The 230,686-nt window shown below is 39.1% G+C and carries 222 protein-coding genes, 3 pseudogenes, 2 riboswitches and 2 other annotated features (2 of these 229 only partly in view); of the genes and pseudogenes, 130 read left to right on the top strand and 95 right to left on the bottom strand.

What is annotated here, in order from left to right; genetic code table 11:
* The 7 genes in view from ACIQXV_RS09725 to ACIQXV_RS09695 are tightly spaced (at most 60 nt apart) and all read left to right on the top strand, a layout consistent with a single transcriptional unit that may run on beyond the window.
* A protein-coding gene (locus ACIQXV_RS09725) for a glycosyltransferase (RefSeq protein ID WP_402958230.1) crosses the window boundary here: on the top strand, window positions 1-1,141 show its 3' portion. The gene continues 140 nt to the left of window position 1, outside the view; only the last 1,141 of its 1,281 coding nucleotides appear in the window; the start codon falls outside the window, past its left edge; its stop codon occupies window positions 1,139-1,141.
* Window positions 1,142-1,199: 58 nt separating this feature from the next.
* Window positions 1,200-2,477, top strand: a complete 1,278-nt coding sequence (locus tag ACIQXV_RS09720) for a nucleotide sugar dehydrogenase (protein ID WP_402958229.1) — start codon at window positions 1,200-1,202, stop codon at window positions 2,475-2,477.
* Entirely contained in the window at window positions 2,474-3,277 is an 804-nt protein-coding gene (locus tag ACIQXV_RS09715; RefSeq protein ID WP_402958228.1) for an ABC transporter permease, read from the top strand. The genes ACIQXV_RS09720 and ACIQXV_RS09715 overlap by 4 nt, the downstream gene beginning before the upstream one ends.
* Before the next feature lie 15 nt (window positions 3,278-3,292).
* On the top strand, window positions 3,293-4,195 hold the full coding sequence (locus tag ACIQXV_RS09710; protein WP_402958226.1) for an ABC transporter ATP-binding protein: 903 nt from the start codon (window positions 3,293-3,295) through the stop codon (window positions 4,193-4,195).
* 40 nt (window positions 4,196-4,235) lie between these two features.
* Complete coding sequence (locus ACIQXV_RS09705; RefSeq protein ID WP_402958225.1) at window positions 4,236-6,845, top strand: glycosyltransferase family 4 protein; 2,610 nt, start codon at window positions 4,236-4,238, stop codon at window positions 6,843-6,845.
* A gap of 60 nt (window positions 6,846-6,905) precedes the next feature.
* A complete protein-coding gene (locus ACIQXV_RS09700; RefSeq protein ID WP_402958223.1) occupies window positions 6,906-7,979 on the top strand; it encodes a hypothetical protein in 1,074 nt (357 codons plus the stop codon).
* On the top strand, window positions 7,976-8,548 hold the full coding sequence (locus tag ACIQXV_RS09695) for a hypothetical protein (RefSeq protein ID WP_402958221.1): 573 nt from the start codon (window positions 7,976-7,978) through the stop codon (window positions 8,546-8,548). Before ACIQXV_RS09700 ends, ACIQXV_RS09695 begins: the two co-directional genes overlap by 4 nt.
* Before the next feature lie 88 nt (window positions 8,549-8,636).
* On the opposite strand, the gene ACIQXV_RS09690 is transcribed toward ACIQXV_RS09695, so the two are convergent.
* Window positions 8,637-10,037, bottom strand: a complete 1,401-nt coding sequence (locus ACIQXV_RS09690; RefSeq protein ID WP_402958219.1) for a right-handed parallel beta-helix repeat-containing protein — start codon at window positions 10,035-10,037, stop codon at window positions 8,637-8,639.
* A gap of 273 nt (window positions 10,038-10,310) precedes the next feature.
* On the opposite strand from ACIQXV_RS09690, the gene ACIQXV_RS09685 reads away from it, so the two are divergent.
* Complete coding sequence (locus ACIQXV_RS09685; RefSeq protein ID WP_402958218.1) at window positions 10,311-10,991, top strand: NUDIX hydrolase; 681 nt, start codon at window positions 10,311-10,313, stop codon at window positions 10,989-10,991.
* Here ACIQXV_RS09685 and ACIQXV_RS09680 read toward each other — a convergent pair.
* Window positions 10,967-11,806: an MBL fold metallo-hydrolase gene (locus tag ACIQXV_RS09680; protein ID WP_402958216.1), complete on the bottom strand. Its 840-nt coding sequence runs from the start codon at window positions 11,804-11,806 to the stop codon at window positions 10,967-10,969. The genes ACIQXV_RS09685 and ACIQXV_RS09680 overlap by 25 nt on opposite strands.
* 125 nt (window positions 11,807-11,931) lie before the next feature.
* Window positions 11,932-12,768 carry an SDR family oxidoreductase gene (locus tag ACIQXV_RS09675; protein WP_402958279.1) on the bottom strand — a complete coding sequence of 279 codons (837 nt, stop codon included), beginning with the start codon at window positions 12,766-12,768 and terminating at the stop codon, window positions 11,932-11,934.
* A gap of 244 nt (window positions 12,769-13,012) precedes the next feature.
* Between ACIQXV_RS09675 and ACIQXV_RS09670 the strand changes: the two genes are divergently transcribed.
* The 5 genes from ACIQXV_RS09670 to ACIQXV_RS09650 all read left to right on the top strand — a co-directional run bounded on the left by ACIQXV_RS09670 (window position 13,013) and on the right by ACIQXV_RS09650 (window position 18,553).
* On the top strand, window positions 13,013-13,924 hold the full coding sequence (locus ACIQXV_RS09670; protein WP_402958214.1) for a c-type cytochrome: 912 nt from the start codon (window positions 13,013-13,015) through the stop codon (window positions 13,922-13,924).
* Between the two features lie 203 nt (window positions 13,925-14,127).
* Window positions 14,128-15,129, top strand: coding sequence for an ABC transporter substrate-binding protein (locus tag ACIQXV_RS09665; protein WP_402958213.1), 1,002 nt, complete (start codon window positions 14,128-14,130; stop codon window positions 15,127-15,129).
* Window positions 15,129-17,201: an ATP-binding protein gene (locus ACIQXV_RS09660; protein ID WP_402958211.1), complete on the top strand. Its 2,073-nt coding sequence runs from the start codon at window positions 15,129-15,131 to the stop codon at window positions 17,199-17,201. Before ACIQXV_RS09665 ends, ACIQXV_RS09660 begins: the two co-directional genes overlap by 1 nt.
* A gap of 16 nt (window positions 17,202-17,217) precedes the next feature.
* Window positions 17,218-17,379, top strand: a complete 162-nt coding sequence (locus tag ACIQXV_RS09655) for a response regulator (protein WP_402958209.1) — start codon at window positions 17,218-17,220, stop codon at window positions 17,377-17,379.
* 31 nt (window positions 17,380-17,410) lie between these two features.
* Window positions 17,411-18,553 carry a sigma-54-dependent transcriptional regulator gene (locus ACIQXV_RS09650; protein WP_402958207.1) on the top strand — a complete coding sequence of 381 codons (1,143 nt, stop codon included), beginning with the start codon at window positions 17,411-17,413 and terminating at the stop codon, window positions 18,551-18,553.
* Between the two features lie 64 nt (window positions 18,554-18,617).
* Here ACIQXV_RS09650 and ACIQXV_RS09645 read toward each other — a convergent pair whose 3' ends face one another.
* Entirely contained in the window at window positions 18,618-19,937 is a 1,320-nt protein-coding gene (locus tag ACIQXV_RS09645; RefSeq protein ID WP_402958205.1) for a helix-turn-helix domain-containing protein, read from the bottom strand.
* 230 nt (window positions 19,938-20,167) lie between these two features.
* On the opposite strand from ACIQXV_RS09645, the gene ACIQXV_RS09640 reads away from it, so the two are divergent.
* From ACIQXV_RS09640 to ACIQXV_RS09585, 12 genes are all read left to right on the top strand, one after another.
* Window positions 20,168-20,677, top strand: a complete 510-nt coding sequence (locus ACIQXV_RS09640) for a flavin reductase family protein (RefSeq protein ID WP_402958203.1) — start codon at window positions 20,168-20,170, stop codon at window positions 20,675-20,677.
* 46 nt (window positions 20,678-20,723) lie between these two features.
* The gene (locus tag ACIQXV_RS09635; protein WP_402958201.1) at window positions 20,724-22,184 is read left to right on the top strand and encodes a 4-hydroxyphenylacetate 3-hydroxylase family protein; all 1,461 of its coding nucleotides are present in this window, start codon (window positions 20,724-20,726) and stop codon (window positions 22,182-22,184) included.
* Window positions 22,185-22,213: 29 nt separating this feature from the next.
* Window positions 22,214-22,780, top strand: a complete 567-nt coding sequence (locus ACIQXV_RS09630) for an FAD synthetase (RefSeq protein WP_402958200.1) — start codon at window positions 22,214-22,216, stop codon at window positions 22,778-22,780.
* 122 nt (window positions 22,781-22,902) lie between these two features.
* The gene (locus tag ACIQXV_RS09625; protein ID WP_402958198.1) at window positions 22,903-24,147 is read left to right on the top strand and encodes a Zn-dependent hydrolase; all 1,245 of its coding nucleotides are present in this window, start codon (window positions 22,903-22,905) and stop codon (window positions 24,145-24,147) included.
* Between the two features lie 170 nt (window positions 24,148-24,317).
* A complete protein-coding gene (locus ACIQXV_RS09620; protein ID WP_402958196.1) occupies window positions 24,318-24,509 on the top strand; it encodes a hypothetical protein in 192 nt (63 codons plus the stop codon).
* A 150-nt stretch (window positions 24,510-24,659) separates the two neighbouring features.
* Entirely contained in the window at window positions 24,660-25,826 is a 1,167-nt protein-coding gene (locus ACIQXV_RS09615; protein WP_402958194.1) for an ABC transporter substrate-binding protein, read from the top strand.
* A gap of 11 nt (window positions 25,827-25,837) precedes the next feature.
* Entirely contained in the window at window positions 25,838-26,704 is an 867-nt protein-coding gene (locus ACIQXV_RS09610) for a branched-chain amino acid ABC transporter permease (protein WP_402958192.1), read from the top strand.
* Between the two features lie 14 nt (window positions 26,705-26,718).
* Window positions 26,719-27,744, top strand: coding sequence for a branched-chain amino acid ABC transporter permease (locus ACIQXV_RS09605; RefSeq protein ID WP_402958190.1), 1,026 nt, complete (start codon window positions 26,719-26,721; stop codon window positions 27,742-27,744).
* Complete coding sequence (locus ACIQXV_RS09600; protein ID WP_402958188.1) at window positions 27,734-28,528, top strand: ABC transporter ATP-binding protein; 795 nt, start codon at window positions 27,734-27,736, stop codon at window positions 28,526-28,528. Before ACIQXV_RS09605 ends, ACIQXV_RS09600 begins: the two co-directional genes overlap by 11 nt.
* Window positions 28,521-29,219, top strand: a complete 699-nt coding sequence (locus ACIQXV_RS09595; protein WP_402958186.1) for an ABC transporter ATP-binding protein — start codon at window positions 28,521-28,523, stop codon at window positions 29,217-29,219. Before ACIQXV_RS09600 ends, ACIQXV_RS09595 begins: the two co-directional genes overlap by 8 nt.
* Before the next feature lie 120 nt (window positions 29,220-29,339).
* Window positions 29,340-29,801, top strand: a complete 462-nt coding sequence (locus tag ACIQXV_RS09590) for a Rid family hydrolase (protein ID WP_402958185.1) — start codon at window positions 29,340-29,342, stop codon at window positions 29,799-29,801.
* Window positions 29,802-29,887: 86 nt separating this feature from the next.
* Complete coding sequence (locus ACIQXV_RS09585; RefSeq protein ID WP_402958183.1) at window positions 29,888-30,562, top strand: DUF1028 domain-containing protein; 675 nt, start codon at window positions 29,888-29,890, stop codon at window positions 30,560-30,562.
* 53 nt (window positions 30,563-30,615) lie between these two features.
* Here ACIQXV_RS09585 and ACIQXV_RS09580 read toward each other — a convergent pair whose 3' ends face one another.
* Window positions 30,616-31,293, bottom strand: a complete 678-nt coding sequence (locus ACIQXV_RS09580) for a YdeI/OmpD-associated family protein (RefSeq protein WP_402958182.1) — start codon at window positions 31,291-31,293, stop codon at window positions 30,616-30,618.
* Window positions 31,294-31,335: 42 nt separating this feature from the next.
* On the bottom strand, window positions 31,336-32,310 hold the full coding sequence (locus tag ACIQXV_RS09575; protein WP_402958181.1) for a 2-hydroxyacid dehydrogenase: 975 nt from the start codon (window positions 32,308-32,310) through the stop codon (window positions 31,336-31,338).
* A gap of 422 nt (window positions 32,311-32,732) precedes the next feature.
* Here ACIQXV_RS09575 and ftsZ point away from each other — a divergent pair, with 422 nt between their 5' ends.
* Window positions 32,733-33,905: a cell division protein FtsZ gene (gene ftsZ / locus ACIQXV_RS09570; protein ID WP_402958179.1), complete on the top strand. Its 1,173-nt coding sequence runs from the start codon at window positions 32,733-32,735 to the stop codon at window positions 33,903-33,905.
* 33 nt (window positions 33,906-33,938) lie between these two features.
* Here the strand turns inward: ftsZ and ACIQXV_RS09565 are convergent, their stop codons facing one another.
* Window positions 33,939-34,832: a TetR/AcrR family transcriptional regulator gene (locus ACIQXV_RS09565; protein WP_402958177.1), complete on the bottom strand. Its 894-nt coding sequence runs from the start codon at window positions 34,830-34,832 to the stop codon at window positions 33,939-33,941.
* Window positions 34,833-35,019: 187 nt separating this feature from the next.
* Between ACIQXV_RS09565 and ACIQXV_RS09560 the strand changes: the two genes are divergently transcribed.
* Both ACIQXV_RS09560 and ACIQXV_RS09555 read left to right on the top strand, forming a co-directional pair.
* Window positions 35,020-36,561 (top strand): DHA2 family efflux MFS transporter permease subunit, encoded by a 1,542-nt coding sequence (locus ACIQXV_RS09560; protein ID WP_402958176.1) that lies wholly within the window; start codon window positions 35,020-35,022, stop codon window positions 36,559-36,561.
* A gap of 259 nt (window positions 36,562-36,820) precedes the next feature.
* Entirely contained in the window at window positions 36,821-37,810 is a 990-nt protein-coding gene (locus ACIQXV_RS09555) for a proline dehydrogenase family protein (RefSeq protein ID WP_402958174.1), read from the top strand.
* A gap of 124 nt (window positions 37,811-37,934) precedes the next feature.
* Here ACIQXV_RS09555 and ACIQXV_RS09550 read toward each other — a convergent pair whose 3' ends face one another.
* Window positions 37,935-38,360 (bottom strand): hypothetical protein, encoded by a 426-nt coding sequence (locus tag ACIQXV_RS09550; protein WP_402958172.1) that lies wholly within the window; start codon window positions 38,358-38,360, stop codon window positions 37,935-37,937.
* 401 nt (window positions 38,361-38,761) lie between these two features.
* Between ACIQXV_RS09550 and ACIQXV_RS09545 the strand changes: the two genes are divergently transcribed.
* Window positions 38,762-39,580: a formate/nitrite transporter family protein gene (locus ACIQXV_RS09545; RefSeq protein ID WP_402958170.1), complete on the top strand. Its 819-nt coding sequence runs from the start codon at window positions 38,762-38,764 to the stop codon at window positions 39,578-39,580.
* Between the two features lie 299 nt (window positions 39,581-39,879).
* Entirely contained in the window at window positions 39,880-40,878 is a 999-nt protein-coding gene (locus tag ACIQXV_RS09540) for a VanW family protein (protein ID WP_402958168.1), read from the top strand.
* Window positions 40,879-40,972: 94 nt separating this feature from the next.
* Here ACIQXV_RS09540 and ACIQXV_RS09535 read toward each other — a convergent pair whose 3' ends face one another.
* The gene (locus ACIQXV_RS09535; RefSeq protein ID WP_402958167.1) at window positions 40,973-42,655 is read right to left on the bottom strand and encodes a hypothetical protein; all 1,683 of its coding nucleotides are present in this window, start codon (window positions 42,653-42,655) and stop codon (window positions 40,973-40,975) included.
* Window positions 42,656-42,831: 176 nt separating this feature from the next.
* Complete coding sequence (gene pepF, locus ACIQXV_RS09530) at window positions 42,832-44,646, bottom strand: oligoendopeptidase F (RefSeq protein WP_402958165.1); 1,815 nt, start codon at window positions 44,644-44,646, stop codon at window positions 42,832-42,834.
* A 97-nt stretch (window positions 44,647-44,743) separates the two neighbouring features.
* Here pepF (ACIQXV_RS09530) and ACIQXV_RS09525 point away from each other — a divergent pair, with 97 nt between their 5' ends.
* Window positions 44,744-45,220: a PaaI family thioesterase gene (locus tag ACIQXV_RS09525; protein ID WP_402958277.1), complete on the top strand. Its 477-nt coding sequence runs from the start codon at window positions 44,744-44,746 to the stop codon at window positions 45,218-45,220.
* Between the two features lie 215 nt (window positions 45,221-45,435).
* Here the strand turns inward: ACIQXV_RS09525 and ACIQXV_RS09520 are convergent, their stop codons facing one another.
* A complete protein-coding gene (locus ACIQXV_RS09520) occupies window positions 45,436-46,356 on the bottom strand; it encodes a TetR/AcrR family transcriptional regulator (protein WP_402958163.1) in 921 nt (306 codons plus the stop codon).
* A 236-nt stretch (window positions 46,357-46,592) separates the two neighbouring features.
* Between ACIQXV_RS09520 and ACIQXV_RS09515 the strand changes: the two genes are divergently transcribed.
* Window positions 46,593-48,122, top strand: a complete 1,530-nt coding sequence (locus tag ACIQXV_RS09515) for a DHA2 family efflux MFS transporter permease subunit (protein ID WP_402958161.1) — start codon at window positions 46,593-46,595, stop codon at window positions 48,120-48,122.
* A 135-nt stretch (window positions 48,123-48,257) separates the two neighbouring features.
* Entirely contained in the window at window positions 48,258-48,851 is a 594-nt protein-coding gene (locus ACIQXV_RS09510; protein WP_402958159.1) for a branched-chain amino acid aminotransferase, read from the top strand.
* A gap of 34 nt (window positions 48,852-48,885) precedes the next feature.
* On the opposite strand, the gene ACIQXV_RS09505 is transcribed toward ACIQXV_RS09510, so the two are convergent.
* Window positions 48,886-50,001: a metallophosphoesterase family protein gene (locus tag ACIQXV_RS09505; RefSeq protein WP_402958157.1), complete on the bottom strand. Its 1,116-nt coding sequence runs from the start codon at window positions 49,999-50,001 to the stop codon at window positions 48,886-48,888.
* A 566-nt stretch (window positions 50,002-50,567) separates the two neighbouring features.
* On the opposite strand from ACIQXV_RS09505, the gene ACIQXV_RS09500 reads away from it, so the two are divergent.
* From ACIQXV_RS09500 to ACIQXV_RS09350, 31 genes are all read left to right on the top strand, one after another.
* Window positions 50,568-51,938: an NAD(P)-dependent oxidoreductase gene (locus tag ACIQXV_RS09500; RefSeq protein ID WP_402958155.1), complete on the top strand. Its 1,371-nt coding sequence runs from the start codon at window positions 50,568-50,570 to the stop codon at window positions 51,936-51,938.
* 36 nt (window positions 51,939-51,974) lie between these two features.
* The gene (gene preA, locus ACIQXV_RS09495) at window positions 51,975-53,261 is read left to right on the top strand and encodes an NAD-dependent dihydropyrimidine dehydrogenase subunit PreA (protein ID WP_402958153.1); all 1,287 of its coding nucleotides are present in this window, start codon (window positions 51,975-51,977) and stop codon (window positions 53,259-53,261) included.
* Window positions 53,262-53,288: 27 nt separating this feature from the next.
* Entirely contained in the window at window positions 53,289-54,710 is a 1,422-nt protein-coding gene (gene hydA, locus ACIQXV_RS09490; RefSeq protein WP_402958149.1) for a dihydropyrimidinase, read from the top strand.
* Window positions 54,711-54,914: 204 nt separating this feature from the next.
* Window positions 54,915-56,387: an NCS1 family transporter gene (locus tag ACIQXV_RS09485; RefSeq protein WP_402958148.1), complete on the top strand. Its 1,473-nt coding sequence runs from the start codon at window positions 54,915-54,917 to the stop codon at window positions 56,385-56,387.
* Between the two features lie 21 nt (window positions 56,388-56,408).
* Complete coding sequence (locus tag ACIQXV_RS09480; RefSeq protein WP_402958146.1) at window positions 56,409-56,627, top strand: hypothetical protein; 219 nt, start codon at window positions 56,409-56,411, stop codon at window positions 56,625-56,627.
* 83 nt (window positions 56,628-56,710) lie between these two features.
* Complete coding sequence (locus tag ACIQXV_RS09475; protein ID WP_402958144.1) at window positions 56,711-58,327, top strand: PucR family transcriptional regulator; 1,617 nt, start codon at window positions 56,711-56,713, stop codon at window positions 58,325-58,327.
* Between the two features lie 168 nt (window positions 58,328-58,495).
* Window positions 58,496-59,962, top strand: a complete 1,467-nt coding sequence (locus ACIQXV_RS09470; protein WP_402958143.1) for a CoA-acylating methylmalonate-semialdehyde dehydrogenase — start codon at window positions 58,496-58,498, stop codon at window positions 59,960-59,962.
* 74 nt (window positions 59,963-60,036) lie between these two features.
* Window positions 60,037-61,392: an aspartate aminotransferase family protein gene (locus tag ACIQXV_RS09465; RefSeq protein WP_402958142.1), complete on the top strand. Its 1,356-nt coding sequence runs from the start codon at window positions 60,037-60,039 to the stop codon at window positions 61,390-61,392.
* A gap of 325 nt (window positions 61,393-61,717) precedes the next feature.
* Window positions 61,718-62,680 carry a DNA-binding transcriptional repressor DeoR gene (locus ACIQXV_RS09460; protein WP_402958141.1) on the top strand — a complete coding sequence of 321 codons (963 nt, stop codon included), beginning with the start codon at window positions 61,718-61,720 and terminating at the stop codon, window positions 62,678-62,680.
* The gene (gene pduL, locus ACIQXV_RS09455) at window positions 62,673-63,332 is read left to right on the top strand and encodes a phosphate propanoyltransferase (protein ID WP_402958139.1); all 660 of its coding nucleotides are present in this window, start codon (window positions 62,673-62,675) and stop codon (window positions 63,330-63,332) included. Before ACIQXV_RS09460 ends, pduL begins: the two co-directional genes overlap by 8 nt.
* 5 nt (window positions 63,333-63,337) lie before the next feature.
* Complete coding sequence (locus tag ACIQXV_RS09450) at window positions 63,338-64,066, top strand: hypothetical protein (protein ID WP_402958137.1); 729 nt, start codon at window positions 63,338-63,340, stop codon at window positions 64,064-64,066.
* A gap of 14 nt (window positions 64,067-64,080) precedes the next feature.
* The gene (locus ACIQXV_RS09445; protein ID WP_402958135.1) at window positions 64,081-64,380 is read left to right on the top strand and encodes a EutN/CcmL family microcompartment protein; all 300 of its coding nucleotides are present in this window, start codon (window positions 64,081-64,083) and stop codon (window positions 64,378-64,380) included.
* A gap of 2 nt (window positions 64,381-64,382) precedes the next feature.
* Entirely contained in the window at window positions 64,383-65,810 is a 1,428-nt protein-coding gene (locus ACIQXV_RS09440) for an aldehyde dehydrogenase family protein (protein WP_402958133.1), read from the top strand.
* 112 nt (window positions 65,811-65,922) lie between these two features.
* Window positions 65,923-66,201 carry a BMC domain-containing protein gene (locus ACIQXV_RS09435; RefSeq protein WP_402958276.1) on the top strand — a complete coding sequence of 93 codons (279 nt, stop codon included), beginning with the start codon at window positions 65,923-65,925 and terminating at the stop codon, window positions 66,199-66,201.
* A gap of 11 nt (window positions 66,202-66,212) precedes the next feature.
* Window positions 66,213-67,052 carry a triose-phosphate isomerase gene (tpiA, locus tag ACIQXV_RS09430; RefSeq protein ID WP_402958131.1) on the top strand — a complete coding sequence of 280 codons (840 nt, stop codon included), beginning with the start codon at window positions 66,213-66,215 and terminating at the stop codon, window positions 67,050-67,052.
* On the top strand, window positions 67,049-67,504 hold the full coding sequence (rpiB, locus tag ACIQXV_RS09425; protein ID WP_402958129.1) for a ribose 5-phosphate isomerase B: 456 nt from the start codon (window positions 67,049-67,051) through the stop codon (window positions 67,502-67,504). Before tpiA ends, rpiB begins: the two co-directional genes overlap by 4 nt.
* Before the next feature lie 15 nt (window positions 67,505-67,519).
* Window positions 67,520-67,807 carry a EutN/CcmL family microcompartment protein gene (locus tag ACIQXV_RS09420; protein ID WP_402958128.1) on the top strand — a complete coding sequence of 96 codons (288 nt, stop codon included), beginning with the start codon at window positions 67,520-67,522 and terminating at the stop codon, window positions 67,805-67,807.
* A complete protein-coding gene (locus ACIQXV_RS09415) occupies window positions 67,808-68,083 on the top strand; it encodes a BMC domain-containing protein (protein WP_402958126.1) in 276 nt (91 codons plus the stop codon). It abuts the gene before it with no gap.
* Window positions 68,083-68,346 (top strand): EutN/CcmL family microcompartment protein, encoded by a 264-nt coding sequence (locus ACIQXV_RS09410; RefSeq protein ID WP_402958124.1) that lies wholly within the window; start codon window positions 68,083-68,085, stop codon window positions 68,344-68,346. The genes ACIQXV_RS09415 and ACIQXV_RS09410 overlap by 1 nt, the downstream gene beginning before the upstream one ends.
* Before the next feature lie 168 nt (window positions 68,347-68,514).
* Window positions 68,515-69,162, top strand: coding sequence for a deoxyribose-phosphate aldolase (deoC, locus tag ACIQXV_RS09405; RefSeq protein ID WP_402958274.1), 648 nt, complete (start codon window positions 68,515-68,517; stop codon window positions 69,160-69,162).
* Window positions 69,163-69,335: 173 nt separating this feature from the next.
* Window positions 69,336-69,536, top strand: a complete 201-nt coding sequence (locus ACIQXV_RS09400) for a helix-turn-helix domain-containing protein (RefSeq protein ID WP_402958122.1) — start codon at window positions 69,336-69,338, stop codon at window positions 69,534-69,536.
* Between the two features lie 107 nt (window positions 69,537-69,643).
* Window positions 69,644-71,890 (top strand): AAA domain-containing protein, encoded by a 2,247-nt coding sequence (locus ACIQXV_RS09395; protein WP_402958121.1) that lies wholly within the window; start codon window positions 69,644-69,646, stop codon window positions 71,888-71,890.
* A gap of 281 nt (window positions 71,891-72,171) precedes the next feature.
* Entirely contained in the window at window positions 72,172-72,783 is a 612-nt protein-coding gene (gene wrbA / locus ACIQXV_RS09390; protein ID WP_402958119.1) for an NAD(P)H:quinone oxidoreductase, read from the top strand.
* Window positions 72,784-72,890: 107 nt separating this feature from the next.
* Window positions 72,891-73,109: a binding site (T-box leader), on the top strand.
* Window positions 73,110-73,159: 50 nt separating this feature from the next.
* Window positions 73,160-74,272: a glutamate 5-kinase gene (gene proB, locus ACIQXV_RS09385; protein WP_402958117.1), complete on the top strand. Its 1,113-nt coding sequence runs from the start codon at window positions 73,160-73,162 to the stop codon at window positions 74,270-74,272.
* 8 nt (window positions 74,273-74,280) lie between these two features.
* The gene (locus tag ACIQXV_RS09380; RefSeq protein WP_402958115.1) at window positions 74,281-75,522 is read left to right on the top strand and encodes a glutamate-5-semialdehyde dehydrogenase; all 1,242 of its coding nucleotides are present in this window, start codon (window positions 74,281-74,283) and stop codon (window positions 75,520-75,522) included.
* 94 nt (window positions 75,523-75,616) lie between these two features.
* Entirely contained in the window at window positions 75,617-77,893 is a 2,277-nt protein-coding gene (locus tag ACIQXV_RS09375; RefSeq protein WP_402958114.1) for an ATP-dependent DNA helicase, read from the top strand.
* Window positions 77,894-77,989: 96 nt separating this feature from the next.
* Window positions 77,990-78,772 (top strand): hypothetical protein, encoded by a 783-nt coding sequence (locus ACIQXV_RS09370; protein ID WP_402958112.1) that lies wholly within the window; start codon window positions 77,990-77,992, stop codon window positions 78,770-78,772.
* Window positions 78,773-78,798: 26 nt separating this feature from the next.
* A complete protein-coding gene (locus ACIQXV_RS09365; protein WP_402958111.1) occupies window positions 78,799-79,659 on the top strand; it encodes a DUF3307 domain-containing protein in 861 nt (286 codons plus the stop codon).
* Window positions 79,660-79,812: 153 nt separating this feature from the next.
* The gene (locus ACIQXV_RS09360) at window positions 79,813-80,049 is read left to right on the top strand and encodes a FeoA family protein (RefSeq protein ID WP_402958272.1); all 237 of its coding nucleotides are present in this window, start codon (window positions 79,813-79,815) and stop codon (window positions 80,047-80,049) included.
* Window positions 80,039-80,731, top strand: coding sequence for a FeoB small GTPase domain-containing protein (locus ACIQXV_RS09355; RefSeq protein WP_402958109.1), 693 nt, complete (start codon window positions 80,039-80,041; stop codon window positions 80,729-80,731). The genes ACIQXV_RS09360 and ACIQXV_RS09355 overlap by 11 nt, the downstream gene beginning before the upstream one ends.
* Window positions 80,732-82,105, top strand: coding sequence for a nucleoside recognition domain-containing protein (locus ACIQXV_RS09350; RefSeq protein WP_402958108.1), 1,374 nt, complete (start codon window positions 80,732-80,734; stop codon window positions 82,103-82,105).
* A gap of 58 nt (window positions 82,106-82,163) precedes the next feature.
* Here ACIQXV_RS09350 and ACIQXV_RS09345 read toward each other — a convergent pair whose 3' ends face one another.
* Window positions 82,164-82,460: a hypothetical protein gene (locus ACIQXV_RS09345; RefSeq protein WP_402958106.1), complete on the bottom strand. Its 297-nt coding sequence runs from the start codon at window positions 82,458-82,460 to the stop codon at window positions 82,164-82,166.
* A gap of 137 nt (window positions 82,461-82,597) precedes the next feature.
* Here ACIQXV_RS09345 and ACIQXV_RS09340 point away from each other — a divergent pair, with 137 nt between their 5' ends.
* The 3 genes from ACIQXV_RS09340 to ACIQXV_RS09330 all read left to right on the top strand — a co-directional run bounded on the left by ACIQXV_RS09340 (window position 82,598) and on the right by ACIQXV_RS09330 (window position 84,085).
* Window positions 82,598-82,867 carry a DUF1292 domain-containing protein gene (locus tag ACIQXV_RS09340; protein WP_402958104.1) on the top strand — a complete coding sequence of 90 codons (270 nt, stop codon included), beginning with the start codon at window positions 82,598-82,600 and terminating at the stop codon, window positions 82,865-82,867.
* A 108-nt stretch (window positions 82,868-82,975) separates the two neighbouring features.
* Window positions 82,976-83,224, top strand: coding sequence for a hypothetical protein (locus ACIQXV_RS09335; RefSeq protein WP_402958102.1), 249 nt, complete (start codon window positions 82,976-82,978; stop codon window positions 83,222-83,224).
* A 75-nt stretch (window positions 83,225-83,299) separates the two neighbouring features.
* A complete protein-coding gene (locus ACIQXV_RS09330) occupies window positions 83,300-84,085 on the top strand; it encodes an alpha/beta fold hydrolase (protein WP_402958270.1) in 786 nt (261 codons plus the stop codon).
* A gap of 51 nt (window positions 84,086-84,136) precedes the next feature.
* Here the strand turns inward: ACIQXV_RS09330 and ACIQXV_RS09325 are convergent, their stop codons facing one another.
* Window positions 84,137-84,676: a helix-turn-helix domain-containing protein gene (locus tag ACIQXV_RS09325; RefSeq protein ID WP_402958100.1), complete on the bottom strand. Its 540-nt coding sequence runs from the start codon at window positions 84,674-84,676 to the stop codon at window positions 84,137-84,139.
* Window positions 84,677-84,991: 315 nt separating this feature from the next.
* On the opposite strand from ACIQXV_RS09325, the gene ACIQXV_RS09320 reads away from it, so the two are divergent.
* The 3 genes from ACIQXV_RS09320 to ACIQXV_RS09310 are packed head-to-tail and all read left to right on the top strand — an operon-like array spanning window position 84,992 to window position 86,907.
* Window positions 84,992-85,645: an alpha/beta hydrolase gene (locus ACIQXV_RS09320; protein WP_402958268.1), complete on the top strand. Its 654-nt coding sequence runs from the start codon at window positions 84,992-84,994 to the stop codon at window positions 85,643-85,645.
* Between the two features lie 26 nt (window positions 85,646-85,671).
* Window positions 85,672-86,094 carry a DoxX family protein gene (locus ACIQXV_RS09315; RefSeq protein ID WP_402958098.1) on the top strand — a complete coding sequence of 141 codons (423 nt, stop codon included), beginning with the start codon at window positions 85,672-85,674 and terminating at the stop codon, window positions 86,092-86,094.
* A gap of 36 nt (window positions 86,095-86,130) precedes the next feature.
* A complete protein-coding gene (locus ACIQXV_RS09310; protein ID WP_402958096.1) occupies window positions 86,131-86,907 on the top strand; it encodes a dioxygenase family protein in 777 nt (258 codons plus the stop codon).
* A gap of 95 nt (window positions 86,908-87,002) precedes the next feature.
* On the opposite strand, the gene ACIQXV_RS09305 is transcribed toward ACIQXV_RS09310, so the two are convergent.
* Complete coding sequence (locus tag ACIQXV_RS09305; protein WP_402958094.1) at window positions 87,003-87,353, bottom strand: hypothetical protein; 351 nt, start codon at window positions 87,351-87,353, stop codon at window positions 87,003-87,005.
* Window positions 87,354-87,592: 239 nt separating this feature from the next.
* Between ACIQXV_RS09305 and ACIQXV_RS09300 the strand changes: the two genes are divergently transcribed.
* On the top strand, window positions 87,593-88,699 hold the full coding sequence (locus ACIQXV_RS09300; RefSeq protein ID WP_402958092.1) for a metallophosphoesterase: 1,107 nt from the start codon (window positions 87,593-87,595) through the stop codon (window positions 88,697-88,699).
* A gap of 60 nt (window positions 88,700-88,759) precedes the next feature.
* Here ACIQXV_RS09300 and ACIQXV_RS09295 read toward each other — a convergent pair whose 3' ends face one another.
* The gene (locus ACIQXV_RS09295) at window positions 88,760-89,926 is read right to left on the bottom strand and encodes a glycosyl hydrolase family 18 protein (protein WP_402958090.1); all 1,167 of its coding nucleotides are present in this window, start codon (window positions 89,924-89,926) and stop codon (window positions 88,760-88,762) included.
* A 193-nt stretch (window positions 89,927-90,119) separates the two neighbouring features.
* Between ACIQXV_RS09295 and trhO the strand changes: the two genes are divergently transcribed.
* From trhO to ACIQXV_RS09260, 7 genes are all read left to right on the top strand, one after another.
* On the top strand, window positions 90,120-91,067 hold the full coding sequence (gene trhO / locus ACIQXV_RS09290) for an oxygen-dependent tRNA uridine(34) hydroxylase TrhO (protein WP_402958089.1): 948 nt from the start codon (window positions 90,120-90,122) through the stop codon (window positions 91,065-91,067).
* 146 nt (window positions 91,068-91,213) lie between these two features.
* A complete protein-coding gene (pepF, locus tag ACIQXV_RS09285) occupies window positions 91,214-93,001 on the top strand; it encodes an oligoendopeptidase F (protein ID WP_402958087.1) in 1,788 nt (595 codons plus the stop codon).
* A 172-nt stretch (window positions 93,002-93,173) separates the two neighbouring features.
* Window positions 93,174-94,088: a hypothetical protein gene (locus ACIQXV_RS09280; RefSeq protein WP_402958085.1), complete on the top strand. Its 915-nt coding sequence runs from the start codon at window positions 93,174-93,176 to the stop codon at window positions 94,086-94,088.
* A gap of 26 nt (window positions 94,089-94,114) precedes the next feature.
* The gene (locus ACIQXV_RS09275) at window positions 94,115-94,744 is read left to right on the top strand and encodes a DUF4129 domain-containing protein (RefSeq protein ID WP_402958083.1); all 630 of its coding nucleotides are present in this window, start codon (window positions 94,115-94,117) and stop codon (window positions 94,742-94,744) included.
* Between the two features lie 8 nt (window positions 94,745-94,752).
* Window positions 94,753-95,874, top strand: a complete 1,122-nt coding sequence (locus ACIQXV_RS09270) for a DUF4350 domain-containing protein (RefSeq protein WP_402958081.1) — start codon at window positions 94,753-94,755, stop codon at window positions 95,872-95,874.
* Window positions 95,871-96,800: an AAA family ATPase gene (locus tag ACIQXV_RS09265; protein ID WP_402958079.1), complete on the top strand. Its 930-nt coding sequence runs from the start codon at window positions 95,871-95,873 to the stop codon at window positions 96,798-96,800. The genes ACIQXV_RS09270 and ACIQXV_RS09265 overlap by 4 nt, the downstream gene beginning before the upstream one ends.
* The gene (locus ACIQXV_RS09260; RefSeq protein ID WP_402958078.1) at window positions 96,751-98,109 is read left to right on the top strand and encodes a DUF58 domain-containing protein; all 1,359 of its coding nucleotides are present in this window, start codon (window positions 96,751-96,753) and stop codon (window positions 98,107-98,109) included. Before ACIQXV_RS09265 ends, ACIQXV_RS09260 begins: the two co-directional genes overlap by 50 nt.
* Here the strand turns inward: ACIQXV_RS09260 and ACIQXV_RS09255 are convergent.
* Window positions 98,087-99,067, bottom strand: a complete 981-nt coding sequence (locus ACIQXV_RS09255; protein ID WP_402958077.1) for a stage II sporulation protein M — start codon at window positions 99,065-99,067, stop codon at window positions 98,087-98,089. The genes ACIQXV_RS09260 and ACIQXV_RS09255 overlap by 23 nt on opposite strands.
* A gap of 110 nt (window positions 99,068-99,177) precedes the next feature.
* Between ACIQXV_RS09255 and ACIQXV_RS09250 the strand changes: the two genes are divergently transcribed.
* The gene (locus tag ACIQXV_RS09250; RefSeq protein WP_402958076.1) at window positions 99,178-99,981 is read left to right on the top strand and encodes an RDD family protein; all 804 of its coding nucleotides are present in this window, start codon (window positions 99,178-99,180) and stop codon (window positions 99,979-99,981) included.
* 37 nt (window positions 99,982-100,018) lie between these two features.
* Here ACIQXV_RS09250 and cls read toward each other — a convergent pair whose 3' ends face one another.
* Window positions 100,019-101,470, bottom strand: a complete 1,452-nt coding sequence (cls, locus tag ACIQXV_RS09245) for a cardiolipin synthase (RefSeq protein WP_402958074.1) — start codon at window positions 101,468-101,470, stop codon at window positions 100,019-100,021.
* A gap of 85 nt (window positions 101,471-101,555) precedes the next feature.
* On the opposite strand from cls, the gene ACIQXV_RS09240 reads away from it, so the two are divergent.
* The 5 genes from ACIQXV_RS09240 (at window position 101,556) to ACIQXV_RS09220 (ending at window position 105,998) form a co-directional block, all read left to right on the top strand.
* The gene (locus ACIQXV_RS09240) at window positions 101,556-101,795 is read left to right on the top strand and encodes a hypothetical protein (RefSeq protein WP_402958073.1); all 240 of its coding nucleotides are present in this window, start codon (window positions 101,556-101,558) and stop codon (window positions 101,793-101,795) included.
* Between the two features lie 79 nt (window positions 101,796-101,874).
* Window positions 101,875-103,722 (top strand): ATP-dependent zinc metalloprotease FtsH, encoded by a 1,848-nt coding sequence (gene ftsH, locus ACIQXV_RS09235; RefSeq protein ID WP_402958072.1) that lies wholly within the window; start codon window positions 101,875-101,877, stop codon window positions 103,720-103,722.
* 138 nt (window positions 103,723-103,860) lie between these two features.
* Window positions 103,861-104,385 (top strand): RNA polymerase sigma factor, encoded by a 525-nt coding sequence (locus ACIQXV_RS09230; protein ID WP_402958070.1) that lies wholly within the window; start codon window positions 103,861-103,863, stop codon window positions 104,383-104,385.
* Window positions 104,375-105,289, top strand: coding sequence for a hypothetical protein (locus ACIQXV_RS09225; protein WP_402958068.1), 915 nt, complete (start codon window positions 104,375-104,377; stop codon window positions 105,287-105,289). Before ACIQXV_RS09230 ends, ACIQXV_RS09225 begins: the two co-directional genes overlap by 11 nt.
* 133 nt (window positions 105,290-105,422) lie before the next feature.
* Window positions 105,423-105,998 carry a GNAT family N-acetyltransferase gene (locus tag ACIQXV_RS09220; protein ID WP_402958066.1) on the top strand — a complete coding sequence of 192 codons (576 nt, stop codon included), beginning with the start codon at window positions 105,423-105,425 and terminating at the stop codon, window positions 105,996-105,998.
* A 56-nt stretch (window positions 105,999-106,054) separates the two neighbouring features.
* Here the strand turns inward: ACIQXV_RS09220 and ACIQXV_RS09215 are convergent, their stop codons facing one another.
* The 4 genes from ACIQXV_RS09215 to ACIQXV_RS09200 all read right to left on the bottom strand — a co-directional run bounded on the left by ACIQXV_RS09215 (window position 106,055) and on the right by ACIQXV_RS09200 (window position 109,920).
* Window positions 106,055-107,425, bottom strand: a complete 1,371-nt coding sequence (locus ACIQXV_RS09215) for an aldehyde dehydrogenase (RefSeq protein ID WP_402958064.1) — start codon at window positions 107,423-107,425, stop codon at window positions 106,055-106,057.
* A gap of 34 nt (window positions 107,426-107,459) precedes the next feature.
* Window positions 107,460-108,659, bottom strand: a complete 1,200-nt coding sequence (locus ACIQXV_RS09210; RefSeq protein ID WP_402958062.1) for an iron-containing alcohol dehydrogenase — start codon at window positions 108,657-108,659, stop codon at window positions 107,460-107,462.
* Between the two features lie 307 nt (window positions 108,660-108,966).
* A complete protein-coding gene (locus ACIQXV_RS09205) occupies window positions 108,967-109,533 on the bottom strand; it encodes an Lrp/AsnC family transcriptional regulator (protein ID WP_402958060.1) in 567 nt (188 codons plus the stop codon).
* Window positions 109,534-109,656: 123 nt separating this feature from the next.
* Complete coding sequence (locus tag ACIQXV_RS09200; RefSeq protein WP_402958058.1) at window positions 109,657-109,920, bottom strand: DUF2533 family protein; 264 nt, start codon at window positions 109,918-109,920, stop codon at window positions 109,657-109,659.
* 320 nt (window positions 109,921-110,240) lie between these two features.
* Here ACIQXV_RS09200 and ACIQXV_RS09195 point away from each other — a divergent pair, with 320 nt between their 5' ends.
* The 5 genes and pseudogenes from ACIQXV_RS09195 to ACIQXV_RS09175 all read left to right on the top strand — a co-directional run.
* Window positions 110,241-110,405, top strand: coding sequence for a hypothetical protein (locus ACIQXV_RS09195; protein WP_310360764.1), 165 nt, complete (start codon window positions 110,241-110,243; stop codon window positions 110,403-110,405).
* A 672-nt stretch (window positions 110,406-111,077) separates the two neighbouring features.
* A complete protein-coding gene (locus ACIQXV_RS09190) occupies window positions 111,078-112,007 on the top strand; it encodes an ABC transporter ATP-binding protein (RefSeq protein WP_402958056.1) in 930 nt (309 codons plus the stop codon).
* The gene (locus tag ACIQXV_RS09185; protein ID WP_402958054.1) at window positions 112,004-113,104 is read left to right on the top strand and encodes an ABC transporter permease; all 1,101 of its coding nucleotides are present in this window, start codon (window positions 112,004-112,006) and stop codon (window positions 113,102-113,104) included. Before ACIQXV_RS09190 ends, ACIQXV_RS09185 begins: the two co-directional genes overlap by 4 nt.
* A 55-nt stretch (window positions 113,105-113,159) precedes the next feature.
* Window positions 113,160-113,594 carry a DUF6526 family protein gene (locus ACIQXV_RS09180; protein WP_402958053.1) on the top strand — a complete coding sequence of 145 codons (435 nt, stop codon included), beginning with the start codon at window positions 113,160-113,162 and terminating at the stop codon, window positions 113,592-113,594.
* Between the two features lie 87 nt (window positions 113,595-113,681).
* Window positions 113,682-113,828: pseudogene (locus ACIQXV_RS09175) on the top strand (alpha/beta hydrolase); the annotation flags it as partial.
* A gap of 78 nt (window positions 113,829-113,906) precedes the next feature.
* On the opposite strand, the gene ACIQXV_RS09170 reads toward ACIQXV_RS09175, so the two are convergent.
* Entirely contained in the window at window positions 113,907-114,989 is a 1,083-nt protein-coding gene (locus tag ACIQXV_RS09170) for a sensor histidine kinase (RefSeq protein ID WP_402958051.1), read from the bottom strand.
* Between ACIQXV_RS09170 and ACIQXV_RS09165 the strand changes: the two genes are divergently transcribed.
* Together ACIQXV_RS09165 and ACIQXV_RS09160 are read left to right on the top strand one after the other, a co-directional pair.
* Entirely contained in the window at window positions 114,988-115,896 is a 909-nt protein-coding gene (locus ACIQXV_RS09165) for a serine hydrolase domain-containing protein (RefSeq protein ID WP_402958050.1), read from the top strand. The two genes, ACIQXV_RS09170 and ACIQXV_RS09165, sit on opposite strands and share 2 nt — an antisense overlap.
* 887 nt (window positions 115,897-116,783) lie before the next feature.
* Window positions 116,784-117,299 (top strand): AAA family ATPase, encoded by a 516-nt coding sequence (locus tag ACIQXV_RS09160; RefSeq protein ID WP_402958049.1) that lies wholly within the window; start codon window positions 116,784-116,786, stop codon window positions 117,297-117,299.
* Window positions 117,300-117,474: 175 nt separating this feature from the next.
* Here ACIQXV_RS09160 and fabF read toward each other — a convergent pair whose 3' ends face one another.
* On the bottom strand, window positions 117,475-118,710 hold the full coding sequence (gene fabF / locus ACIQXV_RS09155; protein WP_402958048.1) for a beta-ketoacyl-ACP synthase II: 1,236 nt from the start codon (window positions 118,708-118,710) through the stop codon (window positions 117,475-117,477).
* Window positions 118,711-118,832: 122 nt separating this feature from the next.
* Between fabF and ACIQXV_RS09150 the strand changes: the two genes are divergently transcribed.
* The 5 genes from ACIQXV_RS09150 (at window position 118,833) to xerS (ending at window position 124,076) form a co-directional block, all read left to right on the top strand.
* Window positions 118,833-119,684: a helix-turn-helix transcriptional regulator gene (locus ACIQXV_RS09150; protein ID WP_402958047.1), complete on the top strand. Its 852-nt coding sequence runs from the start codon at window positions 118,833-118,835 to the stop codon at window positions 119,682-119,684.
* A 542-nt stretch (window positions 119,685-120,226) separates the two neighbouring features.
* Complete coding sequence (locus tag ACIQXV_RS09145) at window positions 120,227-121,606, top strand: DJ-1/PfpI family protein (RefSeq protein ID WP_402958045.1); 1,380 nt, start codon at window positions 120,227-120,229, stop codon at window positions 121,604-121,606.
* Between the two features lie 121 nt (window positions 121,607-121,727).
* Window positions 121,728-122,165, top strand: a complete 438-nt coding sequence (locus ACIQXV_RS09140; protein WP_402958043.1) for a GNAT family N-acetyltransferase — start codon at window positions 121,728-121,730, stop codon at window positions 122,163-122,165.
* A gap of 166 nt (window positions 122,166-122,331) precedes the next feature.
* Window positions 122,332-122,865, top strand: coding sequence for a GNAT family N-acetyltransferase (locus tag ACIQXV_RS09135; protein ID WP_402958041.1), 534 nt, complete (start codon window positions 122,332-122,334; stop codon window positions 122,863-122,865).
* 122 nt (window positions 122,866-122,987) lie between these two features.
* On the top strand, window positions 122,988-124,076 hold the full coding sequence (gene xerS, locus ACIQXV_RS09130; protein WP_402958040.1) for a tyrosine recombinase XerS: 1,089 nt from the start codon (window positions 122,988-122,990) through the stop codon (window positions 124,074-124,076).
* 126 nt (window positions 124,077-124,202) lie between these two features.
* On the opposite strand, the gene ACIQXV_RS09125 is transcribed toward xerS, so the two are convergent.
* From ACIQXV_RS09125 to ACIQXV_RS09080, 10 genes are all read right to left on the bottom strand, one after another.
* Window positions 124,203-124,625: a PH domain-containing protein gene (locus ACIQXV_RS09125; RefSeq protein ID WP_402958038.1), complete on the bottom strand. Its 423-nt coding sequence runs from the start codon at window positions 124,623-124,625 to the stop codon at window positions 124,203-124,205.
* 127 nt (window positions 124,626-124,752) lie between these two features.
* Window positions 124,753-126,639 (bottom strand): ABC transporter ATP-binding protein, encoded by a 1,887-nt coding sequence (locus tag ACIQXV_RS09120; protein WP_402958036.1) that lies wholly within the window; start codon window positions 126,637-126,639, stop codon window positions 124,753-124,755.
* On the bottom strand, window positions 126,636-128,363 hold the full coding sequence (locus tag ACIQXV_RS09115) for an ABC transporter ATP-binding protein (protein WP_402958034.1): 1,728 nt from the start codon (window positions 128,361-128,363) through the stop codon (window positions 126,636-126,638). Before ACIQXV_RS09115 ends, ACIQXV_RS09120 begins: the two co-directional genes overlap by 4 nt.
* A 100-nt stretch (window positions 128,364-128,463) precedes the next feature.
* Window positions 128,464-128,916, bottom strand: a complete 453-nt coding sequence (locus tag ACIQXV_RS09110; RefSeq protein ID WP_402958032.1) for a MarR family winged helix-turn-helix transcriptional regulator — start codon at window positions 128,914-128,916, stop codon at window positions 128,464-128,466.
* Window positions 128,917-129,070: 154 nt separating this feature from the next.
* Window positions 129,071-129,829 (bottom strand): hypothetical protein, encoded by a 759-nt coding sequence (locus ACIQXV_RS09105; RefSeq protein WP_402958030.1) that lies wholly within the window; start codon window positions 129,827-129,829, stop codon window positions 129,071-129,073.
* A 98-nt stretch (window positions 129,830-129,927) separates the two neighbouring features.
* The gene (gene parC / locus ACIQXV_RS09100) at window positions 129,928-132,366 is read right to left on the bottom strand and encodes a DNA topoisomerase IV subunit A (protein ID WP_402958028.1); all 2,439 of its coding nucleotides are present in this window, start codon (window positions 132,364-132,366) and stop codon (window positions 129,928-129,930) included.
* A complete protein-coding gene (gene parE / locus ACIQXV_RS09095; protein WP_402958026.1) occupies window positions 132,363-134,342 on the bottom strand; it encodes a DNA topoisomerase IV subunit B in 1,980 nt (659 codons plus the stop codon). Before parE ends, parC begins: the two co-directional genes overlap by 4 nt.
* Before the next feature lie 286 nt (window positions 134,343-134,628).
* Window positions 134,629-135,054 carry a CoA-binding protein gene (locus ACIQXV_RS09090; protein WP_402958024.1) on the bottom strand — a complete coding sequence of 142 codons (426 nt, stop codon included), beginning with the start codon at window positions 135,052-135,054 and terminating at the stop codon, window positions 134,629-134,631.
* Between the two features lie 105 nt (window positions 135,055-135,159).
* Entirely contained in the window at window positions 135,160-136,011 is an 852-nt protein-coding gene (locus ACIQXV_RS09085; protein ID WP_402958022.1) for a sensor histidine kinase, read from the bottom strand.
* Between the two features lie 264 nt (window positions 136,012-136,275).
* Window positions 136,276-138,015 carry a glycosyl hydrolase family 18 protein gene (locus ACIQXV_RS09080; RefSeq protein ID WP_402958020.1) on the bottom strand — a complete coding sequence of 580 codons (1,740 nt, stop codon included), beginning with the start codon at window positions 138,013-138,015 and terminating at the stop codon, window positions 136,276-136,278.
* A 155-nt stretch (window positions 138,016-138,170) separates the two neighbouring features.
* Here ACIQXV_RS09080 and plsY point away from each other — a divergent pair, with 155 nt between their 5' ends.
* Window positions 138,171-138,770: a glycerol-3-phosphate 1-O-acyltransferase PlsY gene (gene plsY, locus ACIQXV_RS09075; protein WP_402958018.1), complete on the top strand. Its 600-nt coding sequence runs from the start codon at window positions 138,171-138,173 to the stop codon at window positions 138,768-138,770.
* Between the two features lie 136 nt (window positions 138,771-138,906).
* The gene (locus ACIQXV_RS09070) at window positions 138,907-140,058 is read left to right on the top strand and encodes a CapA family protein (RefSeq protein WP_402958016.1); all 1,152 of its coding nucleotides are present in this window, start codon (window positions 138,907-138,909) and stop codon (window positions 140,056-140,058) included.
* Between the two features lie 59 nt (window positions 140,059-140,117).
* On the opposite strand, the gene ACIQXV_RS09065 is transcribed toward ACIQXV_RS09070, so the two are convergent.
* From ACIQXV_RS09065 to acnA, 11 genes are all read right to left on the bottom strand, one after another.
* Window positions 140,118-140,435 (bottom strand): hypothetical protein, encoded by a 318-nt coding sequence (locus tag ACIQXV_RS09065; protein WP_402958014.1) that lies wholly within the window; start codon window positions 140,433-140,435, stop codon window positions 140,118-140,120.
* 46 nt (window positions 140,436-140,481) lie between these two features.
* Complete coding sequence (locus tag ACIQXV_RS09060) at window positions 140,482-140,907, bottom strand: acyl-CoA thioesterase (RefSeq protein ID WP_402958012.1); 426 nt, start codon at window positions 140,905-140,907, stop codon at window positions 140,482-140,484.
* Window positions 140,908-140,936: 29 nt separating this feature from the next.
* A complete protein-coding gene (locus ACIQXV_RS09055) occupies window positions 140,937-143,267 on the bottom strand; it encodes an AAA family ATPase (protein WP_402958266.1) in 2,331 nt (776 codons plus the stop codon).
* 114 nt (window positions 143,268-143,381) lie between these two features.
* Window positions 143,382-143,597 carry a small acid-soluble spore protein Tlp gene (gene tlp, locus ACIQXV_RS09050; protein WP_402958010.1) on the bottom strand — a complete coding sequence of 72 codons (216 nt, stop codon included), beginning with the start codon at window positions 143,595-143,597 and terminating at the stop codon, window positions 143,382-143,384.
* A 133-nt stretch (window positions 143,598-143,730) separates the two neighbouring features.
* Complete coding sequence (locus ACIQXV_RS09045) at window positions 143,731-143,877, bottom strand: acid-soluble spore protein N (RefSeq protein ID WP_402958009.1); 147 nt, start codon at window positions 143,875-143,877, stop codon at window positions 143,731-143,733.
* A gap of 68 nt (window positions 143,878-143,945) precedes the next feature.
* On the bottom strand, window positions 143,946-144,077 hold the full coding sequence (locus ACIQXV_RS09040) for an FbpB family small basic protein (protein WP_007087036.1): 132 nt from the start codon (window positions 144,075-144,077) through the stop codon (window positions 143,946-143,948).
* A 159-nt stretch (window positions 144,078-144,236) separates the two neighbouring features.
* Window positions 144,237-144,773, bottom strand: coding sequence for a redoxin domain-containing protein (locus ACIQXV_RS09035; protein ID WP_402958006.1), 537 nt, complete (start codon window positions 144,771-144,773; stop codon window positions 144,237-144,239).
* 158 nt (window positions 144,774-144,931) lie between these two features.
* On the bottom strand, window positions 144,932-145,726 hold the full coding sequence (locus tag ACIQXV_RS09030; protein ID WP_402958004.1) for a class II aldolase/adducin family protein: 795 nt from the start codon (window positions 145,724-145,726) through the stop codon (window positions 144,932-144,934).
* A gap of 22 nt (window positions 145,727-145,748) precedes the next feature.
* Entirely contained in the window at window positions 145,749-146,795 is a 1,047-nt protein-coding gene (gene mtnA, locus ACIQXV_RS09025; protein ID WP_402958002.1) for an S-methyl-5-thioribose-1-phosphate isomerase, read from the bottom strand.
* Window positions 146,796-147,089: 294 nt separating this feature from the next.
* Window positions 147,090-148,799, bottom strand: coding sequence for a ribosomal protection-like ABC-F family protein (abc-f, locus tag ACIQXV_RS09020; RefSeq protein WP_402958000.1), 1,710 nt, complete (start codon window positions 148,797-148,799; stop codon window positions 147,090-147,092).
* 329 nt (window positions 148,800-149,128) lie between these two features.
* On the bottom strand, window positions 149,129-151,834 hold the full coding sequence (gene acnA, locus ACIQXV_RS09015) for an aconitate hydratase AcnA (protein WP_402957998.1): 2,706 nt from the start codon (window positions 151,832-151,834) through the stop codon (window positions 149,129-149,131).
* A gap of 331 nt (window positions 151,835-152,165) precedes the next feature.
* Here acnA and sspO point away from each other — a divergent pair, with 331 nt between their 5' ends.
* Window positions 152,166-152,318 (top strand): small acid-soluble spore protein O, encoded by a 153-nt coding sequence (gene sspO, locus ACIQXV_RS09010; protein ID WP_402957996.1) that lies wholly within the window; start codon window positions 152,166-152,168, stop codon window positions 152,316-152,318.
* Between the two features lie 32 nt (window positions 152,319-152,350).
* On the opposite strand, the gene ACIQXV_RS09005 is transcribed toward sspO, so the two are convergent.
* Window positions 152,351-152,620: a hypothetical protein gene (locus tag ACIQXV_RS09005; protein ID WP_402957994.1), complete on the bottom strand. Its 270-nt coding sequence runs from the start codon at window positions 152,618-152,620 to the stop codon at window positions 152,351-152,353.
* A 115-nt stretch (window positions 152,621-152,735) separates the two neighbouring features.
* Here ACIQXV_RS09005 and ACIQXV_RS09000 point away from each other — a divergent pair, with 115 nt between their 5' ends.
* Entirely contained in the window at window positions 152,736-152,873 is a 138-nt protein-coding gene (locus tag ACIQXV_RS09000; RefSeq protein WP_024026873.1) for a small acid-soluble spore protein P, read from the top strand.
* Between the two features lie 227 nt (window positions 152,874-153,100).
* On the opposite strand, the gene selA is transcribed toward ACIQXV_RS09000, so the two are convergent.
* Entirely contained in the window at window positions 153,101-154,516 is a 1,416-nt protein-coding gene (selA, locus tag ACIQXV_RS08995; protein ID WP_402957992.1) for an L-seryl-tRNA(Sec) selenium transferase, read from the bottom strand.
* 103 nt (window positions 154,517-154,619) lie between these two features.
* Between selA and ACIQXV_RS08990 the strand changes: the two genes are divergently transcribed.
* The gene (locus ACIQXV_RS08990) at window positions 154,620-155,018 is read left to right on the top strand and encodes an Hsp20/alpha crystallin family protein (RefSeq protein WP_402957990.1); all 399 of its coding nucleotides are present in this window, start codon (window positions 154,620-154,622) and stop codon (window positions 155,016-155,018) included.
* Window positions 155,019-155,111: 93 nt separating this feature from the next.
* Here ACIQXV_RS08990 and ACIQXV_RS08985 read toward each other — a convergent pair whose 3' ends face one another.
* Window positions 155,112-155,351 (bottom strand): Rdx family protein, encoded by a 240-nt coding sequence (locus tag ACIQXV_RS08985; RefSeq protein WP_402957989.1) that lies wholly within the window; start codon window positions 155,349-155,351, stop codon window positions 155,112-155,114.
* Window positions 155,352-155,491: 140 nt separating this feature from the next.
* Between ACIQXV_RS08985 and selD the strand changes: the two genes are divergently transcribed.
* Window positions 155,492-156,547, top strand: a complete 1,056-nt coding sequence (gene selD, locus ACIQXV_RS08980) for a selenide, water dikinase SelD (protein ID WP_402957987.1) — start codon at window positions 155,492-155,494, stop codon at window positions 156,545-156,547.
* Window positions 156,548-156,674: 127 nt separating this feature from the next.
* On the opposite strand, the gene ACIQXV_RS08975 is transcribed toward selD, so the two are convergent.
* On the bottom strand, window positions 156,675-157,619 hold the full coding sequence (locus ACIQXV_RS08975; protein WP_402957986.1) for an L-threonine 3-dehydrogenase: 945 nt from the start codon (window positions 157,617-157,619) through the stop codon (window positions 156,675-156,677).
* Between the two features lie 69 nt (window positions 157,620-157,688).
* Complete coding sequence (locus tag ACIQXV_RS08970) at window positions 157,689-158,879, bottom strand: glycine C-acetyltransferase (protein ID WP_402957984.1); 1,191 nt, start codon at window positions 158,877-158,879, stop codon at window positions 157,689-157,691.
* Window positions 158,880-159,170: 291 nt separating this feature from the next.
* Here ACIQXV_RS08970 and ACIQXV_RS08965 point away from each other — a divergent pair.
* A protein-coding gene (locus ACIQXV_RS08965; protein WP_402957982.1) for an IS3 family transposase occupies window positions 159,171-160,519 on the top strand; the annotation gives its coding sequence in 2 pieces (ribosomal slippage) (window positions 159,171-159,615 and window positions 159,615-160,519; 1,350 coding nt in all).
* Between the two features lie 66 nt (window positions 160,520-160,585).
* On the opposite strand, the gene ACIQXV_RS08960 is transcribed toward ACIQXV_RS08965, so the two are convergent.
* Window positions 160,586-161,584, bottom strand: coding sequence for an NAD(P)H-dependent flavin oxidoreductase (locus tag ACIQXV_RS08960; RefSeq protein WP_402957980.1), 999 nt, complete (start codon window positions 161,582-161,584; stop codon window positions 160,586-160,588).
* A 211-nt stretch (window positions 161,585-161,795) separates the two neighbouring features.
* A riboswitch (purine riboswitch) is annotated at window positions 161,796-161,897 on the top strand.
* A gap of 133 nt (window positions 161,898-162,030) precedes the next feature.
* Between ACIQXV_RS08960 and ACIQXV_RS08955 the strand changes: the two genes are divergently transcribed.
* Both ACIQXV_RS08955 and ACIQXV_RS08950 read left to right on the top strand, forming a co-directional pair.
* A complete protein-coding gene (locus tag ACIQXV_RS08955) occupies window positions 162,031-162,624 on the top strand; it encodes a xanthine phosphoribosyltransferase (protein ID WP_402957978.1) in 594 nt (197 codons plus the stop codon).
* On the top strand, window positions 162,624-163,928 hold the full coding sequence (locus ACIQXV_RS08950) for a nucleobase:cation symporter-2 family protein (RefSeq protein WP_402957976.1): 1,305 nt from the start codon (window positions 162,624-162,626) through the stop codon (window positions 163,926-163,928). The genes ACIQXV_RS08955 and ACIQXV_RS08950 overlap by 1 nt, the downstream gene beginning before the upstream one ends.
* 45 nt (window positions 163,929-163,973) lie before the next feature.
* Here ACIQXV_RS08950 and ACIQXV_RS08945 read toward each other — a convergent pair whose 3' ends face one another.
* Entirely contained in the window at window positions 163,974-164,156 is a 183-nt protein-coding gene (locus ACIQXV_RS08945; protein WP_402957974.1) for a hypothetical protein, read from the bottom strand.
* A gap of 119 nt (window positions 164,157-164,275) precedes the next feature.
* Complete coding sequence (locus ACIQXV_RS08940) at window positions 164,276-164,746, bottom strand: hypothetical protein (RefSeq protein ID WP_402957972.1); 471 nt, start codon at window positions 164,744-164,746, stop codon at window positions 164,276-164,278.
* 179 nt (window positions 164,747-164,925) lie between these two features.
* Here ACIQXV_RS08940 and ACIQXV_RS08935 point away from each other — a divergent pair, with 179 nt between their 5' ends.
* The 6 genes from ACIQXV_RS08935 to ACIQXV_RS08910 all read left to right on the top strand — a co-directional run bounded on the left by ACIQXV_RS08935 (window position 164,926) and on the right by ACIQXV_RS08910 (window position 171,827).
* Window positions 164,926-166,479, top strand: coding sequence for an ABC-F family ATP-binding cassette domain-containing protein (locus ACIQXV_RS08935; protein WP_402957970.1), 1,554 nt, complete (start codon window positions 164,926-164,928; stop codon window positions 166,477-166,479).
* A gap of 184 nt (window positions 166,480-166,663) precedes the next feature.
* Entirely contained in the window at window positions 166,664-167,566 is a 903-nt protein-coding gene (locus ACIQXV_RS08930; protein ID WP_402957968.1) for a putative selenate ABC transporter substrate-binding protein, read from the top strand.
* Window positions 167,567-167,581: 15 nt separating this feature from the next.
* Window positions 167,582-168,340, top strand: coding sequence for a phosphonate ABC transporter ATP-binding protein (locus tag ACIQXV_RS08925; RefSeq protein ID WP_402957966.1), 759 nt, complete (start codon window positions 167,582-167,584; stop codon window positions 168,338-168,340).
* Entirely contained in the window at window positions 168,337-169,971 is a 1,635-nt protein-coding gene (locus ACIQXV_RS08920; protein WP_402957964.1) for a PhnE/PtxC family ABC transporter permease, read from the top strand. The genes ACIQXV_RS08925 and ACIQXV_RS08920 overlap by 4 nt, the downstream gene beginning before the upstream one ends.
* A gap of 273 nt (window positions 169,972-170,244) precedes the next feature.
* On the top strand, window positions 170,245-171,417 hold the full coding sequence (locus ACIQXV_RS08915) for an MFS transporter (protein ID WP_402957962.1): 1,173 nt from the start codon (window positions 170,245-170,247) through the stop codon (window positions 171,415-171,417).
* 77 nt (window positions 171,418-171,494) lie between these two features.
* The gene (locus ACIQXV_RS08910; protein ID WP_402957960.1) at window positions 171,495-171,827 is read left to right on the top strand and encodes a hypothetical protein; all 333 of its coding nucleotides are present in this window, start codon (window positions 171,495-171,497) and stop codon (window positions 171,825-171,827) included.
* 200 nt (window positions 171,828-172,027) lie between these two features.
* Here ACIQXV_RS08910 and ACIQXV_RS08905 read toward each other — a convergent pair whose 3' ends face one another.
* From ACIQXV_RS08905 to ACIQXV_RS08850, 12 genes and pseudogenes are all read right to left on the bottom strand, one after another.
* Window positions 172,028-172,630: an SAM-dependent methyltransferase gene (locus ACIQXV_RS08905; RefSeq protein WP_402957958.1), complete on the bottom strand. Its 603-nt coding sequence runs from the start codon at window positions 172,628-172,630 to the stop codon at window positions 172,028-172,030.
* A gap of 22 nt (window positions 172,631-172,652) precedes the next feature.
* A complete protein-coding gene (locus ACIQXV_RS08900; protein ID WP_402957956.1) occupies window positions 172,653-173,429 on the bottom strand; it encodes a sulfite exporter TauE/SafE family protein in 777 nt (258 codons plus the stop codon).
* 38 nt (window positions 173,430-173,467) lie between these two features.
* Complete coding sequence (locus ACIQXV_RS08895; protein WP_402957954.1) at window positions 173,468-173,830, bottom strand: rhodanese-like domain-containing protein; 363 nt, start codon at window positions 173,828-173,830, stop codon at window positions 173,468-173,470.
* 25 nt (window positions 173,831-173,855) lie between these two features.
* Window positions 173,856-174,983 carry an MBL fold metallo-hydrolase gene (locus ACIQXV_RS08890; protein ID WP_402957952.1) on the bottom strand — a complete coding sequence of 376 codons (1,128 nt, stop codon included), beginning with the start codon at window positions 174,981-174,983 and terminating at the stop codon, window positions 173,856-173,858.
* A 46-nt stretch (window positions 174,984-175,029) separates the two neighbouring features.
* On the bottom strand, window positions 175,030-175,599 hold the full coding sequence (locus ACIQXV_RS08885) for a sulfurtransferase TusA family protein (RefSeq protein WP_402957951.1): 570 nt from the start codon (window positions 175,597-175,599) through the stop codon (window positions 175,030-175,032).
* A gap of 52 nt (window positions 175,600-175,651) precedes the next feature.
* On the bottom strand, window positions 175,652-175,948 hold the full coding sequence (locus ACIQXV_RS08880) for a rhodanese-like domain-containing protein (RefSeq protein WP_402957949.1): 297 nt from the start codon (window positions 175,946-175,948) through the stop codon (window positions 175,652-175,654).
* Window positions 175,949-175,971: 23 nt separating this feature from the next.
* Window positions 175,972-176,450 (bottom strand): annotated as a pseudogene (locus ACIQXV_RS08875) (DsrE/DsrF/DrsH-like family protein).
* Between the two features lie 61 nt (window positions 176,451-176,511).
* On the bottom strand, window positions 176,512-176,739 hold the full coding sequence (locus tag ACIQXV_RS08870; protein ID WP_402957948.1) for a sulfurtransferase TusA family protein: 228 nt from the start codon (window positions 176,737-176,739) through the stop codon (window positions 176,512-176,514).
* Between the two features lie 138 nt (window positions 176,740-176,877).
* Complete coding sequence (locus tag ACIQXV_RS08865) at window positions 176,878-177,141, bottom strand: metal-sensitive transcriptional regulator (protein ID WP_402957946.1); 264 nt, start codon at window positions 177,139-177,141, stop codon at window positions 176,878-176,880.
* A 204-nt stretch (window positions 177,142-177,345) separates the two neighbouring features.
* Window positions 177,346-178,464 (bottom strand): annotated as a pseudogene (locus ACIQXV_RS08860) (FAD-dependent oxidoreductase); the annotation flags it as partial.
* A 139-nt stretch (window positions 178,465-178,603) separates the two neighbouring features.
* Window positions 178,604-178,664: riboswitch (Fluoride riboswitch) on the bottom strand.
* Between the two features lie 18 nt (window positions 178,665-178,682).
* Entirely contained in the window at window positions 178,683-179,426 is a 744-nt protein-coding gene (map, locus tag ACIQXV_RS08855) for a type I methionyl aminopeptidase (RefSeq protein ID WP_402957944.1), read from the bottom strand.
* 644 nt (window positions 179,427-180,070) lie between these two features.
* Complete coding sequence (locus ACIQXV_RS08850) at window positions 180,071-180,409, bottom strand: hypothetical protein (protein WP_402957942.1); 339 nt, start codon at window positions 180,407-180,409, stop codon at window positions 180,071-180,073.
* A gap of 179 nt (window positions 180,410-180,588) precedes the next feature.
* On the opposite strand from ACIQXV_RS08850, the gene ACIQXV_RS08845 reads away from it, so the two are divergent.
* The 4 genes from ACIQXV_RS08845 (at window position 180,589) to ACIQXV_RS08830 (ending at window position 184,449) form a co-directional block, all read left to right on the top strand.
* Complete coding sequence (locus ACIQXV_RS08845) at window positions 180,589-181,659, top strand: CotH kinase family protein (protein ID WP_402957940.1); 1,071 nt, start codon at window positions 180,589-180,591, stop codon at window positions 181,657-181,659.
* A 154-nt stretch (window positions 181,660-181,813) separates the two neighbouring features.
* Entirely contained in the window at window positions 181,814-182,311 is a 498-nt protein-coding gene (locus ACIQXV_RS08840; RefSeq protein WP_402957938.1) for a hypothetical protein, read from the top strand.
* 59 nt (window positions 182,312-182,370) lie between these two features.
* Entirely contained in the window at window positions 182,371-183,588 is a 1,218-nt protein-coding gene (locus ACIQXV_RS08835) for a hypothetical protein (protein WP_402957936.1), read from the top strand.
* A 192-nt stretch (window positions 183,589-183,780) separates the two neighbouring features.
* Entirely contained in the window at window positions 183,781-184,449 is a 669-nt protein-coding gene (locus ACIQXV_RS08830) for a DUF2642 domain-containing protein (protein WP_402957934.1), read from the top strand.
* A gap of 111 nt (window positions 184,450-184,560) precedes the next feature.
* Here ACIQXV_RS08830 and ACIQXV_RS08825 read toward each other — a convergent pair whose 3' ends face one another.
* Both ACIQXV_RS08825 and ACIQXV_RS08820 read right to left on the bottom strand, forming a co-directional pair.
* A complete protein-coding gene (locus ACIQXV_RS08825) occupies window positions 184,561-185,208 on the bottom strand; it encodes a phosphatase PAP2 family protein (RefSeq protein WP_402957932.1) in 648 nt (215 codons plus the stop codon).
* 187 nt (window positions 185,209-185,395) lie between these two features.
* Window positions 185,396-186,469, bottom strand: coding sequence for an NAD(P)H-dependent flavin oxidoreductase (locus ACIQXV_RS08820; RefSeq protein WP_402957930.1), 1,074 nt, complete (start codon window positions 186,467-186,469; stop codon window positions 185,396-185,398).
* A 149-nt stretch (window positions 186,470-186,618) separates the two neighbouring features.
* Here ACIQXV_RS08820 and ACIQXV_RS08815 point away from each other — a divergent pair, with 149 nt between their 5' ends.
* The 8 genes from ACIQXV_RS08815 (at window position 186,619) to ACIQXV_RS08780 (ending at window position 194,368) form a co-directional block, all read left to right on the top strand.
* Window positions 186,619-187,011, top strand: a complete 393-nt coding sequence (locus ACIQXV_RS08815) for a thiol-disulfide oxidoreductase DCC family protein (protein WP_402957928.1) — start codon at window positions 186,619-186,621, stop codon at window positions 187,009-187,011.
* Between the two features lie 193 nt (window positions 187,012-187,204).
* Window positions 187,205-188,395 (top strand): M14 family metallopeptidase, encoded by a 1,191-nt coding sequence (locus ACIQXV_RS08810; RefSeq protein ID WP_402957926.1) that lies wholly within the window; start codon window positions 187,205-187,207, stop codon window positions 188,393-188,395.
* 571 nt (window positions 188,396-188,966) lie between these two features.
* Window positions 188,967-190,391: a PTS system trehalose-specific EIIBC component gene (gene treP, locus ACIQXV_RS08805; RefSeq protein WP_402957924.1), complete on the top strand. Its 1,425-nt coding sequence runs from the start codon at window positions 188,967-188,969 to the stop codon at window positions 190,389-190,391.
* A gap of 81 nt (window positions 190,392-190,472) precedes the next feature.
* Window positions 190,473-192,140: an alpha,alpha-phosphotrehalase gene (gene treC, locus ACIQXV_RS08800; RefSeq protein WP_402957922.1), complete on the top strand. Its 1,668-nt coding sequence runs from the start codon at window positions 190,473-190,475 to the stop codon at window positions 192,138-192,140.
* A 14-nt stretch (window positions 192,141-192,154) separates the two neighbouring features.
* On the top strand, window positions 192,155-192,868 hold the full coding sequence (gene treR / locus ACIQXV_RS08795) for a trehalose operon repressor (protein ID WP_402957921.1): 714 nt from the start codon (window positions 192,155-192,157) through the stop codon (window positions 192,866-192,868).
* A gap of 108 nt (window positions 192,869-192,976) precedes the next feature.
* Window positions 192,977-193,654: an SOS response-associated peptidase gene (locus tag ACIQXV_RS08790; RefSeq protein ID WP_402957919.1), complete on the top strand. Its 678-nt coding sequence runs from the start codon at window positions 192,977-192,979 to the stop codon at window positions 193,652-193,654.
* Window positions 193,655-193,894: 240 nt separating this feature from the next.
* Complete coding sequence (locus tag ACIQXV_RS08785) at window positions 193,895-194,113, top strand: hypothetical protein (RefSeq protein WP_402958264.1); 219 nt, start codon at window positions 193,895-193,897, stop codon at window positions 194,111-194,113.
* 21 nt (window positions 194,114-194,134) lie between these two features.
* Window positions 194,135-194,368: a hypothetical protein gene (locus ACIQXV_RS08780; protein WP_402957918.1), complete on the top strand. Its 234-nt coding sequence runs from the start codon at window positions 194,135-194,137 to the stop codon at window positions 194,366-194,368.
* Between the two features lie 96 nt (window positions 194,369-194,464).
* On the opposite strand, the gene ACIQXV_RS08775 is transcribed toward ACIQXV_RS08780, so the two are convergent.
* Window positions 194,465-194,689 (bottom strand): hypothetical protein, encoded by a 225-nt coding sequence (locus tag ACIQXV_RS08775; RefSeq protein ID WP_402957916.1) that lies wholly within the window; start codon window positions 194,687-194,689, stop codon window positions 194,465-194,467.
* A gap of 223 nt (window positions 194,690-194,912) precedes the next feature.
* Between ACIQXV_RS08775 and ACIQXV_RS08770 the strand changes: the two genes are divergently transcribed.
* The gene (locus ACIQXV_RS08770) at window positions 194,913-195,953 is read left to right on the top strand and encodes an ion channel (protein ID WP_402958262.1); all 1,041 of its coding nucleotides are present in this window, start codon (window positions 194,913-194,915) and stop codon (window positions 195,951-195,953) included.
* A 30-nt stretch (window positions 195,954-195,983) separates the two neighbouring features.
* Here ACIQXV_RS08770 and ACIQXV_RS08765 read toward each other — a convergent pair whose 3' ends face one another.
* The 11 genes from ACIQXV_RS08765 to ACIQXV_RS08715 form a co-directional block, all read right to left on the bottom strand.
* Window positions 195,984-196,421, bottom strand: coding sequence for a GNAT family N-acetyltransferase (locus tag ACIQXV_RS08765; protein ID WP_402957914.1), 438 nt, complete (start codon window positions 196,419-196,421; stop codon window positions 195,984-195,986).
* A 240-nt stretch (window positions 196,422-196,661) separates the two neighbouring features.
* Complete coding sequence (locus ACIQXV_RS08760) at window positions 196,662-197,078, bottom strand: hypothetical protein (RefSeq protein WP_402957912.1); 417 nt, start codon at window positions 197,076-197,078, stop codon at window positions 196,662-196,664.
* A 180-nt stretch (window positions 197,079-197,258) separates the two neighbouring features.
* Window positions 197,259-198,527 (bottom strand): FtsW/RodA/SpoVE family cell cycle protein, encoded by a 1,269-nt coding sequence (locus tag ACIQXV_RS08755; RefSeq protein WP_402957910.1) that lies wholly within the window; start codon window positions 198,525-198,527, stop codon window positions 197,259-197,261.
* 7 nt (window positions 198,528-198,534) lie between these two features.
* The gene (locus ACIQXV_RS08750) at window positions 198,535-198,942 is read right to left on the bottom strand and encodes a PadR family transcriptional regulator (RefSeq protein ID WP_402957908.1); all 408 of its coding nucleotides are present in this window, start codon (window positions 198,940-198,942) and stop codon (window positions 198,535-198,537) included.
* Between the two features lie 3 nt (window positions 198,943-198,945).
* Entirely contained in the window at window positions 198,946-199,479 is a 534-nt protein-coding gene (locus ACIQXV_RS08745) for a sigma-70 family RNA polymerase sigma factor (RefSeq protein WP_402957906.1), read from the bottom strand.
* A 198-nt stretch (window positions 199,480-199,677) separates the two neighbouring features.
* The gene (locus ACIQXV_RS08740; RefSeq protein ID WP_402957904.1) at window positions 199,678-200,553 is read right to left on the bottom strand and encodes a metal ABC transporter permease; all 876 of its coding nucleotides are present in this window, start codon (window positions 200,551-200,553) and stop codon (window positions 199,678-199,680) included.
* Window positions 200,499-201,206 (bottom strand): metal ABC transporter ATP-binding protein, encoded by a 708-nt coding sequence (locus tag ACIQXV_RS08735; RefSeq protein ID WP_402957902.1) that lies wholly within the window; start codon window positions 201,204-201,206, stop codon window positions 200,499-200,501. The genes ACIQXV_RS08740 and ACIQXV_RS08735 overlap by 55 nt, the downstream gene beginning before the upstream one ends.
* A 110-nt stretch (window positions 201,207-201,316) precedes the next feature.
* Window positions 201,317-202,288 (bottom strand): metal ABC transporter substrate-binding protein, encoded by a 972-nt coding sequence (locus tag ACIQXV_RS08730; protein WP_402958260.1) that lies wholly within the window; start codon window positions 202,286-202,288, stop codon window positions 201,317-201,319.
* 112 nt (window positions 202,289-202,400) lie between these two features.
* Window positions 202,401-202,550 carry a 50S ribosomal protein L33 gene (rpmG, locus tag ACIQXV_RS08725; protein WP_168243703.1) on the bottom strand — a complete coding sequence of 50 codons (150 nt, stop codon included), beginning with the start codon at window positions 202,548-202,550 and terminating at the stop codon, window positions 202,401-202,403.
* Between the two features lie 17 nt (window positions 202,551-202,567).
* A complete protein-coding gene (locus ACIQXV_RS08720; RefSeq protein WP_402957899.1) occupies window positions 202,568-203,764 on the bottom strand; it encodes a GTP-binding protein in 1,197 nt (398 codons plus the stop codon).
* Window positions 203,765-204,023: 259 nt separating this feature from the next.
* The gene (locus ACIQXV_RS08715; protein WP_402957897.1) at window positions 204,024-204,410 is read right to left on the bottom strand and encodes an SET domain-containing protein; all 387 of its coding nucleotides are present in this window, start codon (window positions 204,408-204,410) and stop codon (window positions 204,024-204,026) included.
* A gap of 160 nt (window positions 204,411-204,570) precedes the next feature.
* Between ACIQXV_RS08715 and ACIQXV_RS08710 the strand changes: the two genes are divergently transcribed.
* From ACIQXV_RS08710 to ACIQXV_RS08695, 4 genes are all read left to right on the top strand, one after another.
* Entirely contained in the window at window positions 204,571-204,975 is a 405-nt protein-coding gene (locus tag ACIQXV_RS08710) for a hypothetical protein (protein WP_402957895.1), read from the top strand.
* A gap of 112 nt (window positions 204,976-205,087) precedes the next feature.
* Complete coding sequence (locus tag ACIQXV_RS08705) at window positions 205,088-205,189, top strand: YjcZ family sporulation protein (protein WP_402957893.1); 102 nt, start codon at window positions 205,088-205,090, stop codon at window positions 205,187-205,189.
* Window positions 205,190-205,217: 28 nt separating this feature from the next.
* Window positions 205,218-205,379: a YjcZ family sporulation protein gene (locus ACIQXV_RS08700; protein ID WP_402957891.1), complete on the top strand. Its 162-nt coding sequence runs from the start codon at window positions 205,218-205,220 to the stop codon at window positions 205,377-205,379.
* A gap of 158 nt (window positions 205,380-205,537) precedes the next feature.
* Complete coding sequence (locus ACIQXV_RS08695; protein ID WP_402957889.1) at window positions 205,538-205,966, top strand: VOC family protein; 429 nt, start codon at window positions 205,538-205,540, stop codon at window positions 205,964-205,966.
* A 54-nt stretch (window positions 205,967-206,020) separates the two neighbouring features.
* Here the strand turns inward: ACIQXV_RS08695 and ACIQXV_RS08690 are convergent, their stop codons facing one another.
* Both ACIQXV_RS08690 and ACIQXV_RS08685 read right to left on the bottom strand, forming a co-directional pair.
* Window positions 206,021-206,536: a YbaK/EbsC family protein gene (locus ACIQXV_RS08690; RefSeq protein ID WP_402958258.1), complete on the bottom strand. Its 516-nt coding sequence runs from the start codon at window positions 206,534-206,536 to the stop codon at window positions 206,021-206,023.
* 231 nt (window positions 206,537-206,767) lie between these two features.
* The gene (locus ACIQXV_RS08685) at window positions 206,768-207,154 is read right to left on the bottom strand and encodes a DnaJ family domain-containing protein (RefSeq protein ID WP_402957887.1); all 387 of its coding nucleotides are present in this window, start codon (window positions 207,152-207,154) and stop codon (window positions 206,768-206,770) included.
* 182 nt (window positions 207,155-207,336) lie between these two features.
* Here ACIQXV_RS08685 and ACIQXV_RS08680 point away from each other — a divergent pair, with 182 nt between their 5' ends.
* On the top strand, window positions 207,337-208,254 hold the full coding sequence (locus ACIQXV_RS08680) for a DMT family transporter (RefSeq protein WP_402957885.1): 918 nt from the start codon (window positions 207,337-207,339) through the stop codon (window positions 208,252-208,254).
* A gap of 53 nt (window positions 208,255-208,307) precedes the next feature.
* Here ACIQXV_RS08680 and ACIQXV_RS08675 read toward each other — a convergent pair whose 3' ends face one another.
* Window positions 208,308-209,027 carry a YebC/PmpR family DNA-binding transcriptional regulator gene (locus ACIQXV_RS08675; RefSeq protein WP_402957883.1) on the bottom strand — a complete coding sequence of 240 codons (720 nt, stop codon included), beginning with the start codon at window positions 209,025-209,027 and terminating at the stop codon, window positions 208,308-208,310.
* Between the two features lie 299 nt (window positions 209,028-209,326).
* Entirely contained in the window at window positions 209,327-210,592 is a 1,266-nt protein-coding gene (gene ilvA, locus ACIQXV_RS08670; RefSeq protein WP_402957881.1) for a threonine ammonia-lyase IlvA, read from the bottom strand.
* 97 nt (window positions 210,593-210,689) lie between these two features.
* Window positions 210,690-210,941 (bottom strand) — a binding site (T-box leader).
* A 245-nt stretch (window positions 210,942-211,186) separates the two neighbouring features.
* Between ilvA and ACIQXV_RS08665 the strand changes: the two genes are divergently transcribed.
* Window positions 211,187-211,699: a gamma carbonic anhydrase family protein gene (locus tag ACIQXV_RS08665; protein WP_402957879.1), complete on the top strand. Its 513-nt coding sequence runs from the start codon at window positions 211,187-211,189 to the stop codon at window positions 211,697-211,699.
* A 61-nt stretch (window positions 211,700-211,760) separates the two neighbouring features.
* Here ACIQXV_RS08665 and ACIQXV_RS08660 read toward each other — a convergent pair whose 3' ends face one another.
* The 12 genes from ACIQXV_RS08660 to ACIQXV_RS08605 all read right to left on the bottom strand — a co-directional run.
* Window positions 211,761-212,288, bottom strand: a complete 528-nt coding sequence (locus ACIQXV_RS08660) for a GNAT family N-acetyltransferase (protein ID WP_402957877.1) — start codon at window positions 212,286-212,288, stop codon at window positions 211,761-211,763.
* An 80-nt stretch (window positions 212,289-212,368) separates the two neighbouring features.
* Window positions 212,369-213,556, bottom strand: coding sequence for an amidohydrolase (locus tag ACIQXV_RS08655; RefSeq protein WP_402957875.1), 1,188 nt, complete (start codon window positions 213,554-213,556; stop codon window positions 212,369-212,371).
* Between the two features lie 72 nt (window positions 213,557-213,628).
* Window positions 213,629-215,056: an MFS transporter gene (locus ACIQXV_RS08650; protein ID WP_402957873.1), complete on the bottom strand. Its 1,428-nt coding sequence runs from the start codon at window positions 215,054-215,056 to the stop codon at window positions 213,629-213,631.
* Window positions 215,057-215,386: 330 nt separating this feature from the next.
* A complete protein-coding gene (locus tag ACIQXV_RS08645) occupies window positions 215,387-217,738 on the bottom strand; it encodes a helix-turn-helix domain-containing protein (protein WP_402957871.1) in 2,352 nt (783 codons plus the stop codon).
* Window positions 217,739-217,790: 52 nt separating this feature from the next.
* Window positions 217,791-219,707 carry an FUSC family protein gene (locus ACIQXV_RS08640; RefSeq protein WP_402958256.1) on the bottom strand — a complete coding sequence of 639 codons (1,917 nt, stop codon included), beginning with the start codon at window positions 219,705-219,707 and terminating at the stop codon, window positions 217,791-217,793.
* Window positions 219,708-219,856: 149 nt separating this feature from the next.
* Window positions 219,857-221,188, bottom strand: a complete 1,332-nt coding sequence (locus ACIQXV_RS08635) for an MDR family MFS transporter (protein ID WP_402957869.1) — start codon at window positions 221,186-221,188, stop codon at window positions 219,857-219,859.
* A 212-nt stretch (window positions 221,189-221,400) separates the two neighbouring features.
* Entirely contained in the window at window positions 221,401-223,080 is a 1,680-nt protein-coding gene (locus tag ACIQXV_RS08630; RefSeq protein ID WP_402957867.1) for a SpoIID/LytB domain-containing protein, read from the bottom strand.
* 101 nt (window positions 223,081-223,181) lie between these two features.
* A complete protein-coding gene (locus tag ACIQXV_RS08625) occupies window positions 223,182-224,423 on the bottom strand; it encodes an ATP-binding protein (protein ID WP_402957865.1) in 1,242 nt (413 codons plus the stop codon).
* A gap of 168 nt (window positions 224,424-224,591) precedes the next feature.
* On the bottom strand, window positions 224,592-228,890 hold the full coding sequence (locus tag ACIQXV_RS08620) for a S8 family serine peptidase (RefSeq protein ID WP_402957863.1): 4,299 nt from the start codon (window positions 228,888-228,890) through the stop codon (window positions 224,592-224,594).
* A 451-nt stretch (window positions 228,891-229,341) separates the two neighbouring features.
* Complete coding sequence (locus ACIQXV_RS08615) at window positions 229,342-230,223, bottom strand: proline-specific peptidase family protein (protein WP_402957861.1); 882 nt, start codon at window positions 230,221-230,223, stop codon at window positions 229,342-229,344.
* A 23-nt stretch (window positions 230,224-230,246) separates the two neighbouring features.
* Entirely contained in the window at window positions 230,247-230,537 is a 291-nt protein-coding gene (locus ACIQXV_RS08610; RefSeq protein ID WP_402957859.1) for a hypothetical protein, read from the bottom strand.
* A gap of 42 nt (window positions 230,538-230,579) precedes the next feature.
* Window positions 230,580-230,686 carry the 3' portion of a GntP family permease gene (locus tag ACIQXV_RS08605; protein WP_402957858.1) on the bottom strand. 880 nt of this gene lie beyond the right edge of the window, so the window shows 107 of its 987 coding nt (coding positions 881-987); the start codon falls outside the window, past its right edge — the gene reads right to left on this strand; its stop codon occupies window positions 230,580-230,582.

Raw genomic sequence — 230,686 nt, 5'->3', positions numbered from 1 at the left:
TTATTACGAAGAAATAAATCCCAATTTTAAAGTTTATCGCGTGAAAAGGTATCCTGATTTACTTTTACATCTACAAGGGGCCTACAGGATGCTCTCAAAATTCAAAATAGTAGGACTGTTCATATGGATTTATTTATTATTGAGTTTTCCAGCAGTTTTGATTCCAGTGTCAGTTCTCCTTTTCCTGTTACGGAAAACAAAGACGCGAGTGATTTGGATTAGAGGTACGATCTTTCTACGGATGATCAGCAGGGGACTATGGAAAAATTATGATATTTATCATTCTAATGATTTGAATACGCTGCTGCAGGGGTTCATCTGTTCGAAGGTAAGAATAAAAAAACGAACCTTCATATATGATTCTCACGAAGTTCAAACGAGTCGAACCGGTTATGATAGCAGAATTTATGGATTCTTAGAGGCGGTATTGATTAAACGCATTGATGCCATGATTGTTGAAAATCATACGAGAGCAAAATTCAATGAAGAACTTTATGGCTTTTATCCCTATGTCGTTTATAACTACCCGGAAATTCAACGTGAAGATGGAAATGACCACCCGTTCTTGCAACAACAGCTTGGGTTAGCTGAAAACGAAAAAATTTTACTATACCAAGGCGGCATTCAGACAGGTCGAGGGTTAGAAAAGTTAATACAAGCTGCACCGCTTTTTAAAGAAGGTACGCTTGTTTTCATAGGAGATGGAAGACTCAAAGCTGATTTGAAAAGAATGGTCGATCAAATGGATTTACATCACAGAGTGAAATTCATTCCAAAGGTTCCTCTTACTGAATTGCCTAAATATACTAGAAATGCCTATCTCGGATTTCAAGTGCTAAATAACGTTTGTTTCAATCATTATTCGGCCTCCTCCAATAAGTTATTTGAGTATATTATGAGCGGAGTCCCAATAATAGGATGCTCATTTCCGGAAATAAAAAAGGTTGTCGAGGGAGAAGGTGTAGGATTGTGCATTGATTCACATGATCCGTTGTCTATTGCTGCAGGAGTCAATTATTTACTAGGTTCTGATGTAGAATATCAAAATATGAAAATCAGGTGTGCTGCTGCGAAAGAAAAATACAATTGGACGAATGAAAAAGTAAACTTCCTAAATGTATATTCATGCACGAAGAAATAGCTAGCTTAAAAGAATTGATCATATTCATTACATTACGAAATGAAAGCAGGGGAATAGGATGAAAGTTTGTACGATTGGATTAGGATATATTGGATTACCTACTTCTATCATGTTTGCGAAACACGATGTAGAAGTCGTTGGCGTGGATGTAAATGTGAAAGTGGTTGAAGCATTAAATGCCGGTAAAATCCATATTGAAGAGCCAGGTTTACAAGAAGCTTTAACTGAGGTAATTGAAAAAAAGACGTTTCGTGCTTCATTAAACCCTGAAAAAGCGGATGCCTATATTATTTCGGTGCCGACGCCAAACCACCATGACGAATATAAATCATGTGATTTATCGTTTGTATGTTCTGCCGTTCGCACGGTTATTCCCTACCTTGAAAAGGGCAATGTCCTCATTATTGAGTCGACGATTGCGCCAAGAAGTATGGTCGATGATGTAAAGCCTTTAATTGAAAAGGCAGGTTTCACAGTGGGAAAGGATCTCTATTTAGTTCATTGTCCTGAACGGGTATTACCTGGTCAAATTCTTCATGAGTTAGTTTATAACAATCGGATTGTCGGCGGGGTTACACCTGCGTGTACAGAAGCTGGTGCCAGAGTTTACGAAACGTTTGTTAAAGGTGAAATAATTAAAACGAATGCGAAAACGGCAGAAATGTCTAAGCTCATGGAGAATACCTTTAGAGATGTAAATATTGCATTAGCCAATGAATTGGCTAAGGTTTGTAATGAATTAGAAATCAATGCTCTGGATGTAATTCAGATGGCTAACAAACATCCAAGGGTGAACTTACATATTCCAGGACCGGGAGTTGGCGGGCATTGTCTTGCAGTAGATCCTTATTTTATTGTTGCCAAAGCACCGGAAACGGCAAAATTAATTAACTTATCAAGATCGATTAATACGTCCATGCCTGATTTTGTGGTTGAAAATATTAACACGTTAATGGAAAGAGTCAATGGTAAAGTTGTGACGATATTTGGATTGACGTATAAAGGAAATGTCGATGATATTCGCGAAAGTCCGGCAATGGAAATCTTCGAGATGTTAAAGCAGCAAGGGATTTATGAGATTCGGACGTTTGACCCGCATGTCAACCACCATCTAGTAATTTCGGATATGGAAGAAGCAGTTGATCAATCTGATCTTGTGGTCATTTTAACGGATCATCATGAATTTAAGTACTTGAATGGGGACAAATTTAGCGGGATGGCCCATAAACGGATCTTTGATACGAGAAATTGTGTGCAAAAGTTAGATGGTGAAGTTGAATATATTACTTTTGGAAATCTTTATGAATATACACAAAAGGTTGCAGTTATGGCATGAGATTTGTCCTGCAAGTTTTGAAAGAGTTGATTCAAAACTTTCATCTTGTCTTTTCGCTTGCTTCTTACGATATCAAGAGTAAGTATCGAATGCACAATTTGGGGATTATTTGGGAGATCATTACCCCTATCCTAAAAATTATGGTCTATTGGTTTGTATTTGGCATTGGTATAAGACAAGGTGCTCCAATAAACGATATACCCTATTTCGTTTGGTTAATGGCAGGGCTGATCCCGTGGCTTTTTATCAGCCCTGCCGTTATCCAGGGATGTAATAGTGTATACGCAAAAGTGAATCTCGTATCAAAAATGAAATTTCCAACCAGTGTCCTGCCTGGTGTAAGTATTATTAGTCATTTTCGAAACTTTCTCATCATGTTAGTCGTTTTACTTGTTATTTTACTCGCTAATGGGTTTAGCCCGGGAATATATTTGCTTCAATTACCTTATTATTTGCTATGTGCTTTAGCGTTCCTATTTTCCTTTACCCTATTAGGGTCGACGATTTCGATTATTTTTCGTGATTTTCAACTCATACTGCAAAATGCGATGAGACTCATATTTTTTATCACCCCCATTTTCTGGGATCCAAGTCATTTACCACATAGTTATCAAGTATTATTAAAATTAAATCCATTTACCTATTTAATTGAGGGGTTTAGATTCACATTTTTACGCCAGGGATGGTTTTATACGGATAAACTATTTGGTCTTTACTTTTGGTCGACTACATTATTGATCTTGTTTATCGGTTCCTTTATCCATCTTAAATTCAGAAGTAAATTTATCGATTATTTGTAGGACGGTGGAAACATCATGAAACCAATAATAAGCTGTTCAACCGTGACAAAAACATATTATTTATATAGAAGAAAACGGGATAAACTTATCGACTTGATTGGGAATAAACACGGAAAACAAGCATTTTATGCATTGAAAAATATAACCTTTGAAGTATTTCCAGGAGAAACAATAGGCGTTATAGGGATAAACGGTTCCGGGAAATCGACGCTTGCTAACTTGTTGGCACAAGTCATGCCACCAACTTCCGGTAACATTGACATCAATGGTGATTCGTCCCTTATTGCGATTTCAGCAGGATTAAATAACCAGCTGTCAGGAAGTGAAAACATCCAATTAAAGTGTTTGATGAACGGTTTAAAAAAAACGGAAATTGATAAAATCAGCTCCGCTATTATCGAGTTTGCCGATATTGGTACTTTTATCGAACAGCCAATTAAAAACTATTCAAGCGGGATGAAATCTCGTTTAGGCTTTGCCATTTCGGTTCATTTAAATCCAGATATTCTGATAGTTGATGAAGCCTTATCAGTAGGAGATCAAACCTTTTATGAAAAATGTCTGCTAAAAATGAATGAATTGAAAGCTAATGGAAAAACGATCTTTTTCATTAGCCATTCGATTTCACAACTTCGTTCATTATGTGATCGCGTTCTTTGGCTTCATTTCGGTGAGGTTAAACAGTTTGATAAGACAATGGCGGTTCTTCGTCAATACGGTTCATTTATAAAGTGGTTTAATGAATTAAGTTCTTCGGAGAAAAAACAGTATAAAAAAACGTTGTTAACAGAACAATTCAATAAGGATTTGGACGTCAGCAGAAAAGCAGAGAAAAACGGCTGGGGATTTTATGTCCAAACGGGATTATTATTAGTTGTATCGATTCTTTCGGGTATTTGGATGTTACTAAGTAAGTGAATAGAGTGAAGAATTTAGTTGAATGCGGAAGTGATCTTTCATGATGAAAGCTTTTCTGGCTGCTTGTTATGCTGTTACATTGTATATCGGACCACAGCCTGTGCAGAAAGTTATGTTTAATTTGTGTGTAGGTAAAAAAAATAGGCTAGCTGGGGGGAAATATTTACTGCGCGTTTCCTGCCGTTTAGGAAAGCAAAGGAGTTTTCTCGGTCATGTAAGCCATTGTAACCGTTTGGAGGTAAACCATAGGAAATACTTAGCGGCCTATGCTTGGAGAAACCTAGGTTTATATAATCAGGCATGGATGGAATTAAAAGAGCTCGATGATCAAAATACAGAAATACATTTTTTAAAAAGCAACACCCTTTATAACGCTAGGAATATTGAAGAGTTAATTCAATTTAGTAAAGAAATAGCAGCAGGCTCTGTATTAGATACTAAACAAAAACACTTTTTAATCCAATATTCATTTCGAAAACACGGGGCATTCAAGGCACGGCAATTATCTGAGCTTTTTGACGACGGATCATCTTATTTCAAGGATTTAATAGAAAAGTATAAAGAAATGGAAAGAAGCGGCGATTCATGGGATGGGTCGCCAACATTGGCCCTAACATTAAAAGATATGAAGGCGGAACCGGCTTTAAAGCTGGTGTTAAAAGCTTTTAAAGAAGGAGACCGTTCGCCTCTTATCTATCACACATTGATTGAATCGTTACAAGAAATCGGACTTAAAAAGAAATATCTTCATGACTTAAACCTAATGATCGATGAGGGTTTTCTTCCGTTAACCAGTAAAGACGCGCTTTATCTCCTTACGAATTGCCGTGGGTTTCATGAATTATATGATGGCCGATCCTTATTAGGAAAAGAAGAGGATTTTTCAAGTATTGTCGTGTATGGTGAGAGCTTACCTGAACCAATTTATAAAAACTTGCTAATGAAATTAATTGATCCTTTTGTCCAGTCTTCAAAGCCATTGCCTTTTAATGAGAAGGCTTTTAAGATTTTATCTCGTAATTTAAAAGGAAAGCATAAATGGGATTGTCTTGAGGTGCGGTGGTATTTACAGAGAAATGAGCTGGAACACATAGACCATTTTATTCATCCTTTTCCACAAGACAAGCAGTTAAAATTATTGTTATATATTGCGAAGTATTGCCATGAACATCAATTAAATGAGCTTGCCATCATGTTTGGTGAAAAGGCTTATCATATTAGTCCAAAACATGAGGTAGTACTTAGGAGATTAATTGCCAGTCACCATCGACTCGGGAATGTTTCGCAAAGATATTATTTTATCAAGAAACTTAAAAAATTGGCTCCCCATCGCATTTTTAAAAAGGAATATGAGATGGCGTTAGATGAATACTTGTTACAAAAAAACGAGTGGAATTGGTCTAGAAAGAGTAAAACCATTGATAAAGGAAAGACAATTGTTCATGTGTTGAATAAATCACTACCGGAAGTGAACGGCTATACGATTAGAAGTTCGGAAATAGTTGAACATCAAAAGTATTCAGATTTGCATCCAGTTGTGATTACAAAATTAGGTTATTCTTTTGATTCGGAGGTTGTAGAAAGCATCCAACGAGAAAATCTTAATGGCATTGAACATTATCGTCTAATGGATGTAAACGGTTCTAAAATCAATGAAGTTCCAATGAGTGACTATTTTCGGACTTATGCCGATCAATTTGCTCGTGTCTTACGGCAAATAAAACCTGCAATGGTCCATGCAGCTTCTAATTTTCAAAATGCCTTGCCGGCCTTAAAAGTGGCGCAAAAATATCATATTCCTTCTGTGTATGAGGTAAGAGGGCTTTGGCATGATACACAGGCAACAAAGATAACTGGTTTTGAAAATTCAGAACGCTATTTATTGCATGAAAAGTACGAGTTAATATGCTGCCAAACTGCGGATCGAGTTGTGGCAATTAGTAAGAGTTTAAAGGAACATCTGATTAATAAAGGGATTCCAGAAGAAAAAATCTACTTTGTTCCAAATGGAGTAGACGTAAAGAAGTTTAAGCCGCAGCTGCCTAATTCAGAACTTCAAAAAAAGTATGACTTAGAAAATAAGTTAGTCATTGGTTTTATCGGGTCGGTTACACATTATGAAGGCCTTGATTATTTGATGAAGGCATTGTTAGTGCTAAAGAAGATGAAAATACCTTTTTCATTTCTGTTAGTAGGAGATGGAAAGGCACTGCCGGAGCTTAAACAATTAGCCCGGGAACTTCAATTAGAAGAGGAGATTATATTTGTTGGAAGAATTCCTCATGATGAAGTAAAAGAATACTATTCGGTTATTGATGTTTTTCCCTTCCCGCGTACAAAGGCAAAGGTATGTCAGCTGGTGACGCCTCTTAAGCCGTTCGAAGCCATGGCTATGGGGAAACTAGTGTTAGTAAGTGATATTCCGGCATTACGGGAAATGGTGATAGATGGTGAAACCGGTCTGGTATTCAAAGCAGAGGACGTTTCATCATTAGTAGAATGCCTTCAGCAAGTAGAAAACAATAAGCATTTAGCTAAGCAGGGGAGAAAGTGGGTCGTCAAGAATCGAGCCTGGGATCAATTAGCAAAAGCGTATCATGAAATTTATCAAATAAAGTCTGCAGAAGCGGTTCAAGCATTAGAGGCATAACTTCTAGTAAAGTCTTGATACCATTAGCATGAAATTTAACGAAAGGTGTTGAGATTTTCGTTGCAAATAATCGAGCATACATATAAAAGCAATCTGCCTATTAAGTATGTTTTTTCAGAAGGTAAAGCGAACAAAGATTATTTGGTTGTAGTTTTCTCTGCATTTTCACCTGAAAAGGCAGATATCAAGTATAGCTACAATTACATTCGTTCCTTACAGCATATTGATTGTCACCGTTTGTATATTCTTGACAATTTTGGGCCAAGGGGCTGCTATTACTTAGGGGCAAATATGGATTTTGAGGTAGAGACTTGTGTAAACTCATTAATTAGTTTTTTTACCAGGAAATATATGATCAGCCAGAATAATGTCATTACAGCCGGATCCTCTAAAGGCGGTTCCGCAGCCTTATATTTTGGTCTTAAATACCATTATGGTCATATCATTGCCGGTGCTCCGCAAACCAAAATTGCTGATTATGTGTTGAATTCTGCAAAAGATACTGCAGCCTATATATTTGGCGAATGTCATCCTTCTAGAGAATCGATACAAAAATTAGACAGTATCATCTTTGAACAATTGGATAAGGAAATTGTTTCGGAGTTACACCTATTATCCAGTGAAAATGATAGTCAATTCAACGTACACATCAAACCATTTTTGGATTTATTGGATCAGAAAGGGATTAAAGGTCACGTTCAGATCAACAATGAAATTAAAAATCATAGCCAAATCGCCAAGCACTTTCCATATTTTTTACAAAAGGTTTTATATCAGCTTTTTGGAATAGACTTTGAGAAAAGTGTCATTTTTTGTAGAGACCACTTACAAAAAACGTATTATTATTCCATCGCAAATAACCATATTTGCTTTAAACTTGATTGTCACCAGCTTCAAGAAGTTGAATACGCATTCTATATTATCCTAGACAATCAAGTGCTTGAGAAGGTCATGTACCAGGATGATCCTGAATTAGTTTTTCCTATCACTCGTCATGGAAGCTATCGAATCCATTACTTTGTTCGATCAAAACAAAATGGCGAGAAAATTAGTAATAAAACCCATGAAATTGAGTTTACCCCTACTTTAGTAAATTCGGGGCTAAAACTAATAGAGAGAGAGGGATCTATTTGAGCGTAACTGCACAATATCCATGGATCAATTTATTAAAAGTGGATAAATTGAGCCCAGTAACAAATAACACTAGAATAAGATTTGAATTAGATGCTGAGGGAGATGAGCTTCTATTTGCCTGGTATATATATCGAAATGGAGAACGGATCGATTATATCCCATATCATGAAGCTAATGTGTTAGAGTGGGAACCTAGTGACCCAGGTTCCTACTATATTAAAGCTTTTACGAGGGATAAAGAAGGAGAGCAAGTCTCAATTAAATCGGCTGAATATAAGGTGATAGACTGCTTAAAGTATGAGGATATCAAAAATATTACTCCTAGTCTACAAAGCCCGCAGCATGTAGGTGCTACAATTAAATGGGAGGCAATTGTAACAGGGGAAGAGTTACAATATGCCTGGTATGTATTTAAAGAGGGAAAAAGAGTGGACTATATGCCATTTTCGAAATCAAAGCTTCTAGAATGGTCACCTACAGAAAAAGGTAAGTACAAAATTAAATTATTTGTAAAGGATCTTTCTGGCAATAAGTTTTCGAAATGGTCGATTGACTACATAATTCAGTAGTTTCACTGGCTGATAAATTCATTGTTCAAATATGTGAAAGAAGTATCAATTGTAAAATGGGAAGGGAGGTCGCAGCTCCTTTCCCATTTTAATTAATGGATAATTTTTTTTGTAATGTTAACTTTTCTAAGTGTTTGAGATTTCCGGCAATAAACGTTGGATTGTCATTGTTGGTGTTCCCCTGGGCCGCTAAAGATCCAAAATAAGTATTCTTGATGAATACAAAACTTCTTAGCGATTCATTATTGGTGCTTTTATAGGCATTATTTTTTAGTGTGACATGATTTCCATATCCAAGGGATAAAAAGTAGTTGCTCTTACCGCTGTGAAGATTATTTTTTATCGTAATATCATTACCTCTTACGAGAAATGCTTGATCAAAATTTTCAACAGCATTGTTTTCAAATAAAATAGTTTCAGCCGTCGAATGAGTGCCAAATCCGCTGTTTCCCGGTGCAAGTCCCCCCATTTTTGCCCCGTATGCCTTGGAGTCTGTTACAATCCCATAGCGGGAGGGAGTATCTCCTGAAAAATCCACTCCTCTGCGAACATTCTTGAAAATACTATTTTGGATGATCGTTCCTGAACCGCCATAATCCTGGATGCCATAACCTAACCCGGTATTTTTCGTAACAGAGAGATTCATACGGACATCATGAATCGTAGAATGAAAGGTTTTATTCAAAAATATTCCTGTTAGTTTTGAATTACTCACAGTAACATCACTGATCGTAGCATTGCTTGAAAATTGAAGGATGACCATTTTTGTATCATAGGGCTTTGGATGGGTAAAGGAAATTCCCTTTAAATTTACTTCATGATTTGCATAAGCTTTTGCTGTGACTTTTTCATTTTTCCCGATAGTATAACTTTCACTTAATTCACGATCTAGATATACTTGTTGATCTTTAATCATGGTAATTTTATATAGTCCACCTTTTGTTAAATAACTTCGATTATCCCAATACCAAAGCTTATCAGATTTTAAATGGATTAAATCCCCTTTTTTCATTCCAGTTGTGCTTTCCACTACAACGTAACGATCATTTTTTGAAATTCTCTCGACCACATTTGTTGTGTTTACCGGTTTATTCTCAAATATAAAGGCGCTCGTCTTATTTTTTTGTAAAATTACCGCGGGACTTTTTCCTTCATCTTCTGAGGTAATGGTAATTGCATGATTGGAAGTTAGTGGTTTGTCAATTATGTATGTAGCTCCATTTTTCAATATCACCTTCGAGCTATTGTTAATGGCCTCTTGTAGTCCATTCGTGTCCAATTTATGATCAAACCCATCAGCCCCATATTGTTCCGGTGTTACAATTGAAAGTAACTCATCTGAATGGTTTTGAGGGAATTGTTGGGTTGATCTGTTACTTGAATCTGAATGTGGCAAGGACAGGAACCTATGTAATATCCATAAAAGTGTAATCAAGCTAAAGATAATGGTACAAGTGAGCATATTCTTTTTTCTACTACCTTTTTTCATAAAACGTCCCCCAGAGACAATCGTCATTCCATTTAGTCATTAGGTTTCCGTACCAAATCACCCTGAATTGTCTTATAGCTTAAACATTTTCAACATTACTGATGTTATTTAATTATAACAATGTTTTTGGACTAATTCTTTCGAAAAAGTCCCTTTTAAGACAAATAGAAAATAATAAAGACTTTTGACATGGAAGGTAATTGGGAGGAGAAAGTTGAATATTAATGGAAATACATTTTTTTATTTTTCAAAACATTAAATGGGGTGTAAAAAATGAGTGCTATACCTAGACCGGCATCAACGGTTGTGTTAATGGATCATTTCTCAAGGGTCTATATGACAAAAAGACCTGAAACGATGAAGTTTTTTGGCGGATACTATGTTTTCCCTGGAGGTGCGGTAGACAAGGCAGATGACATACAGGATTGGAATGGTTTAATAAATGGAGCACGCAATGATACATTTGAGCTTGCACATTATGTGGCCGCTGCACGAGAATTGTTCGAAGAAGTGGGGGTACTTGTTTGCAAGAAAAAAGACGGTTCCCCTGTCCAACTAGATGATAGGACAGAATTGGAATACCGCCGTCTTCTTATAAGCGGGGAACTATCTTTTTTACAACTGTTAAAAAAGGAAGGACTCCTATTTCAGCTAGAGCACTTAGCCTATATTGGTCAAATTATTACACCAAATAGAAGCCGAATTCGATTTGATACACGTTTTTTCTTAACTCAACTGCCTGAAGGACAAACCCCAAAACCTGATGCTAGGGAAATTAGTGACACGAAATGGATTTCCCCGGCTGAGGCACTAACATCCTACTACAATGGAGAAATTTTATTGGGGCCGCCGACGATTCATGCGTTGAAAACGATTATTAACCACCTAAATGGCGATCCGTTAGAGATGCCCGAATTTAACGTAAGTGATTATTTGGTTGATTTAAGAGAGTAATGGGTATCAAGTTGTGTAACGGAGCCCTCTTTTATTAATTTGATCAGATGTGCTTCTGTTGTTCGTTTTGCTACCTCAAAGACATTTGGATGTGGGAGCTTGTCATAAATAAGGTTTGTCAAATGGCCGACGGTTAAGCTTCCATGGTCCTTGAGCAGGGATTTGATTTGATTTTCGCGGTACAATCTACGTTCTAAAACGAATTCAATATGTTCATAGGGATTTTCTACCCATTCCCCATGTCCGGGCCCAATTTTGTTTAATTTCAATTGTTTTAACATTGATAGTGTTTGAATATAGTCTGACATATCACCATCAGGGGGCCCAATCCATGATGTTCCTTCCGCCACGATGTTATCCCCGGCAAGAAGAATTTGTTTTGACGGGATATAAAGATTTAATTGACCTGCCGTATGACCAGGGGCATGAATGATCATTATTTCTTCGCCAGCAATGCTAATTTTGTCTCCATCCTCCAAGTAGGATATTTGTTTCCATGGAGCAATCGCTTTAATGGTGGCTTGTTTTTCCTGACGATGGCAATAAACAACTGGCTCCCAATCGACTAATTGGAGTACCCCCGGGGCGTGGTCAGGGTGTGAATGAGTTAATATAATCGACCTTGGAATGGCAAGGTCGTTTTTCTTAATTTCACGGTGTAAAGCAATTTTTGTATCCGTTTGGTCAAAACCAGCATCAACTAAAATACTTTCTTGCTCGTTCCCAATTAAATAGCAATTTGTGGTGGTATGTGGCAATAAAGTGGGTGTTAGTATTGGTACACGAATAATTTTCAACTTATTTCCTAATTTCATAGACAATCCCCTCACAATCTATAACCTCACATTAATAATCGATAATTAACGTATTCATCATGAGTATATGAATTTCCTGCTGAAAAAAGGATGTCCCAGTTTTTGCTTTTTTGTAGGAAAATTGATTATTGCTTTAGTTTTTTCAAAATCACCGATTCAATAAATCTCCACGGCAAGAAACTTTTTAGAAACAGATTTTGCTTTACACCTTTCCCAATTGGATACTTGAGATCTGGTGTTTTTCTTTGTGAGGCAATTTGCGCTACTAGTTTCGCGACATCGATAGGGTTGCCATGTTCCGCTTTTCCGCCTTCAATTTCTTTCATCATACTCTCCATATAGGATAAATAGGGGGAGGAAGGATTGATATTCATCTGATCCACACTTGCCCAAATATTGGTTTGATAAGAGCCCGGCTCGATTAAGGAAACGTCAATCCCAAACGGTTTTAGCTCGAGCCTTAAGCTTTCGCTATACCCCTCAAGGGCATGCTTAGAAGCAACATATGCAGATAATCCGGGGAATCCCATTCTGCCGCTTATGCTGCTCATGTTAATAATCCTTCCGTGCCCATTAGCTCTCATAAATGGAAGTACTGCTTGTGTTACTGCAATCACTCCGAAAAAATTAGTTTCAAATTGTCTGCGATATTCTTCGATCGACAACTCTTCGCTAAAACCCCCTAGGGCAAACCCCGCATTGTTTACTAACACATCTATTGATGGATAATCTGATAGTGTTATATAAAATTGAGCAATTGAATCAGGTGAAGTGACGTCCAACTGCTGTATTGAAAGAAATTCGGCAATCTCTTTTTCTTTAGCTGCTTTTAACAAGGGTTTTGCTTTTTTCACATCACGCATTGTTGCGATAACAGTAAAGCCGCTTATTGCAAGTTCGATGGCACACAGTAATCCAAAGCCGCTCGACGACCCGGTAACAATGGCTGTTTTTTTCATAATACTTTTCTCCTTTTGGAATTCCTTTTCTATCATTAAACCCTATCTGATAAAAGTTTGTACATAAAAAATTACTCCGAGTTTTTTGGTGTGATGAATGTAAGACAAATTGTCATACTCTGACTTTTTGTCATGCTAGATTTGATAGTTTTAAAAAAAAATATTATGAACCCTAGTTTTTAAAAGTTGGCATGGAAATTGCATATTAACTAATTGAAGTCACAAATTTTATCTAGGAGTGAAAAAAATGGAATTGCTAGCAAAATTGAAAAAAGGATATGGGATTCCCGTTTTAGCCGCTGCATTTTTACTTAGTGGTTGTGGTTCAGAAAATCCGGCTTCATCGGAAGAACCACAGCAAAATAAAACTGCCTCTGTGGAACAAACCGCAATGAAAACGTATGAACCACCAAGCATGGAAAAGGTTCCGGAAGGTCCTTTAGGTGAATCGATTAAATTGGGGTATAAGTTAATGAATGAAACGAATACGGCCCTGCCAAATAATGTTGGCAATAACTTGGCTTGTTCGAGCTGTCATGGTGCAGCTGGAACCGACGCAACTTCACCGCTAACAGGTGTTACTGCGGTCTATCCGACCTTCAATCCGCGTGCCGGTAAGGTGTTAACTATTGAGGATAGAATCAATGGCTGCTTTAAAAGAAGTATGAATGGACATCCGCTTGAGGCGGCTAGCGACGAGATGCGTGCAATGGTTGCATACCTAAATTATATCTCAACAAATGTACCGATTGGGATTAAAGAACGTCCATGGATAATTAAAAATTCGCTGCAAACCGTACCAACGCCAGACCTTGCAAATGGAGAAAAGCTTTATCAACAGTCCTGTTCGGCTTGCCACGGTGCGGATGGTTCTGGAACTGGTCCAACATCGGGACCTGCACTATGGGGAGAAAAGTCCTTTAATATTGGAGCTGGCATGGGACGAATTTCAACAACAGCTGGGTACATCAAACGTAATATGCCTCTTGGTGAAATGGGCGGTGTAAAACAAGGAAGTTTAACTGATCAACAAGCAGCAGATCTTGCCGGTTTTATTCTTTCAAAGGATAGACCTGATTTTGCCGAGAAAGCAAATGACTGGCCATTGGGAAATGCACCAGCAGATGTCCCATATGAGTTAAAAAGTAAAAATCAATAACATGTTCATAAAAGAGTCAGTCCCCCAGTGGTTTTCCATACAGCACTAGGGGGACTGACTTCATTGCTCATTTAGGCTACTAGCAGGATCCCCACTTCCCCTCGGAATTTCATATAAATGTCCTTTTTTCATAGGTAGTATAGGGTTATTATTCGGTATAGTGTATGTATAGTGTTTCATCTCAAAGTAAGGGGTTAGAATGAATGAAAACGAAATGGTATTTTTTTCTTCTTTTGCTCATTATCGGATCAGTGATATTAAATTACTATTTTAGTCATCGGGTTATTCCTCAGACAAAAGTAGGGGTTATCATGATGGGAAAGAGTAGAGAGGAAAAGCTTACTGGTCTAAAACAAGGCTTACATGACCTTGGATATAAAGAAGATGCAATAGAATTTGTTATAAAAAATGCAAACGATAACGAATTAACATTAGAAAAGAAAATAAATGAACTGATTAAAGAAAAACCTACTCTAATTGTTACACTAGGCGGTATTGAAACCGAAACGTTAAAGGGACAAATGGAGGAGCAGAATCAGAAAATCCCTGTTGTTTTTGCCGGTGTTGCCGCACCAAAGGAAATTGGATTAATTAAAGATTACCGTTCCCCAGGAGGGAATTTTACAGGGATAAATAACTATCATACTAGATTATCAGGAAAAAGATTGGAGCTTTTGAGTCAATTAGTTCCTGCAACAAAAAGATACTTTGTTCTCTACGATCAAGAAATTAAGGTGAGTGTGCTTGGTTTAGAGAATACGATTGAAGCCTCAAAGAATCTTGCTTTGTTAGTCATACCTGTAAATGTTAGCGACCCGACATTTACCGATTTTTTAAGCCGAAATTTACACCATGATGATGCACTGCTACTGGTGCCAGGCTTTCGCACGGAATCGCTTACAGAGAAAATCGCTCACATAATCAAGGAGAATAAGATTCCCACAATGGGTATTTACGGTAATGAGGTGGGGGATTCGATTCTTGCAAGCTATGGGTCTAGTTTTAGGGATCAAGGGTACCAGTCAGCACGGTATGTGAGCCGAATTATTCAAGGGAATTCACCCGCGGACCTTCCGGTTGAACTACCGGATTCCATCCACTTTTTCATTAATACAAAAGTTAAAAAGGAACTAGGCATTGAATTAAATAGTGAAATGACGAACTTAGCTGAATTTATGAAACCGGATAGGGAGGGAGTAAAATAATGGGTGGGAAAATCCGGAATTTGCTCTCTTCACAACCAATTCGTATTAAAGTGTTAGTATTTGGAATCATCATGTCAATCATCCCGCTTTTGTTAATTAGTTACTATTATTATTCAAATGTTAAGGCAGATTTGGAAAATAGAATTCTGGCAAACCAGAAATTAGTGCTTCAAAACCTTTCCAGTGAAATCGAATTGGAGTTTAACCAGACATTCCAGCAATTGCAATTAGCAACAGCGCTTAAACAACAAGGGAAACAGCAGAATATCTTTTACGATCTGTTAAAACAAAATGAATCAATAGAGGAAATTGTTGTAATGGATGATTTAGGATATGTCCAAAGGAAGGTATCACGCTACAATTTGAATCTTCCGCTTCAAAATGAAAAATGGTTTTCAGATTCCTTTTGGTCAGATTTTCAAATAAAAAACAGAACCTATGGAAAGGTCGAATTTAATCAATTCGGCCAACCAATTATGAAAATAATGATTCCGTATATCGAGGACGGAAAACAAAAAGAAATTGGGGCAGTCATTCAGCTGCAAAAAATAATTGGCAAGATTTCTTCACTTAGGCAGGAGGATTCAAGCTATTTATACTTGTTGGATGAAGACGGAAAGGTAATTGCCCATCAAGATTACAGTCAATTATGGAAAAAACACTCGGATTCAGCAAAATCAGACATACTTGGAGTGCAAACTGAAATAAGCGGGTTAGACTGGACTTTGGTAATGGAGCAGCCTGCAACGATAGCGTATGAGCCAATCAATCATCTGTTTAGAAATGGGTTATATGTTGCGGCAATCGCAACGATTATTGTTAGTCTCATTAGTGTCTATGCCGGGCTATATTTCACAACGCCAATCATCTATCTAGAAAAAGGGATGAATTATTTAAAAGCTGGTAGAAAACCTGCCCTCATTTTATTAAATCGTCAGGATGAATTAGGGAAACTAGCAGAGTCTTTTAATGAAATGAGTAATAAATTGAAGGAAAAATCACTCCGGCTTGAACAAGAAAAAGAACGACTTAGTGTGGTAGTAAATGGAATTGAAGCCGGTTTAGCGCTTGTGACGAAAGAGTATCAGGTAACTTGGAAGAACCCATTGTTACAAAATTGGATTCATCATCAAAATCTCAATTTACCATGTTTCACATTATTTGGCGGGAAACAAGAAGCATGTGAAGAATGTCCCATTACTTGTCCAGAACTTGATGCAAACGGTAATTCTATTATGAAGACGAAGGGAGTAAACGGGGAGGAACGAATGTTTAATCACCGCATTTTTCCACTAAATCATGCTATGAAAGGGGAGGGAGAATTCTTAATCGTGATAGAAGATATAACAGAGCAAAAGCAAATCGAAGAAAAAATGATCCAAACAGATAAATTAAGTGCATTGGGATTAATGGCATCGAGCTTTGCTCATGAAGTAAACAACCCTCTCGCAACGATCAATGTATTCGCGGAGGATTTGATTGACCGTTTGGAACAAAAGGATTCAGAATTAGATGAAGAAGAAATGGCGCTATATTTAACGAAAATTAAGGAAAATACCGAAAGATGTAAAAGAATAACTGGTAATTTATTGAATTTCTCCAGAAAATCGAATTGGACGGCTACTCATATCGATATAAAAGATACGATTATGAACAGCATTAATCTAGTAGAATCCTCAATAAAAAAGAAGCGAATTAACCTTACTACCAATCTATCGCCTGAATTACCAGTTATTTTCGGTGATAGTTTAAAAATGATGCAAGTAATCGTGAATTTAATTAACAATGCCATGGATGCAATGAATAGTGATGGACAGCTTATTATTTCGGCTAAGGTGGAACAGGATTCGGTGTGTATTCAGGTAATCGATGACGGTTTTGGTATGTCGGCTGAGGTGTTGGGTAAAATCTTTGACCCCTTTTATACCACAAAGCCTGTGGGAAAAGGGACTGGTCTTGGATTATCGGTATGCTACGGTATTATAGAGGAATTTGGCGGGAAGATCCAAGTGGATAGTGAAGAGCGCGCAGGAACGACAATAACTGTCCAAATACCGATTTCTACTAGGTAATGGGAGGAAGATTTTCATGGGTGGAACAAAACTTTTAATTGTCGATGATGAAAAAGATTTGGCCAATCTTTTAGTGAAACGTCTTTCACGAAAAGGTTATGAAGTACTATCTGTCGGAACTGCTGAGGATGCACTAGCATTATTAAAGCAGCATTTTTTTGATATTGCTATATTATGATATACGTCTTCCAAAGATGGATGGAATATCGTTGTTAAAAGAAACAAAAATAATGGCTTCAGAGACAGAAATTGTTATGCTTACAGGACATGGAACGATTGAAACAGCAATAGAAGCGATGAAATTAGGGGCCTTCGATTATTTAACCAAGCCTTATAATCTGTCTGAACTAGAATTAATCATAAAAAAGGCCGAAGAAAATAAGCAACTAAAAGCCAAAAATGATAGCATGAAAAAAATCATCAAACAACAGAATCAGTTTATGATAATTGGTGAAAGTTTGATTTTTAAGGAAGTAATCGATTTAACCCGCCGCATTGCAGACAGTGCGGTTCCCGTGTTAATTGAGGGAGAAAGCGGAACAGGAAAAGAACTGTTTGCTAAAGCATTGCATTATTGGAGTCGTCGTTCCGAGGAGCCTTTTGTCGCAGTGAACTCAGGTGCCCTGCCGGAACAGCTTCTTGAAAGTGAATTATTTGGGCACGTCAGAGGCGCCTTTACAGGGGCAAACCAAGAAAAGAAGGGTCTTGTCGAGGCAGCCGATGGCGGGACATTGTTTTTAGATGAATTGGGAGAAATGCCATTAGCCTTGCAAGTAAAGTTACTTCGTTTTCTCGAACTTGGTGAATTTCGACGTGTAGGAGATGTGAGAGAGAGAAAGGTAAAGGTACGAGTTGTCGCGGCTACAAATCGAAATATGGAAATAGAAGTAGAAAAGGGAAACTTTCGTGAGGATTTGTATTACCGATTAAATGTCGTTAAATTAACGATTCCACCCCTGCGTAATCGGAAGGAGGATCTTCCCTTACTCATTCAACACTTTATCAAGCAAAAGAAATCGTCTGAAAAAGTCCTTTCAGACGATGCTTTAGTAGCATTACAACATTATGATTATCCCGGGAATGTTAGGGAGCTCAACCATTTAATCGAACGAGGCCTGTTATTATCAAGAGGCGGAAGAATTGAAGCAGTTGATTTACTGCTGCCCAGGCATAAACCGGAGGAAAGGCAATTGAATGAAGGGGTAATATGCACATTAGAGGTAGTAGAAAAAGAACATATCGCACATGTGTTAAAACAAGTGATTTGGAATAAAACGAAAGCGGCTGATATCTTAGGGGTTAGTGTGAGAAATTTATATCGAAAAATCGAACAATACGGGTTAAAAGAATAATAATGACAAAATGTCAAAAAAAGCAGCGAAGGAAAATTTCCTTTTTCTGCTTTTTTGCGATTTTTTATTTTTTCGTCAATTCCAATCCATCACTAACTCGATAAATTTTTCGCGGCCGTCCCTTTGAGGCAGGGGCCTCTTCGCCAATAATTTCGGCAATTCCTTCTTCCACTAAACCAGTTAGGATGCGCCGGGCGTTCCGTGGAGTCATTTTTAGCCATTCCGCTATTTGAGTGGCAGTAATTGAACCATTTCCCATTCTTTTTTGAACAGATAAAATTTTATTAAAAGTTGTAATCGTGATTCCGCTTTTTTTCAGTTTTTCACTTATTTCCTTATTTTCTGTCCGGTATTGAAAGGAGATGGCCTCTTGCTCTTTCAATGGGCCTTCAATCGTTCCGCTATTATCAACGAGAAATGCGCAAAAGGAATCATAATTTTGTGCATGATTTAAGGCGAGACGTGCGTTTTCTTCGGCAGTCAGGGCAGTATCGCCATAACCAATGCCTATATTCGCCGGTAAGTCCGTAATTAACGCTAATTTTTCTAGAAGAGAGCCTATTGGTTTCTCGGTTTCCTGTAAAGAACCCCTTGTTGAAAAAATAACAAACACACCAGTCCCAATTGTAACAAATGAACCTGAAATCGATTCAGCAAAATGTAAAATAGCTGACTGAATCTCTAAATTTAATCGATGTAAATCGTAAGAAACCATATTATGATCTTCTTTTTTCTCCATACCTTGAACCTTCACAAGAATTGCAGCAATTTGCGATTGTTTAAAATGTATGGTTTCCCATTTCTGTACAGCTGTTGATAAGGTTTCGCGGATGTTGCTTCTCGTTGGGGTTACCCGATAAGCGGGAATGTCATGTAGACAAAGCTGATCATAGACGGAACGCAGACAAGTGATACAAATCTCTACTTTTTTATCCTTAAATAATTTTAAATGAAAGGAGAGAAGATCATCAAGCGAAGTTTCATTACTGTACTCTTGAATATAAACCTGTTGGCTTGAAATCCCAAGATCACGGTAGGTCTCAAAAACATCACGTTCTGCAAGCATATCAATACTTATGTTTTCAAGGCTTTTCTTATCATTGTAACCAATATCCACTAAGGTCTTTGTTAAGCTGGCGCCGTCTAACTTCAGAATAAAAAATGGTTGATTGACACCGCTCTTCTGAAATGATTTATAAATCGCCGGGCCAGCGAGAATCCATAGATCAACTAAATGTTGATTTTTATGTACTATATCGGCGGCTTCATCAGGGTTTTGATAAATAAATGGAACAACCTGGAGCCGATCATGATATTCAGTTGCAATTTCAGAAATAAGTTGGACAGAGTCATTTGGTCCAATAATTCCAGCTCTCGGTTTCAAAAGTTTCCCCCCATAAAAATGATGTTATTTAATTATAACAATGTCTTGGATTCATAGGAATAAATTTCCTTCATTATTAATGTTATCTCATGTTTTTTTAACATTATCAACATAATTATAGTGAATTTTTTGAAAATTCTGTTGACACTGACATTTTGAGTCTGTATAGTTTTATTTAAGGAACATATTAAGAATTATTCCGTATATTTTAAAGAAAGGACTGTTCATTAATGAATGTATCGAAGGAGAATAAAGAACTTGCATCAATAGTTGAACAAGATCAATTCAAACATGTCATTGGACATTTTGCCAGTGGTGTCTCGATTATCACCGTGAGAAATAATGAAGTGGATTTTGGCATTACGGCAAGTGCTGTCAGTTCCGTTTCCGCCGATCCGCCAATGCTGCTGGTGTGCGTTAATAAAAATACGGGAACATGTCATGCGATTTCGGATGCAGAATCCTTTACGGTCAATATAATGAAAGATTCACAAAAAGATCTTGCCCTAAGATTTGCTAGGGCCAATACTGATAAATTTAGTGGTATTGAATTCTCCTATGGGGAGTTAGGAAATCCTGTTTTAGCTGATACACTTGCAACCCTCGAATGTAGGGTAGTAGAGGAAGTAACCGGGGGCACACATTCCGTCTTCCTAGCAGAGGTACAAAATGCACAGGCGGCGAATGGGCAGCCTTTAGTATACTATCGCGGAAAATTTGGCCAATTTAACGAAGCATAGTTTTAATAGTATCTATAAGAAATTCATTTAACAGGAGGAAAATTATATGGCATTAATGACAGGAAAGCAATATCGTGATTCATTGAATGATGGGAGGGAAGTCTATATTGATGGGGAAAAGGTTCGGAATGTATCTGAACATCCATCCTTTAAGCCAATTATTGATGTGAAAGCAAGAATGTATGATATGGCGCATGAAAAGAAATATAAAGACACTTTAACTACTACTCTATCAGATGGTGAAGTTGTTTCCAGAGCCTACAAAGCGCCTGAAACAAAAGAGGATCTGAGCGCTATACGCAAACATGTGGAAACGGTGCTTGATGATCTTGGCGGTGTCGTCTATCGGGTTGGCGATGAAACCATTGGGGAAATGTGGTCATTATTTGACGCCCAAGATAAATTAAATGAAATTGACCCGACATATGCAAAGAATATTAAGTACCATATTGACCGTGTTGCAAGAGAAGATTTATTCCATGTTTCAGCGAATACCGATCCAAAAGGAGATAGAAGCAAATTATTCAGTGGAAAAGATGGCGGAACATTGCTTCATGTGGTTGAGGAAAATGACCAAGGGATTGTGGTAAAGGGAGCGAAATTTGAAACCGCCGCTGCCTATGCACACCAAGCATTTGTTAAACCAACGATTTTGGACTGGAATGCCGGTTCAGAAAAAATGGCACCTTTTGCCTGCGGCTTTATTTGCGATATGGGGTCACCGGGACTTAAATCTATTTGCCGTACATCACTTGGCACAGATCGAAATCCAAAAGATTATCCAATTGCAACAAAATTTGAGGAAATTGATACCTTACTTATTTTTGATAACGTATTAATTCCATGGGAAAATGTCCTTTTCCACCGCTCCTTAGAATCTGCCGCTTATATCCGTTCTACACTACATCGATATTCTGCCTTTAATTACACCCTTAGAATGCTGCGCAGAGCCGATTATTTAATCGGAGCCGCTTTATTAAACGTTGAACAAACCGGTTTAACCCATCTTCAAGCTGTAAAAGAAAAAATTTCAGAGCTCATTAATTACCGTGAGGGCATCAATGCTCATTTAACCGCTGCGGTTGCAAATGCGGAAAGAAGTCCAGGCGGGTTAATGATGCCGAATCAATCTCTTCTATATACTGGCCGTGTATTTGCGTTAGCCAATTTCCCGGCCATGGCCCATTTAACTAGGGAGTTAGTTGGCGGCCAATTAGCGGTAACGCCTGACTCTACGACGATGGCAGATCCGGAAATTAAGCAATACTTTGATCAATATTACTCCGTGGGTGAGTGGACGCCTGAGGATCGCGGTAAATTACTCTATTTTGCAAGAGATTTGTTAAACTCCTCCTATGCGGGTCATCGAACAACGTTTGAACTATTTGCCCAAAGTCCGCCATTTGCACAACAGATGGCCGTGTTTAATAATTTTGATATGGAACCGCAGCGTGAATTGGTGCGGAAGGCTGCGGGATTGAAACCATCATTTCCTGTCACAAGGTAGTAAGTTGATAGTTGAAAGGAGTTTTTTCATTGGAAATTCATACACCAGGTACATTGAAGCTCCCTAAATCCGCCTTAACGATTGGCGCCCTTGACGGTGTACATCGTGGTCATCAGGCCTTACTTTTAAAAACTAAAGAACGGGCGGAGAAGCTTGGGGTTCCTTTTGTAGTCTATACCTTTGATCCACCTCCGAAGGTTTTCTTTAAAAAGTGCCAAATGATCACAACATTGGATGAAAAGCTGAATCGGCTTGAAATGCTGGGTGCTGAACATGTGATTGTAGGGGAATTTAATGAAGCGTTTACAAAGCAAACCGTTTCATCTTTTATTGAAGAGCTGCAGCTGATCAATCCAGTTGAAATCTGGGAAGGCCCCAACTTTCAATTTGGCAAAGATCGAAAAGGGAGCATTGACGATTTAAGAGCCTCCTTTCATGTCGGTGTATTAAATCCGCTGCAATGTGAACATGGTGAATTAATCTCTTCGACACGAATTCGTTCATTGTTGCAGCAAGGAAACATTTCTTTAGCTAAAACCTTACTAGGTGATATTCGGTATATTTCCTTTTTGGCAGAAAAAAATTATGCAGTTTAAAAAAATTGATTAATATATTACAAAATTAAAAATTATATCAGGAGCAGCAATGATGGAATTATTCCGAATTGTTGCTCCCTATTTTTTCATTCAATGATAAGTTGGAAAGAGAGGTTCATAATTTGAAAATAAATCTCAATCGATTATTAATAGATTTAGAGAAATACGCTGAGTATGGAAAAAATGAACTTGGGGGTATAACGAGGCCAAGTTTTTCTCAAGCAGATCATCAAGTCCGTCAATTATTTATCGAAGAATTAGAAGAGATGGGTTTAAAAATAACGATAGACGGGGCTGCAAATATTTGGGGAAAATATCGCGGTACAGGGAAAAAGAAAGGCAGTATCGTAATTGGCTCCCATTTGGATTCTGTTCCGAATGGTGGTAAATATGATGGGCCGCTGGGTGTTCTAATGGCAAAAGAAATTATAAAAACATTAATCGATCACAATGCTACGTTTGAACATGATATTGAAATTGTGTCCTTCACTGCGGAAGAGTCAAATGATTTTAATTTATCAACATTTGGCAGCCGTTCTTTTGTAGGGAAATTAACGGCAGAAATGTTGCAGGAAGCTCGTGATTTAAAAGGCTCTCTTCTGCATAATGAATTGGAAATGGTTGGAGGAGGCCTTGATAAATTCTCCATGATGGAGAATATGCAAAAAGATAAAAAAGCATTTATAGAACTCCACATTGAGCAGGGCCAGCGATTAGAAAGCGCTAACATTTCAATGGCGGTTATTAATAGTGTTGTTGGGACGTATCGCAGTTTTGTAAAAGTAATTGGAGAACCGAATCACTCTGGTACAACGATGATGGTGAATAGAAAAGATGCGCTAGCTGCTGCGTCGGAAATGATTCTTGAGGTTGAACGGTATTGCAAGGCAAAAGGAGATGTAGTTGGCACTGTAGGAAGATTAAATGTAAGGCCGAATGCCGCTAATATTATTCCTGGTCAGGTTGATTTTATTTTTGAGGTTAGAGCGGAGACAGACGAGAAAATTCAACATACGATTGATGCTATTTACGAGGTTTGGCATGAGATTGCCTTGAAAAGACAGGTAAATATCCAGCAAGAAGTCTTTCTTGATCAACGACCTGTTGCCTTAGATCAAGAGATTATAACGATTCTTGAAAATACAGCAATGGAAATGAATGAACCTTGTTTGACTCTGACTAGTATGGCGGTGCATGACGCTGCCCATTTGGCAAAGGTCACGAAGTCGGCAATGGTTTTCGTAAAAAGTATTGATGGGAAGAGTCATTGCCCTGAAGAGTATAGCCATCCCGATGATATTGAAAGAGCGGGAAATTTAATTTTGCAAGGAATAGTGCATTTAGACCGTACACTTTCTGGAACATAGTATTTATAAAATATAGAATTTTTAGAAAACTTAATTGACATAAACACTACGGAAATGTTATTTTAATTAAAAGAATATTTAAAGAAAAAATCCGTAAATAAATAGTAATCAGATTGCACGTGTTGAATTAATGTTAGAACCAATGAAAACTATTTTTTTGGAGGGATCGTATGGCATTAATAACAGGTAAACAGTACCGTGATTTGCTCGTTCTCATTCCATGGGACAATGTCCTTTTCCACCGCTTCTTAGAATCTACCGCTTATATCCGTTCTACTCTACATCGTTATTCTGCCTTTAATTACATCCATAGAATTCAGCTTAGAGACGATTTTTTTAATCGGGGCCGCTTTATTTTTTGATATGGAACCGCAGCGTGAATTGGTACTTAAGCAGCAGGGATTCAAGCGAAAATGAACAAATCTTCTATAAGTCGATCATGATGTTGCAAAAGTAGGAGATTTGAAATAATAGGAAATACAAAATGATATGTAAAAAGAGGAGGACTTAAGTTGGCACATTCCACACATTTATTTGTGAAAAAGATGGTTATGTTTATGGTTCTGGCAGTATTGTTAGTGGGCTGTTCTGCAACAAATTCTTCATCGGGGAATAGCAGTTCTTCAAAGAGCGGGGACGTTATTAAAGTAGGATTACAAGCACCAATGACAGGTGATAATGCCCAGTATGGACAAGATATGAAAAATGGAGTGGAACTCGCTTTTAAAAAGATTAATAGTGATGGCGGAATTGATGGGAAAAAGCTTAAGTTAATTGTTGGGGATGATAAGGCAACTCCATCCGAAGCCGTTGCCGTTGTAAATAAAATGATCATGAACGATGGGGTTAAGGCCATTATTGGCGGCTATAATTCATCACCAACACTAGCTGCACAGGATGTTTCCGGGCCGGCAAAGGTACTTCATTTAAACATGGGTGCCAGTCCTGATCTTTCTAAAACGGGGAATAAATACTTGTTCCGTGTCATTTTAACAGGATCGGTTTACGTTCCTGCTGTGATGAAATATATGTCTGAAGAGAAAAAGGTAAAGAAAATTGCCGCCCTATTTGAAAATACTGACTATGGAATCACGATGTATGATGCAGCGAAGGAATCTACAAAAGAATTGGGTGTAGAATTCATTGCAGCAGAAAAATATAACCCAGGTGATAAAAACTTTTCTGCTCAATTATCAAAGATAAAAACACTAAATGCAGATGCCGTGATGGTTGTAGGGTTATACAATGAAGTTGCTTTAATTGAACAGCAAGCGAAGCAGGCGGGATTAAATGTTCAATTTTTCTCACCGGATGATTCAATGTATTCTGAGCAGCTCATCTCATTAGGCGGTGATGCCGTGGAGAATCATATTTTTGCCTCGATGATTGATTTAAATGCAGATACGAAAGAGATGAAAGAATTTAAAAAAATAGCTGAAGAAAATAAGATTCCAGCCCAGGCCAATACCGCCATTGCATATGATGCGGCCATGGCACTCGCAAAGGCATTGGCAGAAGGCGGGGACGACGCTGAAAAAGCGCGCGACGCTCTAGCGAACATCCAATATCAAGGGATTACAGGACCTATTAAGTTCGATAAAAATGGTGATCGTTCCAATACACCGATGATTATGCAAGTACAAAAAGGTGACTTCGTAGTGATTAAAGAATCGGAATAGGGTGATAACTTGTGTTTGTTGATCAATTAATAAATGGAATTGTCCTTGGCAGCATTTATGCGTTAATGGCCATAGGTTACACAATGGTTTGGAATGTGCTTCGCTTTATTAACTTTGCACATGGTGAAGTATATATGGGAGGGGCATTCGTGTCCCTTTATCTTCTATTATTAGATACACCTATCTGGCTTGCGTATTTAGGTGGTGTATGTGCCGGGGCAATACTCGGTTATTTAATGGAAAAAATGGTTTATATGAGAATGAGAAACGCACCTAAATTAAATTTACTGATTGCCGCCATTGGAATCTCGATTGTTCTCCAAAATTTAGCTCAATATATTTGGGGGGCAACACCTGAGAGATTAACATCACCATTTCTATCTAAAAATATAGCTATTGGAGATATGATGATTAATCAGCATTATATATTTATCATTATTCTCACCATCCTTGTTATGATTGTTCTAGAGTTATTTATTAATAGAACGCTCATGGGAAAAGCTGTTCAAGCAGCCTCGCAAAATATTAAAGCTACACAGTTAATGGGAATCAATGCAAATAAGATTATTTCGATTACCTTTGCTATTGGTTCAGCTGTCGGCGCACTTGCTGGTATTTTAGTAGGACCAGTATTTCTTGTTTATCCGACAATGGGAGTATTCGCTGGATTGAAAGGATTTACGGCATCGGTTATGGGTGGGATGGGAAATATTCCGGGAGCGATGATTGCCGGATTATTACTTGGAATTATTGAAAGCTTCGCTGCAGGTTTCATTTCCTCCGGATATCGAGATGCGGTTGCGATGGTGATATTGTTAGTTATTTTATTAGTTCGACCACAAGGAATTTTCGGGAAAATAATCCAACAAAAAGTGTAAAGGAGGGAGAAGAAATGGAACGACTTAAAAAAGCAGGTTTTCGCAAAATCGTGTTTATTTTAGGAGGGATTGCATTATTTCTCCTTCCTTTAGGAATTGCAAACCCCTACATTATGTATATCATTAATCTTATTCTAATCTATGCCATTCTTTCATTGGGTCTCGATTTAATTGTTGGTTATACAGGTCAGGTTTCAGTGGGTCATGGTGCGTTCTTTGGAATTGGTGCCTATGTAGCTGCCATTATGGCCAAAAGTCTAGGTTTTTCATTATGGATGACACTTCCTTTTTCGATTGTCATCACTGCGTTAATCGGATTTATCATTGGATTTATTGGGTTGAAATTAATTGAAGAATACCTTGTAATGGCGACACTTGCATTTGGAACAATCATCTGGCTTGTTTTTCTAAACTGGACGGATTTAACCGGGGGGCCAATGGGAATCGCAGGAATTTCTGCTCCGCCGACAATTAAATTAGGATCCTTTGAATTTCCATTTATTCAATATCATGATTATTACCCATTATTATTAATCTTTGTTTATCTAGGTATTCTGGTCACAAGGTTAATCATCAAATCCGGCTTTGGACGTGCTTGTACCGCCATCCGGGATGATGAACTGGCAGCACAAGCAATGGGAATCCCAGTATTTAAAACAAAGGTAACCATGTTTACCATTTCGTCTGCCTTCTGCGGCGCAGCCGGTGCCTTATACGCCCATTTTCTTCATGTTGTCAGTCCGGAAACATTTGCTTTTGGGATGTCTGTCACAATCTTAACAATGGTCATGATTGGTGGTCAAGGCTCGATTGCGGGAGCGATTATTGGAGCGGTAATTCTTACTGTTTCTTCAGAGGCCCTACGGGAAACACCGGAATTAAGAATGTTGATTTATGGATGTCTAATTGTCATTATGATTATGTTTTTCCCAAAAGGAATCATGGGATTGTTCCAAATGACAAAGAATCGTTTCCTCCAAAGACATTTACAGGTTGAAAAACCAACAGTCGAGAAGGAGGGGTTAAGGTATGAACAATGATTATGTTAATGAATCAGCCATTTTAACGGTTGAGAATCTCTCAAAATCCTTTGGCGGTGTGAAGGCGGTCAACAGTCTTTCTTTTTCCGTTGCGCAAAATAATATTCATGCAATCATTGGTCCGAACGGGGCTGGGAAAAGTACTTTATTCAACTTAATCACGGGAGTTATTTCACCAGATGAAGGGAAAATACAGTTAGTAAACCAAGATATTACCTCATTAAGACCAGATAAAATTGCAGCACAAGGAGTTTCGCGAACCTTCCAAAATATTCGCTTGTTTCCGGATATGACAGTGTTTGAAACGGTTTTAATCGGAACCTATCTATTAACAGGCGGCAAGCTTCTACCAGCCATATTTCGAACAAATAATTTCCGAAACAATGAATACTCTGCCAAAAAGCTGATTGAGGAAATTTTGCACTTTGTCGGTCTGTGGGATATGCGCCACGAGTATGCGGCAAGGTTATCCTATGGAAATCAAAGACGAGTGGAAATTGCCAGGGCATTGGCAACAAATCCTCGATTATTATTGCTTGATGAGCCTACTGCAGGTATGAATCAGAAAGAAACCAAAGAGTTAATGGAACTTTTTTCGCAGGTGAATGATCAAGGGATTACCATTTTAATCATTGCCCATGATATGCACCTCGTAAATGCGTTATCGAATCAAATCACTGTGATAAATTTTGGGGAAAAGCTAGTCGAAGGTCCTCCTGAAGTGATTCAGAGTCACCCGGCAGTATTGGAAGCATATATGGGGAGGGCTGAGATGAATGCTTAATGTCCAAAATGTAAGTACATATTACGGACAGATATGTGCTTTAGGTAATGTGAGTTTAAAGGTAGAAGAAAAAGAAGCGGTTTCTGTAATCGGGGCCAATGGTGCTGGAAAAAGCACACTTTTGAAGACGATCATCGGGGAGATTCGTCCTAAAAGTGGGGATATACAACTGTCAGGTAAGTCTATTGTTAATGAAAAAACGTTTAAACTTGTCAGTCGCGGCATGACACTTGTGCCAGAAGGCAGGCATGTATTTCCATTACTTACTGTTTGGGATAATTTGCTTTTAGGCGGTTATACTCTTCGTTCAAAGGATCGTCAGCAAAGGGCGGAAGAGGTTACAGAACCCTTTCCCATTCTCAGGGATAGAAGGGATCAATTGGCGGGTCTCCTTTCAGGTGGAGAGCAGCAAATGCTTGCCATTGCACGCGCAATGATGACAAGTCCGAAACTATTATTACTAGATGAACCGTCAATGGGTTTATCTCCCAAACTAGTTTTTGAAGTTTATGATAAAATCACTGAATTGCATCAGCAGGGAACCACGATCCTTTTAGTGGATCAAAATGCGGAAATGGCAATTGATTTTTGCAGCCGTGGTTATGTACTGATGGCCGGTAGATTAGCAGGTCAAGGAACGAAAAGTGAATTAAAGGAAAGTGAAATTGTTCACCGCTCCTATCTGGGATGATAGTAGATTAGCAGGTTAATATTTTAGAATCTTGACAATTATCAGAATAAACCGTATATTATTTTTAGGGAATAAATAAGGATTAATTCCTTAAATAAAACAATTTTACTGAGGAGAGGAATGATCATAATGTCAGTCCATGGCGAAACAAAAAAAGTTGAAATTCAGAGATTTCGAAAGTTCAAAACAGACCAGTACTATCCAAAACACTTAGGAAAACCGGAACACCACATTGTAAATGAATTTAGTATGGCTGTAAGAGCAGGAAATCGGATTTTTTTAAGAGGGCAGACAGGGTTCGATTTAGATGGAAACTTTCATGGGGTTGGGGATGTAGTTGAGCAGGCAGAAATGGCTTGTACATGTGTGAAACAGCTTATTGAAGAGGCTGGCGGTACGATTAATGATATTTGTAAAATCACGGTTTATTTGATGCATCGGGAAGATCGCAGTAAAGTGTATCCGGTAATTGGTAAACATTTCAAGGATGTATATCCATGCAGTACAGGTTTACTAGTAAGCGGCTTTGCAATGCCGGAAATGTTAATGGAAATTGATGTTGAGGCAGTAATTAGCGAATAACCTTATTATGTGATTTATTATCAATATTGTCATAGTGGTAATAGCAATAAATGAGATACGTCATTTTCGATCAAGGAGGGATTAAATTGACATTTTCGGTCGCAGGACGATGTTCTGCCACAGGTGCATTTGGTGTCATTGTGACGTCCAGCAGCCCATCCGTTGGGGCAAGGTGCCCATGGGTTAAAACAGGTGTCGGCGCTATTTTAACACAAAATGTAACGGATCCGCGATTAGCATCTGTCGGTTTTTCTGTGTTAGAGGGCGGCTTTGATGCAGAATCCACAATCCGGTCAATGAAGGAAGCGTCACCATTTCCAGAATACAGGCAGCTGGCTGTTGTTGATTCAAAAGGAAGCTCAGCAGCATTTACTGGTAATAAGGCATTAGGTGTACATGGAGAATTTTGTGCACAAAATGTTGCCAGTATAGGAAATCTCCTCAGTGATCCTGCGATTCCAGAAGCAATGGGGCGAGCATTCTTACAAACGGAAGGCCAACCTTTGACAGATAGATTAATTTTAGCCCTAGAAAAAGGTTTTCAGATGGGGGGGGAGCTGGACCAGGAGCGGTCAATCGGACTTCTGGTATTCACGGATGAACCATTTGCCTATGTTGATTTAAGAGTGGATTATAGTGAGCAGCCTCTTGAAGATTTGAAGAGGCTTTGGGAAATATATAGGCCTCAGGCTAACGACTATAAGGTGAGAGCGGTCACCCCTGAAATGGCTCCATCATATGGGGTTAAAGGTGACGAGTAAAAAATAAAATGAAAACACATGGAAACATCCTATTTCCATGTGTTTTTTTTATTCTATCGCTTAGCTCTTTTATATAACTCCATCGATTTGTACCCTTCACTCAATACGGTTTCCATTTCCAGCAAGCGTTTTTCTTGGGTTTCTTGTCTTTTTGCGCTAAATACATAACGGGCCCAGTCTTTTTGATAACCTAAGGTTAAATCGTTATAGATTCTTACTAATTCCTCATTTTTACTTAAATATTTCTTAATATCCTCCACATGAACAATGTAGTCATCCACACATTGGCTTGCTTTGCTGCTGGCAGCTTTTTTCGCCTTTTTTGGTGCGGACTTCAAACCGACTACCGTAAAAACGTCATTTAGACTAACCATACGAGAAAACTTTATGCTGCTTTCAAGAACATAGCCTTCATCATCAACTGGTAATGTATCCATGAAACGATCACGGTCTATGTATTCTTTATATACCTTATTATTCTTTTTTGGATAAGCAAAGAATAAGTATCCATTATCCTCCAATAATTGTTTTTCAATCACGGATTGCAGCTGTTGGGTAAATTCCTCTAAGCTAAAAATAAACATAAAGATTAGATCATATTTGGCTTGTTTACTAGATGAATCATATTCTAGTTCGTTAAAGTCATCCATGTCATCAGGTTCTTGGAGAATTAGCTTGTTTGAATATTTATTCAAATTCAATTTTTCTACTAAACTTTTCGGTGAATTCATGTTTTTTGCTCCTTCTATTCATCATTCAAGATGGGCCCATGCTTAGTTCAGCACCTCAGGGTTAATCAAGTTTTTCGGACGTTTACCTGATAGCCCTGCAAGTAGATTCTCAACTGCCAGTTGGGCCATTTTTAGCTCTGTTTCAAAGGTCGATGAGCCGATGTGAGGCGTTGTGACCACATTAGGAAACTGCAGTAGTGGATGATCCTGCTTGATAGGCTCTGTTCGAAAAACGTCTAATGCGGCACCGTGAATCTCTTTATTGGTTAAAGCCTTAATCAGCGCAGTTTCGTCTACGGTTTTTCCCCGTGAACCATTCACAAAAATACAGGATTTCTTCATTATGTTAAATTCTCTTTCCCCAATTAAATTTTCAGTTTCAGGAGTGAGCGGTGTCATTAAGCATACAAAATTCGATTCCTTTAATAAAGTATCAAGGTCACAATAGGTGGCATGATACTTTTCTTCAGCTTCTGCATTGCGGGTGCGATTATGATAAAGAATATTCATATCAAAACCGAAATGACCACGTTTTGCGATAGCTGAGCCGATTTTTCCCATCCCGATGATTCCTAATGTTTTATGATGGACGTCTATTGAATACTGTTCTGTGGTTAAATGCTGCTGCCATTTTCCCGATTTTACAAAGAGGTCCAATTCAGGGATACGGCGCGCTGCTGCAAGAAGAATGCCGAAAATAGCGTCGGCGGTTGTATCTTCCAGTACGCCAGGTGTATTTGTTCCCATTATGCCGCGTTTTGTCATTTCTTCTATGGAAAGATTATTATACCCAGTGGAATTATTGGATACAATTTTTAATTTAGGCGCTCGATCCAGGAGTGCCTTATCAACCGGGAGGGCTAGTCCAATGATGCCCTCAGCTTCCTTCAACGCTTGCGAAAAGGCAGGATCCGTATTGGGATTAATACTATCAAACATTTCGACGTCAAAATCTCTCTCTAATTTTTCCAGGGTGTTAGTAAGTTCAAAGTTATATGCAATAATTTTTCTTTTCATGCCATTTTCCCTTTCTTATAAAAGATGAAAGTAAAATAAGTTCGATACAATCTTAAGTTGACATAAAGTTTTGAAGGTGTCAACGATTCCGAAGGTAAGTTGATAAAATAGAATTGGGTTAGAGGCTACTGTGTCAACAGTAGCCGTTCAAGCGATGCTGGTGGCAAGAAGCGATCTTTCAGAAAAAGTAGTCTATGATATTACAATAGCCATCGATTTGCACAAGTTCCAGATCGACTATTATTGAATGAAAGGTAAATTTATGTTCAAATTGAATAAGAGGTACTATAGTAACTACTCTATTATTTTGCTAAAATATTAAGAGAATTAGTTTTTTTAGGATAAATATCATATAATAAAATAAAAGTTAAATTTTCTGAATAATGAAGTGGATGTTGTGTTCAGGCTAGGAGGAATTGTCGATGTGGGATTTTGACATGAATATAGATCAAATTGCTAGAATTAAAGTAATCGGTGTCGGCGGCGGGGGAAACAACGCGGTTAACCGGATGATTGAGGATGGAATTCAAGGTGTAGAATTTATAGCCGTGAATACAGATGCACAGGCTCTTAACCTATCAAAAGCAGAGATTAAGATGCAAATTGGTGCTTCCTTGACAAGAGGATTAGGTGCAGGCGCTAATCCGGAAGTAGGAAGAAAGGCCGTGGAAGAAAGCAGGAAGCAGCTGCAAGAGGTATTAAAAGGAGCAGATATGGTGTTCGTAACGGCCGGAATGGGAGGCGGAACCGGGACTGGGGCTGCACCTGCGATTGCAGAAATTTCTCGTGCTTTAGGGGCTTTAACGATTGGTGTCGTCACACGGCCTTTTGGATTTGAAGGGCGAAAGCGCGCAGTAAATGCTGCGAATGGAATCGAGTTAATGAGGGAAGCAGTGGATACATTAATCATTGTTCCAAATGATCGCCTATTGCAGATAGTTGATAAAAAAACTCCAATGGTTGAAGCATTTAGAGAAGCGGATAATGTTCTGCGTCAGGGTGTACAAGGGATTTCGGATTTAATTGCTGTCCCGGGCTTAATCAATCTTGATTTTGCAGATGTGAAAACGATTATGACGAATCAAGGTACAGCCTTAATGGGAATTGGGGTGGCAAAAGGTCCACACCGCGCAGTTGAAGCAGCAAAAAAGGCCATTTCCAGTCCATTGCTTGAAACTTCCATCAATGGAGCTCAAGGTGTACTCATGAACATCACAGGCGGCAGTAATTTAAGTTTGTATGAAGTTCAAGAGGCAGCCGATATTGTTGCCTCCGCTGCAGACAAGGAATTAAATATGATTTTTGGTTCTATTATTAACGAGAACCTAAAAGAGGAAATTATGATTACAGTGATTGCTACAGGGTTTGTCGATCATGACAGTCCATCCGGAAACTTGTCTTCGACTACCACTAAGGAAGTAAAAACACGTCCTAGACATGAACAAGTTGTACAAGAAGAAGCTGTGCAGGAATATGAACGGCAATGGGAACAGCCTGAGGAACAGAAAAATGATCACCCTTCGCAATCGCAGTGGCAAGACGATTCACTAGATATCCCGGCATTTTTGCGGAATCGAAATAAAAGGTCTAGATAGGATACAAACCCCCAAATCGCAATCGGTTGGGGGTTAGCTTTTTTCTTCTATTTGCTCAAAAAAAGACGCTGCCAGCTGACTAAGCTTTTGAAAATCTGTTTTTTCAAAAGTGTCTTTATTTACACCCAATGATGTTAGTGCGCTCTCGACGAGATATTTTCGCGGTTTCTTGTTGTTCAATAATTCATCAAGAATAAAGTCCAATAACTCCACGTATTTGATTTGATCTTTGTTATCGAGGATGTCTTTTTTTAATTGTAGTATTGTATGATAAAGTTCTTGTTTAAATAATTTGCTGCTATTCGGGTAGCTTGGCAGCCATTGATCTAAAACCTCAGGGGGCAGTAATTGTTCGCCCGCTTCGGATACTTCATCGACCATTTTCACTATGCGGTCCATACTATATCGGACTATTTTTTCGATACTCCTTTTTTTCGCCATTCCAGAAAATTTAAGGTTGTGTAGTAAAATCCCGATAAACATGATGGCACAATCTAACAAATAGGGTTTTTTACTTTCACCGAAAAGATCAACGAAACGATTGTATACCCATTGGATATTCCTAATTTGACCTTCTCTAAAAAATTGTTTAAGTTCTTCATCATTTGAAACAAGCACCTCTTCAAAAAGGAATAATAACTTATTTGCCCTATTCATTCTCAATTGCATTTCCACTTGTTTGATGAAGATATTAATGTTTGCAGGGTCTTCGGCAATGAGTAACTCATTCCGTTCGTGATCAAGTTTTATATATATCTTTTTAAAAAGGGCGATTAATAATTCGTTTTTAGATGAAAAATAGTTATAAAAAGTTCCTTTAGAGATTCCGCTGAAATGCAATATATCCTGAATGGACGTGGCGTTAAAGCCTTTGTCAATAAATAATTGACGGGCCGTATCTATTACATGCTGTTTCCTGTCATTCATTTGATCACCCTTATTCTATTGTTTAGACCACCTGTATAAAATTTATAGTACAATATTTTTTATAAGGATACAAACCCATTAAATAACAGGATATTTTTTAATTGCATTATTTGAACCAAAGGTATAAGATATTGTTTATGCGAATTTAGAGGATAAATTTGAACGAAACGTCCAGGGGGGAACTATAATGGATCATTCCATAAAAAAGCACGATCGTCCGCCATACGGAATTATTGCCGTATTGATGATCGGTGCATTTATTTCATTTTTAAACAATACGTTATTAAACATTGCCCTTCCTTCCATTATGAAGGACTTGAATGTTGAAGCATCCACGGTTCAGTGGTTGACTACAGGGTTTATGCTAGTAAATGGGATCTTAATCCCAGCTAGCGCATTCTTAATTCAAAAGTTTTCTGTGCGGCATATTTTCTTAGCCGCAATGGTTTTATTTACTGCAGGGACGGTTCTTGCAGGATTTGCTCATGTTTTTCCGATTCTTTTAGCAGGAAGGATGCTGCAGGCTGCAGGCTCAGCTATTTTGATGCCGCTGTTAATGAATGTGATGCTAGTAGCTTTCCCAATTGAAAAAAGGGGAGCCGCAATGGGTGTTTTTGGCCTGATTTTGATGTTTGCTCCAGCAATTGGTCCGACATTATCAGGCTGGATCATTGAACATTATGACTGGAGAATGCTTTTCCACTTTGTAACACCAATTGCGATTGTCGTAATATTATTAGGTGTATTCCTATTAAAAGACAAAAAGGAAAAAGTGGATATCCGCCTTGATTTCTTGTCGCTTCTTTTATCAAGTATCGGCTTTGGCGGTATTTTATATGGTTTTAGTTCTGCAGGAAGTAAGGGCTGGGACAGCCCACTAGTATACGGAACAATAATAGTAGGTATTATTTCATTGTTCGTGTTTATTTTGCGTCAGTTTAAGATAGAACAGCCATTATTAAATTTCGGGGTCTATAAATATCCAATGTTTGCTTTGTCATCTGTCATTGCAATGGTTGTAAACATGGCGTTGTTTTCCGGAATGCTGCTGCTTCCTATCTATGTTCAAAACCTTCGGGGCATCTCGCCGATGGACGCGGGACTAATGCTGATGCCAGGGGCAATTTTGATGGCATTCATGTCACCAATTACAGGAAAATTATTTGATAAAATAGGTGGAAGAATTCTTGCTGTAACTGGATTAACGATTATCGTAGTAACGACTTATGGTTTTAGTAAATTAACACTTGATACCAGCTATACACACCTAATTATTTTGTACTCAGTCCGTGCACTAGGAATGTCAATGGTAATGATGCCGGTTTCGACAAATGGTCTAAATCAATTGCCAAGAAGCTTCTACCCGCATGGTACGGCGATGAACAATACTTTAAACCAAGTTGCCGGTGCTATTGGTACCGCATTAATGGTAACCATCATGTCCAATCGTGCAGAATCACAGGCGAAGGAATTGGGCCAAGAAGCCATGAAACATTTAACAGGCAAGCCCACCCCGGCAGCACTTGCGGAAATGAAACAGCATATTATGATGCAAGCGACACTGAATGGAATCAATTTCTCCTTTCTAATTGCTGCCTTTCTTGCTGCCGTGGCCTTAGTTCTTGCGCTCTTCATCAAGCGATCCAAACAAGCTGAAGATGAACAAAAAGGAGGAAGCACATCAAAAGCTTCCGACAAAAAAGCCGCAACAAAATTAGCTGAGAACTAATGGTGCTTTTTAATGGTGCCTGACACCCTTCCTAATATAAGTAACATGCTAATGAGCCCATTCTTTTTAAAAGGAGCGGGCTCATTTTTTATGTAAATGGAGATAATATTGATGTGGTTAGTACTGGTTAAATTCACTCGATAAACTCTACTATTTGTATGGTTTCAGAAACTTTATTTCCGAAAATTCTCAAAATAAATTTTATTGAAAGCGTATGCTATAATGATGATAAAAACCTACAGCAAGGAGTAAATTGCTTATGTTGAAAGATCTATTTATGGGCTTATCCCAAAATCAATTTCTTAATAGTGCTGCTAAAAAGTATGGGTTAAAAATGGGGGCGCAAAGCGTCGTTGCAGGTACGAATATACCAGAAGTAATCAAAAGTATTAAAGAACTGAACGCCCACGGAATCTCTTGTACTGTCGATAACTTAGGAGAGTTCGTTTTTAAAGAAGAAGAAGCAACAGCGGCGAAAGAACAAATTCTACAGGTCATTGAGGCGATTCACGAGAATCAAGTAGATGCCCATATTTCATTAAAACCAACTCAAGTGGGGTTGGATATCGATTATTCTTTTTGCTTGAACAATGTAAGAGAGATTGTTGATAAAGCGAGCCAATATGATATGTTTATCAATATCGATATGGAGGATTTCAAACATTTAGAGCTTACCTTTAATTTATTGGATGACCTCTCGCTTGAGTATGATAATGTTGGAACTGTTATTCAAGCTTATTTCCATAATGCACTGGAATCCGTTGAAAGATATAAAAATTACCGGATTCGTCTTGTAAAGGGTGCGTATAAAGAATCAGAAGAAATCGCTTACCAAGACAAGAAAGATATCGATGCCAATTATATTAAGCTAATTGAATGGCATTTGCTAAACGGTAAATTTACTTCTATTGCTACACATGACCATAGAATTATTAATCATGTGAAGGAATTTGTTAAACGCAACAATATTTCTAAAGAAAAATACGAATTCCAAATGCTTTATGGTTTTAGGAAAGACATGCAGCTAAAATTAGCAAGTGAAGGATATAACTTCTGCACCTATGTTCCATTTGGAAATGACTGGTACGGATATTTCATGAGACGTCTGGCAGAAAGACCGCAAAATTTAAATCTTGTTGCAAAGCAAGTTTTTAACAAAAAAACCAACACCATTATCGGTGTTGCAGCAGGGGCATTTTTATTAGGAAAAATGACATCTTCTAAGGATCAGAAGAAAAAACGTAAATAGGTTGAATGTTTAAGTAGCAAACGAAAAAGACTACCCAGCATTATTAGTGCGGGTAGTCTTTTTCGTTTGCTGAAAAGGGTAACTATTTTATTTTATTATCACTATCAAAATAAAAGAAAGGGTGTCAGGCACCATTTGTAACAGCGTTGTAGGAGAAATTGGCGTCATCCCATTGGTATAGGCCTTCTTGGAGTTTTATTATGGAATCAAACGGGCGCTCGATTGAATATTCTTCTTCAAGTTGCATTACATTTATGCTGTTTTTTTGTTGTTCAAGCAGTTGTTTTTTTAATCGAAGCATATCTGTTTTAGAGGCAATCCGTATAATTTTATCCAGGGTAATCTTTTTTTCGCTGATTCCATAGCTATTACATATGCTCGTCTGAAAACTTTTGTTATATTGAAGCATCATGTGTAAATCATTGATACATGCCACACCAAAAACCTCTTTTATGACATCCTCATAGCGCAGCTGTGTGCCTGTTGCAAATTTAATAATATTTTTCTCTGGGTTCTCTAAGAAATAAACTGTTTCAATTGAATTTTCCATATTTAACACCTTTTCTACAATTATTTCTTTCGCAATCGCAAGTTCATCAAAAGGCAGTTTATGTTAGGACCAAAACTATATTGACATGGCCTTTTTGAACCTATTATCTATATGTTGGCTCTATTAAATCTGTTCATTATATATAGTATAACATACTTTGTAACGAAAGACGGTTAAGTGGTTTGATTAATGTAGAATTTTGTCGAAATTCACACTACTACAAACAATAAACAGCAGTTTTTAGCAGCTAAATACCAAGTCAATTTTGCGTTATTTTGTTTGTAAAATTCCTTCAATGAAATAGTTAAAAAAAGTTCACAAGAATGTGGGATAAATTCCTATAAAATAGAAGTATGTTAAATGTCTCACAAACAAAAGTTTTTGTAAAAAGGAGTAATCGTATGGGGTACAGTAAACCCGAAGAAATTTTAGAAATAACTGTTGGAAATGGAGTTAAAAAGGTAAAATATCCAACTGGACAAACGTTGATATTAGGTTTTGAAGCAGGTGCATTCATTGCATTAGGATACTTGTTGTTCATTCGTGTGACGGCGACATTATCACCTAATTTAGAGGGATTAAGCAGTTTGATTGGTGCATCCGTGTTTCCAATCGGCCTTATCCTTACCTTACTTGCAGGCGGGGAATTGTTAACGGGGAATATGATGGCTGTGCCACTGGCAAGGATGGCGAACAAGGTCAGCACCAGGCAAGTATTCTTTAATTGGTTCCTTGTTTCGGTCAGTAACTTTGCTGGCGCTATTTTTGTTGCCTACTTTTTCGGCCATCTTGTGGGACTAACTGAAACAGCACCTTACCTTACGAAGACAATAAGTATCGCAGAGCACAAGCTTGAAGCATCGTTTATCCAAGCATTTATTTCCGGGATTGGCTGTAATTGGCTTGTTGCGGCGGCCGTGTGGCTTTCTTACGGCGCAAATGATATCGCCGGAAAAGTTGCCGGCATTTGGTTTCCGACGATGACCTTTGTAGCTATCGGATTCCAACATGTTGTCGCAAATATGTTCGTTATCCCTGCAGCGATCTTCGCCGGCCATTTTACCTGGCTTGAATATGTAGGTAATTTTATTCCGGTATTTTTAGGAAATGCTGTTGGCGGCACCATTTTTATCGCGATGGCTTATTGGTACGCTTATAGAAAAAATGAACCGCCATATTCCAAGGCAAATGTTATTAAGTCTATGGAAAAAGTGGGGTAATAGTAGAAGCTCTCCGTGTTTCCTTTATCTCAGTTGGAGCGCTCCACAAGGAATTCTTCGACAGCATAAGCATCGCACGAAGAAAAAGCGTTAGCTTTTTCGAGGAGGCCATACGCCGCTGACCAGGGCGCTTGCGCTTTTCTAATGCTTTGTAACTTTCCTTTAATTTTTGTGATCGCCCTGTAATATAGACATGTTGAAAGGCATAAAATGGGTGAATGAGAGTCATTCCGATCGAATATCCACAGTAAAAGGGTCGGACATCAAAGAATAAAGAGAAAGAGGAGAAGTTGTGGGAAATGGTTAAACGGACATGGGCAGTTTCCATTTTATTAATTGGTAGTTTAATAGGACTGGCGGGGTGTTCAGAAAAGACGGCTAAAGAAACCTCTCAAGATGGGAAGGTTACCGAACCACAGGAGAAGCCGAATCAAAAGCCGCCGGAACCCCCAAAGGTAGAAGAACAAAAACCAATTGTCGTAAAAGTCATTGACCCGAATACGAAAAACATTTTAAAATCTTTTTTACCGGTAGATTTAGGATTTGAGACAGATCCAGAAACATATAAAAAAGAAATGGAAAAATGGGCGAAGGAGTTAGCGAGGGGAACAGAAACTATAACCGGATATGACCAGCGTATGGTGCTTGATAAGATTGATGCAAATGGTCAGGTCATTAAAGGAATGTCTCAGATTATTCTAGATGAAGCCGAATTAGTGGAAAGAGTAATGACGGCATCCATCACGGGTGGTGATGTCGAACTTCCGCTGGTTGTGACCGAAAGCGGCTATAAACCTGAAGATGTTGCCCATTTAAGTGAGGTAGTCCTTTCATCCTTCACGACTTACTTTAATATCGGGGTGGTGGGCCGATCAAAAAATATTGAGCTATCGGCACAAGCCATTGATAATATTATTGTTGGAACTCAGGATATTTTCTCCTTTAATACAACTGTTGGCCCTAGTGACGTTGAACATGGGTATCAACCAGCTAAAGAGATTGTTAATAAGCAATTAGTCGATGGAATCGGCGGTGGTATTTGTCAAACTTCTTCAACCTTGTTTAATGCTGTTGATCAAATAGGTGTTAATTATGTTGAAAAGCATCACCACTCCTTGTCTGTCGGCTATGTACCGGCAGGGCGGGATGCGACTGTTTCATACGGCGGACCGGATTTTCGCTTTCAAAATACCATCGGTGTTCCATTTATCATTAAAACTATATATGGCAAAGGAAAATTAACAGTTGAAGTGAGAACATCAGCAGCCTATCAAAGCCTGATTGCAAAAGGGAATTAGGTTCGACAAGGGTGTCAGGCACCATAAAAAGACACTAGTCCACCTCAGGTGGACTAGTGCTTTTTGGTAGGTGCTTGACACTGATTTTCAAGCCTTATTTTAACCCTTCGATTTCAAGGTCTTTTGCAGGAAGGAATTCTTCGCCTGTTTCCAAATAGCGAACGGTAACCTGGTCACCTTCTTTTAGATAAATGGCTAATGGGACTTTTTCGGATGAAATCAGATAATTCTTATGGTTGTCTAATAGGAATGAAACAATGGTGAAATCTCCGGACTTTTCTTTATAGACCCTTAGGACTGTTCCGGTTATTTGCTTTTCTTCGGCCTTAGAGCTGCCGTCGACCGTACCTTTTCCTCTTTGCAAGGCCGTCTTATATTGTTTTAGAGCATCATTTGGTGTGACCCCATAAACGGAAATTTCCGGATTTGCTGCCGAGACGATAAAGTAATTTTGCAAAAATCCGTTGGAATCCATCACAGGTGTTAACCAGCTTGCCTCTCCATAAAAGTTGTAGAGAATCGGCATTTGGCCATGCCATTTCTTTTCGATGAATTTCTTCTCGATGATTTGCAAAGCGCCTTGCGAATCCATATAAGACTGATCCGGGTTGCCGGTATAGTATGTCGCCTTACCTGTTCTTGAGTTTGTCAAAGAGTAGCCCAGCATAGAGTCTACGCCTTCTTTTGGACTGGTGAAATCGGTGAAGTAATACATGACACCTTTTTCATCAAAAATCGGGCTAACATTTGCTTCCGTCCCTTCATCTGAAGGAAGCTTGACATCGGATTTTCCGAATTTGCTATTCCAATATCCATGGATAAAGTTCCCAAAGTAGCTGTTTTGCAGACTGACCACTTCAGGTGATACAGCGCCATCAATAAAATCCGGGACAGATGCTAAAGGATAGTCTTTCGTTTTACCATTCTTCGAATCTACTACAACAATACCTTTAACATCGAATCCATTACGTGCGGAAATAAATTTCCCATAAGAACGGATATAAAACGGTTTTCCCTTTTCATCAATTTCTAATTGGACGTCTCCATAGAAAATCTTCTGCGGATATTTCATCCGGATATGCCGCTCAATATTTTTATTAAAGAAGGAAGAAGGGGTGTAAACCATTTCTGATTTGATGAATTTAGGATTTGCAGACGAATCGGTTGCACTTAAGGAAAAATAGCCTGGTGTCTGTTCACCCTTCCACCATTTAAAAAATCCTGAGAATTCTACAGGCGCAATATACACATATTCTCCATTTACCTTCTGAATTTGTAAATTTCCAAGTTCGTAATAGCTAGTATTCGGGACTTGGCCGAATGCTTTTTTCATTTTATTTCTAGCAAATTGTGGCGGAACACTTGCTGGTGTTTCAGTTTCATCGAAGGTCTTGATTTCCACTTTTTGATCCATTTTCGCCATTTCATATTTTTCTCCGGCATTAAACATAAAGGCGGTTAAGAAATACCCACTTGCGATGAGACTTACTAAAAAGAGCAATCCTTTTATTTTTCTTTCCGTCCCTTTAGAAAGAACGGCTCCTCCTAAAGCAAGAAGTATCACTAACGGCCATAATGTAGAGAAGTTTCTATCAAAATTACTGAAATAATAGAAAGCGAAGACTGCAGGCATGAGAATGACTACAACTGCTATGATAACACCCGTCTTTAATTGTTTACTCTCTTTTGGACTTAGCTGATCATTCTTATAAAACGGTAAAAGGATGAGAGCAGAAGCCAACCCTATAATCAGCGTAAATAAAAATATATTTCCCATAAAAATCTCCCTTTCAACTTTGTCCTGCATTTCACTCTGGTAAGTATACGGATACTATTTGGAAAAGTTTCACTGAATGGTGGTGTTGGTTTTTCAAAAGTTATTTTTATTAACCAGTAGGAATGAAAAAAGAGGAGGAGGTCTCAAATTAGACCTCCTCCATCTTCACACGATCATTACTTATATGAACGCTCTAACTCATCAATAAGGGAACCGACATAGGAAACCGCTTTTCTAATCGGCTCTGGTTTCGACATATCCACACCTGCATGTTTTAAAAGTTCAATCGGCTTCATCGTTCCACCGGCACGGAGCACCTCAAGCCATCTATCAACGGCAGGCTGCCCTTCTTCCTGAATCATTTGGGCAACAGCTGTAGATACGGTTAAGCCTGCAGAGTAGGTGTATGGGTACAATCCCATATAATAATGCGGCTGGCGCATCCAGGTTAGGCTTGCCCCTTCATCGATTTCAACGGTGTCTCCCCAGAATTCGGAAAGAACCGCACCGGTTACCTCCGTTAATGTTTTGGCTGTAAGGGCGTTACCTTCCTCCGCAAGGGCATAGACCCTGCGCTGATATTCGGCTTCGAGCAAATGTGTGACAAAGTTGTGATAATAGGTACCGAGCAGTTGTATGATGACCCAGCGTCGCATTTTCTGATCATCATTTTTGGCAAGCAAATGCTGACCTAATAACATTTCATTCATTGTCGACGGTGCTTCGACAAAATACATCGATGGACGGACATTCATGATCCGCTGATTTTTATTCGCTAAATAGAAATGCCCAGCATGACCAAATTCATGTGCAAGGGTGAAACACCCACGCATATTATCCTGCCAGGTAATGAGAATGTAAGGGTGGGAGCCATATGGACTGGAACAGAAGGCACCAGTTGATTTCCCGACATTATCTGCAAGATCAACCCATCGTTCGTTAAAACCTCTTTCAATGATTTCACAGTACTCTGGTCCCATAACTTTTAAAGATTCTAAGATTACTTGACTCGCTTCTTCATAGGTGGTTTTCGGGTTAAAATTCGGATCCAATGGTGCTTTTAAATCACAGAAAAGCATTTGCTCAAGTCCTAAAACCTTTTTCTTTAATTGGGCAAAGCGGCGCATATGCGGCGCCAATTCTGTGAAGATGGTATCAATTTGGTTGTTGTACATTTCAAGAGTCACCTGATGCGGTTCAAGAAGCATGTGGGTGACAGACTCATACTTACGTAAGCGGGCAAGGGTAACCTGTTTATTTACCTCAGCAGCATACGTTGCCGCCATGGTATTTTTGTATTGCTTTATGGATGAAACGAAAGAGTTGTATGCCTTTCTCCGGACAAGAGTATCTGCTGAAAACTCGTAACGGTTTTCAAACAAGGCAAAAGATACAGGTAATTCGTTTCCATCAGCATCTTGAATGGGAGTGAATTGCATATCAGCCAGCTTTGTCATTTGATAGATTTGATAGGGAGCCCCTTGCAGTTCGCCGAGTGAAGCTAGTGCTTCTTCTGTTTCAGGTGATAACTTATGCTTTTTCTTTTCCAGAAGCTCAAGTAAATTTTTCCGGAAGTCCACAAGTCCAGGTTCTACTTCTAGGAATTTTTCAATAATGCCATCTTCAAGGGCAAGAATCTCGGAATCAATAAACGATAATTCAGCGATACTTTTTGTGCGTAAGGCAGATAATCTTGCTAAATTCGCCTGATTAAGAGGATCTGTCCCATCTGCGGATTGTTTCAAGCTCGCAAATGTGAATGCTTTAATGATTCTCATCAAAAGCTGCTCCTGTGCACACAAGCAATCTACTAATGCTTTTGAACCACTATGTAATGTACCTTTAAATCTGGTAAACAGTAATATTTCTTGGTCAATCGCATCTAATTCAGCTTCCCACGCTTCTTCAGATGGGAATAAATCATCCAGGTTCCACGTCAGTTCTTCGGGGACCTCTGGGCGTGTGAGGCGTTTTTCAACCATTTTATCCATCAACTCTCCTCCTTAATATTTCGTACTACTAAATATTATCATATGAAACTAAATATGTTATACTTTTCTGAAAAAGGGGGAGTTTATTGTGGGAGAAATGGTTGTTAATGCCATCCAAGATGTGTATCCTGATGATTTTGCCTGGTGTTATGGCTGCGGACGATTAAATGAAGATGGTCATCATTTTCGAACAGGGTGGCAAGGGGAGCACCCGGTGACGATGTATTTACCTGAACCAGAGCACTTAGCATTGCCGGGTTTTGTTTATGGCGGGCTAGTTGCCTCATTAATCGATTGCCACGGAACAGGTTCTGCAGCGCTCACATTGCATCGAAAAAATGGTCATGAACCCGGTGATGGGGCAGAGCCTCCACGCTTTGTGACTGCATCATTGAACGTAAACTTTTTGAAGCCCACCCCACACGGAGTGCCTCTAAAAGCAATAGGAACTGTACATGAAATTCATCCGAAAAAGTTTAAAGTAGAAACGGAAGTTTTTGCCAATGATAGCCTTTGTGCACGTGGTGAGGTCATTGCAGTCGTCATGCCAAGCACCTTTTTGAAACAAGAATAAATGATCAATTAAGAAAAGCGGAAGCGCCCTGGTCAGAGGCGTATGGCCTGGAGCGCTCCAACTGAGATAAAGGAAACACGAAGAGCCGGAGGCGATTCGATGTTGACTTATCGTAGGGCGGAGAGCGAAGGACACTAGCCGCTAGGGCGCTGAAGCTGGACAATTCTCAAAGTCAAAATTTTTACTTTCTTTTCTTTTGAAAAAAACCTTAACCTTCATAGGTTAGGGCTTTTTTCAATTTCATCTAATTGACGAAAATAATTTTCTGCTAATTCTTCTAACAGATTAAGATCTTTCTTCCAAAAAGAATGACGATTCATAGTAGAAAGAGCGCATTCAACCAAAAATTTACGCGGGTTATTTGAATGCAGCAATTCATCTTGGATAAATTCTAACAGTTCAATATATTTCTCTTGTTCAGCTTCAGTAGGTAAATTTTTTGAAATCGCCTTCCGGAAGGATCCGGACAATAGGAGAAGTTGATTTTTAAACCTGTGATTATTTTTTGAACAGCTTGGGAGCCATTCTTCCAAAAGCTCCGGTTCGAGCAATTGATCACCTGATTCGGACACCTCTTGAACCATTTTCACCAATCGACTAACACTATATCGGACCACTGGGCTGATTTTTTCACCTGTTTTATAGGCCATTCGATTATATTGAACATTATACTGTAACATCCCTTGAAACATGATGGCACAATCTAATAGGTATGGTTTTTTATCCTCGCCAAAAAGGTCGATGAATCTCCCATATAACCAACGAAGTGAATTCAATCGACTCCTCTGGATGAATTGTTTAAGGTCAGTATCATTGGAAGCCATTACTTCTTCAAAAATCGCAATTAGCTTGTTTTTTCTATTTGTAATCATTTGCAGTTCAAGTTGTTTAATGAAAATCTCGATATTTGCGGGATCTTGGCCAACTAGTAACTCATTTCGATTATTTTCCAGCTTCTTATAAATCGATTTATAGATGCCAATTAATAACTCATTCTTAGATGAAAAGTAATTATAAAAGGTTCCTTTCGAAATCCCGCTATAATCTAAAATGTCCTGAATCGAAGTGGCCTGGAAGCCTTTTTCGATAAATAATTGATGTGCCATTTTAATGACGTGCTGTTTCCGATTGTACATATAATCACCTTTAATTTGTTTTGTACCCCTTGTATAAAATAATACTACCTTAATTTTCGTCCCGATACAAACTCATTTAGTCAAACAACATTCAGTGGCGATCTTACTGCCTACTAATGTGGAATAAATTTGTAGTTAATTTTTGATTGCAAAAATAAAACTGACAGTATATTATTATGTAAGCATGAAACAGCAGTATAAAAAAATGGACTATTAGTTTATAAGGGGGAAAATCAATGGATCAAACGATAAAACAAACCAATCGTCCGCCGTATGGCATTCTTGCAGTTCTAATGGTTGGCGCATTTATCGCCATGTTAAACAACACATTATTAAACATTGCCTTGCCTTCCATTATGAAGGACTTGAAGGTTGAAGCATCGACCGTCCAATGGCTGGCGACAGGATTTATGCTAGTAAACGGAATACTGATTCCTGCTACAGCATTTTTAATACAAAAATATTCAGTTAGACAGCTCTTTTTAACCGCAATGGGGTTATTTACAATCGGTACCATACTTGCAGGCTTTGCCCACGTGTTTCCTATTCTTTTAGCAGGCAGGATGATTCAAGGTGCGGGGTCAGCCATCTTAATGCCGTTATTAATGAATGTTATGTTAGTTAGTTTCCCTGTGGAGAAAAGGGGAGCAGCTATGGGGGTATTTGGCTTAGTTCTTATGTTTGCCCCTTCTATAGGACCAACATTATCCGGCTGGTTAATTGAACATTATGACTGGAGAATGCTATTTCATTTTGTCACGCCAATTGCGATTGTCGTTTTGTTGCTTGGCTTCTTCTTATTAAAAGATAAAAAAGAGAAAGTGGATATCCGCATTGATTCATTGTCACTTTTGCTTTCAAGCATTGGGTTTGGCGGAATCCTATATGGATTTAGTTCTGCCGGTAAAAAAGGCTGGGACTCTCCGGAAGTTTATGGGACCCTTATTATTGGTGTTATTTCATTAGTCGTGTTTATTTTACGTCAATTAAAACAAGAAAAACCGATGCTAAATTTCAAGATTTATAAATACCCTATGTTTGCCTTATCGTCTGTTATTTCAATGGTCGTTACGATGGCAATGTTTTCCGGGATGCTGCTAACCCCTATATATGTGCAAACCATTCGTGGGATATCGCCAATAGATGCAGGGTTAATGATGCTCCCCGGTGCGATCATAATGGCGATTATGATGCCGATAACAGGAAAATTGTTTGATAAGTTTGGTGGTCGTGTATTGGCCATCATTGGTTTAATTATTACTGTAATAACGAGTTATTTTTTTAGCCAATTAACACTCCATACAACCTACACACACTTGATTATTTTATACTCAGTAAGGATGTTTGGGATGTCGATGGTGAATATGCCAGTTACGACAAATGGCTTAAACCAGTTACCTGCTCGTTTTTATCCACATGGGACTGCAATGAACAGTACAATGTCGCAGGTTTCCGGCGCCATTGGTACGGCATTGTTGGTTACGGTTATGACAAATCGAACAACAACACATGCTACTGAACTCGGGAAGGCAGCGATGGCTCATTTGACGAAGCAGCCTACACCTGAGGTAATTGCCGAAATGAAGCAGCAAGTGTTGATGAAAGCCATGTTAGAAGGGATCAACGATGCTTTCTTCGTGACAGTTGGGATTGCGGCAGTTGCGTTGATTCTCTCATTCTTTATTAAACGGGCGAAACAAGCCGAAGATACAACTGAAATAAAGCCAGCTGGAAAAAATGTAGCGGCAACATTAGCGGAAAATTAAGATTCAAAATCGGAGGTGACTATTCAAAAGTCATCTCTTTTTTTTATTATTGTTGAAATTTTAACGAATGATTTGCTTTTTCGTGAAAAAAAACTCAATATTAATGGAGGAATTCATAATAGGAGGATTTTTTTCATGTTAAAAGATCAAATCATACAATACATACGTACAAATCAAAATGCTGACGGAATCATTTTGTTTGGAGAAGAGCTAGAGTATCTCGAAAACCATCAATTGGCAACAGACATTCAAGTTGTCGAAGGGGATGCTAGCACACGATTCACAGATGCTTATATTGAACGATGTGATAAAGAAACAGAAAATATGATTCGGAATGAATCATCCGCGTTTTTATCCGAACCACTTGCATACCTGAAAAAACATAAAAATGAGTTTCTATATCTGGAATCAAAATGGTTTGATTTGGTGAATGTTGACGCTATTTCTTTAGAAGCGGATGATGTTTTTGGCACATACGATGTGATGTTAGGTTTAAAGGTTCAGAAGAAATTTGAAAAAGTTTTAAAAGAACAGCTGGATGCAAGTTTACATGGTGGGGAAGCGAAATTCGATTTAATCTTTAGTCATGAGGATGGTTTATGGAATTTGAATTTTGCCTTGAATTATGTGGAAGGTTTTCATGAGGAAATGACAATTGGTCAAGCAATTCAATTAATATACCGTTTCCTATTTAAACTTGTTGAAGTGGTTGAAGGGAATAAAAATTGATTCAATTCGGTACAAGATGTAAAAACCTAACCGGCTATTTTTGCTGGTTAGGCTCCATAATTGTGATTGTAACGGTTTTAATCCATGTACCTGTGCTGAATTCTCTTGCCTTAAATTCTACTTTGTCATCATAAACATTTACCATATAACCTTGAGATAGTGTGTAATTGTCCCCGCCCTCAGGTGTATACGTGTAAGCTACAGAACTTGTATTTACCATCATGATTCCGTCAGTGTAGATACTTTTTGGGTTATCTAATGGATAATGAGAATGTCCGCTAAATAAGATGACTTGCGGATATTTCTTAAGTAAGGCGAGAATTTTTTGATCATCTAGCCCGGCACCCCATTCGCTACCATAAACGGTATTCTTAATTGGCTGATGAAAGAATACAAAAATTGGTTTGTTATCTTCGGCATTGATTGACAACGTATTTTCTAACCATTGATATTGATCATCTGAAATATAAGCAGAATCCCGACCTGACTCCCCGTATGCTGCTTTCATCGTCGACTCCGATTTTTCCCCGGCAATTGTAATAAAATGATAGCCTTTGATCCATTTATCATAGTAAAGGCCAGGCACACCCATTTCATCTATAAATCTATTTTTTAATTCATCATCCGTTACAGCTGTATCTGGAATAATACGTTTTTCAAGCCATTCATGATTTCCCATTACCATAAATTTATCTGCATTAGGATTCTTATTTGCATTAAGTATGGATTTGAATATTTCGTATTCTCCGACCAAACCAAAATTAGTCATATCTCCGTTAACGGCAATGGCATCGTATTCGGGTGCGATATTTTTTAAGTCCTTTAATGCTGTTTCAAATTTCGTAGTAACTTCTGGCATATGTGTATCAATGTGAGTGTCACTTATAACAGCTAATTGAAATGCAGGTTTGTTCTCAGTCTCCAATTGGGTTGCAGATTGATCAGTGGTCTGCTGTAATTTAGCCGATTCATCAGCACTCTCCTGTACTGCGTTCCTTGAATGAGTAGCTGCTTTCTCTATTTGAGCAGCTGATTTATTTTGTGCAGTAGCACTTTGAAATAAGGCTTGAGTGTTGGCTTGTTTCAATTGAAAAATCGGGAAACTTAATATTGCTATTACTAGGAGAATGGATACAATGATCTTTTTCATGACTATTACCTCGTTACTTTGTTAATTTGTATGTCATGATCATAAATAATCAAGCTTAATTTTTTATTAATTAATTTATGGAGAGTGGTTTTAGTCATTTCTTGATAGTGTGCCCAAGCTGAAAATGAAAGGGACGATTTTTGTAAAAAAAAAACTGTTATCGAGTTTTTTTTACAAATTTTTTGTTTTCGTTGTGATAAATTGAAAGAGAATTCGGAAAAGTGTACAAGGAAGTGATAGCCAAAAAGATCCGTATGACAGTGAATGATTTCAAATCACTTTTTGGTGATTAGCTTCCGATTCCTCTTGTAGGTCCCATTTCTTTTACATAATGGTTAACCAAAGGCTTGCATCATTTTACAGGTTGTAAGGTGAAATGCCGGCTACCGGTCTGTAGAATGAAAGCAAGATGCAGAATTTTCTGCGAAATACACAATCAAATTAAAGGGGGTATTTGTCTAAAAAGTAATCATAATTTTCAGAAACTTCTTTTAAAGCGCTTTCAATATTTTTAAATGATATCCGTTGTCAATAAAAAAATCGGAATAAAAAAGGAGGGCTTCTCTTTGGTGAATGATAAAATACAGCGTATTTCCTTATCCAACCTTGAAAAGAACTTTATAGAAGTGGAGCGGGGACTTACAAACCAAGAAGCGGTTGAAGAATCAAATCGATGCCTCTATTGTTACGATGCCCCATGTATAAAGGCCTGCCCTACAGGAATTGATATTCCAACTTTTATAAAAAAAATTACCTCAGGAAACTTGCTTGGTTCTGCTAAAACAATCATGTCCTCAAACCCTGTTGGAGCAAGTTGTGCGAGAGTATGTCCAACAGAAGAGCTCTGTGAAGGAGCCTGTGTCCTCAATCATTCAACAAAACCAATTATGATTGGCAACCTGCAAAGATATGCCACCGATTGGGCCATTAAAAATGAACAGACCCTTTTTCAACAAGGTAAATCAAACGGAAAAACAGTTGCAGTCATTGGGGGAGGCCCTGCCGGATTATCTGCCGCGAGGGAACTGGCAAGACTTGGATATGATGTGACCATTTTTGAAGCAGCCGAGAAGGCGGGCGGATTAAATACGTTTGGCATTGTCTCGTTCAGATTACCGCAAAAAATTTCATTCTGGGAAGTAGAACAGGTAGAGAAATTAAATGTAAAAATTAGAACGAACACCGTAGTCGGAAGAGATATTTCAGTTGAGGAAATAACTGAAAATTTCGATAACATAATCTTGGCGGTAGGTATGGCCCATGTGCCGAACCTCGGTGTTGAGGGTGAAAATTTAGACGGAGTTTATGACGCAATTGAATTTGTTAAGGCGACAAAAAACGGTCAGTTATCGAATGACTTTATCGGCAAACGAGTGGTTGTCATCGGTGCTGGAAATACCGCCATTGACGGGGCGACATGCTCTGTTCGTTTAGGAGCAGAAAACGTAAAGATTTTATACCGGAGAACGGAAGAAGAAATGACCGCTTATGATTTTGAATATGAATTTGCGAAACAAGATGGGGTTGAGTTCCGCTGGTTAACTGCACCAACAAGAATTATCGGTAATGAAAGCGGGCAGGTAACGGGCATTGAGTGTATCAAAATGAAGCTCGGCGAACCTGAAAAGGATGGACGGAGAAGACCTGTTGTGATTGAAGGGTCCGAATATGTGATTCCCGTGGATGCGGTGGTTAAAGCAATCGGTCAAACAAGGCATTTGGAGCTGATCGAGGCATTTGGTCTCCAGCATGTTGGAGGTGTCGTAACAGTGGAACAAGGGACGCTTCAAACATCCAAACCAAAAATATTTGCTTGTGGTGATGTTGTCTTTGGTAAAGGAAAAGTAGACGCAATGGTCGTAACCGCTGCCCAGCAAGGAAAAGATGTTGCCTATGCTATTCATAAGCAACATGCGGCAGTTGGATTAGCAAATTGACTCTATTAATCTAAGAATAATAAAGGGGGAAAAGAAATGGCTGATTTACGTACAAATCTCGCAGGGATAAAATCTCCTAATCCGTTCTGGCTGGCGTCAGCACCTCCTACCAATTCAGGCTATCAGGTACAGAGGGCCTTTGAAGCTGGATGGGGCGGGGCGGTATGGAAAACATTAGGTGATCCGATCTTAAATGTATCATCCAGATTTGCTGCGATTAGTTTTAACGGACAAAGAGTCGCCGGTTTCAATAACATTGAGCTCATAACCGACCGACCATTAGATGTGAATTTAAAGGAAATTTATGAAACCAAGAAGCGATTTCCAAACCATGCCATTATTGCGTCGTTGATGGTCGAGCCAAAGCAGGAAAAGTGGCATGAAATCGTCAAACGAGTCGAGGATGTTGGGGTTGATGGCCTTGAGCTAAACTTTGGCTGTCCGCATGGGATGGCGGAACGGGGGATGGGTTCTGCTTCCGGACAGGTACCTGCACTTGTTGAACGTCAGACCTATTGGGTAAAAGAAGTGGCCAAGACACCTGTCATTGTTAAATTGACGCCGAATATTACGGATATTACCGCAACGGCCGAAGCTGCCTGTAACGGCGGGGCAGATGCCATTAGTATGATTAACACAATCAATAGTCTTATGGGAGTGGATCTTGATTCATGGAATACGATTCCGCATGTGGCAGGAAAAGGGGCACACGGCGGTTATTGCGGTCCAGCTGTAAAGCCGATTGCCCTCAATATGGTTGCAGAATGTGCAAGGCATCCACATATCAACGTACCGATTTCCGGAATTGGAGGTATTTCGAACTGGCAAGATGCAGTTGAATTTATGCTGATGGGTGCGACTGGTGTTCAAGTATGTACTGCCGCCATGCACCACGGATTCCGCATTGTCGAAGACATGATTGAAGGACTCAGCCATTATCTGGATAGTAAAGGAATTGCCTCTGTTTCTGAAATTATCGGAAAGTCTGTCCCAAGATACTCCGATTGGGGCAATTTGGACTTAAATTACAATATCGTTGCCAAAATCAATACCGATGTTTGTATTAACTGCAATAAATGTCATATTGCCTGTGAAGATACATCCCATCAATGCATTGACATAATGACGGATGCGTCCGGAAAAAGCTATCTCAAGGTAAGGGAAGAAGACTGTGTCGGCTGTAATTTATGCTCGATTGTCTGCCCGGTTGACGGGGCAATTGACATGGTGGAAGCAGCCAGGGAACTGCCGCCGATGACATGGAATGAGCGCCAAGCCGCCTTAAGTGTCGCGGTAGAATGCAAAGCGGATGTTACTAAGTAATAGGAATAGATTAGGAGGAACCAACTGATGAAAAAAATCATTAAAAACGGCACAATTGTTACAGCATCTGACACGTATCAAGCAGAGATATTAATCGAAGATGGAAAAATAACGCAAATTGGTGCGAATCTATCAGCCCTTGGTGCGGAAGTCGTCGATGCGAAAGGCTGTATTGTTTTTCCCGGGGGAATAGACCCGCACACCCACTTAGACATGCCATTTGGCGGGACGGTAACAAAGGATGATTTTGAATCAGGAACCATCGCAGCCGCTTTCGGAGGCACGACAACCGTGATTGACTTTTGCTTAACCAACAAAGGTGAGCCGCTAAAAAATGCGATTCAAATCTGGCATGACAAATCTCGGGAAAAAGCGGTCATTGATTATGGATTCCATTTAATGATTTCAGAAATCAACGAAAATGTTCTGAATGAACTGCCACAAGTCATTAATGAGGAAGGTATTACCTCGTTTAAAGTGTTTATGGCCTACAAAAATGTGTTCCAAGCTGATGATGAAACATTATTCCGAACACTCGTTTCCGCAAAAGAACATGGGGCATTGGTCATGGTACACGCGGAAAATGGCGATGTCATTGATTATTTAACGAAAAAGGCACTTGCGGAAGGAAAGACAGAACCGATTTATCATGCGTTAACAAGACCTGCAGAATTAGAGGGCGAGGCGACTGGCCGCGCTGCAAAGCTAACGGGACTGGCTAATTCTCAGTTATATGTTGTTCACGTTTCATGTGCCGATGCTGTTGAAAAAATTACCGAGGCACGCAGTAAGGGCTTTGATGTATGGGGGGAAACATGCCCGCAATACTTGGTACTGGATCAGACCTATTTGGAAAAACCAAATTTTGAAGGAGCAAAATATGTGTGGTCTCCGCCATTACGCGAAAAGTGGAATCAGGAAGTTCTTTGGAATGCCTTAAAAAGTGGCCAGCTGCAAACACTTGGCTCTGATCAATGTTCGTTTGATTTTAAAGGGCAAAAGGATTTAGGCAGGGATGATTTTACAAAAATTCCGAACGGAGGGCCAATTATCGAGGATCGGTTATCCATTCTATTTTCAGAGGGTGTGAAAAAAGGACGTATTAGTCTGAATCAGTTTGTCGACCTTACATCAACACGTGCTGCTAAGCTATTTGGCTTATTCCCTAAAAAAGGGACAATATCGATTGGAGCAGATGCAGACCTGGTGATTTTTGATCCCAATAGTGAACGGGTAATTTCAGCAGAAACCCATCATATGGCGGTGGACTACAATGCATTTGAAGGGCTAAAGGTTACAGGTGAGCCTGTTTCTGTATTAGTTCGCGGGGATTATGTTGTCCGCGACAAGCAATTTGTAGGGAAACCGGGTTCTGGCCAATATTTAAAAAGAGCTAAATATAATACCAATTCTCCATTAACTGAGGACCAAACCTTATCAATCAACTAACCCTGAGAAATGTCCAGCAACAGCGCTTAGGGACTCGGGGTCATAAGCCCTTGTGCAAGGCGCTTCCGCTTTTCGTTTTGAACCACTCCTGCAATTGCCCTTAACCGTCTGGGCAATTGCCGTTTTTAAAATTGAACTGTCGATGTCGGTTTTGAATTTTTGGAAGCTAAAATTCTTGTAAAATAACCGAAACGGAGTGTTTCTATGAAAAAAAGCCATTTAAAATCACCGGATTTATTGCCTATTCATCAAAAGGATCGGAAAATTACCAAATTAGGTTTTTCTTTTATGTGGGTGGGAATGTGCGTTGTTCTAGCAGCCTTCGCCATTGGGGGGGCGGGGGTCATGTCCTTATCCTTACCATGGGTTATTCTCGCAACTGTTATTGGGAGCCTTGCGATTGGGTTATTCATTTCCTTAATTGCTGACATTGGTATTGAGCACGGGTTGTCCTTTCCTGTCTATATGAGAGCACCCTTTGGGACGATTGGTACCCATATACCATCGATCACTCGAGGAGTGACCGCATCGATGTGGTTCGGTATTAATACGTATTTTGGGGCGACAGCGATGAACGGCATATTAGACATTTTATTTGGCTTTGATAATTGGTTTGTCTGCTTCCTCATCTTTGCCGTGGTTCAATTGGTTAATACCGCCTTAGGTATTAAATCTATTGAACGATTTGCCGACATGGCTGCTCCTGTTATTATCTTAATCTCGCTGTGGATGTATTCATCCTTATCCGATCAGGCCGCTGCAGCCGGGAGAAACATTTGGAGCTGGGCTGAAACCCCTGTTACCGGCGGTGCTGCCTTTACCGCATTTTTAGTGGTTATTTTCAGCAACATGGGCTTTTGGGCGACATTAAGTGCAGATATTCCTTCTATCTCTCGGTTTATAAAAGCGCCCGCAAACGAAAAAAACTGGTTTAAACGAAATAAAAGTTCCTTAATTGGAAACATGATTGCGATGCCGTTAACACAAACCTTTATGATCATTATTGGCGCTGTTGCATATGTTGCGGTCTTAAATTACGATCCGGTTGTTGCACTTCAAAAATCGGCGGGCGGATTTATCTTAGCCATCCTGCTGCTCATGATTGTTTTAGCACAATGGTCAACAAATACGGCTGCCAATGTTGTCCCTGCTGCGACCATTTTCTCTAACGTAGGCGGTCCAAAGTTTCCGTTTTGGGCGGGTGTCATCACGGCAGGTATTGTTGGTACAGTCGTCCAGCCATGGACATTATTTGATGTTATTATTCCGATTCTTCTCATTGTCGGGGGGATTTTATCGGCAATTGTCGGCATTCTGTTTGCTGATTATTATTTGGTTCGGAAGAGACGAGTGAATGTACCAGAATTATATGAAGATCATGGTCAGTATAAATATATGGGCGGGGTGAATGCTGCCGGATTTATTGCCTGGATCATCGGGGGAGTTGCTTCCTATTTTGTTCCGGAATATGGGTTTTTAGTCGGATTCTTAGTTGGTGCGGGTATCTACTATGTCCTTGCTAAATATTGGTGGTTTAATAAGTATCGTCAAGCGGAGATTGAAGATCCATGTGATGAAAAATATTTAGGTATTTCGGTTGGCCGGGATTGGGTCATCGAAGATAAAGTTTACGAGCCTGTACTAAAGGAAATTCCTAATAACGTAGATTTATATTAAATCAAAATAGGAGTGAGATACATGTCAGATCATCTACAATTTCTCGACGAACGGGATAAAATCGATTTCCTTATCCAAAAGGGCTGCCGCATTAGCGGTGTAAGAGAACATTTAAATGGCGCTTCCGTTGATTTTTTACATCCAAATGGAAACGTAACCGAAACACTTTTGATTGGAACAGCAAATGGCCGGAAGTATTTTTCAAGTATTTTAATTAACCAGAAACAGACGAACAGCTAAGTGGTTTTTGTAAAAAGTTGAAGGATTGGTTGAATGGCCAATCCTTTTTAACTTAAGTTCTTAATTTAAGGAGATCCCTACTAATGAAAGAACATTTTCAATTAACGGTTGCAGATATTTTTAAACGAAAGCACTTTGAACAAGCTATGGTTATTGCAGGAAATGGCGATATTCAGCGAACCGTCAAATGGGTTCATGTGGTTGAGGTAACAAGTATTCGAAATCTTTTAAACGGGCAGGAGCTTATTTTATCAACAGGGGTTGCCTGGAAGGACAATGTGGAATTATTTGTCTCGATGGTAAAGGAATTCATCGAAAACAATGCGGCTGGGTTATGTTTGGAGATAGGAACATACCTATCAGAGGTTCCGGATGAGGTCATTGCAATGGCCAATGAGCATCAATTCCCAATTATTATTTTTCAAAAAGAGGTTCCGTTTGTTGAAATCACACAAGACATTCATTCGGTCATCATTAATCAGCAATACCAGAAGATTTCGGATTTAGAGAATTATTCGCAGAGCTTAAATAAACGGCTGCTAACGATTGAAACGTATGAGGATATCCTTCAGTTTATTTTCTCAGCACTAGATGTCCTAATCATTTTCAAAATGAAAAATCAGGACTATGAATTTGTCCCGGAAATTAACTTGCGTGAACAAGACTCAATCATTCATCAGCTCGAAGGGTCAAAAACGCAAGCTTCTGATTATATCGCCTCAGCACCTATCTTTTTGTTCGGTCAGGAGTATGCGGAGTTGTTTATCTATTCAAAGGATATTCCGATAAGCGAATACGATTTATTGATTCTAGACCGGACAGCAACCGCTATAGCCCAGCATTTATTAAGAGATTTGTATGTAGAAGAAAAGAAGCGTGTGGAAGAGTTTGAGTGGCTTCATGGCTGGCTTGAGGGTGAACATTCACTCGATGATATTCACGAATACTTAGCAGAGAATGGAATGAAAGCAAAGACGAATGACGCGGTCGTTTTGATCACGAAACAGATTCCTATTAAAGAAAGAGTAAGTCAGGATGTTACCTACCTGAAATTATTATTTCGCTCTGTTTTTGAACAGAATGGCTTTGCCGTATTTTTCGTTGAAAAAAGAAACGAGATTACCTTCATTCTCCTCAATCATCGCACGAAAAAGAATCTGAAGGAACGGATAAAAACAGCAATCGAATCGATCCAGGACTCAGATTTTATCCGGAGGCCATCTTCATCAAAAATTATAATTGCAGCCGGGAAGTTTATCCACTCAGTAAGTGATGTACATAAGAGCTACCGGACAGCAAAAGAGACACTTAGAATTCAACAAAAAATGACGAATAGACAAATTTACCACTTTTATGAGGATTTGCATTTGTACCGTCTCATTTCGCAGATGAGTAAGCATACCGACTTAAAGGAACTGTCATCTGAATACCTCCAACCTGTTATTCAATATGATCAAAAATACAATGGCAAACTCCTAGAAACATTAAAAGCTTATTTGGAATGCAGCGGTTCTAAGCAGGAAACCTCGAATAAGCTATTTATTGTAAGGCAAACGTTATACCATCGTTTGCAAAAGCTTGAAAACCTTTTGGGAGAGGATTTTATGGAGCACGAAAAACGGGTTGCCATTGAATTTATGCTTCTAGTCCATGATTATTTATCGGCACCACAAGTTGGAGAGGCCAATCAAGCCAGGTGACAAGGTAATAGCAAAAAACAAAAGTGTTAAATGAATGTTCAAATTGTTGAGGAAATACCTTAAGAAATTTTACATTTTGTCTAATGAAAGCGGTTTATTGATGCGTGATAATGAAGTTATACAGCTTTTAAAGAAACTATTATATTAATAAAATTCGGAGGTTAGAGCATGAGTGTAACCAAAAATGAAACGGCTGTTTTGAAAAATTTTATTAATGGTGAATGGGTGAGTGCAAACAGCGGGCAAACACTTGATGTGCCGAATCCGGCAACGAATGAAGTAATCACAAAAGTACCAGTTTCATCGAAAGAGGATGTCAATCTTGCTGTTGCAGCGGCAAAGGAAGCGTTTAAACAATGGAAAAATGTCCCGGTGCCGAAACGTGCAAGGATCCTATTTAAATACCATTACTTGTTAACCGAAAACCACGAAGACTTGGCCAAGCTGATTGTTCTGGAAAATGGCAAGGCATACAAAGAAGCATATGGCGAAGTGCAGCGCGGGATTGAGTGTGTCGAGTTCGCTTCAGGCGCTCCGACATTGATGATGGGCGAAACGTTATCGGGAATTGCAGAAGATATTGATTCCGAAATGTTCCGTTATCCATTGGGTGTTGTCGGCGGAATTACACCGTTCAATTTTCCGATGATGGTGCCGCTGTGGATGTTCCCGCTGGCCGTTTCTTGTGGAAACACGTTTGTGTTAAAGCCGTCTGAACGGACGCCAATTTTGGCTAATAGATTAGCAGAATTGTTTTCAGAAGCCGGAGCACCAAAAGGGGTATTAAATGTTGTCCACGGTGCACATGATGTTGTGAATGGTTTACTAGAACACAAGGATATCGCGGCAATTTCCTTTGTCGGTTCTCAGCCGGTTGCGAAGTATGTTTACGAGCGTGCTGCGGCTGAAGGAAAGAGGGTTCAAGCCCTTTCAGGTGCGAAGAATCATCATATTGTCATGCCTGATGCTGATATAGATAAGGCGGTTCAACATGTTCTTAGTTCCACCTTTGGAAGCGCCGGGCAGCGTTGTATGGCCTGCAGTGCCGTAGTGGTTGTCGGTGATAATGAGACGTTTGTCGACGCGTTGAAGAAAAAAACGGATGAGCTAATTATCGGGAATGGGATGGATGACGAGGTGTTATTAACTCCAGTCATCCGCAAGGAACACCGTGAAAAGGCCCTAGGATACATCGAAAAAGGGGTAGCCGAAGGCGCAGACTTAATCAGGGATGGACGGAGGGAGATGGATGATCTTCCTGAAGGAAATTTCTTAGGGCCAACGATTTTTGATCATGTTACACCTGAAATGACGATAGCTAAGGACGAAATCTTTGCTCCGGTTTTAAGTTTATTGCGCGCTAAGGACTTGGATGAAGGATTGGAATACATCCGTAAATCAAGATATGGCAACGGAGCAACCATTTATACAAACAATGCGAAAGCCGTCCGTCAGTTTCGTGAAGAGGCAGATGCAGGAATGCTGGGAATTAACGTTGGTGTTCCGGCAACAATGGCCTTCTTCCCATTCTCAGGCTGGAAAGACTCCTTCTATGGCGACCTGCACGTAAACGGCAAAGACGGATTAAACTTCTACACAAAAAAGAAAATGATCACATCTAGATTCGACGCATAAGAATTTAACGTATAAGAATAGTAAAAAAGTGATTAATGGTGTCAGGCACCAATTATAATATTGGGGGGATGGTAATGGTGCAAACGAGTGGTTCTCATAAGATGTTGTGGGAGCAGGATGATCGGTATGTTTGGCATTCGATGAAGCCGTATAATCCGCAGGCGACGATTGTTGCGACGAAGGCAGAGGGGTCTTGGGTGACGGATGTCGATGGGAAACGTTATTTGGATGCAATGGCAGGTCTTTGGTGTGTGAATGTTGGCTATGGAAGGACCGAGCTTGCGGAAGCGGCATATGAGCAATTGAAGGAGATGGCCTATTTTCCGCTGTCGCAAAGCCATGTCCCGGCAATTAAACTGGCAGAAAAACTGAATGAAATGCTAGGTGATGAGTATGTCATCTTTTTCTCGAACAGTGGGTCTGAGGCGAACGAAACCGCCTTTAAAATGGTTAGACAATACCATCAGCAGAAGGGTGAGCCTAACCGCTATAAAATCGTCTCACGCTACCGAGCCTATCACGGCAATTCAATGGGGGCATTGGCCGCAACCGGGCAGGCGCAAAGAAAATACAAGTATGAGCCGCTGGCACCAGGGTTTATACACGTATCTCCACCCGATTCGTACCGTGATGATACAAATGTGACCAATCCAATGGAATTGTCTTCGGTAAAAGAAATTGATCGGACAATGACATGGGAGCTGAGTGAAACGATTGCGGCGATGATTATGGAACCAATCATTACCGGCGGCGGTGTCCTCGTCCCGCCTGATGGGTATATGAAGGCAGCAAAAGAAGTGTGTGAAAAACATGGTGCACTCCTGATTGTTGACGAAGTAATTTGTGGTTTTGGCCGTACAGGCAAGCCGTTTGGCTTTATGAACTACGGTGTGAAGCCGGATATCATCACCATGGCAAAGGGAATCACCAGTGCCTATTTACCACTTTCAGCAACGGCAGTCCGCAAAGACATTTATGATGCATTCAAAGGTTCAGAGGAATACGATTATTTCCGCCACGTCAATACGTTTGGCGGTAACCCGGCAGCCTGTGCATTGGCGTTGAAAAATCTTGAAATAATGGAAAAAGAAAAGTTATTCGATCGATCCAGAGATTTAGGGGAAGAGTTACTAAATGACTTAACCAATCTGCTCCAGGATCATCCATATGTAGGGAATGTCCGCGGAAAGGGATTATTAGTTGGTATTGAATTGGTAAAGGATAAGAATTCTAAAGAACCATTGGATACGGGCCTTGTTAATCAAGTCATCGCCAACTGTAAGCAGGAAGGGATTATAATAGGAAAAAATGGGGCAACGGTCGCCGGTTACAATAATGTGCTAACCTTGGCACCACCGTTAAATATTGAACAGAAGGACCTGCAATTTATTATTAAGACGCTGACAGAAGCCTTTAATAAAATACGCTAGTTTTTGAAAAAGAACACTTGCCATCTTACATTTTGTAATGGCAGTTGTTCTTTTTTTATTCTAAAAAAACGATAAAATTTTTAGCTTCAGCCAACAACTAAGAATTAAGTGAAAAAATGTCGAAATACTCCGAAAGAGAGATTGACAGAAGCTTTGCATCGGTTATAATAAAATTAGCAAATGTTCATCTAGGTTTTACATAATTTCAGAATCTGGAGATTTTTGAAAAATGGTTATTTATATTTATTCAAAAGATTGTAACCGTTTACTTTTAAGAATCGGTAGCTTTCAAGTTTGATATCTTAAGAAAAATAGGTGAATAATGATGGCGGATGAAAAAATTTCGCGCCTGGTGGATGTGGCTAAAATGTACTATCAATTAGACTACAGCCAGCAGGAAATCGCGAAAAAGTTAGGTATTTCCCGCCCTACTGTCTCAAGACTTCTCGTACAAGCTGTTGAAGCGGGTGTTGTCCACATAAAAATTTGTGATCCGTCCGAAGATGTCCTGGAGTTGGCAATAAAGGTGAAGGATCAATTTAACTTAAAGCATTGTATTGTGGCACCGATTCCAGAATATGAGGATGAACTGATTAAAGAGAAGCTAGGTGAAGTTTCTGCCGATTACCTGCACAATATTGTCCAAAGTGGCGATACCATCGGAATCACTTGGGGAACAACTCTTTTTCAACTTGTGAAAAAACTGCAGCCTAAGAATGTAAAGGATGTTACGATTGTCCAGCTTAATGGCGGGGTGAGTTACTCAGAATCAAACACATATGCATCAGAGATCATTAATGGCTTGGCAAATGCTTTTAATACCACTCCACATTTCTTGCCAGTACCGGCGGTCGTAGACCACATTGTGGTGAAACAAGCCATTGTTGCCGACAGGCATGTGAAAAGGATTTTGGAACTCGGCAAACAGGCAAATATTGCGATCTTCACGGTAGGGGAACCAGGTGAACAATCAACACTGATGCACGCCGGCTATTTTTTAGACAGCGACATCGAAATACTGAGGTCAAATAAGACAGTTGGTGATATATGCTCAAGATTTATCGATATTGATGGTCGTATAAGCCATGAAGCGTTAAATGATCGTACGGTAGGCATAGAACTCTCTCATTTAGCTGAAAAGGAATATGGCATCCTCATTGCTGGCGGCAATACAAAAATTGATGGGATTTACGGGGCACTCCGAGGACGGCACGCCAATGTCCTGATTACCGACCAATATACGGCCAAAGCTTTACTCGATATGGGGGGTGATAACGTTAATGGATAAAGAGAAAATTAGAAATTTAGTTGAAGAGATTCTTAGGAATACGCTGCAAAAATCAAAGCAGGTTCCGATTGCGGCTTCTAATAGGCATATTCATTTAGCACCTGAACATGTAGAAAGGCTCTTCGGTCGCGGCTACCAATTGCAGAAGTTGAAGGATTTATCTCAGCCGAACCAATTTGCGGCGAAAGAAACCGTTTCACTCATCGGACAAAAGGGTAAAATTCAGAATGTTCGAGTTCTTGGTCCGGCGCGAGGCAGCACCCAGGTGGAAGTGTCTTTGTTTGACGGATTTACTCTTGGGGTGAACCCCCCTATACGAAATTCCGGGGATATCAAAGGCTCAGAGTCGATCACAATTCAAGGTCCGCGAGGGCAAATCACGATTAACGAAGGATTGATTTGTGCTGCGCGCCACATTCATATGCATCCTAGTGATGGTGACGCGTTTGGCGTATCTGATGGAGATCTCGTTCAAGTGAAAGTCGATACCGACCGCGGGGTTATTTTTTCAAATGTTTTGATTCGAATATCACCAAAATACAAACTTGAGATGCACATCGACCTTGATGAAGCAAATGCCGCAAACATCAAAAACGGACAATTGGGCGAGATTGTTGAAATTAAGAACAAAAAGCATTTAAGTGGGAGGTGACGCGGATGGATGAAAAAACACAGATTAAAATGATTGTCCAGCAAGTAGTCGAAGCCTACTTAAATAAAAGCTTACAAGAAAAAAAGGAACAGCCGATTGCGCTCCTATTAGGCTATCAATCACCTAATCCAACAGCTGTTTTGGAAGCGATTACTCCAATACTTACTGCTTACGATGTAACGTTCATTTTATCAAAGGATTGGCTGCCAGCTGTTAATCAATTTAATGGAACATCCTATGTTTTATTAGAAGAGACAACACAGCAAGATTTGCTTAGCCTTGTTGAACAATCATCTGTTTTTGTTGTTCCGGCAGCATCCTACCGCTTCCTGTCGAAGCTTGCCTTAACGATCGATGATGAACTGGCAGTATGGCTTTCTGTTCAATATCAATTACTCGGTAAACCTATTGTCATTGCTAGCGATTATGTTGCACCAAATGTTTATCAGCAAATCTATGCTCCACATTCGGTCCAGGAACGATTGCAGTCATACATAAGGCAGATTCAAGCAGATCATGTTAAATGGGTTTCTTTAAGTAAGTTAGCAAAAACGGTTGATGACCAATTCGCAGCTTACCGTGAAAAACAATCTCTCATTCTAGCAAGACATGTGGAAAAGGCATACCAGGATGGACTAAACGAAATTATTGTTCCGTCAAAGAGTAAGGTAACGCCTTCTGCTAAGGACCTGGCGAAAGAATTAAAGATGCAGATTACGAATACAGATTCCTAGAAAGGAGGGGCGCTATGATCATTTGTAAAGTGGTTGGCTCAATTGTCTCTACCACCAAAGCAGAAAAATTGAAAGGGAAGAAGCTTCTTATCGTTCAGCCGCTTGATTTAAAGACGATTGTGGAAGATGGTAAACCGCTTGTTGCGATTGACACTGTCGGAGCAGGTGTTGGCGAAGTCGTGTTACTTGTCAGTGGCAGTTCAGCAAGGCAAACAGAAATTACAAATGGTGTCCCTGCAGATGCTGCAATTATTGGGATTGTCGATCAAATTGAAATTCAAGGGGACCTTACCTTTACTAAAGGAGGTAGCTAAATGTGCAAATAAATGAAACCGATATCAAAAAAATGGTTGAACAAGTTTTGCAGCAATTAGGGCAAGGCCAAACGGCTGAAGTACCTGCCGAATCACATGCTGAGATCAGCTTAGGTGATGGTGTGTTTGCCACTGTTGATGAAGCAGCGGCAGCAGCTAGGATGTCATGGGAAATACTGCGGAAGCTCACCGTAGCAACAAGAAGACAAATGATTGAAAATATGAGAGAAATAAGCCGCAATTATGCAAACGAGTTAGCCCAGCTTGCTGTCGAAGAAACGAAGCTAGGCAAAGTCGAAGATAAAATTGCGAAAATTCTTTTAGCAGCCAACAAAACGCCCGGCATTGAAGATCTTGTCAGTACCGCATATTCCGGTGATGATGGCCTAACACTTGTCGAATATGCACCAATTGGCGTATTTGGCTCCATCACACCATCAACCAACCCTGCCGCAACCGTCATTAACAACTCGATTTCACTCATTGCCGCGGGTAATACGGTTGTATACAACCCGCACCCAAGTGCAAAACGTGTATCGATTAAAACGTTGAAGCTGTTAAACCAGGCGATTGTCGCTGCCGGAGGACCAGAAAATGCACTCACATCTGTAGCCTCACCGAATCTTGAAACATCGGCTCAAGTGATGAATCATCCTAAGGTGAACGCTCTTGTGGTTACGGGCGGCGGACCGGTTGTAAAGGCGGCGATGTCAGTTGGCAAAAAGGTCATTGCTGCAGGACCTGGTAATCCACCTGTTGTTGTTGATGAGACAGCGATTATAGCAAAAGCGGCAGCTGACATCGTAAAAGGGGCGAGCTTTGACAACAACGTATTATGTACCGCTGAAAAGGAAGTCTTCGTCGTTGACAAAGTCGCCAATCTCCTTAAAACGGAAATGGTGAAGAATGGAGCGATTGAACTCAAAGGCTTTCAATTCGAAAAGTTGCTTGAAAAAGTCCTCGTGAAGAAAAACGATAGGTTTTATCCGAACAGAGATTTTATCGGTAAGGATGCTTCTGTCATTTTGCAGGCAGCCGGCATCCAAGCGAATCGGAATGTGAAATTAATCATCGCTGAAACAACAAAAGATCACCCATTGGTGATGACAGAAATGTTAATGCCAATTTTACCAATAGTCAGAGTCCCTGATGTGGATCAAGCGATAGAGCTTGCCGTAATCGCTGAAAAGGGCAACCGCCACACAGCGATTATGCACTCGCAAAACATTACCAATTTAACCAAAATGGCACAGGAAATTCAGGCTACAATTTTTGTGAAAAATGGACCTTCTGTCGCTGGTTTAGGCTTTGAAAGTGAAGGGTTCACAACACTAACGATTGCCGGGCCAACGGGTGAAGGATTAACAAGTGCGAAAACATTTACACGTCAGCGCCGCTGCGTTTTAGTAGATGGATTTAGAATTATATAGTGGGGTGTGTTAATTGGCAAAATCGATGGAAGAAAGACCTGTCACTTCACAAGAAGAAAAAACACAAAAACAAGAACAACCAAAATTAACGGTTACTAAAGGAGGAAATAAAATGGGTCAAGAAGCGTTAGGCATGATCGAAACAAAAGGTTTAGTAGGGGCAATTGAAGCAGCAGATGCAATGGTAAAAGCAGCAAATGTAACATTAGTTGGCAGAGAACTAGTTGGTGCCGGCCTTGTTACAGTAATGGTTCGTGGTGATGTAGGTGCCGTTAAAGCTGCCACTGAAGCTGGTGCTGAAGCAGCACAACGTGTTGGTACACTTCTTTCTGTGCACGTGATTCCACGTCCGAATGGTGATGTAGAAGGTATTTTACCGAAAGCTGAATAAGGTGAATGAGAATGGGACAATCCATTGAAAGCTATATCAAACACCTTGTAAGAGATGCGATTGGTCATACTTTAGGCGGGCTTGAGCTTCAACGTGACCGCAAGACCTATGTCATTGCCAATTGGAAAATGAACAAAACAATAAACGAGACAGCTGAATTTTTTCAAAATGTAAAAAGCAGTAAGGATGTATCTGTGGTGGTATGTCCTTCGGCACAGCTGTTATTTCCGGCACATCTTTTCATCAAACAGTCAGGGCAGCCCATTGGTTTAGGCGGACAAAACGTCCATTGGGCCGATAAAGGTGCCTACACTGGTGAAACATCCGCTAGCATGTTGAAGGATGTTGGCTGTGAATATGTCATCATTGGTCACTCCGAAAGAAGGCAGTATGCCGGTGAAGATGATGTGTTAGTGAACAAAAAGGTGAAGCAGGCGCTTAAAACAGGACTTACTCCAATCATTTGCATCGGGGAAACATTAGATGAAAAGAATTCAACCCGGACGGAACAAGTTTTATCGACACAGCTATTCGGTGCATTGAAAGATCTTCATTCCGGCGATATTATTATTGCCTATGAACCGGTCTGGGCGATTGGAACTGGGCAATCAGCAACCGCTGAATTAGCTCAGCAAACACACGCATATATCCGGTCTGTCTTGAAGCAAATTTTTGGCGGGCAAGCAGACAGTATTTCCATTTTATATGGCGGGTCTGCGAATGAAAATAATGCTGCCGACTATAGTGGAATGCCCGATATTGACGGTGTACTTGTAGGCGGGGCAAGCCTACAGGCTCATTCGTTTGAAGGAATTATTAATGTATTTGCCAAAGGAGAACAAAATTCATGAAAAAAGTTGCGATTGGCTGCGACCATGGTGGATACGAACTGAAAGAAACAGTAAAAGCGTATTTAACTGAACTAGGTTATGAATACCTTGATTTTGGCTGTAAGGCTAATGAATCGGTAGACTATCCCGATATTGCCTTTCTTGTTGGTGAAACGGTCGCTACGAATGCAGACTATGTTGGCATCATGATTGATGGTGTCGGTATTGGCAGCGGAATGGTGTTAAATAAAATACCAGGTGTACGCGGTGCCGTGTGCTGGGACTTGTCTTCTGTCATCAATAGTAAAGAGCACAATAATGCCAACGTGCTATCGATTGGCGGACAATTTATTGGTGAGGGTCTGGCAAAGCAATTAGTCAAAACATGGTTGGAAACCGATTTTGCCGGCGGCCGACATGACCGTCGTGTCACGAAAATCATGGAAATCGAAAGCCGGTTCTTACACCGATAAAGGCAGGTTAAAAATATGTTTGTAGCCAAAGTGATAGGAAACATGGTCTGTACTCATAAAGACGACAATTTAAAAGGGTTAAAGCTTCTGATTGTCCAGCCGGTAGATGACCAGCTGAAAGATAAGGGCAAACCACTTGTGGCTATAGATACGATTGGACAGTCAGGAGAAGGGGATCTCGTTTACCTTGCAAAAAGCAGAGAGTCTTCCTTACCGTTAAATAAAGATTTAGTTCCATCAGATGCTGGGATATTGGGAATTATCGACTATTATAATGTGACAAAACGAATGGAGGAAATATAAATGAGCAACGCATTAGGAATGATCGAAACAAAAGGTTTGGTAGGAGCAATTGAAGCAGCAGATGCCATGACAAAAGCGGCAAACGTAACACTACTTGGAAAAGTGAATGTTGGCGGCGGTTTGGTTTGTGTCATGGTACGCGGTGATGTAGGTGCCGTGAAAGCAGCAACAGAAGCAGGTGCCGATGCAGCGCAGCGTGTTGGTGAATTCTTATCCGTTCATGTGATCCCAAGACCACACTCAGATATCGAAAAAATTCTTCCTGCAGGAAAATAATGAAACTAGCAAAAGTGGTTGGGAATGTCGTATCAACGATTAAAACACCAAGTCATCAAAATAAAAAGCTGATGGTTGTCATCCCTGTTGATGCATCAGGGAAAGAATGCGGCGATGCGATAATCGCGTTTGACCGTTTTCAAGCAGGGGTTGGCGATTATGTGCTAATACTCGAAGAAGGCGGGTCGGCACGGGACATCTTAGAAGACCCTAAAGGCTCGTTTGATGCGGTGATTGCCGGAATCGTTGATCGACTACATTAATGTGAGGTGAGCACGATGCAAATGGAAGCATTGGTTGAACAAATTACGAATCAAATTATGCAGCAATTAACAAATAAACAAGAGTTAAAAGAAGTTAAACCTTCTGGAAACGTGACCTATAAAGAAGGTTCTGCTTCAAACATTATCACGGGTCCGTCAGTCGCACGAATGATTGACCATACACTATTAAAACCAGAAGCATCTAAAGACCAGATTGTTAAGCTTTGTGAAGAAGCAAGAGAACATAAATTCGCAACAGTTTGTGTGAATCCATATTGGGTACAGACGGCTGCTAAAGAACTGAATGGTTCTGGTGTTGGTGTTACAACCGTTGTCGGCTTCCCATTAGGGGCAACAAGCACATTTGTAAAAACAGCTGAAACACGCGATGCCATTGCGAACGGTGCGACTGAAATTGACATGGTCATTAACGTTGGTGCGCTTAAGTCAGGCGACTTTGAAACCGTGAAAAAGGATATCGAAGGTGTTGTGTTAGCCGCAAAAGGTCACGCACCTGTTAAAGTAATTATCGAAACGGGTCTCCTTGAAATTGAGGAAAAGAAAAAGGCTTGTATTTTGGCAAAAATGGCTGGTGCGGACTTTGTGAAAACTTCAACTGGCTTTGGCCCTGGCTGCGCGACGGCTGAAGATATCAAATTAATGCGCGAAGCTGTCGGTCCTGAAATGGGTGTGAAAGCATCTGCATGTGTAAGAGACTTAGATACAGCCAGAAAATTAATCCAAGCTGGTGCAACCAGAATTGGTGCAAGCTCAAGTATTGCCATCATTACCGGCGGACAGGGTACCGGCTATTAATAATCTGGCATGTTCAAGGTGACTTTAGAGTTTTTCATAGGGTAGCAACTACTCTATGAAAAACTCAACTTTCTCTTATCCTCTTATTCTAAAAAGTATTGAAAATGTTTAGATATTTTATTATAATGAAATAGACAAAATGTAATCGCTTACATAAATAAGGGGTGTTTCGAATGAACAATATTGGACATCAACTAAAGAAAATGAGAGTAAACCGTGAAATAGAAATAGAAAAACTTGCGTTGCTTTCCGGTCTAAATGCCGAAACGATTGCGGCGATTGAAGATGGCGAGCTTGATGTACAGGTTTCAACTTTAGCAAAGATCTCTGATGTGTTGAACTGCACCTTCTCTATCGGTGATGTTTCCATTTAAATTTACTTATCGAAAGCATTCATTGCAATATTGCAGTGAATGCTTTTTTATTTTTTTCCTAAAATGCTATGATAAGGTTGAACTTACATACTTAAAGGAAGAGATCCATGACAAGTACAGTAACATACATAAAAGAATGGCAGCAGGCACTACAAAATGAAATATCCCATTTAAAAAAGTACGGTAGTAACAAGTTCATCGTCTCAAATGGCAGGTTACTGTCGAGTGAGGGCTCGTTTACCTACTATTTTGATACCGCCTTTTCATTAAGGATTCCAGTTGGATCTTCGATTCGACTTGAGTGGGGCGGTATGAAACAAGGCGGGCGTGTGCTTTCATCTGAAGGCAAAGGGGTGATCATTGCCCTTGATCAATCACTCGGAGACTTAATCTCAGAAGCAACCCTGTTTCATGATCCATGGGAACTGCTTGAACAGCTGATTCAACGTTTGGATGATATAAAAAAAAATAAGCAGAAGCGGTTACGGGTGAAAAAATTGATGGATCCGTCAATGCCGGCAAAGCATCCTGCGGAAAAAAGTAAAAGTAATGTTCATGAATTAGTGTTACGGTCAAAATATAATCCAGTGACATTTGTATGGGGACCGCCAGGCACAGGCAAAACATATACACTTGCCCGTGTTGCCGCAAATAAGTATTTTCAAGAAAAGCGGGTCTTGATCTTATCGCATAGTAACCAAGCGGTTGATGTCTTAATCAGTGAAATTTCGACATTTATTAAAAAGAAGGACCGCTATCATGAAGGTGATGTCCTTCGTTATGGATTCAATACTGGGGGACTTCTTGCGGCACATGAAGCGATTACCACGACCCAGCTGCTACAAAAGCATGACCCCCATCTTGCGGATGATAAAGAGAAATTACTAGAAGAAAGGCGTCATCTGAAGCAGGATTTAGCTCGTTCTTTTAGCAAAAGGGATACAGATCAATTACTAGAGCTTGAGACAAAGATTTCCAGAGTCCTTGAGAAGATTCGACAAAAAGAAATTCAGTTTATAAAGGATGCGTTTGTAGTTGGGACAACGCTGGCTAAAGCTGCGAGTGACCCTGCCATTTTTGAAAAGGAATTTGACGTTGTCATCCTAGATGAAGCCAGTATGTCCTTTGTTCCACAAGCTGCCTTTGCAGCATCGCTCGGAAAACGCGTCATTATTTGCGGTGATTTCAAACAATTACCACCGATTGCCTCCTCAAGAGATGCTTTAGTATCGATGTGGTTGAAGGAAGATATCTTTCACCGTGCAGGTGTGGTCGATTGGGTGAACGATGGCAAGCTTCATCCACATTTATTTTTATTAAAAGAACAACGGAGGATGCATCCGGATATCTCGGCATTCACCAATCAGTGCATCTACCATTCACTCGTTGGTGATCATGAAAGTGTCCAGACGAGCAGAAATAAAATCGTCGAACAAGCACCCTTTCCTCAAAAGGCATCCGTTTTAGTGGATACAAGCTTTACCGGAGCCCATTGTATGTCTGAACGGACATCGCATTCGCGAATGAATCTTTGGCAGGCATTACTGTCCTTTCAACTCATTCATGAATCATACGCGAGTGGTTTACGATCGATTGGGTATGTGACTCCCTACCGGGCACAGGCTAATTTAATGGAGTTGCTGCTTGAGGATTTATATGAAAAAGAGCGCGTAACTGCCGATATTATTGCGGCGACCGTTCATCGATTCCAAGGCAGTGAGCGGGATGTGATGGTTTTTGACACGGTAGACAGTGAGCCGCAAACCCGTGCAGGCATGCTCTTAACCGGCAAGGATAGTGAACGATTGATTAATGTTGCGATCACGAGGACGAAAGGCAAGTTCGTTCATGTCAGCAATCGATCGTTTATTCGTAAGCATGTGTATAATGGAAAAACACTGAGACAGCTTGTAGACCACCAGGAGAGACATCTGCAAACTGTTGGAACAAGGGAAATTGGCACATGGATTAACCATCAGCATCCAAGATTGCAATGGATGCATGCGATGAAGCTTGAAAAAGTATTCCATGATATTAAAAACGCACGGATGTCGATTGTAATCTCTTTACCAGTCCGAACCGTTCTTTCGGAGCAATGGATAGAAAAGCTTTGCAGCCGATACAAACGGGTAAAATTAACGGTTATTTCGGGGGATGAATGGCTGGAGGTTCTGCCAGATCAAAGGTTGGACGAAAGCTTGTCATTTCCATTTATCATCATTGACCAGTGTTTGCTCTGGCTGGGATTACCGTTTGAAGCGGCAAGAGGAGTTCATCCGCCTTTTATTGCAGTCCGACTTGATTCTCATAAGGTATCTGAATCTTTTTTAAGTCAATTTTTCATGAAAGAGTAGGTTTTGCAGGATATTTTCTGCAATTTCCACTCTTTTTTTATGTTTATGTGTAATTCACCCCTCCAAACCTTGGTGTGAGCAGATTTTCCAAGGGGAAATTTTTTTTATCGGCGAATTTTGAGGTTCTATCAGCGAATTATGGCATTCTATCAGCGAATAATAGCATCCTATCGTCGAATCCAATTTAGTACCTATTATCCTTTGAATGAAAAACAAATTAATGGAGATGATAAATTTGTTCGTTTGGATTTTGAATTTTTTCATAAAAAGGAGTCAACAAAATGACAAATGTAAAATTAGCGGTCATTTATTACAGCATGGGCGGCACAAACTATCAGCTTTCACAGTGGGCCGCTGAAGGTGCAAAAGAAGTTGGCGCGGAAGTGAAGGTATTAAAGGTACCAGAGCTTGCACCACAGTCGGTGATTGAAGGAAATCCAGGCTGGAAAGCACATGTGGAAGCAACTGCACATGTGCCTGAAGTAAAATTGGAGGACATAGAGTGGGCTGACGCCATTATTTTCAGTGTCCCGACTCGATTTGGGAATATGCCTGCGCAAATGAAGCAATTCCTTGATACGTGTGGCGGTCTTTGGTTTAACGGTAAGACCGTAAATAAAGTGGTGAGTGCGATGTCTTCAGCCCAAAATCCTCATGGTGGGCAAGAGGCAACGATTCTTTCACTTTACACCTCAATGTACCATTGGGGAGCGATCGTTGCAGCACCAGGTTATACGGATCCGGTTATTTTCGGTTCAGGTGGAAATCCATACGGAACAAGTGTAACTGTGGGTCAGGATGGAAAAATGATTGAAGATGTACAATCAACCGTGAAGCACCAGGCCAAGCGTACCGTTACTGTCGCAGAATGGGTGAAAAAAGCAAATCAATAATAGAGGAAAAGCTGATTAGGGAAACCTCATTGGCTTTTTTTATGGAAATTTTCAAAAAACTCTATTGACATTTTCAGCTTTTCTAAGGATAATCAAAGGAAATTATGAAAAGAAAACGGTAAGGGATTAGTAAATCTTTGGAATGTGTAAGAGAGTGAAACCCATAGGCTGAAAGGTTTCTCACGGGAAGATGATTGAACCTGCCCTCTAATTGCTGCTTATGAAAACATAAGCCGTTCTCCCTCGTTACGGGTTCAAGTGGATGCGAGCGCAGTGCTTGGCATCAATGAAGGTGGTACCGCGGAAACGATTTTTCCGTCCTTTTTTAGGACAGAAGAATCGTTTTTTTATTTTTAACAGAAAGGTTCGAAAAGACATGAAAAAACAGCTCGTGGTTGTAAAAATTGGGAGCAGCTCGCTTACAAATGCATATGGGACGATCTCTGAAGAGAAAATGCGTGATCATGTGGAAGCACTTGCTTTTTTAAAAGCCGAGGGACATGAGGTCATTCTGATTTCATCCGGTGCTGTTGCGGCAGGCTTTGGCTCACTTGGATATCCAACTCGGCCAAGAAGTACAGCCGGAAAACAGGCGGCCGCAGCTGTTGGGCAAGGCCTATTAATGCAACATTATATTCAGTTGTTTCAAGAGTTTGACATGGTACCGGCGCAAATATTATTAACTCGCGAAGATTTCTATAGCCAGACCCGGTTTCAAAACCTCTTTTCGACGATTCATGAACTGCTCCAAAGAGGCGTGTTGCCGATCATTAATGAAAATGATTCGGTATCAATTGAGGAATTGACCTTTGGGGACAACGATTTGTTGTCAGCCCTCGTGAGCGGTTTTTTACATGCAAATGCCCTGATCATTTTAACAGATATTAATGGGCTCTATGATGGCAATCCGATGATTTCGAAAGAGGCTAAAAAGTTTAATTTTATCCCGGAGGTTTCTGAAGAACTGCTTTCCGTTGCTGGTGACAGTGGTTCCGCTGTTGGGACTGGCGGAATGAAATCGAAATTACTGGCAGCGAAAAAGGCCTTATCCCTCGGTGTCAGCGTCTTTGTCGGAACCGGAAATGGCAAGGAAAAACTCGCAGATATTTTGGCCGGTAAAGGGGATGGCACGTATATCGGCGGTCCATTCCAAACGCAAATGCAAATGAGAAAGCAATGGATTGCCTATCATTCTCAGGTCGGCGGCGTCATCGAGATCGATGATGGTGCAGAAAAAGCCATTCTATTTCAAGGTAAAAGTTTGCTGCCGGTTGGGGTCACGAATGTCATTGGGGAATTTAATGCCTTAGATGTCGTGGTGGTCAGGAACCAAAAAGGGAATACAGTCGGAAAAGGGCAGATTTATTATTCCTCAAAGGACCTTTTAATGGTAAAGGGTTTACCAAGTGAACAATCAAAAGGATATTCGATTAACAAAAAAGCAGAAGTAATTCATCGTGATAATTGGGTCACCATGCCAAAGGAGTGAGCATTAGGATGAGTGAGTTGTTAGAAAAAGCAAGAAAATTAAACAAAGCAGCAAAACAGATGGGGATGCTTTCAGCTGTTGAGAAAAATGAGGCATTAGCAATAGTAGCTGACCATTTATTGACAGAGAAGGAATGGATTTTAAGTGAAAATGCCAAGGATATTGAAGCTGGGAAAGAAAACGGACTCACGACGTCTCTTTTAGATCGTTTGCTTTTAACGGAAGAGCGAATCGAACAAATTGTCGACGGAGTTCGTCAATTAATCCATTTGGAGGACCCAGTTGGTGAAACAATCGAAGCCTGGGAACGTCCAAATGGTTTGCACATTGAAACGGTTCGGGTACCGCTTGGGGTCATTGGAATGGTATACGAAGCACGTCCAAATGTGACGGTTGATGCTGGAAGTCTTTGTTTAAAAGCGGGAAACGCAGTGCTTTTACGAGGAAGTTCTTCAGCGATTCATTCGAATAAAGCACTTGTTCACGTTATGCGCCGGGCACTTGGCGGGACGGCCATTCCAGAGGATGCCGTGCAGCTTTTGGAGGATACGAGTCGTGAGACAGCGGCCGAAATGTTTAAATTGAACCAATACTTAGATGTCCTGATCCCTCGAGGCGGCGCTGGGTTAATTCAAACAGTCATGAAAAATGCCACCGTTCCGGTTTTAGAAACAGGCGTTGGCAACTGTCATGTATTTATTGATGAAACAGCGGGTCAAAAAATGGGTATTGAAATAGCAATTAACGCGAAACTACATCGTCCATCTGTCTGTAATGCAGCGGAAACGTTACTTATTCATGAAAAATGGCCATATATTACAGAGATTCTTAATGCCCTTCATGAAAAAGGAGTTGAGCTGCGGGGCAGTGAAGAATTAGTCTCCAACTATTCGTTTGTCAAACAGGCAACAGAAGAAGATTGGCACACTGAATTTCTGGGGTCGATTTTAGCAGTAAAACTTGTGAGTGATGTTAGGGAAGCAATTGATCATATTGACCAATATGGTACTAAGCATTCAGAAGCGATTATTAGTGAAGATACAAAAAATGTTCGTTTATTTTTCAGGGCAGTGGATGCAGCGGTGCTTTATCACAATGCCTCAACACGGTTTACGGATGGTGAGCAATTCGGCTATGGGGCGGAAATTGGCATTAGCACGCAAAAACTCCATGCACGCGGGCCAATGGGGCTGAAGGCATTAACGACCACAAAAGCAATTGTGCAGGGAACAGGGCAAATTCGCTCATAAATGATATTTAGGCGCTAAAAAGGCGTCTATTTTTTTGTTTTCTGTTATACTTAAACTACAAACGTACATTCCCTTCAAGTAAGTTGGTGACCTAATGACAGATGAAATTCATTTATCCGTTCGTTCTCTCGTTGAACATGTATATAAAAGCGGCAGTATTGATACCCGTTTCCGTGCGCAGTCGACACTTGTAGATGGGACGAGGATTCACCAAAAAATCCAGAAAACCTATCGTGATGGTGATCAAAAAGAGGTTTATCTCAAAACTAAAATTACCTATGATGGTCTCACATTTATCATTGATGGCAGATGTGATGGACTTTTTTTTGATGATGACAAAGTTACAATCGATGAAATTAAATCTTTCACACGACCCTTTGACCAATTGGAAGGTGAAGGTTCCCCTGTTCACTGGGCGCAGGCGAACGTGTATGCCTATATGTATGCAAAAGACAATGCGCTGCCCGAAATTACTGTCCAGTTAACTTATGTCCATGTTGAAACGGAAGATAAACGATATTTTAAAAAGAAGTACACTTTCTCAGAACTAGAGACATTTGTTTTTGAGGTGGTTGAAGGCTACGCCCCATACGCCAAGCTGCAACAGGAGCATCGGAATAAGAGAAATGAAAGCTGTAAATCTCTGACTTTCCCATTTGAAACCTATCGAGCAGGGCAGCGAAAATTAGCGGGGGCTGTTTACAAAACCGTTGTAGATGGAAAAAATCTTTTTGCGAAAGCCCCAACAGGTATTGGCAAGACCATTTCGACTCTTTTTCCTGCGGTGAAAGCGATTGGAGAAGGTCAGTTGAGCCGAATTTTCTATCTTACCGCAAAAACGATTACCCGTACGACAGCGGAGGATGCTTTTACCCGGATGCGTTCCTGCGGTCTTTGTCTAAATGCGGTTACCATTACGGCAAAGGATAAAGTCTGTTTCAAAGAGGAAACGAAATGTCAAAAGGATTATTGTGAATTTGCAGATGGCTATTACGACCGGATTAATGACGCAGTTCTTGACATTTTAACAAATGAAACCGCCATGACCCGTGAAGTAATCGAGTCCTATGCGCGAAAGCATACTGTCTGCCCGTTTGAATTTTCACTGGACCTTGCCTATGCCGTTGATACGGTCATTTGTGATTACAATTATATTTTTGACCCGCGTGTGTCGCTAAAACGATTATTTGAGGATCAGAAAAAGACCAGCGTCTTATTAGTGGACGAGGCCCATAATTTAGTTGACCGCGCCCGGGAGATGTTCTCAGCATCGTTAAACAAAGAGACGTTTCTCCAATTGAAGAAAGACTTTAAGGGCGTCGATAAGCTAATTTTCGAGACAGCTGGTAAGTTGAATTCTACATTCTTTTCTTTGAAAAAAGAACATGGTGATAAAAATGAATTTGTCTTAGAGCAGCTGGATGTAGCATTTTTAGAACAGCTCCTTCTTTTTTTAAAAAGTGCAGAACAGGCTCTGCTCATTAAAACCTCTCAAGGCTTATTGGAAGCCTATTTCATGGTAAATAACTTCTTAAATATTGTTGAGCTTCTAGATGAACATTATGTGATTTATGGTGAAAAAAATAAAAACGATGTGACGGTTAAACTGTTTTGCATCGATCCATCGAAACTTTTACGGAAAATGGGGAAAGGGTATCGCTCAAAAGTGTACTTTTCCGCAACGCTTTCGCCCTTACCCTATTATCAAGATATCCTTGGCGGTGATCAGGAAGATTATGCTCTTTCTATCCCGTCTCCATTTTCAAACGACCAGGTCGATGTCTTTATCAAACCATTGTCCACTCGCTTCCGGGATCGGGAGCGGACGAAGGATGCGATTGTAGGTATGATGCAGTCATTAATGAAAAACCGGCCAGGAAATTACTTGATATTTTTTCCGTCGTATCACTACTTACAGTCCGTTTATGATCAATTCAAGCAGGAAGATGAAGAAACCAAAACAATAATTCAGTCCACAGGGATGACGGAAGTAGAAAGAGAGGAGTTTTTGGCGGCATTTCAGCCTGATCAAAACGCATCCTTCCTTGGCTTTGCTGTGCTTGGCGGTATTTTTTCTGAAGGGGTCGATTTAATCGGCGACCGTTTAAATGGAGTGATAGTGGTAGGTGTTGGGTTACCACAGCTTTGCTTTGAACGGAACCTTATAAAGGATCATTTTTATAAAATGGATAAGAATGGGTATGATTATGCTTATGTGTATCCAGGCATGAATAAGGTGTTACAGGCGGGAGGACGATTGATTCGCTCGGAAAAAGATCATGGGACGATTATCCTTGTCGACGACCGTTTTTTACAAAAGCAGTATCAAATGCTCTTGCCTCAGGAATGGAATCAGTTTACAATCATTTGAAGTATTTTACTATTGAATCGAATTGGACCGCAGTTTGACTATTTAATCTAACTTTATTAAAATTAGATTAAATAATCTAATTAGGGTGAGTGAACCGTGCAAAAAAAGCATTATCCAATATCGATTTTTATAGCAGATGTCAGTAATTCTTCTGCCGATAATAAGGGAGATGAACTGACTGTTTATTTAGATGATATGGTCCAAGCCATCAATATTTGGACAAATGAAATGGCTCCTATTAAAGTCAAGCATCGAGCTGGAGATGAAATCATCTTTGTTGGTTATGGCTATTCAACCGCCTATATCATTGCTTTTTTTCTCAGCAGGATTTGGAAATATCGTGATCACAAACCTTATTTTGGTTTGTCTTTTGGCGATATCGACCGGAAACTAGAAGAAGTGGATATTGAAAAATGGATTCATCCATTGATTAAGCAGGCCCGATATGCAAATGATTTGTTAAAGCAAGACCAAAACAGGCCGCTGTTTAAATTTGAGCTTGACCAGTTTTATACTAGTCCATTTATGTACAATCAATTTAGAAATGAATTTGAAACGTTATTCAATACATTATTGTATTTGCAATATAGTCTAATGAAGGAACAAACGACCATTCAGGAGCGTGTATGTTCCACCTATTTGATAGTGCAGCAGCAAAAAGCAGTAGGAAACCTATTAGGCAAAACACCGCCGACCATCTCGAGTCATTTTAAAAAAGGAAAAAGTGAAGAGATTCTCCATAGTTTTCATGAAATGATTAACATCCTAAATTCGTTGCAAAAAAGCTCCTATCAAGATATAGAGATAAAAAGTGACGTATTAAGCCATACAATTAGAGAACATGTGAAAGAAAATATAAATACTTTACTTGCTCATTAGCATGAACCGAACAGAGAGGGGATCCCATGCTGATTTTATGTCTACTACTCGCGCATTTAATCGCCGATTTTTATTTACAAACCGATGATATGGTACTGGAAAAGCTTAAATATATCAAAAAGCATATAGCACATCATTTTTTAATGACCGGATTCATTTTAGGCGGCTTTTTGATCTTTCATTTTAAACCATCGAATATCCTTAATTATTTTGTTTTCCCTTTGATTTTTATTGTTGTGTCTCATTTTTTTATCGACTTATTAAAAATGAAACTGTTCGATCCGATAAAGATATCGAATGAGGAGAATCTGAAACGGCTCAGCTTTTTCCTCCTAGATCAAATCCTTCATTTCGGCACGATCATTCTTGCTTGCCATTTATTTATCGGAATAACATTCAGAAAAATACTTGAAGTATTTGGCGAAGGTTCTAAGATAGGTACAGTAAATGCCGGATTATTTATTGTAATCATTGTTATTTTAACCACAAGTGTAAGTGGACATGTCATTCGGATTCTTTTAGGTTCTCTGCCGAATCAGTTGTTATCCTTTGAAGGAAAGTATTCATTTAAAACAGAACGACAAGAACCTATTGTCAATAAAAATATGGGGAAAAAGGGGTTAACGGAAGAATATCATTACACCATTTTCTCAAAACACGATCTTTCTCGCGGAAAATTAATTGGCTATATTGAAAGATTGCTAGTGTTAGTGTTGACATTTTACAGTGCCTATCCTGCGATCGGCTTTATTGTTGCGGCAAAATCGATTGCCAGATTCAAACAAATGGATGACAGGGACTGGGCGGAGTATTTCTTGCTCGGTACATTGACTTCGATGTTCATTGGCATCTCACTTGGGATTGTATTGCGCGAGGTTTTAACATAAAAAAATAGTATTTGATTTGTCGCCTTTAAAGTAGGCGGCTATTTTTTTTATAAAAAGGTGGCAATATTGGCAGCTATTTCATATAATTAAAGAAAAGTTGCCCGTGGGAAAGATTTTGAGAAAGGGGAAAGAGAGATGGATAAACCTAAAACAATGCAATTGGTCCATGGTGAAAAAGGAAATTTGATAAAAATTACTTCGTTAAATTTAGATGGTGTGATGAGAAGAAGATTATTAGATTTGGGATTTGTAAAGGGAGCAACGGTAGAGGTTGTCCGTAAAAGTCCGTTGGGTGACCCAATTGCCTTCCGAGTCAGTCAAACGACCATTGCTCTCCGGAAAGAGGAGAGTTCTAGAATTGAAGGGGAGCTGGTATCTAATGGGGAATGAGTACCGAATTGCGTTAGCGGGTAACCCAAATACTGGCAAAAGTACGTTATTCAATGCCTTAACAGGTCTAAGACAGCATACGGGAAATTGGGCCGGGAAAACCGTTTCCCTTGCACAGGGAAGCGTTCAGTATAAAGATAAAAACTTTCAACTTATTGATCTGCCCGGCACCTATTCGCTGTTTTCAAATTCCACGGACGAAGAAGTGGCGCGAAACTATATCGTTTTTGAAAAACCGGATGTAACACTTGTTGTGTTAGATGCAACTTCATTGGAGCGGAATTTCAATTTGGCATTGCAAGTGTTAGAGATGACCAAAAATGTCGTGATTTGCATTAATTTAATCGATGTCGCCGAACAGCAGGGAATTCAGATTAATGAGCGCTTATTGACAAACCGGTTAGGGGTACCTGTGATCAAAATTTCGGCAAGGAATAAAAAGGGCTTCCCCATGCTCTTAGATACCATTGATCGCATTGTAACTGGAGCAATTGAATGCCATCCCGATCAAATGACATATCCCGATGAAATTGAAGAGAAAATTATGAAGATTGAACCTAAGGTACGCGAAATGGTGGGAAATCAAATTTCTTCCCGCTGGGTTTCTTTAAGATTGCTAGATGGGGATGAGACATTACTAAAGGAAATTGGCAAACGCTTGATGCAGGAGGAGGTTCAGTAAATGAGTATTCAAGAGCTTTATGCTGAGGCGCAGAGCTTGTCAACATCTAAGCTGAGAGATGACATAGTCGAACATCTTTACGACCGCAGCCACACATTATGCCGCGAAGGAATTTCTTATACTCAATCGAAACGGGATACCCGTACAGAAAAACTCGATGCGATTTTTACCTCACCGATTTTCGGTTTCCCGATTATGATTATGATGTTAGGAGTATTGTTTTATTTAACGATCGCAGGAGCGAATATCCCATCATCAATGCTCGCTGAGCTATTTGGGTATATCGAAGGGTATATCACTTCAATGTTTGCTTTCCTTCATGCCCCGGAATGGCTGCATGGAATGCTTGTCCTCGGTTTATATCGGGGAACGACCTGGGTGATCAGCGTGATGCTGCCACCGATGGCGATCTTCTTCCCAACATTCGCCTTGCTTGAAAATTACGGCTATTTACCGCGGGTAGCCTTTAATATGGATCGATTGTTTAAACGGGTTGGGGCACACGGGAAGCAATCATTAACAATGGCCATGGGATTCGGCTGCAATGCTGCAGCGGTTATTTCTACAAGAATCATTGAATCGCCAAGAGAAAGAATGCTTGCGATTTTGACAAACAACTTTGTTCCATGTAATGGCCGCTGGGGAACATTAATCGTGTTGGCGTCCCTATTTATGGCAGCTAATTTTACCGGCGGGTTAAAATCACTTGTCACTACAGGAGTGATTGTTGGAATTGTCATGTTTGGAATCATCGTTACCTTTTTTGTCTCATGGGTGCTGTCTAAAACGGCATTAAAAGGAATTCCGACACATTATACGTTAGAACTGCCGCCATACCGGAAACCAAAGATTTTTGATACAGTCATTCGGTCATCGTTAACAAAATCTTGGTCTGTATTAGTTAGGGCGGTTAAAGTTGCAGCACCTGCCGCAATCCTAACCTGGGTATTTGCTAATATTTACATTGGTGATACCAGTATTTTGATGTATGCAGTGGAATTTTTAGACCCATTTGGAAAACTGCTGGGTCTTGATGGATACATCATGATGGCGTTTATTCTAGGGCTGCCGGCAAATGAAATAGTCCTGCCGATCCTATTAATGGGCTATTTATCAACGGGCTCGTTAACTGAGGTTGATAGCTTAGTTGATTTGAAGAAAATCTTTCTGGATCATGGCTGGACATGGCTCACAGCATTGAATATGATGTTATTTTCTCTCTTACATTATCCGTGCGGAACAACACTGCTTAATATTTATAAGGAAACGAAGAGCAAAAAGTGGACGTTTCTTGCGTTCCTCATTCCAACCGTTATCGCCATTATTGTTCCACTCCTTATTACACAAACAGTGAAAATGCTTGGTATACTATAATAATGAAGAAGAAACCCGTTTATTGGCAAAGCTTATCAGCCAAAAACGGGTTTCTTGTTTATTTTATTTTGCGGATCTCTTCTGTAACAACAAAAGCGAGATCATCATTGCCGAACAATGATAATACACCTAACAGTGTTTCGTTATCCACCTCTCCTGCTTCCACTTTAGGTACGGTCAACTCGATTGCTTCTTTTAAGGCGGGATTTGCAGACTGGCTTGGATATGCCCGCAGATATAATTCTTCTGGATCTAGATCATGATTCACGCACCATTGGGCAAATACGAGAATCATCATTTTTTCTTCCCCTTGGTAGTGTTGAATGATTTTTTCTTCTAACTCTTTTTGACTCATATTTGTTATCTCCTTACATAATCAGATAAAATTAATTATATAAGACTTTTGATGAATATGAAAAATTGTAGGTTAATTTATATTCTTTTTAGAAATACTGTTTTGAGGATCATTTTTTTATGAAAGGAGAGTTATACATGAGTAAAATTGAAGTTGGGGAAATTTTTACGATTAGCGATGAGAATGATGATGAACAGGATGTAGAAGTGTTAGGGGTAATGACGATTGAAGGAATAGATTATGTGGCTGTCGGTTTTGCTGAAGACGTGAAACAAGAAACAGATGAGGATATTGATATTTTCTTTTTAAAAGTTGATGATGATGGGGATTTCTCCGCTATAGAAAGCGATGAGGAATTTGATAAGGTTTCTGCTGCGTTTGATGAAATGATGGATGAGGAAGAGTAAAAAGCGAGAGGGAAAGCCCATATTTTTTTGTTTATTGGAAAAATTATGTATGTATAATCGTCGTTTTGGAATACTAACATGGAGAATTCCATTAAAAGGAGAAAATTCATGTTAATTGAAGAAGGAACCAAATATCAAATTTCGCAGTCAGCGAAGGAATTTTTCAATTCTGCTGAAACGATGACAGTGAAAAGCAATAATGGGGTTACGGTACAATTTATTCTGGGTGACAGCAAGGGCCATGGTTCCATGCCGGTCGAACACTTAGATTATTTATTGAAAAGATCAAATTTAACCCTCATTCCAAATAAAAGATCCTTATTAACTACGGATATAAATGAAGAACAAATTGGATAACAACGATGCATTGCTTCGACATGAGGTAATGCTTTTTTTATAATTGGGTATATACGAAGTGAGGAGTGATGAATGATGAAAACAAAAAGTGTAACATTACCAGATGCGACCATTGCGTATGTTGATCAGGGTGAAGGGAATGCAATCATTCTGCTTCACGGTTTTTGCGGAAGTTCGGGTTATTGGGAAAAAGTCATTCCGGAACTTTCAGAAAGCTACCGCGTAATTGCCCCGGACCTTCCAGGACATGGGGAATCAAGTATTGATAAAGAAAATTTTTCGATTGAGGATTATGCGGACATTATAAAGGGACTTTTAAATCAGTTAAATCTCCAGAAGGTTACGATGTTTGGTCATTCATTAGGGGGCTATATTACACTTGCTTTTGCTGAAAAATATAGCAACCAGTTAAACGGTTTCTCGCTTGTCCATTCGACAGCCTATCCAGATTCGAAAGAGGCGAAAAAGGGCAGGGAAGCAAATGTAGATAAGGTAAAGAATGAAGGGGTAAAGTCACTTATAGATGGTTTGGTTCCAAAGCTGTTTTCACCAGAAAACGTAGAACAGGATTATGTGAAAACTGCAAAAGAAATTGGGTACTTAACCTCAGCCCAAGGGACGATTAGTGCATTATCCGCGATGAAGAATCGGATTGACCGCAATCATGTTTTGGAAACAACTACATTGCCCGTGCTTTTGATTGCGGGTAAACAGGATCAAATCATTCCAGCTGAAAAAACCTTTTCGGTGAGCAGTGAGAACATCAAACAAGAGATAATAAAAAATTCCGGACATATGAGTATGATTGAAAACCATCAAGATCTTATATCGGAAATAAAGGAATATCTATCAACTATTTAAAAATTGAGGGTGCGAGGAACCTGGTTGGTTCCTCGTTTACCTCTGGGATTTCTATAACAAGTCATTAAGTTCTTTATCGGAATGAACGGCAACCAGTACGACCGCTTTTTCATTTCCGATATTTGTAACCGTATGCGGTACACATGCATTCCAACTAAAAGAATCTCCTTGTTCGAGAATAAAGGAGTCTTCACCTTGCTCCGCAAGAACTTTCCCTTCCAATACTAAATGACACTCTTCACCTTCATGTGCATGCGCATCACCAATTGAAGCGCCCGGTGGAAACTTAACACTCGTTAACCGTAACCCGCCTTTAGATGTGATATGCTCGATTTTTAAATTATTTAAAGTAGAGTAAGTTCTTTCGTCTTTTCGAACAACTTGCATATGTTGTTTCTTTTCAAGCAGCAAATAAGGCAGTGGTACATCTAAATAGGTTGCAATGGTTTGCAATGTGTTAATGGATGGGGAGGTGTTGTTATTCTCAACATTGCTAATAAATCCTTTTGAAAGCCCAGTTCCTTCGCACATTTGTGCAATGGTGACTTTTTTTCTATTACGTATTGCCCGAATCTTTGAGCCAATATCCAATTGAACCACCTCAATAGTTTTCTAATATAGAACATATTTACATATTAGCAAAAAAACAATTGACAATCCACTTAATAAATTGTTATTCTATATGCAACAAAGGTTCATATATATAAACACAGAAGGTTTTTTTGTTCATTTGTTTTGTAATATGAATCTTTTTTTACTATTTAAATATAAATGGTCATGCAAGCTCACCTAATGAAGACAAAATTATTTAGATAAAACTAATTTGATTTCATTTGATTAGCTTTGTCATAATGAGCCTACATTATGGTATAAGAAGTGCGCTAACAATTTTTGTTTAAAGAAAGGATGATTTTAGTGAATGCACCGATGATTTATGAACTTCGGACGCCGGCACAACTCGATCCGGAAAAGTCGTATCCTGCATTGTTCATAATGCATGGTATTGGAAGTAATGAACAAAATATGCTGCAAATGGTAGAAGGCTTAGAGGACGAGTTTTTTATTTTTAGTATTCGCGGCCACCTATCACAGCCGCCCGGCTATGCCTATTTTACGATTCAAGGGTATGGCAAACCACATCGAGAAGTGTTCGATGAGGGAATAAATAGGCTTACAAGTTTTATTGACTATGCATTGGATGAATATCCATTGGATGCAAGCCGCTTATTCTTACTTGGTTTCAGTCAAGGAGCAATCCTTTCTATGACCTTAGGATTGACATTAGGAAATCGGATTAAGGGTATTGTTGCTCTAAGTGGGTACATCCCGGCATTTGTAAAGGAAGAGTACAGCATCAAACCAGTCGATGATTTATCCATTTTCATATCTCATGGAGAAATGGATCAGGTTCTTCCGTTTGAATGGGGCACAGCCAATAATGAGTATTTTCGTAAGTTAGGGGCAGATGTAACATTTAAAACCTATCAAGAAGGACATACTGTCTCTTTAAAAAATCACCAAGATTTTATTAATTGGATATTTAATCAATTGGAAAACTAATTAAAATTAACTGGAGGTAAGGTAAAATGTTAAAAAAATTCGAGGCTAGTACATTAATTTTGCGTGTAATATTAGGAATTACGTTTTTTGTTCATGGATTCGTTAAGTTTCAAGGAGGCATTGAGAATATCGTTGGTTGGTTTGATGCAATCGGCTTACCAGGATTCCTCGCATATGGAGTTGCTTTAGTAGAAGTAATTGGTGGTATTGCCTTGATTCTTGGTTTAGGAAGCAGATTTGTTGCTGCTTTACTCGCCCTATTGATGGTAGGTGCAACTCTAAAAGTGAAACTAGCTGTTGGGTTTTTAGGAAATGGTGAAATGGCTGGTTATGAGTTAGATTTAGCTTTACTAGCGATGGCAGTATTTATTGCCATTAACGGCAGTAAGATGTTTGCACTCGATCAGTTCGTGTTTAAAGGACAAAAGACAGATACAACCTCATTATAAAAAGTCAGGATTTTATCCAATTAGGGGGTAAGTTACATGATACCATCTTTGTTTATTGCTCACGGAGCACCGTTATTAGCAATAGAAAATAATGAGTATACACAATTTTTGGATCAGTTGGGTAAAACCATGCCACGTCCGAAGGCGATCATATTGTTTTCTGCCCATTGGGAATCCATTCAGCAAAAAGTAAGTGAAGTCGATTCGTACAGCACTATTTATGATTTCGGCGGTTTCGATCCACAGCTATATCAGATTAAATATCCTGCTAATGGAAATCAGCAGATTTCACAAGAAATTAAGGATTTGTTTAAGGCAAATGGGATCCCGTTTGTGGTAGAATCCGAGCGTGGCCTGGATCATGGTGCGTGGATTGTGCTTCGTTTACTTTACCCGAACGCGGATATTCCCGTCATTTCAATGTCAGTCAATCCACAGCTTAAACCCGAAGAACAGTATAAAATTGGGAAGTCCTTATCGGCTTTAAGAGCCAATGATGTATTAATTATCGGTAGTGGCGGGACAGTTCATAACTTAAGAGCAGTGAAATGGGCAGATAACGAAGTCGATCAATGGGCACTGGAATTCGATGATTGGCTGGCACATCACCTGCAAAATTGGGATGTGGAGTCATTATTCAACTATGATTCACTGGCACCCTATGCCGAATATGCAGTTCCACCATATGGGAAAGAACACTTTATACCCCTTTTCTATGCAATGGGTGCAGCCGATGATGAGCAAAAAGCAACCTTACTGCATCGCAGCTTCCGTTATGGAAATCTAAGTCATAGTGTTTGGCAGTTTGGGTGATTGAAAAGGCATTTTTATTGCCGAAACAGTATGGTTTAATAATTATTATAGTTCAACAAAATTCCCAACCGTTTAATGGTTGGGAATTTTGTTTATTATTCGGCCGGAGCAGTACCAACGAAAACACCATTAATAAAAACATACACAGTTGGAACTCCGTCTGCACTAAAAAACGGTACGCCAACCATTGTTACACCCTCTGCTGGCAATACTACCTCGATTGTATGCGCACCATTCCATTTAAAACCAGATTTTAAAAGTTCTGATTTCTTAGCTTTGAACTCGTCACTGCTGATAAACTTAGCAACAATCTTATTTCTCTCGACACCAGTCAGCGGAATGAGGTCGTGACAACCGCAACTATCATCGTCCGTAACCGCTGGTGTCACATCAGGTTCTGCTGCTTTTGCAGTATTCCCAGTTGTCACAAATAAAGATAAAGCCACCAAAATTCCACATAATACGGTTAGTAATTTCTTCAAGCAAATTCCTCCTTTTTTAAAACTCTCTAATTTGATTCTCTCTTTTTCGACAAACTCCTTCAAAAATCTTGGAAATATTTTAGAAAACTACCAAATTTTATTACAGAATTGTGTCGAACGTGGTGTTAGGCACCAAATGGTTGTGCTTTTTCTGTAAATACGGTCTAATAAAAGGAAGAATTCTAGATAGAGGGGTTCATTGTATGGGTTTTTTTATTGTTGTTTTTGTGGTATACAATTTACTTTTGTTTTATATCGGCTGGAATGGCTGGAAATGGCTGAAAACATTATCGGTTAACAAGAAGTCAATCAAGTACATATATTGGGTCCTTCTACTATTCTTTGCCTATTCGTTTATGCTCGGGCGCTGGTTAGAGGAATTTCAAATCATTACATGGGTTGGTGCCATCTGGTTGGGAATCTTTTATTTTTCGATTTTATTACTCCCGCTCGTTAATCTACTTGTCTTTTTATCGAGATTTACCCGCTTTTCGAAAAGGAATGTAATCAAATGGTCTGGATTTGCCACCGGAATCGCTTTAGGTTGCTTAATGGCTATTGGCATATACAATGCGTACAGCCCAGTTGTTCGGACTTATTCAATCAACATCCCGAAGCAGGCTGAAGGAAAGCAGACAATGAATATTGTAATGGCTTCTGATATGCATTTCGGTGTCCTGTCGGGTGCACATCATGCCAAAAAGCTTGTTAAGCAAATCAATTCTTTAAACCCAGATATAGTATTGTTCCCAGGTGATATTATAGACGATGATGTGAAGCCCTATCTCGAAAAAGGGATTCCGCAAATCTTAAGACAAATAAATGCACCGGTATATGCATCCTTTGGCAATCATGATCGTGATCAAAGTGCTGACTTAGTAAAAGTATTTACGAATAGCGGCATGAACGTTCTGGATGATGAAACAGTGAAATTGGAAAATGGGATTACCTTAATTGGCAGGAAGGATAGAGGATATCAAGATGTTGTCCGCGCTAAACTTGCCGATTTAATGAAGCTAGTGGATGTTACAAAACCAGTGATTTTACTCGAGCACCAGCCATATGATTTCGATATTGCGGAGAAAAATGGGGTTGACCTGATGGTGTCGGGACATACCCATCGAGGCCAAATCGCTCCGATGAACTTGATCACCAATAAAATCTATGAGAATGATTGGGGTTACTTAAAGCGTAGTCAACTTCAATCGATCGTGTCATCAGGATATGGCTTTTGGGGGACACCGATTCGAATCGGCAGCCGCTCGGAAATTGTCCAATTAATGGTTACCTTTAAGCAGAATGAACACTAAATTAAATATTTCAAAAAAAAGCAATACTCTCGAATAATATGAGAGAGTATTGCTTTTCTTTTACCTATTTTTCTTAACTGCATAATATTTGATTGGCTCAGTATTTGAGCCCTTCAATGTATTAAAAATAGTTCCTGTTAAACTATGTGGCCCTTGGGAATCGAGCCCAACTTCCCAGATCATCATCCCGCCGAAGCTGTGAGCTAATGCCAAGTCTGTTTTCTTTTTTATCGTGGCACCGCCGTTATAATAGTAGGTTGTGCCATTCATGCTAACCGTGTCTTTTGAGGCGTTTGCCGGATCTTGGTTTATAATGGCTCCATAGGACACCTGCTTGACTTTTGGATCCTCCGGCTGCGCATAGAACGGAACGCCCAGCACCAATTTTTCTTTTGGCAGGTTATTTTTGTCAAACAAATCTGCCCAATAGTTGACGATTTTCTCTGTAAACGGGTAAGGTGATAAGTTGGCAGCATGATAGCCATCATCCCATTGGCCGTCATAGGCCATAATATTTACATGGTCAACATCCTGGAACATCGACGGTTCATAGACGACAAAGCCAATTTCCGTAAGTGTAACGGCATGAATTTTTGAATAAACCGCAATGGATAACTCTTTATTCTTTGGATGAAGCTGTGCACTCAATTCCTTCGTAAAGGCCGCAAGATTTTCGGCATCTGCTTCCCCGCGGGGATGTTCAAAATCGATATCAATCCCGTCAAGCTGCTCACGATCTACGATACTAGTAAGCTCATTAACTAGCTTTGTCCTTGATACGGGATTAGAAATAGCGGTTTTAAAATACTCATAGGATTCTCCGCCATTTATGTGAAACCATCCGCCAACAGCAAGCATCACTTTGGTGTCAGATTTTTTTGCTTTTGAAACAACTGCCCGTAGGTTTTTTAATGCTGTATCACCATTAAGCAAAATACCTCCGTCCTTTGTCGGATGGGCGAAAGAGAAAATAACATGGGTTAATTTGGAATAATCAACAACGTTTGGATCACGAAAATCCTGAACATACCCGATGAGCACTTTAGATTGTGTTTTTACCACCTTTGGCAACTCTTTAGTCTCCGGTTTGATAGCCGATTTAGGTAGTTGATCTATATGAATTATTTTATTTTTTGTATTGTTAGTGGAGAATAGAACTCCAGTCATGATTCCTCCAATGAAGGTAATCGCTATTACCAGTGACAGGAGGATCGTGCGTTTCTTCATAGGATGGATTCCTCCTTATTTTTGTAACCTATAAAAATTGTAACAGAATTTAGGAGGAGAAAGTGTTGGTAATATTCACCGCAGCCATTGCAAAAAGTTAATACTATTTGAAAACTACTGCTGATTTTTGATATAATAAATAAGTTAATGTTAAAAATAAGTATAATTTTATATAAAGTTTAAGGTGGTAAACATGAATCAAGATTATAGAGTGTTATTGTATTACAAATATGTATCGATAGAGAATCCTGAGGAATGTGTGAATGAACATCGTCAATTCTGTAATGATTTGGGTTTAAAAGGACGAATCATCATCGCAGCTGAAGGAATTAATGGTACGGTGTCAGGCACCATTGAACATACTGACGCCTATATGAAATACATGGATGAGCATCCGCTGTTTGCAGGAACTATTTTTAAAATAGATGAAGCATCAGAGCATGCGTTTAAGAAAATGAAGGTTCGTTACAGACCTGAACTTGTTACTTTACGATTGGAAGATGATGTCGATCCTAATAAGGTAACAGGAAAGCATTTAAAGCCAAAAGAATTCTTTGCCGAAATGCAAAAAGAAGATACGGTCGTGATTGACGCCAGGAATGATTATGAATTTGATTTAGGTCATTTTCGTGGGGCAGTTCGACCAGACATATTGAATTTCCGCGATTTACCTGAATGGATTCGCGAAAATAAGCAAGAATTTGAGGGTAAAAAAATTCTTACCTATTGTACCGGTGGAATCCGCTGTGAAAAATTTTCCGGTTGGCTTCTTAAAGAGGGTTTTGAAGATGTATCACAGCTTGATGGCGGTATCGTAACTTACAGTAAAGACCCTGAGGTTCAAGGTGAATTATGGGATGGCCAGCTTTATGTGTTTGATGAGCGTATTAGCGTCCCCGTGAATCGTAAGGAACATGTCGTAGTTGGAAAAGATTATTTCTCTGGTGAACCTTGCGAACGCTACGTGAATTGCGCCAACCCTGAATGTAATAAAAAAATCCTTTGCTCAGAGGAAAATGAACATAAACACCTGCGCAGCTGTTCTCACGAGTGCAGGGTTCACCCAACGAACAGATATATTGCCGAGCATGGCTTGAGTGAAGAAGAAGTAAATGAAAGATTAATGGCAATCAGGAAATAAGAAACAATATAAGATTGAATCGGGCAGGTCAACCAGTTGACCTGCTTTTGTTTTATCTCAATCCAAAATCTCATATAATAAAGAAGGTGTGAGCATAGCTCAATGAAGCATAAGGACCCTCCCCGCGCTTCCCGGAAAGGAGAAAAATGATGACATATACAAGCAGGAATGAAGTTCCCGCCCATGAAAAGTGGAATTTGGCAGATATCTATGCGGATATTAGCAAATGGGAACAGGATTATCAGATGATTGAAAAAATGACGGATAAACTCAAACAATTTGATGGCGAAATTCACGATGGGCATACCTTGTATCAATATCTTTATCAGAGAGAAGAGCTATCCTTTCATTTTAACAAGGTTTACGCTTATGCGATGTTAAAGGTAGATGAAAACACAAGGGAAATAGAGGCACAAGCCTTGTTAGACCGGGCAAAACAGCTTAGTGTAAAGGTTAGCGCTGCCACATCCTTTTTCATGCCATATTTATTAAATCTGGATGAGGAAACTGTAAAAGGCTACATTTTGGCAGAAGAAAAATTAGCCTATTTTGCTGAAGACTTATGGGAATCGTTCCGTTACAAGAACCATGTGCTTAGTAAAGAGCAAGAAGAACTCCTCTCGCAATTAGGTGAAGCGTTATCCGTTCCAGGCCATACCTTTGGAATGATGAATAACGCTGATATAAAGTTTGGGGAGGTTGCCGGCAATGACGGTGAACGTGTGGAACTTACCCGGGGGATGTATGCAAAATTAATTGAGGATGATGACCGTGAAAAACGCAGAGAAGCATATAAAGCCTACTATCAGCCATATATGCAATTAAAAAATTCGATTGCCTCGACACTTTCGGCAGCCATTAAAAATAATGTTACTCTTGCTCGGATTCGTCAATATCCGTCTGTACTTGAAAAGGCCCTATTTGGCGATAAAGTACCGAAAGAAGTTTATGAAAATCTGATTCAAACGACGAAAAACAATATCGCCCCACTCCATCAATATACTCGGATTCGTAAGGAAAAGTTGAAACTGGATGAACTTCGTCAATATGATATGAGCGTCCCACTCGTTAATGGTGTCAAACAAGTGATTTCGTATGAGGAAGCCTATGAAACTATGTGTAAAGCCTTAGCACCTTTGGGAGAGGAATATATCAGCATTCTTAAGGAGTTTAAGCAAGCCCAGTATATCGACGTTCGCGAAACTCCAGGTAAACGGTCCGGTGCCTACAATCTAGGTGTGTACGGTGTCCATCCGTTTATCCTTCTTAACCACCAAGATGATTTAGATAGTTTATTCACGCTTGTACATGAATGCGGACATGGCGTTCACAGCCGATTGAGTTCGCAGCATCAACCGCAAATTACCGCACGGTACAGCATCTTTGTGGCCGAAGTAGCCTCAACGGTCAATGAAGTCCTAATGATTAACTATTTATTAAACAATGAGAAGAATGATGACATTCGGAAGCATTTACTGAACCACTTTATCGATCAATTTAAAGGGACATTTTTCACTCAAGTCATGTTTGCCGAGTTTGAAACGCTAACGCATGAAATGGCGGAAAAGGGTCAGCCATTAAATGTAGAAGTGTTTAATCAAACCTACGAAAGATTGTTTAGGGAATATAATGGGAATGACGTGGTCTTTGATGAGGAAGTGAAGTATGGCTGGTCGAGAATTCCTCATTTTTATCGCCCGTTTTATGTGTATAAGTACGCAACCGGTTATTCTTCCGCGATCCATTTAGCAACGAAAATTCTTGAAGGGGATAAGAATACACTGCATTCCTATTTGGAGTTTTTAAAAAGCGGCAGTTCAGACTACCCGCTGGAACTGTTGAAAAAGACTGGTGTTGATTTAACAACACCAATCCCAATCGAAAACTCCCTCAAACGATTTGGGGAGCTTGTGGAAGAATTTTCGAACTTATAAGGGAAAATTTATATTGTTTTTAAAAAGCCTAACTCCCATTTTTAGTATAAAACTGGGGTTAGGCTATAATTATCCGTTTTTTTTAACTTTCTGTCCCACATATATCAGAATAATGATAAAATAAGCGGTAATAATAACCATTTTTCACATTCATTCAAGGGGGAATTGCACGTTGGACACAAAGTTTAAAAAGCCAAAAGGATTCGGGGAAATCCTGGATCACACTTTTAGTTTAACTAAAAATCGCTTTAAGGAATTTTTCATGATTTCAATCATTTTTATGGGACCCATCTACTTGATTCAAGCGATTATCCAATTGGCTTCAGGTACTAGCTTTTTTAGGCAGGTTGGAACGGGTAATGATTGGTTTGAGCAAATTCTCTCAGGTTTAGAGGAATCAGGTACGATCAATTCCAGCAATTTAGGAGTAGATATTGGCTTAATTGTGGTCGGTTTATTTAGTGCTCTATTATTCCCGGTTGCTGAGGCGGCGATCCTGTTTGCGATAAATCATATTCGGAAAAATGAAGAATTTACCGTTGGATCTGTTATTAAACAAGCCTTTTCCCGATTTTGGCCAATTCTTGGGAGCGGAATATTATTTGGACTAATCTCGTTAGGAATTATCATTATTCCGATTGTAATTGTTGCTGTCATTGGAGGAATAGTCGCGACGGCGGTGAACCCGATCATCGGTATTCTTTTAGGTATCTTACTATTTTTGTGTGGTGCGATTGGGATTGGACTCTTATTAACCCGCTGGAGTTTTTATTTTGGTTCTGTTGTGCTTGATAAAACATCTCCGGGATTTTCTAGAAGCTGGAAACTTTCAAAAAATCGAACATGGGCTTCGATGGGACTATATATTGTGTTTTACATTATTGTTTCAATAATTAGTGTTGCCGTAGAATTAACATTCGGGCTTCTTTTAGGAAACAGCGTCCTATTAAAGATGATTTCTAATTTGGCAACACTATTTACGACAATGATTTTCTCAGTGGGCTATGGAGTTATGTATCTTGATTTAAAAACAAGACATGATGCCGACGATTTAAAAGAATTGATTGAAGACTATAAAACTATCTAAAAAACCTATTATGTTAGGTGATGATTATGTTAGATGCAAACAAGGCACGAAACGATCTTAAAGAAATTTTAAATTCTCAAGAATATCGGGTTTATTACAACGAATCGAAGGGGTTTATCCAGACCTGGTGGGAAAAAGCAAAAGAATGGTTGGCAGAACAACTGGAAAAGTTGTTCCCCGACATTACATCAGCCAGTAGTGCTTCCGGACCAATCTTAATCGCGATTATTGTGATTGTTATTTTTCTATTAGCCTTGTTGGCATTCTTCCTTTTTCGAAATACGAGACGGAATGTAAAGCTCCGCAAGCAAAAGCCACTTCAATCAATGAAGGAAATAAATTGGACGTTCGAGCGGCATCTTGAACAGGCGGGGAAGTATGAGTCTTCAGCGGAATATACTCTTTCCATCCGCCATTTGTTTTTAGCACTGCTCCTGTATTTTCATGAAAAAGGATGGCTTGAGGCGAGGATATGGAAAACGAATTGGGATTACTATGATGAACTTCGGAAAATCAATCAACAAAACGCCGACCAATTTTACCGGATTGCCCACTTCTTTGATGAAGTGACATACGGGGAACGAACGGTGAGTAATGAGGAATATGTTCAGTTTAAACAGGAAGCAATGAAATGGTTAGGAGAAAGTGAGGAGTAGAGCAGCCGATGAAACCAAAATCAAAGGGTAGGACATGGATTTGGCTCATCGTCCTACTCATCCTATTTTTAACGATAAGTTACTTTTCCTTTTCATCGAAGCCGAGAGTATACCCGAATTTTGTATCTGATTCTCCATCTCCTTCAGGTGTGAAGGCATTTTATACATATCTAAAGAAAGAAAAGGAAGTAATGAGGTGGAAGCATTCACCTGAAATGCTGCCTAAAGGGAAGAAAAATCAATTACTCGTTATGGTTGAACCGTCATTTTATCCTGAAAAAGATGCAATGAAGGATTATGTTAACTTCATGAAGTCTGGGAATACCATTTTGTTATTACAAACCAATCCAAAAGGGATGTTTGATGTAAACACAGAGTTTATCGAACAAAAATCTTCCCCTAACGTATATGATCAGTCACATGCAATGTATCGGGCTGAGATTAGTTCCCCAATCCGTTTGCAAACTATGAAGGAAGATGAGGAATTATTAAGTAGTCTTAATGAAACTGTTGCGCTTAAACGTTCTTATGGTGAAGGTCATTTAATTGTTGCGATTACTCCTGAATGGCTGACAAATGAAAACCTATTAAAAGATGATCATTTACCACTTCTTATTTATCTACTAAATAAGAGTCATGCACAGTCCTTTTTGTTTGATGAATACATTCATGGCGGGGAGAACACCTCCACAATTTGGACCGTCTATCCAATGTGGTTTTTACTCTTTGTTATACAAGGAATTTTAGGCATGGTCCTTTGGCTTTGGTTTCAAGGTAAAAGATTCGGACCCATTTTTATCCCAAGGGAAGAATCAGTTCGATTTAGTGATGAAGGCATCCAAGCAATTGCTGCCTGGTACCTTAGAGGCAAACGTTACCATGATTCCTTACTGATCCAAGCCGATTATGTGAAGCTCCTTCTACAAGAACACTGGCAAATTCCATACAGCAGAGAATGGCAGGATCTTTCTAGTTATTTTGAGAAAAGATGGACTAACATGCCCACTCATGAGATTAAATCATTTCTAAGCGGATTGGTTAACATGCTTGAAAAAGAAAAAATAAGTAAACAGGAATACCTATTTTGGTCAAGAAAATTGGAGCATTTACGAAAAGAGGTCGAAGCATGAAAAAAGAATTAACATCCTTTTTAGAAAAATATGAGGAGCGGATTATTGGTCAGAGACTTAATTTAAGGCTTTTGTTGTCCGCTATTTTAACCGGGGGACATGTACTTTTGGAAGGCGTACCAGGCACAGGCAAAACGCAAATGGTGCGAACACTGGCAGGACTCTTAGGCGGCGGATTTAACCGGATTCAGTTTACACCGGATTTACTGCCAAGTGATATCACAGGCAGCATGATCTACAATATGAAAGAAAGTACATTTCAAACATTGAAGGGGCCTATTTTCACGAATATCCTGCTAGCTGATGAAATCAACCGGACGCCGGCAAAGACCCAGGCAGCATTATTAGAAGCGATGGAGGAAAAGCAAGTGACCATCCAAGGTGAAACGTATCCATTACCAGAGGTATTCTTTGTTGTCGCGACGCAAAACCCGATTGAATTTGAAGGAACATACCCGTTGCCGGAAGCACAGCAGGACCGTTTCTTGTTTAAGCTGAAAATTGAGTTTCCAACCTTTGAGGAAGAGAAAACTGTATTAAGACATGTGATCGAAAACAGTTTTGACGAGAAACGAGTTTCCTCTATTTTAGACATGGACACTTTTTTACGGATTAGAAAAGAAATTGAAAAAGTGACGGTTAGCGAGAATGTGCTGGACTATACGATGCAGATTGTCAGGAAAACACGTGATACCGAAGCCATTCGATACGGTGCGAGTACAAGGGCGGGGATCTCGATTGGAAAAGCGGCACAAGCATGGGCATACCTGACCGGTCGTGATTATGTAACGCCGGACGATATCAAAATGGTTGCCAAACCGGCACTGAGTCATCGTATTCAGTTATCCCCACACGTAGAATTGGAGGGAGCAACCGTTGACCAAATCATTGAAGAGCTTGTGGGCTCGGTTCCTGTTCCAAGATAGAGGAATCCTGCCAACCAAACGACTATTACTGCTGTTTCTCGTTCTCTCATTTGCATTATTAATTGGAACCGGGCGAGGATTGACGTGGGGATACGTCATAACTATAAATGTCTTGGTATTTTTCATTAGTTTTGTAGATTTACTTTTTTCACCAAAAGAAAACCAGCTGACCTTTCAACGAATAATACCTGTTGAATTTGAAAGGGGTATTTCCTATCCAGTAATGATTGATGTGAAAAATACCTCTTCCTACCCGCTTACCTACCGGATGATCGACGGGTTGCCAGAGTCATTTAAGCGGCCGTTTCCTCTCGGTGGAAACATACCAAAGGAAACAACAGTGGAGATCTCGTATGATACGATCGCCCATGTAAGAGGAAAATACAATTTCAGTAAGCTTTATTTTCGGTATACAAGTCTACTTGGTTTATGGGAGAAACAAACAACCATTGAACTAGAAGAATCAGTGAAAGTTATTCCGGATTTAACCGAAACAAAGCAATATTTGGAAAATGCACAGCAATTTTTAAAATACGAAGGGCTAAAGATTCGCAGACAGCGAAGTGGTGTGGGTGATTTTTCCAAGATAAGAAGTTATGTGGTCGGGGACGATCCCCGGAAAATCAACTGGCGGCAAACGGCCAAGCTTCAAGAAGTGATGACGAATGAATACGAACCAGAGCACGGGAAGTATATTACAATTTTACTTGATTGTGGAAGAATGATGGGGGCTGAATTGAAGAAAGGAAACAGGCTAGAGAAGTCGTTGGAAGCAGCAATGACCGTTGCCGCAGCAGCTCTCCAAAAAGGTGATTATGTTTCTGTCCTTGCCTTTTCAAAGGACATTAAAGTATTTGTCCCGCCGGCTAAAGGAATGGCACACTTGCAAACGATTCTCCAAGCAATCTATCATCTGCAAGTGGATGCAGCTGAATCCAATTATGCGGCAGTGCTGCAATATTTAGAATTGGTTCAAAAGAAACGAAGTCTTTTACTATTATTTAGTGATGTCCGAACCTTTCTCCATGAGGAAAGCGCTTTAATCTTATTAAAACGGCTTCGGCAGAGGCATTTATTTTTCATGATTGGAATCGAAGATCAAACGCTCAATAGGAGAGTCAATGAAGAGCCGATTACAGTACAAGCAGCGATGGTGAAAAGTATTGCCCAGCAGCAGCTCCTATTGAAGAAACGAGAAAAAAGCAAATGGGAAAAACAAGGCCTCCAAATGATTGAGGCCCGTGAAGAAAAGCTGGCGATTGCAGCCGTTTCGCATTATATCGATATTATGAATCAAAATCTACTCTAGCTTTGGATTTATATAGGTTTACCTTTCCGATTACGACATAAAGAACTAAGCCAATCACCGTAAGGAAAGCAACGATATATTTTGCCTCTAAAGAAATCGCTGCCGGGGTGATGAAGCCTTCTATGACTCCGGCGATGACAAACAACGGAATCGTTCCTAGCAGTAGCTGGACCGAGCGTTTCGCATGGTGTTTTAATTGGTAACCTCTTGAGTATTGGCCCGGAACAAAGAGCTTATAGCCCATTAACAGTCCGGCACCGCCGGCGATAAAGATGGCTGTAAGCTCGATTATTCCGTGGGGTACGATATAGGCCCAAAAATCATAGGATTTCTCATGATGCCAAAATAGGGCAGCAAGTGCGCCAATAATGATCCCGTTATAAATGAGCAAATAAACAGTTACAAGCCCAAATGTAATCCCGCCGGCAAAGGCAAAGATAGCTACCTTGATATTGTTGGTCATAATGCTGGCCGACATAAGAGAAGAGTCGACCGCATCATGTCCCTTTCCGAGCTGGTCGGGATCGACACCCTGAGCAATTGCCGCCGGAAGGATGGCATAGATATGCAGCGGATCGTTTACGACAGCGATAAAGCTCCCTACAGCACCAATGAGAAAAAGAATCATCGCAGCGGCAACAAATTTCCATTGTTCAACCAATAAACCAATAAATGTAGTGCTGAAAAATTGGCGAATTTGTTTGAAACTGGATACTTGATCTTTATACAACAGGTTATGTGATTTTGAAACAAGTCCATTTAAGTACCCTGTAACTTCATCATTTGGGAAGTAGGTTTGACTGTAGGAAAGATTCTGCGCTGTCTTTTGATAGAGTCGGTGGTACTTTGTGATCGTATCACCTGTAATAGCATTACGGCGCTTACTCATGGTTACGATCAATTGCTCTAGTTGTTTCCATTCCTCACGATGCATTTTGACGAATTGCTTTACATTCATTTTTACACCTTCTTTACAGAAGTTTTGTACTCTTTCTCCTTATTATAGAAAAATAGTAGAAAAATAGAAACAACAATAGAAAAAATCAACTGAGTAATGGGGGTATTTTTATGATTGAAGACAATTTAGATATTAAAACTCCTGAATACGTCTCGATTCAATTTCAGCTTGCCGGATTAGGAAGCAGAGCTGCTGCATTTATCATTGATCAATTACTGTTATCTGTTTTCAATATTTTGATCTTAATTGCGCTTTATTTTGTAATGGATGGAATGTCATCGATGCCGTTTTTTCTAACGGATAGTATGCTCCCTGTCGCTATTACAATTATCATTCTGTTTATCGTGAATGGCGGCTACTTTTTTGTGTTTGAATTTTTTTCCGGAGGAAGGACACTTGGGAAAAAGGTAGTCGGAATCAGAGTGATACAGGAAAACGGGCATAGTATCACATTGTTATCAAGCTTCATTCGGAATCTCATCCGCATCATTGATTCCTTGCCGACTGCTTATTTTCTTGGGATTGTTATGATATTTTTTCATTCGAAGCATAAACGGCTTGGGGATCTTGTTGCTGGTACAATTGTTGTCCACGAGCGGAAGCAAAAGCGGAAGAAGAAACTTACCCCTATTGAAAAAGAAATCGAAAATCGCGGGCTCTCCAAGGACGATTTGATTATCGATGAATGGACGTTAAAATCCGTGGGAATGAAAGAATGGGAGCTTATTAATACATACGTCAGCCGATTTCATCAAGTACCGTTAGAAGAAAGAAATCAGCTAACAAAACAAATGGCTGAAATTTTGTTTCCGAAACTAGGGGTGGAAATACAAGGGCAATTGGAAAGTGAAATGGAAGATACACTCCTCGTTCTTTATTTGCTTCTACGAGATGAATGGGAATTTGAACTATAAAAAAACTCGGCACTTTCATGTGAAGTGCTGAGTTTTTTTATAATATTGGTGATAAGAGGCGTGATATGGATTCCTTTAATTTGTTTATGATGGACCGCTCTTTATATCTTGTTATTGTATATTCAGAGCTGTCTTGGCAATCTTGCAAGAAAAGTCCATGAAGTTGTTTGGCTGACTTTTCATCGTACAAAATGGCATTCACTTCAAAATTTAATCGAAAGCTTCGTGTGTCGATATTAGCAGTCCCAATCGAAGCCACTTCCTGATCCACAACAATCGTTTTCGCATGGATAAAGCCCTTCTCATACAGGTATATTTTTGCTCCGTAATCGATTAGTTCTCCGGCGTACGACAATGTGGCCCAATAAACAAAAGGGGAATCCCCCTTACTTGGAATCATGATACTTACATCAACACCTGAAAGCAGGGCAATTTTACAAGCATCCATAAAACTGGCATCTGGAACAAAATACGGCGTTTGGATGTTTACGGTTCTTTTAGCCGACATAATCAATTTAATATAAGCATTTTTGATATGTTCTGTTTCAGAGTTTGGCCCGCTCGCAATAATCTGAACAGGCGTGTTTCCTTCAGGTTTTTCCATAGGAACAGAATAGGGCTCAAGATTCAACTTGTTCTTTGCGGCATAATTCCAGTCTAATAGGAATCTTCCTTGTAGTTGATTAACCGATTCACCATGAACTCGTAAATGAGTGTCACGCCAGTAGCCGAATTTTTTATCCAACCCTAAGTACTCATTTCCAATATTGAAACCGCCGATATAAGCAATCTTTTGATCAATGATACAAAGCTTCCGATGATTGCGGTTATTAATGCGGAAATTGATTAATCTTAGAAAAGACGGGAAAAAGACCTCCACTTCGCCGCCGTAATGAATAAGTTCTTTAAAAAAACCGGGAGAAATCCTTTTAGAACCAATATCGTCGTAGAGAACCCGAACTTTTACACCCTCTTTTGCTTTTTTTGTCAGCTCTTCCCGCAGCCTTTTTCCAAGCGAATCGTTTTGAATGATGTAATATTGAAGATGAATTTCCTCTTGTGCTTTTCTAATATCGTCAAACAAAGAGTGAAATTTTTTATAACCATCACTGAAAATCTGAATTTCATTGTACATGGTTAGTAATGAATTGGAGGATTTCAAGTTCATCAGGAGCAAATCAGAATGTTTCGTAAGTAAATTGCTCTGATAAAAACTACTGTTTTGCAGCTGATGGATTTGTTCGTCTACAGTGGATTGAAGATAGTTTCTTTCTTCAGATGATAATTGGTAAAAGTTTTTCTGCTTTAATTGTCTTCCAAGAAATAAATAGACTAAAAATCCTCCAATTGGAATAAAGAAAAGGACCATCAGCCATGCCCAAGTAGAACCAATGTCTCTTCGTTCGATAAATACAACCACACCTGCAAGCACAATATTACCTATGAGAACTATGGTTACAAGCAGTGTTGTAAAATTTGTTACTTCCATACGATAATACTCCTTCGTCATTCAACAAGTCTTTTAGTAAATCTTACCTGAATTGGCTGGATTTTAAAAGTGAAAAACATTATAAGTGACACTCTGTCATAATAGTTATAAAATAGAAAATACGTTTTCCAATGTTTTCAGGAACAGTGAGAGTAAAGATAATTTTAGAGAAATTTCACCGTTGATCGATACAAAAAATTTAAATGTCTCGAGGGATAAAGAATTAATTCATATCATGCAAATTATTTCGATGGTAACCATTCGTAATGTTGTTGAAAAATTTGCTAATGACATTTCTAAAGAAGAGGCTATGGGGGGACTATAAAATGGATATGACTCTTTTGAAAGATGGACTTGCAAGAAAAATTTGAAGTTTTCATGACTTGTAATTTGGAGGAACTTATATGAAACAAATCAAACCACCAAAAAAACCATTGATATTCTACTATGGAATAATATTAGTTATTATTTTGCTGCTAAATTCGTTTATTTTTCCCGCCATTTTTAATCACTCTGTCAAAGAAGTGGATTATGGAACATTTTTAACTATGGTGGAAGATGGTAAGGTAAAACAAGTAGAAATTGAAAATAACACGATAATGTTTAAACCTAAAGATACAAGTGAAGCTAAGCTCTATAAAACGGGGTCAATCGACGATCCTAAATTAGTTGACCGTTTGCATGAAGCGAATGTTAAGTTTGCTAAGGTGATTCCGAAAGAAACATCTCCGCTATTAAATTTCATTCTATCTTGGATTCTTCCACTGCTGATCTTTATTGCGATTGGTCAATGGCTGATGAAGAAGATGCAAAATAAGATGATGGGCGGCGGCGGTGCGATGTCATTTGGCAAAAGTAATGCCAAGGTTTATGTGGAGGCCCAAACAGGGATCACTTTTAAAGATGTCGCTGGTCAGGATGAAGCAAAGGAAGCACTGCAGGAAATTGTCGACTTCCTTCATAATCCCAAAAAATATAAAGAAATCGGTGCAAGTATTCCAAAGGGTGCCTTATTAGTCGGCCCTCCAGGAACAGGGAAAACCCTTCTCGCTAAGGCGGTTGCTGGGGAATCAAAGGTTCCGTTCTTTTCAATGTCAGGTTCTGAATTTGTTGAAATGTTTGTGGGGATGGGTGCTGCTAGGGTCAGGGATTTATTTAAACAAGCGCAGGAAAAAGCCCCATGTATTGTTTTTATTGATGAAATTGATGCTATCGGGAAAAGCAGGAATTCTGGTATGCCTGGAGGAAACGATGAAAGGGAACAAACATTAAATCAACTTTTAACAGAGATGGATGGGTTTGATGCCGATAAAGGTGTTGTCATCCTAGCCGCCACTAACCGGCCAGAAACACTTGATAAAGCGCTATTAAGACCCGGACGATTCGACCGGCGAGTTCCCGTTGAATTACCTGATTTAGCTGGACGGGAATCTATATTGCATGTTCATGCAGGAAAAGTAAAGTTAGCTGATGATGTCGATTTTAATATGATTGCAAGAGCAACTTCAGGGGCATCAGGCGCGGATTTAGCGAACATAATCAATGAGGCGGCACTAAGAGCGGTAAGACTTGGCCGAAATAAAGTGATGCAAAATGATTTGGAAGAGTCTGTTGAGGTCGTCATTGCCGGATATCAACGGAAAAATGCTGTTATTTCAATGAAAGATAAATTAACTATTTCGTATCATGAAATTGGCCATGCATTGGTGGCTGCAAAGCAAAGTCACTCGGCACCGGTTCATAAAATCACAATTATTCCTAGGACCTCCGGGGCATTAGGTTACACGATGCAGGTGGATGAACATGAAACGATCCTAATGACAAAAGAACAAGCCTTGGATAAAATCACGACCTTTATGGGTGGACGTGCTGCAGAAGAGGTCATTTTTAAAACGATTACATCAGGTGCCTCCAATGATATTGAACAAGCTACAAAGATTGCCAGATCCATGGTAACTCGGTTTGGGATGAGCGACGAATTCGATATGATGGCACTTGAAACGGTCAATAACCCATATTTAGGTGGGGATACTTCACTGATGGTGTCCGCAGAAACAGCAGCCAAAGTAGATGCGGAGATTCTCAAAATTATCAAATCCTGTCATCGAAAAGCCATTGAGATTTTGGAAGAAAATAAAGATAAATTACATGAACTGACAAAGTACCTGTTAGAAAAAGAAACGATAACAGGTGAGGAATTTATGGCGATTTTATCAGGGAATCAGAAGTCAGATGCGTTTTTTGAAAAGTAAAACATATAAAAGATAACACACATTCTAGTGAAGCTCATCTTAGTAATAAATAAGATGAGTTTTTTTTATTTTTAGTGTCACATTTTACGTTTTTGCACGACTGATATATAAGAGAGAAAAAAGGTGGGTGGAGAAGATTTGAACAAAGGTAAAGAAGAACTGGTGATGAGTTGGTATGAACAGTATTATGATGATATTTACCGGTTTATTTTATATATGATTGGAGATAGGCAATGTTGTGAGGACCTAGTCCATGATACATTTCTACGTGCTTATACAGCAGTTGATGGCTTTGAAAATCGCTCGGCAGTGAAAACGTGGTTGTTCAGTATTGCTAAGTATTTGGTAATTGATGAAATTCGAAAAAGAAAACGCAAAAGGCTATTTTCCACTGTAAAGCTTATTCAGGAAATTCCATCTCCTTTCAATTTAGAATTGCATATTGAAAACAAAGAGTTCGTCCTACAACAAATGGAAAAGATTCAAAAGCTAAAGCCGAATTATCGTTTAGTGATCACATTGAAAAAAATTGAAGACTGTACGACGAAGGAAATAGCAGAAATTCTTGATTGGTCCGAGACGAAGGTTCGAAAAACATTATCAAGGGCACTGCAATCTCTTAAGAAAATAAACGAGGTAGGAGGGGAAATCCATGGAGAATAAAAATTTCGAAGAGGAGTGGGAGCTGCTTAAGCAAGTTGGTTCAACAGACACTCAAAAAGAGGCGATTAGAAAAAGAATTCAAGGAACCATTCTTAATCAACCTTCAAAAACTCGTGGCTTTCAATTCCACCCGTGGAAAAGCATAATCGCGGCTTCATTGCTTATCGTGATTTTAGGTGGCTCTCTGTTCATGTTAATAGAGGACCATCCACTACAAAATCCTACTTCAAGTTACACGATTGACAATGCTTCTTTCAGCTGGAAACTGGATGATGTTACTAGTGAAAAAGCTGGTGGAAAATTAGAACTTTACCACAAAAATAATCCTATTCCATTCGGTACAGTCACTGAAGTAACGGAAAAAGAAATGAACACAACCATTAAATCAAAGTCGATGTTTGTAGAAAGAGAACTTGAAAATTTCCCATATAAGTCAAACATGTATATTGAGCATGTAAAAATGCAGGACGTTGTCATCCGGTACTACTTTTTTGTTCCGATGACAGCTGAAAAATGGATTCAGTTTACATTTGATTATCCAAAGCTTGAGTATGCTGAGATTTTTCGAGCAATGTCAACACTGGAGCTAAAGGAAAAAAAACCATACCACAGTACTGAACAGCTTTACGTGAACCATGGGTACGGGAGTATGATATACCCGGTTGAAATAGAATCAATTTCCATTACCGCAAATAATATCGAAGTGTATCGATGGGAAGGAGCATCCACAAAGGAATATAATCAATATGTGATGAAATTACTCCAGAATCGATACTGGAAGCAAGAATCCAGGGACGGATTGTCAAGCACGTTCGCATCAGTAGATGGGAATGAAGTCATCACGATCACTTTAAATGGAAATGAACTAACGTATGAATATTTTTACCCGAACCATGAAGAATAATCGCCCACCTCTAACTCTAACCGATTCAATAAATATTGAATCGGCTTTTTTCATTATTCAGACTCAGTATTAAATCTAAATATTAACACATACTTCCTTTATGAAATTAACGAGGAAATAAAGGAGTTTGTTTATGCATTGGTATGAAAAGTTGAATCAATATTTTCCGGTTGAAGAGATGAAATCAAAAGAGCATATGGAAACCTTACTAAAAGAGCGTTCTGAAATTTATCATAAAGATGAAGGGCCTAACCATGTTTTAATGTACGTGGAGCTCGACAATTTTGTCTTTATCGATTACCTCTTTGTTTCGAAAAATGCCCGCGGCCAGGGCCTTGGGCAAAAACTGATGGAAAAAATGAAAAGCAAAGGAAAGCCGATCATCCTAGAAGTAGAACCTGTTAACTATGAAGACAGTGATACAGAAAAAAGGCTCCGTTATTATAAACGTGAAGGCTTTGAGCATGCGGAGTCCATTGGGTATGAGAGAAGGTCCCTTGCGACAAATGAGATTAATAAAATGGAAATCCTTTATTGGGCACCACATAATGAATCGGAAGAAATGATATTTGCAGCCATGAAAAAAACGTATGATCTGATTCACACCTATAAGGATCAACACTTTTATGGCGAGTCCTACCAGCCGGTTGATGAGGTTTTAACCTTTAACGAGGAACCGGAAAATAAGAATATTTTAGATAATCTATAACATTCACTTGAAAAGGCTAACCAATATTTTGGTTAACCATATTTATTAGTTTTTCTCTATTTCATAAACAGCTTAATTTTTTTCAGTCCGTTCTTTACATTTGGGTAACGAAACGGAATATCAAATAAGGTTGTTTGTTTCAAAACACTTTTTTGATGAGAAAAAGTATCAAAGTTTCCCTTTCCATGATAGGCGCCGATCCCACTGTTTCCAACACCGCCAAAAGGCAGGTAAGGGGAGACAAAGTGATAAACTGTGTCATTTACACAACCGCCGCCAAAAGAAACGCTATTTAGGACTTCTTGTTGTACTGCATTATTTTCTGTGAAAATATAGAGAGCAAGCGGTTTAGGGTGACGATGAATTCCTACCAGTACCTCTGGTAGCTCAGCGTATTCAAGGACAGGAAGAATCGGCCCAAAGATCTCATCCTGCATAATCGGATCATTCCATGTGACATTTGTAAGGACTGTCGGCTCGATTGTTAGTTTTTCTTGATTTGAACCGCCGCCCATAAATTTTTCTCCATTGTCAAGGAAGGAACACAACCGCTGAAAGTGCCGCTCACTCACGATTCTGGTGAAATTCTTATTGTTTAGCGGCTGCTGACCATACAATTCAATTGTTACTTCCTTAAATTGTTGGAGGAATTGATCCTTAATGCTTTTATGAACATACAAATAATCCGGGGCAATACAGGTTTGACCGGCATTGGTGAATTTCCCCCAGGCAATCCGTTTTGCTGCCAGCTTTATATTCGCATCTTTATGAACGATACAAGGACTTTTTCCGCCCAATTCTAATGTCACTGGAGTTAAATTTTTTGCTGCCGCCTCCATAATAACTTTTCCAACAGGGACACTTCCCGTAAAAAAGATATAATCAAATTTTTCATTAAGAAGCGCTTGACTTGTTTCCACACCGCCTTGCACAACGGTAATGTACTCCTCCGGGAATAAATCACGGATCAGTGTCCCTAAAACCTCAGAAGTTTTCGGAGTCAATTCTGAAGGCTTGATGACCGCGCAGTTACCAGCGGCTATGGCACCGATTAACGGAGCGATTGCCAATTGGAAGGGATAATTCCAAGGTGCCATGATCAGAGACACACCATATGGTTCCAAAAGAATGAAGCTGCTCGAGCCAATATGGGTAATAGGTGTTTTAACTCTTTTTGGCTTTATCCATGACCGCAAATGTTTGATTGTGAATCGTAATTCTTCGAGAACAAAGCCGATTTCAGAGGTATAGGCATCAAATTCCGATTTATTTAAATCCTCCCTTAAAGCGTCCATTAAAACTTTTTCGTTATTTTTAATGGCATTTCTTAACTTTTGAAGTGCATCAAGACGGTAAAGTACATCTTTTGTTGTTTCTGTTCGGAAAAATGATTTTTGCTTCGTAATTAAGGAATTGTAATTTTCCATTTCATTTCCCACCTTATTTCTTTTGACATCCCCGTTATTGCTTTATTAAGTGGTAAAGGGTAAATAGGTCATCTTTATTTAATATCCTTGGTACAGGATACAAAGGGTTAGCTTCTTTTAATGCACGTTCAACCATAACCGGAATATCACTTTCGACAATCCCGCTTACTTTTTTCGGAATCGCCAAACTCTCATTAAGTTTTTTTATCGCCTCAATAAACTTAACTGCCTTTTGCTCAGTCGTATCTGCACCTTCACCAATCCCTACTAAATCCGCCAGTTCAGCTAAAGACTTGTGGACGGATTCGCCGTAGTATTCCAAGACATAGGGGAGGAGAATGGCATTCGCAAGGCCATGAGGGACAGAATAAAATCCACCTAGAGTATGGGCTATTGCATGCACATAACCAACATATGCACGTGTAAATGCCATCCCAGCCAAATAGGCTGCTTTTTGCATGTTCGTCCGCGCCTGGACATTGGTTCCGTTTACATAAGACTCATAGAGATTTTCAAAGATTAATTTTACTGCATCAACACTATATTGAATTGTTTCCTTTGTGTTACTTTTGCCAATGTAGGCTTCCACGGCATGTGTTAACGCATCAATTCCTGTTGCTGCCGTGATATGCGGGGGAAGATTTACGATAAGTAAGGGATCAAGGACAGCATAATGCGGAATAAGTGATGTGTCCATTATGGCATATTTTTCATGCGTCTCGCTATTGGAAACAACTGCAGCTAATGTAGCTTCACTACCAGTACCGGCTGTGGTGGGAATCGCAAAAAGGGGAGGCGTTTTTTTCAAAACCTTTAATACACCCTTCATTTGTGGAATACTCTTGTTGGGCCTTGCTGCTCGTGCACCGACACCCTTGGCGCAATCCATTGGCGACCCGCCGCCAAAGGCAACAATCCCCATACATTGATTCGCAGTATACATTTGATACGCTTCCTCGATATTATTGATAGTGGGATTAGGGACGGTTTTATCGTATATGTGATAGTAAATTCCTTCTAAACGCAAGTCATTTAGAAAATTGTCCATGAGACCAACCGACACAATGCCTTGATCGGTCACAATTAAAACGGTGTTGATTTTGTTCAGTTTAATCAGTTTCGGCAGTTCCTTCAAACTATTTTCTCCCACTAACAGCTCAGGTTCCCGCCAAGGCATGAGGGAGGAAGCCACTTTCATAACCCCCTGAAAAGACCTGCAATATACTTTATACATAACATGACCTCGCTTCATTTTAAATTAATGTAGCTTTTATATGGCAGTCTATGAAGTATGTAATCTATCAACGGCATACCCAAAAGACCCAAAAAGAGAGGAGCGGAAACCCAAAAAACCCAAAAACGTATATCACTTATATACCGTATTTAAATAAGGTATGTCAAGAATAATATTATGAATAGAATAAAAATTCTGAAAACACTAGTTATTTTATGATAAAAAATTTAAAAAAATACTTTGTTAATCATACATTTCAAAAATAAAAAAGCCACCCAAATAGGGTGGGAGAGAGGGTGTGGTAAAATTACCTTTGTTTAATGAACTCGATTAATAAGTCTAACTCTGCAGTATTTAGTTGATTCACATTGTCGAAAAACTGTTGTACTAACGAGATCATTTCAGGACTTAATTCCTCACCTACAGATTGGATAATCATTCCGACAACTGCACCAACAAACACTGTAAGCTGAACTTTTGTCTCCTCTGATGCATTAACCATATTGACAGTTAAATCTTTAATAGAATCACCGAGGCTATTCAAAAATAAAATGAGCACACAAAGGAAGTAAGCACTAAACTCAAGCTTAACCTCGACATGTTTCATTAACTCTAAGATATAATTGATCGCATCCATCAAAGGCAGATTTTGCTGGTTTTCCATCAAGTCTGATACTTTGTTGAGAATCTCTTCCCATTCTTCCTGATTCGAAATTTCTCTTCTTTCTTTTTTAAAAAGATGATCTGCAATTTCAGTTGGGGAGAAGACGACAACGGAACGTCCTGTTTCATTTTCGTTGACAGCATACGTTCTTTTTAATAATCCCTGGCTTTCCAGGGTTTTTAAAACATCATAAGCAGTCCATTTGCTCACACCAATCGCTTCGGCCACGTCCGAATAATGTACAGGAAGATTGGTAGTCTGATACTGATGCCAAATCTGGTCTAAAAATTCCCGTCTTCTTTTCGTTAAGGATATCGTAGCGGCCACCACCATTTATTGTTGTTTTGTTAGTGATTGTACGTAATCTTGAACCATTTCACCCGTAACGAATTTCATTGTTGGCACAAATCGTAAGTTTATTTTATTCATTCTATTTGTTACCTGATTAATTTTATCAGTTGAAAAGGGAAGGCCTTGCTTACACAACTCAACGGCTTGTTCAATATAGCGTTCACGCTGTTGATCTAGCTCTTGAAACACTTGGTATGTTTTGTTCTGATTAGCAGCATGTTTGATTAAATCTTTATGTACACTCATGGTTACACTCCTAAATTGGTTGATTATTTTAATAATAACATAATCAAAAGTTGGAGGGGTTAGAAATTTTTATCATCCATAAATCACAAGTGATATAAAAGTTTATACCTCTTTCTGTAATTTTACTCTGATACATTTATCCAATAATGGGTATATTATCTCTGGATGTGTTAAATAGGAGGTTGTTCAAATGGAAGTAGAGTTTAATTTTCAATGGAGAGTAAGTAATTAAAATATCTAGTTATCAAAAGGTTTGTTGAAATATTTAAATAAAAAACGAATTTTTGCAGATAATTTATACAAATGGAAGGAGGGGGACAATGGAAACAAACAATATTGATAAAAATCTTACAAACAAGAATCAAGAAGAAAGCTTGGAAATTAGTTCTACAGGTTATGGATATGAGTCTGTTACAACAGAAACAGGAGCGGAACAAACAAAACAACGAGCAAAAGGGACGAGCCAATCTTGTGGAGGTTTGTAATTTCTCCAATAGATTTTGAATCCTTCTTTTTTATTCTTCAAGAGTCCATACTAGAAACGGTAGAATAAAGAGAGGGAGTTTCCAAATAACTTGGTAACTCCCTCTTTTATATAAAAATGGTTTTCTCCAAAATGAATCGCCATAGCACCGGTCATGAAAAATCAAATGATTTGTGGATTTCATCACAGTTATCAACAGCTAGAGTAACAGCTTTTCATTTTACTCTATTGTAATGGAAGCCTCACTTTCTCTTAAATTTAAAGCATTCATTCTACTATATTTTCCTGCACTAATCTGCATTTTATGATATTGATGGGCAGCTTCTATTGGATCAATATCTAATAATCTCATCCCAAGCGTAGGATCTATAGAAAGTAAATATTCAAAAGAAAATTTCGGGGTCAGTCCCCCGCTGCTTTAAAGTGATATCATAGCGGGGGACTGACCCTAATGTCCCATATCTAAATTACTTATTTGTTGGAAATAGTTTTTCTTTTTTAGAGAATGGATAGTTGTTTTTATTCCTAGAGGAATAAATTATTTTTTGTAGAATAATGGTATTTAGAGCAGTTTTTTAATAAAAACAAGTAATGATTCACCCTTGCAAAAAATAAAGCTAAATTGAAGTATGTAACCTATTCGGTTAAGTATTAATAATGTGGAGTGTGACAGATGGATTCTCATGAAGGAATCATACAAGTTATGAATTTAGTGAAAAAGTATGGCGATTTTACCGCGGTAAAGGGAATAGAGTTTCAGGTTCAAAAAGGAGAAGTTTTCGGTTTGCTCGGCCCAAATGGTGCTGGGAAAACAACAGCATTAGAAATGTTAGTCGGTCTTAGAAAACCCGATCAAGGAACAGCTATGGTAGGTGGATTTGATATCACACGAGAAATTAAAAAGGTAAAAGAGGTCATTGGTGTTCAATTACAATCGACCTCGATCTTCGATTTGCTGACGGTAGAAGAAATCTTACACTTATATGCAAGCTTTTATCCAAAACAGGTTTCGATTTCTTCCTTAATTGAGGAAATGCTGCTAGCTGATAAAAGAAAAAGTCGCATAAAAAGTCTATCAGGAGGACAGAAGCAACGACTGGCCATTGCCTTAGCTCTTGTACATGATCCATGGATTATTTTCTTAGATGAGCCGACAACAGGACTTGACCCACAGGCACGAAGAACGCTTTGGGATATAATCCTTCTCTTAAGAAAGAAAGGAAAAACTATTGTCCTAACGACCCATTATATGGATGAGGCCCATGTGTTATGTGATCGAATTGCGATTATGAATCAAGGCGAACTAATTGCTCTAGACACACCGTCCCGGCTTGTTAAAAACCTGCAGTCAGATAGTGCAGTTGAGTTTCGTTTTGAGAATGAATCAACAGGAGTTGTGTTACATGAAATCGAAGGGGTTAAGCAGGTAAGGAAGCAAAAGGATGTTTATGTTTTATATACTGACGATCTGCAAATCACCTTAATTAGCTTGATTCAGATGGCTGCGGATCAACAACTCAAATTAGCAGATTTGCAAACTCGTACTGCTACATTAGAAGATGTGTTTTTACATATGACCGGGAGGAGATTAAGAGAGGAATGAGAGCTTACTGGCAGCTAACGTTATCACAGTTACGGATATTCCTTCGAAATCGTCAGGTCTTGTTTTGGACGCTGGCATTTCCGATTTTCCTTATGGTTATCATGGGTTCATTTTTAGGAAATGGAAATGGAATTTCTTTATCGATTGGTGTTGTCGATCAAGACCAATCCATTCAATCAAAAGAATTTTCAACCGCGCTAATAAAAAACAAAGCAATAGAAGTACAAATGGAAAAGAGTACAAAAGTGGCTTTAAGCAAATTGAAAAAAGATGATTTACAACTAGTCGTCATCATACCAAAAGGATACAATGCAGGCTTAAGTGGCACACCAGCAAAAACGGCACCTTACTTAATCCCCGTTTACTTTAATGAAACGAACATTACTGCTTCACAAGTTGGTCTTCAGATTGTAAATAATATCATCGATGGAATTAGTAAAAATAAGGTGGATTATCAACCAGTAGTTGTCATGGATATGAAAGGGATCGAATCACTAAATTTACAGTATATTGATTTCTTAGTACCAGGCATTGTGGCGATGATGATAATGAGTAACAACATGAACGGGGTTGCCGGTCAAATTGCCGCATGGAGAGAGCGGGGAATATTAAGAAGAATGCAAGGAACCACTTTAAAAGCTTCCACGTTTATTGCAGCGCAAATTACCGCCAGACTTGTATTGAACGGCATCCAAGCGCTAATTGTTCTAGGGGTGGCCAATCTCATTTTCGGTGTTGAAGTTCGCGGGTCGTGGTTTACCTTAATCAGTTTTGTGGTATTAGGAACGCTCGCTTTTATGGCAATTGGTTTTATTATTGCCGGCATCGCTAAAACTCCGGAAAGTGCAGCACCCATTGCCGGCTTTCTATCATTTCCGATGCTATTTTTAGGAGGCGTGTTTTTCCCGATTAAAAACATGCCTGAATTTCTGCAACCAATTGTTCAGATTTTGCCCATTGCCCATCTTAGCCACGCATTAAGAGAAACAATGAATGTGGGAGCATCATTTATGAGCTTAGGGTCTGAGGCATTGATTTTGGGTGGTTGGCTCGTAGGAGCATTTATTATTGCCAGCTATACCTTTAAATGGGAATAGGTGCACGGTTAATATGAATAAGAATCAATAAAGGAAAAGGAAAGGGAGGAAACAAATGCGAAATCAAGATTATAGAACTCATGTTCGAGTTCACCCGATTTATCATTATTATTTATCTGTCATATTATTAGGAACACTAGTAACTACTGTTGTTTTTATGTTTCGCTCTATTATTCAAGAGGAGAACATTCTATTATCTATTATCCTATTTTTGATGATGACCATTATTGTAATCGTCGTAGTACTTTTACGACTTTATCCATTAAAGGCACAAGATCGTGCAATATGCGCGGAAGAGAACCTTCGTTCTTATGTTTTAACGGGGGAGTTGTTAGATGCTAGACTCCGTATCGCGCAAGTGGTAGCTTTACGTTTTGCAAGCGACAAGGAATTTCCTGAATTAAGTAAACGGGCTGCAGAAGAAAATTTACAGCCGGATGAAATTAAGAAAGCTATCCAAAATTGGCGAGCAGACTATAATCGAATCTAAATGTAGAAAAACACGTTTGATTTTATCCCAGACGTGTTTTTATAATACGTAAGTGACGAGCGACACAAAAATCCTTAATTAAAAAAGGCTAAACTGAACACCGTTGTTACTTATGATCGCCGTGGTCATTCGCGGAACATTCTTGACAACCTAGCCGAGGAATACAGCGTAAAGATTCAAAGTGAAGACGCTCACCACCTGCTATCCGAACCGACCAATGATCCTGCAATCCTCTCTTCTATTGGGTGAGGGATATCTTGTAAATCGATGACATAAACGCCAAAATATTTAAAAAAGAGCCTTTATTAAATATCATTTACATAAAGGCAAATAAGCGGTAAATGTCGTACCTTTATCAGGCTCACTCACGACGCGGATGAACCCGCCGTGGGCTCTGACAAAATGATGAGCGATCGATAATCCGAGCCCCGTTCCGCCTGTATGCCGCGAACGGGCCTTTTCCACCCGATAAAAACGATCGAATAGGTGGGCCAGTTCTTCGGCTGGAATACCGATGCCGGTGTCTATTACTGATACACATGTATAGACTGCATTCCGATCCAGGACCTTGTCTTCAATTTCAACCGAAATCTTTCCTCCTCCCGGCGTGTAGCGGATTGCATTAGTCAACAAATTGATGAACACCTGCGTGATCCGTCTCTCGTCGGCCATCACCGTTACCGGCCTCGTGGTCGAATAGAAGCGCAATTCCAGCCCGTTCTCCTCAGCCTCCATTTTCACATCATCAACGACTTGTTCAAGTCTTGCCGACAGATCGAGCGGTTTACAGTCCAATACTAACCGGCCCTCCTCAGCCAACGACAAGACATGAAGATCTTCCACAAGCAGGCCTATGCGGATCACTTCGTCATGGAGTCTAAGCAGCATTTCCGGAGGGACGTATTGACCTGTCTGTTGAGCATTTTCTAATTTTAGTTGCATGATAGACAGTGGAGTTCGAAGCTCATGTGCGACATCAGCTACCAATCGCCTGCGGGCGTACTCAGCTTCCCGGAGGCGAAGCGTCATATCGTTGAATGTTTGGATTACTTTACCATATTCGTCTTTTGATTGGACAGGAACGTTCACGTCCAGATCCCCCTTTGCAACACGTTCGATAGCGGTAACGAGCTTTCTAAGCGGAATCGTCAGCACCCCTGAAATCCATAAACTGAATAGCAGTCCAGTTGCTATGAAAAACACCCAATTTCCAAGCCAAAATTTCTGCATCTTACCTGAAACGTAAGTCTTCATGATCTCGATTTGTTCCCCGGGCAGTGAGATTAAATAAGATGTATCGATTTCTTCCTTACGAAATTGATCGAACAAAGACTCCATGTAAGCCTGTTTGGTTACTGCATGAGCGCCGCCGATAATAAGAATGAGCAGTCCCATGGAAACAAATGGCCATGCCGATTCATCGGGTAGTCCTGTAACGCCTGAAACACCTTTCGGATTAGGTTCGATCAGCAAGTCCATTACTGCTATTGCTGTTCTGCAACTTGTCGAAGCAGGAAAAATTGACTTAGATGCGCCTATACAGCGCTATTTCTCCACCCAATATAAAGGTGCAGAGTTCATTACTGTGCGTCAGTTACTTAACCAAACAAGCGGGTTCACCCAAATCTCAACTTTTAGCAACACGCTTGCAAGTGTCAACGATAAATTTCATAACCCTATAGAGAAAAACGCCTTGTCTTATGCGGAAAAGTTTTTAAAGGGAACCAAGCAAACAGAACATCCCTACAAGTATTCAAACGCAAATTATGTACTTCTGGGCTATATTGTGCAACGAGTATCCGGCCAGTCCTATGGCGACTATGTGAAGAAACATATTTTTAGTCCTCTGTCTATGCATGATAGCTATGTTACGCTTGATGAAGCGGCTGCACACGGACTGGCTACACCCTACCGTCGGATATTTGGATACAACGTTGCCTACGATGGCCCCTTTGTGTATATTGCCGGGGATGCGCCAGCGGGCTACATGTATACCAGTGCGAAGGACATTTCGACCGTTCGAACTGCGAAGCGCTGCCTTGGGCCGTGGAGTCCTGACAATTCAGGCCATACTGAAATATCTATCCAAGTTATATCAAGAATTGTTCTGTATTTTGCAGGTCTGTTTATTTTCCTGTTGTTGAGTATGACTCAAGTTGTACCGATATGGCATATGGCAACAATCTTTCAGCCGGACGTAATCCTTTGGCTGAAAATAATGACTGTACTTATGGCACTGAAGGGAAGCATGGAAATCATTCGGTTGGTTCGGTCGATTTGGCATGAAAAACATCAAAGTTGAAGTATTGGGAATAAGTGGGGAAATAGCAGGGAATTTCACTTTAGTTTAAAATATTCCTGATTCACAGAGAGGGTAATAAATACTTTTGTTCCAGGGAAGATAAATGGGAACTTCGTGAGTTTAATAATGTCATTGAAAATGCCACTTGTGTTAACTCAAACATAAAGATTTGCAAGAAAAGGTAAAAAATTAGAACAAAATATGTTAAGTCTAATCATATAATAGCAGCCTTTGCAAGTAAAAATAAAATACCCAATTATGGTCCTCACTAAAAATAAAGAGGGAAGTTCGAGAATTGCTTAATTGAAAGGAATATACATTCTTTATTAATCCAACAGAAACATATGTCCGGACTTTTGTGTCATTATTTTTGACACAAAAGTCTAGACTACCGCGTAAAAATATTTAAGTAATAAATTTGAATCAAATAATTATTTTTATTTATTATGGAACGTAAATTTTTTCTCACTTAACTTTTTTGGTAATACACCTTGAGAAATCCAACAATGTAACAATGTGTTAAACTTATTGCTAAAAATAATGTCAAATGATTCTAAAATTGGGTGACATTTCGGAATTGGGAGCACCCTCTTTAGAACCGTTCTTGTTTAACGGTACGTTGATCCAAGAAGGATTAACGCTTATTTTATGAATTAACGCTTATTTTTGTGGTACTTCTTCACCTTCAAATAGGGGAGTGAAAGAAAGAGAAGTAGTAGAAAATTGACTAACACTAGGGAGTTAAATTATATATTTATTCTAATATTATTTGAGATTGGAAGGAATTTACTTAAAGTAAATGGCAGTTTAGTTGAACAAGAAAGAGGAGACATCCACATAAATATAGAATATTTATAAAATGTATTTATGGAAGTGGGTGGTCTAATTTGATGAATAAAATTCCTAAAAAAATACATATTATTGGTTCCGTTGGAAGTGGAAAAACGACGTTAGCAAAAAGATTATCCAGAAAGTTAAATGTTCCATTTTATGAATTAGATAATGTTGTTTGGAAAAGGCAAAAATCTGGAGATTTAAGAAGAACAGATGAAGAAAGAAAAGAGTATTTGAATTCTATTATTCAATCTGATACTTGGATTATTGAGGGGGTTCATAATGAGGATTGGGTTGCTAGTAGTTTTTATAATGCAGAATTGATTATTTACTTAGATACAAAATATTCAATAAGAACCTATCGCATAATAAAGAGGTTTGTATTACAAAAACTTGGTTTAGAAAAATCAAATTACAAACCAACAATAACCATTTTTTTTAAAATGTTTAAATGGAATAGACATTTTGAGGACGTTGGCAAACCTAATTTTTTTGATAAATTTGGAATATATAGTGACAAGTTACTGGTTGTAGCAAATAAAAAAAGTATTGACAGTTATTTCAAATAACGGATGCGATTGTTTAAGATGTTGGCTGTCATTTTGGCAGCCTTGTTACTTGTTCCACTAACTGGCTAGTTTAGTTGACCAATCTCATTAGCTTTTATTTAACAATCGGGCTATTTAACGGAATAAATCTAACCGTTTCCTTAAGAAACGGTTAGATTTACGAGAGAAAGTTTATTCACTCGTATTTCCTTAATACAATTGCCGCGTTATGACCACCGAAACCGAATGAGTTAGACAGACCCGTATTTATTTTCACCTGGCGAGCAATAGATGGTACATAATCGAGATCACATAATGGATCAGGATTTTCTAAGTTAATTGTTGGAGGAATTATACCTTCCTTTAAACTCATTGCTAAAGCAATTGCTTCAACCCCGCCTGCTGCCCCTAACATATGACCGATCATAGATTTATTAGCTGTTACTGGAATCTGATAAGCTTGTTTACCAAACAGCTGCTTAATAGCCATTGTTTCGGAGATATCTCCCACTTTTGTACTTGTCGCATGGGCACTAATAACATCAATTTCTTCAGGCGATATATTTGCATTTTTTAAAGCTGATCTCATTGCAAGATAGGCCCCTTTACCTTCCGGATGTGTAGCTACGATATGGTGTGCGTCTGAACTTGCACCATATCCAATGACTTCCGCATAAATCTTTGCCTCTCTACGTAATGCATGAGATAAAGATTCTAAGATTAGAATGCCAGCTCCTTCTGACATGATAAATCCATCTCGATTTTCATCAAATGGACGACTAGCTTTAGTGGGATCATCGTTTCTTGTTGATAATGCTGTAGCATTACCAAAGCTTGCTATTGATAAGTCTGTTATAGCTGCCTCTGTTCCACCTGCGAACACAACGTCAACTTCTCCAGAACGAATTAGTCTAAAGGCTTCACCAATAGCTGTATTTCCAATTGCACAAGCGGAAACGGGCGACAAAGAAGGTCCCATTGCGTTCCACTTGATACTAATTTGTGCTGCAGCAGCATTAGAAATCATGGCAGGTACTAGGGTCGGGCTTACTCTTCTTGGCCCCTTTTGTCTAAGCACATCAATATTTTCAATTAATGTTTCAATTCCCCCTATACCTGAACCTACATATACGCCTAACCTTTCTACATCTATACGATCGAGGTCTAACTTAGAATCTACCCAAGCTTGTTCAGCTGCAGCCAAAGCAAATTGAGAAAAACGATCTAAACGTCTAGCTTCGTTCTTTCCTAAAACTTCATCTGCATCAAACTCTTGGACGCTACCTGCAATTTTTGTCTTATGATTAGTAACATCAAATTTATCGATAGTGGATATACCAGATTCCCCGTTAATCAAATTGTTCCAAAATGTTTGGATGTTGTTTCCTATAGGAGACACTATCCCCATACCGGTAATCACAACTCTTTCCACTTTTCATCCCTCCAAATAAGTAATTTACTTGTATTTTACATCTCTTTTATCCTATTACAAGTGATAGTTTATCCTGGTATAATTACTAATAGGTTAAATTGATGAGATGAGGAGGGTTAAAAATGAATGATAAAACTAGGCTTGAAGCTTTGTCGACATTCTTAAAAGCTAAGCGTTCCCAAATTAAGCCAGAGTCTGTTGGTTTGCCTGCCGGAACCCGGAGAAGAACACCTGGATTACGAAGAGAAGAGGTTGCACATTTAGCAGGTGTAAGTACAACTTGGTATACATGGCTAGAACAAGGAAGAGATATAAAAGTTTCTTCAATCGTACTTGATTGTATTTCTACAGCTCTACAATTAAATAATGATGAAAGAGACTACTTATATGACCTGGCATTAGAGACAAAATCAGAAATTACAAATCAAAAAAAGAATCAATCAGAGCTTAGCCCTTCTTTAAAGCGAATACTAACTGAATTAACATATTGTCCGACTATCATTACGGATCGACATTGCCATATAGTGGGTTGGAATCCTGCAGCTGCTCATGTTTTTTTAGATTTTGAACAAATACCGAATGATCAAAGAAATTTGATTCGTTTAGTGTTCGCTAGAAAAGAATTAAAAGCATTGGCCGTCAATTGGGAACATTTTGCGAAAGGTTTTCTTGCTATTTTCCGTACCTATTATGGACACTATTTAGGCGATGAATGGTACAACCAATTTATTAAAGAAATGAGTTATTCACATTCAGAATTTCAGGATTTATGGCAAGAAAGTCAAGTAAGTAAGGCGCCAGAAATGATAATTGAATTCAGACATGCTAAAGCAGGAAAAATGTTGTTTAATTTAACTTCTCTTCAGGTTCAAGGTGATATGGATTTACGGTGCAGTATCTATACACCAGTAGAGGAAACAGATACAGAAAATAAATTAATGCGATTAATGAAGAGGGTTTCGGATGAAAATTAATAAAGTAATATTTTTCTTATTCAAGTAACGGGGAGGTTAGGTGAAGAGAGAGGGAAAAATTCTCTCCCTTTTAATTCATATTTGACACAAAAACCGATATCAAGTTATGGTCATTTTTTTATAACTTGATATCGGTTTTTAAGGCAATATATATTGGGCAGAGACTATTTCAGTCTCTGTTTTTTTGTGGTCTGAAACCAACTAAATCTGAAGTCTGATATAAAAATCAAGCTATAGAACAATTATGAAAGCTTTAGAAAAAATGTAGTATGGAACCAAGATTAGAACATATACCTTGCGGGGGTATAACGAAAATTTGCGTGATACACCGCAAAATGTGCGGTTTATACCAATTTCAAATTCAGTACAATGCAAGGGTGGATAACAAGAGCAGTCAATAACAAACAACACATTTTGGAGGTATAATACATGGTTTTTGTTCAGAATGTATCAAAAGTCTATTCAATGGAATCGGGAGATTTTGTCGCGTTAAAGAATAACAACATTCAAATGCGGAAAGGCGAATTTAGGAGGAATGTGAAATGAAAAGGTTTGTAGTACGTTTAGCTGTTTATGTATGTATTTTCGTTGTGTTAGTGGGGGGAGTGGGCTTCCTCGGATATGTTCGTTCAGATAATGATTTTTTCAAGAATGTCCGCCATGAGCCAGTTCCTTCTCTATCTGGTGTTAAACCACCAAAGTATGATCCTAATAAACCTACAGTAGCAGTTCTATTAGCGAATGTAGACACTGAGGTATTTGATTTTATGATTCCTTATGATTTGTTATCTAGAACAAACGCTTTTAATGTATTTGCTGTTGCTCCCGACAAAAGAGTAAAGACGTTATCGGGCGGACTGGATGTAGTACCGCATTACTCTTATAAAGAATTAGATAAATTATTAGGTAAAAGTCCCGACATTGTTGTGGTTCCATACATGCCGATATTTGATGAAAAGAAATATCAACCTACTCGGAAATGGATCCAACAACATTCCAGCAGTAAAACCACTATTTTGAGCATTTGCAGTGGATCAGAGAATCTTGCCGATGCAGGCTTATTAAAAGGAAAATCAGCCACCACACACTGGCAAGGGATATCTATACTGAGCAAACAATATCCTGACACTCATTGGAAAGAGGATGCGCGTTATGTCCACGAAGGTAACACTTTAACCTCAGCGGGTCAAACTGCAGGTATCGATGCTGTTCTATATTTGATAGCTCAAAAGCTTGGAGAACCCATGGCTGCAAAAATATCGAAAGAAATCAGTTATCCTTCTTACCATTTCGTTCAAAACCCAAAAGTAGAACCTATTCAAAAGGACATATATTTTGCAACCTTTTTATTGAATCTTGCCTTCAAGTGGAATAAGACAAAGGCTGGTGTCCTACTTTATAACGACATGGATGAAATCGCATTATCTTCTATATTTGATACTTACGCAGCCACAGGAACGACACAAGTCTTGACCGTTTCGAGTTTGGATGCACCCATTGTTACAAAACATCACCTTAATATAGTGGCTAGGAATCAAATAAAGAATGTTCCAAAATTGGATAAAATGTTCATACCAGGTGGCAACGCAAAATCTATTGCTGCAGCCGACGTAAAACTTTGGAGTGAAAAAGGTAGTACTAAAGAATCTCTCCTCATTCATAGCGATTCACCTAATAGATTTGTATTTGAAGCACCATTGGAAGACTTTGCTAAACAAGAAGACCTTTTAACTGCCAAGCATGACGTGAAACGACTCGAATATCGAGCGAATGGTATCCATCTTGAGGGTAAACCATTTCCTCTTGAAACTTACGGCAATGTACTTCTAACCGGTTTATTAGCTTTGTTGGTAGCCTTCTTGTTCGACAGACGAATCATTATGAAGAAAACAATTTTCAAATCGCATAAACAAGCCAGTTAATCATTACCGCCTTCGGGCGGTTTTTTTCATTTTACCATTAACGTCCGTTTGCTATCATTCTAGTAAATTAACGAACCTATGCTAAACTGAATAAAAGTAGATTAAAGGACTGATTCAATTAATGGATATTAGAAAACCTAACGATTTTGAACTAAAAAAGGTATTATCTCTTTCTACACAAGCTGTTTTTGAGGGCACATTAGGTGAAGTAGTACCTACGAAAGAAAAAATTGACCAACTTATTAAACCACTTTTGGAAAAGGGAAGCTATTATTTAATAGCAACTGATAACGATAAATTAATGGGCTGGATTTTTATAGGGGCTAGCATAGACCAATTTACTGATATAATGAATGGATTTATTTACGAACTATTTGTTATAGAAGAATTTAGAGGGAATGGGATTTCCAAACTGTTAATGAGAGCAGGTATTGACCATCTAAAACAAGATGGATATTCAGAAATCCGTCTAAGTGCATTTGCAGGGAATCATGCAATTAAACTGTATGAAAAATTGGGATTTAGCATTAGGACAGTTAGTATGAGTTTGCAGTTATAAGAAACGAACTTATTTCACAAACGGGTGCTTGAGTTAAACAAGGTGTTGCTACTGCAACATCTTGGGTTTATTGAGTTAACGGTGCAGTTTTGTTGAAGTATTTGCTATAAACTTTTATATAGATTGAATAAATCAAACCTATTGAAAGATAAAAGGGGGAATGAATTTGGTTTACTTTGAAGGTCTTAAGGGGTTCAATATACAAATTGCTACGAAAGACGATAGTAGTAAAGTTATTAAAATGTTAAAACGGATAGCTCTATGGATGAAAGATAATGAAATAAACCAATGGAGGTTTCTGTTAGATGGAGGTGACGATGAAGAGATTGAACAAGCCATAACCAATCGAGAAACGTATATTGTTTTGAAAGATAACGATATTGTGGCTACATTTACACTTTTATCTAAACAAAGTGAATGGGACAGGTATATTTGGGGAGAGGATAATACCTCAAAAACACTTTACTTACATAGACTTGCAATTATTCCTAGATATATTAAGAAAGGGATAGGTAAAAGTATTTTGGCTTGGATACAAAACAATGTAAGTGATATAGAATATCTAAGATTGGATTGTGTCGCTGATAATATAAAGTTAAATAACTTTTATAAGAATAATGAATTTGAACTTGTTGATTTAACGGATGGTCATAGTAAATTTCAAAAATCTATAAGAAGAAATAAGAAATTATTCAACTAAAGGGTGCTTTGGTAAAAAATATCAATAGGGTGTTGGGGCAATTATCCGAAAAAACATTATTACGTCAAATATAAATTTGACGTAATAATGTTGGTGGGATAAAATAGAAGTGAGGTGTTATCATGGTAAATCAGGAAAAACAAACTAATTTTAAAAAACTGCAAACCTTACTACGTGAATTCCCCTGGTATGTTGAAGAATATATTAATCATAAGTTAAGAAAACTTTCTACGGCTTCTCTGTTCAATTATTGTCATGATTATAAGATTTTTTTCAATTGGATGATTAGTGAACAGTTGTGGAACGGCAGCATTAAGGAAATCCCATTGGATCGCTTAGAGAAAATGACCGTTTTAGAGGTTGAAAATTTTTTAAACTATCTCCACTATCAGTTAAATAATAAAGACCTAACTGTGAATCGAAAGTTATCCGCATTAAAATCGCTGTTTAATTACTTACAAAATATTGCTGAAACACCTGATCTAAAGCCATATATTAATCGAAATGTGATGGCGAAAATTGAATTTAATGAAGTGAAAGACAGCATGGAAACGAAAGCAAATAAAATGGAAGGCAAAATCCTACTGGGAGATGAATACGAGAAATTCCGTTTATTTGTTGCCAATGACTACGGTGAATTGAACAAAGATAATAAAAAACTCTTTAACTTTTATCAGCTGAATAAAGAACGTGATACAGCGATTGTATCGTTAATATTGGGATCTGGTCTCCGTCTTTCGGAGTTGGTTGGCATTGAGTTAGACGATCTCGATTTTAGCAAGTATTGTGTTCGAGTCATTAGAAAAGGAAATAAAGAACAATTTGTTTATTTTAGCCAGATTGCGATGTCTGATCTGCAAGCATATCTTTCTATTAGATCGGCAAAATACCAGGTTGATAAGACCAATAAAGCATTATTCATTTCTGCTCCAATGGGTCCAAAAGGAAAATCACGAAGACTTACTGCAAGAGCCGTTGAAAAGCTGATTGAAAAATATGCAACCGCATTTGGAAAACCATCATTATCCGTACATAAATTGAGACATTCATTTGCTACCAGATACCATGCGGAAATCAATGATGTACCAAAATTACGACGACAATTAGGTCATTCATCAATCCAAACGACAATGATTTACACTCATATTAAGAATGATGATCTAAAAATTGCGGTTGATAAGATGGATATGCCGAAAGAACAACTAGAATAAATAAAAATGGCTGTAACTGATGGCAGCCATTTTTATTTATTCTAGTTTACATAATACTATTATGGTAACAAAATTATAAATGTCTCAATACCTAAGTATACTTAAGATAATGAGACGGAATAAATTTTATAAGTTTATTTCTATTTTTGAGTTTATTTTTCTTAATGCTTCGCAAAATTGTTCCTCATTTTTAGGTGAAATTAGCATTGTACTCCATTTACCATAAAGTACTTCTAAACGGTTTAATGACAATGCTGGACTTGATAATGGATTTCGCGTTTTTCTTATACTTTTAATTGTCATAATATCAATTTTCCAGCGAAACGGTCCTCCAACAACCTTTAATTGATTCCCATTTATTTCATAATACGTTCCGAACCAGCACCAAATAATGAATGAACTAGTTAATCCACATACCAAAACGGCAGCGATGATCTCCCCCTTCCCTTCCGGCCCGCCTGGTAGGAATAGAAAAGAACCTATTAAAAAGGCGACTGCCCCCCATAATAGGAAACCAGTGATAATTCCTTTTTTTGAGTAAAATCTCATCCCCCTCATCCCCCTTTCTCAATTCATTATAAAAAAAATCCTCTTTAATAAACAAAAAAAGCTTAGAAAGACGAATGCTTTCCAAGCAATGAGAAGTTTACTACGCATTTAACACTTGGTGCTTTTACTACCCGACATTTTTGATTCCATTTCGTCCGGTAAACTGGCTATTATACAAATCTGCATAAAAACCGCCTTTTTCTAGTAATTCCTCGTGTGTTCCTTTTTCAATGACAGTCCCGTGATTCATTACTAGGATGAGATCTGCATCACGAATCGTAGATAACCGATGGGCAATAACGAAACTTGTGCGCCCTTTCATTAAATGATCCATTGCCTTTTGAATCTGAACTTCGGTACGGGTATCGACGCTGCTCGTTGCTTCATCAAGAATTAAGATAGCAGGATTAGCAAGGATCGCCCGTGCAATCGTTAATAATTGCTTTTGACCTTGTGAAATATTTGAAGCTTCCTCATTTAAAATCGTATCATAGCCTTCAGGAAGTGTACGTATAAAGTGGTCTGCGTTAGCTGCCTGTGCTGCTGCCACAATTTCTGCTTCTGTAGCTCCCTCTCTACCATAAGCAATATTATCACGAATTGTACTATTGAAAAGCCATGTATCTTGAAGCACCATTCCGAATAAACTACGCAGCTTCTCTCTTCTTAATTCACGTGTATCGATGCCGTCAATTAAGATTTTTCCGGAATTGAGTTCATAGAAACGCATTAATAAATTGATGAGTGTGGTTTTACCGGCACCAGTAGGCCCGACAATGGCAACCCGTTGCCCCGGCTTCACCTCAATATTCATATCCTCTATTAACAGTTCATTTTCCTTATAACTGAAGGAAACATGTTCAAAGGAGACTTCCCCTTTAGGAGCAATGATTTCTTTTGCTGCAACCGCTTCAGGTACTTCTTCTGTTTCATCTAGAATTTCAAACACACGCTCAGCACTTGCAATCGTCGATTGGATGACGTTTGCAATATTAGCAGTTTGTGTAATTGGCTGGGAAAATTGTCGTGCATATTGAATAAATGCTTGAATATCCCCTATTTCAATTGCCTTTTTCGTTACTAAAAGGCCGCCAACTACTGATACAAGCACATAACCGATATTATTGATAAATGACATTAACGGCATAATCATGCCAGACATAAATTGCGCCTTCCAACCTGATTGATACAAATCTTCATTGGTTTTTTCAAATGTTTCAATCGATTGTTGCTCACGACCAAATACTTTGATTACTTTATGTCCAGTATACATCTCTTCCACATGCCCATTAAGCTGACCAAGAGATTTTTGCTGTCCCTTAAAGTAGATCTGTGACTTTTTGGCAATTTTCATTATAGCCACAAAGCTAAGTGGAATTGTCAGGACAACGATCAATGTCATTAGGGGACTAATCGAAAGCATCATCACAATAACACCGAGTAATGTGACCACTGAAGTGATCAGCTGGGTTAAGCTTTGCTGCAGGGTAGTACTGATATTATCAACATCATTGACTGCCCGGCTGAGAATTTCACCATGGGTCCGTGAGTCGAAGTATTTTAGCGGCAGCCTGTTGAGTTTCTCTTCCACTTCTTTCCGAAGATTATAAACCGTCTTTTGTGCAACCCCAGCCATAATATATTGTTGTATATAGGCAAATATCGCACTAATGATATACAGCCCTATTAAGAGCAGAATAATTTGTCCGATATAGTCAAAATCTATTTTTGCTCCTGGAACACCCCGTAATTTCGCCATCAATCCTTCAAACAATCTGGTTGTTGCCTTCCCCATTATTTTTGGGCTGACAATCGAAAAAACGGTACTGATAATCGCCGTAATTAACACAGCTAACAACTGTAATTTATATGGCTTTAAGTAGGTGATGAGCCTCTTCAGCGTTCCTTTGAAATCCTTTGCTTTCTGGGGAGCCATGCCCATACCCATTGGGCCGAATCCACCGCCCCCAGGTCCTCTACCTGCAGGTCCCTGCTGTTTGGAATCCTTACTCATGCAATTTCCTCCTCAGACAACTGCGACATTACAATCTCACGATACACCTTACTTAATTCCATTAATTCTTTATGTGTCCCGATTCCGGCAATTTCGCCATTATCTAAGACGATAATTTGATCTGCATCCATAATCGTACTGACACGCTGTGCGACAATTAACATTGTTGACGACGCAGTTTTTGCTTTTAAGGCACCACGCAACTTTGCATCTGTTTTAAAATCAAGTGCTGAAAAACTATCATCAAAAATATAGATTTCCGGTTTTCTTACGAGTGCACGAGCAATCGACAATCGCTGTTTTTGGCCACCGGAAACATTTGTTCCCCCTTGGGCAATAACAGCATTAAAACCTTCTGGCATATTTCCGATAAACTCTGTTGCTTGGGCAATTTCGGCTGCATCCTGCACCTCTTGATCAGTGGCATCTTCTTTACCATAGCGAATGTTTTCTGAAATCGTACCGGTAAAAAGCACCGCTTGCTGTGGGACAAAACCCACTTTTTCGCGAAGGCTTTCCTGAGTCATTTCGCGAACATCAATACCATCTACAAGTACTTTTCCGCTATCCACATCATAAAAGCGTGGAATCAAATTTATCAGCGTTGATTTACCAGAGCCGGTTCCGCCGATAATGGCCGTTACTTCACCCGGGTTCATTTTAAAAGAAATATTTGAAATTGCTGGCATTTCAGCACCGGGGTAGCTGAAGGTAACATTCTGAAATTCTACTTGACCCTTTTGCTCTTTTGCAGGCACAGGAGAGGCAGGATCTTTTATATCAGCATTTGTTTCAAATACTTCGTTAATTCTAACCGCTGAAACCGATGCTCTGGGAATCATCACAAACATCATCGATAACATCACGAATGAGAACATAATTTGCATCGCATATTGAATAAAGGCCATCATATCGCCGACTTCCATATGTCCATTGCTGATTCGAATGCCGCCAAACCAAATGATCGCAACAGTTGTAAGGTTGAGGACAATCATCATAATCGGCATCATTGCAGCCATGAGTTTATTAACCTTAATCGCTGTTTGAGTTAAATCCCAGTTTGCTTCATCAAATCGTTTTTTCTCATGGGTAACTCTGTTAAAGGAACGAATGACACGAATGCCTGTTAGGTTTTCTCTTAATACACGGTTGAGGTTATCGAGCTTTACTTGCATTGCTTTAAATAACGGCATTCCCTTTCTTGCAATGACCACAATCGTTATGACAAGAATAGGTAATGCAACTGCCAATACCAAGGTTAACTTCGCATCTTTTGATATGGCCATAATGATTCCGCCAATACACATCATCGGCGCCATCACCATCATCCGCAGCATCATGATGAGTACTTGTTGAACCTGGGTAATATCGTTCGTTGTTCTGGTAATCAGCGAGGCAGTTCCAAGTTTATCGAACTCATGTAGGGAGAAATTACCGACATGTGAAAAAATCTTGCTTCGCAGTAATTTACCGAAACCGGCTGCCGCCTTTGCCGAATAAAAGCTGGCAACAATCGAACAAATCATACCTCCAGCTGCTACAAGCAGCATAAGACCGCCGATTTTCCAAATATAATTCGTATCACCGGTTACCACGCCCTTATCGACTATATCAGCCATTAACGTGGGTAAATACAGTTCAGCCATTGACTGAAGGAGAACAAGAACCAGGACAAAGTAAATGGGTATTTGAAATGGTTTCAGAAATTTGGTCAATTTTATCAAGTTGTTTCAACTCCGTTTTCAATTGTTTATAGGCAAACAATACACTACATTCATGAACTGAATATGAACAAAAATAGTTCTAGTTGCTATACTACTTTCTTTATTGGTGACTTTCTTGATTAAAATAATCATGAACTTTGGAAAGTAATCCAGCTAACTGTTCACTTTCGTCTTCTCCTAAATAATCAATTAATCCCAAAAAAGTGTCGCCAAATGCTTTTCTTGCACTTTCTGTTGCTTCGATACCTGCTGGAGTCAGTTTAATTTTAACTGCTCTTCTGTCCTCGGGATCAACAGTCCGTTCAATTAGGCTGTCTTTTTCAAGGATATTAACGATTTGAGTAATTGTCGGCGGAGTAACCTGCAAAAGCTGACTAATTTCAGAAACCTTCATTTCTGTATTTTTCTCATTTGCATACCGTTGAATTGTTGCAAGCACCCTGAATTCACTAGGATTAAATCCCGAAATTTTCTTATTATGCCACCCCGTTTTTTTGAGCTGCATAAAGGATTGCAGAAGCTTTTGGGCTGTGCCGCTTTCAAAATCGGCCATTTTTATCACCTCGGTTTTCCTTTCACACCATAATACTTAGGTAACTTAATTATTTATAAACCTAAGTATATTCCCTATTAAATTTATCGTCAATTTTTATAAAAGAAAAAACACAGAAATTTTTCCTGTGTTTTTGACATGGGTTAGAAAAATATTATTTTATTTTTTCCTGCTTTACATCTGAATTTAGCAGCTTCCATTGACCATTCTTATATGTCCATGTGGATTCGACCAATGCGATGGTGTCGGCATTTGCGACACCTGTCACTCTTTGCACACCTTTTAATCCCATATTTCCATCCCCTAATGGAATCGGCTTCAGGCTGTTATAGGGATTTACTGACAACTCTGTTGGCTCGTTTAGCTTTCCTTTATAATAGAAACCAAGTTTTTTGTAATATTTCTTGCGATCCTTTAAATCAAACAAATAGGATTTCCCTGTTTGTTTTAGCTTTATCTCTGCCTTATAGCCATTTAGAAATTTAGCGTCCATCTCAAGTGGCTCCGGAATGGTTAAGTCGGTGTGGACAAAATTCTTTAATGAATATAAATAATTGTTCACAATTCCACCGCTTCCCCCTGTTAATACATTTGCAAATATATCCTTAATCCCATCATGGTTTAAGTCTGTAAGTTGAAGTGCCGCTTTCGAACCACTTTCTAATGGAAAGGTAATTACTTTCCCATTTGATCCGGCGACCTCAATATAAATCTCTTTCAAATACGAATCATCATCTTGATATGGTACTCCCTTTAAAAGGATAACTTCATCAATTCCGTCCCCCGAAATATCCGCTTTTTCTTCTGAAATCGTAATGACTTTCGCTTTCTCTTCAACTGCATACACTCCGGTTATGGCCGTAATTGATAATAGGAAAAATGAAACTATAACAAGCATCATTTCTTTTTTCATCCTGTTCCCCTCCAAACTTTCTAGCTTTACTTAGTATGTCCAGTTTTGGGAAAAAAATGAAGAAAGGACCCTCTAATTTTTAGAGAGTCCCAAAAATATTATTCGCTTGGAGTTTCAGGTGTTTCCACTTTCCAAACTGTCGTTACCTTTCCATTTTCCCCTTCATCAAGGATGAATGAGCCATTGGAGTAACGGTCACTAGAACGGATATCAGCAGTTATTAATGTTTCTATGAAACCTTTTTCCGTCTGAATAAAAATGGTATCTTGATCGTTTGCAACAACAAAGCCCATGATCCTGTGCGGATTTGATTTGAGTTCCCTCAGGATGACAACACCGCGCTTGGCACGAGTAGCCTTTTCAAATTCTTTTAATTTCATCCGTTTCACGGATCCGCGTTGCGTTGCAATCACGATTGATTCCTTACTGTCAGAAGTAATCAGTTTCCCACCGACAACAAAATCGTTATCTTTTAGGTTTATACCTTTTACACCTGCTGCTCGAATGCCGACAATGCTAATTTCTTCCTCGTGGAACCAAAGGGCATAGCCTTGATTTGTGATAAGGAAAATTTCTTTTGTCCCGTCAGTTAGATGTACATCAATGACATGATCATCATCCTTGAGATTAATAGCAACAAGGGGCTTAGAGTAGCGCTGCGCTTTATATGCTTTCAGTTCCGTTTTCTTGACCATCCCATTTTTCGTTACAAAAACGAAGAAATCTTCCGTTTCAAAATCTTTCACGGGCACTGCTTTGATTATTTCTTCATCACGTTCAATTGGAATGATATTCGCCACATGCTGACCTAGATCTTTCCAGCGGATATCGGGCAGCTCATGTACAGGGCAGAACAAGTAGTTCCCCTTATTTGTAAAAAGGAGCAGTACATCTTTTGTATTCATATCGAGTTGATCCAATAGGCGGTCGGATTCTTTCATCGCGAGATCCTGACCACCTGATGCTGCAAATGACCGCTGGCTTGTCCGTTTTACATAACCTTGTTTCGTAACAGTTACAATCACGTCCTCGCTAGGAACTGTTACTTCAAGATTGATTTTCAATTCTTCGATCTCTGCTTCAATTTTTGAGCGGCGCTCATCTTCAAAGCGTTTTTTCACATCTTTTAATTCTTTTTTGATCACGGAGATCAGTTTTTTCTCGCTTGCTAAAATACTGGTCCACTCGTCGATTTTCTTTGCTAATTCTTCCGCTTCCTGTCTTAAGGCGGTAATATCTGTGTTGGTTAAGCGATAAAGCTGTAAAGACACAATCGCTTCAGCCTGCAGCTCTGTAAACGCGAATTTGGTAATCAAATTGTCCTTCGCATCGCGCTTGTCCTTTGACGCACGGATGGTGGCAATGACTTCATCGAGTATGGATAAAGCTTTCATTAATCCTTCGACAATATGCTGGCGTTCATTCGCTTTGTTAAGTTCGAACTGGGTCCTTCTTGCAACCACTTCTTTTTGATGCCCAATATAGGCATCAAGTAATTCACGGATACCCATTAATTTTGGCCGCTTGTTATAGATGGCAACCATATTAAAATTGTAGGTAACTTGCAGATCACTATTTTTATATAAATAATTCAATACACCTTCAGCGTCGGCATCCTTTTTTAACTCAATCACGATTCTGAGGCCGGTCCGATCTGTTTCGTCACGAACCTCAGAGATACCTTCAACTTTACGATCGAGACGGAATTCATCCATTTTTTTAACGAGATTTGCCTTGTTCACTTCATAGGGAATTTCCGTGATGACAATTTGCTGTTTACCGCCGCGAACCTCTTCAATTTCCGCTTTACTGCGGACGATAATTTTACCTTTACCAGTTTCATAGGCTTTTTTAATCCCATCTATCCCTTGGATGATTCCGCCAGTTGGAAAATCTGGCCCTTTGATAATCGACATAAGTTCATCAACCGTTGCATCCGGCTGATCCATTCTCATGATGACTCCGTCAATGACCTCACCAAGATGGTGCGGTGGAATATCCGTTGCATAACCCGCTGAAATTCCTGTTGAACCATTCACAAGTAAATTAGGGAACATCGCTGGAAAGACGGTTGGTTCCTTCGCGGTATCGTCAAAGTTTGGAATAAATTCAACCGTATTTTTTTCGATATCGCGTAAAAGTTCTGCGGAAATCGCTGACAGCCGTGCTTCTGTATAACGCATCGCTGCCGGAGGGTCACCATCGACACTTCCGTTATTTCCATGCATTTGTACGAGGACATTTCTAACCTTCCAGTCCTGACTCATTCGCACCATTGCTTCATAAACGGAGGAATCACCGTGCGGGTGATAGTTACCAATAACATTACCAACCGTTTTAGCTGATTTACGAAACCCTTTATCAAACGTATTGCCTTCAAAATGCATTGCATAGAGTATTCTTCTCTGAACAGGCTTTAATCCGTCCCTAGCATCCGGTAAAGCACGTTCTTGAATAATGTACTTACTATATCTGCCAAAACGATCACCAAGCACATCTTCTAGAGGCAAGTCACGGAATTTTTCAGTTGCACTCATCCTTCAGAACCCTCCTCGGAGACCGTAATATTTTCATTTTCTAAAATGGAGTCATCTTCTTCCAAACCAAATGCCACATTACTTTCAATCCATTTACGACGCGGTTCTACTTTGTCACCCATTAGCGTCGTAATCCGACGTTCTGCTCTTGCAATATCATCAATTTTCACTCGGATCAGTGTTCTTGTCTCTGGATCCATTGTTGTTTCCCAAAGCTGATCGGCATTCATTTCACCAAGACCTTTATACCTTTGAATGATATAGCCGCGGCCGACTTTTTTGATGGCACCCTGCAGTTCATCATCATTCCACGCATACTCAATGATTTCTTTTTTACCTGTCCCTTTACTTACTTTATAAAGTGGCGGAAGAGCAATAAACACTTTGCCCGATTCAATGAGCGGCTTCATATAGCGGTAAAAGAATGTTAACAATAATACTTGAATATGTGCACCATCCGTATCGGCATCCGTCATAATGACGATTTTATCATAGTTGATATCTTCAACGTTAAAGTCAGAACCAACGCCGCCGCCAACCGCATGAATAATTGTATTGATTTCTTCATTTTTAAAAATATCCGCCAGTTTTGCTTTTTCGGTATTGATTACTTTACCCCTTAACGGAAGAACTGCCTGAAAGCGGCGGTCACGGCCTTGCTTCGCTGAACCACCTGCAGAATCACCCTCGACTAAGTAAAGTTCATTTTTTTGCGGATTACGAGATTGTGCTGGTGTTAGTTTACCGGATAAAAGGGCTTCCCCGCGCTTTCGTTTTTTTCCGCTTCGTGCATCTTCACGAGCTTTCCTTGCAGCCTCACGTGCTTGGTAGGCTTTTATCGATTTTTTAATGAGCAATGAGCTTATATCAGGATTTTCTTCAAGAAAATAGGTGAGGTGTTCAGACACAACAGCATCAACAGCCGATCTGGCTTCGCTCGTTCCCAGTTTCCCTTTCGTTTGTCCTTCAAATTGGAGCAGTTCTTCAGGGATTCTAACGGATATAATCGCTGATAACCCTTCGCGAATATCTGAACCATCTAGGTTCTTGTCTTTTTCTTTTAACAAAGAGACCTTGCGGGCATAATCGTTGAATACCCGAGTCATGGCTGTTCTAGCGCCTGCCTCATGGGTACCGCCGTCCTTAGTGCGGACATTGTTGACAAATGATAGCACATTTTCCGAATAGCCATCATTAAATTGAAAGGCAAAATCAACTTCAATCCCATTTTGTGCCCCTTCTAAGCTGACAACAGCATGAAGGACATCCTTCTCTTCGTTTAAATATTCAACAAAAGCTTCAATCCCATTTTCATAATGAAACACTTCATGAAGGTCATTTCGGTCGTCATGGATTTCAATTTTTAAACCTTTTAGCAAAAAGGCCGACTCTCTTAACCTCTCACATAAGGTTTCGAAGTTATAAGTAGTTGTCGAAAAAATAGACGAGTCCGGCTTAAAATGAATCGTCGTCCCTGATTGATTGGTTTTACCGATTTTTTCTAGTGTTGTCACAGGCTTACCACCATTTTCAAAGCGCTGTTCATAAACAAATCCGTCTCGTTTAATCGTGACGGTTAATGATTCTGATAACGCATTGACGACAGAAGCACCAACACCATGCAGACCGCCACTTGTCTTATAGCCGCCTTGGCCAAATTTACCACCGGCATGAAGTACTGTTAAGATGACCTCAGGTGTGGGTTTCCCCATTTTATGCATTCCTGTAGGCATTCCGCGTCCCTTATCAATTACGCTAATGGAATTGTCTTTGTGTATTTTTACAATGATTTGATCACCAAAGCCACCAAGCGCCTCATCGACTGAGTTGTCAACAATCTCATAAACAAGATGGTGGAGGCCGCGTGAATCGGTGCTGCCAATGTACATTCCAGGTCGCTTTCTAACTGCCTCAAGACCTTCTAGTACCTGTATGGCATCATCATTATAATCAAAAGCTTGCTGATTCCTTGCCACTAAAATACCCCTCTCATACATTACAAAAAAAACTAACTGATAAATTATTCGTTTAAAAGTATCATGTATTCGTTTATTTAAGTAAATAGAACTTATGTTCGCCACTTTTATTTTAACACATTTCTTGCGGCGTCTATGCTTAATTGTAGCGATTTATTTCGATTTGGCAAATATGTATTTTAAAATACCCCTATTTGGCCGCTTGTTTTTTACACAATTTAGGCAAAGAAAAAGAAAAAACTGCCAATGATCAGCAGTTTTTTTGAAGAGAAATGACGTTTATTTGTTATGGCAGGTTCCTTGTTAATGCATGTTCAACCTTAATACAACGATCCATGACAACTGTATAGCCCTTTTCCTTTAAAAACGTATATGCTTCTTCATTCGCTAGTCCAAGCTGTGCCCAATAGACGTCTGCATCGATTTCGTCAAATTCCTTTGCTACATCAAACAATTGCTCTGAGCGGCGAAATACGTTTACGATGTCAACATGTCCCTCAATCTCATTTAAGGATGCCACTGCCTTAACACCAAGAATCTCGCCATCAAATGTTGGATTTACTGGAATAATTTCATATCCGGCTTTTTGCATCACAGCAGAAACTTGATAAGAAGTGCGGTCAGGTTTATTACTTAAACCAACTACTGCAATTCTTTTGGCTTTTTTTAAAATAGCACCAATTTCCTCACGACTTGGATTCTCTATTGCCAAGATAACCACCCCTATAAATTGTTTCCTTTATTTTACCTCTTTTTACAATAAAAATATAATAAAACGTTTTCAATAGAAAAGCGGAAGAGCGCTCCAACTGAATGATTATACCGACACAAGTTCCTGTTTCATTGCAGCGGTAATCTTTGGTACGGATAGGCTGATTCGGGCTCCATCACTGGTGTTTTCAACCGAGATATTGCCGTTCATCTTTTCAAGAATCAGCTTTGTTAGATATAGGCCGAGACCAGTTCCGTTTTCCCTTGTGGTAAAATAGGGCTCGAAAACCTTCTTTAGAAGGATCGGCTGGATTCCGCCGGCATTATCAATGAATTCCGCTGTAACGAATTCTCCTGTTTCACTAATTTTTATCGATAGTTTTCGATGGCTAATGTTCTTTTGAACAAAGGCGTCCCGGGCATTTGTTAAAACATTTAGGACAACCTGGCTATATTCATTCGGGTAGCCGTAGGCCATCTGTTGTCCCCTGTATTCAAAAGCCACCTGGATCTCATGGTTTTTTAAACTTATAGAAAAGATTGACAAGGCCTCTTCAATCGAATCTCCAACGGAAAATAGTGTTTTTTCCCGATTCGGTTTATAGAATTTACGAAAATCATTTATTGTACGGGACATATGTTTAATTTGGAGCATACTCTCCCTTGTGAATCGATCAATGTATTGCTCGTTCATTTCGCCAAATTCGAGTACCTCTCTTAAGTCATGCATTAATAACGATAAATTATTTAGCGGTTGGCGCCATTGGTGCCCTATACTGGCTACCATACCTCCCATGGCCGCAAGTCTGGATTGTTCGATTAATAGATTTTCCATCTGCTTATTTTTGGCCGCTTCTTCCTGGACCCTTTTTTCTAAATACCGATTTTGGTGTACCATTAAATCATACCTTTTTAGCAAGTCATGATTATTTTTTTCAATTTCTGATTGATCTTTCATACGTGCTCACCCCCTAAATTTGACTAAGAAAATATAAGACAAACCGACCAATATTCGTGTCGACTCGGCCGGTTTTTGCTTGTTTATTTGATTTTATCTAAATTATAGGGGCTCTATACACAGCTTTCAATGAATTAACAAATGGTTTGAAAATTCTCCATATTTTTGTAATAAAATTGACGTTAATTGTTCTTAGTTTGGAGAATTTAAAAAAACAAAAAGGAAATAATAAAGGATCTGCCTAACGATCCTTTACTATTTCCCTCATTTTTGGGTTACTACATTGTCAGCATTTAAATTTAATGTCGTCCAGGCGGTTAAGTCGCCGAATACCCTAGACCAAGTCCCAATTCCAGCCAATTGATAGGTTGCAGCTAAATCGGCTCGTTTCCTCAACGACAATTCATCTTCTATCCAAATTTTATATGTGGCGTTTTCGTCAGAAGCTGCATATTCTGCATAGTTTTGACCACTTTCTTCATCATACGTTGGCTGCAATCCTTTTTCAGCAAGCCACGCTTTAACTTTATCCATAGATAGAGCCTGTGCAGTTACCTCAGTAGTGCCATCCGCATTTGTTTGCTCCTTCCATAATCTTGCATACAATGGGACTCCAAGGATTAATTTCTCATTTGGTACCTCTTTCAGCAAGTTTTCAAGGTTTCTCTCAACCCATGGCAAACTTGCCACACTTCCTGAACCAGAGGCAGCACCTGTATGTTCATCATAGGCCATAACAATCAGATAATCAGCAATTTGGGCAAGTTTTGCTCGCTCATAAAAAGAAGACCAGTTGTTATTATTACCTGCTGAAAAGGTAATATCCATTGAAATGACTAAACCGGCTTCATGCAGATAAGGGGCAGCCTCCCTTATGAATTGAGTAATGAGTGGTCCATCCACTTGATTTACATTTTCAATGTCAAAATTAATTCCTTGCAGCTGGTACATCTGGCTGAAGTGAAGTAATTGCCGGATGATGGTTTGTCTAGTCTCAAAATCCTTCATTGCTTCGTGTGTTAAAATCGGATCAAATGAATTTGAAAACACGCCCCATACTTGATATCCCTTAGAATGTGCCCACTTGCTGTATTCAAGTGATGCCAGGTTTTTAATTGAACCGTCAATAGCAGCAAGGGAGAACCATGTAGGGGACACGACATTCACACCAGCCATTTCTGGTATTTTAGTGGAGTCAGGATTTTTCGTATAAATGGCTTCCCATGTTAACTGAACTGAGCCATTGATCTTTGGCATTGAAAAGGTTTTGCTTTGCCTTGGTATCTCGATTTTTACTGTTTCTTTCTTATCGACATAATCCTTTTTTATATACCCACTGATTCCGTTCGCTTTTCTAACAAGATAAAAATCTTCCTTTTCTGCTTCGATGGTAATGGGTTCATTTTTAGCCATTTCAGCTGTGTAGGGGGATCGCCAAGAAGGTTCGATTCGCAGTCGAATATTATCTTTGTTAATATCTTTTTCTGTCAATCTCCCATTCTCGTATTTCTCCCCATCTTGTTGAATCCAAATGGCCTCACTTTCTGGCAATTTCTTATATTGAATTGGGAAAAAAGAAAGAATCGAATCAAGCGCCACAAACGTTTCACCATTCCTTGCGATAATGGGTGACAGTTGTAAATTAACCTCCTTTTGATTAACAAAATAGGTTAAAGAATCTGTCGGCATTTGGACAACCTTATCACTGGTAGTAATGATTACCGAATTTGATTTTTCATCATACATAATGGCGCTATCGATATGATCCTTTAAAAATTTTAGTGGAACAAAAAATGTATTCCCTTCGAATAAGGCATTCCCTTGCTGCTTCCCATTGAACAGGATTGGATGATCACCCTGAAAATATGATTTTTTATCCGTTGATGCAAATGGATATAAGAATAGAAAAATGGATGAAAGAATGAGGGTAATTGCACCTATTAACCCTGCTATAATCCATTTCGTTGATAATTTTTTTTTAGTCTGAAATTCAATCCGAGCCATAATCCTTTCCTCCTTATTTCTATCGTAAAGTATTAATTGTAAAATGAGAAGATTATTCTTCTGATTATCTACATAATAAAAAAGCAATTAGTGTTTTTTTGCAAATCCATGTTAAAATATAAGAACTGGATCTTTTATAGAAGGAGAAATCGTTAATGGTTCAAATTATTTTAGTCTTAATCCTTGCCTATTTACTTGGTTCGATTCCATCTGGTTTAATTATTGGCAAGGTTTTTTACAAAACGGATATTCGCGAACATGGGAGCGGTAATTTAGGGGGGACCAATACCTTTCGAACACTTGGTGTGAAGGCTGGATTAGTGGTTACGCTCGCAGATATATTGAAGGGGACGTTAGCTGCATCCTTACCTGTACTCTTTTCGATTGATATAAATCCATTACTGGCTGGTGTTTTTGCCGTTGTTGGACATACTTATCCCATCTTTGCTGGATTTCGCGGTGGTAAGGCAGTTGCCACTTCTGGCGGTGTCGTGTTATTTTGCGGACCAATAATGTTTTTAACGGTCTTAGCGGCTTTCTTTATCAGCTTATACATAACAAAATATGTATCTTTATCTTCCATGATTGCTGGGATTACCGCTATTTTATTTGCAGTAATATCAGGGTTTGTTCACGAATGGGACATACCTTTACTCATCGTTGTTTTCTTAATGGCATCATTTGTCATTTACCGGCACCGGGCAAATATTACAAGAATCATGAATAAAACGGAACCAAAAATAAAATGGCTATAAATGAACCGAGAGCGGTTCTTTTATAGCTTTTTTTATTTCATGAGATTAATTTTAAAATTATTCATAATTATAATATAGTATTATCAATAAGGTAAAAAATAATTTGCTTGATGACTTGATTTTAAAAGGAGATCATATGAAGAAAAAGGCCATTATTCCATCAGTTATTATTATCTTGGTATGTATTGTTACAGCTGCAGTCGTGCTAATTCAGCAAAAGCAAGCTGATGAAAAAGATGACAAGGTTTATTCTCCTAAGGAACATAAGCCACGGCCATCCATCAATGTCAATCGCGATATAACAGAAAAAGTAACCATTGGAGCAATAGGAGATATTCTTATTCATAGTCCAGTCTATTTAGATGCATTTAATGGGGCAGGATATAATTTTGATCCAATGTTTGAACCCGTGAAACCACTCTTGGAAATGCCAGATGTAGTAACGGCAAATCAAGAAAGCATGTTAGGTGGTCTTGATTTGGGTCTTTCCGGCTATCCGAAGTTCAATAGTCCATATGAGGTCGCAGATGCACTCGTCCATTCGGGGGTCGATATTGTTTCCACAGCAAATAACCATACTTTAGATAAAGGGGAAAAAGGAATCCAGTCGGAAACGGCTTATTTAGAAAGTATCGGATTACCACATGTTGGAAGTTCCCTTGATGAAAAGGATCGTCAGAAATTGCGGATCATCAAAAAAAATGGCATTACCATTGCTTATCTTGCTTATACATATGGTACAAATGGGATCCCTGTTCCAAAAGGAAAAGACTATCTCGTCAACCTGATTGACCGTGAAATAATGAAGGATGAAATTTATCGCGCCAAAAAAGAAGCGGATGTAGTCGTAATGAGCATCCATTGGGGAAATGAATATCAGCGAATCCCTACTAATGATCAGAAGGATTTAGCAAACTTCCTGGCAAACGAAGGTGTCGATATCATCTTCGGCTCCCACCCACATGTCTTGCAGCCGATGGAATGGATTCAGACGACTGATGGCAGGAAGACGTTTGTGATCTATTCATTAGGGAATTTCATTTCTGCTCAATATGGTGATTATAAGGATATTGGCGGACTAGCTACCATAGAAATTACCAAAAAAGTTTCCGAAAAGGGAAAAACGATTGAGCTTTCCAACCCTATTTTCTACCCAACTTTCGTGACAAGTCAAAAGTATCATCATTTCCGTGTCGTTCCATTAGAGCAGGCAGGGGCTTACGGCCTTTCAAATGCTGAGACAAAATACAAGGAAATTCAAGAACATATGAACCAATGGCTCCGTTGATGCGGGGCTTTTTCTATTAAAAGGACGGCTTAAATAAAAACAGGCACACTTGAAAAAAATTATTTCCCAAGTGTGCCTGTTTGATTTTCCCAAATATGCTCAAGTAAACCTTCTTTAAGCAAAATTTCTTTTTGTCTGCCACCGATTAAGTCATAATGAGAATAGCCATCTTTCCTGTGATGGATCCACTCTTTTTGTAAGCCGTGTTTCTTACCCCATGCGGCTAATCGTTCAAGGTCATGACATCCGACTTTTGTTACCGTCTTACTTCCTGGAAAGCGGTCATCGAGCCAATAATGTGTTAAAAAGGCAATTTCCCCACTATCAATTTTTCTTTTCCATTCGATTATTTCGTGTCTTTTAATGCCAAAGGCCAATCTTTTCACCTCACATGCAGTAGACTTTGAGGCATTTCTTGAATTATTATTTCTTAATTTCTTCGTATTTTAAGTACCATTCCGGAAAAGCCTTTTTAAATGAAGTTGGTCTGAAATTATCTTTTTTGACAATAATGTGCGTAGATGTCCCCACGGCACATACTTCTTCATTCCCGTTTACAATCGTGTAGCCGTAAATGGTCTTAATGCCATCATTTAATTCAACCCAAGTCCTTACAAAGGCTTGATCTCCATATCGTAATGGTTTTTTGTATGTTATCTGGATATCATAGACTGGAGCGTAATAACCCATTTCTTCCATCGATAAATAACTATATCCAATGTCTTCGATAAACCCGGTCCTTCCTAGCTCGAAAAATTTTAAATAATTGGCATGATAAATGACACCCATCATATCTGTATCTGCATAATAAAGCTGTATTTCTCTTGTCGAAACAAAATAATTTTCCACAAACAACGTTCCTTTCGATGCCTACTAGCTTACATTTTAGTTAAGGCTATTTTTACATCTTCTTCTTCTAGAAACATAGATTTTTCAAATAGGTTTTCGTCCTCTTCAATATCCATTAATCTTAAGGCTTGCGCTTGAATCATTTCATCGACCAAGTTTGTGGCAAAACGACCGTTTCCTTTGAACACTTCCGCTTCCATAGTCTGAATTAATAGATCCTTTGCGTCCACTGTTAGTTGGTATTGAAAGGTTTCTGCGTAAGTTGACATAATATCGAGCAGTTCTTCAGGAGAATAATCCGGAAAGAGGAAGAATTTTTTAAACCTAGAGCGAAGTCCAGGATTGCTTTCAAGCAGTTGATCCATTTCATTTGGATAACCTGCCAGCACCACCACCAGATTATCATTTTGCTTTGTCATTTCATCCACGAGTGTATCAATGACTTCTTTACCAAAATCACCAGCTGAATGACTGAGTAATGAATAAGCCTCATCAATAAATAGAACGCCGCCAAGCGCTTCCCGAATCTTTTTCTTTGTTTTAGCTGCTGTTTGACCGACATACCCAGCCACAAAATCAGCCCTGCTGGCAACGATTAAGTGACCCCTTTTTAAAATTCCGCATTCCTTTAAAAACTCTGAGTAGATTTTAGCAACCGTTGTTTTACCTGTACCCGGGTTTCCGGTGAAAACGGAATGAAGTTGAATAGGTACCGTTGGCAATCCTCTTTTTCGTCTAAACTGCTGCATTTTTACAAATGAAATGAGTGTTCTTATTTCCACTTTTAATGATTCGAGACCAATTAAGCGGTTCAACTTATCTTGTGCTGATTCAGCAATATTCTCTTTTTCGGTGAGAAAATCCTCTTTATTTAGCAGCATATAGTCTAAAATTTCGTTCTTAAACTTTGGATGATCATCTGCTCCCTTTTTAAAAATCGCATCCAGCACGATATTGCGGACTGTCCTTGCATTTCCAAAGGTGTCGTCGACTCGTTCTTGATCAAGCCGGTGGTTTATTTCAATCTTTGATTCTTCGGTTAAAAAATAATCATTCTCTTGCGCAACTTTCTCCGCAATCTGGATTAACTCCTCATTCGAGTAATTGGGTAAATGGATAAAGTTGGACTGTGGAAAACGGCTGCGCAATCCGGGATTGGCATCCAAAAAGGAGCGCATTTCTTCCGGATAGCCAGCTAAAAAGATCGCGAATTTCCCGCCATACTCACTGCCAGTCATGAGTGAAACAAGAGTATCAATTGCTGTCTGCCCATAATCATTTCCTGTTTGGCCTTCCCGTTTTAGACTATAGGCTTCGTCAATAAATAACACGCCGCCGATCGAACGTTCGACGATGGCCCGGACGTTTTCTTCCGTTTGCCCCACAAATGAACCGACTAACTGCGAGCGGTCTGTTTCAATGACTTCTTCTCGGGGCAAGACACCGAGTTCATGATAGATCTTTGCCATCAACCTCGCCAGAGTCGTTTTTCCTGTACCTGGATTCCCAGTTAAGATCATGTGAAGACTTAGTTCGTCTTTTATTTGAAAACCGAGTTCCTTTCGATGTTTTTGGTATTTTAAAAACCGGTAAAAGTCATTTACCCGTTTTTTTACCAAATCCATTCCAATCATGTTATTCAAGTGTTCTAGGGCATTTTCTGTTGATGGGACTACCAGGTCTACTTCAAGAAATTGCTGCTGCCACATCTGTTTGATTTCTTCTACATTCGCCATATGTAATTTCAATTCTTCATAATAGGTTGAGGTATGAAAAACACCGGTAATCGATTGATCGTATTCTTCCGCTGCTTTTAACAGGCTGCTTGTTTCCTCAATTGCCGACGTAAGTAAATCGTCAAGCTTTTGATATCGTTGAAAAAGTTCATTATTTACCATTGTTGAAGTAAGATCTACCATCGCTTGTAAATCTTGCTGCATGATTTCTGCATCGGCTAAAAAACTTTGACAAATCTCTATAAATTGCTCCGCTGTTTTCTTTTTTGCTGTTCGATTATCCGTTTCCCGGAGTGATGGAAAAAAGAGCGAAGATAGAAGGTTTTGCATCTTTTTCCAATCGGTCTGAGCCATATATTCCTTAGCTTTTTGATTTTCAGGATGAAGCTTTACTGCTTTTTCAAGCCAAACAGCACCTAATGAATCCTCCTTGTTTCGTCCAAGCCGTGAAAGAGCGGCTAAGGTTAACAGTTTTGATTGTGTTATTGGATTTGACTCATAACTTAAGGCGGTAATTAACTGGCTCTCATTTATGATAACTCCTGTTTCGTTCAGTTCTTTTTCCCATTGTTTCATTTGCTGATTGCTTCTTGAAAGCTGGTTTCCTTGTTGGTTCAATCTCATCACTTCTTTTTCGAAAATTCCTTTTAATATTACCATAAGGGCTATCGATAGACGAAATAATTGCTATTATAATAAAAAAAGGACCTATTTGGCCCTTTTTACATTTGCATGTTTTTAAGTTTCATCTTGAAGTTCAGCTTGGAAGGATTCGATGCTCTCCCGTCGACGCTGGTTCTTCGCTTCAATTTGCTGGCGCTGTTGCTCACTATCGGTAAATTGCATGGATTCTTCTGCTTTTTGAATATTTTCCGTTGTATCAGCAATCATCGACTGAAGCTTTTCTGCATTATCACTGCGATCATCCGGTTTCGGTTGATTATTATAGGCCATGATATTATTCCTCCTCATGTTGTAATTGGTACAAATATAGTTTGTATCGGTGGTGAAAAAATATCACATTAATTTAATGGAAAAGAAACAAAAAAGACCCGCTGGCTAGGCCAAATGGGTCTTATATCCATAATTATTCGCCTTTAGTTTGCATCACTTGGGCATGTTTGCCAGAAGTATCTTGCATCTTTTTGCCCTTATTTCCGCCGAATCCGCGGGGTTGTGTTCCAATATGATCTGGTTTAAATCGTTTTGTTTTATAACCTGATTCATTACTCATGTCATAATCCCTCCTTATGTACATTTTGCCCAAAGGAGAGGAAAACGATGATTGGAAAACTTTTGCGGTTACTCCGCTTTGCCGAGGCGTTTTTCTTCTAGGCGCTGCTCAATCTTTTCCATCGCAGCACGATCTTTTAAAAGTTGAGATTTATTTTCTGATACAAGTTCAGCGAAAGAACGTTTTCTAGGTTTTCTCATTGGTATCACCTTCCTTATTACCTATTGTAACAGTTATTATGCCCGGAAACGGTTGCAATTATTACAACTTTTTGAAAATTATATCGTATTTTAATTTTTATAAAAAAATAAAGAGATATTGGATTACCAATATCTCTCGTTTTGTTTCCAACCTGTGCTTCAGTTTAATTTTTTTGTGTAGTCTTTCATATTATCGAGTTTCATGGTGCCGATAAATTTATTCTTGATAATCCCTTTGCTATCAATAAAATAGGTAGTTGGGATCGATATAATTTGGTAGGTTTCATTTACTTTATCTTCGGCATCAAGAAGGATTGGAAAAGTAATTTTATATTCGTCGACAAACGCTTGGACATCTAATTGCGGATCAATGTTAACCGCCAAAATGACAGTATCATCACCAATTTGTTTAGAGAATTGCTCCATTTCCGGCATTTCTGCTTTACATGGCCCACACCAAGTAGCCCAAAAGTTTAGCATTACCTTTTTTCCTTTTAAATCTGAAAGCTTAACCGTTTCCCCTGTCAATGTTTTTAGTTCAAAATCAGGTGCCTTTGCCCCGATTGAAAGACCTTCTTTATTGACCGTTGCCTGGCTTGTCGTTTCGGGTGCTTCTGTCTTTTTATCCATTGCCTGAACGATTGCTACAGTTAGTAAGGTAACCAATACCACGGCAGCAATAACTTTTTTGATCATCCCCGAAATCCTCCTTTATTCGTCATTCTGCTTCCTTGATTTTACACTATAAACCTAGTTGAAACAAAACTTGTATATGCCGAAACTGTGACAATTTGCGTAATCCTTTTTTTTGAAATAAATGGAGAAAGCAAGCATTGGTTTCGCTTGCTTTCTTTCTAAAGATGTTTTTTCAATTCGGTTAAGATATTTTTGGTGACCCTTTCAACAATTGAGTTCAAATCTTGTTGCGATAATACTTGTTCACGCGAATGGGTAACTTTTTTCGCATGGACGCCTTCCGGGGTGTCTGTGCCCAATGGTGACTTCCCTTTTATACCCATTTCCGCTTTCATCTCCACCAGTGTTTGCACATGATTTTTCGAAAGCTCTCGGTCTCCCTTTAGCTGTTTCGCAATCCAATTAATTTTCGCCGTAAACTCTAACGATTCCATTAAATAATACGCATGTTCTAAATCCTTACCCCAAGTCAAGGCACCATGGTTTTCCAACAGCACACCTTGATGCTCGTGTACGTAAGTTTTTATGGCATTTGGAACTTCTACTGTTGAAGGGGTCCCATATTCGGCAACAGGTATGGTCCCAAGATAGACAACGGATTCCGGCATAATCGCCTGATCCAATGGGATGCCCGCTATCGCAAATGCCGTGGCATACGGTGGATGAACATGGACTACTGCTTGGATGTCTGGCCGTTCTTGATAGACAAGAAGATGCATTTTCATTTCGGATGTTGGCCGGTAATCCCCTTCAAGTACCGTCCCTTGCCCATCCACTTTGATGATCATTTCAGGTGTCAGAGATCCTTTACTGACACCTGTTGGTGTGATGAGAAATTCATTATTACTAATCCGAATGGAAATGTTGCCATCGTTGGCCGCGACAAAGCCCTTGTCGTAAATCCTTTTTCCTATATCGCAAATTTGTTTCTTATATTTAATTTCCGTAATCATAAGCAACCAGCTTTCCACGTTTTCATTGAAAAAGTTTTGGCAGTTCTTCTTGAAAGTTTCCTGTTAGTATACCCTTTTCTGTGATAATAGCCGTAATTAACTCTTGTGGCGTGACATCAAATGCCGGATTAAACACCTTCACACCTTCAGGGGCTGTTCTTTTCCCAAAACCTTCAGTGATTTCAGCTGCTTCACGTTCCTCAATTGGAATATCAGAACCGGTTTTTGTTGCTAAATCGATGGTGGATAGTGGTGCTGCTACATAAAAAGGAATATTGTGTGCTTTTGCAAGCAGTGCTACTCCGTAGGTTCCAATTTTGTTAGCTACATCCCCATTGGCTGCAACCCGGTCACAGCCGACAATGACTGCCTGAACCCATCCCTTGTGCATGACCATTGCCGCCATATTATCAGTGATAAGAGTGACATCAATCCCCGCTTGCATCAGCTCCCAGGCCGTCAAGCGTGCACCTTGTAAAAGTGGTCTTGTTTCATCTGCGAAGACTTTAATATCCCAGCCTTTTTCTTTTGCTAAGTAAAGTGGCGCAAGAGCTGTCCCATATCTTGCTGTGGCGATACCGCCGGCATTACAATGGGTAAGGATTCCCATTCCGTCGTTTAAAAGTGTTAATGCATGCTCGCCGATGGTTCGGCATACTTCCTCATCTTCATTGCGGATAAAATGAGCCTCTTGCTCTAATGCTTCTTTAATTTTGGATACAGGCTCATCTTTTTCTTTTGTTACCCTCTCGTCCATCCGCTTTAAGGCCCAAAATAAATTAACAGCTGTAGGACGTGAAGTGGCCAAATAATCGTATTGTTGTTTAAAAAAAGCGTAAAAATCTTCAAATGAATTCTCAGGGGCATCTTTGATACCTACCACTAACCCATAAGCCGCGGCAATTCCAATTGCCGGTGCGCCACGGACCTTTAATTGTTTGATTGCGTCCCAGGCATCTTCAATTTTGGTGATTTCGAGAAATTCGGTTACATTCGGAATTTTCGTTTGATCTAATATTTTTAATACACCGTTTTCATAGGAAACGGACTGTAAATAGGTGTTTTCCATGAGTAATCATCTCCTGAACATATGTATAGTGTGTAACTAATATTCACTTTCTTCCACATACTTCTACCCATGTAATTTTAACAATTTTCATGACATATGCAATACTTTTCATTATTGAAAAATTCGCCGATATCGAGGGTAAATGATGTTTCGCAAATAAAACGGGTAGTTTCGCAAACAAATGAGGTCCTTTCGCAAACAAACAGCTTACTTTCGCAAATAAAATTAATTTCATCGAGGTTAGTTACAATTTCAAACGAAAAAGAGCAGGATTTCCTGCCCTTTTTTCCATGATTACTTCATGAGCGCACGTTTTTGCTTAATAAGTTCATTAAATTCCTTGTCTAATTGTTGATATTTCGGGTCTTTTTGATCAATGATCGATAATTCCCCCAAGATTGCGGCAATCTTGTTTTCAATCACTAGAAGTGTTTCATTGATGTTATCCTTTGACTTTTTATTAAGAAACTCCTCTGGCTTCATTTCGACTCGCTTTATCTGTTGATTTTCAAACACGAGCAGCCGATCACAAAGTTTATTTAGAAAGTAATAATCATGGGAAACGGTAATAATTGTCCCGGTAAACTCACTTAATGTTTTTTCAAGCTGTTCCCTGCTCGGTAAATCAAGATGATTGGTTGGCTCATCCAAAATAAGAACATCATAATCCCGCATTAACATATCAACCAGCTTAACTCTCGTCCGTTCTCCCAAACTTAAGGCCCTTATTGGCTTAGTAATATGTCCTTCTTTTAAACCTAAATTAGCAAGTAATGTTCTTGCCTTAAAAATACTTTCCCTATCCGTATAGCCCAGTGCTTCTATTGCCGATTTATCAATAGGTAAATCAGTAACATCTTGGCTTAAGTAGGCAATTTGGATGGAATCGCTCTTCCACACCTCTCCTTTTGAAGGTGCTTCCGTTCCAATAATCATTTTTATCAACGTCGTTTTTCCACAGCCATTATCACCTAAAAGGCCAATGCGTTCACCTTGTGTAATGTAAAAATGGGAATCTTGAAACAGGGGCCTGTCTTCGAACACCTTAGTGACCATTTTTGCTTCAATAATGCGTTTCCCCCTTTTACCATGGTGATCAAATTCGAATCGAATCTTTACTTCTTCAAGGGGTTTCTCTATCCTTTGTTTTTCCAACTCATTTTGCAGGCGCTTCATTTTCGATTTCACCTGACTGTCGCGCTTTTTTGCCTTAACCCGATGATATTCCTTAAAACCCTCTTGTTTAGTAGAATTTCGATGGGCTTTTTCCGACCACGATTTTAATTGCTCCATTTGCGAGTCAATTTCTTCAATTTGGCGCTGCTGAACATTGTATTGGTGACGTTGATTTTCAAGGCGGAGCTGTTTTTCCTTCCGATAATCACTGTAATGTCCATTGTAAAAATGAACCTTACCATTCTCTAATTCAAATATTCGATTAACCGTTTGATCTAAAAAATGCCTGTCGTGTGAAATTATCAAAACCGGTCCATGAAACTTTTCTAATTCGGCGGTCAGCCATTTAATTCCAGTAAAATCCATGTGATTAGTTGGTTCATCCAAGATTAATAAATCCGGTTTTGAAGCCCAAACCATTGAAAGTGCAAGCTTTAGCTTTTCCCCACCGCTTAAATGGGATAGGCGGTTATCCTCCCAGTCAGATACTTTTCGCAGTCCCAGCTCACTGGCATGCTGAAATAGTTCATTTTCCGCTGCTTCCGACATAATTTCATGAAAATCATTTACTTCATAGTCAATCGACTGTGTAAGGTATCCTATTTTTATATCGTTGGGTTTCTCAATAAAACCTTTGTCCGGTAAAGTCTTGCCAAAAATGAGATTGGCTAATGTGGTTTTACCCGTTCCGTTTAGTCCGACTAATCCAATCCTTTCGCCATTTTTCATTTCGAAGTGGATATTGTCCAAGATTTTTTGCAGGTTGAAGCTTTTTTCTAAACCCTTAACATTTATTATAACTGAATTTGATGTTTGTTTATTAAACATAAAAAAACCCCCTTCATACGAACCTGAAGAGAGTTATGTCAGTAGGAATCATAGATAACCATTTAAATATAGTTCACCAAATAAACCTTTGAAAGGTTTGGTTAAATGGTATTACGATAAGGACATAAAAAGGACAAACTAATCCTATTCTTCAGGTTCATCATTTTTCGTGTATACGAATCATGTTCTGAAAAAATAAGATTATAACTTCATGCCTCTTTACCATTCCTTTTCGTTTGATATTCATATTTTATTAAAGAATCATGTAAATTGTCAATCAGTTTCTATAAAAAACACCATGCCAGAAGTGACATGGTGTTTAAAGCTCATTATCCTTGTAATTTTTCACGAAGAACCATTTGCAGGATTCCGCCGTGACGGTAGTAATCAATTTCAACTTCAGAGTCGAAACGAACAAGTACTTCGAATTCTTTCTTGTTACCAGCTTCGTCTGTAGCTGTTACTTTTAGAAGATCACGTGGTTTTACCTTTTCATCTACTTGAACGTCAATAGTTTCTTTACCAGTTAAACCAAGTGTTTCAGCATTTTCGCCTTCTTTAAATTGAAGTGGAAGCACACCCATTAACACAAGGTTAGAACGGTGAATACGTTCAAAGCTTTCAGCAAGAACTGTTTTGATGCCAAGAAGGTTTGTACCTTTAGCAGCCCAGTCACGTGAAGAACCCATTCCGTAATCTTTACCGGCAAGAACAATCAAGCCAGTGCCGTTTTCTTTGTACTTCATACAAGCATCGTAGATAGAAGTAACTTCGCCAGTTGGCCAGTAAGTTGTGACGCCACCTTCTGTACCTGGTGCGATTTGGTTACGAATACGAATGTTGGCAAATGTTCCACGCATCATGACTTCATGGTTTCCACGGCGTGATCCGTAAGAATTGAAGTCGCGAGGCTGAACGCCTTTTTCAAGCAAGTATTTACCGGCTGGTGTATTTTTACCAATTGCTCCTGCTGGTGAAATATGGTCAGTTGTAACTGAGTCACCAAACTTACCTACAACACGTAATCCTGTTAACGGTTCTACTTCACCTGGTTCTGGTGATAAACCTTCAAAGAATGGTGGATTTGCAATGTAGGTTGAATCTTCATCCCAAGTATAAAGTGGCTCATTGCTAGTTTGGATTTCGTTCCAACGCTCGTTGTCACCGAACACGTTCTCGTATTCTCTACGGAATAATTCAGGTGTAACCGTGCGTTTAACAACATCATTTACCGCTGCAGTAGATGGCCAGATATCCTTGAAAAAGACATCATTGCCGTCTTTATCTTTACCAATTGCTTCTGTAGCAAAATCGATGTTTACTGTACCAGCAAGTGCGTATGCCACAACAAGTGGTGGTGAAGCAAGATAGTTCGCTTTTACAAGCGGATGAATACGTCCTTCAAAGTTACGGTTACCTGAAAGGACAGACGTAACTAAAAGATCGTTTTCCGCAATTGTTTTTTCAATTTCTTCTTTTAATGGACCGGAGTTACCGATACATGTTGTACAGCCATAACCAACAAGGTTGAAGCCGATTTGCTCAAGGTATGGAAGTAATCCGGAATCACGAAGGTATCCAGTTACAACCTTTGAACCAGGGGCTAAAGAAGTTTTAACAAACTTAGGAACTTCCATTCCAAGTTCAACCGCTTTTTTCGCAACAAGCCCTGCACCCACTAAAACATATGGGTTTGAAGTGTTTGTACAGCTTGTGATCGATGCGATCGCTACTGCACCTGTTTTAATGTCCGTTTCGTCGCCATTTTGGAATTTAACCGTAGCTGATTTTTCAAGCTCATCAGCTTGTAAACCGAAGCCTTGGTTTCCTTGTGGTGCAGAAACAGCATTTACGAACTCTTGTTTCATTTTTGAAAGAGGAATTAAATCTTGTGGACGTTTAGGTCCAGAAAGATTTGCCTCAATTTCAGTAAGGTCAATTTCGATTACATCAGTGTAAACCGGTTCAAATGATGGATCGAAGAATAGTCCGTTTGCTTTGCAATATTCTTCTACAACCTTAACTTGCTCTTCATCACGGCCTGTTAAGCGCATATATGCTAGTGATTCATCATCAATTGGGAAGAAACCACATGTCGCACCGTATTCAGGGGCCATGTTGGCAATCGTTGCACGGTCAGCAAGTGGTAATGAAGAAACACCCGCACCAAAATATTCAACAAATTTACCTACAACACCATGTTTACGAAGAACTTGTGTTACTTTAAGGGCAAGGTCTGTTGCCGTTGCACCGTTTGGAAGTTCCCCATTTAATCTAACTCCAACTACTTCTGGAACTGGGAAATAAGAAGGCTGACCAAGCATACCTGCTTCTGCTTCAATACCGCCTACGCCCCATCCAAGAACACCAAGACCGTTGATCATGGTCGTGTGGGAATCAGTACCAACTAATGTATCTGGATATGCTTCTAATTCACCGTCAGTTTCAGCAACATGGACAACATCCGCTAAATACTCAAGGTTAACTTGGTGAACAATACCAGTTGCAGGTGGAACCGCACGGTAGTTGTTAAAAGATTTCTGTGCCCAGCTTAAGAACTGGTAACGCTCTGCATTGCGTTCGAATTCATAATCCATATTGATTCGTAAAGAATCAGCTGTTCCATATGCATCAACTTGTACGGAGTGGTCAATAACTAGGTCAACCGTTTTCTCCGGATTGATTTTGTCAGGGTCGCCGCCAAGGTCTGCCATTGCTTTTCTTAAAGAAGCCAGGTCAACAACTGCCGGAACACCCGTAAAGTCTTGCAAGATAACACGAGCCGGTTTAAATGGAACATCCACTTCTTTCAACTCATCTGTTCCCCATTTTGATAAGTTTTCAACATGCTCTTTTGTGATTACACGGCCATCATATTGGCGAAGTACAGATTCAAGTAAGACCTTTACAGAATATGGCAATTTGGATACCTTGCCAATACCTGCCTCTTCAAGTGCGCTTAATCGGTAATAGTGGTAGCGTTTACCGTTTGCTTCAAAGGAAGCACGTGCGTTAAATACATCGTTTTTTACCATGTGTAAAAAACCCCCTTCATTCGTCATAATAAAACAAAATAAACGAAAAGTCGAAAAGTTTGAATTTTCCCATCCAGTATAACTTTTCTCACAATTCTAATCTTAATACAACCTTTTACATAAGTAAATAACAAGAAAGTTATTGTGATTGATAAGTTTTTCTTATGTTTTTTATGTAATTTGTTCGGAATATTGTGAAAATCGCATTAACACTAGAATGGAATTGGATTTGGGAAAATACTCATCTTCTTTATTATTATCTCAAAAAACTTTTTCATTGTCATTTTTCAAGATATAAAGGAAATAGTAACAGTATTGGGAGGTGAATGAAGTGGTCAAACGAAAGTCTAATCATGTAATTCCGGGAATGAATTCTGCTAAATCCCAAGGAAAAGGCGCTGGTTTCAACGAGGAATTGGCAAGGGAACCGGAATTAACCGCTATGGAGAGAATGAACAATAAAAAGAGGAAGAAGAATCAGTAAAAACAGGAAGGGGATCTCCCCTCCTGCTTTTTTTATTCTGTTTGATTCACTTCCGAAACGATATTTTGTAAATCCTGTTGGAACTGTTCTAATTGCGCTCTTTGAGTTTCTGATGCGACTTCAAGAGCATTTTCTATTTGCTGATACGCTTCATTTACTTCGTTCTTTAAATGCTTCAGTTGATGTCCATAACTGGCACTGTCACTTACGATTGTCTCGAAAAGCCCTTGAGCTTCCTCATAACCTTGTTGTGCCGCTTGAAATGCCTGTTGCTTGTCCTTGTTGTAAGGAAATTTTTGCATAATTCTTTCTCACTCCTTCATTTTGTTTACCCATTAAATTGCACAGAATGCGAAAAAATATTCGGGCATAAAAAGATGCATTCATTGCATCCTAATTGATGAGGAGGGATGAAAAATGAACAAAAACGATGGTAAAGATATGCGGAAAAATGCGCCTAAGCAGTCCGGCCAGCCAGAACCACTTAGCGGTTCACATAAGGTGAAGAATCGCAACCATACCCGGGCAAAACACAATTCCCATCATGATATGTAATAAGAAAAGCGTAAGCGCCCTCGTCAGCGGCGTATGGCCTGGAGCGCTCCAACTGAGATAAAGGAAACACGAAGTGCCGAAGGCGATTCGATGTTGACTTATCGTAGGGCGGAGAGCGAAGGACACTAGCTGCTAGGGTACTGGAGCTAGACAATTCTCAAAGCCGAAACCTAAAATACTCATTATTTCAAAATGCTCCAGCCCTAATACTGGCTGGAGCGGATTAATTATGATTTACTTACGGTAATTAAAGCTTCGAGCAAAATATCTTCCTCTTCTGGAGTAACGGTTCTAAGATCAAGTATAAATTCTTCTTTTTGGATACGTGCAATGATAGCTGGTTTCGATTCTGTTCGAAGTTTTCTAGCAAGCTGTTCTGCAGAAAGTGAATCATGTTTTAGGGCTATGACCATCGTCGGGAGCACGACATCAGGCATCGTTCCCCCGCCCACTTGGCTTTCATCGTGAAAAATTTTTGCATGAAAGCCGTTTGTCCTTTGTAACAACTTTGTAACAAATACCTTCGATCTTTCGTCTAATTCATTAACAGAAACTAACAAATCACGAATGACCGGTATATTTTTCATGGCATTTTCGCCGCGGGCATAGTCAATTAACGTTCCTTCGAGTGCAGCTAACGTCATCTTATCAACCCGAACAACTCTTGCTAGCTGGTGTTTTTTTAATCGGTCAATAATTTCTTTTTTTCCGGCAATAATCCCTGCCTGTGGGCCGCCAAGGAGCTTATCTCCACTAAAGGTCACCACATCTGCCCCTAATTCGATGATCTCTTTCACGATCGGTTCGTCACCAATTCCATGCTTCCGGAAATCATATAGTGCACCACTGCCTAGATCCTCATAAAAAATGACATCATCCAATTTTTTTGTAAAATTAATAAGTTCTTCCGTTTCAACAGATTTTGTAAACCCCACAACCTTAAAGTTACTTGTATGGACCTTCATAACCATCGCTGTTTCAGGAGAAACGGCATTCTCGTAATCGTATAGATGTGTCTTATTGGTTGTCCCTACTTCTTTCAGTGTGGCTCCACTTTCCTCCATGATGGAGGAGATGCGAAAGGAGCCGCCGATTTCAACAAGCTGTCCTCTCGAAACAATAACCTCTTTATTTTTTGCCAATGCCCTTAAAACAAGATAAACGGCAGAAGCATTGTTATTGACGACCATCGCTGCCTCAGCACCGGTAATTTCTTTAAGCAGCCCTTCCACATGACTATGGCGCGAGCCGCGTTCTCCTTCTGTTAATTTATATTCAAGATTTGAATAATTTCTTGCGGTTTCAACCACATGATCAATCGCGTTCTCGCTTAATCTTGCCCTGCCAAGATTCGTATGTAAAATAGTGCCCGTAGCATTGATTACTTTTTCAATCGTAAAGGAAAATTGTTTATTTACTTTCGTTTTTAGAGTTCTAAACAACCCATCAATAAACTGGTTAGAACCCGGCATGGCTCCATGCCATTGGTTATTTAGGATGGATTCCCTAACTTGCTCAAGGATTTCTTTTAATTGTTTTGTAAGCTGTGAATGATCAAGCTGACACTCGTTAAGAAGATTAAAAAATTCATCATGATTTTGAAGCTCATGGACGGCTGGAATTGAACGTAACCATTCTTTCACGAAAAAAACTCCTTCTCTTATCCTACTTATGCCCTATTATACCATAGGAGTTTCACATTTTTGGACGGAATGAATAAAATGAACCGAGCAAGGGGGATCGGAAATGATAAAAAAGAAACAGCAACAAATTCAATCCTTTGATTTTGATTTAGTGGAAAAATGGCTGGAAAACTATTTTCTAGACCCACTTACTTCGTACTATGATCAGACTCAATTCCAAATCGATCTTTATGAGACAGAAAAGGAATGGATTGTCGAAGCGATTTTAAGCGAATTTGAAGCATCGGAAATAAAGGTATATATAGAAGAAAAAAAATTAAGGATTTCTGCATTAAGGTATCCCCCTTCAGCGAATCATCACAAAAAGAGTCGTGTGATTGAATTTCCATTTTACATCACGAGACAAGAAGTTACCGCGACGTTTACAAATGGCATATTAGAGGTTTTTATTTCAAAGACAGAAAAAGGTTCATGTAAGAACAGATTTATTACCCTGCCTTAAGTTTAAGTGTGAGGGATTTTTTTAACTGAGTTAACATAATAACATTATCAGAAATTTATAAACCCTCATATCCAAACGGTATGAGGGTTAGCTTTATTTTGACTCGATGATTTTAATCATTTCTACTGTATCTGGAAACATACCTGTATCAAGCTTCGAATAAATCTTTTCTCCATTGACCGTTACTTCGAAAGCACCGCCCGAACTAGGGATAAGTTCTAGCTTTTGAATGTTTCGATAAAAATGGTTAAACAGTTCCTCCGCGAAACTCGCGGCTTTTGGTGCATAGTTTCATTGCATGCAAAATTCAACAACCACATGGTAATTCTTCATACTTTCAACCTCCAAAACGTGACATTCCTACATCAAGATAGTAAAAATATCTTATCCTATCCCCTATTGTAACGCAATTGTTCTGCACGATTAGTGCGGTTTTATTTTTAAAGAGTTATACTATAAAAATGGAGGTGGACATGTTGAGTGAACAAGAAAAAATACGCCTAACCTCATTATCCACAAAAGCTGGTTGAGGCTGCAAAATTGGTCCAGAGGACCTGGCGCAAGTTTTGCGTCTATTACCAAAACAAGAACCTGTTCCCGAATTACTAGTGGGACTTGATACATCTGATGATGCAGGGGTATATCGATTAACGGACTCGATTGCACTGATTCAGACGGTTGACTACTTTACACCAATTGTTGATGACCCATATATGTTTGGACAAATAACGGCCGCAAATGCCTTAAGTGATGTCTACGCAATGGGGGGAGAACCGAAAACCGTATTAAATATTGTCGGTTACCCAATTAAAAAGCTGGGCGCAGAAATGCTCTCTGAAATACTAAGAGGTGCTGCTGATAAAGTAAAGGAAGCGGGCGCAATTACAGTCGGTGGTCATTCGATTGATGATCAAGAACCTAAGTTTGGACTTTCGGTTACAGGCATTGTTCACCCTGATAAGGTATGGAAAAATGTCGGGGCAAAACCTGGTGATTTACTTGTTTTGACCAAACCAATCGGTGTCGGTATCCTGACCACAGGGATAAAAAGAAGCGTGGTAACCCCTCAGCAAGAACAAGTGGTTACCGAAACAATGGCCATGCTAAATAAAACTGCTGCAGAAGTGTTAATGAACTATCAGCCACATTCCGTAACCGATGTAACCGGATTTGGCTTACTTGGGCATGGAAGTGAAATGGCACGCGGTAGTGATGTTAGTTTCGAGGTTTCATTCAGTCAAGTTCCTCTACTTGAAGGGGCAATTGAATTAGCGAAAGACGGCGTCGTTCCTGGAGGATCCAAGTCCAATCATAAATGGTTACTAGATGACGTCGTTTACGAAGATATTCTTCCTGAAGAACAGCTTGTCCTTTGTGATGCGATTACTTCTGGCGGTCTTCTCGTTTCAATTCGTGAAGAAGATGCTGCGGAATATGTCGATAAGCTCAAGTCAAAGGGTTTAACTCAAGCAGCCATTATTGGCAGGGTTACGGATAAAAAAGATAAACTTATTGTGGTTAAACGATAACAGCGGGGCTTTTATGAGCTTCGCTGTTTTTTTAGCAATTATTGAAAAAAGCCAAAACTCGATTAAAATTAGCCATTAGTATTTAAAAAGAAAAATCCTGAACCGTTTTGGTCCAGGATTCCCGTAATTATAGTTTCTGTCGCAGCTTCTCAAGCATTTCCTTCGTCATTCTGTCTAGATCATACTCAGCTTTAAAGCCCCATTCCGCTTTTGCAGCCGAAGCATCAATCGAATTCGGCCAGCTATCAGCAATACTTTGACGTGCCGGGTCAACATCATAAGAAATCTCGAAGCCTGGGGCATACTTGGCAATACTTGCAGCAATTTCTTCCGGCGCAAAACTCATCGCTGTAACATTAAAGGAATTGCGATGAATCAATTTTGATGCGCCGGCTTCCATTAAATCAATAATGGCATGTAGGGCATCCGGCATATACATCATATCCATATATGTTCCCTTATCGATATAGGATGTATATTTCCCGTTTTTAACAGCTTCATAATAGATCTCGACTGCATAATCAGTTGTTCCGCCGCCAGGAAGAGCCACATAGGAAATCAAGCCAGGGAATCGTAATCCCCGTGTGTCGACACCAAATTTGTGATAATAGTAATCAGCAAGCAGCTCACCTGCAACCTTATTAACACCATACATTGTGGTTGGCCGCATAATCGTATCCTGCGGTGTCATATCCTTTGGCGTTGAGGGACCAAAGGCACCAATAGAGCTTGGAGTGAAAAATTGGGCATTAAGTTCTCTTGCTGTTTCAAGGGCATTCATCAGCCCGCCCATATTTAAGTTCCAGGCGAAAACAGGCTTTGCTTCTGCTGTAGCAGACAAGAGTGCAGCTAAATGCATCACCGTATCGACCTTATATTTTTTAGCAGTTTCAATCATTTTATTTAAATCGGTAACATCTACCGTTTCAAAAGGACCACTTTGGGCAGCCTCACTGTCATTTTTTTTGATATCTGTCGCAATAACGTTATCCGCACCATAGATTTCGCGAAGCCTTAATGTTAATTCTGAACCAATTTGTCCTAATGCACCTGTGATTAAAATACGCTTCATCGTCGTTTCTCCGTCCTCTTCATTCATGCTGAATAAATCTGTTTACTTAAAGTTACGCTCCATTGTTGTCTAAATTACGCCCATTTCTTTCCCAACTTTTTCATAAATAGAAATAGCTTGATCAAGCATGTCTTTTGTATGGGCAGCAGTTGGCATATTACGTACGCGTCCAGTCCCTTTTGGAACTGTTGGGAACACAATTGCCTTTGCGTAAACCCCTTCTTCATTAAGGCGTTTACTAAATTGCTGTGTCAGTGACTCGTCCCCAATAATACATGGCGTAATCGGAGTTTCACTGTTTCCGATATTAAAGCCCAATTCTTTTAGGCCCTTTTTCAAGTAGTTGCCATTTTCCCATAGTTTTTTGTTTAATTCAGTACTCTCCATTAAAATTTCAATGGACTTTTTGCTTGCAGCCACATCTGCAGGGGTTAACGATGTCGAAAAAAGGAATGGACGGCTGCGTACTTTTAGCCAATCTATTAAGTTTTTCTTCCCGGCGACATAACCCCCAACGACTCCAATTGCTTTTGATAGCGTGCCAATTTGAAAATCAATTTTATCAGAAAGTCCGAAATGCTTGACTGTTCCTGCACCATCACCAAGGACACCGGACCCATGTGCATCATCAACATAAGTTATAAGGTCAAACTCCTCGGCGATTTTGACGATTTCAGGTAATAACGCAATATCCCCATCCATCGAAAATACACCGTCAGTAATAACCATGATCTTATTATAAAGGCCAGACTCTTTTGCCTCTTTTGCTTTTGCACGTAAGTCCTCCATGTCAGAGTGATTAACACGGATAATTTTTGCCTTTGACAGCCTGCAGCCATCAATAATGGAGGCATGGTTTAATTCATCAGATAAAATCGCGTCATTTTTGTCCATGACAGCAGAAATAGCTGCCATGTTACAATTAAATCCAGATTGGTAAGCGATTGCCGCTTCTGTATATTTAAATTCAGCTAATTTTTCTTCTAATTCAACGTGAAGCTTTAACGTCCCATTGATGGTACGAACCGCACCAGCTCCAACACCAAATTTTTCAATTGCGTCAGCAGCGGCTTTTTTTAGACGTTCATCTGTTGCCAATCCTAAATAGTTGTTGGAAGAAAGATTTATGAGTTCTTTGCCGTTAATCGTAATGACTGGTCCATTCGGGCTTTCGAGCGGATCAATGACATTGTATAAACCTTTTCCTCTTAAATCTTCAAGATTTTCATTTAAAAATTGCTCCAAAATGTTACTAGACATATTTCATTCCCCTTTCGTTATTAAAACACATTTGTCCGTCTCCAGTGGACATGGTGTAACTTATCAAACTGTGGTATGTATGGATTTCTACCATATACTTTATCATACTTTTTTGTGTTTGTTCACTACTAGCGGACAAATATTTTAAATTCCTTTTTAGTCTACCCAGATTAAATTTAAGTTATTTCTATATCTTTCTCATAAAACGTTTAAAAACAGCAAAAAAGAACCGATTCATGAACTGCACCCCAATTGTTAGACACCACTTAACAATTGGAGGTGCAGTTTTTTATGACCAAATATTCTTTAGAAACAAAATTAGCAGCTGTTATTGCTTACCTTGACGGTATAGAATCCTTTAAAGACATAGCTCATAAACACAATGTAAATATGACTATGTTAAAAAAATGGGTATCTAAATTTCGTGAACATGGATTGGCGGCATTTCAAAAAACATATACATTTTACTCAGTGGCGTTTAAAATGGACGTACTTAATTATATAAACGAGATGGGAGCGTCCATCGAAGAGGCTGCTTTAGCATTTAACATTCCTGCCTCTACTACTGTTGCGAATTGGAAGTATTTATTTGAAACACAGGGGATTGACGCTCTTCAACCAAAGGCAAAGGGGCGTCCATCCATGAACAAAAAATCTAAAAAAAACCAACCAATAGAAGGTTCACAAGAAGCATTACTAGAAGAAATTGAACGCTTACGTATGGAGAATGCCTATTTAAAAAAGTTGAATGCCTTAGTTCAAGAAAAGGAAAGATTACAGAACAAGACAAAGCGAACGTAATCTATGATCTAAGGCATGAATTTAAAGTAATTAACTTAGTCAAAATGGCTGGTATTCCACGCAGTACCTATTATTATTGGGTAAAACAGATGAATCGCCCGGATAAATATAACGAGGTGAAGGAACTTATCCAACAGATTTTTGATGAGCACCATGGTCGTTATGGCTATCGTCGTATCACTTTGGAATTACGTAATCGTGGCTTAAAACTTAATCATAAAACTGTCCACCGCCTAATGAAGGAAATGGGGTTAAAATGTCTTGTCCGTATGAAAAAGTATCGTTCATACCGTGGAAAAGTAGGTAAAATTGCCCCAAATCTTTTAGAGCGTGACTTTCAAGCAACGAAGCCTAATGAGAAGTGGGTAACTGATGTAACGGAATTTCATTTACATGGGGAAAAACTATATTTGTCACCAGTCCTCGACCTTTATAACGGAGAAATCATTGCATATAATGTTGAAAAACGTCCAGTTTACCCACTTGTTTCAAAGATGTTGGACAAGGCTTTTAAGAGATTAAAAGATTGCGATACCCCCATTCTTCACTCCGATCAGGGCTGGCATTATCAGATGAAGCAGTATCAACATGCATTGAAAGAACATGGAATTACACAAAGCATGTCTCGTAAAGGGAATTGTTTAGATAACGCAGTAATGGAGAATTTCTTTGGCTTATTAAAGAGTGAACTACTTTATCTCGAAGAATTTAACAGTATGGAGCATTTCAAACAAGAATTAGAGAAGTATATTCACTATTACAATCACAAACGAATAAAGGCAAAATTAAAAGGCATGAGTCCGGTTCAATACCGTACTCATGCCCAGGAAGCTGCCTAAAATTCGTGTCTAACTTTTTGGGTTCAGATCATCATGGAATTGGTTCCTTTTTAAAAAATGTTATTTTTAATTAATCTTAAGTGTACTTAATTTTCCTGCATTTCGATTGACAGTGTGGAGTGCCTCTTGGTATTCAGCTTCTAAGCGGATAATGATATCTGCCGCCGATTCAATCCGGTCAATTGCTCCAACCCCATGACCAGCGGACCAGATATCCCGCCAGGCCTTTGCATTTGTTTCCCTTTGCATATCATCAAAGTTAACCTGATCCTTCTTGACTAATTGCTCCGGATCAAGGCCGGCTTTTTTAATACTTGGTTTTAGCATATTTGCGCTTACACCAGAGAATGCATCCGTTAAAATGATATCTTCCTGTGTGGCTTTGACCAGCATTTCACGATATTCATCATTTGCCATACTTTCTGTCGCCACAATAAATCGTGTACCCATGTAAGCAAGGTCTGCTCCAGCAGCTTGAGCAGCTAATATGCCCTTTCCAGTTGAAATAGAACCCGCAAGAACAATAATCCCATCCCAAAAAGTTCGCACCATATCAACAAATGCAAAGCTATTAATTTGCCCAGCATGTCCACCGGCACCACTTGCTACTAAAATCAGACCATCGACACCTGCTTCTGCAGCTTTCTTCGCAAATTTCAAATCACTGACATCAGAGAAAACAAGGCCCCCATATTCATGAACAATTTCGACTACAAGCTTTGGGCTTCCCAAAGATGTAATGACTAGCTGCGGTTTATGTTTCTTAATTAAGGCTAATTCATCTTGCAGCCGGCTATATGAGCTATGTACCACCATATTCATCGCCCATGGAGCAATTTTTCGGTCAGGATTGTTAGCACGTGCCTCCTCCAGCTCTTCATTCAATTGTCCCATCCATTGATCAAGAACCTCGATGGGTCTGGCATTTGGAGCCGGAAATGATCCAATCACGCCATTCAAACAGCAATTTTTAACAATCTCGGTGCCTGACACCAAAAACATTGGTGCTGAAATGACCGGTAACCTAAGTTGATTCCACCAGTTTTCAGGGATTGACTTTTTCATAACATCCACCTTTTCATTTTGAATTTTCAGAATTAAAATACTTACTTTAATAGTACCTGAAACTGAATGGCTATTCAATCTTTGTTTTTGGCCGCTAATAATAAATTGGAAGCGTTTTTAAAAGGCGAATGATGTTAATGATTTTTATTATATCGTTCGCCTATTTTAAAAAAAGGGTTGAATTACACATATACCGTGTTATAATTTGAACATAAATTTATAAGGCATCGCTCATATAATCGCAGGGATATGGCCTGCAAGTTTCTACCGGATTACCGTAAATAATCTGACTATGGGTGGGTAATGAGAGAAAAACGCATTTTTATTTTGTGCTTTTTCTTTTTCCGTTTGGACATAAAGCCCAAAGGTCATTGCCTCACTCAATTTCTGATGTGAGCAATGACCTTTGGGCTTTTTTATTTTCGCTGGGGGGTAAAGGGTAAACTATGAACTTATTAGAAGAAAGAATTAAACGGGACGGTAAGGTCCTATCAGAAAATGTTTTAAAGGTCGATTCGTTTTTAAACCACCAAATAGATCCTGCATTAATGCTAGAAATCGGGAAAGAATTCGCAGAACGATTTGCGAAAGAAGGCATAACGAAAATCGTTACGATTGAGTCTTCAGGGATCGCCCCTGCTGTTATGGCTGGGTACTATTTGAATGTTCCGGTTGTATTTGCTAGAAAAAGAAAATCCTTAACACTTAATGAAGATTTACTGACCTCAAGTGTCCATTCATTTACAAAAAATGAAACAAACGAAATCTCGATTTCAAAAAAATATATAACTGAAATGGACCGGGTCGTTATTATTGATGATTTCCTTGCAAATGGACAAGCTGCACGGGGGCTAGTAGAAATCGTTCAACAAACCGGTGCCGAAATCGCTGGGATTGGGATTGTCATCGAAAAATCTTTTCAGCCAGGTGCCGAAGAGCTTAAGGAACTAGGATTTAGAGTTGAATCATTAGCAAGAATTGCCTCATTAAAAAATGGAGAAGTAACCTTTATAAATGAAAAAGTGGAGGAATTAATCTAATGAAACAGCATCCATTGAAAACCGCCTCATTAGGGATTCAGCATGTATTGGCAATGTATGCAGGGGCCGTCATCGTTCCACTTATTATCGGCGGAGCACTAGATTTTTCTAGTAAACAATTAGCCTACTTGGTATCCCTTGATATTTTGACAAGTGGGATTGCAACACTTTTACAGGTTTGGCAAAACCGTTATTTTGGTATCGGTCTTCCGATTGTACTTGGCTGTACGTTTACCGCGGTAGGGCCGATCATCGCCATCGGCGGTCAGTATGGCCTTTCTTCCATCTATGGATCCATTCTGATTTCCGGAATCATTGTCATGCTAATTGCCAAATTCTTTGGAAAGCTGATCCGTTTCTTCCCGCCAGTTGTTACTGGTTCCGTTGTAACGATTATTGGAACTACTCTCATTCCGGTTGCGATGAACAACGTTGCCGGTGGTCAAGGCAGCCCTGACTTCGGATCTGTGTCCAATATTGCTCTTGCTTTTGGGACATTACTGTTCATCATTATTCTTTATCGTTTCTTTAAAGGATTCATTCGAGCTATTTCGATATTACTAGGATTGATTGCCGGAACAATCGCAGCAGTAATGATGGGGAAAGTTGATTTTTCTGCTGTTGGAGACGCATCTTGGTTCCATTTAGTGACCCCATTTCATTTTGCTGTACCATCCTTTGAATTAGCGCCTATCATTACAATGACTCTTGTAGCAATGGTAAGTCTTGTGGAATCATCTGGTGTATATTTTGCCTTAAGTGATATTACAGGAAGAAAGCTTACAGAAAATGATTTGGTAAAAGGTTATCGTTCCGAAGGCCTTGCAAGTGTAATTGGCGCACTTTTTAATTCGTTCCCGTATACCACCTATTCGCAAAATGTGGGACTTGTCCAGTTTTCCGGTGTTAAGGGAAAAAATGTTATTTATACTATGGCAGGAATCTTGATCTTCCTTGGATTCGTTCCTAAAATTGCTGCCTTAACAACCGTAATTCCTACTTCTGTTCTAGGTGGTGCAATGGTTGCCATGTTTGGGATGGTTATTGCATCTGGAATTAAGATGCTTAGTAAGGTAGATTTTTCATCGCAAGAAAATCTTTTGATTATTGCTTGCTCTGTTGGTGTGGGATTGGGCGTAACAACCGTCCCGAACCTATTTGCTCAGCTGCCGGAAAGTATCAAAATCCTAACAAATAGCGGGATTGTGGCCGGAAGCCTAACAGCGATTTTCTTAAATATCGTCTTCAATGTCGCAAAACCAATAAAACAGAGCCAACCGAATCAAGGCTTAAAAGCATCATAATAAAAAACAGCCGGCGCTACTCTAAGCACCGGCTGATTACGTCAATCAAACTGGACTCACTAGGTTGAATGGAGGTGTAATTGTCTTAGTAACTGCCCCTTGATTTCCCTCACCACCCCTGATAACCGTTTTCGTGATCGAAATCGGAGCAATAATTCCGGTTCCCCCAAAATTAACAATACCGCCGGAAACGGTACCATTCGTAACGCCATCATGTTTTACCGCCACTTGTCCACACTCCTTCCCTTCTTGATTATTGTATGTTTAAGTAATAAGCTTGTCTCAGCATCTACGGAAAATATGCAAACATCATGCAAACAATAGCTGACTTTTGGTAACCATCACTCTTATTTACAAACGACATTCCTTTCCAGCTTACAAATCCACTTATAATAACCCAATAAGATAAGCAGGAGGAATGGATTAATGATGGCAGCGTGCCATATCCGCCACCAGCCGTAATGGAAGTACCCCCAAGGTGCCGGCAATAAGGTAATCATTTCGTAAAATAAAATAAAGACAACGAAAACAATGATATAAAAAATTTGTTTCACGATATTTGTTTTAAAAGGATACCAATTTAAAAAGATCATATTGGCTGGAGGAACTAAGAATAAGTGCGGAATCACGCCTTTCCATTCGATTTCTTTATCAAAATACCAATATCCATAGTATTTGAATTCGACGAACACATCGAAAATAACCTGAAAAGCAATCGTAAATGTCCAAATATGAGCAATTTGATTACCTGTAAATTTTTTATTTTTCTTAAAGGCAATGTAGTTTAAAATGAAAATGGCAAGAAGGAGTCCGATCATAAAATATTTCCTTTTTTTTCATTACAATACCCTAATAGCTAGGCATGCTATGCATAGGTTATTTCTTTTTCCAAATAATTTATAGTGTTTTTCTCGTCAAAAATCTAGTCGAATCCTCGAAAATCTAGTATGATGTAATAATGTATTAATTCTTGAACAAAGCGAGGATTACGGAAAAAATGAGCTTACTAACTGTTGAAAATTTATCACATACATTCGGGGATCGTACCTTATTTAAGGATGTTTCCTTTCGATTATTAGCTGAAGACCATGTTGGACTTGTCGGTGCAAACGGCGTTGGGAAATCCACGTTAATGAATATTATTACCGGGCAATTGATTCACGACAGCGGCCGTGTCGAATGGACTCCTGGTGTACACTATGGCTATTTAGATCAGCATACCGTTCTGACACCTGGAAAAACGATGCGTGATGTTTTGCGAGACGCCTTCCTTCCACTTTTTGAAAAAGAAAAGGAATTAAATGAAGTCACAGCACAAATGGCTGATGCTACTCCGGAAGAGCTCGAGGTTTTATTAGAAAAGATGGGCGAAATTCAGGACGCATTGGATGCCGGTGGATTTTATTCTTTAGATATAAAAATTGAAGAAGCTGCTCGAGGATTGGGCCTTGATGCCATCGGTTTAGACCGTGATGTTGCTGCACTCAGCGGCGGGCAACGTACAAAAGTACTTCTAGCAAAGCTTCTTTTGGAACAGCCCAAGGTTCTTTTGCTTGATGAGCCAACAAACTATCTGGATGTTGAGCATATTCGTTGGTTAACTTCCTATTTAAAAGAATACCCATATGCGTTTATTCTTATTTCTCATGATACAGAGTTTATGTCACCTGTATCCAATGTTATTTTTCAATTGGAATTTTCAAAGCTGACCCGATTTACTGCGACATATGAGAAATTCCTGGAACTTGCGGAAATTAATAAGAATCAACATATTAACGCCTATGAAAAACAAATGGAGTTTATTAAGAAACAAGAAGATTTTATTGCTAAAAACAAAGCTCGTTATTCTACTACAGGACGTGCTAAGAGCCGTCAAAAGCAGCTTGATCGTCTTGAACGGATTGATCGTCCGGAAACAGCAGTGAAGCCTACCTTCGGTTTTAAAGAGTCACGCAGCAGCAGCCGTTATGTTTTTGAAGCAATGGACTTAGAAATCGGTTATGAACACCCGCTTCTCCCGAAAATGAGTATGAGCTTGGAACGTGGCGAAAAAGTGGCCATCATCGGCTGTAATGGGGTTGGGAAATCTACCCTCCTTAAAACAATGTTAGGTAAAATTGATCCATTAAATGGAAGGGTAGAACGTGGTGACTTCCTCTTCCCTTCTTATTTCGAACAAGAGGTTAAAGCGGGTGGTATCACTCCGATTGATGATGTATGGAATGCCTTCCCTTCAATGGATCAACACCAAGTTCGGGCAGCACTTGCCCGTTGTGGGTTAAAAAATGAGCACATCTCCCGTCCGATGAATCAGCTAAGTGGTGGTGAGCAAGCTAAGGTACGACTTTGTAAACTGATGATGAATGAAAGTAACTGGATTTTATTCGATGAGCCGACAAATCACTTGGATATTGATGCAAAGGCAGAATTAAAGCGTGCCCTAAAAGAATATAAAGGCACTGTCGTTCTTGTCTGCCACGAACCGGACTTTTATGAAGATTGGGTAACGAAGGTTTGGAATGTTGAAGAATGGTCACAGCAAACAGTTTAAGTATTCAACGGTTGATCCCCTGCTAAAATTTAGTCAGGGGATTTTATTTATTTTTTTCAAAAGGAAATAAGAATTTTTTATGACAAGTATTTATTAAAATTATATTTTATTGTCAATTTTGTTGCATAATAAGTCGAATCCTGTAAAATAACGTTGTACTTAAATATTTTTGAGGTGAATTATTTTGAAAAAATGGTTTTCTATTCTGATCCTTGCAATACTTGTGTTTTCTTTAGCCGCTTGTGGCAGTCAAAAAGAAGATAAAACGAGTGAAGGGAAAAAAGAGGCAACAACAAAAGAAGTATTTAAAATTGGAGCGATTCCTGACCAGAATGCTGCTGATCTCGATAAAGGGATGACAGCAGTTGCAAAATATCTTAGTGACAAGACAGGGTTGAAGGTGGAATTTGTACCGTCCGTTGATTATGCAGCGCTTGTCACAGCTTTCCAACGTGGCGAAATACATATGGCCTGGTTTGGGGGCTTAACAAGTGTACAGGCAAGAAATCTTGTTCCAGAAGCAGAATCGATTGTCCAACGCCCTCGTGATGCCGAGTTCCATTCGGTCTTTATCACCCAAACATCAGAAAATTTCACGAAGCTTGAAGATATAAAAGGGAAGTCCTTTACCTTTGGTAGTGAAAGCTCTACCTCAGGACATTTAATGCCACGCTATTTCTTGACTGAGGCAGGTATAAACCCTGATCAAGACCTTGACGGCAAACCAAATTACTCCGGTTCCCATGACGCTACCTATAAATTAGTGGAATCAGGTGCGTTCAAAGCTGGGGCATTAAATGAAGCAGTCTGGGAGGCAGCCGTAAAAGAAGGAAAAGTCGATACCAATAAAGTGAAGGTCTTTTACACGACTCCTGCTTATTTCGATTATAACTGGACAATTAACAGCAATGTCGAGGACGTATATGGTAAAGGCACAAAGAACAAAGTAAAAGATGCCCTCCTTTCGATTACTGACGAGCAAAAAGATATTGCTGCATTATTCCAAACTGACAGCTTTGTCGAAACAAATAATGATAATTATAAAAAGATTGAAAAAGTAGCGAAAGAATTAAAGATTATTAAGTAGAAGGTGTAGACATAGATGTCTTCAAAAAATATGATTGAAGCAAAAAATTTAACAAAACACTTTGAGCGGAAGATAGCCCTTTCTTCCCTTTCTTTTACGGTCAAACAAGGGGAATTAGTAGCATTGATTGGACCAAGCGGCGCCGGTAAAACCACGCTGCTTAATTCCATTGCCGGACTTGTAACAATATCTAGCGGTGAACTTTTACTAGACGGACAACCTCTTTCTGCCTATAAAAAAGGTAAAATTTTCGCCAAGAAAATTGGGGTCATCCGCCAGCAATTCGATTTGATTGGCCCTCTTGCCGTCATTCATAATGTGTTAGCAGGAAAACTTTCTGATTGGGGGACGGTTAAATCCCTCTTTTCTTTACTCGTTCCACAAGAAAAAGGACTTGCCTTAAAAGCATTAGAGCGGGTCGGACTTCATGGTAAGGCATATGAAATCACCTCAAACCTATCGGGTGGCGAGCAGCAGCGTGTTGCCATGGCAAGGTTAATGGTGCAAAAGCCCGAAGTGATTTTGGCGGATGAACCGGTTGCCTCCCTTGATCCGGTAAGAGCCGATGATATTCTGGCGATGCTGACGAAAATCGTGACCGAAGAAAAGCAGACATTAATCACAAGCTTGCATTCTGTTGAATATGCCAGAAAGTACTTTACCCGAATCATATCGATGAAAAATGGTGAAATATTCTTTGATTTGCCAACAGAAAAAGTATCAGATGACCTATTAGCTGAACTTTATCAACTTAAAAACGGTGATAAGGTATGAAACTAATTTCTGTCGTTCGTTTGCATAATCGTTTCATCCTTACTTTACTGTTGATGGCTGTTTTCATCTGGAGTCTTTTCTCAATCAAATGGAATACAGATCTATTCCACTCCGGCGGGATTCCTACCCTATTGCAAATCTTAGAAGGTCTTATTCACCCTGACTTAACCCCTGATGTCTTATTACTTGGATTTGAATCGGCCTGGATTACACTTGCCTACGCGGTTGCCGGGATGTCGCTTGCAATTATATATGCCTTTATCGTTGGAATCCTTGCATCAGGTGTATTAACCTCCAATAATACTTCAAGGATCCTATCTAAGGTGTTTTTCAGAGGAATATTAGGGTTTACCCGATCCATTCATGAACTAATATGGGCATGGCTTTTTGTAGCGGCCATCGGACTTTCACCCTATGCGGCAATTTTTGCGCTTGCAATCCCCTACGGCGGTATCCTTGGCCGAATTTTTGCGGATATGCTGAATGATGTTTCGGAGGAGCCGATTAAGGCTTTAAAATCAGCTGGTGCGTCAAAATTACAAACCCTTATCTATGGTTTTCTCCCATTAGTTTGGGCCGATATGATCAGCTATACCATGTACCGGTTTGAATGTGCGATTCGTTCCTCCGCGATTATGAGCTTTATCGGCCTTGGCGGGCTTGGATACCAAATTCAACTCTCGCTTCAGGACTTAAGATATGACCGAGTTTGGGCGTTTGTCTTTTTTCTTATTGGTCTTGTTATCTTTGTTGATGTTTGGAGTAATTTTGTACGCAAAGCCTTAACGGAGCGAACAAAACAAAGCGGATTTAGTTCCGGATGGAGATCTGTGCTTTTCACAATGCTCCTGACACTTGCGTCCTGGATCTACATCAATCTTGGTGAAAATGCCCAATTCTTTGAGCTATTCTCTGCTAAAAATAGCGCGGCAGCAAAGGGATTCTTTGGCGGACTAATTGGCTTAGGAAGTGATCAGCCGGCATTCCTTGACTGGGACAATTGGCAGGCTGCCTTAAAACTTACCCTTGAAACGCTTGAAATGAGTATTATGGCCATTGGTTTTGCGACCATTGCCGCTTTCTTTACGGTAATGCCGGCAGCACGGAATATCGCCAATGGAAAATTAACCGGTTCTAGAAAATGGTACAATTGGTTTCTTTATGGAATTGTCCGGATTTTTTATATATTTTCAAGATCTGTTCCAGAGCTTGTCTGGGCAATGATGATTATTTTTATTTTCAAACCGGGGCTTTTACCCGGAGCAATCGCTCTTGCCCTTCATAATTTCGGGATATTAGGTAAGCTTTGGGCCGAAGTGATCGAAGACATGGACTCCCGTCCGATCAGAAATTTAGCTGCCTCGGGAGCTTCAAAAATAGAAACCCTGTTCTATGGCATCCTGCCCACTGTTTTACCGAGATTTCTCACCTATATCCTCTATCGCTGGGAAGTGATTATGAGGACAACGATTGTGGTTGGTTTCGTGGGCGCCGGCGGGCTGGGAATGGACTTCAAGCTGGCAATGAGCTTTTTTAATTACACACAAATTACCCTGCTCCTCTTATGCTACATGTTCCTAGTCATCATTTCTGACTTTGCTTCGGAAAGTACGAGGAAAGCAGTACGATAATGTTAAAAAACTATGGCGCGTTGAAAAACTTTGCCATAGTTTTTTTAATTGCTTTCCTATTAAACTGATGATTTTTCCATTTAATTGTATAATAATTTTTACAAGATTAAAAACTCGGCGGTGAATGAGATGTATAAAGTAATGATTGTGGAAGACGACCCCAAAATTAGTCATATATTGCATGCTAGGAAAAAATTGATTAGAACCTCTATTTCCATTATCCTATAATAAGAATGAAATGATTTTTCGAATCATCTAGGGAGTGAGAATCTGTTGCAAACAAAGACAGCTTTACCGATTTTATTTGTGGTTATGTTTTTGGTTATGGTTGGTTTCGGGATCATAATTCCGGTTTTACCTTTTTACGCCGAGGAAATTGGCGCTAATCCTACAGAACTTGGTCTGTTAATGGCCGTTTATTCGCTTATGCAGCTTATTTTTGCACCGATGTGGGGCCAGGTTTCCGACCGAATCGGTCGTAAGCCAGTAATGATGATTGGAATTGCTGGTCTTGGTCTTTCTTTCTTGATCCAAGCCATGTCAACTGAGCTATGGATGCTGTTTGCCGCAAGAATTCTCGGGGGGATTCTTTCATCCGCCAATATGCCAACAGCCATGGCCTATGTTGCCGATATTACCACAGAGGAAAATCGCGGCAAAGGCATGGGGATTGTTGGCGCTGCTACAGGATTAGGATTTGTGTTTGGTCCGGCCATTGGCGGTATTTTTTCAAAAATTAGCTTAAGTACGCCGTTTTATCTTGCAAGTGGATCATCCTTTATCACCTTGATCCTTGTATTTATCCTTTTAAAGGAATCAAAACAGAAAAATAATCGTGCCTCAAAGGAAAAAACATCCATCTGGAATGCCTTTACAGGTGCCGTATCCGTGCTATTTTTCGTCCAATTATTAATTTCATTATCTCTTTCCGGTTTAGAGGCAACCTTTGCTTATTTTGCCGCTAAAAAGGCAGGTTTGGACGCGATCCAGCTTGGCTACATTTTCATGATTATGGGTTTTGGCAGTGCGATGGTCCAAGGTGGCTTGGTCGGCAGATTAACCAAAAAGTACGGGGAAAGTTCGGTCATTCAAGGAGGAATGATTGTTTCTGCCATTGGTTTCGGTTTGATCTTGCTGGTACATAATTTTACGACGGCAGCCATTTATTTAACAATTTTTGGGCTCGGCAATGGTGTGATCCGGCCAAGTGTCTCTTCCCTGCTAACAAAGACGTCTACTGCCGGCCATGGGAGTTCAACAGGACTTTTATCATCCTTTGATTCTTTAGGTCGCATTATCGGCCCGCCACTAGGAGGTTGGCTGTTTTCAATGGCGGTAGGTCTTCCTTATATTTCAGGTGCTATAATCACGATCGTTGCTTTTCTATTATTTGTCGTTTTCCGGCCGCTTTTGAATACGTCTAAAGCACCAACGATTCAAAATTAAACTTGAAGGCATATGGCGAGATAGGACATGCATAGAATGGGTACAGGATGTATTTTGATTAAAAGGAGCCCAAGTGTATGAAATTTAAAACTGTCACAAGTGTTACCTTCCTATTGGTATTCTTAGGTTTTGCCGCCTATCTTGATTCACCCTACTCATTTTTGAATAACAAATATGCCTACACCGCCGACCAGCCGGTCATGGCCCAGTCTGTTGAGGTTGAGCCATCAAGTGATGTTCCGGAATTGGAGGAAAAGTTGGAAAAAACAGAAAGAGTCGATGGTTATATTGTTGAAACGTACGAGGAATATGAGGTATATAAAGACAAAGATGGAAATGTGATAAAAAGTGAACCGACAGGAAAGACAGATAGTATCAGATATTGGGATTACAGTAAGAAAGACCGCTAACCTTTATAACATGTTCACTTATGAGGTGCAAACAAACAAATCAAAATGGACAACACACTGTATTTCACATTAGAAATCACAGTGTGTTTTTTTTAGTATTTCAAGGTTTGATGGTCGCTAATCGAGGTTCTAAGCGACCAAACCCCTCTTGAAATCATCGAAACAGTCGCTTAACAATCCTTAGGTATAGGAAAAACATTTTACATGGCAGGTTTTTGACCTACAAATTGGATAACATGAGCCAATCCATTATGAAGTTCACCTTCATTACGAATAACCTCACCCATAAAAAAGTGAACAATACGCCAATTATGAAATGTTTGGATAACCTCTTCAGGGGCATATAAAAAATCCAAGTCCTTTGGTCCCCCACTTTTATACGGAATTTGATTGTGAGAATATACCTCTGTAACAAAATAACCACCAGGTTTTACAGCTTCTTTCACTCCATGAAGAGTTTTTTTACGTAATTGAGTTGAAAAATGTCCAAAAATGCATACAATTTCATCCCACTGGTCCTTCTCCCACTCTGCTTCATTTAAATCAACTAGTTTTGTTTTTACCGTTACTCCACGTTCATCCGCAAGCCTTTTTGTTTTTTTTAGTCCTGATTCCGCATAATCCCATGTCGTAACATTCATTCCTTGTTCAGCTAAAAAAACAGCATTCCGGCCCTCACCTTCTGCAATGGCTAATACGCCCCCGGTTAATTGCAGCTTTTTTTGCATTTCGGATAAAAATACATTCGGTTCTGTACCATAAACATATTTCTCAGCTTGAAAACGTTCGTTCCATTGATTCATGCGCAAATCCCTCCTTTTAAGCTTATAAGATTTCCATCCATGTTTTCACGGCAGTTACTAAGATAAATATGCCCATAACGACTTGTAAAACTTTCGTGTTAAGCTTTTTGCCAACATTCGCTCCAATAGGTGAAGCAATTAAACTGGCGACAACCATGATAAGCGAAGGCAGGATTGCCACTTGTCCCGTTGAGATCTTTCCCGAAACTGCTCCAATCGATGAGATAAGGGTAATCGCCAAGGAGGAGGCAATCGTCATTCTTGTTGGTATTTTTAACACAGTAAGCATAATTGGTACTAACAGGAATGCTCCTCCCGCACCTACAATCCCTGCTCCAATCCCTACAATGAAGGCAAATAGCGCTGCCAGCCACTTGTTAAATTTCACTTGTTCGAGTGGAATATCATCGATTCCTTTTCTTGGGACAAACATCATGACGACAGCAATTAATGCCAAAACTCCATATACAATATTGATTCCAGTTTCGGGTATGTGTGTGGAGCCGAATCCCCCAATAAAACTACCAAGCAAAATACTTATTCCCATGTAGGCAATGAGTTTTTTATTTAAAAATCCACCTTTACGGTAGACCAACACCCCACCAATTGTTGAAAAAAAGACTTGAATGGCTGTGATTCCGGAAACTTCATGTGCTGTAAAATGACCAACACCAAGTAAAACCGGAATGTATAACAACATTGGGAAGTTGATAATTGCGCCTCCTATTCCCAACATTCCCGAAATAAAGGAGCCTGCAAAACCAATTAGGAAGATTGTAATGATAAAGCTAATATCCATTGTTCTCATCCTCCTTTTTCATATACCTTTCAGCTCATTTAGTTCCAAGCGCTCATGCCGCCTCTGACATTCGTTACGTTTGAAAACCCTAAATTTTTCAGCACCTTACTTGCCTTTTGACTTCTCATCCCACTTTGACAAATTACTATCACTTCTTTATCCTTTGACAGTCCCTTCTCTGCTTTCTGCGCAAGTTGATGGAGGGGTATATTTTTGAAGCCCCTTATATGGTTTCCTTTAAACTCTCCAGGTGTGCGGACATCTACAAATTGCTTATTCTTGTCATTTAATACTGTTTTTAAGTCTGTTGTTGAAATATTCGTAACACCTTTTGTTGGCAAGAAGCGCTTGACGATAAAGAAAAGAAATAGTGCAATGATAAGATAGTTTAAATATTGCATGGTTGTAAACCCTCCTCCAAATTATTTACCTAACAGCACAACGGTTTGGGCCGATTTCCATTTCACGTTGTTGGTCGATGTCTGGATTGATTTTCCCCATATTTGTTTCACGGATTTCCTGATAGGCGTTTGGCTGCGGTGGTAGGTTTTCGGTTACCAGTTTTCTAAATTCATTTTCATCTTCTATATTTAGACCATGATTTAGAGCAAACAACGTGCCTAATTTTTCTGAAACACTGCCATCATCATTTAATTCGTCAATGATCATAAAATGAGCGGGAAGCACAATGAGCTCTTCTGATAATTCTTTGTAACGATTATATAGAGTTTCCCGTAAATCTCCCACCCAATCTTCAGCCATCCCTGCGAGGTCTGGTCTGCCGATTGAATCAATGAATAAAATATCTCCTGAAAGTAAGTACTTTTTATCGACTACAAATGAAGTTGATCCAATCGTATGCCCCGGTGAATATAAGGCGTCAATATTGATCGTAGTATTGCCGATGGTTACCCCATTACCATCTTCTAATGGCTGATAAGCAAATGTTACTTCTGTTGCATCTTTAGGAGGCAGCCAGTAGGTGGCACCCGTTTTTTCAGCGATTATGCGTCCTCCGGAAATATGATCCGCATGTAGGTGTGTATCAAAGACATGGGTAATTTTTGCATCATGGCTTTTGGCAAAATCAAGATAGATATCCGTCATCCGTGTGGCATCAATTAACGCCGCTTCCCCATTGGAAACTACCATGTAAGATAAACAGCCTTTACCAATTCGGACAAACTGAAAAATCTCGCCTCCACCCTGAAGGTCGCCAACTTTAACCGGTTCTAAATGTTCGCTCCATGCTTTCATCCCACCCTTTAGGTAAGAAACTGATAAACCTTCTTCAGAAAGCATCTCTGCCACCATAATAGAAGAACCTTCTTTTGCACAAACCACTAATATCTCTTCATTAGTAGGGAGTTTATCGATGATTTCTTCCACACCATCTAGTAAATCAAAATAAGGAACATTTAAATAGTTTAAGTTTTCCCCTTCGATTTTCCAATCTTGAAAATCACTTTCATTACGGACATCTAGAATAAATAGCTCTTCTTTATTAAAAACTTTTTTCGTTATCTCTTTTGAAGTCATTTCGTGAATAGTCATTATTGTAATTACCCCCTATGGTATTGTTTTATTTAAAAAAATAAAGTTAAATTCCTGTTGTTTTACCAGTCCAATGACTCATACCAGGTACAACATTAATTACATGAGTAAAACCATTTTTCACTAATTTTTGAGCCGCAAGATCACTGCGATTTCCTGAACGGCAAACGACAAAAATTTCATCTTCTTTCTTTAATTCAGATAAACGCTCATCCAATTCACCTAAAGGGATAGAGATTGCGTTTGGAATATGGTGAAAGGCATATTCTGCCGCTTCTCTAACATCAAGAACCACGATGTTTTCATTAGCCTCAAGTTTACTTTCCAGAACCTCGTTATTGGTGAAATTAGGGTACTTTTTTTCATTGGTTTCATCATTAGAGGATTTTCTAAGATAATGCTTTAATACATCCCCTTCTTCAATGGTCCCTAAAAATTGATGCCCGGTACTTTCAGCCCATGCTTTCATATCTGCTTTGGATCCTTTATCTGTCGCTGCAACTTCCAACACTTGCCCAGCCTCAAGAGCATTCATAGCTTTTTTTGTTTTCACAATAGGCATGGGACAAGCTAATCCTTTCGCATCTAAAACTTCGTTTACTTTTAAGTTGTTCATCGTAGACCTCCTGATTTTATACCTAGATGGGTATTATTTGCCTTAAAAAAATTTATTCCACTTTACCTTTCCAGTCAAGCATTCCACCATCCATGTTGATTACCTTAAATCCATAGCTTTCAAGAAATTGTGCTGCACGACCACTTCTTCCGCCAGAACGGCAAACCATTAGATAATCTTTTGATTTATCTAATTCATGCATGCGAAACTCAACTAATCCTAAAGGGATATTCAGCGCACCTGGAATTTTTCCGGCCCTTACTTCATCCACTTCACGAACATCAATGATATTTAATTTCTTTCCTTCATTTACTAGCTTCTCAACTTCTTTTGCCAAAATTTTTCTCATCGTTTTTTCCTCCTTTTAATGAACTAAATAAATAGGTTAACATTCCCATCCTGGGCATCCGCTAAATAGCTGCAACTCCAGCATATTCAATTTGATCTAAAAGTTCTTCTTGTTTGAGGCCTAATAAATCCATTGTCATCGTACAGGCGACTAGCTTTATATCCTGTTCCTGAGCCATTTCAATCAATTGCGGCAATGGCATCACATTATGCTTTTTCATAATGTCTTTGATCATTTTAGGACCGAATCCGGCAAAATTCATTTTGGAAAGTCCCATTTTATCCGCGCCTCTAGGCATCATTTTTCCAAACATCTTTTCCATAAATCCTTTTTTGACTGAAATAATCTCTTCTTTTCGAAGGGCATTTAATCCCCAAAAGGTGTGAAAAATAGTTATTTCATGATCATATGCAGCAGCACCATTTGCAATAATATAAGCTGCCATCGCTTTATCGTAATCCCCACTAAATAATACAATTGTTGTCTTTTTCTTTTCTGTCATGTTGTTCTCCCCTTAAATTTGTTATACATATACTTGTATGGGTATTGTTTTGTTTAAAAAATTATCCCTTTTTAATCCAAAATTTTAAAATTTCATTTTCTTCTTCGTGTTTTACTAACTCATGTCCACCTGATTTTGCCCATGCTGCCATATCATTTTTTGCACCTTTATCCGTTGTATGAATTTCTAAAACTTGACCTGATTCAAGTCCATTCAATGCTTTCTTTGTTTTGACTATTGGCATCGGACAAGCTAACCCTTTTGCATCTAATACTTTTGCTATATTCATTCTTTCATTCCTCCAATTTCGTTTTTACCATTACCCCTATGGGTATAATGATATTAAAAATAAAAGAGGGCGTCAACCCTTTTTTTAGAGATAAGCAAGTATAAATTTCAGCTTTGAGAATTGTCCAGTTCTAGCGTCCTAGCGGCTTTTAACTAGAAGATTAACTGCCTCTTTTACCAATTCTTCCATGCTTTTTTCACCTTGTTCATTCGCTTTTTGAACACATTCCACTAAATTGGAGCTTACAACAACCCCAATAGTTCGATCAATGGCCGTTCTCGCTGCAGACAACTGGGTAATCACTTCTTTGCAGTCCTTATTTTCTTCCATCATTTTTAAAATCCCTCTTAATTGACCTTCAATCCGTTTTACCCTATTTTTCATTTGGTCATTATAGTCCATGTTTTTACCCTCCTCTAACATCCGTTTATATAAATTAATCTCAATTAGCAATATTATTTTAAAAAAATCTAGCGATTAAAGGAATCACATTGACAGGTTTTATAATATACCCACTGAGGTATAAAGTCAACTGCATAATTTTTGTTTACATTCTTTGTTATAGTTTGATTTTTCTCCATATTTACTCATGGACCAACCCATCACTTATTTTGTGATGGGGTCATTTGTTTTAGTTTCGACATTTTTCACAATATTGCTCCCAAATACAGAGGAATACGTTTTCCATCCGCCGTCAACATTCTTCACGTGATATCCGTTGTTTTTTAGAATACGGCTGGCCAAATAGCCTCTTAAGCCCACCTGACAGCTGACATAAATGGTCTGATTTTTTGGAATCTCAGCTAAATTATTTCTAAGATCATTTAGCGAAATATTTAATGAGCCTTCTATAAATCCAAATTCGCGTTCCATTGGTTCGCGTACATCAAGCAAGAGTCCTCCGTCAGCAACTATTTTGTCTACCTCGTGCCATTGAATATGTTCCAATTCACATTCGAGGATATTCGTTGCCACATAGCCTGCCATATTTACAGGATCTTTTGCAGATGAATAAGGTGGTGCATAAGATAATTCTAAATGGGTTAAATCCTCTACGGTCAGTTCACCCTTAATGGCTGTAGCAATCACATCAATTCGCTTATCAACACCATCGGCTCCTACCGCTTGTGCGCCGTAAATCTTTCCTGTTTCCTTATTAAAAATTAATTTTAAGGCAATTGGAGCTGCACCTGGGTAATAACCTGCATGTGAACTTGGGTGAATATGCACGACTTCATAGGAAACGCCTAGACGCTTTAATGTTTTCTCATTGTTTCCTGTGGCAGCGACCGCTAAATCAAATACCTTGGCAATAGAAGTACCCAAAGTTCCTTGATATTTCTCCTTTTTACCCATCATGTTATTGGCAGCCATGCGACCTTGACGGTTTGCAGGTCCAGCCAGCGGAATCATAGCCTTTGTCCCACTAATGTAATCGACAACTTCCACTGCATCCCCTACAGCATAAATATCCCCATTGGACGTTTGCAGGTACTCATTAACCACAATCCCACCACGCTCTCCTAACTCAAGTCCCGCTGTCTTGGCCAATTCATTTTCCGGTCTGACACCGATGGAGAGAATCGTCATATCTGTTTCGATTTCTGTTCCATCTGAAAGGATAACTTTCTTCCCATGATCAGCAAATGATTGCACACCATTTTCAATAATTAACTGTACTCCCTTTTCTTTTAAATGTGTGTGTAAAATACTAGCCATTTCAAAAAAAGTCTATTAATGTGACTTTCACATTTTCTTCACAATTAAATCACATCATATTCCTAATAGTTTGTTTATGATATAGGATAACCAAGAAACCCGGCCCCTACTGATAAAAAAAAGACTCCTACCAGTTAAAAACAAACCACTGGTAGGAGCCTTTAGTTATTAAGACGATTATGGCGAACTCCATCGCCAATTTTTAATTTCCCTTTAAAGGAAAACTATTGTGTTAAAATGATGGGACCGTTTTTAGTGACAATCAGGGTGTGTTCGTATTGTGCTACAAAGCTTTTTTCGGTAACAAAGGTCCATTCATCGCCTTCAGGCTGAAAAACTTCCTCTTCCTCGGTTGAGATAAATGGTTCGAAGGCGATGACCATCCCTTCCTTTAACAATCCATTGTCCGAGGTTTCGTTATAATTATAAATATACGAAGGTGCTTCATGAATCGTTCGTCCAATACCATGTCCTGTCAGGTTCATAATTACGGTTAATCCATGCTTTTTCGCAGTTTGGTGGACAACTTTACCCATGCCATTGATTCTTGAACCTGGATTTGCTTTTTTTAGCCCTGCTTCAAAAGCTTCTTTGGCAACTTCGCAAATTTTCGTTAAGATCTCTTCTCCCTTGCCTACTACGATTGAAATACCTGTATCTGCGAAATAGCCGTTTTTAGAGCCGGAAACATCGATATTAACGAGGTCCCCTTCCTGAATAACGCGATTACCAGGAATGCCATGAGCTACTTCTTCATTAACACTAATGCAAGAATACCCTGGGAAATTGTATTCCCCTTTTGGCGCAGAAACGGCACCAGCTTTTTCAAAAAGTTCTTCAGCTATATCATCCAGTTCTTTCGTAGTTATACCGGGTTTCGTTCTTTGAACCAATTCATCGCGAATTGATGCGCAAATTTTTCCAATTTCCTTTAAGCCGTTAAAATCCTCTTCTGTTTTCGCAATCATTGTTCCTTCCCCAATCTGAATAATTTAGTTATAAAAAAACAACCATGTCTTAAATTGTACCTATACTTATGCAAAAATCCAAGTAAATAAAAGGATCCATCATGGATGGATCCTATCTGATTCATTTTATAGGGTACAAACACGAGTAATAGCCATAGGTACAAGCTAATTAAGGTAAAAATCAATGTTGGCGGAATGACAAGGAGGGTTACTTTCATGTATTCTACCCAGATAATTTTTATTTTATTTTTCTTCAGAATATGCATCTAGATAAGCGTTGCCAGTGTTCCGATTGGAAGGATGAGCGAGCCAATAATAATAGATTCCTGCCTATGTTTTTCAAAATAGGGACATGTCACCAAGTACATTTCATAGGTATATGTACATATTTTCTCGTTTTTTTCCGGAGACTGGCTTCATTTCTCTTAAAATAATGAAACCGATACTGATTAAGTATCGGTCATTTAGTTTATACAATTAGTTTATACGATCATCAAAGCTTATATAATCGCTTTTATCCCTGTCATATCTTTGGTCTATTTGTCTCCCTTTGATCCGTGGCTGCCTTTGCTGCCCTTAGAACCATGAGATCCTTTAGACCCATGAGATCCTTTTGGACCTGGCTTTCTTTTTTTTTCTAGCGGTCAATGATGTGGTCCTTTTGAACCGTGACTGCCTTTCCTGCCTTTTGAACCCTTGATGCCCTTAGACCATTTATAATCATGACTGCCTTTACTGCCGTATGATCCTTGGCTGCCTATGCTTCCTTTGGAACCGCTACTGCCTTTTGACCCTTTACTGCCCTTTGAACCACTGCTACCCTTGGAGCCCATGCTTCCTTTTGAGCCCTTACTTCCCTTTTTGCCCTTTTTTCCTTTGCTGCCTTTTTTTCCTAATTTGAATTCGACGGGATTATTTATTAAAAATTCTATTACCCCGTTTTCCTGTGCTTGTAATAACAATTCTTCCATTACCATCCTCATTTTCCTTCCCCACCACTTTCACAAAGTTTTATGCTCATTGTTAATTTATGGAGAAGAAGTGGAAAGGGTTATAGACATACATTTATTTTTTTATAATTAACCAAATGCCCATATACTGCACCAATGCAATACGTAGCGCATAGTATTCTAAAAAATATGTATTTATAGGGGTATTTACAGTGCAAAAATATGAGATTTTTATCAATCCAAAGATGTTAAACCAGCTGGATAAGGACATCTGGATGAATGAGCATGTCCCTGCAGTACTTAAAATTGGAACAAACCAATATTCAATCGGTCTTGCATATCGTGGTAATATAATTAGGAAAAAGAAAAAGAAATCCTATAATATCATTTTTCACAAACCCTATACCGTTAATGGAGCCCATGAAATTCATCTGAATGCCGAATTTAATGATGTTTCACTTAGTCGGAATAAGCTCTCCCTTGATTTCTTTGACAGAATCGGTGTAATCTCCCCCCACTCGACACATATCCTTCTATATATAAATGGTTTTTGTAAAGGAATTTACTTAGAGCTCGAATCCTTCGATCAATATCTTTTACAAAAAAGAAAATTGCCGAAGGGCCCGATCATTTACGCCACCAATTATCACGCAAACTTCTCCTTACTAAACCCAGAAAAAGAATTAAAAACAAAATTGGACGAGGGATACAGGATCAAATATGGAGAAGAAAAAGACTTATCCAACTTAGAAAACTTGATTGCCATGACAAACACCCTTGGCAATGAGGAGTTTGAAGACCAAATTACACAGATGTTTGATGTCAATCAATATTTGACGTGGCTGGCATGCGCGGTTTGTACGCATAATTTTGACGGTTTTATCCATAATTACGCCCTTTACCAAAACGATGAAACGGGACTTTATGAAATCACACCATGGGATTATGATGGGACCTGGGGCAGAGATCTGCATGGAAAACCACTCGACTATGACTTTGTGCCTATAACCGGCTATAATACCTTGACGGGAAGATTGCTTCATTTTCCGCATTTTAAAAAGAAATATCATGATATTCTCACCTCCATCTTAGATAACGATTTTACTGTTGAAACACAATCAGGGATTATCAACGAACTGTTTCAAACATTAAAGCCATTCCTTCACCTGGATCCGTTTATTAAAACAAGTGTAGAGACACTAGATCAGGAAAAGGAATTCATAATGAATTTTATCCAAAAAAGAAGTGCCTTTCTGAAACAACAAATGATGAAGCTCCTATAGACGAACATGTATATGGTTAAATATCATATACTTTTTTTTGCCTATTTTTCACCCAAACTATGAAAAAAGGCTACTTTAATAGTACAACATCACCCCGTGATACATATAGATGCAGTGTAAATGTTTATTTAAATAAAAGGAGGAAAATTCTTTTATGGATAGAGAAATGATGGATCAACTTGTTGGTAAAACAATCAGGGTTGACCGGGGTGGTCCAGAATCTAGAATCGGAAAATTACTTGCTGTATTTGAAGACTATTTTGTCCTGTTAACTGAAAGCGACGGTGTGGTATATTACAAGACGAACCATGTCAGAAGTGTTACAGAAAGTTCAAAAGACATACTGAATTTCGGCTTAAAGGTCCCGGGAAAATTAGATTTTAAGACGGCTGATAACTTTCACAAACTTTTAGAAAGTATTAGATTTCAATGGGTTAAGATTAACCGCGGCGGATCAGAGTCATTAGAAGGCGTGCTAAGTGATGCTAACAAACACTATGCTTCACTGATCGTAAACGATGAAGTGGTACGTTTTTCCATGAAACACATTCGAAACATTAGCTACGGATTGAAGGTTAAAAAACCAAAGAAAGATGACTCTGAGGAATCCAATAATGGCGAGGATAACGATGACAACGAAGATAACGAATAACCATAATGTCGCTTCTCCAAACAGAGGAGAGACACATTATCTCTTAAGGAGGATTAAACATGGGGTTAGATAAATTTTCATCTGCCTTGGATTTATTAAAAGGGTTTGACGTAAATCTCTATGTAGGTGAAGACATATTTAAAGGAAAACTGATTGGTGTCGAGGCAGACCATGTGGTTTTGGAAACTGAAAATAAATACATTTTTTATTATAACATTGATAAAATTCAAGCCATCACAAAAAATACAAAACTGTTTCAGCCTGAGAACACTACAGCAAACTTTCAACAGACACAAAGCTTAACGGAACTTTTACAAACATTTCAACATTCTTGGGTGACAATCTTGAGTATTAACAAACAAAGGTTTAGCGGTGTTCTAAGTGAGATCGGTACAGATTTCGCTACGTTAATTAGTGGTGAAGAACGAATTTTAATTAAATTGACACATGTATCCAATATCTTGAAAGGATTTATTAAAGAAGAAGTAAAACCCAAAGCAGCAAAAGAAAAAGCGCAAAACGATAAAGAGGCAAAGAATAATAAAAATGATGAAAAAGGAGAAGTAACTGCAACCTCTCAAACAGCAGAAATAAAAACAGAAACCAAAACAATGCAAACTTCTAAAGCGGTAAGCACCACTTCCGAAAAGAAAGTTAAAGCTTCAATCCGCAGTGAAAAGACTGAAATGCAACAAGAGGTAGTGTTAGCTGCTGAAATAGTTGAACCAAACAATACAATGGTTTGGTCACATCCGATAAAAATAGAAGAACCAGTAACACAAATGGAGGAACATCATACTTCCACAAGTATAAAACAGCCAGTAACAACCGAAACAGCGCATAAAGCCAAAAATGATATGAAAAAGCCAAACAATGATATGAATCAAAAAGAGAAAAAAAATGAAGAACCATGTATGAGCAAAGCGAAACCAATCGAACCTGTGAAGGAAATCAAACCTGTTAAAGAAGCAGTGATTAAAGTGGAAACTAAGCCTGTTCCCCTTTTAACGGCACCTAAGAAAGAGGTAAGAACTGCCGCCAAATCTCAACAGACAACAACCGCATCCAAACCTGTCGTTTCACATAACAATTCTACTAAGAGTACAGAAAATACAACAAGTGAAAAGTCTGTAAACGATACTAAAAATGTATGGAAACAAAAAGATCAGGAAAAAAAGGCTTTCCGATTTGCGGGTGAACCAGTTTCCCGTGATATAGAGCGATCTTTCCCGTTTGCAGGATGGCCAAAAAAAAGCAAAAGAACCTTTAGATTTTAATCTCAGAACACCATAATGTAATGCAGAAAATATTTTCGGAGCCTTTTAATCTAGCGTCTATTGGTGCATCTCAAAGTCCTCTTACAAATATGAGCTGGGCAGGCCTTATCATTTTGAAATTTCAAATGAAATTATTCTCTTAAGCCCTTCTCTATTTGTAAACGGAAAAGATCAAGGAAAGGATGTGAGTAAATGAAATTAAAAGAAAACGTTGGCAAATATGTAAAATTGGAGATATCCGGTAAGAACTTTATAAGTGGCTTACTATGTGATATCGGCAGTGATATTTGGGTGGTCTTTAACGGCACTGACTACCTTTATACTCCGGCCGTTCATATCCAAAATTGGCAATTTTTAAAGAAAGATGAAATTGCCGAAATTAGTTTCTCTGATGAACAAACGCCAATTTATAATCATAATGAAGAAACATCATTAAGGAAAACACTTACCTTGGCAAAGGGAATTTTTACAGAAATCTATGTTACAAATAAACAAACACTTCACGGATATATTATAAGCATCATGAATAATTACTTTGTCTTTTACTCCCCTATATACAAAACCATGTTTATCTCCTTAAACCATTTAAAATGGTTAATCCCGTATACGAACAATCAGCGTCCTTACGGTCTAAGTAACTCCAGTTTGCCTGTGAACCCGAGCAATATTACATTTGCCCGTACATTTGAAGTACAAATTGAAAAGTTAGTGGGCGAATTAATTGTTTTTAATATTGGCGAAAATGAGAATGTGATCGGTAAAATCCAAGGAAAAAAGAATAACTTTGTTGAATTAATTGGTGCAAAAGAAGAACCAGTTTATATCAATCTTCAACATATTAAAACCATCCACATGACCTAATTTATTTCCGGTTTTTACGGCTGCTTATGAAGCAAGCTTTTATCAAAAGAGTGTCACTCGCTGACACTCTTTTTAGTATTTATATATATATGATTCTTGAAAACTCTTTACCTATTTGTTTTTCACATAAACAGTCTCTGACTTTTCCCTTATCCGCAATGTCAGAAGTTCAAACGAGATTCCATATAGAAAGGTAACAAGAAACATGGATCCAATCATATCAAAGATTACATGCTGTTTAACAAACAGCGTCGAAATGATAATTACCGATCCTGAAATATGGATACAAAGCGTGTTAACTAGATGTTTATTTTTAATATGAAGTGATGCCAGCATGACGGCAAATGTCGTTAGTACGTGTATACTTGGGAAACAATTAAATGGGCGATCCTTAGTGTAAATCCATTGAACAAGATCGTTCAAGAAATGATCGCCGACAAGTGTTTGCCTTGGTACTGTTGTTTGAAAGAAGAAGTAAATCACAAAGCAAATAAGCTCAGCAATCACGATCAAGAGCAGCGTTTTAAGGTACACCTTTGTATCCTTAAAGCAAAAGTAGATTAAATAACAGAACATATACGCGTACCAAAGGATATAAGGAATAATAAAAATCGACAAAAATGGAATGGCTTGGTCGATCGAGGTTGAAATATCAACTGCTTTATGTGATCGATTATTTAAAAATTGATAAACCACAGCTAAAAGCGGAATCACCAACAACAATAATAAATAGGGAGTTTTTCTTTTTAAACCTTTCACATACACCCTTCCCCATTGAATAAATTTAACTAAATTACCAAAATATGAGCCAAAAAACCTATCGAATCCCCATTATAATACCATAAATACTATGAAAATACATAATTTGGTGTCAGGCACCCTTCGTGGACAGTTCGCCTTATTTGTCCGCCCTGGGTGGACAAATAAGCCTTTTTTTTAGTCTTGCTTAGAGTTTTTGATTTAGGCTTTTTGCCTCATTAATAATCTTATTCATTAATTCGGAAACGGTTAATTTTTTTGCTAATCTTGGGCTTTGCCCTGACCATAATGACATATGTGCAGTTGCTCCCATTGCTGCAGAGGACTTTCTAATTGCTTTCGTTAGTTCGTTTTGCAGTGGATAGTCTGGGAGGGCTCCTTCATATTTTTTGATCACTTCTATAAAGCGATTATTTAGTCCCCTGGCCATTTTTCCTGAAAATGCCTTCGTCAATACAACATTGTCTTCCGATGCCTCCATGATTGCATTTTTGTGGAGGCTATTTGCCCCGCTTTCCTCACAAACAAGGAATGCGGTTCCCATTTGAACCCCAATAGCTCCAAGGCATTTTGCAGCCATTATTCCCCTACCGTCCATAATACCTCCTGCAGCAATTAGTGGAATGGTAACCGCATCGGCAGTCTGGGGAAGCAGAGACATCAACCCAATTAAACTATCATCTTCCTGACCGTGGAATGTCCCCCGATGGCCGCCAGCTTCTGACCCCTGAACAACAACAGCATCCAATCCGGCATTTTCGATCATAACAGCTTCCTTTACCGTGGTCGAGGTTCCAATCAAAACAATCGACTTTTCCTTTAGTTTCGTTACCACCTGAGGAGACGGGATACCAAAGGTGAATGAACAGATTGGAACCTTTTCTTCTATAATAATATTTACCTGTTCCTGAAAAGTGATTAAATCCTGTTCAAATGTTGGAAGTACTGGCCCTTCCTCGACATGTAATTCATCCATTATTGGTTGTAATAAAGCAGTAGCTGTTCGGAGCTTCTCTGGATCAGCTGTGTATTTTGAAGGAACAAATAAATTGATCCCGAATGGTTTTTCCGTCAGCTCACGTATTTCACAAATTTGGTTACGTAATTGATTAGGACTCATATATCCAGCCCCAACCATGCCAAGACCACCCGCATTTGAAACGGCTGCCACTAATTCAGAGGTGGTTGGCCCCCCTGCCATTGGAGCCTGTATGATGGCGTATTTTATGTTTAATAACGTTGTAAATTCATTTTTCCACATGCTTTTCACCGCCCATAAAATGGTATACTCAAATCTATTCTTATTATACATTACTTCCCTATTTTAAGATTTTAATGGGCTCTTAACCAGACCCTGTGCTATGCTAAAAACATATCTTATAAATTGTTTTCTAATAGGTTGGTGAAACAGTGGAACGAATTATTTTATATGACGGGATCTGCAATCTTTGCAATAGCAGCGTGCAATTTATATTAAAAAGAGATCCGGCTGGAAAGTTTAAATTTGCCTCCCTCCAAGGCGAAACGGGCCAAAGATTATTAAAAGAGCATGGCATAGGTCTTGACCTAAACAGCTTTATATTGATTGAAAATGGAAAAATATATAGGAAATCAAGTGCAGCTTTACGTGTCTGTAAACAATTAAAGGGTCCATGGAAAATGGCAACGGTTTTCTTCATCATTCCTTGCTTCCTTCGCGACCGTTTATACGATATCCTTGCAAATAACCGCTATAAATGGTTTGGAAAAAACGAAAGCTGCATGCTCCCATCACCAAAATGGAAAAACAGATTTTTAGAATAAAGAACAAACCTAATGGTGCCTGACACCTTTATTCCTACGGACATTTACTTAATGGTGCCTGTCACCATTACTACTACCGACATATACCAAATGGTGCCTGTCACCGCAAAATGATACCCCCAAATCGAGCAAATATTTTATTCCTTTTAGCATACATTTTAGTAACACTATTTTATTCATCAGGAGGCGCTAAATGGATATTTTTGTGAGGAAAGGGGATTCATTGTGGCATTACAGCCAGTTGTTTAAGATCAATTTACAGCTCATCAATGATTCGAATCCGGATCTTCAAGCAAACAGTCTTTCCATTGGTCAGCGAGTGTGTATTCCCGGCTTTGTTGCCCAAGAATACCAAGTTCTTCATGGTGACACTTTATGGAGAATTGCTCAAAGCCGCCATCTCTCGCTTGAAGCGATTCTTTTGGTTAACCCTAACATAAACCCAAATAATATAAATGTTGGTCAAACAATCAAAATTCCACTTCGGATTACCTGGAGATTAGTCAATGGCAGGCAAAACTACGATTACAAGTTATTGATGAATGATATCAAGCGGTTGCAAAACGTTTATCCTTTTTTGCAAGTCCCTTCAATAGGGAATACGGTTCTTGGAAAAACCATCCCAGAAATCCTCATTGGAAAAGGCGGTAATAAGGTTCATTATAACGGTTCATTTCATGCGAATGAATGGATTACCACATCAGTCATCATGACCTTTATAAATGATTATTTACTGTCATTGACGAATCAAAATACCATTCGCGGTCTTTCCACTAGCCGCTATTACCAACAAACCAACTTATCCGTTGTACCCATGGTTAATCCAGACGGCGTCGATCTTGTTTTCCATGGCCCCCCAGCCAAAGAACCCTGGAAACAGAAAGTGGTTGAATACAATAAAGGAAGTACAGACTTTTCGGGATGGAAAGCAAATATTAGAGGCATTGACTTAAATGACCAATTTCCGGCCCGTTGGGAGTTAGAAAAAGCAAGGAATCCTGATCACCCCGGTCCTCGAGATTATGGAGGTGAAAAACCTTTATCAGAGCCCGAGGCAATCGCTATGGCAGAACTGACAAAAAAGCGGGATTTTTCGAGAGTACTTGCTTTCCATACACAGGGTGAAGTAATTTATTGGGGATTTGAGAATGCGGAACCCCCAGAATCAGAGGTGATCGTGAAAGAATTCAGCAGGGTCAGCGGCTACGAACCTGTTAAAACCATCGAAAGCTATGCAGGTTACAAAGACTGGTTTATCCAGGACTGGCGCCGTCCGGGCTTCACCGTTGAGATTGGCAGAGGAGTAAATCCACTTCCCATAACACAATTTGATGAAATCTATAAAAAAACCCTGGGAATATTCTTAGCAGGACTATATATGTAGAATTTAAAAAGGAGGCTCGGCATAATAATCCGGCCTCCTTTCCGTATTTGTCCTTCCAAAAAAAGAATACTATATTTCTTATATTACCAAATTGATCCATTAATAGAATATTGTTTTAAAAAAAGAACCTTTGAATAAAATTCAAAGGTTCAAACGAGAACTTAGTGGTCTAGGCTAAGTCTCTCAATTAGGAGGTCTAAACTCAGAAGAATTTAAACATGTTTATTTTACCATTTTCAAAATATTCATTCAACAGTTTAATGCTGTAAAGGGAAAAAGTCGTTCAAAAGACATAGAAAATTAAATTCTATGATCAGAAACTAAATACTTTTTGGTAACACTATTTTTTTATCACCAATAAATAATGAAAGAATGCAAAAACCCATATGTATCAACCTATACAAGAAAAGAATTTATTTTGTTGACAAGCATGTATATACAAGTTAAAATGAAAACGTAATCAAAACTTGTATATACAAGCAACCGATTTAAATGAAAACGTCCAAATTGCCTGTATATAAAAATTAGATAAAAAACTGGGAGTGATCCCATTTTACAGGGGGAAAGAAAGATGACCAAATACACAGATCCTTCAAAAGAGTTATTGGAGCAAATTGGCGGTAAAGAAAATATTGCAGCCGTTACCCATTGTGTAACAAGAATGAGATTTGTCTTAAATGATCCAAGTAAAGCGGATGTTCAAAAGATAGAAGCAATTAAACTTGTAAAAGGTACCTTTACACAAGCAGGCCAATTTCAAGTCATCATAGGAAATGAAGTTTCCAGCTTTTACAATGATTTTGTCAAAATCGCCGGTGTAGACGGCACATCAAAAGAAGAAGCAAAAGTGGCAGCCAAGCAAAATCAGAACTGGTTACAGCGAATGATGGGGCACCTAGCTGAAATCTTCACCCCACTAATTCCTGCACTAGTAGTCGGCGGTTTAATCCTTGGTTTCCGAAATGTAATCGGTGACATAAAACTATTAGATGACGGCACAAAGACCATCATTGAAGTATCTCAGTTCTGGGCTGGTGTTCACTCATTCCTATGGTTGATTGGTGAAGCGATATTCCACTTCCTTCCTGTCGGCATCACCTGGTCTGTCGCAAAGAAAATGGGCGCGTCGCAAATTCTTGGTATCGTTCTTGGTATTACCTTAGTATCACCGCAATTATTAAACGCTTATGCTGTTGCAGGTGCAAAAGAAATACCAACTTGGGATTTTGGTTTTGCTCATATTAAAATGATTGGGTATCAAGCACAAGTAATCCCGGCAATTTTAGCAGGAATAGTATTAGGCTTCCTGGAAACTAGATTGCGTAAAATCGTACCAAATTCGATTTCCATGATTGTTGTACCGTTTTTAGCATTAGTTCCAACTGTATTAATTGCACACACGATTTTAGGTCCTATCGGCTGGTCTATTGGGTCCGGAATTTCTCATGTTGTTTATTCTAGCCTAACTTCTGCATTTGGCTGGTTATTCGCTGCCATCTTTGGATTTGCCTATGCTCCACTTGTTATTACTGGGTTACACCATATGACAAATGCAATTGACCTTCAATTGATGAGTGAACTTAAAGGCACAAACCTATGGCCAATGATTGCGCTATCCAATATTGCGCAAGGTTCAGCTGTTCTTGCGATGATCTTTATCAACCGTAAAAACGAAGAAGAAAAGCAAGTTTCAATCCCTGCAGCCATCTCTTGTTACTTAGGCGTAACTGAGCCGGCGATGTTCGGTATTAACTTAAAATATGGCTTCCCATTCTTAGCTGCGATGATTGGTTCCATGATTGCAGGTGTCGTATCCGTTGCTAGCGGTGTAATGGCTAACTCAATTGGCGTCGGTGGTCTTCCGGGGATTCTCTCCATTCAGCCTAAATATATGGCAGTGTTTGCAGTCTGTATGCTGATTGCGATTGTAGTTCCATTCATTTTAACGAATATCTTTGCAAAAACAGGTGTTAAAAAGTTAACTTTTAAAAAATAAATGTACACTCCATTAAGGAGGGAGACCAACTCCCTCCTTTTCCACATTAATTAACTCATTATATATAGGCAGGTGTATGAAATGACAACAGCATGGTGGAAAAAAGCAGTTGTTTATCAAATCTATCCAAAAAGTTTTAATGATACTACTGGTAGCGGAACCGGAGATCTTCAAGGCATTAATAAAAAACTAGATTATTTAAAAGAACTTGGAGTGGATGTCCTATGGCTCACTCCTATCTATCAATCTCCACAACGTGATAATGGGTATGATATTAGCGATTATTACACGATTTATGATGACTATGGCACGATGGAAGATTTCGATCGTCTTTTAAAAGAAGCCCATAAACGCGGTCTAAAAATTATCATGGACATCGTGATAAACCATACGTCTACTGAGCATGAATGGTTTAAACAAGCAAAGTCCTCTAAAATAAATCCTTACCGCGATTTCTATATTTGGAAGGATGGCAAAGACGGAGAACCGCCGACAAACTGGGAATCTAAATTTGGCGGGCCTGCTTGGGAGTACGATGAAAATACAGAACAGTATTATTTGCATTTATTTGATGTGACACAAGCTGATTTAAACTGGGAAAATGAACAGGTCCGCGAGGCATTATATGAAATGATGCATTTTTGGCTGAAAAAAGGTGTCGATGGATTCCGTTTGGATGTCATTAACTTAATTTCAAAAGACCAACAGTTCCCTCAGGATGACAGCGATGGGCGCAAATTTTATACAGACGGACCAAGAATTCATGAATTTTTACACGAAATGAACGAAAAGGTATTTTCACAATATGACATCATGACGGTTGGCGAAATGTCTTCTACTTCCATTGATAATTGCATTCGCTATACCAATCCGAAGCAAGAAGAATTAAATATGACGTTCAGTTTTCATCACTTGAAGGTCGATTATCCAAATGGCGATAAATGGACAAAAGCCGTTTTTGATTTTCAAGCTTTAAAAGATATTTTGTCAAACTGGCAGGTTGAAATGAATCATGGTGGCGGCTGGAATGCCCTCTTTTGGTGTAATCATGACCAGCCACGAGTTGTCTCCCGTTTTGGCGATGATGGAAAATATCACAAGGAATCGGCGAAAATGCTCGCTACGGCCCTTCATATGATGCAAGGTACTCCTTATATCTATCAAGGGGAAGAATTCGGTATGACCAACCCGAATTTTGACTCCATCGATGAATACCGTGATGTCGAGTCCTTAAATATATTTAAAATCAAAAAACAAGAAGGTCTTGGAGAACAAGAGATTATTGAAATCCTAAAGCAAAAATCACGGGATAATTCAAGAACACCAGTACAATGGAACGACAGCGAAAATGCAGGCTTTACGAGTGGAACCCCTTGGATTCAAACGGCTGCAAACTATACAGAGATCAATGCGGAAAAAGCCGTCCAAGATCAAGATTCTATTTTCTATCACTATCAAAAATTAATTCAATTAAGAAAAAGCTATGATATAATCACAGATGGTGACTACGAGCTTATTCTGGATTGTGATGAAGAAATTTTTGCTTTTGTCAGAAACCTTGAATCGGAAAAATTAGTCGTTTTGAACAATTTTTATGAAAAAGAGAAGGCTATTGTCCTCCCTGCTCATATAAACATTGATGACTTTACAAGCGAGATGTTACTCTCTAACTATAAGGATTCTGCTCCTTTTGGCCGGGAAATTCTGTTGCGGCCATATGAGTCCATTGTGTACCACTTGAAAAAATGATCGGAGATGTCCGTATGACAAATAAGTACCTAACCATTTATAACTGCATTGTCGAGCAAATTAAAAGCGGGGAAATTCCGCCTCAGACGCTGCTCCCCTCTGAAAACGAGTTAAAGGATCAATTCGACACCTCGAGGGAAACGATACGAAAAGCGTTAAATTTGCTCTCACAAAATGGCTATATTCAAAAAGTTAGAGGAAAAGGTTCCATTGTCATCGACATCAGCAAATTTGATTTTCCCGTTTCCGGGTTAGTAAGCTTTAAAGAACTGGCTAGTAAAATGGGCAAAAAACCAAGAACAATCGTAAACGAGCTATCATTACTAAAACCCGATGGCTATATCCGCCAGCAACTCCAGCTTGGAGGGAAAGACCTTGTCTGGAAGGTCGTCCGAACAAGAGAAATGGGCGGCGAAAAAATTATTTTAGATAAGGATTTTTTATCGAACAAGTACGTCCCTTCTTTAACGGAAGAGATCTGTTCCGACTCGATTTATCAATATCTTGAACATGAATTAGACTTAACCATAAGCTTTGCAAAAAAAGAAATTATCGTGGCCGAACCATCGCCCGAAGACCGCTCCTTATTGGATCTCGAAGGCTTTCACAATGTTGTCGTCATCAAAAACTATGTTTACTTAGATGATGCCACCCTTTTCCAATACACAGAATCACGGCACCGGCCAGATAAATTTCGATTTGTCGACTTCGCAAGGAGAACACATTAAACTTACAGCCAAAGAGGAGCCACCCATAGTGGTCTCCTCTTTTTTTCAAATGCTTATCAATGAAAAATTTGCTACAATAATCGTAACTAATGGACGAGGTGAAAAAGTATGTGCGGCAGATTCACACTTACGGCAACATTTGAAGAAATCATTGACCGTTTCGATATTCAGTCCTTCATGGAGGAAGAACTTTACTCTCCCAGCTATAATATTGCCCCTTCACAGTCGGTTTTAGCGGTGATTAATGATGGAAGATCGAATCGGATGGGATTCTTGAAGTGGGGTTTTATCCCTCCATGGGCGAAAGATTTGTCGATTGGAAATAAAATGATCAATGCACGGGCTGAAACAATTACAGAAAAACCAAGCTTTCGACATGCCTTCAAAAAGAAACGCTGTATTGTTATTGCGGATAGCTTTTATGAATGGAAACGGCACGAGGATCAAACCAAAACCCCGATACGAATAAAGCTCAAGTCTGATGAATTGTTTGCCATGGCAGGCATTTGGGAGGGCTGGAAGTCACCGGATGGAAAAATGCTTTATACCTGTTCTGTCATCACAACCGGTCCCAATAAATTAATGAAAGATATTCATGACCGCATGCCGGTTATTTTGAACCGTGAAGATGAAAAAACGTGGCTGGATCCAGCGATTTCAGATACCACACTGCTACAACCATTGCTTGTGCCCTTCGATGATAAGGCAATGGAGACATATGAGGTCTCATCCTTGGTCAACTCACCTAAAAATAACTCAATTGAGCTTATTCAAAAAATTTGTTAGCGCCCTTTTTTAAAAAAATCTTTTCAAAATGGACATGTTCACTACATGCACGTCCTAGGTTTTACATATGCTGTACTAACCCATAAAAGTTTTCCTTCTTTCGAAAGTGGCATCCACCACTTTCTTTTTTTATGGTAAGGGGCGGAGCGGCGAATTAATCCAATGGCTTATAAATCCCTCCAAAGAATATACTTAAAAATAAATCATGCGTAGGGGGTGATTTTTTTGAATATCGCACCAATGGCCATCAATTTTTTAGGTTTTAAAGTAAATGCAATTGATAATTCCTCCTTCGTCAATTTAGGAACGAATCAATTTGTTGATCAGTTCGTTTCATATAAAAGGAACCAAGGTGTTGGCGAGCAAAACGGTGATTTATCCCCTGTCAATATCCCCATTTCATGGGTTGTTGACCCTGATGTAACGGATAGCAATTCCGCGAAAAACAGTATTATTTAATTTTTGTTAGGGGTGATCTAATTGATTTTCGCACCGATGGTGGTCAATTTTGGCAATCTAAAAATTAATGTATTTGACCACGGCTCCGTGATTGCTATGGGTCCAAACCAGTTTATTGACCAGTTTGTTTCCTATAAACGTAACCAAGGATATGGTGAACAAAATGGTGATTTTGTCCCGATGATTATCCCAATCTCCTATATTTACGACTCAGACATAGGTGACAGCTGGACAGCGAAGAACAGTATTATATAAAATTGACCCGTTTTATCCCAGGGGACTTCATAATATAGAGGTCCCCTGCTTCTTTTACAGAAAAGGAAGTCTTTTTACCAAAAACTAATTGGTGATTCAACTCTCCTTTTGGGAGTCCCACCATTCTCTTACATCAAAAATACCATTTACTTCATTCTTTGATTTTTCAAATACTTCTACCGATTCAGTTGTTGAATAAGAAAAAATATAATGTGTCGGTGTTTCGCTTACAACTCGGAAGGAAGTAATTTCTCCATCCTCCATTTCAACCATGTATACTTTGCCATCCAAAATCTCATTAGTCTGTGCTAGATTTTTCATTAATATCATCCCCCCAATTAAACTATATTTTCAATGTAACAGTTTTATTGATAATAATCTAAATGAAATCCGAAAAAAGTATGAATAAAAATGTTGGACTCATAATCAATAATGTTCTTCACAGTATCAGAAACATCATGTGGAGTTGCGTTGATTATTTGGTTACATTTGGGAACTATAAGGGTAACCTAATACATGAAAGGCAGGGTCATTATTAGTGGGTATGGTGTTAAAAAAATGGCTATATTATCTGGTTAAGCTTCGGAATAAAATCTTTCTTCCATTTTTTATTTTATACCTGATTTTAGCCGCCTTTGTTATTTATTGGCTGGAGCCCAACACGTTTGAATCCTTTATTACCTCTCTTTATTGGGTTCTGACCACACTTGCTACCGTGGGATTTGGAGACTATGCACCCGTGACCAACCCTGGCAAGGTCTATACCATCATTCTCTACATCACAGGCATTGCCCTTGTTAGTGTTTTCGTCGGCAAGGTCATTGATTCTGTCTATTTTATCGATAAACTTAAAGTCGGAGGAAAAATGAAATATACCGGTAAAAATCATATCATTTTGATTGGATGGAGTTCAAAGTCAAGATTAGCGATCGATGAAATCTTAAAATCCGATAAAAAGATTGATATTGTCATTATTGATGTGTTGGAAAAAAACCCGTTAATAAGCGAGCGGCTGCATTATGTAAACGGTGATGCTACGAATGAAGAAATACTCCTCAATGCCAATTTACCAAAGGCAATGGGCGTTATTATTTTTGCCGACCAAATCACCCAGGACAATTATGCGACAAAGGATCCACTGCTTGTCGATGGTAAAACATTGTTAATTGCAACTGCCATCACAACGGTTGAAGAAAAATTTAATAAGGAGATTCATGTTACGGCAGAGGTCATTAATCAATGCCATATCCCATTATTCAAACATGTGAAGGTAGATGAATTTATTCCTACACAAGAAATGATCTCCCATGCAGCAGTTAGATCGTTATTTTCTCCCGGTATCACCCATATGTATTCTGAGCTGATGAGTACACAGTATGGAGAAGCCATGTTTGAAATTCCGAAACAAGCTGAATGGCTAACATATCGCGATGCATTTGTGGATCTGCTTAATAAAGGCGCTACTCTCGTTGCAGACCGAGGCGACTTACACATTAACCAAAAACTGGACGACAAAATCCCAGATAATGCACAGCTATTCGTTATTTGTGACAAAGACACCCTATCCCAAATTAAAGTAAGATAAAAGGATGCTATCCACAGCATCCTTCAATTTTTATATGGAAAAATAATAAAAATAATTGGCTTCTCTTACAAAACCGATTTTTTCATAGAGTCTTTGTGCTGTTGTGTTATCCGCAGCTGTTTCTAAAAAAACTCCTTTTGCACCTGTTTCCTCAGCAAATTCAAGCGCCGTATTTATTAATTTCTCCCCGACACCCTTTCCGCGGGCAGGTTTGGTAACATATAAATCGTTTAATACCCATGAGCGCTTCATACTAACACTTGAAAACGATGGATATAGCTGAACAAAACCAAGCGGATTAGCCCCATCTAGTGCGATATATACGACTGACTCATCATTCATCATTCTTTCCTTCAAAAACTTTCTTGCCCTATCCACATCAGACTTTTGCTCGTAGAACTGCCTGTACAAATCAAAAAGTTTTGTCAAAGAATCAAGTTCCTTTAGTGTTGCTTTTTTAATAATCATTTTTTAAAACCTCCCCTAAAGGACATCGGTATCCTTAGTTAATATTCTATTAGTTTAATGTAATTCCTTTATAAAGACGTACATTTTTAGTAGCAAAACGAAAAAGCCTTGAATTACCAAGGCTTTTTCACTAGCTAGGCAGGGCATACCACAATAGATTTTCTAGTTTTTATTTAAACGCAGAATTTTTATTTATTTTCCCATTAGAGTCTTACTATTAATAAATGCTGAACGGGATCTTCACATTCCGCCGTGTGTTTGGAATCCACCCATTCCACCATATCCATCATGTCCCGGGAATCCACCCATGCCTCCATGCCATCCGTGACCTGGGTATCCGCCGTCCCAGCCTCCATGACAGCCGTGACCTGGGTATCCGCCGTCCCAGCCTCCATGCCATCCATGACCTGGGTATCCGCCATCCCAGCCTCCATGCCATCCGTGACCTGGGTAGCCTCCTCCCAAGCCTCCGTGCCATCCATAACCTGGAAATCCACCCATGCCCATGCCGCCATATCCACCCATTCCTGGGTATCCGGCTATACCCATGCCGCTATATCCAGTCACTCCTGGAAATCCACTCAATCCCATTCCGCTATATCCACCCACGCCAGGGAACCCTCCCATGCCTACGTTAAATTGTCTCATATCAGTCATTTAAGCATCTCTCCTTTATATAGGTTACAGTCTAGACTATGTTGAAACCATGAAAAGGCATAGGCAGATGTCCTGTTTATTCATAACTAAATGTACGGTGACATAGACCGCGGTAATTTAGGAATTAATTTATCACCTAAAGAGCACTGGCAGCACATTCTCAGCCACGAGCAGAACTTCTTAACGGCTTGATAGTATATCTTTCCGACGATACACACTTAACACAATTCCAATTAAAAAGGAATTTAGCAATACCGGCATCAACCCATAGCTAATAAATGGCAAGGAAATAGACGTAAGTGGAAAAACGCCGAGTGCCATACCGAGGTTACTTGCCAGCTGTACACCGTAAAGTGATACAGCACCTATCAGAAGTAGTTTTGCGAAAGAATCATGAGTCCTATTGGAGATGACAATAAATCTCACCATAATCAGGGAGAGGATGATGACCAGTGCTATTGCAAATAACCAACCGTAAATATAAGTTAAGCTAACAAACACAAAATCCGTATGCGCCTCAGGGATAAATTCCTTTTGTCCCGGGTTGCCAAACCATCCTGATTTTGACATCAATCCCTTCACACGTAAAGCCAAGTACCCTGCTCCATTTGAATATTTCTCAGGGTTAAAAAAGGCAAGCAGCCTTACTTTTTGATAAGTTTGAATAAACTGCCAAGATATAAACCCAATAGTCATGAATAAACCAATCGTTACTCCAGTAATCCACAGAATCATTTTCCGGCTAAATATACTCCACCATAGCATCACGAATACTGTAACAGTATACATAAAGATGATCGGAATACTTGGAACGTTGAGGAATAATAAGATTGGAATCATAAATAATATGGAAAAATTCCAGACTTTGAGCTTCTCGTCATTTAAAAATGAAGCCCAGGCAAGGAAAAAGAATGGTAAAGCCATAGAGCTTTCTATCGTAATAATACCTGGGATCCTCAGTAGTGGAACTCCATTTATCGTTGTATTGGAAAAAGTCCTGATTAGGACAAGTAAGAGTATCCCTAATAAGTAAAATAACCAACCTCGCGTTTTCCATTTGCGATAATCGATTAACATGATGCCAATTGCTGTAGCACCTCCGAGTACTACCATGATCGTCTTACTGACTGAAAAATGTCTATCGTCAATGTATCCGAGTGAAATAATCGGTAAAAATCCAAGCCCTAATGTTGTAACCAATAGGATCATCATAAACCAATCAACCTTTGGCTTGTGAAGCCTGTTCATTTGTTTCCCTAATTTGATCGGGCTGCCCATCTGCTCAATCGCTTTTTCTTCGGCCTCCGCTTCTGGTAATCCTTTCTCCAACCAAAATTTCTTTGCTTCCTTCAGGTGATAACCTAATTCATCAGCCACATATTTCTTGGCTTCCTTCGATTTAATTTGGTCTGTGACCTCATGTAAAAATAGATATTTTTTATTTGCCAAGTTGGTCTCACCCTTCAAGCAACTCATTAAAAGCAAAGCGGTTTTTCGTTTGCTTTTTGGATGCCTTTTGCAAGATTTTTTTGCCTTTATCGGTTAATCGATAATTTTTTACATTCGATTCGTCCCAGGTTGATTGGATCCACTGGTTTTGTTCCAATCGATGGAGCAGAATGTAGAGAAATCCTTCGTTATCCTCAAATTTCCGAACGCCACGCCCCCGCAATAGTTTGGCTAATTCAAATCCGGTTTTTTCCTGGACAAGAAGCTGCATGACAGCAAATAACACATCCTCTTCATTTTCATCCTGTTTCTTTATTTTTTCATGAATGTTTTTTCGATGCTTTTCGGTAAAATTCAACTGCGTATAGACAGTTCGATCCATTGATTTTTTTAAATTCTTTAAACGCTCCTCCATGACTTATGCCTCCAATCGTTTTTTTAGCAGTTCTTTTGCACGTTTCAATCTCGTTTTAACCGTGTTATCACCAGTATTCGTAAGTACTGCGATTTCCTTTATCGGCAATTCTTCATAATAAAAAAGGTAAATCACTTCACGATACTTAATCGGCAGTTGCATAATCGCTGTAATCAGCTCATCATCCTCTTCTTTCTGGATCACTGCCTGCTCAACCAGTTCCCTTTTCGTCTTGCTGTTTGCCGGTTCTTCATCTGTCATGACAACATTTCTGTTATACCAGCTTTTCAAGTAGTCCTTGCAATGATTGATGGCAATCCGCCACAGCCACGTCCGCAGCTTTGATTTTCCGCAATATGTATGTAGCGATTTGTAACATTTAATAAAAATATCTTGGGTTAGATCCTCAGCAAGCCCTTTATTTTTCACATAAGAATAAACAAGCTGTAAGATTTCCTGCCCGTAGCTGGTCATAATTTCATCGATAAGAGCTTCCCTATCTTCTGTTTCTAGCACTTCTGCTGTCAATTCATCCACGTTTGTTCCCTCCTTGCTATAACTTAGACGACACATCCTATTTAGAAGTTTTTAAAAGTGTATGACTTTAATAAAAAACTATATTTCCTGCTCCATAATATACTATTATATATGCTCATTCTGTCATTCAAAAGGAGATGTACATTATATATAAAATGACAAAAGAGCTTAGATTTTCTAAGCTCTACACGATGTTGTTTAATTATCAAGAAATCTTTTCGGCGAAACTTGAATGGTTTCTCTATTTGTCCTCTTTATCATTCTTTGGGCATGCTGAACCACCTTCTGTACAAATAACCCTGCCAATAAAAGTATGATTAAGATGAGTGTAATCGTAGCCCCTGGAGGCGTCCCTAATTCATAAGAGGAAACGAGACCTGCATAAATACTTACAATCGATGTCAGTTCAGCAGTGAGAATCACCATGGTAAATCCCTTTGCTAATCGAATCGCGAAAGCAGCCGGCAGGACAAGGAGGGCAGATACCAGTAATACGCCAATGGTTGGTATAATCACCGAAATCGCCAGTCCAGTGATAATACTAAATGATAGTGAGAGCAAATTGGTATTAACACCACTAGTATAGGCGGTGTCTTCATCAAAGGTCATTAAATATAAAGGTCTTTTAAGCACAATAAAATAAAGAAGAATACAAATTGCAACCACTGTAAGCACCTTTACCTGTAATGGACTAATCGTGACAATTGAGCCAAATAAGTATTGATCGATAGAAGTTGTCGACCCACCTTTACTGATACTCATCAGAAATAAGGCAAACGACAGTCCTGCGGCCATCAAGATGGCAATCGAGACTTCTGAATAAGTTCTGTATGCACGGCGCATATATTCAATTCCGATTGCGCCGATTACTACTATTAAAATACTGGAAAAAGTAATATTGAGATTAATAAAAAAACCAACCGCAACACCTGAAAGTGAGATATGAGAAAGGGTATCGGCCATTAATGCCTGCCGCCTTAGAATCAGGAAAACACCTAATAATGGAGCAATTAAAGCAATTACACCTCCAGCCCATAAAGCCCGTTGCATGAACTCAAGACTAAGCATTTCCATCCCCCATGTTCCCCCCTTTCTAGCTGAAGTGTTTTTGAAAGATATGAATCTACTTCATCCTGATTATGCGTAACCATAATAACCGTTCTTCCATGCTTTTTTACTTGATGGGACAAAAATTCGTAAAACGCTTTTCTGCTGCTTGCATCCATTCCTGTCGTTGGTTCATCTAACAAAAGCAAGTCTGGTTCTGCCGCTAAGGTCCGTGCAATACAGATTTTTTGTTTTTGTCCACCGGAGAGGGATCCAATTTTATGATGACGAAACTCCCACATCCCTACCATCTTTATCGCATTCTCTACTATTTGTACATCCTGACTGTTTAAGCGCTTGAACCACTTTCCTTTTTTAAATCGTCCTGAACGAACTAGTTCCAGCACTGTACTTGGGAAACCTGCATTAAATGATGCGATTTGCTGGGGAACATACCCAATTGTAAGACTATTTCCATTAGCATTATATTTGCTTACAGATACTGTCCCTTCCCAAGGATTAAGCAATCCTAGTAACAACTTAATTAATGTCGTTTTGGATGCGCCGTTTTGTCCGGTTATGCCAACAAACTCTCCATTTTCGATATCAAATGATACTCCATTTAATGTTGGCAAATGATTATAGCCAAACACAATATTTTTAGCAGAAGCAAGAATCATACTGTAACACCTCTCTTTACTATATTTTATACATCCGACCTCATGCGAAAACGAAAAAGTGTACGGACGCTTTTTCGATGCGTACACTTTTTCGTCAACATGATTTCCTCTTATTGTGAGAGAGTTCCCACAAGGGACTTTAAGTTAATTTTCATAACCTCAATGTAATTCAATCCCTTATCCTGATCCTCTTTGCTTAACCCTTCAAGCGTATGAAGAACCTTTGTTTTTGCCCCTATTTCGCTTGCAAGTGTTTGCGCAACTTTTGGGGAAGCCAACTCTTCAAAATAAATGGTGTGAAGATTATGGTCTTGGGCAAATGTTTTAAGCTCCGCTAATCTTGCCGCACTTGGTTCCTCTTCCGGTGATAGCCCGGCAATCGGGACTTGCTTTAGACCGTATTCTTTAGTCAAATATCCAAAAGCTGCATGTTGGGTAATAATTTCTTTTCCCATATATTCTTTCAGGCTATCACGATAGCTTTGATCGAGTCCTTTAAGTTGTTGGAGGTATTCCTGACTATTTTTCTCATAAACTTCTTTATTTTTTGGATCCTTTTTTTCAAGTGCTGCTGTAATCGTTTCAACTTCTTTTTGTGCCAGCGCTGGGCTCAGCCACACATGAGGGTCCATGGGGTATTCATGACCATGACCATGATCATGATCTTTTTCGTCTGTCGCACTCACATGTTCGTCTTCAGCAGTCCCTTTCATTAAAGCAATTCCCTCACTGGCATCAATAAATAATGGTTTTTTATTTTTGCCGAGTGATTCCTCTACCGTTGGTACCCAAGTTTCAAAATAGGGGCTATTGTAAACGAGAAGATCAGCACTCTGAATATTAGCCATATCCTTGGGTGTTGGTTCCCATGCATGTGGCTCTGAATTTGTAGGAATTAATAGATCCACAGTTGCTTGATCACCTGCAATTCTTTTCGTAAATTCGTACATTGGATAAAAAGTGGTCACGACATGAATCTTCTTATCTCCATCAGCATTCCCTTTTTCATTTGCTGTTTCTTTTGAACTGCATCCAGAAATGAAAGTCAAACAAGCAACTGTTACAAGGCAAGTTTTTATCATTGTCGTTAGTTTATTTTTTTTCAAGTTTCTCTCTCCCTCATTCATTCGATATAAAACGAAATCTTTACGATTTAAATTTTATAAAAAAACACTTAACTTCTGATTAATCCCGTTACTTTGTTTCTCTATGTAAAGTGTGTCGCTTTAACCGTGGGCAATACTTTTTCAATTCGAGGCGTTCAGGGTGTGTTCGCTTATTTTTGGTTGTTATATAATTTCGATCTCCCGTTTCTGTGCAAGCTAAAGTTATATTGACTCTCATGTTTTACCCTCCAAAAATTAATTTATGGCTGCTTCTGTAAACATAGGCAGCGGATCTTGAAACTTAGACCAGTCCTGTACTAATTCCTCATTTGTCAATAGACATTGATCAAGCGAGTGCACTATTCCTTTTTGATTCATATCTATTCCAATCAAAACAAGTTCAGTTATTCGATCTCCATAAGCATCATCCCAGCGTGTAAGCAGTTCCGGTTCATCCTTCAATATTTGCTCCTGCTCTTCCTTTGGATAGGAAGCAATCCATTCCCCAGCTCCTTGGATGGTGATCGATGGACCCGCTTGAGAAAGAAGTGCCGCCATGTTATTCCGCGATGCCAGCCAAACAAACCCCTTAGCCCGGACCACCTCTACCGGCCAGTTTTCTAACCAAGTCATCAGACGTTCAGGGTGAAATGGCTTTTTCCTTCTGTAGACAAACGAAGAAATACCATATTCCTCTGTCTCCGGAATGTGCTCTTCATTCAATTCTTTTATCCAGCCTGCTCCTTGACTTGCTTTTTCAAAATCAAACAAATTTGTATCCAAAACCTCATGTAATGGGATAGTTGCATGGTCTGTTTCAAAAATACGGGCATCTGGATTTAACTTTTGCATAACAACCTTTAATTCTCGGACATCCTCTTTTTTCACTAGATCGGTTTTATTTAACAGGATGACATTCGCAAACTCGATTTGATCAATCAGTAAATCGACAACTTCCCTTGTATCTTGTTGATCGGTAGCCTGTTTTCGATCCATCAAGCTTTCTCCTGATGTAAAGTCATTCCAAAAACGATTGGCATCGACAACAGTGACCATCGTATCCAATCGACACAATTTTGACAAATCAATCCCTAAATTTTCATCCACGTATGTAAAAGTTTGAGCAACTGGAACTGGTTCACTGATCCCAGTTGATTCAATGACGATATAATCAATATCACCTTTTGAAGCCAGTTTTTCCACTTCAATAATCAAATCTTCCCTTAGTGTGCAGCAAATGCAGCCATTCTGCAGTTCTACCAGTTTTTCATCCGTTCGAGAAAAACCTCCTTGTTTCACAAGCATGGCATCAATATTTACTTCACTCATATCATTTACGATTACCGCAACCTTTTTATCCTCACGGTTTTCCAAAATATGATTGAGCAGCGTGGTTTTACCTGACCCAAGATATCCACTTAGGACTGTAACGGGGATATTCTTTCTTCTCAACTTTACATCTCTCCTTGTTTGTTTTTTAGCAAATTGGAATTACACTAATTCATATGGTTGTTAAATCGAAATAATTACGATTTACATCGTAAAAATATTTAACTGCATACTAAACTTTCTGTAATTCACCTATTTATAATAAATCGTAACGATTACTATTTGCAAGTTTTTTTTAAAATTAATTCATTAACAGTATCACTTCTCCATAAAAAAAGGATAGATAAAGCAGGAAAACTGCCTCCATCTATCCTTTTATTATTTACTCATTACCATCTTTATGAAACCAAAGTGGCTCATTGTCATCCTCATCGCCATTATAATTGATGAGGATTTCTTCTCCTGCTCTTATATCCTTATAAGCATAGAAGTCAAACGTGTGATTTGGAAAATTTATTTCATAAGTGGCATTGGGCTCATACGAATGGTTAAACAACATACCATATCCTAAAACAAATGCGGTGTGGTTGATCCCATATTCAAACGCATAATCAGCAAGTAATGTTTTTTCAATGTGAACATGCTCCTCATTTGGATATGGAATAACGGGTGCCTCATGAATCAGCTCCCCTTTAGCAATATCACGAGTTGCAAATACTCCTCTATTTAAATCCCCATCACTAAGCTTCGAAGTTTTTACCTCAATCATATTAATCACCTATAAAGTTCTTTCCAATGAAGTTTTTAATCATACTTAAGCTTGCCATTATATTAGAAAGAAAGCAAATGTTTTTTATTACAGATCAATTGGTTATATTTTCTGTTACACATCATAAAATGGAATATACGTTCGTAAGGAGGCGAGGATTTTGTTAAAAAACAATGATTCCTTGATAACAGGTGAAATGTTGGTCAGGTATTACGAGCTAAATAAACAGAAAAAAGAAGTTGAATTGGAAATGAATCAATTAAAGGATGTTTTTCAAACCTATTTTAATAATTTAATTGGTTCCCATCATAAAGGGGAAATTACAATTAGCGGCTATAAGCTGCAAAGGCAAATTCGAAAAACGGAAAAATATAATGAGGAAGAAACCATTAGAAGATTAGAAGAATTACAAATGAATGATCTCATTCAGGTCATTAAAAAGCCAGATGATGGGAAAATAAAAGCAGCTCTTAATCTAGGCTTGTTAACTGCCAACAACTTAGAGGGCTGCATTGTCACAAACTACTCCCCTGCCATTTTAGTGAAGCCCATAACACCGAGATAAGAAAAACCAAGCCCCTTTATCGTGTATTAAATAATACAGTTTTAAAAAGCCCTTCCGCATTTGGGATTTATTCATATGATAAATGGAATAGATGTAAGGGAGGGTTACCTTAATGGATGGTGTTGGAGCCGGTGGAGGATTTGCTTTAATTGTTGTATTGTTTATCCTTCTAATTATTATAGGAGCGTCTTTTATAGGCGGAGCTTGTTATTAAATAAAAAATTTTGAAAGGGGTATTACCTATGTATGGATACGGTGGATTTGGTGGCGGATTTGGCGGAGGCTGCGGCTGCGGCGGCGGCGGCTATGGTTACGGTGGAGGCTGCGGATTTGGCGGAGGTTTTGCTTTAATCGTTGTATTGTTTATCCTGTTAATCATCATTGGAGCAACTTGCTTTTATTAAATAAAAGGCCTTCATGGTTTTAAATAATGGAAAAAGCCCTTTTTTAAGGGCTTTTATATTTCCACCATACGGTGGATTTTTTCTTGTTGTATTTTCTTTTAAAGAATAAAATGGTACAATTACCAACGATTACATATTAAAACAAAGGAGCAATGTACATGTCTGTTGATGTTTATATGAATTTTAATGGAAACTGCCGCGAAGCAGTCGAGTTCTATGCACAAGTTTTTGGAACAGAAAAACCAAAAATTATGTCTTTTGGTGATTCCCCACAAAATCCAGATTACCCACTTCCTGAGGAAGCAAAAAATATGGTTATGCATGCACGTCTTGACATTGATGGAAGCAATGTTATGTTTTCTGATGTATTTCCAGGCATGCCTTTTATTGAAGGAAACAATATTACACTTTCAATCGTCAATGAAAACAAGGATCAAATTATCTCTTATTATGATAAATTAAAAGAAGGCGGTACTGTTGTGATGGAACTGCAAGAAACCTTCTGGAGCAAATGCTATGGTCAGGTGAAAGATAAATTTGGGATACTATGGCAATTAAATTATGACAACGGAGAAATGGCGATGTAATAAAAAAGGATGTAGAATCTTTCATTTAAGAAAAGGTTCTTCATCCTTTTTTATTTAAACTTCGAGTTGCTGACTAACTATTGACAGACCCTGGTCCTCTTCCCATCCCTTGCACACATTCACCCACTCAATGGCTGAAGAATATTGAAATAATTCATCCTTCGTTAACTGGATTGCAGAGTTCGTGCTGCCGCAAGCAGGAAAAAGCGTCTCAAAACGTTGCATGGAAACATCAAGGTAAACCTCAAGATCATTTTTCAAACCAAATGGGCAAACCCCGCCGATGGCATGACCCGTTTGCTCTAGCACTTCATCAGATGAAAGCATCCGAGGTTTAAAACCAAATCTCTGCCGAAACTTCTTGTTATCAACCTTGGCATCACCAGCAGCAACAATCAGTATGGCGATTTCCTCTGAACCCCTGAAGGATAATGTTTTTGCTATTCGCGCAGGTAGAACTCCAATTGTTTCTGCAGCTTGGTCAACAGTAGCACTTGATGTTTCAAATTCCATGACATCAACTTCACGATTCCATTGTTTGAAATGGGCTTTTACACTTTCTATTGACACCATAACCATCCTTTCCATATGTATTACATTGTATAATAACATACGTTAAAGGGATAAACCGAAAAGAAGACTTGAATTGTTCCTTAATTACACATTTTATCCAGAATAAATGTGTTATCCATCTCTAACAAAGACAAATCATGTTGCTATCAATAAGTTATATGATTGCTAGCAACAAACTACTAACCTCTAGCTTTTGAAAAAACAAAATTCCAAGGTGAAATCAACTTCTTATTCCCAATTTTTAATTTGGTTTTCAATATTGGTGAAACCAACCCTGCCTTTTTGCATCATTGGCGGGCAAGTTGTATTATACTTTTGAATTTTCTTGTTAATTTCGTCAATCATCCCTTTTACCTCAGATTCCTGTCGATCGGCTGCCTTTATTTTCATCACTTTTGCTATCGCTTCCCTTATTTCCTTTTGCAATGCAACAAATGGCGGCAGATACCCCGCCTCTTTAGCCGTCTTGGTAAAATTGGCGTAAATATCACCGGAGAATAGATGTGAAGGCAATGGTTTTCCGAAACCAGGATGATTTTTCATTTCCTCATCTAAATTGTAATCCCCCGACTTTTGATTTATTGATTGATCATGTCCCTCTTTTTTAAATGACATATTTTTTACACTCCCTTTAGAACGTACTTTTATTTTCATAATTCTCTATTTCCAGTTCATATTCCTCCAAATCAAGTGGCTTGTATTTTTTTATTATTATAAAATCAACAATCTAAAAATGTTATAATATTTGTTATATTCATAGAATTAGATTTTGGAATGCATCGATTGGAGGGGAATACATGAATATGCAAGGTGCCGTAATGCCCTACCCAAGGGCAAAAGGAATTATTTTAGTTATAATAGCTGCAACCATTTGGGGAGTATCCGGAACAGTTGCCCAATACTTGTTTCATCAACAAGGCTTTAGCACGAACTGGCTTGTGGTGACCCGGTTGATTTTTTCGGGAATTGGTTTATTACTATTTTCTCAAATTGGTGGAAAACAAAATATCTGGAGCGTATGGAAAAATAAACAGGATGTCGTCAAACTCATTATCTTTGGAATCATTGGCATGTTTTGTGTTCAATATACGTATTTTGCCGCGATTGAGCATGGGAATGCCGCAACGGCAACAGTCTTACAGTACCTTGCACCAGTAATCATTGCATGTTATTTATGTTTTCGGGCCAAGTCTCTGCCAGCAAAACAAGAAGTAATGGTCATAGTCTTTGCCCTTTTTGGGACGTTTCTTCTTGTGACGAAAGGAAGTATCCATTCACTTTCCATTTCGGGTCCGGCTTTTTTCTGGGGCATTCTGTCGGCTTTTGCCCTCGCTTTTTACACACTCTATCCTGGAGGTTTATTGTCTAAATGGGGCTCACTATTAACAGTTGGCTGGGGAATGACAATTGGCGGGATTGGTTTTAGTTTGATCCATCCTCCATGGAAGTTTCAAGGACAATGGAACCTGACATCTTTTTTGGCCGTTGTCTTTGTCGTCATTTTTGGAACGTTAATTGCCTTCTTTTGCTATATGGAAAGCTTAAAATACATCCGAGCATCCGAAGCAAGTCTGCTCGCTTGCGTGGAACCATTATCAGCTGCCTTTTTGGCTATTGCCTGGCTTCATGTTTCCTTTGGTGCAGCGGAGTGGATTGGTACTTTTTCGATTATCGCTACCATTTTTATCTTATCGGCTGTGAAACGAAAATCATAAAAAAGAGGATGTCTTTATAAGGTTCAGACCCTTTCAGACATCCTCTTCGTTTCTTATTCTCCTAAATCCACGTTGTGGTACACTTGCTGCACATCTTCTAATTCTTCTAATACATCAATCATTTTTTCGAATTTTGCAAGTCCATCTTCTGGAAGCGTGATTTCGTTTTGTGCAAGCATCGTTAATTCGGCAACGGTAAAGTCAGTGATGCCCGCTTGCTTGAATGCTTCCTGCACGGCATGGAATTGGTCAGGCTCTGCATAAACAATTACTGAATCTTCTTCTTCAATAATGTCTCGCACATCCACATCGGCTTCCATTAATAATTCAAGCACTTCATCTGCTGATTTTCCTTCGATACCGATAACAGCGGTAGCATCAAACATATAAGCAACAGATCCACTAACTCCCATATTCCCGCCATTTTTACCGAAAGCAGCACGAACATCGGATGCCGTGCGGTTCACGTTATTGGTTAATGCATCAACGATGACCATGGACCCGTTTGGTCCAAAGCCTTCATAACGAAGCTCGGTATAGCTTTCCTCTGAACCGCCTTTTGCTTTTTCAATCGCACGGTCAATGATATGTCTTGGTACATTGTATGTCTTTGCCCGCTCAAGGACAAATTTTAACGCCTGATTTGATTCTGGATTTGGTTCACCCTGCCTTGCAGCAACATAAATTTCAACGCCAAATTTCGCATAAATACGACTCGTATTTGCATCCTTTGAGGCTTTCTTTTCCTTAATATTGTTCCACTTACGTCCCATTATGAACACTCTCTTTCCGGTTTGAATCTGCACAAAATTATTATAATAGAAAAGGTGATTCTTCAATACTTTTTCAACATAACAATTTGGAGTTCATGGAGATTATATTAACTGACAAACAGCACATTTAAAAATGGCTGCTTTCATACACAGATAATATTATACATTAATTGTTTTTGATTTGTTAAGTACCATATAGTCAAAAACGTGCAAGAATTGAGTAAAATAAATAAAAAATGTAATTGAGCCGCCAAGAAAAAAGCAGAGATAGAATTCTCTGCTTAAAACTTGATTCACTGCTACACAAGCATCTGATACAAGGTACTATCGTTATTCAATTCCCGATAGATAAACCCCTTCGCCTTAATCCGTTCAATTAATGGAAGGTAATCTTCTTTATCCTTCAATTCGATACCGACCACGGCCGGTCCTGTTTCCCGATTATTCTTTTTCGTGTATTCAAAATGACTGATATCGTCATTTGGACCAAGCACATCAAACAAAAATTCACGTAATGCACCTGGACGCTGCGGGAACTGAACAATAAAATAATGTTGCAAACCTTCATAAAGCTTTGATCGCTCTTTTATTTCCTGCATCCGTCCGATATCATTGTTGCCGCCGCTGACGATACAAACTACCGTTTTGCCCTTAATTTCTTCTGCATATGTATCTAAAGCAGCGATGGAAAGGGCTCCTGTCGGCTCAACCACAATGGCATTTTCATTATACAAGGATAGAAGCGTGGTACAAACTTTACCTTCAGGTACAACAATAATATCATCAACCATTTCTTTGCAGATCGTAAAGGTCTTTGAGCCAACTGTTTTTACTGCTGCACCATCCACGAACGGATCAATTTCTTTAAGTGATGTTACTTCCCCATTTAAAATCGATTCCTTCATCCCTGCTGCCCCTTGAGGCTCAACACCGATTAATTGTGTATTTGGTGAATAGTGTCTTAGGTAGGTGCCAACACCCGCAAGTAGGCCGCCTCCGCCAATCGCTGCAAATAGGTAATCAATTTTTTCAGGACAATCATTGAGTAGCTCAACGGCGACTGTTCCTTGACCGGCAATTACGTCGTAATCATCAAAAGGGTGGATAAACGTTCGTTTTTCAGCCTGGCTGCATTCCATTGCCTTTTCAAAGGCATCATCAAAGGTATCGCCAGTTAACACAATTTCTACGCTGTCCTTGCCCCAAAATTTAACTTGGTTCACTTTTTGTTTCGGTGTCGTGCTCGGCATAAAAATCTTGCCATGAATGTTTAAAAGGTGACACGAATAGGCTACCCCTTGCGCATGATTGCCAGCGCTCGCGCAGATAATGCCATTCTGGAGCTCATCCTCATTTAGCTTTTTGATTCGATTATATGCACCGCGGATCTTAAATGAACGGACGCTTTGTAAATCCTCCCGTTTTAAGTAAATATGACAGCCATAACGTTCCGATAATAAGTGATTGTACTGGAGCGGAGTAGGTGAAATTTCATCCTTTATGTTATGGCTGGCAAGAATGATATCCTCTACATTAAACGTTTTTTTGTCGACCTGTTGACTCATTTCTAGTTCCTCCTCTGTATTCCTACGATACATTCAAAATGTTTTCAGTTTAGTAAATTGTAAGCTATAGAAACAACAAAAAACCCGCCCCTAAAGGAATAGGGACGAGTTAGCTCGCGATACCACCCTACTTCCGCAATTTCAAAAAAACAACTGCGGCTCTCGATCAACGTACCATTTTTACGTACGTGTTCCATTGTAACGGCGGACATTCCGGTACAGCTTACTTACACTGTTCAGCTATACATCTCAGAGATGATTTTCAAATAGTCCTGTCATCGACTCCCACCAACCGTCGACTCTCTATGGATCAAGGATCATACCCTACTCTTCTCGTCATCAATTCATATCTAATTTTAGATAAGGGTACCACCGAAAAAATAGTCTGTCAATGTTTTTTGACTATTTTAACTATTTTGTTAATTATTAAGCGCTTTCATTTTGATAGTGCCTGACACCATTGCCACTATTGCTCCTATTGACATTGTTAATTCCTTATTATTAATTTCTTCTTTCCGATTTCATATACAAACAGCAATGGTGATGATGTTATAATTATATTAATATTCCGATAATTAAAGGAGCTGTTTTGTAATGAAAATTCCCTATAACGGTAAGTCCCCTTCGATTCATGAATCTGCCTTTGTCGCGCCGGGTGCGTATTTAATTGGTGATGTCCAGATTGGAAAGGATTCGACTGTTTGGTTTAATGCGGTCCTTCGTGCCGATGATGGCCCGATTATTATCGGAGAAAGATCCAGCATTCAAGATAACTCTACCATTCATTTATATGAAGAATTCCCCGTTGTGATTGAAGATGATGTAACCATCGGTCACAATGTCATTTTACACGGCTGTAAAGTGGGAAAGCGCTCCATCATCGGAATGGGATCCACGCTTCTAGATAACGTTGAAGTTGGCGAGGAATGTATAATTGGAGCGAATACGCTGCTGGCAGGAGGAATTAAGATACCGCCCCGCTCTCTTGTAGTAGGTTCTCCAGGGAAAGTGGTCAGGGAGCTATCTGAAAAAGATTTACAAATGCTGCAAATGTCAAGCGAGCACTACGTACAAAAAGGGAAGGCATTTAGAGATATACTTAAATAGATCACTTATTAATATTACAAACATGATGAGAAATCCACCCAAAAAAGGGTGGATTTCTCATCTAAATTTTCTTTTTTTCGTATTCTACAAGGGTTAATCGATCATTAATTTTATTTTCCTTCGTTTTTTTATATCCAAATTTTTCGTAAAAATGGCGGGTCCGTTTATTATCCTTAGGGGTGTCTAAACTCCATTCCTTCACCTGTGGGAATTTCTTTTCCATTTGTGTCAGGATTTTGCTGCCTAATCCTCTATTTTGAATATCCGGGCTAAGAAAAATGCGAAACAACCGATAATGGGTATCCGTTATTTTCATGATACAGATACCGCCGGCAATGTTTCCATTTAGGAAAATAGTGTAATGAAGGGAATGATTGAGTTTATACTTAAAAAAATCTAATGGTTCGGCTGCTGGACTAGTATCATAATCCTTATACTTTTTCAAATCGGATTGAAATGCCTCTTTTTGGATATTTAACAGTGTCTCAGCTTCGGATATTTTTGTCCTAGCAATTTTTAAATCCATCATCTCACCTCGAAAATACATTTCAATCATTATATGAATCGACAGCGGAAATGAAACAAACAAAAAATCACCAAATTAAGGAAAAAAGTGTCAGGCACCATGTTAAACATGGTGCCTGACACCTAAATTTCCTATTCTATATCCTAATCTAACTCATAATAACCACAAACCACATATCCTACTGCTTTTGCTGCTACGAGAAGTGAATCTTCATCGATATCAAATTTAGGATTATGATTAAAATATGGTTTTTCCACGCCCTTAGGTGTACAACCGATATAGAAGAAGCATGAAGGGAATTTTTCAGCATAATAAGCAAAGTCTTCGGATGGCGGCATAGCTGGCCACTCTTCTACTTTTGTAATATCTTGATCATTTGCAGTCTTTAAGAATTGAGAAACTTTCTCTGTTAATTCTGGGTTGTTATAAAGTGGTGGATAATCATTTTCGTAAGTTAGATCACATGTTACACCAAATTCTTCTTCCAGTCCTTTTACTATACGTTTCATTTCTTTTTCAATGGTTGCTTTTGTTTCAACCGTCATATAACGAATATCGCCTTCAAGCTCTACGCTGTCTTTAATGACATTAAATGTTCCTTTCCCATCAAAAGAACCAATCGTAATTACGCCAATATCAAAAGGACTTAAGCGACGGCTGATAATTGTTTGAACGGCTGTAACAAAATGAGCACCAGCCACAATGGCATCATTCGCTAAATGTGGTGAAGAACCATGGCCGCCTCTCCCTTGAATTTTTAATTTCATATAAGCCCTGCCGTTAAAGGAAAATCCAGCATGATAACCAACCACTCCAGTTTTGTCCATTGGCAGCAGATGGATGCCAAATATATTGTCTAAGTCGTCAAGAATGCCAGATTCGACAATACTTTTTGCCCCGCCTGGCGGAACTTCTTCTGCATGTTGGTGAATAATTTTGATGGTACCAGGAATTTCATCCTTTAATTGAATGAGGCAATCCGCTAAGATTAACAAATAGGCTGTATGTCCATCATGCCCACACCCATGAAAAACGCCTTCATTTTTTGATTTAAATGGTAAATCTGTTTCTTCGACAATTGGGAGCGCATCAAAATCAGCGCGCAAACCAATATTTTTCCCAGGTTTGCCGCCTTTAATGGTTACGATAACTCCGTGTCCATTACCTACATTCGTTTGAACTTCTACGTCCTTACCTTTATAAAAATCAATAATATATTGAGCTGTTTTTTCTTCTTTAAAAGAAAGCTCAGGATTTTCGTGTAGATGTCTGCGAATTTTAATCATTTCATCCTTTCGCGATTCTAACATTTCCATTAATTTACGTTTCATGATCTAACCACCTTTTTATTATTTTTCGAAAGCGCCACTAAATGTGGCGCTTTTTACATTTCCAATTGCTAATTATTCTGTAATAGGACGTTGGCTGTTAGCCTTTGATTTTTTAGGAGCAGTAGATGTTTTACCAGCATCTCCTGGCACCAAAAAGATAATAGATAGTATTGAAATTATTCCAAATATAACATTTACGATAATACCTATTGAAGCGGCTGATTCAAGATTTCCACTTGCTGCAACTGCACCATAAGCAGCTGCAGAAATGGCAACGCCGAATGCACCACCAAGTGAGCTTGCCATTTTATAAACTCCAGCTGCTTCACCGACTTTGTCAGCGGGAGCACTCGATACAGATGTATCTGTTGATGGAGTCGCATAAAATCCAAGTCCGAGACCAAATAGGGCAAATCCAATGAATACAGCAATTGAATAAGGAACGCCTGGTAAGAAGGTTAAACCCATCAATGCCACACCAATTGTCGTAATGACGGAACCCCAGATCATTGGTAATTTCGCGCCTACTTTTTGTAATATTTTCTCTCCGACACGAATCATCGCAAGCACAGCTACTAGATAACCTAGTGATAACATACCTGCTTGAAATGCATTAAATCCACGACCTACTTGTACATACGTATTGGCTACAACTATAGTACCAGCAGTTGCATTTAACAAGAAATTGGAAATAGTCGCACCAGTATATGCCTTATTTTTAAATACAGCAAAGTCAATCAGTACGATCTTTTTATTACTTTCAACTTTTATGAAAACAATTAAACCTATGATTGTGACAACGATAAGAACAATGGAAATCATGCTTGTCCATCCAAGAGTTGCTCCGAAATTAATATATACATTCAAAGCAAGCATGGTGATGATAAAAATGACTAAGCCAGTGTAATCGAATTTAAAAGCACCTTCAGATTTTTGTTTACTTTCTGGTGTAGCTTTCAATAGCAGCATACCAAGAATGGCAACGATGATAGAAATGATGAAAATCCATCTCCATCCCAAAGATGAGGCAATGGCGCCACCTAAAAATGATGCAATCCCTGTTCCTCCCCAAGAACCGATGGACCAGAAACTTAGAGCACGCTGGCGATCTTTCCCTTCGAAATAAGCTTTCATTAATGCAATGGTTGATGGCATAATACATGCACCCGAAAGTCCTGTAATGATACGTCCAATAATGAGCAATACGGATCCGTTAGCTAAAACTAGACAAAGTGAACCAATAATACTTAAAACAAAACCAATATTAGCAATCTTTTTACGCCCAACTTTATCGGCAATTCCACCTGCAGCAACAATAAACATTCCTGAGAACAAGGACGTTAAACTAATGGCAATGTTCACTGTTCCACTTGAAACGCCCAAATCTTTTTGAACAGAAGGAACCACATTTAGCAATGCTTGTGCAAAAAGCCAGAATGTAAGAACACCAAACACAATTCCTGTGATCATCTTATTTGTACCTTTATAACTTGTTTCCATGGTTGAACCCCCAATTTATTTTTTTGCTAACCGTTATCTGTTTTGTAAAGTTATCATTACTACAGCATAGTATTTGATAAAAAAATTGCCTTGATTCGAGAGGAATGAATATCTTCTTGTAGTTCATAACGGTTAACTCATATCTTGTTTATGTCCCTATTATAGAAAAAACAGCTAATGAAACTGAGTCTTTTATTGTTTTGTTTTGTTGTATTCTTGGTCAATTTTTTAAATGACCTTCTTTTACAGCGAAAAAAAGCCGTCGATTTTTGACATTCGCAATGTTATATTCAAAAAAAAACCATTGATTCACATCAATGGCTATCTTGATTACTCAAATGCTTTACGAATATCGAAAAAATGGATGGCGTTTGTGGTCATATAGGAATAAAACACCCATTCATCTTCAATTGACTCATCAAATATTTCTAGTGATGGCTGACTGGAACGGGTAATATAATCAATAATTTCAGCATCCATTCCATGTTTACTACCCAATTTCCACCAATTCGTATACAATGCCCCATTGTCCTTGTCAAAAATGTACTTACGAACCTGATACTCCCCTTGCTGTATACCGGAAATTTTCACGCGAATATCTTTATTTAATTTTTGAAGGAAAACTTCCTCAATCGAATAATACGGATTTACATAATTGCAATTCATGAGAACCAACTGGTAACCTCTATCCGTTTGTGTCATGAGATATTCCTGACCCTTTGCAATGACTTCTCCTTGAAGCTTGTTTGCAATTAACATTGAATAATAGGCAGGCCGCTTTCCATTGAAATAATGAAATAATTCTAACCCTTCAAGACGAATCCTTAGGTTCATTTTATCCTCTTCATGTAATTCTGTATTGATCCAAAACGCTAGAGCACTTATCTCATTTGCTAAATCTAAAGCATTTTTTAATACTAAGGCTCCGCGGAAAAACGTGCCATTTGTGTATCGGGTATTTCCGGATAGTGTATTCCACATTACGAGAAAAAACGGTTTATTAATCTGTTGCTGCTTTAAAAATCCTTTTATCTTGTTTGTTTTTTCCATTATGTAATCCTTTGCTAGTGAAAACCGATCATCGCCCATTTCGTTAAAATCAATCACTTCATTTTGGTTCGCATGGTAGCCAATAAAATCGATCCGGTCCCTTTCTTCTAATTGCCATTCATGCTCTTTTGGAATTTTTTCGTCATGAAAAGAAAATGGCAGATATACACCGACCTGAATCCCCGGTACAAGCTCTTTAAGGAGACGATATAGTTTTAGATAGACCCGGTGTAAGTCCGTAGCCTTCACAGCAGTAAAATATGGTTCATTAAACATGAAATGCCATGTATTCAGATAAATTTCTCCATAAACCTGCAAACAATGTTTTAAAAACTTCGTTAGTTTACTGAAGTACTGTTCTTCGTCAATGGAGATTTCTTTATAATCGATCCGGACAAACAAGGAGAGATTATTTTTTATCATAAAATTTAACGCACCGTCCGTGTTAAAGTATGGTGAGGTGGTGGCAAACCGTTCATCTGTTTCCACAGCAGGTAGGATGGTTGCCCCGCTAAGCAAATGGCGAATACCAATTAAACTTAATCCCAATTCTTCTTTCACCATCAACACTTGCGACCGTACATCCTCTTTTAATAATTCCTTTAATTCACCGATGATCAGAATGTTATCAGGAAGGTTGACCGCCCTCCTTTTATCTTGAATAAGTTCAATCGCTAATTCTTCATAGCGTGTTTCTGTATTGACATACATTTTGTCACTAGCAGTTAAGATCATCCCTAATTTAGTCAACACTTCCGGGGACTTCATCAGTGTTTCTGAATCGTGCAAATGGTAGTTGTGGATGGAATCCACTTGTTGTTTAGGGGTATGAGTTTCTCGATATTCATGCGGCGTTACATTATAAATTTCTTTAAACAGGTTTGTAAACGATTTTGTGTTAGGAAAGCCGTTTTTCATCGCAATTTGCGAAATCGAATCCGTTGTATAAAGCAAATCCTTTACACCGTGTTTCAGCCTAATATTCATCAAAAATCGGCTGAAACCCATTCCCATCTTTTGTTTAAAATAGCGCGATAAATAGCCTGTCGAAAGAAAGCTCTTTTGTGCCATTTCTTCCAAGGTAATCTGTTGTTCATAGTTTCTTTCCATATAGTCAATGATTTGCGTTAACCGCTGATCATCCGTATCGATTTTTTCGAAAGCGGTACCTACCCCACTAAAATTGCGAATAAGGATCAACAGTATTTGACAGATGGTTCCTTGAATTTCAAGCTTGTAGCTTTCATCCCTTCTTAAATAGGTAATCATCATTTCTGCAAGCAATTGCCTGATTTTATCAATCTTTAACTCCCGGCCCATTTCGACTTCTCGTGAAAAGCATTGAAACCGACGCGTGTGGTATTCTGGATAATAGCGGTCGATAAAGGCATCGGTAATCGTTAACAGCAACACACAATTATCTTTCGAGCCATGCGATTGATAAAGCTGATTTCGATTAAGAAGAAGTAATTCATTTTCATCTAAGGAATAAAAGCGACTATTCGTTTCTACTGTTAATTCGCCATTAATAACAAATACAATTTGAATGCCTCTATTTACCTTTGGCGCTAAATATTCAATCCTCTTAAGCTCTAGAAAAAAATCTAATCCATGGTCCTCCAAACCATTCACCTCTGTCCTCACTCCAACTCCCTTAAAGGTCATGGAAACTGTTCTTATTTTACTATTTGTTGAAATGTTTTTCCCCTAAAGCATTTTGCAGGTCTGCTATTTCTTTTTGGATTTTTGAGAATCCCGTTATTTCAGGTATCTTCTTTTTCACTACGGATCGTTTATTCTCTACAGCACTGGCCATTGATTCAAAGACGAATAATACTTGGGCGAGGCTTTCATCTGGAAGGATTGGCCGATCCTTCATTTTTAAACAAGCATCAAGATAAAATCGTAACTGTTCCATTGAAAAGATTGCTGGCCAAAGCTCCCCTAAAGCATTTTTATTGTTTGAGATTTCCCCTAATGCTGTTGTATAGATAATTTTCAAATTATCTAAATTTGTGTGCATTTTGCTTTGTGCCGGGATTTTTTCGAAAGAAAAGCCTTTGCTTTGCTCTGAAAATAACGCCTGTACATATTGCATCTGGCTCCGGATTGTTTTAGCCATTGCATGCGGAAGCCTGCTTGAAGCTGATCTTCTTCCTGTTAAATAGGTACCAATCAACCCAATAAAGCACCCAATTAACACATCTGTCATTCTTGCCGCAGCAAAAATGGACAACTTATGTACGTGTGTCGAGCTTTCTGCTATTAACAAGGCATTGGGAGTGATGAACATCGCAGCAAGTGCGTAATTCCTTACAATATAAAGCTCTGTCAAGGTTGTTAATGAGAAGATGATTAACACAATAAAAATTCCTTGAGGCTTTGCTGAAAGAATAATACTCGCAGCCAGAATTCCAATAATTGTCCCTAAAGTTCTCTGTATAGCGCGATAAAAGGTAGACACAATGGTGGAACCAAGCATCACTGCCGCACAGGATAACGGAATCCAGTAGGATCGGTAAAAATCAAATGAATAGGCAACAATCGCCGCAATCGCAAGGATTGCTCCATACCGAACGGCAGAAAGAAACACAACCGAATTTTTATCAAAAGCCCCGCCAAATACAGTGCGTAATGGACGCTTAAAAATTTTTATTTCTTGATTGATTTTCGAAACGGGCTCATTCAAAATGGCATCGGCATCAAAGATTTTGCGAAACAATTGGTCGATGTCTTCATCCATTTCCACTGGCTGGCGAATATGTATTTGCATGTCCTTTTTATCATCAATAGAATTGACAATGCCCCTGACAGCTGCTACTAATTCAGGCGGCAGCTTTCGACTTTGTTCGGTAAAGCGTTCAATGACGTACAAAAATATATCATTAGCGTGATGATTTAACAAAATTAACCGGTTGTATAAATCCGTACTTCGCCAAGAAATGTAACCAGCCAACAGAATATCATCTGTATTCTTCATCTGCATTACAGACCGGTGCCTAGCTTGATTATAGTTTTTCGTACCAATTGAATCCAAAAAGCAGGCAAGTTCTAAATATACTTTTTTTACAGCCCTCGTTTCTGGTGCATGAGGATTAAATAGCCAACCAACCATTCCAATTACCCATGAAAGCAGTCCGCCCATTAATACAAGGCCTACTCGTAAAGGAGCTAGGGTTGGATCAATCGGCATTCCTGCGGTCATCGAAAAACATAATACAAAAAATACCGCTGCTGGACCTGGAATTTGGAGTGCTCCAAAAATAAATGTTCCGAGTGCGCCAATCACTCCGACCATCAAAGCTGATAAAAGTGTGTACGGGGCCAGAATGGTCCCTATCCCTACTGAGAGGCTTAAGCCAATCATTACCCAAAACAGCTTTTTCGCCCTCTCGGCATAGGGCTCATTAAATACATAGAGAAAAGTAAAGCCCCCAATCCCAGCCTGCATTCCATACGCTAAATTTCCTGTAAGCAACCCAATGAAGGCCGGGATCGCAGCACAAAAACCAGCGCAAATCGCTTTTGTCCATGGAAAAGGATTCTTTTTAATTATTAATGCCTGCTTTACAATCTTGAATATTGGTGCTGTATGATCCATTTTACCCAAATCTCAAACCTCTTTCTTTGAGAATATTAGTTTTTACAATAGTATTCTCAAAGTGCCTCCACATATTGCATGTGGAAACTATATCAAAGCAAAAAGACTGAACAATCGTCCAGTCTTTTCGTTGTTACCTATTAATTTGGCTATGATTTTCCTTCACTCAATGCCCCTGTTTTTGCTGGAATGAGGAAACTCAATGCGACCGTAATAAAGCTTAAACAAAGGGCATAAAGAAACACGTTCTTCATCCCGATGACAATGCTTGTCGCATGATTAATGAGCAAACCCATGATGGTTACACCAATCGATGTCCCAATGTTTCTTAAAAAGATTTGCAGGGATGTTGACATCCCTTTTATATGGGGCTCGGCAAATTCCTGTGAAGCAATCGTTCCCACCGCAAACAATAAACCAAAGGACACACCCTGAACAGTTAAAATCAGAAACAATCCGACATAGGAAATATCTTGAATGAATAAATAGAGTGCTAAGCCTGAAATAGTGGTAATAAAGCTACCGATAATAAACAAGATTTTGTAGCCGAAACGAATAATCCACTTTCCTGCAGGTGTACTGCCAAACATCCAGCCCATCGCAATACTTAATAGAATTAGCCCGCTTTTATAAATACTCATATGGCTGCCTTCTTGTAAAAACAACGGAATGAAATTTGATGTACCGAAGAAGGATAAACAGTAAAATAGCATGAAAAGATTGGTCATGAGAATGCCTTTATTTTTAAAAAGGGAAACTGGAAGAAACGGCTCCTTTACTTTCTTTTCTACCAGTAAAAAAACAATCAACCCGGCTATCCCAAGAATGATGTACCAGATTCCATGACTCACATTGGTAGCTAACAACAAAAGTGTAATCGAAATTCCGAAAAGGAAGAATCCTTTATAATCAATATGCGTCTTTTTAAATACCGTTTTTTCCTGATAGGGAATCAAACAAAGCACTGTAGCAATACCGATGGGGATATTGATGAAGAAAATCCATCTCCATGTCAAGGCTTCAACAAAAAAGGAACCTAATACGGGACCCACGATAGAAGATATGGCCCAAATTGTACTAAAAACCGCTTGGATTTTCCCGCGTTTTTCAATCGTAAACAAATCACCAACGATAATCATCGAGAGAGGAATCATACCACCAGCTCCAAGGCCTTGAATTCCTCTGAACACAATCAGCATCACCATGGAATTCGCTATGCCGCAAAGAATCGAACCGATTGTAAATAGGCCAACCGCAATCATTAACAGCCTTTTCCGGCCATACATATCCGATAATTTCCCATAAAGTGGGACTGTAACAGTACTCGCTAACATGTAGACAACAAAGATCCAAGCAAACAATTCCATTCCGCCCAATTGTTTCACAATGGTTGGACTTGCCGTTTGCATGATATTGGCATCGAGTGCCGAAATGAGGGTCGTAATCACAAGCCCCCAAAATACATATTTATTTTTCCCCATATTTACCTCCTAAGTTATTACCTTGATGAATAATTCCTTTTTTTTACAACTATATTTTCACACTTCTACCATTATAGCAAAATATGTTTTTACTTATTTAATTTTTTTTGGAAAATGGCCCAAAAACATCAAAAAAGGCTGATTATTTTCAGCCTTTTTAAGTATTGCGAGGAAGAGAACTGGAGCTTGTCATCTAGCAACTTATGCAAAAATTATCGAATCCAATACCCGCTTGAATGGAATTGATACCATTTTCCACTGATATATTGCCAATTCGTAACCATCGCACCACTAGCAGATAAATAGTACCACTTGCCTTGATCCAAAATCCAACCGGTCGCCATTGCCCCGGAAGGAGTTAAAAAGTACCATTTAGTTTGATCCTTCAACCAACCAGTTGACATCGCACCACTTGATTTTAGGAAGTACCACTTACCACCTACCTTTTGCCAGCCAGTAAGCATCACACCATTTTGGTCTAAGTAATACCATTGATTAGCATCCTTCAACCAACCAGTTGCTTTTAAACCATTGTTGTAAAAATACCATACTCCATTTGCTTTTACCCAACCCGTTGGTTGAATGGGTGAAATTGTTAATGAATTTGATGGTTCATACATCTTAACAATTGAGATCCCCGGATAATAGAACTTCAGAATTTCTTCGTAATTTTTACCTGCATTGGCCATGTTTTGGGCACCCCATTGACTCATGCCGACCCCATGCCCATCGCCAAAACCTTTCACACTTATCATGTTATTTTCAGTATTCACTTCATTCACTAAACTGCTCAACATTACACGGCCACCAATAATGCTTCGTACTTTTGCAGCACTGACATCAGAAAGCGAAACACGCTGAAGAACTAGTTTACCATCATCGTCAACTAAATCTTTAACAAAAAAGTCCACCGTTATATTCCCTTTGCTAACACGACCGCCAGAACCAACACCATAAAGTGAAAATTCAGGAATGGAAACAATTTTGATGTCTTTATTTGCATAACCGTTGTTGTTTAACCACATTTTAATAGTAGAAGTGATTGTTGGATCTGCTTCTTTCGTTCCGGACCACCAATCAGCAGGCTTCGATATATCTTTAGAGGTTAGATCAACTTGTGTTTTATGAAAAGAAAAACTCCAAACCGTTTTTGGATCATAAGGGTCTTGTTTGATGGATAAATAAGGAACTGCTGCATTTCCCCATGCATTGGCGTTATTCTCCGTTATCCCGCCATTGCTTGCAGAATAAACGGCGTCAATTAATCGCCCATTATACTGAGCAACCTGACCTTTTGTCTCATTCACTGCTTTGGTTGTTTGATCGGTCCAAATATACCCGCCGTATACCTGGTACATAATTGTATCATCAATAACGCCTCGGTTATTATAACCTACGGCATATGTTCTTGCGGCAACAGCCTGTGTTTTTAATGCTTCAATATTCCAGAAAGGATACATTTCAATCGGAACAACGCCTTTTAAATAATCCTCCATATTAACGGAATTAATGGGACGAACATATTGCTTATTTTCTATAGTAAAATCAAAATTCCCAAGATAGGGGCGATTATTGATGGAAATCTGGCCATTTGCTTGAACAGCCTTTATTGAAAATGCATCAAATGAATTCACCAAAATTCCATCTTTATATAATGATAGTTTTTCATTTTCCAATTTTAATAGATAGGCATTTCCTGATATCAAGGTAATATTCTGGTCACTTGTGACATAGTCACCGTTTGGTTTAAGGGTGATTTCTGTTTTGTTTCCTAAAAAATTTATTAACTTTACCTTTACAATGGGCTCTGTTTGCTGAGCATAACCATTATCATAAGGGAGTAAAGATAGCAACAAAGTAAAAACCACGGCAAATAGCATGATTTTTTTCAACTATATGATCCCTCCGAAACTATTAAAAGTAACTACTGCTAGGAATATCATATATTGATAGTCGGAACAGAACAATGGAATATTTTTTCCAAATAATATCCTTAAACATAACTATATTCAACCTTCAATAATGGCTGGGTAATCGCAGGCAAAATAATTTCTACAGAGGTTCCTTCATTGACCATACTTTGAATGTCTAACACGCCATTATGACTCTCAATTATTCTATAGCAGGTCATGAGACCAAGACCTGTTCCTTTTTCTTTTGTTGTATAAAATGGTTCTCCTAGTGTTGAAAGTCGTTCTTTCGGAATACCGATTCCCTGATCGATAATCTTTATCGTAATTTTACCTTCTTCTTTTTCCTTTACCTTAACCTCAATATTTCCACCTTGGGGCATGGCTTCAATGGCGTTTTTTAGAAGATTTAGAAAAACTTGCTTTAACTGATTTTCTTCACAACTGAGTTTCGGTATATTTTGGTCAATATCAACGAAAATCTCAACATTATTCATAATAGACTGTGTCCCAATTAAGGTTACAACATCCTTAATTAAATCCTTCACATCTTGTTCGGAATATACAGCTACGCTCGGTTTGGCAAGAACGAGGAATTCGCCAACAATGGAATTGATCCTTTCAAGCTCCGATAATACTATATCAAAGTATTCGTCTTTTTGTTGATTAGCCTTGAACAGCTGAATGAATCCTTTTATGGAAGTAAGCGGATTTCGAATTTCATGGGCAATTCCCGCTGCCATTTGCCCTAACAGCGCCAGTTTTTCTGACTTTTGCAGCAATTGTGCAGTTTCTTCCTTTCGTTCAGTGGTATCCTTACCAATCGACAGAATCGCTTCTAAACCGCCAAACACGATAAATAAGGAGGAAACTTCATAGAAAAACGATGATCCATCTAAACGTTTTGCTTTATATTCAATTGTACTAACCGGTTTTTTCACTTTCTTTATTTGTTTAAATCGTTCCAGCATTCGACCCTCATACTCCGGTATGATAAAATCGAAAATACTTAGACCGATTACATCATCTTTATTAGAGGCTCCAATCATGCTTGCTGCAGCATGGTTCGCATAAAGAATCTTATGATTCTGTGTGATATAAACCGGCTCAGGCAATGAGTCTATCAATGTCTTATAGCTGCCTTCGCTCTCACGTGCCTTTTTTTCAAAAAATCGTGCCTTGTCATATTGCCAACCGACAACCCAGGCAATAAGGGTAAATAGAAAAAAGTCCAATGTAAAAAAAGCGTGATGGTCCCATATTTTTTGAAAGGTGGTAAATGCTATTGAAATGAACACTAAAATTATCTGAACTGATCTGTTCATAATTTTCCCCGCTTACTAGGTTTAATGGTTATATGTTTATGAATTCGACAAAACCCTTTACTATCCTTCAAAAGCTCGTAAAATTCACTTGCATTCTTCAATGAAAATAATTGATATAAAAAGGAGCATCCACACCACGTGGAAAGCTCCTTTTTTCAGCCATTATTTTTAATTCTTCTTTTTCTTCACATTAATATACAATTTGCCGTCGGCTGTTTGCCTTGATTCATTTCCATAGGAATCAACAGCTTTCACTTCAATGACGGCACCCTCTGCTACCATGTCTTTCGTAGCCGTGTAATATCCGACATAATAACCAGGTGAAACCTCCATCATTGGAAGCTCAGTTGCATTTGATAGCTGCGCAGTTTTCGTTTGTGTCAACGGCATATGAATGAAGAAAGTTGCTTTCAAGCCCGGCTCACTTGTAAACTCTATCTTTACACTTTCGCCTTTCTTCAATTCCTTATCTACTGCAGGATTTACATTTTTAATTAATGGAGCTGTGTATTTTACGTCGACCTTCACCGTTTTTTCCGTCATATTTCCTGCTTTATCTTTGGCAACTACTTTAATATCATTTTTGCCTTCATCGAGCATAATTCTTGCAGAATAGGTGCCATTTTCAACTTTAGCGGTTGTTCCGTTAACAAGGACGAAATTTAAATAATCATCTTTTACAGTCCCTGTTACGGTGACGGTTTCTTTATTTAATTTACTTCCATCCGTTGGTGACCCAATCGTTAATTCCGGCGCTTGTGCATCAAAAGTGATATTAGCAGGTGCGGATGCATCCGTCATCCCTTGTGATGTAGACGCTTTTGCCGTTAATTGGTTCTCGCCCTTTTGGAGTTTCACGTCAACAGCATATGTGCCATCATTCTTTGTATCAACGGTTGCAACTTCTTGACCTTTATTAAAAATATGAACCTTTGTTGTAGGTGCAGCTTCACCTTTTACGTTTACCGTTTCAACATTCGTGAATGTTCCATTGACAGGAGAAGTGATCGATGGTGCCGTTACCTCATAATCAACCACGGCACGAATCATATAGTTACCTTCGGCCTCCGGTGATGGTGTCCATGCGCCGCCAACAAGCTGCCAGCTTCGCTTCGCATTTGTTCCATTCTCATCTGTTGCAAGACCCGGTGATTTCGTATTGACATCAGCTTGGATGTAAACCAAATAGAAATCGCCTTCGACAAGGATTCCATGGCTGCTCAAATCTACCTGTGTCCACTGACCGTTTCGAAGTGCAGTCGCATCAATAGGACCGGCAAGTTTTTTACCAGGAGCACCGTCAACCCCTGAAGCATCATATACAGCTACTTTAAAGGCAGTGCCTCCTGGAACAGGCCATTCTGAAGTCCAGAAGCGGAACAAGCCGCCTGTGACTAATGCCTTTTTATGCCCTTTTGCTAGTGACATTTTTACAGCCCAGCCGTTTCCAGCATCATAAAATGCCCGTGCGTTTTCAGCTGTGCCATCGTCATAGCCGATTTCACTTGGGAAACCAATGAAAGGCTTAATATCAAAATTCTGCTCCATGTTCCCTTTTAGTTTAATCGTTGCTTCTTGGCTGTAATAGTGTGGTGCAATAACTTTAAGCGTGTAGTCACCTTCATAGGCAGTGATTGTGAAATGTCCGTTTGCATCTGTTTGGACAGGTTGAACGGCTGCATCCTCAATGGCATATACAGTCGCCCCAGCAACTGGTTGACCAGATGCTTTGTTCTTAATCGTTCCGGAAACAGTACCCTTCGCTAATTCTTGAAGAGTAAAGTTAGCTGCTGTTTCTCCGTCCCGCTCAATCGTAATGGTTTTTGTTTGTGATTGATAGCCATAGCTTTCGGCTACAACCGTAAACGTTCCAGTCGCATGCGTAAACTCAAAGCTTCCATTTGCCGGATTGGTGTTTACCGAACGGCCGGATTCCATCACCGTTACTTGAGCCTGCATAGGTAATTGCATTGGTGCAGCCTTTTTAGTGCTTTCATCCTTTTTCACTTCTGGCATCATCATCGTGAATTTATCGGGATTGACCTTTTCCTTTTTAACTGAATCTGATGCAGATTCTTCATTTTCAACCGCTGCACCTAACTCTGCTGTTTGTGGTGCTGGGAGTGGTGTATTCGTTAAGCGAACATCATCTAAATACCAGCCAAGCTTCGTTACACTTCCGTCCGTTTTTAGATTGAAGGCAATATAGATTCGTTGACCAGCATATTCACTTAAATCTACTTGACCGTCAATCCAACCATTTGAGAGATCATTGACACGAAGCTTTTGAACCCAGTTCACAGCATCGGTTGACACATACACATGGCCGAAATCATAGTTTCTTTCAAGTTCGTACCATTGCTTGAATTGCAGGTAGCTGTTTCCTTCCGGTAAATCAATCGGCGGCATTTGTAAAGATGCGTTTGTGCTGTTTGCATAAGTTCCGCCAAGATTGGTCGCATAAACTTTTTCACCGGAGAAGGCTTTGCTAGGGCCGCTCGTTGGCTTACCCCACTGCCATGAATCATTCGCACCATAGGAAGTCCATCCATCAGGATTACTTTCAAAATCTGTAAAATATCCGACTGTTATGCCTGGAAGAACTGTTATGGAATGTTCGCTCACCGTTTCGTTTCCACCGAAATCACGTGCTTTCCACTTATAGACGAAAGTATTTCCTGCAATCTCTGCACCAGGAATATTCACTCGGTACGTTCCATTTTTGTAATCGCCGCCAATCTGCCCAGCGGCAACAGTCGTCCATGAACCATCTTGCTTTTGATATTGAAGCGATACATCTGTTACACTAATATTGTCGGCAGCTGAAGCTTCTAACGTTAACGGCATTCCTGCAAATACCCTGGCAGGTTGGGAATGCGTTAACACAGGTGCTTCACTGTCTTCTCCTTCTTTTGTTACTTGGCCTTTTAGTTTTCCTAAACCGGAAATAACAGAAGAGACAGCATCATAGACATTCAATAAGCCCGATCCATATCCGTTATTTGGTGCTTCTGGATATTTGCTGTCTGTTAAAGGAATGGCTGATGTTTGTAAAATTCTTTCTAAATCATCAACCGTTAAACTTGCATTTGCTTGCTTCAACAAGGCAATCGCTGCTGAAACGTGCGGTCCAGCCATCGATGTCCCATTCCATCCGCCTTCATACGTGCCGCCAGGAACGGAAGAACGAATATTTACACCTGGTGCCGCAATCTCGGGTTTAATTTCCGCATATGGTGATGGTCCAAGTAAGGAAAAGCTTCCAAGTTTGTTATTAATATCAGTAGCTCCTGTTGCAAATGATTCCGGATAGTTCGCCGGATTGGCAACAGATCCAGGACCTCCAGGATTACTTAAGGTTGTATTTCCTGCAGAGAATTCCGGGAAGATTTCTGCTGCTCTCCATGCCCGAACCATTGGACGGTACCATTCATCAAGTCCTGGACCTCCGCCCCATGAATTATTGATGACATCTGGTGCCTTGTCAGGGTTTCCACCTGGGGCGATCATCCAGTCACCCGCTTCTAATAAATCGGCATCCGTGCCGCCAGCTGCCGTGAATGCCTTTACGGCAATCCACTTCGCACCAGGTGCGACACCAATTATATTAGACCCATTCGGCTCTGAACCAACCATTGTCCCTGTAGTATGTGTTCCATGTCCTTGATCATCATATGGTACAGCTTGCCCTCGTACAGCGTCAAACCAGCTATACGTATTATCCGCCTGCCCTGTCGCCGCATTATAGCCGCGATATTTTTCCTTTAATGCCGGATGATTCCATTGAACCCCAGTATCAATGGATCCGATAACGACTCCGCTGCCATCAATCCCCATCTCCCAAACCGCTGGTGCTCCGACACGATCAATATTCCATTCAATTGCTGTCGTTTCGGCTGCCGGTTCTTGGACTGCTGTACCAGCGGATTTTTCCGGTACGAACAATTGCCTTGTTTCGTTCGGGAGGATTTTTTCTACCTCTTGAAATGCTGCTGCTTTTTCCATTACCTCTTGCGTGGCCGTTACTGCAATCGCATTCACGATAAAGTAGGAATGAACATCCTTCGCCTTTCCGGCCTTTTCTTGCTCCTGTAAAAAAGCTAACAGATCCGATTGTGTTTCCTTTGCGGTTGCTTTTAACTCAGATACAATGGTGTTTCGCTTTATTGATTTTGCTTTCGCCGGTGTCGCCTTTTGAAGTTTGGCTTTGTCTTCCGCTCCCTTGGCAACTTTTGCAGAATCCACCTGCTCTTTCATTTTGATCAGAAAGGTCACTTTATCTTGGTCATCAAATTGGCTATAAAGTGATTTTGTTACTTTTTGCTTAGGTGATGGCAACTGGTCTTTTGCTGAAGTACTTACTCCCTTTGTTGCAGCCTCAGCATTCATTTGCGGCTGCAGGAGCAATGGCAACACTAGCACGGCGGTTAATAGAGTGGATAACAATCGCCTTTTCTTTCTTTTCATCCTCATACCCCCTAAGTATTTTCCTTATTCATTTGGAACTACTACCCTCCTTCCCACTGCACACTATATGTCAAAAACTAGGTGCTAATTTAAAAATAGCCCTTTACCGTTTTTGTTTGTGTCGAAGGATGTCTTTGGATTTGGAATACTCGAAATTTGATAGTTTGGTTGTGGTTGGGAAAATTGGAAAATTAGTCCATTTTGAGGTCGACAGTGCTTTTTTCATTATAAAAATATACCTTTTCGACTATCCCCCGCGTCTTTTTATGGAGGGAAATTTTTACTTTTCTTAAAAACGATTCTTTATTCCTAGTGTGATTGTTACAGATAAGTAGCCAAATATTCACATTCTGTGATTAAAAAGTTTTATTTTCCCAGATTTAACTTACATAAAAAAGCAGCTTGATAGGATATCAAGCCGCTCTCATTCTTATTAAAAAAAAAGAGACTATTATTTTATTAGTGAATCAATTGATTGAAGAAAATCTCCAATTATCGTTACATATTCTTCCGGTTCCTCAATATACGGCATATGCGCACTTTTTTCAAAAACATGGAATTTCGCATGAGGTGTCAAACTACTGTAGTACTCTGTTGTTTCCGGTGTCGCTTCATCAAAACGCCCGCACGTATAAAGCGTAGGGCAAGAAATCTCTTTCAATTGTGGAGTGCAGTCAAAATCCTTCAAATTGCCGAGCACGGTAAATTCTGATGGCCCCCACATGATATTGTAGATTTCAGAATTCCGATACTCCGCAGGTTTTTGTTCGAGCCAATTCGGCTGTTTTTCCAATCTGTTAACAAAGTGCTTTCCAAAAATTTTAATTGCCGCCTCAAATTCCTCTGAATCGGTCGTACCATCTTCTTCACAGCGTTGAATCGTTTCCTGGACCTCTTGCGGTAATTTTTTTAGGTTTCGCTTTTGATCTTGTTCCCATAAAGGGGCGCTAAGACATGGACTTGAAAATATAACACTCTTCACGCCACTTGGCTTCGTTAAGCAATAGGCAGCAGCTAGCGTTGTTCCCCAGGAATGACCTAGAATATGTACTTCACATAGGTTTAATGCTTGTCTAATTTGAGCTAATTCCTCCACGAAACGATCGAGGCGCCACAGTGAGGTGTCCGTTGGTCTATCAGATTTTCCGCACCCCAATTGATCATATAAAATCACGGGTCGATCCTTTGCAAGATCCTTTAAACCTTGCAGCGAATAGGATGAAGACCCTGGTCCTCCATGTAAAATAAGGACTGGGGTACCCCTGCCATGTTCAGAGAACTTCTGATACCAAACCCTGCCTCCGGTTACATCAATATATCCTTCTTTATGCAATCTTTATGCCCTCCTAAAATTGTTTATTGCTCCATTCGTTTATCCTTTTCTTTACCAAAATGCAATCCTATTAACCAGCCCCCAATAGATAAAAGCGGATAGAGAACAAAAATGGCAAATCCCTTACCTGGATCATCCAAACTCACAAGAACAGTTACGATCCAACTGATTATGACTCCGGCAAAATGACCGAACCCACCATACATTTTAGCGTATTGTTTCTTTTTCCACCCGATTATACCAAATATTAATCCAATTCCGACAAAAAATACAAGCATAAATAATACTTCAATTAAATAACCAAGCCCGTCCATACATGTTCCTCACTTAACTAATAGATTTCTTTTTCCGTTCCATTATCTAAAAAAGCGAAACACACCGAAAATCAATGTTGAAATGATCACCATCGTTAAACCAACAAGGGTTTCATATGGAATCACTTTTAAGCGCTCCTTGATTTCCA

Origin of the sequence: Neobacillus sp. NPDC097160 (genome assembly GCF_044762155.1) — a bacterium.
GTDB lineage: Bacteria > Bacillota > Bacilli > Bacillales > Cytobacillaceae > Neobacillus.
Note: the sequence above shows the minus strand (reverse complement) of the source record. Positions and strands in the feature narration are given on the sequence as shown.

Excerpts from the sequence above, each read along its gene's own strand:
- ACIQXV_RS09045 (WP_402958009.1), bottom strand. The coding sequence starts at position 143,877 with ATGAGTAATGAATCAGGTTATAAAACAAAACGATTTAAACCAGATCAT.
- ACIQXV_RS08760 (WP_402957912.1), bottom strand. The coding sequence starts at position 197,078 with ATGACTGATATGAGACAATTTAACGTAGGCATGGGAGGGTTCCCTGGC.
- ACIQXV_RS09480 (WP_402958146.1), top strand. The coding sequence starts at position 56,409 with ATGTCAGATCATCTACAATTTCTCGACGAACGGGATAAAATCGATTTC.
- ACIQXV_RS09145 (WP_402958045.1), top strand. The coding sequence starts at position 120,227 with ATGAAAAGGTTTGTAGTACGTTTAGCTGTTTATGTATGTATTTTCGTT.
- ACIQXV_RS08695 (WP_402957889.1), top strand. The coding sequence starts at position 205,538 with ATGTCTGTTGATGTTTATATGAATTTTAATGGAAACTGCCGCGAAGCA.
- ACIQXV_RS08925 (WP_402957966.1), top strand. The coding sequence starts at position 167,582 with ATGTCTTCAAAAAATATGATTGAAGCAAAAAATTTAACAAAACACTTT.
- ACIQXV_RS09605 (WP_402958190.1), top strand. The coding sequence starts at position 26,719 with ATGGAACGACTTAAAAAAGCAGGTTTTCGCAAAATCGTGTTTATTTTA.
- ACIQXV_RS08920 (WP_402957964.1), top strand. The coding sequence starts at position 168,337 with ATGAAACTAATTTCTGTCGTTCGTTTGCATAATCGTTTCATCCTTACT.
- ACIQXV_RS09720 (WP_402958229.1), top strand. The coding sequence starts at position 1,200 with ATGAAAGTTTGTACGATTGGATTAGGATATATTGGATTACCTACTTCT.
- ACIQXV_RS09105 (WP_402958030.1), bottom strand. The coding sequence starts at position 129,829 with ATGAAAAAAGAAATGATGCTTGTTATAGTTTCATTTTTCCTATTATCA.
- ACIQXV_RS09110 (WP_402958032.1), bottom strand. The coding sequence starts at position 128,916 with ATGGCCGATTTTGAAAGCGGCACAGCCCAAAAGCTTCTGCAATCCTTT.
- ACIQXV_RS08635 (WP_402957869.1), bottom strand. The coding sequence starts at position 221,188 with ATGGGGAAAAATAAATATGTATTTTGGGGGCTTGTGATTACGACCCTC.
- ACIQXV_RS09040 (WP_007087036.1), bottom strand. The coding sequence starts at position 144,077 with ATGAGAAAACCTAGAAAACGTTCTTTCGCTGAACTTGTATCAGAAAAT.
- ACIQXV_RS09070 (WP_402958016.1), top strand. The coding sequence starts at position 138,907 with ATGAAGAAAAAGGCCATTATTCCATCAGTTATTATTATCTTGGTATGT.
- ACIQXV_RS09375 (WP_402958114.1), top strand. The coding sequence starts at position 75,617 with ATGACAGATGAAATTCATTTATCCGTTCGTTCTCTCGTTGAACATGTA.
- ACIQXV_RS09395 (WP_402958121.1), top strand. The coding sequence starts at position 69,644 with ATGACAAGTACAGTAACATACATAAAAGAATGGCAGCAGGCACTACAA.
- ACIQXV_RS09300 (WP_402958092.1), top strand. The coding sequence starts at position 87,593 with ATGGGTTTTTTTATTGTTGTTTTTGTGGTATACAATTTACTTTTGTTT.
- ACIQXV_RS09460 (WP_402958141.1), top strand. The coding sequence starts at position 61,718 with ATGGCGGATGAAAAAATTTCGCGCCTGGTGGATGTGGCTAAAATGTAC.
- ACIQXV_RS09085 (WP_402958022.1), bottom strand. The coding sequence starts at position 136,011 with ATGAAAGATCAATCAGAAATTGAAAAAAATAATCATGACTTGCTAAAA.
- ACIQXV_RS08770 (WP_402958262.1), top strand. The coding sequence starts at position 194,913 with ATGGTGTTAAAAAAATGGCTATATTATCTGGTTAAGCTTCGGAATAAA.
- ACIQXV_RS08700 (WP_402957891.1), top strand. The coding sequence starts at position 205,218 with ATGTATGGATACGGTGGATTTGGTGGCGGATTTGGCGGAGGCTGCGGC.
- ACIQXV_RS09520 (WP_402958163.1), bottom strand. The coding sequence starts at position 46,356 with ATGTACAATCGGAAACAGCACGTCATTAAAATGGCACATCAATTATTT.
- ACIQXV_RS08785 (WP_402958264.1), top strand. The coding sequence starts at position 193,895 with ATGGCCATCAATTTTTTAGGTTTTAAAGTAAATGCAATTGATAATTCC.
- ACIQXV_RS09140 (WP_402958043.1), top strand. The coding sequence starts at position 121,728 with ATGGATATTAGAAAACCTAACGATTTTGAACTAAAAAAGGTATTATCT.
- ACIQXV_RS09660 (WP_402958211.1), top strand. The coding sequence starts at position 15,129 with ATGGGTGGGAAAATCCGGAATTTGCTCTCTTCACAACCAATTCGTATT.
- treP (WP_402957924.1), top strand. The coding sequence starts at position 188,967 with ATGACCAAATACACAGATCCTTCAAAAGAGTTATTGGAGCAAATTGGC.
- ACIQXV_RS08790 (WP_402957919.1), top strand. The coding sequence starts at position 192,977 with ATGTGCGGCAGATTCACACTTACGGCAACATTTGAAGAAATCATTGAC.
- ACIQXV_RS09125 (WP_402958038.1), bottom strand. The coding sequence starts at position 124,625 with ATGAGATTTTACTCAAAAAAAGGAATTATCACTGGTTTCCTATTATGG.
- ACIQXV_RS09275 (WP_402958083.1), top strand. The coding sequence starts at position 94,115 with ATGTTAGATGCAAACAAGGCACGAAACGATCTTAAAGAAATTTTAAAT.
- ACIQXV_RS09210 (WP_402958062.1), bottom strand. The coding sequence starts at position 108,659 with ATGTATAAAGTATATTGCAGGTCTTTTCAGGGGGTTATGAAAGTGGCT.
- mtnA (WP_402958002.1), bottom strand. The coding sequence starts at position 146,795 with ATGGAAAACACCTATTTACAGTCCGTTTCCTATGAAAACGGTGTATTA.
- plsY (WP_402958018.1), top strand. The coding sequence starts at position 138,171 with ATGGTTCAAATTATTTTAGTCTTAATCCTTGCCTATTTACTTGGTTCG.
- ACIQXV_RS09685 (WP_402958218.1), top strand. The coding sequence starts at position 10,311 with ATGAGTGCTATACCTAGACCGGCATCAACGGTTGTGTTAATGGATCAT.
- ACIQXV_RS09505 (WP_402958157.1), bottom strand. The coding sequence starts at position 50,001 with ATGAAAAAGATCATTGTATCCATTCTCCTAGTAATAGCAATATTAAGT.
- tlp (WP_402958010.1), bottom strand. The coding sequence starts at position 143,597 with ATGGCCTATAATAATCAACCGAAACCGGATGATCGCAGTGATAATGCA.
- ACIQXV_RS09590 (WP_402958185.1), top strand. The coding sequence starts at position 29,340 with ATGATCATAATGTCAGTCCATGGCGAAACAAAAAAAGTTGAAATTCAG.
- ACIQXV_RS08685 (WP_402957887.1), bottom strand. The coding sequence starts at position 207,154 with ATGTCATTTAAAAAAGAGGGACATGATCAATCAATAAATCAAAAGTCG.
- ACIQXV_RS09200 (WP_402958058.1), bottom strand. The coding sequence starts at position 109,920 with ATGAGTGTACATAAAGATTTAATCAAACATGCTGCTAATCAGAACAAA.
- ACIQXV_RS09355 (WP_402958109.1), top strand. The coding sequence starts at position 80,039 with ATGGGGAATGAGTACCGAATTGCGTTAGCGGGTAACCCAAATACTGGC.
- ACIQXV_RS08735 (WP_402957902.1), bottom strand. The coding sequence starts at position 201,206 with ATGATTCTTGCTTCTGCTAAAAATATTGTGTTTGGCTATAATCATTTG.
- wrbA (WP_402958119.1), top strand. The coding sequence starts at position 72,172 with ATGACAAATGTAAAATTAGCGGTCATTTATTACAGCATGGGCGGCACA.
- ACIQXV_RS08940 (WP_402957972.1), bottom strand. The coding sequence starts at position 164,746 with ATGATCGGACTCCTTCTTGCCATTTTCATTTTAAACTACATTGCCTTT.
- ACIQXV_RS08610 (WP_402957859.1), bottom strand. The coding sequence starts at position 230,537 with ATGGACGGGCTTGGTTATTTAATTGAAGTATTATTTATGCTTGTATTT.
- ACIQXV_RS09560 (WP_402958176.1), top strand. The coding sequence starts at position 35,020 with ATGGATCATTCCATAAAAAAGCACGATCGTCCGCCATACGGAATTATT.
- ACIQXV_RS09640 (WP_402958203.1), top strand. The coding sequence starts at position 20,168 with ATGAATGTATCGAAGGAGAATAAAGAACTTGCATCAATAGTTGAACAA.
- ACIQXV_RS09380 (WP_402958115.1), top strand. The coding sequence starts at position 74,281 with ATGAGTGAGTTGTTAGAAAAAGCAAGAAAATTAAACAAAGCAGCAAAA.
- ACIQXV_RS08810 (WP_402957926.1), top strand. The coding sequence starts at position 187,205 with ATGGATATTTTTGTGAGGAAAGGGGATTCATTGTGGCATTACAGCCAG.
- pduL (WP_402958139.1), top strand. The coding sequence starts at position 62,673 with ATGGATAAAGAGAAAATTAGAAATTTAGTTGAAGAGATTCTTAGGAAT.
- ACIQXV_RS09120 (WP_402958036.1), bottom strand. The coding sequence starts at position 126,639 with ATGAGTAAGGATTCCAAACAGCAGGGACCTGCAGGTAGAGGACCTGGG.
- ACIQXV_RS08990 (WP_402957990.1), top strand. The coding sequence starts at position 154,620 with ATGATAAAAAAGAAACAGCAACAAATTCAATCCTTTGATTTTGATTTA.
- acnA (WP_402957998.1), bottom strand. The coding sequence starts at position 151,834 with ATGGTAAAAAACGATGTATTTAACGCACGTGCTTCCTTTGAAGCAAAC.
- ACIQXV_RS09575 (WP_402958181.1), bottom strand. The coding sequence starts at position 32,310 with ATGAAAAGAAAAATTATTGCATATAACTTTGAACTTACTAACACCCTG.
- ACIQXV_RS09195 (WP_310360764.1), top strand. The coding sequence starts at position 110,241 with ATGGAAACAAACAATATTGATAAAAATCTTACAAACAAGAATCAAGAA.
- ACIQXV_RS08775 (WP_402957916.1), bottom strand. The coding sequence starts at position 194,689 with ATGAAAAATCTAGCACAGACTAATGAGATTTTGGATGGCAAAGTATAC.
- ACIQXV_RS09320 (WP_402958268.1), top strand. The coding sequence starts at position 84,992 with ATGATTTTAGTGAATGCACCGATGATTTATGAACTTCGGACGCCGGCA.
- ACIQXV_RS09165 (WP_402958050.1), top strand. The coding sequence starts at position 114,988 with ATGGAAACAAATGGCCATGCCGATTCATCGGGTAGTCCTGTAACGCCT.
- ACIQXV_RS09365 (WP_402958111.1), top strand. The coding sequence starts at position 78,799 with ATGCTGATTTTATGTCTACTACTCGCGCATTTAATCGCCGATTTTTAT.
- ACIQXV_RS09465 (WP_402958142.1), top strand. The coding sequence starts at position 60,037 with ATGGTGCAAACGAGTGGTTCTCATAAGATGTTGTGGGAGCAGGATGAT.
- ACIQXV_RS08655 (WP_402957875.1), bottom strand. The coding sequence starts at position 213,556 with ATGAAACGTAAATTAATGGAAATGTTAGAATCGCGAAAGGATGAAATG.
- deoC (WP_402958274.1), top strand. The coding sequence starts at position 68,515 with ATGATTGACCATACACTATTAAAACCAGAAGCATCTAAAGACCAGATT.
- xerS (WP_402958040.1), top strand. The coding sequence starts at position 122,988 with ATGGTAAATCAGGAAAAACAAACTAATTTTAAAAAACTGCAAACCTTA.
- ACIQXV_RS09525 (WP_402958277.1), top strand. The coding sequence starts at position 44,744 with ATGGTTGTTAATGCCATCCAAGATGTGTATCCTGATGATTTTGCCTGG.
- ACIQXV_RS09265 (WP_402958079.1), top strand. The coding sequence starts at position 95,871 with ATGAAAAAAGAATTAACATCCTTTTTAGAAAAATATGAGGAGCGGATT.
- ACIQXV_RS09420 (WP_402958128.1), top strand. The coding sequence starts at position 67,520 with ATGTTTGTAGCCAAAGTGATAGGAAACATGGTCTGTACTCATAAAGAC.
- ACIQXV_RS09595 (WP_402958186.1), top strand. The coding sequence starts at position 28,521 with ATGCTTAATGTCCAAAATGTAAGTACATATTACGGACAGATATGTGCT.
- ACIQXV_RS09665 (WP_402958213.1), top strand. The coding sequence starts at position 14,128 with ATGAAAACGAAATGGTATTTTTTTCTTCTTTTGCTCATTATCGGATCA.
- treC (WP_402957922.1), top strand. The coding sequence starts at position 190,473 with ATGACAACAGCATGGTGGAAAAAAGCAGTTGTTTATCAAATCTATCCA.
- ACIQXV_RS09450 (WP_402958137.1), top strand. The coding sequence starts at position 63,338 with ATGGATGAAAAAACACAGATTAAAATGATTGTCCAGCAAGTAGTCGAA.
- ACIQXV_RS08750 (WP_402957908.1), bottom strand. The coding sequence starts at position 198,942 with ATGGAGGAGCGTTTAAAGAATTTAAAAAAATCAATGGATCGAACTGTC.
- ACIQXV_RS09295 (WP_402958090.1), bottom strand. The coding sequence starts at position 89,926 with ATGAAGAAACGCACGATCCTCCTGTCACTGGTAATAGCGATTACCTTC.
- ACIQXV_RS09055 (WP_402958266.1), bottom strand. The coding sequence starts at position 143,267 with ATGAGATTGAACCAACAAGGAAACCAGCTTTCAAGAAGCAATCAGCAA.
- ACIQXV_RS09030 (WP_402958004.1), bottom strand. The coding sequence starts at position 145,726 with ATGATTACGGAAATTAAATATAAGAAACAAATTTGCGATATAGGAAAA.
- ACIQXV_RS08905 (WP_402957958.1), bottom strand. The coding sequence starts at position 172,630 with ATGAATCAATGGAACGAACGTTTTCAAGCTGAGAAATATGTTTATGGT.
- ACIQXV_RS08740 (WP_402957904.1), bottom strand. The coding sequence starts at position 200,553 with ATGGAAATGCTTAGTCTTGAGTTCATGCAACGGGCTTTATGGGCTGGA.
- ACIQXV_RS09545 (WP_402958170.1), top strand. The coding sequence starts at position 38,762 with ATGGGGTACAGTAAACCCGAAGAAATTTTAGAAATAACTGTTGGAAAT.
- ACIQXV_RS08620 (WP_402957863.1), bottom strand. The coding sequence starts at position 228,890 with ATGAAAAGAAAGAAAAGGCGATTGTTATCCACTCTATTAACCGCCGTG.
- ACIQXV_RS09035 (WP_402958006.1), bottom strand. The coding sequence starts at position 144,773 with ATGATCAAAAAAGTTATTGCTGCCGTGGTATTGGTTACCTTACTAACT.
- ACIQXV_RS09410 (WP_402958124.1), top strand. The coding sequence starts at position 68,083 with ATGAAACTAGCAAAAGTGGTTGGGAATGTCGTATCAACGATTAAAACA.
- ACIQXV_RS09225 (WP_402958068.1), top strand. The coding sequence starts at position 104,375 with ATGGAGAATAAAAATTTCGAAGAGGAGTGGGAGCTGCTTAAGCAAGTT.
- ACIQXV_RS09250 (WP_402958076.1), top strand. The coding sequence starts at position 99,178 with ATGATTGAAGACAATTTAGATATTAAAACTCCTGAATACGTCTCGATT.
- ACIQXV_RS08625 (WP_402957865.1), bottom strand. The coding sequence starts at position 224,423 with ATGAACAGATCAGTTCAGATAATTTTAGTGTTCATTTCAATAGCATTT.
- ACIQXV_RS09600 (WP_402958188.1), top strand. The coding sequence starts at position 27,734 with ATGAACAATGATTATGTTAATGAATCAGCCATTTTAACGGTTGAGAAT.
- ACIQXV_RS09350 (WP_402958108.1), top strand. The coding sequence starts at position 80,732 with ATGAGTATTCAAGAGCTTTATGCTGAGGCGCAGAGCTTGTCAACATCT.
- ACIQXV_RS08910 (WP_402957960.1), top strand. The coding sequence starts at position 171,495 with ATGAAATTTAAAACTGTCACAAGTGTTACCTTCCTATTGGTATTCTTA.
- ACIQXV_RS08835 (WP_402957936.1), top strand. The coding sequence starts at position 182,371 with ATGGGGTTAGATAAATTTTCATCTGCCTTGGATTTATTAAAAGGGTTT.
- ACIQXV_RS09000 (WP_024026873.1), top strand. The coding sequence starts at position 152,736 with ATGAACAAAAACGATGGTAAAGATATGCGGAAAAATGCGCCTAAGCAG.
- ACIQXV_RS09170 (WP_402958051.1), bottom strand. The coding sequence starts at position 114,989 with ATGGGACTGCTCATTCTTATTATCGGCGGCGCTCATGCAGTAACCAAA.
- cls (WP_402958074.1), bottom strand. The coding sequence starts at position 101,470 with ATGGAAGTAACAAATTTTACAACACTGCTTGTAACCATAGTTCTCATA.
- ACIQXV_RS08665 (WP_402957879.1), top strand. The coding sequence starts at position 211,187 with ATGAAAATTCCCTATAACGGTAAGTCCCCTTCGATTCATGAATCTGCC.
- ACIQXV_RS09220 (WP_402958066.1), top strand. The coding sequence starts at position 105,423 with ATGCATTGGTATGAAAAGTTGAATCAATATTTTCCGGTTGAAGAGATG.
- ACIQXV_RS08870 (WP_402957948.1), bottom strand. The coding sequence starts at position 176,739 with ATGAATATAGCAAAAGTATTAGATGCAAAAGGGTTAGCTTGTCCGATG.
- ACIQXV_RS09150 (WP_402958047.1), top strand. The coding sequence starts at position 118,833 with ATGAATGATAAAACTAGGCTTGAAGCTTTGTCGACATTCTTAAAAGCT.
- ACIQXV_RS09315 (WP_402958098.1), top strand. The coding sequence starts at position 85,672 with ATGTTAAAAAAATTCGAGGCTAGTACATTAATTTTGCGTGTAATATTA.
- ACIQXV_RS09340 (WP_402958104.1), top strand. The coding sequence starts at position 82,598 with ATGAGTAAAATTGAAGTTGGGGAAATTTTTACGATTAGCGATGAGAAT.
- ACIQXV_RS09515 (WP_402958161.1), top strand. The coding sequence starts at position 46,593 with ATGGATCAAACGATAAAACAAACCAATCGTCCGCCGTATGGCATTCTT.
- ACIQXV_RS08765 (WP_402957914.1), bottom strand. The coding sequence starts at position 196,421 with ATGATTATTAAAAAAGCAACACTAAAGGAACTTGATTCTTTGACAAAA.
- ACIQXV_RS09445 (WP_402958135.1), top strand. The coding sequence starts at position 64,081 with ATGATCATTTGTAAAGTGGTTGGCTCAATTGTCTCTACCACCAAAGCA.
- ACIQXV_RS09655 (WP_402958209.1), top strand. The coding sequence starts at position 17,218 with ATGGGTGGAACAAAACTTTTAATTGTCGATGATGAAAAAGATTTGGCC.
- ACIQXV_RS09555 (WP_402958174.1), top strand. The coding sequence starts at position 36,821 with ATGTTGAAAGATCTATTTATGGGCTTATCCCAAAATCAATTTCTTAAT.
- ACIQXV_RS08880 (WP_402957949.1), bottom strand. The coding sequence starts at position 175,948 with ATGAGAAAAATTTTGGCAAAAGAAGTTGAGAAGCTAGTAAATGAAGGA.
- abc-f (WP_402958000.1), bottom strand. The coding sequence starts at position 148,799 with ATGTTTAATAAACAAACATCAAATTCAGTTATAATAAATGTTAAGGGT.
- ACIQXV_RS09255 (WP_402958077.1), bottom strand. The coding sequence starts at position 99,067 with ATGAATGTAAAGCAATTCGTCAAAATGCATCGTGAGGAATGGAAACAA.
- rpiB (WP_402958129.1), top strand. The coding sequence starts at position 67,049 with ATGAAAAAAGTTGCGATTGGCTGCGACCATGGTGGATACGAACTGAAA.
- ACIQXV_RS09435 (WP_402958276.1), top strand. The coding sequence starts at position 65,923 with ATGGGTCAAGAAGCGTTAGGCATGATCGAAACAAAAGGTTTAGTAGGG.
- ACIQXV_RS08650 (WP_402957873.1), bottom strand. The coding sequence starts at position 215,056 with ATGGAAACAAGTTATAAAGGTACAAATAAGATGATCACAGGAATTGTG.
- ACIQXV_RS09360 (WP_402958272.1), top strand. The coding sequence starts at position 79,813 with ATGCAATTGGTCCATGGTGAAAAAGGAAATTTGATAAAAATTACTTCG.
- ACIQXV_RS09670 (WP_402958214.1), top strand. The coding sequence starts at position 13,013 with ATGGAATTGCTAGCAAAATTGAAAAAAGGATATGGGATTCCCGTTTTA.
- ACIQXV_RS09580 (WP_402958182.1), bottom strand. The coding sequence starts at position 31,293 with ATGAATTCACCGAAAAGTTTAGTAGAAAAATTGAATTTGAATAAATAT.
- preA (WP_402958153.1), top strand. The coding sequence starts at position 51,975 with ATGGCTGATTTACGTACAAATCTCGCAGGGATAAAATCTCCTAATCCG.
- ACIQXV_RS09550 (WP_402958172.1), bottom strand. The coding sequence starts at position 38,360 with ATGGAAAATTCAATTGAAACAGTTTATTTCTTAGAGAACCCAGAGAAA.
- ACIQXV_RS09715 (WP_402958228.1), top strand. The coding sequence starts at position 2,474 with ATGAGATTTGTCCTGCAAGTTTTGAAAGAGTTGATTCAAAACTTTCAT.
- ACIQXV_RS08895 (WP_402957954.1), bottom strand. The coding sequence starts at position 173,830 with ATGCAATATTTAAACTATCTTATCATTGCACTATTTCTTTTCTTTATC.
- ACIQXV_RS08840 (WP_402957938.1), top strand. The coding sequence starts at position 181,814 with ATGGATAGAGAAATGATGGATCAACTTGTTGGTAAAACAATCAGGGTT.
- ACIQXV_RS08900 (WP_402957956.1), bottom strand. The coding sequence starts at position 173,429 with ATGGATATTAGCTTTATCATTACAATCTTCCTAATTGGTTTTGCAGGC.
- ACIQXV_RS09415 (WP_402958126.1), top strand. The coding sequence starts at position 67,808 with ATGAGCAACGCATTAGGAATGATCGAAACAAAAGGTTTGGTAGGAGCA.
- ilvA (WP_402957881.1), bottom strand. The coding sequence starts at position 210,592 with ATGAGTCAACAGGTCGACAAAAAAACGTTTAATGTAGAGGATATCATT.
- ACIQXV_RS09345 (WP_402958106.1), bottom strand. The coding sequence starts at position 82,460 with ATGAGTCAAAAAGAGTTAGAAGAAAAAATCATTCAACACTACCAAGGG.
- ACIQXV_RS08675 (WP_402957883.1), bottom strand. The coding sequence starts at position 209,027 with ATGGGACGTAAGTGGAACAATATTAAGGAAAAGAAAGCCTCAAAGGAT.
- tpiA (WP_402958131.1), top strand. The coding sequence starts at position 66,213 with ATGGGACAATCCATTGAAAGCTATATCAAACACCTTGTAAGAGATGCG.
- ACIQXV_RS08955 (WP_402957978.1), top strand. The coding sequence starts at position 162,031 with ATGAACTTATTAGAAGAAAGAATTAAACGGGACGGTAAGGTCCTATCA.
- ACIQXV_RS08730 (WP_402958260.1), bottom strand. The coding sequence starts at position 202,288 with ATGATAAAAACTTGCCTTGTAACAGTTGCTTGTTTGACTTTCATTTCT.
- ACIQXV_RS09475 (WP_402958144.1), top strand. The coding sequence starts at position 56,711 with ATGAAAGAACATTTTCAATTAACGGTTGCAGATATTTTTAAACGAAAG.
- ACIQXV_RS08850 (WP_402957942.1), bottom strand. The coding sequence starts at position 180,409 with ATGAGGATGGTAATGGAAGAATTGTTATTACAAGCACAGGAAAACGGG.
- ACIQXV_RS09185 (WP_402958054.1), top strand. The coding sequence starts at position 112,004 with ATGAGAGCTTACTGGCAGCTAACGTTATCACAGTTACGGATATTCCTT.
- ACIQXV_RS09335 (WP_402958102.1), top strand. The coding sequence starts at position 82,976 with ATGTTAATTGAAGAAGGAACCAAATATCAAATTTCGCAGTCAGCGAAG.
- ACIQXV_RS08950 (WP_402957976.1), top strand. The coding sequence starts at position 162,624 with ATGAAACAGCATCCATTGAAAACCGCCTCATTAGGGATTCAGCATGTA.
- map (WP_402957944.1), bottom strand. The coding sequence starts at position 179,426 with ATGATTGCGAAAACAGAAGAGGATTTTAACGGCTTAAAGGAAATTGGA.
- ACIQXV_RS09690 (WP_402958219.1), bottom strand. The coding sequence starts at position 10,037 with ATGAAAAAAGGTAGTAGAAAAAAGAATATGCTCACTTGTACCATTATC.
- ACIQXV_RS09620 (WP_402958196.1), top strand. The coding sequence starts at position 24,318 with ATGGCATTAATAACAGGTAAACAGTACCGTGATTTGCTCGTTCTCATT.
- ACIQXV_RS09400 (WP_402958122.1), top strand. The coding sequence starts at position 69,336 with ATGAACAATATTGGACATCAACTAAAGAAAATGAGAGTAAACCGTGAA.
- ACIQXV_RS08975 (WP_402957986.1), bottom strand. The coding sequence starts at position 157,619 with ATGAAGCGTATTTTAATCACAGGTGCATTAGGACAAATTGGTTCAGAA.
- ACIQXV_RS08640 (WP_402958256.1), bottom strand. The coding sequence starts at position 219,707 with ATGGATCATACAGCACCAATATTCAAGATTGTAAAGCAGGCATTAATA.
- ACIQXV_RS09540 (WP_402958168.1), top strand. The coding sequence starts at position 39,880 with ATGGTTAAACGGACATGGGCAGTTTCCATTTTATTAATTGGTAGTTTA.
- ACIQXV_RS09215 (WP_402958064.1), bottom strand. The coding sequence starts at position 107,425 with ATGGAAAATTACAATTCCTTAATTACGAAGCAAAAATCATTTTTCCGA.
- ACIQXV_RS09535 (WP_402958167.1), bottom strand. The coding sequence starts at position 42,655 with ATGGGAAATATATTTTTATTTACGCTGATTATAGGGTTGGCTTCTGCT.
- ACIQXV_RS08970 (WP_402957984.1), bottom strand. The coding sequence starts at position 158,879 with ATGTCTAGTAACATTTTGGAGCAATTTTTAAATGAAAATCTTGAAGAT.
- ACIQXV_RS09710 (WP_402958226.1), top strand. The coding sequence starts at position 3,293 with ATGAAACCAATAATAAGCTGTTCAACCGTGACAAAAACATATTATTTA.
- ACIQXV_RS09190 (WP_402958056.1), top strand. The coding sequence starts at position 111,078 with ATGGATTCTCATGAAGGAATCATACAAGTTATGAATTTAGTGAAAAAG.
- ACIQXV_RS09005 (WP_402957994.1), bottom strand. The coding sequence starts at position 152,620 with ATGCAAAAATTTCCTTACAACAAGGACAAGCAACAGGCATTTCAAGCG.
- ACIQXV_RS08960 (WP_402957980.1), bottom strand. The coding sequence starts at position 161,584 with ATGAAAAAGTCAATCCCTGAAAACTGGTGGAATCAACTTAGGTTACCG.
- ACIQXV_RS09635 (WP_402958201.1), top strand. The coding sequence starts at position 20,724 with ATGGCATTAATGACAGGAAAGCAATATCGTGATTCATTGAATGATGGG.
- ACIQXV_RS08830 (WP_402957934.1), top strand. The coding sequence starts at position 183,781 with ATGAAATTAAAAGAAAACGTTGGCAAATATGTAAAATTGGAGATATCC.
- ACIQXV_RS09705 (WP_402958225.1), top strand. The coding sequence starts at position 4,236 with ATGATGAAAGCTTTTCTGGCTGCTTGTTATGCTGTTACATTGTATATC.
- rpmG (WP_168243703.1), bottom strand. The coding sequence starts at position 202,550 with ATGAGAGTCAATATAACTTTAGCTTGCACAGAAACGGGAGATCGAAAT.
- ACIQXV_RS08715 (WP_402957897.1), bottom strand. The coding sequence starts at position 204,410 with ATGATTGAGGTAAAAACTTCGAAGCTTAGTGATGGGGATTTAAATAGA.
- trhO (WP_402958089.1), top strand. The coding sequence starts at position 90,120 with ATGAATCAAGATTATAGAGTGTTATTGTATTACAAATATGTATCGATA.
- parC (WP_402958028.1), bottom strand. The coding sequence starts at position 132,366 with ATGAGTGCAACTGAAAAATTCCGTGACTTGCCTCTAGAAGATGTGCTT.
- ACIQXV_RS09485 (WP_402958148.1), top strand. The coding sequence starts at position 54,915 with ATGAAAAAAAGCCATTTAAAATCACCGGATTTATTGCCTATTCATCAA.
- ACIQXV_RS09270 (WP_402958081.1), top strand. The coding sequence starts at position 94,753 with ATGAAACCAAAATCAAAGGGTAGGACATGGATTTGGCTCATCGTCCTA.
- ACIQXV_RS08935 (WP_402957970.1), top strand. The coding sequence starts at position 164,926 with ATGAGCTTACTAACTGTTGAAAATTTATCACATACATTCGGGGATCGT.
- ACIQXV_RS09330 (WP_402958270.1), top strand. The coding sequence starts at position 83,300 with ATGAAAACAAAAAGTGTAACATTACCAGATGCGACCATTGCGTATGTT.
- ACIQXV_RS08865 (WP_402957946.1), bottom strand. The coding sequence starts at position 177,141 with ATGGACTATAATGACCAAATGAAAAATAGGGTAAAACGGATTGAAGGT.
- ACIQXV_RS08885 (WP_402957951.1), bottom strand. The coding sequence starts at position 175,599 with ATGAACAACTTAAAAGTAAACGAAGTTTTAGATGCGAAAGGATTAGCT.
- ACIQXV_RS08680 (WP_402957885.1), top strand. The coding sequence starts at position 207,337 with ATGAATATGCAAGGTGCCGTAATGCCCTACCCAAGGGCAAAAGGAATT.
- ACIQXV_RS09180 (WP_402958053.1), top strand. The coding sequence starts at position 113,160 with ATGCGAAATCAAGATTATAGAACTCATGTTCGAGTTCACCCGATTTAT.
- ACIQXV_RS09510 (WP_402958159.1), top strand. The coding sequence starts at position 48,258 with ATGTTAAAAGATCAAATCATACAATACATACGTACAAATCAAAATGCT.
- ACIQXV_RS09680 (WP_402958216.1), bottom strand. The coding sequence starts at position 11,806 with ATGAAATTAGGAAATAAGTTGAAAATTATTCGTGTACCAATACTAACA.
- ftsZ (WP_402958179.1), top strand. The coding sequence starts at position 32,733 with ATGTGGGATTTTGACATGAATATAGATCAAATTGCTAGAATTAAAGTA.
- pepF (WP_402958087.1), top strand. The coding sequence starts at position 91,214 with ATGATGACATATACAAGCAGGAATGAAGTTCCCGCCCATGAAAAGTGG.
- treR (WP_402957921.1), top strand. The coding sequence starts at position 192,155 with ATGACAAATAAGTACCTAACCATTTATAACTGCATTGTCGAGCAAATT.
- ACIQXV_RS09470 (WP_402958143.1), top strand. The coding sequence starts at position 58,496 with ATGAGTGTAACCAAAAATGAAACGGCTGTTTTGAAAAATTTTATTAAT.
- ACIQXV_RS09310 (WP_402958096.1), top strand. The coding sequence starts at position 86,131 with ATGATACCATCTTTGTTTATTGCTCACGGAGCACCGTTATTAGCAATA.
- ACIQXV_RS08890 (WP_402957952.1), bottom strand. The coding sequence starts at position 174,983 with ATGACTATTCACGAAATGACTTCAAAAGAGATAACGAAAAAAGTTTTT.
- ACIQXV_RS09080 (WP_402958020.1), bottom strand. The coding sequence starts at position 138,015 with ATGGCTCGGATTGAATTTCAGACTAAAAAAAAATTATCAACGAAATGG.
- ftsH (WP_402958072.1), top strand. The coding sequence starts at position 101,875 with ATGAAACAAATCAAACCACCAAAAAAACCATTGATATTCTACTATGGA.
- ACIQXV_RS09565 (WP_402958177.1), bottom strand. The coding sequence starts at position 34,832 with ATGAATGACAGGAAACAGCATGTAATAGATACGGCCCGTCAATTATTT.
- proB (WP_402958117.1), top strand. The coding sequence starts at position 73,160 with ATGAAAAAACAGCTCGTGGTTGTAAAAATTGGGAGCAGCTCGCTTACA.
- pepF (WP_402958165.1), bottom strand. The coding sequence starts at position 44,646 with ATGGATAAAATGGTTGAAAAACGCCTCACACGCCCAGAGGTCCCCGAA.
- ACIQXV_RS08705 (WP_402957893.1), top strand. The coding sequence starts at position 205,088 with ATGGATGGTGTTGGAGCCGGTGGAGGATTTGCTTTAATTGTTGTATTG.
- hydA (WP_402958149.1), top strand. The coding sequence starts at position 53,289 with ATGAAAAAAATCATTAAAAACGGCACAATTGTTACAGCATCTGACACG.
- ACIQXV_RS08820 (WP_402957930.1), bottom strand. The coding sequence starts at position 186,469 with ATGTGGAAAAATGAATTTACAACGTTATTAAACATAAAATACGCCATC.